This window comes from Sporosarcina sp. FSL K6-6792, from assembly GCF_038004885.1.
GTDB lineage: Bacteria > Bacillota > Bacilli > Bacillales_A > Planococcaceae > Sporosarcina > Sporosarcina psychrophila.
The window spans coordinates 3,473,528-3,704,213 of record NZ_JBBOSA010000001.1 but is presented as its reverse complement, the minus strand read 5'-3'; the positions used below and the strand labels follow the sequence as shown (position 1 = coordinate 3,704,213).

Here is a 230,686-nt window from a genome sequence, read left to right as displayed (position 1 = left end):
GAAGAAACGATTCTTAATCATAATACTTATTGCAATTTGTACAGCTGGTCTCATTATTGCTTCGACTCTATTTCTAATGAAACCTGCTTATCAATACTCTACTCAGGTTCTGGCAGGATCTTTAAGTATGAATAGTAAGGAAACCTCGATAAATAAAGTGCAAGAAAACAGACAGCTCGCACTTTCATATATGGATGCTATTAAAAGCCCTCAAATCATGATGGGTGTAAAAAAAGAGTTAAAGCTAACTCGTTCAAATTATGAGTTACTAAAGCAAGTTTCCGTTACCAATAGAGATAGTTCACAAATCATTACTATTTCCGTCAAAGATTCTAACCCAAAGTTAGCTAAAGCCATTGCACTGTCTGTCGCAAATCAGTCCATAACTAAGTTTAAAGACTTTGCAAACGTAAACCAAATTACTATTCTAATCGATCCTAATGTCATTGAAGAATCTGAGCTTCTTTTTCCAAAACCTAAATTCGTTATAGCCATTTCAATCGTGTTAGGTTTTTTTACCGGAATAGCATTGGCGCTTATCCGGGAACATTTTGATGATACAGCCTTTAGTGATCGTGAACTTGACCGACTTGGTCTTCCTTTGTTAGGCAGAGTGAACTTAAACACCCATAGAAATAAAAAAACACGCAAAACACGTTTCAACACCTTAAACTCAGCGAAACGCGGTGAATACTTTGACTATTAAATTTAAGAGGAAACATTCATTTAAGCCAAAGAATATCAAAATTAAAGAGCAGTTTTATACCATATGTAACAATATTGAATCTAACCTCACCAAGGTCAATCCAACATTATTAATGGTCACTTCACTTACACAAACAAAAACCATAGTGAATGCTACAGCCTATTTAGCCCTTGCATTTTCGGAACAAGGAAAACGCGTGTTAGTAGTAGATGGTAATCTTCGTGAACCTTCGCTGCATAATTTGTTTATGATTGATAACTCATCTGGTCTAACATCCTTACTTTTAGGTGAACAGCTCCAGCATAGTGATAATACGATATTGATAACTGACTATCTATTCTGTTTACCAACAGGTGAAGTCCATTATGAGCCATCGACCTTGTTATCCAAAGAGACCCTTCCTATCCTCGCTAAGGAGTGGAAACAGCATTTTGATATCATCCTATTTCACACATCCAATAGTCAAAACACGCCTGATGCACAAATCGCGGCAAAATATTGTGATGGTATTGTTTTAGTGATTAAAGAAGGTAAAGACAAGTTAGAAAAGATTGTAAGTGTAAAAAAACAATTTGAACGTGCAAAATATGGAATAACCGGTACGGTACTAATTAATTAAAAAGGAAGCGAACCATTGAGTTCAAAGTTTAAGGTTAATATACAAGAAGAATTACTAACAAGACCACAATCGATCTCAGCCTATTACGCTTTTAAACGTTCTATGGATGTTATCACATCATTATTTTTGTTACTTCTCCTATCCCCCATTTTGGCTATATTTTGTATTCTAATCCCTATTTTTTCAACAGGCAATCCCTTCTTTTTTCAACAGCGCCTGGGCCAAAACGGAAAAACATTTACAGTCATAAAATTACGATCTATGTGTTTAGATGCCGAAAAAAATGGCCCTCAGTGGGCAAACAAAGAAGATCCTAGAGTTACAAAAGTCGGCATTTTTATACGAAGAACCCGCATTGACGAAATACCTCAACTTCTTATGGTTTTAAAAGGGGATATGTCACTGATTGGTCCTAGACCGGAAAGAGAATATTTCTATACAAAAATTGATAAGTTCCTCCCTACCTTTAAAAACCGCTTACTTGAAAAACCTGGATTAACCGGGTGGGCACAAGTGAATGGCGGATACGATTTAACCCCTGAAGAGAAGTTGACTCTCGATTTATATTATAGTCAGCATAAATCGCTTGCTATGGATATCAAGATTTTGATACTAACATTGTTAATTGTCTTTACTGGAAATGGTGCTAGATAAAAGACGAAATGGGGATTTTGAAAATGCCGAGAGTACTAGTAACGGGTGGCCTTGGATTTATCGGATCACATATTGTAGATACATTAATTCTTAATAATTATGAAGTTGCCGTTTATGATAACCTATCCACTGGATCTATTAAGAATGTCCATTCAGAAGCCGGAGTTTTTATAGGGAATATTGAAGATAAGGGGTCGCTAGAAAAGGCATTAGTGACGTTCAAGCCCGACTATGTGATTCACCAAGCCGCGCAGGTTAGTATACAAAACTCCATTTCGGATATTTCGAATGATGCACTAATCAACATCATAGGTACAATAAATCTCATCCAACTTGCCCAGAAGTATGCCGTAAAAAAGATCGTATTTGCCTCTTCTGCGGCTGTATATGGACATTCTAATGTGCTGCCTATTCCAGTCTCACATCCTATTCAACCCTTATCTCCTTATGGTGTTTCAAAAAAAACAGCTGAAGATTATTTAATACTCGCAAAAGAATTATTCGATTTAGACTATGTAATACTTCGTTATAGTAATGTGTACGGGCCACGGCAAACAGCAGGTGGTGAAGGCGGGGTCATTTCAATTTTCACGAATCAAGTAATAAACAAGGAGCAGCCCATTATTTATGGCGACGGTTTACAAACTAGAGACTTTATCTATGTAGAGGATGTTGCGAGTGCCAATCTTCAAGCCATTAGATTCGAAGGAAGTGGCATCTTCAATATTTCAATAACAACTAGTTCAAATATCAATCAACTATACGCCATTATTCAATCGTTAAGTCAAAATGATATCTATCCTATTTACAAAACACCTAAAAGTGGAGATATCAAAGAAAGCTTGCTTTGTAATAAAGAGAGTATCCAAAAGTTAGATTGGAAACCTGTATATTCGCTAACAGAAGGTCTTGCGAATACATATGAATATTATCTTAAGCAAAATCAGCCTACTAGTGCCTCGTTTGAAGAACCTTCAACAACAATGCAATCTACGAATGTATTGCTTCAAATCGAGTGAAAAACAAGTGAATAAGAAAAATTCGATAATTAGAAATATAATTCATTTATTCTACAGTACGATTCTAGCCAATATCTTAAATGCTACCACGCTCATACTATTGGCCAACTTTTTCAACTCAAAGAACTATGGAATATTTAGTGTGGCTCTTGCGCTTGCTATGATCATGAACTTTTTTACAGACCTTGGAGTAAGTAACACGTTCCTTCGAGAAGGATCGAAGAAGGAAAGCCTAAGCAATACATTTTCTTCCTATATAAAGATCCGGGTTGTCTGTTTACTTTTAGCAATTATTGTTTTTTCGGTTGGTATTCATACCTTTTATCAAGAACTACAGATTCTTTATATGATGTATAGCTTACTGATTCCCATGGTTATTGGCCTAATGATGCAAGGTATAGGAATCACTTATTTTCAATTAACTGAAAGAATGCAGTTCATCGCATCCATTAAAATCTTTTCGGCGATTTTATTAATCGTTTCAATCACTTTGTGCATGGCCTTAAAAGTAGATGTCCGTTTGACAGCCTTTTTATACGGCTTCTCTTATTTTATAGCCGGCCTTTACAGCCTCTATTTACTTCAAAAAAATGTAAAAGTAAAATGGAAGTCTCCTTTTCAAAACCAGTTGGTAGCTAATCTTAGTCCGTTCTTAATAAGTGGTTTATTTATTATGTTGACTCCCCAATTAGGTCCATTAGTTTTAGAAAAGACACTCCCCTTAACGCTTGTAGGTCTCTTTGCGGTAGCTTACCGGATTCCTTCTGCTCTATACCAAGTACCAGGGGTTATTGCAGGTGCATTTTTCCCTTTGCTATTTAAGACTTATAATCAAGGAAAGCTAGAGGAACATACACGATTAACTATTTTACAAATGAAGATTATGTCCTATATTGGGATATGTATGACCATATCCTTATTCTATTTGGCTGGATTCTTAGTCACTATTTTGTTCGGGGATGAATGGGCTTCTGCTGTTCAACCTTTAAAAATATTGTCCTTCATTATCGTCTTACAAGGATTTAACATTGCCATTGCAGACGGCCTTACGACTCGAGGATTGCAGAACCGTCGTACTATTGTACAGTTTATCACCATTACTATTGGTGTTATGTCCCTCTATTATCTGAGCGTTTCCTATGCAGTAGTCGGTGCAGCCTTTGCAGTTTTAGCCATGGAAATTGTATCATTCGTTGGGTATATTCTGACACATCCAACAAGAAATTTGATTTTAACCAAGGTTATACTTCCATATGGCTCATACTTTTCTATAAGTTTTATCCTTTTACACTATTTATTATCCAAGTACCCTTTTATGGCTATATTAACTACTTTCATCTCTGTGTCTGCGATGATTTATCTATTTGATAAGTCGACTCGAGCTTTAATCAAGGGCTTTATAAAAAAGAAAAAGCAACAGGAAATATCCCATGTAACAAGCGGGAGACAACGAGAGGATGAAAATAATGCACATTAACAAAAACACCTCTACCTGGCCAGTCTCCCTTTTGTTACTTTTTATTACACTCGGTAAATATAATTTGTCTATCGGTTTTTCATTGAAAATATATATGGTTTTTCTGGTCTTTTTCCTGTGCATTTATTTCAGATCTTTTCACTTTAGTCCCCTCTATCATTATGAAGTTTTACTGTTGTTATTTTATTTTATCTATTGCCTAAGTGGTGCTTTTTCACAGTATCCAGAAGAAAGCATTCGGGTCATTCTAGGCGTAATTCTCATCCTTGGCTGTTATTTCATCATGAGATTTATCCTGGAACAAACCTCGATTCCTATAATTGAAACTTCTATTGCCACTGTTGGTATTGTTTTTAACGCCATTAGCCTGTTATTGTACTTAATTGGGTTGCAGGTGACAGGAGGATCACCAAAAGGTGTTGAGATTATCTCTTATGGATTATTAGTAGACCGAGATTATCCAAGACTAATTGGATTACTTGACGATCCAAATATTTTCATTTTTTTCAATACATTGTTCTTCTCTTATTATCTAACGCATTTAAAGGGATTCAAACACTCAATCGGGTTTACCTTATGTGTAATTACTTCCCTTCTTACTTTTTCAAGAGGTGGGATTGTCGCTCTCCTACTAATTGTCTTTTTGTATATAATTTTAGTGAATTTTTCTAAAAAGATAAAAATGATGACCGTTTCTTTGTTAGGCCTAGCGTTTCTCTATGCTGCAGGGTCTTTCATTCAAGTAGACTTTAATCAGATTTTCACCAGTCGCATCACTGATTTTTCTACTGACGGAGGAAGTGGCCGATTTGAATTATGGAGTCAAGCCTTAAACTATTTTATGGCACATCCTCTTTTTGGAATTGGTGCTTTCAACTTTTCTGATTACTACGCATTTGATCATGATGTGAAACTATATGTTCATAATACGTATCTAGAGATCTTGGTGGAATCAGGAATTATTGGATTTCTTTTTTACTGTTCTTTTCTGGTGATGCTAGTTATCGCCTTCTTTAGGACTAAGCTACATAAACAAAGCCCCTACATCGTACTTACACTCTTCGCTTTTTCACTACAGATGGTGTCCCTGTCCCTCATAATTAATGAAGCATTTTTTATTTTTCTAGCACTGGCTTTCAAATATATTTCTGTATTTGATAAAAAAGGAGCTGAATTTTATGATGAACGCCCAAGAGGATAATATTCCGTTGGTATCCATTATTACTCCCTCTTATAACAGCTTGACTTTTATAAGAGAGACCATTGAATCCGTTCAGGCCCAATCATATCCCCATTGGGAAATGATCATTGTTGACGATAAGTCGAAGGATGACTCAATCCATGTAATTAAACAATATGTAAAAAACGATCAACGGATTAAACTAATTTCCTTAACCCAAAATAGTGGTGCAGCTAGGGCTAGAAATGCAGCCATTAAAATGGCCACAGGAAATTATTTAGCGTTTCTTGATAGCGATGATCTATGGTTACCTACTAAATTAGAAGAACAAGTTGCTTTTATGCAAAAGGGGAATCTTACTTTTTCCTTTACTTCCTATTCGTTGATTAATGAAGATGGTAGTCATATGGATATAGAAGTAAAAGCACCAAAAGTAGTGGATTATAAGTATCTGATTGGAAATACAATTATTGGCTGCCTAACTGTAATGTTAGATAGACAACAAATTAAACAGATAGAAATGCCAGATATTCAGCCTGAGGATACTGCCTTATGGTTGTTGTTACTTCGGCAAGGGCATAAAGCATATGGCTTACAAAAGGTTTTATCAAGATATCGTATTGTTTGTAACTCCGCCTCAAGGAATAAATTCAAAGCTGCCTATCGATATTGGAAACTCTTACGAAGCCAAGAAAAGTTAAACCTTGTAAAATCCAACTTTTACTTTGGTAAATATGCCTATCATGCATACAATAAAAACAAAGTGTCTTTACCAAATGGGGGTAAATAAAGAATGTACACTGTTCTACTACTAACTGATAAACTCATAACAGGTGGTGCCGAGATGTATTTTTGTAAATTGGAAAACCACCTCAAGGATGAAAACATGACGTTTTACTCAGCAGCCGCAGCTGGAGAGATGTACAATCAAATTCATAATAAAAGTAACTTTATTCCTTTAAGCTTAAAAAATCACCTTGGTAATCTAAAGACACTGAGAAAACAAGTAATTCAAAAGGCCATTGATGTCATTCATGCAAATAGTTTAAGAATGTTGCTCTATTCCATCGCAATAAAGAAAATTACCAACAGAGAAATCAAGTTGGTCTATACCAAACATAATGTGACAATGCTTGAAAAAAAGATTCCCTTCCTTTTTAAAAAAGTGTTGAATCGGCATGTTGATCAAATTATCTCGGTTAGCAATTTTGAAAAGGAGAACTTACAACAACTTGGAGTAAGGAAAGAACTTATTCGGACCATTTATAATGGAGTCGATTTGGAGCAATTTTCTTTTCAACCACTGCAAGCTCAGAAAACATTCAATATCGGAATCTTAGCTCGTTTATCAAAAGAAAAAAACCATAAACTATTCTTAACTATTGCCAATGAATTAAGGAATATGGATCACTTTACGTTTCACATTGCGGGTGATGGACCTGAGAGGGAATTTGTCGAAAAAGAGATAAAAAAGTTAAAGTTAAGCCATAAAATAAATGTTTTAGGTCAGGCTTCCAATCCATATGAATTTATTTGCAATATGGACTTGTTACTCCTAACATCCTTCAGAGAAGTTTTTCCAATGGTTGTCCTTGAAGCAATGGCTACAGGAACGCCGATAGTGTCTATAGATGTTGGTGGCATTAAAGAAGCAATTATAGATTATGAAACTGGGATTCTCATTTCACATCATTCTGAAAAAGAATTTGCAGAAAAAATCATGATGCTCCACGATAATGAAGATTTAAGACAAGATTTGGGAAGCACAGCAAGACAAAAAGTAGAAGAATCTTTTTCTCTTTCAAATATGATTCATTCTACATTGAAAACCTATCAAATTTAAAAAACAAACGATACATTCGTTTGTTTTTTTATACCTATGCATCTTTTTTAAAAAAGCATATTCTATAACACCCCACTAGAAAAGGAGTGTTTTAAAATGATGGACTCTGAAGACTGCCAGAATAGAGATGTTGTTAATATTGATTGTTTTGGAGCTGATCCAAATTTAGCAGACAATTCCCCAGCCATTCAAGAAGCCATTAATAATTGTATAGCTAATAATCACTCAAAAGTTGTCATCACAGGGAAGAAACAATATATCCTTTCCTCGCCCATTGTCATTAAGTCAAATGTAAGTCTCGAAATTGATTCTACTGTTACATTACTAGTCAAAGGTGATTTTCAAGTGTTTGAGCTTCAAAAAGATGCTTCAATCTCGGGTGGAACGATTGAAATCTTGGATAATAGCTTTAATTCAACTGTTATCTTCCTTTCTGGTGCCCAACAAATAGAGATTCATAATCACACTTCTATTTCCGATATTAATATTATAAACCGTACAACAACATACCAGGGTATAGCCATTCAACTATACTGTAAAAATGCATGGGATTTCATCAGCTTCTTTAAAGCAAACTCCATACAAATCACAAACTTTCATACGGCCCTCTATTTTAAAACAGAAAAACTTCAAAATATAAATACCCCGTGTTGGATTAATGCGAACTCCTTCCACTCTATTTATATAGATGGTTGTCAGTATGGTATAGAGATTGACGGAAATAGTGATTTACCATATGAAATTTCTGGTAACACCTTTACCGATATCCAAGTTCAATGCCGGAAACAAACAAAAAAGGTAATCCGCTGCTCGGGTGCCTATAATGTATTTGAAGGATTGATTTGGGATACCAACCGTATGGATGATCCTCCACTTGTCATTGAATTTTCCTCCATTTCTCATCATAATTACCTATTCTCGAATCAAGTTTCCACATCCATTCTAGATCTTGGTCAATACAATCGTTACACGTCACCTCATGAAGAATCCCTTCCTGTATATCCCCCTCTTGCATTAGGGAAAGCACATCTGGTTGGGAACCAAGATGATATATTAGTAAATGCACACGTCCGATATACTGTACGTCAACTTTTGGGTAAAGCCCCCTATGGAGGAACTATAAATAATTGTTTTAACTTACTAGATGAGCAAAGCGTGAATTACTTGGAGGTGCCTAGTTCCCAGCCAGTTGTCATCGAATTAGACTTTTCAAAACAGCCTATTAAAATGCTGAATTGCTTTGGTATTTATTTTGGATGGAATGAAAGTCCGAGCCATGTGTTAATTGAATACCAACAAAGTTTAAATGGACCATGGATAGTGGCTAAAAATGTCCCATTTAATGTTGGAAACACTGTTATTTCGGAGGTAAGAGCAGCTACGTTGTATAAAGTTAAGTTAACACTAAGCGGTTACACGCAAGAGCACAAACGATTTCGTATTAATCGGATATTTGCTAAATCATCATTACAACATGGTGCCTCTTGGTTGCCAACTACAGGCGGTACATTATATGGAGATTTAGAACTACAAAAAGGGCAATCCGTGAAGTTAGTTTCTCCGAACGGAACTAAATGGAAAGTGAGTATTAATGACCAAGGACAAATTATCACTTCAAAGCTATGAAACAATATAATCTTGACAGAATAAATGCTGTGAAAGCCCCCTAAAAAGAGAATGTTAATTTACAGAAACTAAGTAGGTTAACTATTTTAGCCTTACTTACCGCCTTATTAAGCTTCACATAATTGAGTAGGACACTTGATTTACTATATTGGCTTGTCCACTGTCAGCGATTTTGCTCATTGCTTACAGTTAACTGCCTAATCATAGCGTAATCTTCACTTTGTTTTCATTGATAAATTTACCCATCAACTCAAGGACTCCGTCTTTCAATTCGGGTCGGTCCAAAGCAAAATCTAATGTAGTTTCAATGAATCCAAGTTTATCCCCTACATCGAATCTTTTGCCTTCAAACTTAAAGGCATAAACATCCTGCATAGTATTTAACTGCTCGATAGCATCAGTCAATTGGATTTCTCCACCCTTTCCAATCTTTTTTTCATCCAAAAATTGAAATATTTCCGGAGTCAGGATGTAACGTCCGATTATTGCCAAATTTGATGGGGCTTCATTCCTTGAAGGTTTTTCAATAAAACTTCTTACCTTTATCAGGTTGGATTCGATGGAAACAGGATCAATTACACCATATTTGTGTATGTCTTCTTCGTTAACTTCCTGTATACCTAATACACTCGAACCTGTTTTTTCAAATTGATTAATTAATTGTTTCAAAGCTGGGGTATCACTTTTGATAATGTCATCCCCTAAAAGAACACCAAATGGTTCATCACCAATAAATTTCCGGGCACACCAAATTGCATGACCTAGCCCCAATGGTTCCTTTTGTCGTATATAATGAATTTCTATAGAAGATGACGCTATTACTTTATAAAGCAAGTCAAACTTTTCTTTCTTCACTAAATTTGCCTCTAATTCAAACGCATGATCAAAGTGATCTTCTATCGCTCTTTTACCTTTACCAGTTACAATAATAATGTCCTCTATTCCAGAGGCGATTGCTTCCTCAACAATGTACTGAATAGTAGGCTTATCTATTATAGGAAGCATCTCTTTCGGCATTGCCTTCGTAGCAGGAAGAAACCTAGTTCCTAAACCTGCCGCAGGTATAATGACCTTTTTTACAGTTTTCATATTCCCCTCCCATTTTCCAGTAAAAATTAATGGTATGTCACATTGGACTTTATTTTTCTTATAACAATTTTTTGCTCAGCCTAACAACGATTATTTCTGCTTCATCCATAGCTGCTTTCAAGTATTCCTTATTTTACGGATGACTCCGCGCAACTGTTACCAACACTCTATGCGAAGCTGCACGGTATGAGAACAGATTAACTGCCGCAATTGAACCAAAGCCATTATATTGAACGAATTTTATTCCCTTCTCCGACATACGTTCACATTTTTCCAAATTGACATTGCTATAGATGTTGAAGAAATGAATACGGCCTATGCGCTTTACAAGAACTTTTGGGAGACCGCTGAAAAGTTCTAATACTTTGAATGATATAGAACTCCTAGCAATATCGCTTCGACGCTTTGTGGATGCCTCCCGCGATAGATGGTCTATGTGTGAAAGCGTATTTCATTATCTGTGATGAAATCTGCAAACTGGAGTACATCTTTCTTGAATATAAGTGGTATCAACTAGTAACCACCTTATAATCTTGGCATAGACATCTCAAAATCACATTTCTCTCGATAATGAACAACCTAGCGCAGGTGCGACAAAAGCATCACCGAAACGCCAAGCGTTCTACAATCCACATTCCGAATTAAAACTCTCTCTGAATGAGCGCAACAATAGATTCAATGGGATTCTTTAATTCCACATATATAGTATTTAAGTTTTAAAGAAAAAATAGACATTAAAAAGGTCCAATCCAGATACGAATTCTGGATTGGACCTTTTATTAGCATCATCGTTCACACACAATTACATCTTTATCACGGTCACTCTTTTTATTCTCGTCCAGGCACCTGAAATTCAGGCTATAACTGAAAAAACCTCAAAATAATTACACTCTATTTTCGACCCGAAATTAAAATTCGATCGCCATTTCATAGTTAAAGTGGGGTCATATCGTCATTACTTAACATCCCGACTTTATTCCATATGATTAAGTCAATTTAAGATAAGAGCTACCCGGGCAATTCAGAATGCAGTAGGTAATTGGGACCTTTCATGAGTACCTTGACCTCCCCCCACTTTAGCGGTGGGAGGTGTTCAACCATGCTTTCATATATTCAATAAATTTTTGAGCGGCTGGAGAAATAGTGTTGAAGGATGGGGCTGCGATACCGATGGAGCGATAATGTTCTCCTTCCAAGCTCAGGATGCGAACATTATGCGGAACACGGTACAAAACCATTTCAGGAAGAATACTAATTCCCATCCCATTTTGAACCATCGAAATGATTGCTTGATCATCTGCAAGTTCAAATTTAATATGAGGGGTTACATTGTTTTCATGAAAAATCCGCTTTAAATCATTATCGCTCCCTTTCTTCGACATAATCAGCATCTCTTCTTTAATGTCTGCAAAACTGACCTCCTGTTGGTTTGCGAGGCGATGCTCGTCAGGAAGAACGCACAACATACGGTCTTTTTTCAAGAAAATCACTTCAAATGACTTCGAAGTCGGTAATGAGACAAAGCCAAAATCAACCGCACCCGTTGCGATCCAGTGCTCAAGCGTATCGTAATCCCCCTCTAACAACTTGATTTCGATAGCAGGTAAATCTGCATTAAAACTTTTCAGGATTTCTGGTAGCCATTGAACGGAAACACTCGAAAAAGTCCCAATGCGGACGGTGCCAATTTCAAGACCCTTAATATTCGCTATTTCTTGCATCATTTGTTCATTCCACTTTAACATTTCATGGATATGCCTTAATACGCGTTCTCCATTACTAGTCAACTTGATCCCCGCACGTCCTCTAATTAAGATGGTAAATCCCCATTCGGATTCAAGGCTGGCAATTGCATGACTCACGGCGGATTGCGTTAACCCATGAATCTCTGCTGCTTGTTTGAGACTCCCTGATTCTACAACAGTGCTAAATATTTCAAACTTGACCAGTGACAACTTCCCCACTCCCTTCACATGAATTTTATTCATTTAACGGCTTAAAAACATTCATTTTTATTATCTAAACTTAACATGTATACTAAAAAACAATCAATGACTTTCGTTGAATTTTGGCACAATGAATGGAACTGGAGGGTGTAAGATGGATAATCCAATAAGTAGGGGCACACAAGTAAAAGCGGACTTGATGATGGTCATGGTGACAATGTTATGGGGTGCATCCTATTTGTTTATGAAGATGGGCCTCCATTCGATTCAAGAGTATAACCTAATTGCATTACGTTTTGGGATTGCTTTTCTTGTAGCTGCACTCGTATTTTATCGACGCATTCTGAAAATTGATGGTAAAACGATCACATATGGATTTTTACTCGGATCGCTGTTATTCTTGTGCACTTCCGCTGTAGTAATCGGTTTAAAAACGACTTCAGTTTCAAATGCCGGATTTTTATTTAGTCTCGCGGTTATCTTTGTTCCTTTGTTAATAGCACTCTTTTCTCGAAAGAAACCTAAAAAAAGAGTGATGATTAGCTTGTGTATCTCGATTACTGGAATCGGTCTTTTAACGTTAAACCAGGCATTCCACATCCATGCTGGCGATTTCTTGTGCATCTTAGGTGCCTTATTTTATGCCCTTCACATCATCGTTACAGGGAAAGCAACAAAAAATGTGGATGCCATCTCCATTGGGATCATACAGCTTGGGGTTGCAGGTGCATGGGGACTTCTCTTTTCACTATTATTTGAAAAACCACAACTTCCAAGCAACGTCGAGTCTTGGAGTGCGATTTTGGCATTAAGCATTCTGTGCAGTGCAGTTGGATTTATTGGCCAAGCTGTAGCCCAAAAACATACAACACCTACACGTACTGGTCTGATTTTTTCATTAGAGCCTGTATTTGCGGCATTCTTTGCTTTTATTTTCGTAGGTGAAATCCTTACAAATAAAGGATATGTAGGGGCTGTCCTTGTGTTACTCGGGGTACTTGCCGCGGAAATCAATTTTAAAAAACTATTTGGGAGAAGAAACTTCTTATATACAATGAGCCGGTCCAGGGAGAGCGGATTATAGGTGCCAGGTAAATAGACAAGTTAGAATTCAATGGATACCTCACTGTGGTTGGATGCTTTAATGCTTTCGTTGGACACTCGGCTTAGTTGGTTGGACAACTTTAATATTCGGTATCTGCAACAAACAACAACGAATAATTCACCCAATTGTATAAAAACACAAAGAAGATTAGATATTATAGTAAATACCTAATCCACGCCTTATAAATATGTAACTGTAGTGAACTGCCAGAATAGGTCCGTGCACAGGTACCTGAGATTCAAAGTCATTGGTTTCGTGCGGCCATTTTTCGTGAAACATAGCGGTTAACTTATATTACATTATACGCTAGCACTAATTATAATCGTCACATGCTAACGAGCATTCATGAGACATTCTCCAAATAATAGTCGGTTCAACAGCTATCATTTCTTATTCATTAAAAATCGCAATGCTTGGCTTATACTCGTTGGTACGATTGACAAATGATTTTCATGCGGTGATGTATGAAATTGTACCGATTGTAAGGGTAATGATTCCAAATGGCAAAATAAGGACCGTGCATTTTCATACATCCGATGTTTTACCTCTTGCTCCACTGCAATGAAAATCGCACATTCTACTTGTGAAATCTGCAAAGCTTCTTGTAATACTTGCTCTTGATTCCACCAAAGAGACGGACTACAGATATAATAATGTGAGAATAATTGAGGTTCTCGAACGAGCGTCTGAACAAGAAGTAATCCACCTAAAGAATGCCCAAATATAAGTTGCTGTTCATCATTCATATCAAGCATTTGTCGAACGATTTCTTTCACTTCTTTTAATAGTTCTAAAAAATGCTCTGCTCCTCCAGAAATAGGCCAAGGCGCTCCAGGAGGATATTCCGGTAAGTTGATAACTTCACTTTTTGGTGTGAAGTCATATACCCGTTGAGGAGGAAAGATATCTTCTTGCTCATATCCTATCGATACAATCACCGACAGAGACACACCTGTACTTTCAGTATGTAGCGACTGCAATGCCACAACATTTTCAAAGAGAACACCATAAGCGTTACCGTCCAAAACGTAGAGGACTGGGTATCCTTCTTCCGGTGCCCGTTCCTTTGGAATTGCGATTGTAATTCGATATGCATTTTCCCACAAAGGGTGACGTATTGTTTTCACTACATGTGTATAACTCATAACATATCTCCATTCTTTAACCTGAAATTTTTCGCCTATTCCTTATTAATAAATAAATGAAATATGGCCCCCCTATAATTGAGATGACAATCCCGACTGGTAGTTCCACAGGTGCGAATATCGCCTTCCTAATTCAACCTCCTGTTAAAACAAGAATTACACCGACAATTCCACTCACCGGAATAAATGGATTGAAGGTCCGCTTAGTTACATCAAGTTTTTTTCCTAATTCACTGGGCGAAATTTGAGTAAATAAGTAAGGAATCATACCTTTTTTCTTAATAAGTATAAGAAATACGGTGCTCCTATAATAGCAACGATAATTCCAGCTGGAATAGTTGCCTCACTGTAAATGATTCTACCAATTGTATCAGCAAAAACTAATATTGCCGCACCGATAAGGGGTGACAAAAATAAAAAGTTTTGATGTTTTGAACCGACCAATTGTTTTGCAATATGAGGTGCAATTAATCCGATAAAACTAATACTTCCTACAACGGAAACGGCTGAGGCTGCTAATGCTACGGCGATAATTAGTAATAGTATGCGATCTCGCTTAATCGAAACACCTAATCCTTTTGCCACAGTTTCATTCAAAGCTAGTAGATTCATCGATTTTTGTTTCGCATATAAAATAGGTACCGCTATTATAAGCCACGGAAGAAGTGCCAAAATGAATGGCCAATCTGCTCCCCAAACATTTCCAGATAGCCACTTTGCAACAAATTGTACGTCCTCTTGTTTTGCACCCGAGATTAAAATGATCATTAAACCTGATAAGGCTGATGCAAATCCTACACCCATCAAAACTAGTTTTATTGGTTGAATTCCATTTCGTTTATCCACTGCAAAAACAAATATAAACATAGCTACAATTAGTGCGCCTACAAAGCCAACTGCCGGTAATACATAGGAATAATATTCTAATTTAGCATCGACAAATAAATAAAACACTGTAATGGCAACACCTGCCCCAGCGTTTATTCCAATAATCCCTGGATCAGCTAAATCGTTTCTCGTCAATGTTTGTAAAATCGCACCAGATAAAGCAAGTGACATTCCGGCTAAAGCAAGAACAAATACACGAGGCATACGAACTGAAAATAAGATGAATTCCTCTTTAAATGTACCTTCTCCTATAATTGTCGGAATAAGTTTACTAAATCCGATCGAAGAGGGGCCTAAGCCAATACCTGCAATTATGCTTAGTAGTAATAAAACGATCATTAAACAATACATAAACAGCTTGTTATTTTTTTTATACAAAGAAAGTACGACCACCTTTCTTTACTATATATATGAAGAAAGGTAAACCAACTAATGCTACTAATGCAGCTACAGGTATTTCAAATGGAGCAATAATTTTCCGGCTAATAAAGTCTGTGAAAATCATAAATGTTCCTCCGACAATAATGGACATCGGTATGATGAATCGGTAATCTGCACCAACGATTTTACGAACGATATGGGGAATAAATAGGCCGATGAAAGATAAACTCCCTATTAATGCAACGGCTGCACCAGCTAATATAATAACAATTAACATTAAAAGCGATTTGATTACTTTTGTTTTTTGTCCAAGCCCTATTGCTAATTCTTCATTTAAACTAAGTAACGTTAATTGTTTACTATATATAATAGCGATAACTAGTCCAACAATAATGAAAGGAACGATAATCAAAGTAGGCCATGTTGTGCCGATTAAACCACCAGCAGTCCACATGCTAATGTTTTTAGAGACATTAAAAACGATGCCAATTCCGTCCGAAATTGCTTGTAGAAACAGAGAAACGGCCGCCCCTGCTAAAACAAGTTTTAGAGGAGATAGACCGTTTTTGGAAGAGACACCTATACCAAAGACAATTAGCATCCCTATTGCTGCACCGATAAAACAACTTAACATAAGCATTAAAAACGGGAGGCCAGGTATAAAAGCTAAAACCAATGCAAGAGCTAGATTAGCACCCGAAGTTAACCCGAGTAACCCTGGATCGGCAAGCGGATTTCTCGTCATTCCTTGCATGATTGCACCAGCAACTGCTAATGCTGCACCTACAAAAAATGCTGCGATGACGCGTGGTATACGAATTTCTCTGAGAATTTCATAATAGGAGCCGCCGCTTTTTGCGATTATTGCTTCATACAAATCTTGAAAACTTGTATTTGCTGCCCCAAAGCCTAATGCTACTAAAATTATTAGTATCAATACAATTAATGATAGGAGCATTTTACTTATAACGGAATAAGATGCTTTCATCACATACCCCTTTCTTAGTTACCTAAAAAAGATTTTTCAAAGAAGTCTAATTGAAAATCTAACGAATAGGCGTCATTATAGTAGAATGCGGGACCTTCAGCATAAAAGACATTGCCATTTTTTACGGCCGGGATATTGTTATACCATTTTGAGTCAAGAAATGAAGTATCTTGACCTTCTCTAACCACGTTTAGTATTAAGAAATCACCAATATAGTCACCAAATACTTCTTCTGAAATTGTAAAATAACCTGGGTCAAGTACCACATCTTCTACAGATTGGGGCATTTTCAAGCCCATCGCTTGGTAGATAATTTCCGTTCCACGTCCCCAGTTATCTCCGAATAAAGAGATTTGCTTATCATAGTTTCCTGCTACAGTAACCGTTACATCTTCACCATATTTTTCTTTTATTTCTTCACCTACTGCTTGAGAACGTACTTTAAAATCTTCTACCCAAGCAGTTGCTTCAGCTTCTTTATTAACAACTTTAGCAACTTCAATATGTTGTTCTAGATAGCCTACAGCACCGTATGTAAATAACACTGTTGGCGCAATTTCTTGTAACTTGGCAGCATCTTCCACATCTACTGAACCAATAATTAAATCTGGGTCAAGTTCGATAATTTTTTCATAATCATCACTTGCTATAACTTCAGCATTTGCTAACCCTTCAGCAAAGTTTGGATTATCTTTTAACCAAGAATCTACGCCGACAATATTAACACCTAATTGGATTAAATCTCCCGCGTATAATGATAAAACGACTACACGTTGAGGATTAGCGGGCACTTCAATTGGACCTGATTCTGATTGATAAGTGATTGTATCAGATGTTGTTTTAGACGTTTCTGTATCGTCATTTTTTGTTGTTTCTTCCTTAGTTGAATCCTCATTTCCACATGCTGCTAATACAAGCATTAAAGCTGCTACTATAAATATAAGCCGTTTTTTCATCGTTATTCTCCTTTTATAAGATCATATGTAATACACATTGGTTTGTTTGAACGAGGGTCTTTACAAATTACGGCATCAATATCGAAGACTTTATGTAAAACTTCTGGTGTCATCACTTCTTCTGGCGTTCCAGATTTTATTAAAGATCCATTTTCAAGAGCAATCATAAAATGTGAAAATCTTGCCGCATGATTTAAATCATGTAACACCATAACAATTGTTCGATTTTCTTGTACATTTAACTTTTGTAACAGTTTTAACACTTCGAGTTGGTGTGCCATGTCTAAATATGTTGTAGGCTCATCTAAAAAAATTATGTCTGTATTTTGTGCCAGAGCCATCGCAATCCAAACGCGTTGTTTTTGTCCTCCTGAAAGTTCATCTACTAAGTCATCTTTAAATTCATAAACGTTTGTAGATTTCATTGCCCACTCAATTATTTTCTTATCTTCTTTTTTCAAGTTTCCAAAACCTGATTGATATGGAAAACGTCCATAAGAGACCAATTCTTCAACTAAGAGTCCAACTGCACTATCTTGCGTTTGTGGTAGTATTGATAGTTCTTTTGCCATTTCTTTTGTATTCCGCTTCTGTATATCAGCTCCATCAAGCAAAACTTGTCCTTTTTGATAAGGAATAATTCTTGTCATTGCTTTTAATAATGTAGATTTTCCACATCCATTTGACCCTATAATTGTGGTAATCTTCCCATCAGGAATCTCAATTGTTAAGCCGTTAACAATTACTTTTTTGTCGTAACCAACTTCAACGTTACTAACCTTCATTCTCATTTACTATTATTACCTCCTAAACGAAAATGATAATCGTTATCAACTAGAGCCTGCGTTTAAATTATGACCTTTTTCAAATTATTTGTCAAGGACAACTTTGGAAGACAAAATTTTAGTACTTTTCCCGCTGATTTCTCAGCAATAAGTAGGCATAACCACCAAAATAACTATGTATATTTGTACAAAATCACTTGTTTTCCTTCATTAAATGATCCTCGAATCCATATAAACATCAAGCTATTTAAACAATGGTCGTGTGACGTAAAACCCGGTCTAAAATTGCGGTTGCTTCCTGAAAGAATACGTCCCATGTACATTTACCGTCAGGATCATACTCTTCTTTTCATATCGCATATCAATAAGTTGAAAAACAGCCTCGCATCTTCTGCCTCAATTGGAGGATAACCAATCTTATTGACAATCAAAAGCGGTTCTTACGCTCTTTTGAGAAAAAAATCGGTGCCAGTCCAACAAACAACAACGAATAATTCACTGAATTGTATGAAAACATAAAGAAGATTAGATATTATAGTAAATACCTAATCCACGCCTTATAAATATGTAACTGTAGTGAATTGCCCAAATAACCCCATGCATAGGTACCTGACATTCAAACTGATTAGTTTCGCGCGCAGCTACCTGACACTCAGTGTTTTATAGTCGGTATGGCTAAGTTCTTTTCATTTTTTAAAGAAATATGCAGTTCACGATTGTGATTGATAGAGGCAAAAAAAACATCCTTTAGATCATTAACTCCTTGATTGTCTAATTCTTGTTGTAGCCATGCTTCATCTAAATTAACATCCCTTAACACGTCTGTGTAAAGTGTTCCTTCTACGATAACTGGAAAGGAAATCGTAGACGTTGGTTTTATGATATTCATATCTTCTAGCGTCACCGAATTCTTTTGTGGTTTTTTTAATACACTTAATGCCCCGTTTGCTTCAATAATTGCTGTTTCTACTTCGTTAATATCAAATACATCTTTTTCTCTAAGCATTTGAAGGATATTATCAATAGAATAACGAATTTTCTTTAAGTTTTCATTCACAAATTTTCCATTTTGAAGAACAACGGTTGGTTCAAATGTTAGTAATCTGCCTATTTTACGATTAGATATTTTCCATCTCGTAACAATCCTTTGAAAAACGCCGATCGCAATGATAGCAAAAGCAGTCGGTAAATGTTTAATATCAGGTTCAGCAATATCAGCTCCAACAAGTGCCCCTAATATAATGACGATTAAAAAGTCAAATACCGGCAATTCACCAATGGCACGTTTCCCCATAAATAGGGTGGTAAACAATAACAACGGTATAATAGTAACTATTCTTCCTAATATAAGGAGCATATCCTTCATAAATTCCAACATCTTGACACCACTTTCTCTAGTTCAGATAATTAAAAATCACGATCACTATCACTCTTTCCAATTCAGCTATTGAATATAACCTCATTCCCCAATTTTTACCGAAAGTGAAAGCTAACCTCTATTAGATTTGAAAATAGGTACCTGAAATTTCATCAACTATTCTATTAAAAAAAGTAACTCTGATTTAACTCCAGAGTTACTTTTAGGTTTATTTCATAGTTCCATTCCCCAAGAATGATAATCAAAAGCTGTTAGCGTATGAATTTTAGCTACATCTTTTAATTCATTAATCTATATATATTTCCCATATTATATGAAGTAAGTCCACAATTCACTGAAGGAATGCCCCTTTCTCGATAGGTAACTGCGTCCATAGCTAAAATTGATTAATAATAGTGATTATTGCAACGGTAAATAACAAGCAATTTACACAATTGAATGAAAAAACAAAGAAGATTAGATATTATAGTAAATACCTAATCCACGCCTTATAAATATGTAATTGTAGTTAAAAATCAGAATAGCTTCATGCAGGAACCTTTAATTTGTGAGTGTAGTGATGAGATTGAACACCCAGGTACTAATATCTTACTTGAAGTCGCTAGGGATTCTATGGTTAATCATTGTAATTTAATTATTTCATACACCAGGCACCTGACACTATGCGTATTCTCCCAATAGCCTATTGGACGGGTACCCTAAAAAGTAAATCGAGGATTATCTATCTTTTCATCAAAAGAAATCAATGCTCTGCTCAACGCTTTAGCTCCGTCCGCGATATGACTAGATTCAGTCCATTCTTCTGGGCAATGACTACGTCCGCCTTTACTAGGCACAAAAATCATACCTACCGGAGCAATTTTCGCCAGTTGGTTGGCATCATGCCCCGCACCACTCGGTATGGAAACAGCATGTCCGACCGTCTCTTCGCACGCTTCCACAATTATATTTCGAACAACATCGGATACTACAATCGGATCCGATTTGGACAGTAATTCAGCGTTAATAGAGAGGCCGCGTTCGCTTGCAATATTTTCAGCAAAGGATATGAACCTTTGGCAAGTTTGCTCTACTAAATTTGCGTCAATGCTGCGAACCTCAAAAGTGAATGTTACTTGACCCGGCACTACATTTGCAGCGTTTGGATAGACAGAAACAGTGCCTACCGTTCCTACGATAGGTGAATCGTATTCCTCGTTGCAAATTGATTCCAACTCGGTAAAAAGCTGCCCGGCTCCGGTTAAAGCATCCTTTCGCATGCTCATAGGCGTTGTCCCTGCATGATCAGGTTGTCCGGTTAGTGTGATACGATACCGTTGAATTCCAACTATTCCTGTTACAGCTGCCAATATTTTTTCAGATTCGATTAGAACTGGGCCTTGTTCAATATGAATTTCTAAATATAGCGCTACATCTCCAGTTTTTCTAATTTCCCCTTCAATTTCTTCGGGCTTACCTCCAGCAAAACGAATCGCTTCTTCTAAAGTTCTACCTTCAGGATCCTTTAAACTGAGCATTTCCTTAGTTAAAGTCCCGACCATTCCCCTACTTCCAACAGTTGATATGCCAAAATCTGTTGGCTCTTCTGCTGTAAAGTCAACAATTTCCACTGTATGCCGTAAAGTTTGCCCTTGCTCTTGAAGACATTTCACGATTTCTATTCCAATTAGAACACCAATGATTCCATCAAATCTGCCTCCACTTGAAACGGTATCTGTATGGGATCCAATTAAGATCGGAGCCCAATTCGGCTCTGTACCTTCAATTCTACCAATTACGTTTGATGAAGCATCTTTATATACAGTCAATCCAGCATCAGTCATTAATTCAGTTACAAACGCTCTTCCTTCTTCATACGAACTTGTAAAAGGTCTACGAGTCCAAGGCTTATCTAGATTTGTGATTTGAGCCAGCGTCATGATATTTCCCCAAAGTCGTTGTTCATTCATTTCCCAATGATTTCCCATTATACCCTCCCTAACTATTCCTTAAATCCCTTACGCATCCGGGTCCGTTCTGATTTCCGGGTATAGGTCTGTTACTACTCTAGCTGCCAAGGTTAATGGAAGCCATACAGGTAGACCGAATCGTTGACTCAATTCCTTCTGCAACTCTGGTGAGTAACCAATACAATCAAGTACAATTTGTTCCAAGAAATGCGGCTCCAAGCTCTTTACTATCTCTTCAGCGTCCGCAGTTGTCGGATTTACATCCATCATGATTGGATTGAATCCTGCCCTTCTCCATCTGGCTTCGGCTGCTGGAACCTGATCGGCTACGGGCACGATTATGCCGATATCGCCTTTTTTAGCAATAGATTTTGCGCCACCTTCTACTAATCGAGCTGGAATCATTAATGGGATTTCAGTCGAAAAAGGTTCAAAATCACCTGAACAAAGTAATATGATTGCTTTTACTCCCATTCCGCCCATTTCTTTCGCCTTATTAGTTAGCAAGGGAAGCAAGGCTTCTCGTTGTATCGTAAATGAACCATAAACAGTACGTACAAATAAAGGATAATTTCCAGGTATATCACAAAGAGCTACTATTTCATCTTTTGATAAATTATCTAATGCTCCTTGTAGCAGTAAATGATCTTGTGAAATGATGGGTGAAATGACATTTTCTAAATCTTCTCTAGGACTAGTCCCTAATGTTAATAAACCGATCAACGTAATTCCCCTTCCATTAAACATATTCCGAAAAAATATGTTTCAAAAAGCCAACCATTATTTCAGCTGACTTTCACTCTAATTATTATTACGTATTCCGAACGGATGATAGAAATTCCTGAACCCGCTCATTCTTGTTATTGTGGAAAAACTCATCGGGGCTTCCTTCTGATAATATTTTTCCTTTATCCATGAAAATCACGCGTGTGCCCACTTTTTCGGCAAACCTCATTTCATGAGTAACCGCTAACATCGTCATACCTTGTTTAGCCAAACTGGTCATTACATCGAGAACCTCACCAACAAGTTGAGGATCTAAAGCTGAAGTAACCTCATCAAAAAGCATAATTTCAGGCTCCATCGCCAATGCTCTTGCAATTGCAACACGTTGCTGTTGTCCACCGGATAATTTGTTTGGGTATTGGTTTGCCTTTTCACCCATTTTAACCAAATCGAGCGTCTCTTTGGCTATTTTTGTTGCTTGTTCCTTAGACATTCCTTTTATTTTCATCGGGCCTTCGATAACATTTTGTAAGACCGTCATATGTGGCCATAGATTAAATTGTTGAAATACCATTCCAATTTTCGATCTTAATTTTATCAACTTTTTGTCATACATTCGTTTACGGGAATGACTTTCAAGTGTACAATACTTTTCGCCATCAAAATCAATTGTCCCACCGCTAGGTTCTTCCAAGAAATTAATACATCTTAATAATGTACTTTTTCCTGTCCCACTTGGTCCAATTATCGAAATAACTTCGCCTTTTTTCACATCCAGGCTTACACCTTTTAAAACATGAATATCTCCATAACTCTTTTCTAAATCTGAAACGGATAGAATTGAAGTACTACTCATATAAATTCCTCCTATCAATTAGTGTAGTAGGACACCTTTTTTTCCGCCCAAATTTGGAATATCATTAGTACACTTGTCATGGCCAAATAAAGCACCCCTGCCAACCCAAGTATTTCTACAGGTTTGTATGTCGCACTATAAATTTGTTGGCTTACAAGCATTAAATCAGCTACCGTAATAACAGCGACCAATGAGGAGTTTTTCAGCATTAGAATCGCATTATTAATGTAAGGTGGAATTACAATCCGGATTGCTTGCGGGATAATTATTCTTCTCATAATCAGACCATAATTCATACCAATAGCTATTGCGGATTCGATTTGCCCCTTTGGTATCGCCTGGATACCAGATCTGAAAATCTCACACTTATATGCAGTAGCAGTTATACTTAGTCCAATAATCGCCGCTGTGAATGCTGGTAGTTTTAATCCTAAACTTGGGAAAGCATAATAGACGAAAAACAGAATTAGTAACTGTGGTATTCCTCTGAAAACCCATACATAAGTTGCTGCCAAAGTCCTTACTAATTTATTATCCGAAATTCTAAGAAGGGCTAGAAATAAACCGGCAATAGTTGCAATGACTAACGTAATGACGGATATTTCTATTGTCACCAGCGCACCTTTTAGAAGGACCGGTAAGTATGTCCATACTGTTTCAATATCAAACGACAATTTCCTCACCCACTTTGCTTATTCTGAAAACGTTGTACCCAACCAGTTTTCCGCAATTTCTTCATACTTTCCTTCTTCTTTTGCTTTTAGGACGGCTTTATTTATTGCCTCCGTTAAATCTGTGTTTCCTTTTGAGATAACGGCTGCCATACCTGTTCCCGCTATGCCTTCTTCAGACATTTTATATCCTTTTCCTTCACTCTTTAACCAGTGAGCCGCTGCAACTTTCCCAGTCACAACAACATCTACTCTTTCGTTTTGCAAATCTGCTAACGCTTGTGCCACACCTGGATATTGTTTCAACTCTTTATAGCCACCAATTTCTTTTACAGGAGCTTCTCCATTAGAGCTTCCAGTGACAACGCCCACAATTTTATCCTTTATATCATGCGGGCTTTTAATATTTGTAACTTCTTCCGGAAAGATTACTACAGCTTCATCAATTGCATATGGTTCCGAAAAATCAATTGCTTTTTTTCTTTCCTCAGTCACTAAAATTCCCGACATACCAATATCAAAGTTGCCCGACGTAATACCTGGGATAATCCCCTTAAAGTCTACTCTTTTCCACTCAATTTCAACGCCTAAGTCCTTAGCAATAATCGCTGCCCAATCCGCATCTATTCCAACCAGTTCGTTATTTTCATTAGGAAAGATAGTTGGAGGATTATCGCCACTAGTGGCAATTACAATCTTCCCCTTTTCCTTTATACTCTCCAAACCGCTCAGTTCGCTTTTTCCACAAGCAGATAAAACTAGTAGAGATATTACAAAAAACAGGATAGCTAAACCTTTATGTTTTTTCATAATCTTCATCCTCTCACTTGGTTTTCTTCTTTATAAGCAAAGCCTGGTACAAACTTACCGAACCCCGGATCGACCAATACATTTTCACCATCGTATACTTTTTCTCCTCTAACGAATGAAGCAATATTCTTTCCATGCACTATTTTCCCGTTAAATGGTGAGATTTTTGAATAAGAGTTAAATCTTTTCTCGTCGATTTCCCAAGATTGAGTAGGATCAATAATTGCGAAATCTGCGTCATACCCCTCTTTAATCGAACCCTTATTTTGAATTTGAAACTTTTCAGCAGGAGCTGTCGCCATTAACCTAGCAAACTTCTCTGGAGTAATTTTCCCACTTGTCACTCCCTCGCTAAATAATAGCGGTGCGATGATTTCTAAACCTGGCATACCAGATGCTGCTAAGAAAATATTGTCATTTCCTTTTACTTTATGTTCTTCTTCCCAAGGAGCATGATCAGAAGAAATTAAATCGATATGATCATCCATAATGTGTTTCCATAGACCATCTACATCTTCCCTATGTCGCAAAGGTGGGTTGATTTTAGCCTTAGGACCGTGCTTATCCAAATCATCGACATCCAAAAGTAAATACGTATAACAAGTTTCGCATGTAACTTGAACACCAGTAGATTTAAAATACTCAATGAGTTCAACTGTACGAGGATGACTAACATGAACAATATGCAGCTTTACACCCGTCCATTTCGCAAATTCCATTAGCTTCAATACAGCAGTCGTTTCTGAAACTGGCGGTCTTGTTTCATTATGGGCTCTTGGATATACTTTATTCTCCTTTTTATATTCATCTATTAGACTTACGATAATTTCGTCATTTTCCGCATGAAAAGCGACGATTAAGCCCGTTTCCTGTATTAACTCCATCGCCTTTAAAATTTCATCATCTGGAATCCGTGGAAAACGGTACGAATCCGTTTCAAATGTAGACATCTTGAAGGCGACAGCTCCGGCCTCAGCTAGCGGAATAATTTGATCTAGGCCACCCGTTTTTGAAATCGTTCCCCACAGGCAAATATCAACAACGGCTTCCTCTTCTAAACGCTTCACTTTATCAATGAAAAAGTCAACATTGTTTACTGGATTAGGAAGATCATAAGGCATGTCCAAAAACGTTGTTACTCCTCCAACAGCTGCTGATCTTGACGTTGTTGTAAATCCTTCATTAGGATTACTAAAGCAATGGACATGAACATCAACGAATCCCGGAAATATGAAAGCGTTTTCAAATTCTTCAATACTATCCGATTTCAATATATTTTTTCCTTCTACCACTTTTTCAATCTTCCCGTTGCTAATTCCAATTTCTCCGTCAAACACTCTATCTTGAACAATTTTCCCTCTTAATACTTTTTCATAACTCATTCTCATTCACCTCATAAAAAGTTTTGTATTTTCTCTGCTGTTTCCTTTAACGACTGGACTATTTTTTTGCTATCTTTTTTCAGCATATTATCTTTCAGACCCGCAACACTCAGTGAAGCAACAACAGTATTATTACTATCAAAAATAGGCACCCCATATCCGACAACACTTTCATCAATTTCACTATCTGAAAAGGCATAGCCCTTATTTCTAATTTCCTGTAGATGCGCTTTCATTTCAGAAAGACTAGTAATTGTATTTTCTGTATATGCAAGAACTTCAGTTTTGGTATATAAACTTTCTAATACTCTTTCATCTAAATAGGCAAGTAATGACTTTGAAGATGCCCCTCCGTATAGAGGTAAAATTTCCCCTGGCTCCGAGGTAACCTTAATTTTATGTTGAGAGGACACAGTAGCTATACAAACAGCCTGCAAATTTGAAGGAACTAGTAAAATGGAAGTTTCATTTAATTCACTCGTTAACTTTTTCATCTCTTCTTCAGCAATGACAGCTAAATTCGAATCCAAGCGGAGGATTCGATAATACTTCAGCATTTTATACCCTAACGAATAGACCCCCTTTCTTTCTTCCCTTAATAAATCACGTTCCCTTAGCAATCTAACATAACGATATACGGAACTCTGTGGTTGTTTTATTTTCTCCGAAATTTGAGCAACCGTTAATGCCCTATCGTTGAGATCAAACAAATCTAATATGTCTAATGTTTTTTCAGTACTCACCATTTCTCCTCCAGTAAATTATCATCTAGTGATAATCAATAATCATTAACTGATAATTATATTATAAACGGAATAGTTTTACTATGTCAATAACTTTTTTGAATTGGGTAAAAATACCGAAAAATATAATAACGAAAATTATTACATACCCCATTACCAAGCAATTAATTATTCTGCATGTTATCAAAAAACACGCTTATCCTTTTTTAAAAGGATAAGCGTGTTTTTTGTAATCATTATTCTAAGGTGAGTATTATGTTTACCTCACAGGCATCTCCTGTATTAGAAGTAAGAGCTCTTTCCAATAGTATTTCCAGTTGATAGCCTGTCATTCTTGAATCCATACCATGAAATGTTCGTCATGTAGACAAGATTATGATATTCCTGAACACCAATCTCATCAATAGACTGATAGGATGAATTGCGCGCTATTCTCGCTACTGTTTTCATTTACGTCGGGAAGCACCTTTAAAATCAATAAACGGTATTCCCGTCTTTCCTGCGCCATTTTTTCCAGGATTGATGCCACAGAAGACGATGCGTTGCTTTTTATTTGTATACATACGTTGATAGTACAGACGGACGAGTTCAATCTGGTTTTGAAAGCCGTCTAAGATTTGAATGTTTTTCTGTTCGAGCGCTTTCCATACATTGGCTTCATCTTTTAGGCGGTTATAAAAATCCATATGCATTTGAATGATTCTCTCCAATGTACCCCTCCTGATATCAATTGTTATGAAGCGAGTTTTCGTGAACAATGTAAACTTATATGCAAGTCAAATAAATCCTAGCCACTTCAAAATGTACAACTAATTGCGTGGGGCCATGTGCAACAAATAACAACGAAAAATTCACCCATTCGTATAAAAAACCAATAAAGATTTGATTATCAGGTATCTGAAATTATATAATGCACCGTCACCATTCACCCTACACTACTTAAACTCCTTCTCCATTTCCGTCCATCCCTACGATGCATTGGTGGTATGTGGTGGTAATAGACGAATGGGAGATCCATGTCCTTGACGCTTTCTACATAAGTCCAATTCACATAGGTAAGATCACCTCTTCTAGATAGCCCATTTCCAAGTTCTTCATCAACGATGGTAATCGTCCCACTATCCCTCTTTCTCAGATTATCAATCAATTCCTGTGTGTCTTTATTGTTACCCAATATAATAAAAGCTCTCTTCATCCATATAACCCCACTTTCCATTTTAATAAACACCATATTCAAGTGCAGAAAGTTAGCCTTATGTTGAATAACTCGGACATAATTCAGAATTTATGCACGTGCTTCTTATAAGTCTATAGTATCATAAATTCAGAATAAATAAATAGTTGAGGTTTATATTTGCCTATTAAATGTGTGGATGCAACAAACAATAACGTACAATTCACATAATTGCACAAAGACTAGAGGGGTTAGGCTTTTTTATCTTTCAAAACCCTTAACACTGTAAATTTCCACTTTCTTATCGTTCCGCCACTGGTAAACTCATTGGCACCGAATGGTAAGTCTAACGGCAATCGCTGGTAAAAAATATGGCAGAAGTGGTTCGTTCTTATGGTCATAATCATTACCATCGTGAAGAAAAAATAAATGTCATCACGTTGTACCCTTTTTTCGAATGGTTTGTCTATATAGAGCATGAAAGCATCGTTCGTCTAGGCATAAGACGTCATGGATCTATATTTTTTTTGTAGCAAAGCTGTGTAATAAAAAACAATGCGCGAAATTGCATAAACACGCAAAAAAAAGATTAGATATTATAGTAAATACCTAATCCACGCCTTATAAATATGTAATTGTAACGAGTAGTCAGAATGTCGACACAGTACCTGAAATTACTATTCTACCTTACTTATACCTAGTTAATAATTCTTCTGGAATATGACAATAATCATTTGGACATCTAGCTAACCTATCTTGATGTTCTTCTGCACTTCTCACATAGTTTGTAAGAGGTAATACTTCAACAACTATGAGGTCATAATCATTTCTCTCACTAAGAAACGCCTTTGCCTCTTTTAAGTGTTCAGGCTTTTCACTATATACGCCTGTTCTGTATTTCTCGCCAACATCCTGTCCTTGTTTATTCAAACTGTATGGATCAATGATTTCAAATAAATACCCCATTAATTCCCTGATCGTTACAACTGTCGGATCAAATCCTGTTTTTACACATTCGGCGTACCCATCATAATCACCCTCAAGTGTATGACTTGTTCCATTAGCTCTTCCTGCTTCTGTAAACGTAACTCCAGGTAACGTTTTTATAAATGCTTGTACTCCCCATAAACATCCACCTGCAAAATACACTACTTCCATATTGACTCTCCTCTCCTTAAAATCAAAATGTACATTCCGAATTTCTTCAAGCTTAGCTTACCTGGAACTTTTTCATGTATCTAACATATCCCATTCATCACCAAGTGACCACCTAATTGCAGAAAGTTTACCGTTCAGCATTCCCCATTCAAAGTCATCATAAGGATCCAAATTTTCTTCACCATATTTCTCTTCTACCCTTTTAGCAGATTTTAACGCACTTTCCCAAATGTCAGGGTGAATTGTATCAAGTCCATTTACAATTCTATAGTTTAATCCTTGATGTCTGTCATACCAGATTTTATCAAATAGTTCCTCTACAATCTCTGTTACCATCTCTATAGTTTTGACTTCAAGTGACTTTGATTCCAAAAATAATCTTTTTCCGAAGTATTGGTATTAGAAATAACCTATTCTAGTCTTTCTAATTTACTTGTTATAAGGTCATACTTTTTATCACGCACGGCAAAATATGCTAATTGCTCCTCAACTGTTATTTGGCTATTAAGAAATTCTAATCTAACTCCATAATTATCCGGGCTATTTAACAAATAAACTATTCTTTCTTGAACGGTGAACAGGCATCGTTTTGCAAACGAAAAACCTCGGTAATATCTTGTCTTTGTACTAGTGCTTGAACAATATCTGTTGTAAACTGAGTCAAAAAGAAGATCTCATTTCTAGGTTTTGTTGTGGTAACTTAATTCTACCAAGAAAAGGTCTTCCTTTTTGTATTTATTCATTTACACAAGATATTTTACACTCTCTTTAATAAGCACTAATTCAATGTTAGAATAAGCTAATTTTTACAGAGGGGGAGAAATTGTGAGATTGTATTACAGTGAACGAACAAAAGAATTTGAAATAGCTTATTTTAGAGATGAGACGCTTCTTCGTGGCAAATTCGATGCTCTGGATATTAATGAAAAGTCTGCAGTATTCGCTGCTGACTTCATGTTCGGATTGTCCAAATGAGATACAGTGAAGCTAAGGTCAAGAAGTTCACCAACAGGAAGTTGTATGAACGGCTAACGCTGCTGAACAACGAAAAGTCACCAGACACCAGGTCAATCATGGTCATCCTGTCGGAGATTGCCCAGCGAGACCCTGCGGAGTACGAGGCGGGAAAGATCGAGGCAGAGGTGGAGAAGTCCAAACGCCACACCGTCATGGAATCGACGGACATTCTCTATCTCGAAATCAAGTACAACGAGGACTATCTCGCCAAGCCGGAATCCGAGACTGACCCATACGAGCGCAAGCTCCGGTTGGCCAAGCTTGAAATGGTTCAGAAGGAACTAGGGCGTCGGACAAAATAGGGCAATCGAGCAACGAAGGCTTCTTTCTAAAAGAGAAAGCCGCCTTCATTAATTTAGTAGCTGTTCATTTTCATATCACTTTCCTTAAACTTTAACCCTAAATATGCCCCCAATTAGCTGGTCAATTGAGGGCATATTTTTTTGATATATCAAGATTTTACTATTTTGATATTCGGTGCAACAAACAACAACGAACAATTCATGAAATTACATAAAAACTCAAATGAAATTAGAAATTGCAGTAAATACCTAGTCCATGCCTTGTAAATATGGAATTATAGTGAGTTACCAGGATAGCGTCATACACCAAATACCTGAAATTTAGTCGTCGTTTCCTTATCTACATTAGGAGTTTTTTTTGTTTCTCCAAGTTATTAATCTGTGTACCCATTTCCTTATTGAAGGTATTTTACATATTTCCACTTCTTTGCAACGCTAGTGGCTACTTAACACTAGCGCTGTTTTTATGTTTGATAAATGAGTTTCATTGCATCCCAAGAGAAATCTGAAATCGCCTTTTCTTTAGAGATGTAGCCTCTAAGAAGGCCTTTATATAAATGTTCGACAAACACCAAACATTTCACAAACAATGTCCCCTTTCCTTCCCTATCACTCTATATAGAGGGTGAAAGGAGGTGATTACATGGCTGCAACAATCGAATTTCAACACGCGGCGGGCCGCGTTCTCTTCGACGGTGGTTTGACAGAGGACGGAAAGATCATCCGTAAATCGAAGACGTACCGCTATATCAAAGAAAATGCACCAGCTGAGGACTTGTACAAAGCGCTGGAGCAACTTGGTCGGCTCTCAACTTTGTTGTTCATCGGAGCGGATCTCGTGGAAACATCGAGTTTGATTGACTAACCAATTAACAAATTAGGAAAAGCGCAGGGCGCCCGCTAGACGCGACGGGCATAAGTCAATCTAGCGACGTGGCGTACTTAGCCACACAGCTTGATTGCTTATGACCAAGCGGCTGGCGCCCGAAGTCTAGACAATGGGGAAAGGAGGGATAAAAAATGGCTAAAACACTACAATTGAACTTCAACACAGCAAGCGGGAAAAGGGTGAGTTTGACGGTGGATGAACCCCGCGCAGATTTGACGCCGCAAAGCATTGAAGCGGCGATGCAGGAAATCATCGCTGCAAATGTATTCGAAGTAAACGGCGCTCCACTCGCAACAGTTGTTAGCGCTCGGGTTATTGAGCGCAATGTAACAGAACTTGTAAACGGCTAACAAACAGAAACGACCGGTTCACCAGTTTTCGGACTGGGGACCGGTTTTTATGTATGTAGAGAGGAGGAAACGAGATGGAACAATGGATGAGTCTCATACAGGAAGTCGGTTTCCCGATATTCGTATCATTCTATCTTTTGCACCGGCTCGAAACAAAACTCGTTGCGATCCATGATGTGTTGGTTTCATTAAAAATGCAGTGATTTTAATCATCTCCCATCAATGGAAACTTCAGTAGGGCTACTCACTCGCGTTGCGTTGCTGGGTACTAGTTGAACTTAATTTGGAGAAAGGAGGGAATTAATGTTTATTAAACCATGCGAGGGTCGTGTCACATCTCCTTTTGGTTACCGCATCCATCCGATTACGCATTTGCGAACGATGCATTGGGGTGTGGATTACGGAAATACTTCATCAAACAATACGATCGTTGCAGCAGCTGCTGGGAAAGTTACTTTTTCTAAGTCTACAAATGGTTATGGCAACACGGTTATGATTGTCCACGCAATCGGTGGAAAGACGTTTGAAACCGTGTATGCACACCTACATTCTATCAGTGTGAAAGTCGGGCAGATTGTCAAACAGGGCGAACGTATCGGCGTGAAAGGTATGACTGGAAAAAGTACAGGGATCCATCTTCATTTCGAGGTCCACATTGGTCGTTGGAACAACAAGTTTACGAATGCGGTTGATCCGTTATATTATGTTGTCGATCATGAAGTAAAAGAAATACAAAGCTTGCTCGTCAAAGTAGGTTACAAGATTGCTGTGGATGGACTAAACGGGCCTGCTACAAAGTCCGCGGTTCAGTCGTTTCAAAAGGCTTTTGGACTTGTTGCAGACGGAATTCCAGGGAAGTTGACGACAGCTGCACTTGCTAAAGTGGCGAAAGATAATGTGGTCAAGGGTGCCGAGGTATAATAAGTATGAAAAAGCCCAATTGCTCATTTTCAGGAGCAATTGGGCTTTTACGAGTGAGTCTGGGACTAGTTTGTTGGACAGCTCCTGGTTTTCGTTGGACTCTTGGCCGAGTTTGTTGGACAACTCTGAATGTAGTATAGAAAGTGGACACAATCCAATGAGCGTGTTTGGATGGAGAGAACAAACTAACTGAATGGAGCGTGTCCATTATGAAGAAACGAATAGATAATCAGCTGAAAGAGCATTTGATCAAGCTGGTGGTGGAAGACGGAAGAAAACAGATTGAAATTTCACGGGAGATGGATGTGCCTGTTAGTACCTTGCGAAAGTGGGTAAGTCAACATCGAAAAGAACTGGAAGGAAAACGTAATGGGGAAGAATTTGTAACCTCTACCGAGCGGCTAAGGCAGCAACGAGCGCTTGAAAAAGAAATCCAGGAACTGAAGGAAGAGAATGAAATCTTAAAAAAAGCCATGCACATCTTTTCAAAAAACCTGCAGTGATCTATTCATTTATTGAAAAGCACCGGGAAGAATACCGCGTGAATAGGATGTGCGAAGTTCTAAAGGTTTCAAAGAGCGGCTACTATAAATGGCGAGAAAAAGTACAAAGTGCCTCGCAGAAGAAAAAAGAAGGGGCATTAAAGTTAATCAAACAAATTTTTTACGAGAATCGGGAGGTCTATGGAAGCCCCCGAATCCAACGGATTCTGAAGAAACAAGGGGTACCACTTTCAGAGAAGACTGTCTCAAACTATATGAGAGAGCTGAGCTTATGCGCTACAGTGCCTTTTCACTATACGGTGACAACTCAATCTAATCATGAACATCCGATTTATCCTAATTTGTTAAAACGAAACTTCCATGCGGATCATCCCAATCAAGTGTGGGTCGTGGATATCACCTATATCTGGACAAGTCAGGGGTGGCTATACCTGGCTACGGTGATGGATTTATTCTCTCGTAAGATCATTGGTTTTAACTTAGCGAACACCTTATCCACGCAGCTGCCTCAACTGGCGCTGGAGCGTGCTTTTCATTTCCGTTCCCCAGAAGAAGGGTTGATTCACCATTCAGATCAGGGCTCCCAGTATGCGTCTGTTGCTTATACTGGACTGCTTAAAGAGAAGCAGTGCCAAATCAGCATGAGTCGTAGAGGTGACTGTTACGACAATGCGTGTATTGAATCCTTCCATGCGACAATCAAGAAGGAACTGATTTACCGAATGAAGTTCAAGACACGAAAGGAAGCAGAGACGGCAGTGTTGGATTACATCATCTCGTTTTATAACGAGAAACGCATCCATTCCACGTTAGACTATGTCTCCCCTAATTTTTTCGAGTCACAGTATCAAGAATTGAAAGAGAAAAATGCCCAGAAACCACTCACAACTTTCGTGGAAGAGCAGTTGGCTTTTTAACTGCTCTTCCACGAAAGTACAGCAAGCGCAGCGCGGTAGGCTTTTTAAAATAACTGCTCATTAATTCATGTCCACTTTCTTGACAGAATACCAACTCTAGGCTTTCGTTGGACACTTCGAAGAGTTTGTTGGAAACCTCCCTGTTTGTTGGACTCTTTTCCGATTGGTTGGAGGCTTTGCGAAGTTGGTTGGACAGTTGCCGGGCTTTGTTGGAGACTTCCTTGTATGTTCTGAATACCTTCACGTACAACGTACCTAAAAAAACTTTTGAAGTATCTTTACTACCCTGTTTGGTCCTACTGCGTACTAAGAAAGAAGAAGTAATAATAATGCTGCCAGACCATGTTTATTGATATCTTCTTACTCCTACTACGTAGTATCCGCCAACGCGGTAGTATGCTCCATTCCCTCTCACTGGATTATTTTTATTTAATGCGCTTGCCATCTTCTAAAAAAATCACAAAAACTTTTTTCACAACATTGTCCCCTAAACCTCAATTCCCTTCTATATAAAGAATAAAGGGGATATTCTTTATGACAACTTACCTATCTGAATACGCACACTTCACAAACAAACACGATTTAGACGCAGCAACAAGGCAACACGTACTCACGAACTGGAACGATATGAACCAAACAGAGCGGGCTGTTCTCGATATGATTCGTCGTTACTCCGTTAAATACGGTGCTGCACATTTGAAACACGAAACAATCGAAAAGGCTATCAAGAAATCAAATGCAACTGTTCGACGCGCCATCCGCAAGTTAGAAAAGCTCGAAATCATCGAACGCATTCACTATATCCGCCCCGTTATGAGCGGTCTAGGCGCTAACATTTATGTCATTAAACCTACTAATGACCAGTCGAAATTGAACACCCCGGAGAGGGACGAAAAGCCTTCTGGCAGTAAGGTTGAACCTGTTAAACCGCAAAACGAAGCTTTTCTCTCTAAAGCGATAAGTACTAAAGATCTTAAAAGAACGTCTCCTACGGAAATTGTGCCTACTACACTTTTCGGTAAAATGAAATCGCTTCTTTCTTCAACAATCGGAGAAAGTAAATTAGCGCGTAATTTTTACGGCGTCTATCGGAAACAGTCCCTGCAAATGCTGAAATTCAGTATTCACGAAGACAAAGGAGAACTGTTCGAGCAATTAGCCATGCACGCCCTTCGTATTGCGGTTCAAACAACCAAACAGAAAAAAATCCGGAATCTGCCTGGCTATTATTCTGGCGTCTTGCGCGAACTAATCGGCAAGGCTTTATTCAGCGAGGCTTTCATGGATTATGACGTGCCAGTCGAGGGATTTTTCTGCCGATGAAATAAAGTACTAGATTCGCGTTTCCAACAGACCGATTAGCAGCATAAAATAGTCCCATAACCTTTGCCAAATACGAAGTTTTGCGAGGGTTAGTTGAGACGTTAACAGCACATTGGCAGACGAGCAACTGGCGACTAACTGTCTCCCAACATCTAACAAGAACTTAAAGAAAAATACTTGTCGCAAACGAGTTTTCTCTACGTTGCTGTCAATTTCACTAATAAAATCATAGCCCGTCAAAAATCTGAGGAGGTTGGTTAGAGCAGGATGCGGATAGTTGGCATCTACGGGCTTTGGTTGGACACTTGGCCGTGTTGGTTGGACAACTTCAGGCTTCTGTTGGACACTTCAGGAAGTTTGTTGGAAACCTCCCTGTTGGTTGGACACTTTGCGGGGGTGGTTGCACACTTGCTAGACTTTGTTGGACGCTTCGATGGGTTCGTTGGACACTTCCCTGTTGGTTGGACACTCTGCGGGGGGGGTTGCACACTTGCTAGACTCTGTTGAACACTTCGATGGATTCGTTGCACACTTGCCGGGCTTTGTTGAACACTTCGATAGGTTCGTTAGACGCCTGTACAACTAAAACTTACATGATGAGCAACAAATATATATACTGTCGCCCACCATGTATTTTCTGTTTTGAGTTGTACCTTTATAACGTTTTCCTTCTTTCGTTTCTCACACTTTCATTGGTGTTCCCATTGTCCTATATTCAAGCTTGCCCTTTAGTTTATAAGCTTTTTGCACTTTTAAATCGAATGAGGATCTACTCATATCGATGATGTGGGTACTGCCGTCACTAAAGATGATCTTTGTTCTCTTCCCACCAATATCGAAATAATCCTTAATATGATGTAATGCAAACCATTCACAGTCGTCTTTATAGGGTGATTTACTTGGAAACCAATAAAGACTGAGCTTTTCATTTACAATCACTGGGTTCATGTGACCATACCCTAAAATCATATTAGTCCCGTCTATTGCGCCTCTTAGACTGGAACCGTAATAGCGCAAGTTATAATCGATTAGTAAAGTCGGAGCTAGGTCTACATCGAAAGACCCGTTGGCATCCCTCACAATCGCTTGCAAACAGCCAGATTCGTCATATCTAGGTAAAAACAAAATGGTGTCATGATCGAGTACAAAGTTAGTTGAATGCGGCATACTCCCATCTCCCCTTTTTTCTTGTTTCTATCGATTTTGCATAAAAGGGAGTATACTAGCCATAGGTTGGTATACTCCAATCTGCCCCCCGAGTCAGTCTTGCAGGACTATTGTGACTCGGGGTTTTCCTTGTTATGCTTTAACTTCACACCTTACTCACCTCCTTTTTGGCGCAGCCAAGCGACTAGCGTTTCAATACTTTTCTTATCATTTGCTAAGTAATAATATTTTTCCCTTCCTCTTTCAGATCCTTCAAATTCTCTCCAAATTGGGCTTTCTCTTTGCCACGAAATCGCTTTCAACTTTCTCATCCGGTCAATAATACCTTGTTTCTTTTCGTTAAAAGAATTTTCTTCCATTCCTTCAACCGCATAAGTAGCAATCGCTGTCAGCATAGGAAAACTTGCTAAAATCGACACTTCATAATTTCCGATTGATTCGATCGGATACAGTTTGAATAGTTCCTCAAACCATGTATTAATCAATTCAATATTCTCTTCACTTTGCAGCTGCATACCCGTATCAAGTGCTAAATTGCTTGTAATTGCCTTCCCTGTAATAAATAACGCTACTAGCTGACGAAGTTGAGAAAGGGATATCAAATTTTTGTTTTTTGGACGCATGACGGCATGTTTTTCCTGTTCTACGCCTGCCTGCCTTAACAAGTGGTTACTTTGTAAAATACGATTCGTCGTTTGATTGATATCATTGCGTGAGTCGTAGGCAATCCGTTTCGATAAGGAGACTTTTTTACCCTTCGTATTCAAATCCACATACATCTGATCGGCCTCGCTCCGGGAAAGACCTTCAAAGATTTGAACTGCCACCTCAATCTTGTCGAACATATAAAGCAATTTCAACGCTTTTCTCTGTTCTTCTTCATCCTCACTGTTCATCGTTTGAAGCACAACTGATCGCAATTGTGACAAAGCCATTACCCTTTGCGTTCCATCGATAACGGAAATCTTATCTGGCTTTCCTTCATCTAGACTCCCTTCTTCAAGCCAAGCAACAATCGGCGGCAAGTAGATTTGTTTCGTATGCACATTATCGAATATATACCTTCGAATCTTTCTAACTTGAAGATTATTCGTTTTCCGTACTGTTAACCGATTGTCCTCCAGCATGTTAAGCAACTCTGGAAGTGTATAAACTACGATTGACTGGCGCTTGGTAAATACATCACTGATAATCATTCCATTAATCCCCTTTCCTCATTGATAACCAACAAAAATTCTAGCACGGTTTTATTGATAGCCGTTGTTGTTGAATGGCTTTTAATTCTTTTGGATGAAGGATCATACATATGTGCAAAGAGCGGATCATCATGCTGCCATGTACATTGCTTGTTTATGAGTTTCAACATGTCGATCGCTTCCAAATGAGTAATTGAATCTTCTTTCGTTAGTGCATAGACTGTACTTGCCAATGCGATTTGTATGCCAGTAAGTCCTGCAACATACTGTTTCCGGTTAGCCATTTTTCGCGGAAACAGGCTCGTCCATGACTGAAAGAACTGTGTTGCTATCCCAGTTACTTCGCTAGGTTTACAATTTCGGTCATATGGACTTCCCGATTTTACTGTTATGATTCCCTCAAATAGTGCGATAAGGCATTTGCGCATTGTCGTTAAAGATGTAATCGCTGAGTTTTGAGCAGTTAGTCTTGATTGTTCGAACTCAATATCCATACCATTTTTCAACCTATTTGCCACTTGTCGCGTGAGTTCTATATACGCATCACGCTGATCGTATTGCATGACAAGTCCTTTATGGGCGTCTATTCGCTCTGTATTGTAATCTGTGAATAGTTGTCTTTCTTCTTGCTGACTTAAGTCCAAGTAGACTTGCATCGCAATCGGATAATTGATAAGGCTTTCGATGTACCCTTGTACCACCTTTGCTTCCTCATAATTATTCGATTCCTCCGCTATTTCTTTTTTGGATTTCAGGTGACTAATCGCAGATGATAGGGCGGACATTCTGTGTTGTCCATCAAGGACATACATCTTACTCCCTGACTCCAGTTCAAATCCTCCATCGACTTGTTGAACCCCTTTTCTGCTCGAAAAGATGAATGCTGAGAAATAAAAGTGGTCGTTTTTTTCGATAGATTCAATGATAAAATCCCGAATGTCAGCCCTTTTTCTAGGATCAAGCTGACGTTGTACTTCGTGGTCTATTTCAAACATCGCCTCTAATGTCGCAAACCTCATTTGGGTAGATAGAACCTGTTTTCCGAACTGTTTATACATCTTTCCGCTTATTTTCGCTAGCACTCCTGTATTAGACATATCTCATCCCTCCTATTCCATTCTGCCTATTATATACGTCACCTCCTCAACTGTCTAACTATTACCGTAATCTTCAGTCACTTTAATGACAAGCTATAAATTAAGTTCTTTTTTTACTAGAACCTTTACAAATCTGCGTATTTACATTATTATATATATATTTTTTATAGATTCAGGAAAGGTACTAAATTTTCTAGACTAAGTCGCAAGTGTTATTGCGCGGAACCTAAAAACCCCGGTTCAGAGGCAGTGTCTGAACCGGGGTTTTAGCGCTATTCATCTGTAAATTAATACTTTTAGTCGTCAAACCGATTTTGTTTAACAGTTCCACCGCTAATTCATAGTACAAGATTTGTCGAGTTAAGATAACGCCAAACTTTTTCAATATGTTTCGCCGTGAATAACTCCTTCTTACGCACATTCCAGTTTTGGATTTGTTCCGTCACAAAAGTTAAATCCCTCGACTTTTCCGGATTTTTCTTCATTACCCAATGAACTGTTGCAAGTAATTCCATACCATAAGGAGTCTCAAAACCATGAATGATTTCTTTTACTCTACTCAGTCGATCCAATGATTGCTGATCTTTTTGCAGAAACTTTGCTGCTTTTTCAGAAGCATCATCCAAGGGATAAATATCTACTTCCCTTGTCCGATCGCCATAACCACGAATGAAGTGACCTTCCATTCTCTGTAATACATGGTTCAGATTATCTGCATAGGGACCGTACTTGTTCTTTTCAAAGCGTAATTTCATGGGTTCCCCGATTTCTTGAAGAAAATAGGCCAACTTCTGGATTTCTAAGTGAGAAAGGCGATAACCTGGAACTGAATAACTGTCCATCAATGATAAAAGCAACGCGCGCCCCTTCGTCATCTGTGGCGGTTTCGTACCAATTCTCATTTGCTCAGGCTGTGGAGCACCTGCCGGACCATATAAATGAACCTTTACCTGTTCATTTATAAAGGCTTGCTCGATTTTTGGAAGTACTTCACTCCAATCAAGGCCACCATTTCCGCAGCCTAAAGGAGGAATCGCAATGGACCGGATGCCTAACTCTTTTATCACCCTAACTAAATCCTTTAGACCAGACTCGATATAGTCCATTTTGGAAGGATCTCTCCAGTGCCTCTTCGTTGGAAAATTAATGACATACTTTGGATTTGTCAAACCTTCGACAGAAACAACATGCATACTTCCCACTTCTACAAGTCCTTGCTTGCAGTCTTTCGCATATTGTTTGAAGACATCGGGAAAAGCCTGTTTAAACTGTAATGCAATCCCTTTTCCCATCACACCCACTGTATTAACTGTATTGACATATGCTTCGGACTGATCCTCAAGTAAGTTTCCAGTGGTTAAAACAATCATTTCATTCACCTCCTTAATAATAGAAATTTGGTCGAATGTACACAGGTTTATCAATATGGTGCAATTGTAAAAGTGCTTCAAGTTCCTCTTGCATCGCTGCGTCTTTTACAGCAAAACCAAGAAATACATCCATTGGAACTTTTCGATGGACAAGAAATTCAGCTTGTCGCCTTCGTTTACGATCGGGATCTTCCTCAGTATCAGCCCAGTACTTTTCCTTCATAATTGTCCAATCAACTTTATCCAAATCATTCAACTGGGAGTAAAATTCAGTTAAGAACATAATCGCATGACCGTCAGTAAAGACATATGGCAATCCACTCTCATGTAATATGGTTGTTTTTGTTACAAAGTAGACGATTTCCCGTTGATTTATTCCATTGTTGTTTATCGAATACAGCATAGGTGAGCGTTCCGCAAAATAGAAAGGTACATATTCGTGCAAATCTCCATGCGGCGGGAGCGGGACAATGGTTCCTGATCTACGTGACTGAATATCCAAATTAGCTACATCTTGGTATGAAATTTTTTTCTCACCAATCTCTGAATTAGCTAATAACCCCTTATTTTCGAGGATAGATGGGATGTTCTTGATATGTGTCATATGAAAAAGAAGTTTATTAATGTCCATATTTCACATCCAGCCCCTATAATACTTTTTTTCAGTCGACTTACTGTATCTTTCATTTTATCATATTCAATGCGCACTAACCCAACAACTAGTACGAAGACAGTTGAGCAACAGTAGTTTACGCCATTGTGCAAACTCAAATTTGTGAAGTATAAACATACGATTGAAATAATCCATTGTAAAAATCGTTAGATATTCAAAATTTCACCTAGCAAATCATCATCTTTCATCTACGCTTTTATCATCTATTGCTAGCCCAAACATCCAAAACGCCCATTGGATTCCCTATTTCAAATGCACTACGATGTAGTCACCCGGGAATACAAAGCACCGTGCACGGTCTGGAAGGCCGCACAAATGATGACTTTTGAAGATGTTTTGGAGCAGTATGAACCGATGATTTCTGCATCTATCCGCAAATTGAATATTCACCGCAACCATGACAGTTTCAGGCAGGCAGGAAGAGTCGCTTTATGGCAAGCATGGAGCCGCTTTGACGAAGCGAAAGGGAGTTTCACGCCATTTGCTTATCGAAGCATACGGGGTGGCATGCTCGATGAATTAAAAAAGGAAAACGTATTTGAAAAGAATATCACGTTGATGGAAGACGAGTCCTTGGCGTATATAATGGTGCCGGAAATCGCTGACCAGCATGAAGCGCTAAATAGACTTGCGGATGCACTGGACGTGTTGTCCCCCGCCGAGAAGGAACTTGTGCAATGGCTATTCATCGAAGGGTATACGCTTACAGAATGTGCTGAACGAATTGGAATTACGGTTGAAGGGGTTAGGAAACGAAGATACCGATCGCTAGCGAAATTGAAACGTGCATTAACCTAGAAAAGCGCAAGGCACCGTTTAGTCCCCAAAAGTGCTGGAAAGCTTGACGAGAAAGGCGGACTTTGCCTTTTCAGCAAGACTGAAGCGACTCGAGGGGCTGCTGTTTCTTTTGGAAAACGGCTTCCCAATTTATCAGGGATTCAAATGTTAATGCTTCAAAACGGAGATGTAATTAGAACATTTAACTCGACTCCATACATTTTGCAGTCAAGATTCAATATCGTTACCTACTAATTTATTAAAAGGTCCGAAAACCGGATACTCTTTAAGTATCCGGTTTTCGGGCCTAGTGTATTTGGAAAATTGGGTTCTGAGGTTTCTTGATTGTTTGTGTGCCTGTGCAACAAGATACAACAAAAATTTTACCCAATTATATAAAAATACAATATAGATTATCAGCTATCTAATCTCCAGTTCATAAGTATATAACTGTAGTGAGTTGTCAGAATACAACCCTGTGCAATGGTCGACCCCCTTATCACTACAAGGCAAACTTTATAAACATCCTCGCTACTTCCTCACTCGATAACTTAAAATATTCTCGGCTAGCTTCACAATAGGCAAGTAATATTTCCGTGCCCTCTGAGTTTTCAAATTTCACCTTGTACTCCTGTTGCAGGATTTCCAAAATTTCAGAATCACGGTACGCTTTTCTTCCCCGATAATAGTCCTCCACTAGTCCATACAACTCTTCCATTATACCTTCGATTCGTGGATGTTTCGTAAACAATGTTGAGTAGTATTTATTCTCACGTGAAGGTTCGACATTATATTGGTCTTTGAATAGAACACGCACAATTTCAGCAATTGAGATTACTTCCGTCTCAATACAAGGTATAAGCCAACCTTCTTCGCCTGTTTCGATTTGATTGCTTACCGTATTACGCAATTTCTCGTTGTTAAATGAAAGACTTATCCATGATTCAGAAGTGACACCTGTAACGATATATTCCATTATATTATCCATATCAAGATACACCAGGTCTGTAATTTCACCATGTTCATTTCCAACAATATTATCGAGACTTACATGGGTTCCACCACTCAAATGATTTTTTATATGAATCCTTACTCGATCAAGGTCTTGGTCCATTTGATTAGATAAGACGAGTTTATATGAATCTTTGACGCCGTCTGACGTTTTACTGAATGAAAGTGAAACAGGATTTATATTCTGAGCCCCTCCATCCATTAAATTCTTGTACGGTTCCTCTAACGATAACAACCATCCGTAATTCAGCAACTTCCAGCCACGTTTTCTGACCTTATCAATAATCTGTTCCTCAAAATATGGTGAAACACCATTCCCGACAAGTACACCGTTGACGTGAAGAGCTCCTGTATCTTTCTTATATTCTTCTATATAGTTTTTCAGTTGGGATAAAGCATTTAAATCAATGGCATCTTTTTTAATTTCAACGATTGTCAACTCGCCAGTCTTTTCATTTTCTAGAAGAAGATCTAGGCGTTTATTGCTGTTTACAAATATATATTGACGCTCTTTCACTTTCATATATGGGCCAATCAATTCAGGCCAGTTGGCAACGAAATCCTCGATGTCCCGTTCCAACAGTTGTGGAATTTCGTTTGTCGATAGCTGTTTGCCCAACAATACCATCTTTTCTTGCGGCAAACTTAAAATGCTATCTACAAGGAAACGCACTTGGCGATTATCCAAAGAGCACCAGTTTCTTAGTTTGGAGGTCAAAGAACCAAAAATAGTTGGGTTAGTATAGGGATCAAAAAAGATACCTAACTGATCAAGCAGTCCTTCGTCTATTTCCAGTGGAGTGACGAGTTCAAACGATTGGATGGGATGTCCAAAAACGATTACTTCATGCTCTGCAACAACCTTGTTAACTAAATGAGGATTTTGGTATTTTTTCGAAATTAAAGGGTTCTTCCTTGCTTTCTCAATCGGCATAATGGTTTCCACTTCGTAAAAAGCTGTGATATAGCGTTTTCTGTTTATGCTCGTGTGAAAAAACAAATAATCCCCTTTGTTTACTGTTGTAAGCAACTTATATCCCCTCGAACCTTTGTCACCATAAGTGAACTCATTGAACATCGGATCTTCTTCTCCATCATTTCGTTTTGGATCTACGTAAGGTATTAAATAATTCACCATGCTCCCCCTTTATGTTTTCGACTTTTCAAAATAGTTATTTAATCTTAAGTCCATTGTAATGTATTTCATCCAGTTCTGGTATTAGGTATCAATTCGAGTAACCCTTTCAAGACTGGCTCAATTCATTTGCTATATCCAACAGGAGGTCCATAAACCAGATTTGAGCACTGAAATTATTTTTATCAGGAGAATGTAGTAGTGCTGCTAGGGCTTGAAGTGCAACACCGAACCCATTCAAAATTTATGCGATTACGGCAGACAAAAAGTTCGATTACATCGCCAACAAAAAAGAGGTGGTGGATAATTGGATTGAAAATAAAAAACCTCTAGCCGTGTTTCGGCAAGAGGACTCCTTTTATTCACTTCTGCAATTGTCTGACTAGTGTCTGATTTGTGCGGTGCACAGGCATCGCTTTAGAAACTTGCTTTATCCGAGACATTAGATAGAATATTAAGTATAATCTACCATTTGTAAAAATAGACGAAAGGCGGAAGAACATATGAGCTTCGATTATAATGAAAACTACTTTCTTAATTCAAACCCTTTTATCGAGGATAATAAAAATTTAAGAGAACCGCAAATCCAAAGTTATTTTCATGTATATGAGCATTTTATGGTAAAAAAAAGACAAGCACATGCACTCGTTGTCTTACCAACTGGTGTGGGTAAAACCGGTCTGATGGCTTTATTGCCTTTTCATATTAGTAAGGGTAGGGTTCTTATTATTGCACCACAAATCGTCATTAAGGACACCGTCATTGATGCTTTAAATCCAGATCAACCCACAAACTTTTGGTTACAAAGAGAAGTATTTAATCGACCACACGAACTTCCCTCCCTCATCGAATTTGATGGTAATAAAACAAAAAATGAGGTTTTAGAAGTTGCAAATATTGTCGTTGTCAATATACAAAAATTACAAAGTAGGCTAGTTTCATCTCCATTAAATCATCTTCCTAAAGACTTTTTCGACATGATAATTATTGATGAAGCACATCATTCCACCGCACGTACATGGGTTGAAACAACACAACACTTTTCAAAAGCGAAAGTAATCAAAGTTACCGGAACTCCCTTTAGAACAGACAAAGAAAAGATAGCGGGGGATTTAATCTATAAGTATAAGCTCAGTCAAGCAATGGCTAATGGTTACGTTAAATCTCTAGAAAATTTAACCTATATCCCTGAAGAACTCCTTTTAACTATTGATGGAGATGAAACAGTGGAGTACACAATAGAAGAGTTGAAAAAGTTAGGCCTGAAAGATGAAGAATGGATAAGCCGATCAGTATCTTATTCTGTTGAATGCTCTAGAAGCGTCGTAAAGAAAAGCATTGAGTTACTGAAAGCTAAACGACAAAATACATCTGTTCCTCATAAGGTAATTGCTGTTGCTCCAGATATTAATCAAGCAAAAGTTATACAAAAACTTTATAATGAATATGGCGTTTCAAATACAATTATTCATAGTAACTTATTCGATGATGAAAAGGAAAAAGCATTTAGTGATATAAAAAATAATCGCGTTGATGTTGTTATTAATGTTTCCATGTTAGGAGAAGGCTACGATCATCCATATCTTTCAATAGCCGCCATTTTTAGAGCATTTAGAAATCCGCTGCCCTACGCACAATTTATTGGTCGTATACTTAGGATAATCCCTTCAAATGAAGTTAAAAAAACGGATGATAATATCGGACAAATTATTTCGCACAAACATTTAGCAATTGAAGAACTCTGGGATTACTATAAAACAGAAATTCAGGAAAGCGAGATTATTAAGCATTTAAAAGATATTGATTTTTTAATTCCAGAAACTGATTCTGTAGATAAAGAAACATCAAATAAAAAGGACCTAAGCATAGGCGGTGCCACTGAAATTGGAACTGGTAAAGTCATTGGGGATGTTTATTTAACAACAGAGTTAATAAAACAAAAGAAATCGGAAGACAGAATAAGAGAACAAAAGATTTTGGACCTTCAAAAGTTACTACAAATCGAGCGAGAAGAAGCAGCCAGAATTCTCGATACATCTTCCACCACAAAATCAGAAATCAAAAGACCTGATCTTTATTTTACCAGGAAGAGAAAAGACATAGACAGCACAATTAAAGAAAATATAGTGCCAAGCCTATTAGTAAAGTTTTGTATTGATAAAAAAGATGATAGCCTTAAGAATTGTGGATTGTTTAGGGGTACTTACAGATGGATACCGTCAAGAATTCGGGATAATGGCGGGATGTTAGCTGTCTACTTTAGCACTTATTTGAAAGTTGAAATAGGAAGGGTTAGAAATGATTGGTCGATTGATGATTATGAAATAGCGTATGAAAAGTTGCCACAAATTGAAGAGTATGTTGTGAAAATCCTTGAGGACTATTTCAATGCGTAATCTTTTACTGTAAAATAACTAAGAGGCATATCCTTAAGAAAGGGGTTGTAAATCGTGAAAACCGATATAAAAAAGATTTATGATTTGCTGAATTCACCTATCTTAACGCCGTATAATTTACTTGAAAATGTAAAACTAGATAATTATAGCTATGTAAATTACTACAAAGGCGAACAAGGTGTCATCTGTGAAATGGAGTGTACTAGTCCAGAAAAAGAGGTAGCGAAATATTATTATTTCTTCGATATAAATGATCATTTATTCAAGGTTAATATGCAAGTGGCTGGCTTTAAAAAAATAGAAGTCTTCAATCGTGATAGTGAATTACAAAGTGAAATCAGCAAATATACTAGCCACCCTAGCAATGATGTTCACGTAGGGTAATAATTATTAAAAAGGACCCACAACCAATCGACAAGGAATTAATCGATTGTGGGTCTTTTTGTATTTTGCAATAACAAAGTGCAGAGTTGTGCAATGCTGAGTACATAATGTCACAACTTCACATGGAACCTCAAATATAAAATGTCATCACTCATGTAAAGTTGCAAATCTTTATTGGTTTGTAATGCTATGTGAGTATATTTGATAATATAGGATTTCATATTAAAATCCTAACAATGTTGATTTACACTTTAGGTAAATGCTTGCCGCGGGCATGGCTCCAATCTCTTGTAAGCGAGTGTACCAAACGAAAGCCACTATTGGGCTATGGGTGCAGCATCTGTTTTTTGCCAATCTTTTAGCCAAGCATACATATTTCGAACACAGATATTATTTGTAGCACACCAGGTGTAACGCTAGATTCACCACTCGCTTTAAATGCTTCAATCCGTGCGTACCAAAGTTCGTCTCTTGTCATGAAAAAACCTCCTAACCATTGACGTTAATGTGATTATCACATAACGTCAATGGTTAGGAGGTGAGGAGTATTTTAAGCTTACTACCAAACATGGTGGAAAATTGGATTGTGTGGTGCACAGCATCGCTTTTCAACTAGAACGTCTCATCCAATTTCTGAATCTCTGATTGGGAAATTAAATATACATCGCCCCAAATATCGATTTTGTCTCCTTTTACACGTAGAGCGCAATCCTTATTAGACGCATAAATATTCATTTCTTCCGATAAGGGAGATAGTTCGCTTTGAACCAGCGCCATGTTATTTTCAAGATCAAAATGAGACAGGACGGAAAAATTGTCAAGACCGATTCCGTCGTAAACAGAGCTCATTTCAACTTCATCTCCAAAGTTTTTCGAGCATAACCATTTAGCGGACATGTTGATTGCTCCAGCGCTTGCTCCCATCACAACGGCGTTGCTTTTTTTAATCGAATCCGATAATTCATAGTCTATCAAAAAACGATTTTGATTAAGAATATTGCCACCCAACAAGAAAATAACGGAAGCATTTTGAATTAACGTTTGGGCATCTTCCTTTTGTACGCGATAATTGATTAAATGATATTCATCAAACTTAATGCCAGCCTGGTCAAGCCACGAGCGTTCTGTAGCACCATCATCTTCATGAATAGATGGATTCGAGCTAATCATAGCAAGCGATTTTCTATCAGTTATATCCTCCTGTAACACCCTACCCAGATTCTCTGGGAAAAAATTGCTAAACCAACCTAAATAATAGTGAGTTTTCATAAGTACCCCCGTAGCAAAGTATAAAAAACATTAATTTACTGCGTTACTCATTCTAATTGCAAAGAATATAGTTCTAGTATTTTATCTATAGCTAAGTTATTCGAGTTACTCATATCAACAAAATAGGGTAACTGCCATTCTTGAGTTTTCATCGCTTGTTTACTTGTTGGACTATCCCAACTAGGAAAAATTCTTATTGCCATTTTTCCCGTTGTTGAACTGGACCTAAGAATGTTCTGCTTGAAAAGAATTTCTTTCGGAAAAATAAATTGCCCGAATTCATTTTCATTTTTAAAGGTAGTAATCACTAACAAATCCGGTGCTTCCGCATATGAATAGGCTTGATTTTTATTGTTTTCATCTTTTTCCCAAAATGCAACAAACTGCCCTACTTTGGCAGGCGTACTATTCGCAACTCTGAATCGAACTGTTCTAGAAGATAATTCAAATGTACCCGCACCATACTTAAAATTTTGCTTTTCTTCTTGTATTGACTTTACAGTTAAGTGATTGGGCTCATAAATGATTTTACTTACATAGGCTAATGCTGTATAAAAGTTGTTCATTTCTCCACTCCTAAAACCTTTACCTAAATGGTCCGTTTGTTGAATACAGTTCTTATTGAAAATCAGTTAAATTAGTACAACAAGTATATCAATAACGTATGTTTTTTTACATTAATCATCTAGAAAATATGAGACCGTAATCATTGAGCACTGAAACTATTTTTTCAGGAGTTTGTAGTAGTGGTGGAAATTTGGATTGAAAATAAAAAAACTCCAGCCATGTTTCGGCCAGAGGACTCCTTTGGTGCACAGGTATCGCTTTTCAATCTACTGAAACAACAAGAGTACCGATTATCTTCTCCAAGTTTTCTTTACCAAGTAATTCGACAGTCCTCGCATTCTCTCTAAAATCCGTAGCAAGAGCAGCAGACGCGATGTTAATCAAACCTGTGCATGTAGGCGTTTCGACATCTAACATCAGCCCCAATGATTCCAGCAATACGAGACCTTCGGGAACGTCTTCTGTTATAAATCTTGAATCCGCTACAAATGGACCTTCTGGTGAACTGTTTTTAGCATAGGTTAAAAATGCTTCTTTCGCATCAATTGTTGGATTTTCAAAGTTACGGAATTTGCAGGCTTCCACGTAAGACAATCGTTCCAATCCCACTTTCTCCAGCACATCCATTTTTTCTTTATCGAGGCTTTCTACCATATTCCAGACGTGGGGTGTGAACACTTCTTTGTACATCCAATAGTCGCCTTCAGTATATTCAATTCGAGGAATACTCATAATTCCTCCGATCGTATGGACAATTAAATTGGGGTTGTGGAGAGCAGCTTCGATGACTGATTCGAGGTAAACAAAATGATAGTGTAGCGTATTTAACTTTTCTTGAATAACTGCTTTATCTTTTTCCGTATAGATCGCAATCGGATTTCTAACATTTTTAAACAATATCTTCACTTTACCAGGTTCAATAATTCTACAGTCAATTGGTGAGCTTTGTGCTTCAACAATTGTAAAGCGCTTTTTCTTTTCATGTTTCAAGAAATAAGCTGTCGATAAATAGCCCGGCTCTAGCAACACGATTTGGTCTTCATTCATGAAAGGTAATATACGTTTAATAACTTGTTCATGGTAATTCGTTTGTACATAAATGATAATTATTTCAGCATTTTTGATTGCCGCCTCAACATCCGTCGTCACTACATCTAGATATACGGTATTTTCTTCCTTGCCATCCACAATGGTGATTTGACCTTTATTATTCGTTAGGTAATCAAAATTTTCGTTATGCAAACTCTTTGAAGTCTTTAACAAAGTGACTAGATGACCCTTACGTTTTAAATCAGCAGCGATTGTTGTTCCACCATGTCCTGCTCCTACAACTGTGATTCTCATAAAAACCCCTCCAGTAATTTGATCAATTCTATGCAACTCTTCAAATGTTTATTTTCCATAAGTTTCCTCCTTAACTATTACTATACCACTGTTTTTACTATTTTTCATTTATTCCAAAAATAAGAAGACGTGTGAAAGTTAAAAATCGGCACCTAAAATTAATTCATCATTGACAGAACAAACTGAATAGTGTTATGCTTAAATTCCAATAAAATGCACTCTGATGCTGTCAAAGGTTATCAGAAAAAGGCGATCATTCTTCATGAATGATCGCCTTTCGCAATTTCTATTTGAAATTTGGTACCCGTGCAACAAACAACAACGAACAATTCATACGAACACGTGAAGAACCGTTACGCTACATTGAATTTTTTGATTCCGAAGGCACGTCTTTCCATCTACTCACGAATCGTATCGATTTAACTGAAGCAGAAATCTTAGAGACATACAAGAACCGCTGGTACTTCAAGCTCATCTAATCGATTAAGCAGTATTTAAAGGTTAGCCATTTGCCCGCAGGCATTTGGAATCAGCTGTTTATCACGTTGATCACCTTTGCCCTTATTGAAATCATGCGACTCATTCATCAACCTGAAAAATCAGTATAGGAATTTTTAAGGGTATTTCGTCTCTATATGTTCAATCCAATCAGCCAACTTTTAACTACCTGTAAACGTCGGTTAAAGAAAAGCAAAGGAAGGCAAAGGTTGCCGGATTCCAAACCGATAGAAATCCGTTTTGGAGAAGATTTCGCGATTGTAAGCCCGATTACTAAAGAGCATTTTTCAAGAAAAAACTCTAATGTAAAAAAACAAAACAATTCGTCATTTACGGACGTGTTTCCTTTTTTGGTTTTATAGAATGAGTAAAAAGCGGTCCTCCACAGATTAGATCGTGGAAGGCCACTCTTTATTATATACACAGTCACCATTAATTGTCGCTTACACATGATTCACTTAACCGTATAGAAATAAACTGAAAGGTCTATTTACCATTACGAAACTTTACGCATTGATCTCATAATTAAGCTTACAATGAACACAAGTATAATTGCTCCAATGAAAGCAGGGATGATGTAGAAATCAGAAATTTTAGGCCCCCAACTTCCAAGAAGCATACCACCAATCCATGCACCGATAATACCTGCGATAATATTACCAATAATTCCACCTGGGATATCTTTCCCCAAAATCATACCTGCTAGCCAACCGATAATCCCGCCAATTATTAAAAACCAAATGAAACTCATACTGTCCATCTCCTATTTTGTAGTTTAATATTTCGCTATAGTCTTCTTTAACCTTTATTACATCCTTTCAAACATTAATGAGAAAAAAATCAACCTTGCTTCCTGCTAACAGTTCCTACTGCCAAGCCTGTAGTGGACCAGCGTTTCCCCATGCCTATCACACAGAGAAACCTTGAAAGGCACTTTGCCAATCAAGGTTTTTTAAATTACTTTAAAAAATCTAATATTGAATTCACACTTTTTTCAAAACAACTTGGGTTCCTTTCTTTAATACTAGTTAATTGAGAAACAACAATTTTCTGAGTATCATTGTTTAATGTGGGGATAATTTTTTTATAAATATTTCTCGATGTTTCATGATTTAATATTCTTTTGTGAAGTATCTTTAACCATTCCTTAGCATGAGGAAGCATTTTAGGAATAGAATTAGCTAACAATTTAAGCGATACTTCAGAACTAACAATCTTGTCATACGACTCTATAGCATGAATTAACCCAAACATTACTTCATCTTTTTCGGTTAAATCATCAAAGCCTTGACATAATATTTCTATATGATTAACATTCTTCATGTCTAAAATATTTTCTATCGATTTTTCAAATTTTCTCACTTCACTTTCATCTCTTAATAAACGATTATTCTTTAATTCGGTAAGTTCGACTATAATATCCAACTTTCCCACCTCCTATTACCTCTCAAAAATATTTGGGTATTTTGTTTTATTTAAATTTATTATTTCCAACAGTCCTGAACGTATCTCAGGAGTGTAAAGTCCTTCTTTTATATAAATATTCTTTGCATCAATAATATCACGAGCTAAAGCGTCACGTGGTTCAAGAATAAGGTAGTCTTCTAATTTCTTACCAGTTATTCCGTATGTTTCGGTTTGACGGTGCCTCCCCCCTTTTCCTGGATGAGGCTGTTCCATATTCATACTTACTCCATCATTTTTTTGTACCTCTGCTTTTGTTTTCAGATATTTTGCAGAAGGCATATGGTGAGGAGTTATATTGTCTCCGCGTGTTCCTTCATCTATTAATTCTTCATATGTTCCAACTTTTCCTTCTCCTGGTAGTAGAGGATTAACTATACCCTTCCCAGCATCCTTAGCCTTTTCACCAGTTTTCAAAGCATCATGTGCAGTATCATACATCTTAGCTGGCTTAATGAACGTGAATAGAGCGGCTTCAAATCGTTCGTTTTCCGTCGCATCAGCGCTTAACATAGTACCGATATCTTCCGTAAAGAAGTCAAACGCACCCACGGCATAAGGCGCAATGCCATCCGGAGTTCCCGGTCCATTTCCACCTACTACTTTCCTCATACCCTCAAATATAATTCCTTCATCATAAGGTGGCAGCGTCTGTGAAACGGTTCTAAAATAGCTTGAAACACTGAAGGAATGGCAAGTGGCAGTCCACGTAAAATGCACGAATTGCGTTTTCCCTTCGCCTTTCAACGAATCTTCCATCACAACGAGTCCTTGAACTCCTTCTTGGATGGTTTCCATTTCATTGCCTAAACGATCAAGCATCGTGATGTTCTGATGGACTATGTTATCTGTATATTTATGCTTTTCACAAACAAAAAAAGCGTCACAACAATATACTGTTGTGGCGCCCTTTTCCCTCGCTATTACGCATTTTCAATTTCAACGTCAGAAAGTAAATGACCTAGAGCCAGCCAATGCTCTTTGACTAGTTTCGGTGCCACTCACACAACTCAATCCCAATTTTTCAATTAACGGCGTCTTAAGTGGTAGTAACAACCATTAGACACGATTACTAAACTGGTAAATTAGTTAACACTTTGTTTAGTCCTTGACCACTGTTTCAGCTAAAAATGCCCATAGTTTACTTTTTCTCTTGTTCTTTTAAGTTCTTCTTTCTCTGCCCATAGAATCAAGTAAAATAGCTAACTAAATCTCACACTCTCTAATTTTAAAAATTCATCTAACCTATTTACCATATTTTCTTTCGTAGTTGGGACTTCTTGAGGCATATAATTAACAAAACTCACCATATCTTCTGGGTAGTGATGATTTCCATAAAACTCTGCAATTTTATTTAATAATTCATTATCTTCTTTACATCTTTTTCTCATTTCAGCCAAACAAACAAATCTGAGTTTTCTATTCTCCTCTACTAATATTGTGCTTTCTTCATTTAATTGAGGGAAATAATTAGATTTTATTTCTAACATCACTTTACCTAAATCTTCACTAGATACTCCCCATGCAAGTTCACTAACAAACCCACTTTCATCACCAATCTCCATCAACTCTACCGCATAGTCAGAAATAACGTCTTTACTAAAATAATTTTCTTGGACACCCACAAAAATAGTTTTCCAGTCATACTCTATATGTCTATTTTTTAAATCTTTTAAGTTCATATTATTCACCTCCTACTTTTTTGGAATTTGATTTGGCTTACCCATAAAATTTGCACCTGTGCAACAAACAACAACGAACGATTCACGAAATTGCATAAAAAATCCAATGAATTAGAAATAGTAGTAAATACCTAGTCCACGCCTTATAAGTATGTAATTGTAGCGAGTTGACGGAATAGCGTCACGCACTGGTACCTGACACTAATTTGGGAAAAGTTCTGTTCTAATGTCACTTCTAAACTTAAGGACATCCCATTGGCTCAGCACGAATGTTTTGATGGTACAACCTTCATGAGTTATGAATTTCAGTAAAGCATCATCCATGTCGTCCCATGTTTAAATTTCTCACAAAAATCAAATGTTTATATAAAGTAATTCATTACTAATTCTATTTTTAAACCAACAAGCCTATTTAATTTCGTAAGTTATTGTCTTGTTACCAGTAATAATAAAGTTGTCATCTCGCTAAGCTTATTGCTTTCATCCGCACAGTTGATTTTGTTCATAATACTTTCTAATAGTAACATTTTTATAAGCTCTTGATTAAAAATGTATATTCAATTCTTCTCGAATCGCTTTTTCTAAATATTCTTCAAAACTTCCTGCTATTATTTCTTTTCCACCAAAATCAAAGTCAAATGTAATGATTTCTGTATTAGAAGAATTAAAACCTACTGGATTTCCTGCACCGTCTAGTCCAATAACAATAAAATCCTCATGCCCTTCAGGAAGAATATTTCTAAACTGTAGAGATTTTTCTACAAATGAAGGTGTAGCAAAAAATTCCGCCTCTCTCAATCCTAAAACAATTGCTTCACCAACTGCTCCCGAACCATACCTCAAAAGAAAATTTTTATAATCCTCTGGTAATTTTACTTTGAGTTCATCTTCAGCTTGTATTACTTCCTCAATATTAACAGGCCCTCCAAAGGCTTCAGGGCACATTTCAAACTCTTCATCAATTGCATTTAACAATTCTATTTTCATTCAATTATCCCCCTTTTAATCATTTCATTGGCATATCTAGCTTTCCAATATTCTTTACGCCATTTATTGAATTCCTGCCTCGCTTCTCCACCGCCAACTCCACCCTTATTTCCAAATGGATACTGTCTTTTGTTTCCTAGATCATGGTATCTACTAGGCATCTCAATTATTGGTCCTTCAACTCTTTGTTCATGATGATGAAGTATAATTGTTTGTGTACCTGTGCAACAAAATACAACAAACAATTCAACCAATAGTATAAAAACCCAATAAAGATTAGATAGTTAGGTACCTATCTAATCTCCTTTTCATAAATATGTAATTGTAGTGAATTGTCAAAATAGTTTCTTGCACAGGCACCTGACACTAGCGTTGCATAGCAGTAAAATAATGGTTTTTATGTCACTAGCTAATGAAAAGAAGTTCAAATAATGCAAAAAAAGGGGCTCCTACTGTAAAATAAAACTGACGACTAATCAGTTACCTACTCTACAGAAAGGAGCTTCCTTATGAAAAGTGTAGAGGAAAACTTAGTCTTTCGTCAATATTTATCTCTATTGCCAGTTAACATTTTGGCTTGTCCATTGATGAATTATGATGCGAAAAAGCTAACTGACTTTTCCCTTGTGAAAATCTTGATTATGGCCAACTTATGTAAGTGGGAAAGTCTTCGCGAAATCGAAGAAGGCATTCGGTCAAAAAAATCGTTTCAAAGAGATTTGGGGCTTACGTCAATTGGTTACTCACAAATTAGTCGTCGACTCATCGATTTGAATACGGCTGATCTGGCCGACTTGCTCGGCCGCTTAGCTCGACACTATTGGCTATTACAAAGGCATGCAGAAGGGATAAATCCCAAAGTCGGGATTTTGCGTATTATTGATGGAACCTATATCAAGCTACCAGACAACGCATCAAATTGGACAGCCATTTCCAAAGTATCCAGTGGGATTAAACTGCATATTCGTGTAGTAGTTGCTTCTTCGAATAGTATATTTCCCGAAAAAATGATTCCATCCACGGGAAATATAGCGGACTCTGATGCCGTGAATCACATCATCGATGATGATGCTTTGTATGTAATGGATCGAGGGTATGCACATAAAACGAAGATGGGTGGCTGGTTGCAACGTAATATACAATTTCTCGTGCGTGTTCGGAAAACTTTCACGACAGAAACACTCAAATCATATACACCCACTCTACCAAATGTCGTGAAAAATGAATTGGTGTCAATTCGGACACGTGAAGAACCGTTACGCTACATTGAATTTGTTGATTCTGAGGGCACATCCTTCCATCTAATCACGAATCGTCTCGATTTAAGTGAAGCAGAAATTTTAGAGACATACAAGAACCGCTGGTACATCGAGCTCTTCTTCAAATGGATTAAGCAGCATTTAAAGGTCAGCCATTTGTTCAGCCATTCGCCCGCAGGTATTTGGAATCAGCTGTTTATCACGTTGATTACCTTTGCCCTTATTGAAATCATGCGACTCATTCATCAACCTAAAAAGTCAGTATGGGCGTTTTTAAGGGTATTTCGTCTCTATATTTTCAATCCAATCAGCCAACTTTTAACTACCTGTAAACGTCGGTTAAAGAAAAGCAAAGGAAGGCAAAGGTTGCCGGATTCCAAACCGATAGAAATCCGTTTTGGAGAAGATTTCGCGATTGTAAGCCCGATTACTAAAGAGCATTTTTTAAGAAAAAACTCTACTGTATAAAAAAAGAAAACAATTCTTCATTTACGGACGTGTTTCCTTTTTTTGTTTTATAGGTGGTATAATCTATCTTTTTTTACTATTTATGAATACTATGCAACGCTAGTGGGCACCTGAAAATCATTCAACTCTCCAACAAAACTAAATCATCCTTCGTAATTTCTTTTTCGAGCGCAAGCCTATTTTGTTTATTGGTCGCCACAGCCATTCGATAATCGACTTTACGCGTCATTTCTTTCGCTATTTTTTTAGCAAGACCGGCATTTCCGAAATGACTATCTCTACGCGCATAAATCTCTTCATAGTGACGAACTAATGCACGCTTTGCTTCATCTGTTATGCCGTACCCTTTACGATAGAGGTCGGTAATCTCCATTAATTCCTTTGGTGTATAATCTTCAAAATGGAGCGTTAGTCCGAAACGTCGACGGAGTCCGGGGTTGCTGTCTAAGAATCGATTCATTTCTTTTTCGTACCCAGCGGCAATTAAGAGGAACTCGCCTTGTCGATCGGACATTTTTTTCAGCAACACGTCCACTGCTTTTTTCCCGAAGTCATTCTCTCCACCACTCGCAAGTGTGTACGCTTCATCAATAAATAACGCACTACCCATCGCTCGTTCAATCAGCCCGGCTGTCAGCTTCTCCGTTTCACCAATATGGCTACCGACTAAATCGCTGCGATCTACTTCAATCAGATCGCCTCGTTCTAATAATCCAAGCGCTTGATAAATACCAGCGAGCACACGACCGACCTCGGTTTTACCTGTCCCAGGTTTACCAATCAACAGCGTATGGTTCATCAATTTCTCTGTAGAATGATTTTCTCGTTTGTAGTATCTCATTAATTCAATCATTTTATCTATTTCAGCCTTCACAGAACCAAGGCCAATAAACTGATGGAGTTCTGCACGTTTATGGGCGAGTAGTACTTCATCGATTGGAATTTCGTACGTCTTCACGCCACGCTCTTGTACCGCTTGTACAACGTCTTGTTCTTCAAACGTCGTCAATACCTTTTCCGTCCACTCTTCACGCGGAAGTTTTGCAATTCTCATCGACTGAGCAAGCCCGATTTGATCGTATAGTATACGTGCCATTCGAGCATTACTAAATGTTTCATCGCGCATACGATAACGTTCCACGAACTCCTCATAAACGGCTTGTTTGGCAGCAGGAGTAAGCACATAGCTTCCTTCACACTGGCTTAAGAAGATTTGAAGCAACTCATCTGGTGTATAGTCTTGAAAGTGAATCTTTTCAGTAAAACGATCTTTCAATCCCGGATTAGATGCTAGGAAACGGCTCATTTCTTCGGTATAGCCTGCCGCGATGACAATGAATTCACCGCGAGAATTTTCCATTGCAGGAAGCAACGTTTCTATTACTTTTTTGCCGAAATCCTTACTAGAATTGCCCCCTGCTGCAAGCGTATACGCTTCGTCTATAAAGAGGACGCCACCCATAGCTTCCTTAATAATTACTTTCGTTCGTTCTTCTGATTCACCAACATGCGTTCCAACGAGATCTTCCCGCTTCACTTCAGTTACGTGGCCTGTCTTTAATAAACCTAGTTCCTTAAAAATCTGTCCTATAAGCCGAGCGACTGTCGTTTTACCAGTACCCGGATTACCTTGAAAGACCATATGAGGCGCTACCACCGGATTAGCTTTCATGCCACGCTCTAATTTGAATTGATTAATATCGCTTACGTTTTTAAACTCCTGGATTTTGTCCTTCACATCTTCCAGTCCAATAAACCCGTTCAAACCATTCATGAAAACATCCACCTGATCAGTAGGTGAGGAATGTCCAGCACTGCCGCCTAATCTACTACTGATTGGTGGAACCTGCAAGTCCGTATCGGTGAGCACAGGAACACTGTCATCAAAGCGGACTAAATCTCCTGCTTGGTTGTTTTCAAAAGAACAGTCGTTAAGAATCGGAACCGAGCGCTCGAGTCTCAGCCCAGCCTTCTTTCCATTCATCACTTGCACCCCAGTAAATACAGCATCCGAACAATCTTGCAAGATGATTTGATCATCCCGATGACCATGTACGCGAGTTACCGTCACTTCAGTACGCTCCACCTGACTCAAGACGATTCCTGACGATGTACCGTCATAGATTTCACACTCCGTTATAAAGACTTCTGCAGATTCCGTTGCTCTTATTTGTGGCCTTTTATGATTGAACAAAATGGACCGTTCTACTGAAATAACTACTTCAGGACCTGCAAGTATGCCGTTCTTATCTCCACTCGATATTTTACAATCGGTAATTTCTGCGTTAGCCGCAGCACTGAGTAAGACGTTGGATCCCTTATGACCGAAGATGATGCAATTGGCTGCCGTCAACTTGGAATCTTTCACAACTATCCCTGCACTATCCCCACTCTTTACTTCGGTCGCTGACAGAATTACTTCCGATTGTTCAGAAGCAAAAATCTGTACACCACTATGATGGCTAATAAGAGAATCCGAAATAGTCACTTGACTACTTGTCACGTAAACTCCTTTATTGGTTCCACTCTCAATTTCACAACCCAGAATCGTGAACACGCTTTGAGTAAACGCAGAGAGTTGCGTCATCTGATTGTACTTCACTTCAGATTCGATAAGTGTACACGTGGAATTTTCGGAGACAATTCCTCTAGACGCACCCGAAAGGATCTGGGTTTTTGTAATCGCGAGTTTGCTTTGTTCGTTACAGGAAATTTGGTCACCTTTTTGGTTTTTAAACTGTGAGTCGGATAGCTCAACTGATGAACCACTGACGTGCATTCCTTCAGCCTCACCATTTTCAAACGTACTTGCCTCGACTTCGATATGGGATCCATTCGTAAATGCTACATGCTCCAAACTCTGGTTTTTAAAGACACAATTTTTCAGAACACCCTTAGATTGATCACAATAGATTCCTTGGACATGTCCAAAATAAAAATTCGTACTTTCTACGTCCATAGAACTGTCTTGTTCCAAACGAAGTTGAACCCCGCGATTTCCGATGAATGAACTTCTGGTGATTGTTGCTCGACTCGTTTCATACAAGCAAAGGCCTTCTTCTTGCCCACTTAAAATTCCGGAATTCGTTACCGCTACTTCTCCTCCTGCGCGCACACTAATTTGTGCAGACTTGATCGTGTCTTCTACTATGCATTCGAACAAAGCCAAACGCCCTAATACCTCAATCCCTTGTATGTTTTTTTGAAAAATCGAATGCGCTGAGGATACTTTAGCAGCTGCATCCACTCGCATTGCAACGCCTTGAATCTCAGAGAAAAGACAGTGGTGAAGCGTTACATCTCCTGATTCAATATGTATTCCATAGTCCACTGGACCAGTGCCTCCACCAATACTGATCGATTCGATACGCACTTCTTCCGTTGTCGCGATACGAACACTTCCTGTTAGACGAACTGAGCTCGCTTCACCTTCTGAACCTCGAAGAACGAGCAGCTTATCGATTGTCACATGTTCATCATAAACACCTTCATCAACTTCCACTGTATCTCCTGGCAGAGCTGCCTCTACTGCAACCTGAATGGTTTTGTAGTTGGATCCTTCACGCTGAGAAACTTGAATAATTGCCACGTATCTTCCCACTTTCTATTAGTTAATTCAATTGATTTCTATACTTTGTATTTTTCTACACACAATTATACGCGGGAGTTCCATCATCCGTTAAGTATACTAGTAAGCCTAGGAACAGAGTAAAGAACTGCTTGTGAACAAGAGTAGATAGCAAAATTTTAAGGTACCCTTTAAAATCGGTACCCACTAGCGTTACATAGCAGTAAAATAATGATTTTTATGTCACTAGCTAATAAAAATGAGTTTGAATAATGCGAAAAAAGGCTCCTACTGTAAAATAAAACTGACGACTAATCAGTTACCTACTCTACAGAAAGGAGCTTCCTTATGAAAATGGTAGACGCAAACTTAGTCTTTCTCCAATATTAATCTCTATTGTCAGCTAACATTTTGGCTTGTCCATTGATGAATTATGATGCGAAAAAGCTAACTGACTTTTCCCTTTTGCAAATCTTGATTATGGCCAACTTATGTAAGTGGGAAAGTCTTCGTGAAATCGAAGAAGGCATTCGGTCAAAAAAGTCGTTACAACGAGATTTGGGGCTTACGTCAATTGGTCACTCACAAATTAGTCGTCGACTCATTGATTTAAATACGGCCGATCTTGGCCGCTTAGCTCGACACTAGGTGTCAATGCGGACATGTGAAGAACTGTTACGCTAGAGTCACTTCAAATCATTAATGATATAGCAACCCCGGTTACTGCTGAATGGAAAGATTATCTTGTAAATGCTATGGGGCGGCTGACTTTTTCCGGACTGCAACTCGTCCAACGCCTATTCATCGAAGGGTTCACACTTTCTGAATTTACTGGGCAATACGGAATTACAGTTGCGGGAGTGAAGAAACGGCGGGAGCACATGCTTGCTAAACTGGGAAAGGAAATGACTGGGTGAGGGGTAAATGCTTCACTGATTTCATTGAATCTCCGGGATTCTTGCGAAACATGGATAGAATTGAGGTCCGTCCCCTCTTGAAGATGATCATCAAAAAGACAATTAGTGAGTGCGCTCAGATTTGCGCTTGCATGGAGCCGTACAAATGAAGTTTTTCGTATAATCTCTTCCATGATTAGTTCTTTTATTAGTAGAAGCGCTTGATACAAAATCATCAAGCGCTTCTTTTTATATTATTTCGATAGCTCTTCTACATCTGGGAAAGGATCTTGAAGTGGTTGCACTTCTAAAGTAGAGGTAGGTTCAGTTGGTACCTCATGTTTTGCCCAGTAGGAAGCGAGAATAGTTCCGGTTATTACTTGCCATGCGGAAGCGAATGCACTTGGTAATGCAGCTAGTGGCGTGAAATATGCAGCAGCTAAAGCTACACCAAGACCGGAGTTCTGCATTCCTACTTCAATCGATATTGCACGTTGGTCTTGACGAGATAGTCTTAAAGCTTTCGCTGCATAGTATCCTAATAAAAGTCCAAATCCATTATGCAGTAAGACTGCAACGAACACTAGTATTCCTGCAGTTGCAATATTTTCTTTATTGTTTGCAACAATTGCAGATACAATAATGGTAATCGCAACAATGGAGATTAGAGGTAAAACAGTTTCGCTTTTACTGGTAACAGTAGGTAGGAATTTATTAACTAATAAGCCCAATATAATCGGGATAATGATCACTTGAATAATGGACATAAACATAGACATTGGATCAATTGGCAACCATTGCCCTGCAAAAATTAATAATAGAAATGGCGTCATAATTGGAGCCAGTAATGTAGAAACACTTGTCATGGTGATGGATAGAGGAACATTTCCTTTTGCCAAATACACCATTACGTTTGAAGAAGTACCCCCAGGAACACTTCCAAGTAAAACCAAACCAGCGGCAAGTTCAGCCGGTAATTTTAATGAATAAGCAATGAGAAATGCAATAGTTGGCATGATAGAAAATTGTGCAACTACTCCTATTAGAACAGGGATTGGATTGGTAAAAACTAATTTAAAGTCGGATGCTTTCAACGTAAGTCCCATGCCGAACATTACGACCCCAAGTAAGATAGTGATATACGCACCAAATGAAGAGAACAAACTTGGAACCATAAAAGCTAAGACTGAAAACACGATTACTATAAGGGCAAAATGTTTACCAGCTAAACTACTAATTTTGCTAAGAGCTTTCATTTTAAACCTCCTTTTTTGAGTCTATTTTGACAGATAAGAAAGCATATATTTTTCTACCTGGACCAGTGGCTACACTCAAGGCGCTAGCCACTTTTCTTAATACTTTATAGTCGAACTTGGATGGCAATGTTTTTTATTTGAATATAGTTTTGAACGGCTAAATGACTTTTTTCTCGCCCAATGCCACTTTTCTTATATCCTCCAAACGGCATCTGAACACCGCCCGCAGCTCCATAACTATTGATGAAAACTTGACCACTTTCAATGCGTGACGCTACATAATGTGCTATATCAATATCTTTAGTCCAAACACCAGCAACTAATCCATATTCAGTGGCATTCGCTAATTCAATGGCTTCCTCCACATTACTAAAACGTACCACACTGAGCACTGGCCCAAAAACTTCTTCCTGTACAATAGAATTATTATGATTAGGTGCTTCGATTATTGTAGGACTTATATAAAAGCCATTTTCATAACCTTCAACCTGAACTGCTTCCCCACCTACTAAAATCTTCGCTTGTTTATCAATAGTCTCTAAAATCCCTAGAATTCGGTCGTATTGTTTTTCATTTATAATGGGTCCCACATCTGCATTGTTAACCGGTGGTCCCACTTTCAAGTTTTTAAATTTTTCTACTAGTTTTTCTAGTAATTCGTCCGCAATTGTTTCATCTACTAATAGACGAGATCCTGCAGAACAGGTTTGGCCTGCATTTTGTACAATTGAATTAACGATTGCAGGAACTGCACGTTCTAAATCTGCATCTTTAAATACTACGTTTGGTGACTTACCACCTAACTCAAGCGTTACAGGTACAACATTGTTGGCGGCTGATTTCATTACTGCAATTCCTGTTGGAACCGAACCTGTAAAAGTAATTTGATTGATACCAGGATGAGAAGTCAATGCAGATCCAATTTCTGCGCCGTATCCTGTAAGATGTTGAAATACCCCTTTAGGAAGTTTTTCATGGAACCATTTTGCTAAAAAGTTTGTAGTAAGTGGCGTATCTTCAGAACTTTTCACGATGACTACATTTCCTGTAGCAATTGCAGCAGCTACACTACGCGCAGTAATCTGGATAGGGTAATTCCAAGGTACAATATGAAGTGTAACTCCGATTGGCTCAATAACTGTTACATTTAATAAGTCTTCTTCAATCGGAATAGAATCACCGAACACTTTGTCTGCTAAGCCACCATAAAATTCAAAATAGCGAGCAGCAGCTTCAATATCTGCTTTTGCCTGTCCACTTGGCTTCCCTATATCCAATGATTCAAGATCCACTAATTCTTCCGCATTCTCTCTAATATATCTTGCCGTTTCTTGTAAAAATTGCCCTCTTTGAAATGGTTTAAAAGCTCTCCACTCTGTACTTTTCAATGCTTTCCTTGCAGCTTGGACAGCACGATCTGCATGTTTTTCATTTCCACGAACAATTTGTGTGATTAATTCACTTGAGGCAGGATTAATGACATCTATCCATTGTTCGTTTTCATCTCCACCCCATGTTCCATCAATTAGTATTTGTATTTTTTCCATTTAGAACTTCCTTTCTAGATACTTCTTCCGCCATCTACATGAATGACTGCACCTGTAATAATCTGTGCCCCATCTGTTAATAAATGTGTAACGGTTGCAGAAATATCAGTTGGTCTAATTAATCTACCTAATGGAACACTTTCCGCAAAAATGTCTTTATTTAATACTACCTCACCAGCCTGTTGAGAAGAAAACTGACCTAGCATTTGTGTATCAGCTGGACCAGGGTGTAATACATTAACACGAATATTGAATGGTGCTGTTTCGAGTGCTAAAGCTTTGGAAAATGCTTCTACCGCTCCTTTAGAGGCAACGTAGCTTTGTAATCCAGGACGTGGTCTTGTAACGGAAACGGAGCCTATATTAATAATAGATCCATTGTTTGTTTTCTTCATATACCTAACCGCTTCACGATTTGTTAAAAATACTGCAGTCGCATTAATATCCATTAACAAATGCCACTCCGATAATTCCACTTCTGTTATTGGTTTTCCTGCTTGCGCTATTCCAGCTGCGTTAACAAGACCGTCTAATTTATTAAACTCATTGTATATTTCTTTGAAAGTTTCTTTAATACTCGATTCTTCTAGTAGATTTATATTTTTGATACGTAAATTTTCATTTTCAATAGAAGATAGGGAATCTGTATTAATATCAAGACCAATTACAATGGCGCCCTCTGCTAACAGATTTTCTACTACCACTTTCCCCATTCCCCCACCAGCTCCGGTGACGGCAATAACTTTAGCTTCTAATTGTCCCATATAAAAATCCCCCCTTATGCATACTTTCTAATGTTTTCAATAATTTTATCTGCAAACTCTATTGTGGAAGCAGTTCCACCCAAATCCGGTGTTCTCACCTTACCATCTACTAATGTGGCTTCTATTCCATCGACAATTAGTTTAGCCATTTCTGGATAACCTAGATGTTCTAGCATTAAGGAAGTGCTCCAAATTTGTGCTATTGGATTTGCAATTCCTTTATTTGCAATATCTGGTGCAGAACCGTGAATTGCTTCAAACATAGATGGGAATTTTTTTTCTGGATTAATATTTCCTGAAGGTGTAATTCCAAGTCCACCTGAAATCGCTGCACCTAAATCTGTTAATATATCCCCAAATAAGTTACTACCCACCACTACATCAAAGATTTCTGGCTTCGATACAAAGAAGGCAACCAATGCATCTATATGGTGAAAAATAGGTTCTATTTCTTTATAATCAATGCCAACTTCTTTCGCAACTTCATCCCAAAACGGCATGGAGAAATTAATGGCATTAGATTTTGTTGCAACAGATAACTGCTTAGAACCTCTTTTTCGTGCCAATTCATAAGCATATTTTATGACGCGTTCACTTCCCATTCTTGTAAAAACACTATTCTGCACAACTACTTCATATGGAGTGCCAACATGCAAACGACCTCCACTATTTGAATATTCACCTTCCGTATTTTCACGCACTACGACAAAGTCAATATCTTCTATACCTTTATTGGCTAAAGGACTTTCAATTCCCTTTAATAATTTAATAGGTCTTAAATTTATATATTGTTGGAACTCTCTTCTTATCGGTAGGATTAACTCCCAAACGGAAATATGATCAGGGACTTCTGGTGAACCTACTGCACCGAATAGAATGGCGTCATATGGAGTCAATATTTCTATTCCATTTTCAGGCATCATACGCCCTGTTTCAAGATACCGTTTACAATTCCAATCATAAGAATCGATTTCAAAATGCAAATTTCCATGTATCTCCTCCACTACCTTCAAGACCTTGATAGCTTCCTTGATTACTTCTGGCCCGATTCCATCTCCTGGAATACTAGCGATTGTGTATTTCTCCAAACACGACACTTCCTTCCAAAATGACTACATACTACATATGATGTAGTAGATATAAATGATATCACCTTCTCCATTCCGTGTAAACAGAATATTTAATATAATCATGATATTGATAAAACTTAGGTGAAATTCTGTTTATCCGATATAATCTATAGAGAAGAAAGTAAACTCAACCGGAGGATTCACCCTATGCATTTTGAAAAACTAACAACTTCTGACAAAATATCAACTGAGATTGTCTCCGCCATAAAGGCAAAGCTACTAGACGGGACACTTAAAAATGGTGATAAACTACCCACAGAATCTGAAATGGTCGAACAACTTGGCGTTAGCAGGACACCAGTCCGGGAAGCTATAAAGATACTGGAATCGATCGGAGTTATTCAGATTAAGCGCGGTGAAGGTATGTACATCACCAATAATCCTTCCCATTTTTCCTTGAATCCCTTGATTTTCAGCTTAATCATGCACAGTAATAACACACAGAAGCTGATCGAATTCCGTCAGCATTTCGAGATTCTTATGATTAATATCATTCGTACCAATTGGTCTGAAGAAAAGATTAAAAAAATTGAGGAAGTCTATCATAGTCAAGCCCAGCGGCTAAAGCCGGAGTTAAGCCCTGAAGAACTGGCCGTTATCGATTTGGAATTCCACTATGCGGTTCTTGAAGCAACCGAAAATGCATTTGTTATCGAAATTGGCAAAACCATTTACGAATTGTATAAGCCAAAAATGATTGCCTCCAAACAATCTAGCAGCATCGAGCGGACACTCCATACGCATAAGGCCTATTTAGACCTACTCTTCCGAAAAGACGCAGTCGTCAGTGAGAAACAGATCAATGATATGATCTTAAACAATCAGGAATGGCTGGAAGAGGAGTGAGACAAGGGTAGCTAGCCCCATTTCAATCCGAATAGTTATAGCCAAAAGAACACCAGTAGGGATATCAGTAGGAACTTCTGAATAGGACTAACTTTCAAGTTTTAGGCTATTTAAAAATCAAGTTGTGTTAGTTACAAGGAGTAGTCAAAAGCATTGCATGGAAGTAAATTAAAGTGATTTAAATTATATATGTATATTGATCTGAATAATGATACAAAAAAATGCTCCTTCTGTGGAATAGATACTGATAACCAAATCAGTTCCCTATACTACAAATGAAGGAGCATTTTATATGAAAAATGTAGACCAAGATATTGTTTTTCCTCAACATTCATCTCTGTTTCCTTAGTGCGTATTGGAAACTGAGTAAAGGTAAATAGATAGCTGTGTTTCTATTTCATTCCACAATAAACTTCATTCGAACATCTTTCTTTAATGATTTATTGTCCTTGCTTTGTACTCCGGTAGTGATATTCAAATAATATTCCCCAAAGTCCCAATTTGTTTGCGGTGCAATAAGTAGGTTCGTGGGTGTTGTTGGATCAACTGTTGTGGTGAACAAAGTAACTCGTTCACTTCCGTCAGATTTCCGTGACACGATGACATCCTGCGTGTAGTCTTTACCAAGAACAAGCTCTTGGTTGAATGACACGATGAACTCCTTCGTAATTGGAACAGTCATTTCTAAGAAATCACCTACAAACTGTGCACCCACAAGCCGGTCAGTCAATTTCTCAATATCTAATACACCATGTCCATAAAAAGAATCATACCCCGGTGCCCCAAAATCTTGAGCCATCCTTTTCAATAAATCCTCAATCTCACTAGGCGATAACTGTGGTTTCAATGCTTTCATCATCGCCACAGTTCCTGAAACGATGGGTGCAGAAAAAGAAGTTCCTCCATCCTTATTATACGATTGCTTCGGGAACGTCGTAAGTATCCGTTCACCAGGTGCGACGAGATCTACATATTGATTGTAATTTGAAAAACTTGACCTACTGTTATTTTCATCCACTGCTCCAACTGAGATGACATTTTCATATGATGCGGGATAAAAAACTGAATTCCCCTTAAGTGCATCATTCCCAGCGGCAGCAACGATAACGATTCCTGCACGGACTGCACGCTGGATAACTTCATTCTCTATTGCTGAAGAATTAGCACCTCCAAGACTTAGATTGATGACGTCGACTTTCTTTGCAATTGCGTACTCTAACGCCTTGATTATTGACGAGGTACTGCCTGTGCCACTACTACCTAGCACTTTAATAGGGAAAATCGAAATTTCAAACGGACCTGCAACCCCAGAAATACCTCGCCCATTCCCCGCTTCAGCCGCAATAACGCCTGCAACTTTAGTTCCGTGTCCATGTAGGTCCGTCATCATTGTAGTATTCGAGAAAAAGTCATATCCACCTGGTTCAATCCGATTCTTCAAATCCTCATGATTCATGTCAATCCCAGAGTCAATTACGGCAACTACTATTTTTTTCTTTTGAGCCGCCACATGTTTCCACATACTTTCTGCCTTCACATGAGGAAGCCACCACTGGCTACTCGTATACGGATCATCTAGAACAGTAAGCAAATGACGTTCGTAGTTTGGCTCTACATATTCGATAGACGGATTATTTTCCAACTGTATTCTAATCGCTTCCATATCCGCATCATCCGAAAATGTCAAAAGCTCAACTTCTGGTGCAATTGATTCCATAGTCTCAACATCTTGCAGGATTTTCGTACTAGCCATCGAGCGATAATCACTCGAGTATTTGACAAGCAATTCATTTGTAGCATTTGTCGCTACATCGGCATGAATCGTCTTCATAGTTGGTAGCATCACGAAAGACACCACTAATAATATGGTAACCATTATTATACAAATAGTATTCCTCATATCCATCCCCCAAATCCTCATCATCTATTTTTTGTATCAACTCTCTAGCTTTAGAAGAAATAACTCGTGTATAGCCAATGAAATGCGCTTAAACTATACGCCCAATGAATACAGCAAGCGTTCAGTTCTTTACACCCTGTTCTATCTTCTCTATGCGCCTATTATACCACCCTAACCTATCAACTCACGCAATCATCAGTAATTACTTGATTGTAAGCAAAGAAAAAAGGACCAACCATCGGCCCTTGTCACTTTTATCATGCCCACCTCTCAAAGCATATTCAACGAATCGCGTAAATGGTCCACAGCAAGGTGCTGGTACCGCATTGTCGAACGTAAATCAGCATGCCCTAAAATGCTAGCAATGGTATGCTGCGGAACCGTGCGTATCGTTAAATGTGTTGCCGTACAGTGACGCAATGTATGTGGAGTAATTAAAGAATTTAGCCCTGCTTGACTGGCAGTCCAACGAAGCTTATTGCGAATATCCGATACGCTGAGCGGCTGATCCGGACAAAGCGTAGATGGAAATACGTAACCATGCTCCTCTAGATCATACTTTGCAAAATACTGTTCAAACAACCCCTTTAACTGATCATGAAGGGGCAAATACAAATCCTTGCCCCCCTTTTACCTTCGGAAAATAAATGACGCGATCTGCCAAGCGAACATGGCTTCTCTCCAACGTACGGACAGGACTTAAGCGTGAATCCAATTGTTGCCCCGAACAGAGCAATCGCATCACTTCATCTTCCGTTAAAATAGCTTTGAGTGGCGTATACACTTTCAGAATCCGGATTCTGGCGGCCACATCTACAGGATAATCCAGCTCATAGACAAGGAACTTGTAAAACGACTTCATCGCCGCTCAATCGTACTCGTCTTATTCCCCCGTGTACGTCCATTATCCATGAACTTCAGCAATTCTTCCTTCCCAATTACATCCAAAGGGAAATCAATCCCTTCCCCACTCCGTATCATAAATCTTCTGAAGCATTCAAGATCCTTCCCATATCCACTAGACGTTTCAGTTGAATAACACTGCCGTTCCAAGTGTTCCAAAAACAGTCGCATACCCTCGTCAAACTCGTATGTTCGCTCATCCATTTACCTCGTCCTTTCCTTTCTTTGATTATAAAGCGCAGCGAGAATTATGGAAGGTAGAATGACTTTGGATAAGTTGGATGAAAACACGTTATGATTGAGCTCAGCAGATTCCAATAAGCATATCTAAAATAAAATCAACACCATTTGTATCCTTGTCCCCACTTTTCTTCTATCTAGAGGATGAAGAGAGGTGATTCGAATTCCAACATGCCGTTGGTCGAGTGTATTTTGACGGTGGCCTAACAACGACTGGCAAGAGGTGATGCTGACAGTGGACAATCCACAGGCAAACTTATCAGCAGTAGCCGTGGAGGCAACGATGCAAGCGATTATTGCTTCTGGCGTGTTCGAAGTAAATGGAGCTCCACTTGAATCGTTAAAAGGCGTCCGTATCGTCGAGAGAAATGTGACTGAACTTGTAATCATATAACACGATGGACTAACCGGCTCACCAGTTTACGAACTGGTAAGCCGGTTTTTATGTCTTCGTAGAGAGGAGACAAAAAATGGAACAATGGATGAATTTTATACAAGAAATCGGTTTCCCGGTATTCGTATCATTCTATCTTTTAAACCGGCTTAAGAACAGGTTTGTGGCGATACATGGTGTATTGCTTACTTTGAAAAAAAGTAATTTTAAAGAAACACGGTGGAAATGTTTACTCGATTTCAGAACAAATCTCTGCTAATGGAAAAAGTCGTTGTTGTTGACTAGTTAAATTATCCCGGCAAAATACAGGAAAGATGCCCGCTATCTATGTTCTATATCATTTGAGTAAATGCAGCTTCTCACTTAAGCTCTTAAAACTTTGATCAAAATAGAATATTTATCATCCAGCCATCATTTATAGAAATTGTCTTCCTGAAACATATCCTTGCTTCAGTCATATTACGTATAAAACAGAAAAACCCCTCGATCGTTTGCTTGATCGAAGAGCTTTTTTGAAGAGTACTTATGCTTGATAGCAAATATTCGAGTCGTGTATGAATCATCTTTTTCACCAATACTCCAGGAAACGTAGCAATTCGTTATCCGAAGGATCTGCATGAAATATAAGTCGGTAATGTTCTATTGTAAAATATGTATACGTACGCGGACCCGGATCAGAAAAAATTTGTGGTTCACCGTACATAGCAACAAACTCTTCCAATTGTGTTTCGATTGGTAAAAGCATTCCAGCTAATGTTAAGTCTTCATTGTTATCTAGCAGAATGCCAATCTGATTTTAGTCCATCATATAATATTGACTTTTATCCATATTTCTAATGAATGTCATATTTTCACTTTCATTCAAACTGGAAACCATAGGATACCCACCTTATATGCCAAGCCTGGAAATTCTCCACGGTCAATCGATTCGATAAAATCTGATTGAAAAAGAGCCAGTCTATAGTCTGTGTAGATGTCTGACTGATTCAAAGGCGGATTAGCATAACGGAAGGAATAATCTTCGTTTAAGTACCGCCCTTCAGCATAACCATCCCAAAACTCAGCCTCACAATCCTCTTTCACCTCAGCTCTCTCGTGATCATTCGAAGTCGTATTAGATATTTCTTCTTTTTCGCTTAGAGTATCAGCCGTATTTCCTTCAGGTAACTCGGTTTCCAGTTCCGAGTCATACATTATGTCTGAATGAGCACTCTCTTCTTCGTAAGTGTCAATTAGCTCGTCTAAAGGACGGATTAATCCTTTCTTTTCATCCAGATTGATGACCTTTGTTACTTTTTGACGAGAGTTCCCTGTAATTGCGGAAGGCTTTGTCACTCGGTGGTAAATAACATGCCATGAGTGGTGTATTCTCATGGCGGTAATCAAACCAACTGATAAAAGAAAGGATTCAGTCCACATTCGAACGGGTTCATGCGACTCCTTAACCTATATAAAAAGGGTTAACAACTCTTCGAATTTTCCGATTTTGTAATCGAAACCTTCTACTTGTCCAAATCCGTATGCAGCATAAACAAATGGTACTTCGGCATATTCTGTGGCATCTTTATCACTTTGTGTGTCTCCTACATACACAGGAGATTTAAGCTGATTGCGTTCGATGACAAGTTGAATATTTTCACCTTTACTGAGACCTGTTCTACCGGGATTTTCAAAATCTAGGAAGTATTTCTTAAGTCCATGATACTCATAAAATGCTTCGATATAGCCTTCTTGACAATTACTAACAATAAATAATTTATATCGTTCCGAAAGCTTCTGTAGGACTTCCTCTAGATCAGGAAATAATTGTCCACCCTCGTCCAATAAATACAATCGTTCATTATGACAACAATCAAGAATTAATTCCATTTGTTTGGTTTCATCCAAATAACCAAAGACAATTTTAGCAATGTCTTTAATTTGTAGTCCCATTGTTGCTTTTAAATCTTCTTCGGTGATTTCTCCTATACCATCTGGAGAATTTTTCACAACCTCAGACCATGACTTGGCAACAGTTTTACGAGAATCCCATAATGTCCCATCCAAATCAAAAATGATACTATCCATAAATACTCATCCCTTCGTTTTTGAATTGACTTAGGGTCTACTTTCTCTTATCCAAAAAAGATGAATTTTTAATACCAACTAATCAATTATTTCTTGCTATATTAATTTGTTCAATAAAACTTTTAGCGGTGTCAGTAATCTGCTCGTAACCTTGAACATCTGGTTTTCCAATCAGACTACCCCCTGCTCCGACAGCAGCTGCTCCCGCACGAATCCACTCACCAACATTATCTACATTAACTCCGCCTGTAGGCATCAAATTAGCTTGAGGTATGGGGCCTTTTATTGCAGAAATGACTTTTGGTCCTAAGAGTTCTCCAGGGAAAACTTTTAATAACTCTGCGCCTGTTTCAAGTCCTTTCACTACGTCTTTAATAGTCATGACGCCTGGCATATATGGAATTTGGTACCGATTGCATAACCTGGCTGTTTCTTCATCTAAATAAGGGCTCACGATATACTGTGCTCCCGCAAGAATCGCAATGCGGGCAGTTTCTGGATCAAGGATTGTGCCCGCTCCGACAATGATATCCTTCCCAAACTCAGCTCTAATTTCTTTAATGACTTCGGTTGCACCAGGAACAGTGTAAGTAATCTCTATCGCAGCTACACCACCTTTAAAACATGCTTCTGTGATTCGCTTTGCTTTTTCAGCATTATCCGAACGCACAACTGCTACGAGTCCACTCTCTTCAATCTTTGTAAGTATGTCTCTTTTACGATACATAGTAGAGCCTCCTTATTGTTTCCATTTAGGATTATCAATAACTTCAGCGTTTCCATTTCGCTCAACGACTAATTTACGGAAACCTTTCATCTCGATTGTTCCGTAATCATGTCCTGCGTCTGCTCGGAATGAGAAGAAAGTAATTAGGGGTTCACTTCCGATATTAATACTTCTATGCGCATAACGTGCTGGAACGTATACAGCTTGTCCAGGAACAAATTTCTCAATTTGCCAATCTCCTTCTGGATTTTCCATAAGCATATATCCAGTCCCACTAAGACAAAAATAAACTTCACCTGTTTCAAGGATTTCATGAAAATGTCCTTTTGTCATGTAGTATTCGTCTCCCACTATCCCTGGGTAGACGATGCTAGTTCCAAAATGGATATCACCTTCAGTTTTGGGAAGTTCCAAACTATAATACTCATAGATTACATGGTTATTTTCTTCTTGGATCGATTTTTCCAAAGCCTCTACATTGTAAAACATTTTTTTCATATCTGATAAATAACGTTTTGTAGATGTTTCTGATTTTGAAAGCCCTGTTACTAAATCAAAGTTAACCGTGAATGCTTTTGCTGTTTTTGTCAATTTGTTTCCTCCTAGTTGTAATTCATCTCATTTGATTAGAATATTGTTCAATCTGGTCAAACTTATCTCCTACAATATCAATGTTAAACACTTCTGCTATAACTTGTGTCCAACCATGTATAAAGTAAATCCAACCGTCTTCTACAAGTAGATTACGGTATTCTGCTTGTGCAGTCGCTTGATGCATGAAATCTAATTCTCCGCGATAATTCAATTCCCAAATCAAGCTCTCTTTTGGGAATATCGCTTCATCTGGAAGCGGGGATCCAGGTCTGTCTTTTCCAAGCCCTGTCGCATTGATAATAAGAGAATGTGGTTTCAATTTTTTAAGTAATTTTTCATTTTGAGAAGCTTCTGGTGTTAAATAATATTCCACATTCACTTTAGGGTTCACCTTATGAATAATAGTTTTAATTTCATCCAGTCTTTTTTGATTGCGATCTGAAATTAATATTAATGAAGGTACATTCCCCTCCCTATCCGAGTTTAGTAAATAGGAAGAGATAGCAATGGCACTTCCACCCGCCCCTATGATGAATAACTCTCCATTATGATTATCCCAATAACTATCTGCTACGAAGCTTTCCAAAGCCAGACCACTTGAAATCGGGTCTTTAGCATGACCACAAAGTTTGCCATCTCTTTTAGATATAGAAGATAATTCACCAAACGTTTTTGCAAAAGGATCCAAGTAATCGAATAAATCTTCTGCAGCCTCATAGAGGTCAATTTTATGTGTAGTAACTAAGGCCCCCAAAGATAATTCATCATGTTTTATAAATTCTACAACTTCCCTATACTCTTTAGCATCGGCATGAATATTCATATCAATTCCTTTTAAGACAGCATCTTCAAGTTCCAATATTTTTGCCCATTCTGGAAATAGTTTCATAATAGATGACTTAGTTGTCGTTACCCCAATAAAATACATCGTAGGTACTGTTGCTTTTTCAGGCAAATTCAAATCTATCATTCCTTTCCTTTTCGTTTACTGAATGCATTTGTAGAATATATGCATCATATTATGATAATCTGTTTTCATCATTACTCTTCACTCATTATCATGTTTAACAAGTTTTGAGTTGAAACAATTGCCATTCGCTCTACGGACTCTTTTGTGAATGCTCCAATATGGGGTGTCAAAATAAAATTAGGTAAGGAAACTAATGAATCACCCACTATTGGTGGCTCTTGAGAATAGACATCTTGAGCTGCTACTCCTATTTGTCCATTGGATAATGCATTATATAGTGCATTTTCATCTACTAATTCGCCTCGCGCTGTATTAATCAATGCGGAACTAGGTTTCATATGATTAAATACATCAGCATTTATCATATGCTTTGTTTCTTTCGTTACTGGTAAATGAAGTGTAATGTAATCTGCAGAACTTATTAATTCATTGAAGTTTTCGGATCGTTGTACATTAAACTCATCAAGAAATGCTTGATCATTAAAAAATGGGTCATAAATAGTAACATCCATTTGTAGACCACTACATCGTTTAGCAACCTCTTTTCCGATTTGTCCCCCTCCAATTACTGCAACATTCTTTCCTGTTAGCTCACTTCCAATCACACGATTCCATCCAAACGTTTTTACAGTTTGAATAGATTGGGAAAGGTTACGAGCAGTTTCAAACATGAGTCCAACAGCCAACTCTGCTACCGAAATGTTATTTGTACCACCAGCGTTTTGTACTCTAATGCCTAACTCTTGAGCTTTCTCTAAATCAATATTATCCATTCCAACACCGTATTTTGAAATTACTTGTAATTGACTACATGATTCAAGGACATGTGCAGATAACGGATCTACACCCACAATGATTCCGACGACGCCTTCTTTTGCAATTTCGATTATCTCTTCTTCAGTAAGCGTACGCCCAGTTGTGTTTTCTATAACTTCAAATCCTTGTTGTTCAAGCATTTCAATAGGCTTTTCTTTATATTTTTGAAACGACTTCGGAGTAATCAGAATCTTTTGTTTCACCTTTTCACCTCATTCAAGTATTTTCGGGGGTTGATACATCACTATGTCACTACATATCATATTAAATTTGTAGTGTTTACTTATAACAATCACAGTTTTACCCTTTAATCAACTTAGATATAGCACTAAAATCGAAGTAGTTATTATTAAATTTATGATTCTCTAATCCGATGCTTCATCTACTTCTTATAACCTTAGATATGCAAATAATGATTTCTTATTCATTACTTATTTACACATTTATTATCACTTTCATTACCTGATCTTTATTCTTATCAATAATTGAATATGCTTCAGAATAGTTTTCAAAATCCAAGTGGTTTGTTATTAGTGATTTCAAGTTTATTTTTTTATCTTTAATCAATTCTACCGCTTGATTAAAATCGGCGGTTTGATACATAGCACTTCCTAAAACCGTTAATTCATGGTCTTGAACAAATCCCATATTAACTTTTGTTAAATCAGATACAACACCTACGATAACTACTGTACTACCTTTTCGCGCTACTTCAATCGTTTGAGCAACAGTATAACTAGAACCAACACATTCAAATATGACATCCGCTTTAGTATGACCAAAACAACGAACTATTCCATCTGATAGTTCTTCGCTATTGCTATTGATTGTTTTCAATCCACATTGTTCAGCAATTTTAATCCTTGTTTCACTTAATTCCGACACAACGACTTGTTTTGCACCTAGAGCTTTTGCAGTTTGTGCAACTAAATTTCCGATAGGTCCTCCACCAATTACTAGAACATTTTTATCTTCAATTGTTGATACACGTCGAACAGCATGAATTGCTACAGCAAGCGGTTCAATCATAGCTCCTTCATCCCATGAAATGGAATCGGGAAGAATGATTGCTTTTTCTTCATCAACTACAAAGTATTCGCTAGCCATCCCTGTTGTTTGAAAACCCATCACTTTCAACTCTTCACAGACATGATACATTCCATTTTGACACATGAAACACTCGCCACACACTACTTGTGGCTGGATCGTTACTTTATCTCCTATTTTGATTCTATCCACATTTTTACCTACTTCTTTCACTTCTGCTGAAATTTCATGGCCTTGAACAACTGGATATGATGTATATGGATGCTTACCGTGGTTAACATGAATATCGGATCCACAAACGCCAATTTTCTTAATTTTTATTTTGACTTCATGATTTCCAACTTCAGGGATATCGACACTTTGAAATACAATGTTGCCTGGCTCGGTCATAATTGCTTGTTTCATCTTCATGAAATCACCCTATCATTTATATTTTATAATCACTTTTTTGGTTTTCTTTCCATCTACAAAGTCTTGAAGTGTTTCTATTATATGTTCAAATTCAATAACTTCGGAAATGAAATCGCTCAATATTAACTTACCATCACAAATCCATTGAACGATTTGATCGTGGCATGCGCCTTCTTCTTCTTTATAGGGCATTTGTTGAAAATTCAGCTTCCAATTATATGGTGAATTCGCCCAATTTAAATTCATGTTATTCACTTTAGGTACGCCATAACAAAGAACTTCTCCACGATCTTTCAAAAGTGTAATCGCTTCGTTTATAATATTTTCTGAACCAACTGCATCTAGTACAAAATTCATACCTTCAGGATATAAAACCGAAATTTGTTCTTTTACATTGTGTACTGAACTGTTAATAACTGCTTTCAATCCAAAACTTTCAAGTAATTGCTTTTTATTTTCGTTTCGGACTACTGCGACAATGTCTTGAACATTTAAAAGCGATAGCAATTTGATAAAAGTCATGGCAACAGGACCACTTCCGTAAACAACAATAGAATCCCCGGGCTGAATATTGAAATACTTGATAGAACTAAAAACTTCTCTCAGCGTTACAAGGACAGGCGCTTCATATTTATCAATAAAATCTGGAAGTTTTTTTTGCGCATAGGCAACATCAGGAACTTCATTTGGTTCGTATGCTTCAAAATCATCAACAATACCATATTCACTAAAAGCTCCCCAAGCAGAGCCCAAAGGACTATTATCGTGCATATGATTGGGTACAAATGATAGGACAATCAAATCTCCTACACTAAAACCTTTAACTTCAGATCCAATTTCCACTACTTCGCCAACACCTTCGTGGCCAAGCATCAGAGGATATGACGTTTTTTCAAATCCTTTAAATGATTGGTTGATTATCGTAGCATCCGTACCACAAATCCCACAGCTAACCGTTTTGACCAAAGCTTGCTTACTTGTAATTCGGGGTTTGTCTATATCCCAAACTTGTAATTCTCCTTTGTTTGAAACAACTACAGTTTTCATTTTTCTCCCCAATTCCGTTTCCTTTTTTTAGATTGTACGGTCCTTTTTACTTGTTACAATTTGTAATAGTACAGCTGCAATAATTATTGCACCTTTTATAATATCTTGTGGATAAGAAGGAACAGCCATCAGATTCATAATATTGCCGATTAAACCGAGAATTAGAGCACCCGCCACTGTATTTAATACGAATCCTTTTCCTCCCGCTAAACTGGCTCCACCAATAACAACTGCCGCAATAGCATCCAGTTCTTGTCCCATACCAACTGTCGCACTTCCTGTCGATGATCTTGCGGCAAGAAAAACACCTGCCAATGCTGCTAATGCACCTGAAATTGCGTATGTAGACATGACGTATTGCTTTGTTCGTACACCTGCTAATTGCAGTGCAGTTTCATTACTACCAATTGCAATTACTTTACGTCCATAGCCTGTATATCGATGTATAATTGTGAATACAACAATTATGAATAATGTAATTATTAAAATGGGATACATCAGATCTTTACTTACCAACGTATTAATCGTGCCTGATTCAATCTTAATTGGCCGACCTTCTGATAGGACGAATGCAACACCTCTAGCAATTGTCATGGTAGCTAATGTGGCAACGAATCCCTGAATTCCGGTATACGCTACGAGCACACCAGAAAATAATCCAAATAATAATCCAATAATAACTGCAATACCAATTGAAGCAGTATAATGCATACTGAAGTCTGTTATTAATATTGCTGATACTGTTGAACCAATAGCCATAATAGAACCAACAGATAAGTCAATACCCCCGGCCAAAATAACATACAATAATCCAATGGCCACTAAAATCGGACCCGCTTGTTGTAGAGCAATATTTCGTAAGTTCATTGTTGTAAAAAATGTATCTGATAAAAAAGAACTTGCAACAATCAATAACAATAAGATTATAAATGTATTGTTATTGATGATAAATTCTTTCAAGTCAATTTTTTTTTTGAATATTGACATGATACTAAACCCCCATCGCTAATTTAATCAAGTTATTTTCTGTGAGATTTTCTTTCGACAACTCACCCACAATTTTACCTTCTCGCATAACTATTGCTCGGTCACAAGTTCCAATTATCTCCGCCATCTCTGAAGATATAATGATGATAGCTACACCTTCTTCTGCGAGCCTGTTTATTATTCTATAAATTTCAGTTTTAGCTCCAACATCAACTCCACGAGTCGGTTCATCGAAAATGATTAACTTTTTCTCAATCGCTAACCATTTAGACAACGCAATTTTTTGCTGATTGCCACCACTTAAGCTGTCTGCGTTATCTTCTGTTGAACCATATTTCGTTGCAATTTGAGCTAATAAATCTTTAACATGATTTTTTTCTTTTTGATGATTTATAAAGCCATCTCGTTGATGTGTAACTAATGTAGTGTTTATTCGAATTGATTGCTTAAGGAGAAGTCCTTGCGATTTTCTATCTTCAGGTAATAATCCAATTCCTAATTTAATAGCGGTTTTTGGATTTTTGATATTCACTTCTTTTCCAAAATAGATGATTTTCCCATTGGTTTTTCGGTCAGCACCGAAAATCGCACGCATTGTTTCTGTCCGCCCGGAACCGACCAATCCGCTAAATCCCAATACCTCACCTTTTCTTAAGGAGAAAGAAGCGTTTTCTACTAAATCCGCAGTACTTAAGTTTTCAACACGAAGAATTTCTTCTTCAATCTTTGCATGTCTTTCAGGAAACAGTTGCTCAATCTCTCTGCCTACCATCAATGTGACCAACTGCTCTTTTGTAATTTTAGAAGTTTCAACGGTATTGACATATTTACCATCTTTCAACACCGTAATTTTATCGCTGATGGCAAATAGCTCTTCTAGACGATGTGAAATGTATACTATCGTTACGCCATCCTTTTTTAATTTCCTTATTAAATTCAATAAGTTTTCAGTTTCTGTATGGGTTAGTACAGCGGTAGGTTCATCAAAAACGAGAACTTTTGAATTTTTCGCAAGGCATTTACAAATTTCTACAATTTGCTGGTAAGCAACGCTTAACTCACCAACTTTTTTATTTGGATCAATATGCCCAAAACCAATTTTCGACAATTGTTCTTGTGCTTTTCTTTTTAAGTCTCTCCAATTAATGAATAATCCCGAGTTACTTAATTTGTCAATGAATATATTTTCAGCAACAGTTAAATCTGGAGCTAACATAAATTCCTGATAGATTACGGATACCCCCATATCAATCATTGCACGAGGAGTTGAAACTTTTGCTTCTTGACCATCAATAATAATCGTACCTTCGTCTTTTGCATACGCGCCCGCCAATATTTTCATTAAAGTTGATTTACCTGCACCATTCTCACCAATCAGTGCATGAATTTCTCCACGATTTACATTTAACTGAACGTCTTCTAACGCTTTAACTCCATTAAAGTGTTTTGCAATATGGTTCATTTCCACGATATAATTGGAAGTCATAATAACACTTCTCCTTCCTATGGTAGGTTCTACCTATAAATAAATCCTCCCAAAACGCGAGAGGATTTTTTTATTTTATCAAGTTTAACTAAAATCAAAATCCAAATTCGTAATATTCATCAACATTATCTTTTGTAACCGCCGCGGGTTTTGTCAGAGTGATTTTGTCATAGTCTTTTGATTCTTTTCCATCAACTAGAATTTCTTTTCCTATTTGAATCCCCAATTGTGCTACTTTATAAGGACTATTTTCACCAGTCGCGAAATATAATCCTTCTTTTATTAAATCATATGCTTCTTTTGCGCCGTCAGCTGCAGCTACAATATCTACATTATCGTTACCCGCATTTTTAAGAGCAGTCATTGCACCAAAAAGCATTTGATCATTCTCTCCAAGAACAGTTGTTAAATTTGGATTAGCAGTAATTAAGTCTTCTGCTGCTTTCAGACCTTCTTGTTCTGTCCAAGCTCCCCAACCTTGACCAACAATAGAAAATTTCGCTTCTTTATTAGAAGCCTTACCTTCATTTGTTAATTGTTTCTCCAAATCTGCAGCTAGTTTCCATGCTTCGTCCTCAGATACGCCGAGTTTTCCTTCTAAAATTCCAGCAAATAATCCCGTACGACGCTCTTCACCGGCTACATTACCTTTTGCACCACTTAGAATAATAGAAACAACTTCTTCATCGCTCATCTTTTCCGCGTATGCGAGGCCTACTAAACGTCCGTTTTGTAAATTATCCGAATAGATTGTAGTGATGCTCTCTGCTTCATCGCTAACACCACTATCCAAGTTAATAACGCCAATACCAGCTTCAGCAGCTTTATTAATACTAGAAACGACAGAGTCTGGTTCAATAGCATCTACATAGATTAAATCCATACCTTGAGCAATAAATGTTTCTATATTCTCAGTTTCCTTAGCTGTATCTCCATTTGCATCTAATACTGTAAGTTTCCAACCTTCTTCTTTTGCATATTCTTTCATTGCATCAACAAGAGAAACGAAGTATGGAGAATCCTGTGTCTTAATAGCAAAACCAACTTTAAATGAATCTGTATCACCATTTTCAGCTTTTGAATCTGACGACTTTCCACAAGCTGCAAAAACTAACATAACGGATAGAAGCGCTGCAATAATAAACATGTTCTTCTTCATGAACAAACCCCCTATAATTTTTAAATCATTGTAATGTTACGACAATACAATGTATTACTACTATACAGTTTAATGATAGCGGTTTCAACAACTTTTTTAATAATTCAGTAGTTTCTTTTAATATTATCACTTTTCCATATTTCACATTAGATAATCGTAAAGCCACCATCAATCGTAAGTTGGCTACCTGTTACAAATGAAGCTGAATCTGATAGTAAATAGATGACAGCCCCAGCGAGTTCTTCAGGTTTCCCTAAACGTCTCATTGGTGTCGATTCAGCCCATTGTTCTCTCCAATCCTCTCTTACGAATGAAGTTAGCTCTGTAAAAATATAACCTGGACTTATACAATTGACTCTTATATCATGTGAAGCCCATTCATATGCAAGTGATTTAGTTAAATGCACAACGCCCGCTTTTGAAGTATTATATGATGCTTGAAGCTGTGGATAATTAACGATTTGTCCCGACATTGATGCTGTATTGACAATTGCCCCTTTAATTCCATTCTCTATCAAATATTTACCGAACAATTGTGCAACATAATAGACACCGTTTAAGTTAACATCAATTACTTTATTCCATTCTTCTGGAGTTGTTTCAATAACAGGCTTTTGTATGACGATACCTGCATTATTAAAGAGTAAATCAATTCTTCCCATCTGTTCAACAGCTTGTTGTAAACAAGACTTTACACCCTCATAATCAGTTACGTCTACTTCACAAGAATAAGTTTGGCAACCATACTTTTCTGCAATTTCATTCGCTGCTTCAGCAGCTTTATCGCCTTGTATGTCAAAAATAACAACATTCGCACCAACTGCAGCAACATGTTCTGCTACTACACGTCCAATTCCCCTAGAACCACCTGTTATCAAAATCGTTCTATTCTCTAATGAAAATAACTTTTTGAGCATATCCATACAATTCAATCATCCTTTTCTCAACGTATTTTACTCACTTGAATTTGTTTATAAATTTTTGTAATATCGCTTATTTGTACTTTCCCTGTCGATTCCGTTAATGTATTCGCAGCTGACACCGCAATTGCATTACGCAATAATTGTTCGGGAGATTCCTTTTGCACTAGCCCAATTGCGATAGCCCCTACCATTGAGTCGCCAGATCCTACTGTATTAACAATTTGTAATTCAGGTGGAGTACCCTTCCATACACCGTTTTTTGTAATTAGTAATGCTCCTTCATGACCTAATGACACCATTACAATTTCTATTCCCTTATTGATATACGACATACAATAGTCAATTACTTGGTCAGTGGATGCCTTTTCAATGCCCATGATTTGTTCTATTTCTTGACGGTTTGGTTTAATCACTGTTGGTATTTCTGTAATTCCATGCACTAAATATTCGCCATTTGTGTCTAGTATAATCTTTTTTTGTTGTTTTCTAGCAATAGCAACTAATTGTGCATAAATATTTTGTGGCATGCCTCTTAGTACACTTCCCGATAAAGTCACAACTTCCGCCGAGGCAATCTGTCTCGCAAAATGGCTTAGAAAAGAAGATACTGTCTCTTCTCGCACTTCATCACCCGACTCCAGTAGTTCAGTCGACACTCCATTTTCACTCATTATATTTATGCAATTACGAGATTCAATTGATGCTTCCGTAAATTCAAAGTCAATACCTTCTTGTGCGAGCAATTCACAAATCAACTTGCCTGTATATCCTCCTGTAATACCAATTGCTTTGACAGGATGGCCAAGAGTATCTATAATGCGTGCTACGTTTAAACCTTTTCCTCCCGCAGTTTGAATCATTTTTTCTACTCTGTATACATCACCAATAGAGAATGACGGAACTTTATAAAACTTATCGAGTGCAATATTTAACGTGACGGTTATTATCATATGAAATCACCCTTACTTCTCGCTATCAATTAAAATTTTACCTTTTACAGTACTTGGAACTTTAAACAGTTTGAATGCTTCATCAATTTCACTTAGCGGAATTATTTTGTACAGTAACGAATCATCAATCTGAATGTCACCGGCTTGTATATGTTTTGCAGTTGCAATCCATTCTTCACCAGGGAAATTTTCACTGTATGACATCCAAGATCCAGTGAGTGTTAATTCTTTTCTGTTAATATTTTCCCATTCATCAATACTGAAGGTTATTTCTTGCTTAGGTGTGCCTATTAAACAAATTGAACCCTTTTTTCTCACTAATTCAAATGTAGATTTAATCGTTTCAGTATTACCTGCAGTTTCATATACAAAATCAAATTGTTTTACATTACCACTGTTGTTCAATTTACTTAAGTAGTTTTCATCACTTGTATTGATACACTCATCTGCACCAAATCGTTTCGCTAGTTTGAGTCGTTCATCGCTAATATCAAAAACAGTAATTTGTCCTGCTCCTAATATTTTCAACCATTGCAAAGTAAAAAAACCAATATTACCTATACCTAATACTGCTACTGAAGATCCCGGTCGGAAATTTAGACGCTTAATTCCATGAAGAGCTACGGTTATTGGTTCAAAAAAAGCCCCTTTAACATAGGAAATCGATGGATCTAAATAAATAGCATTTTTTTCAGGAATGACAACGTACTCAGCGAAGCTACCATTTCTTCTTGAACCTACAAAACTATATTTTTCACAAAGTGCATAATCACCTTTTTCGCATTGTTCGCAATTCATACAAGGCAACAATGGAGCTCCAGCAATTCGATCACCTATTTTTAACTTCTTCACATTTGGTCCAATTTCAACTACTTCACCTGAAAATTCATGTCCTAAAATAATCGGATAATTATGAGCGGCATTTGCATTTACCCTTGGAATATCTGAACCGCAAATACCGGTAAATTTGACCTTCACCAGGACATCCTCTAGCCCTGGTGATGGCATTTCTACTTCTTCGTAAACAATATTTCCTCTTCCATGTAATACTCCCGCTTTCATTTAGACACTCTCCTTCTGTCTGAACTATTTGCCGCGATGAAACTAGAATTTTAAATTAATTCATTCGATACCTTTAGATAAACATTTCCTTGTTTAGCCATGTAGATAATTTTAAATACAAAGCTAAAGATTCTTCATATTTTTCTCGTCTATTTAAATCTGGTAAATGTTGTCGATTGATTTTGACTGTCTGTTCAACCGCATCATCAAAGTTGTTGTAAACACCCACTGCGACACCGGCCAGTAAAGCCGCTCCAAGCGTAGTTGCTGTATCGGAACTTGGTACTTTAATCCGACAACCTGTTACGTCTGAATAGATTTGAATCCATAGCATGCTATTTGCCGCTCCGCCCATTGCAGAAATGTCTAGTTTTTCGATGTCCACTCCAGCCTCTTTTGCTATCAGTAAGTTATGGTAGACGGAGAACACAACGCCTTCTAACACTGCACGAATCGCGTGAGACTTAGTTTCTTTAAAACTCAGTCCATAAAACATAGCTTTTACTTTCGGATTCCAAAGTGGACTTCTCTCTCCTGCTAAATATGGCAAGAATACAACCCCATCAGATCCTTCTGGGATTTGTTCCGCTCTTTTCGTTAACTCATCAAAACTGAGATGCTCTCCAAACTCCTCTTTAAACCAGCGAAGAGCACCTCCACCTCCTACGGTTCCACCTTGTAATAACCAGCGATTTGGAATAACATGTGGTGAAAAAATAAGTTTCGGATGTGTTTTTGGCTCATTAAGGCATATACTGACACCGCCAGCTTGTCCCCCTTGAAGTTGAGTTTCATAATTTTGAATAACCCCAGCTCCTAAAGCTCCACATGCAGCATCCAAACCTCCGGCAATTACTGGAATCCCTACTTTCAATCCTGTAATTGCAGCTGCTTCCTCAGTTATAGTACCTATGACTTCGTGACATTGATAAATTTCTGGTAATTTGTCGATTGGTATTCCAAAACGACTGGCCATTTCCAAATCGTATTGATAAGTTATTGGGTTATAAAGATGCAAACCATAGTTTTGACTACGATCAGACGACATTTTCCCTGTCAATTTCATTCCTATAAAACTATTACTTTGTAAAAATTTATAAGTTCGATTGAATAACTCTGGCATGTGTTTCTTAAACCACAAAATTTTAGGTGTTGTATATGTAGGAGAGAAAGAATTTCCAGACACGTTGTAAATATCTTCATCAGTAATTGAACTAGCAACATTTGAAATGATATCAGTTGCTCGTGTGTCTAACCAAATTGGCGTATTATGCAAACAATTACCTTCTTTATCTACCGGAATTGCTGACCAACCTTGACCCGCAATTCCAATACCTACAATCTCATTATCAATTAATAATTTACTTTCTAAACACTTTTGAATCGATTTACATACTTCCATCCACCATTCCTCTGGATTTTGCTCTACCCATCCTGGCTTAGGATAATATATTGGATAATGTGATGAACTTTGGCTCACCACCTCACCGTCCGACTTAAAAATAGCAACTTTGCAGGATGAAGTTCCAATGTCAATTCCTAACAATAATTTTTCCATAGTTCAACCTCGAATCAATGAAATGTAGATGCTTTTCCGTTGCTGCCGCAAGTATACATTTTTTCTTTTGCTAACTCTTTTACTTTTGTGCGTGCATATTCCATGAATTTTTTAGGATCCACAAAACTTGTCTCAGTATCAAAATACTCTTTTACAGATTCAGTGAACATGATACGCAACTCCGTTGCATAGTTTATTTTACTTATTCCATTCTCAATGCACTGTTTAACATCATTTTCAGAAAGTCCAGAAGCTCCGTGTAAAACAAGAGGCACATCAACAGTTTTACTTAATTCATCAAGTAATGTTAAATCTAGATTTGGCTCGCCTTTATATACTCCATGAGCAGTTCCTATCGCAACTGCTAATGAACTTACACAAGTTCTCTCTATAAATTCTTTTGCTTCAAGCGGTTTCGTATAGCCACTTGCTCCGAAATCCTCGTCACCCGGCTTACCACCTACATTACCTAGCTCCGCTTCAGTAGATACTCCAATTGGTTGGCAAAGATCTACTACTGCTTTTGTTTGCTTTATATTTTCTTCAAAAGATAGTTTAGATGCGTCTATCATGACAGATGTATAGCCTGCTCTAATTGCTTGAAGTGCCAATTCTGTACTATCCCCGTGATCAAGATGCAAAGCAACAGGAACTTTCGCATGCTTAAGTGCCGCCTCTACCATCGCATAATAGTAGTCCATATTTGCGTATTTCACAGTATTAGCCGAAGTTTGAATGATAACGGGTGAATCCGTTTCTTCAGCAGCCTCTACTACCGCTTGAACCATTTCCATATTTTCTACATTGAATGCGCAAACCGCATACCCATTTTGTTTTGCATGCTGTAATATTTCATTACCAGTCACTAGAGCCATTAGAATGTAACTCCCTCCATTTGATGTTTTTCATAAATACGTCTTAAAGCGAAATAAAAATCATCATAACGCTGTTTTGCTTTTTCATAGATTTCAATGTTAGTCGAATCATTTTGTTGTGATTGACTGATGGCAATGAATTTTTCAACTACTTCAAAGTTTTCATAAAGTCCAATCCCAACACCACCGATAATAGCTGCCCCCATCGAGCCTGCCTCATCTAACAACCTAGGAACTTTGACAGTTAGTCCAAAAACATCTGCAATAATTTGACGCCAGACCTCATTTTTCGCTCCACCACCGATGATAATCATGTCCTCAATTTTAATATGCTGCTGTAAAACATCCAAGATTATCGCTAAATTGAAAGTAACACCTTCAAGAACACTTCTTAACATTTCCGCTCGTGTCGTTTCTGATGTAATTCCTATAAATGTTCCTTTTGAAAACGAATCCCAACGCGGTGCGCGCTCACCAAGCAAATAAGGGAGAAATAGCAATCCATTGGAACCAGCAGGGGCTTGCTCAATTTGATCATTAATCATTTCATAAATTGTTTTCCCCATTTTTTTTCCTTCTTGTTCTTCCGAAGTGCAAATCGTCTCTTTCATCCAATTGAATGCACCGCCAGCGTATTGCATTGTTCCATTCGGTGCATAATATCCTGGAATAGCATGTGCCCATGTGACGATTCGCATTTCAGGGTCAAATATAGGTTTTTTCGAAGTAGTAGTTACCCATGCAGAAGTACCTAATGAACAATATGTTTTCCCTTCACTAATAGAGCCCGCCCCTATATTAGCAGTTACCCCATCACCTGCACCTATGACAACTTGTGTAAGCGTTGTCAATCCCATTGCTTTTGCAGCATCTTCCGTAACATTACCTGCAACAAACGTGGACGGTTTTAAATCTGGCAATTTAGTTGAATCGATTCTACTACTACTAATAATCTTATCGGACCACCTCAAGTTTTCCAGGTCAAAGCAACCCATACCATTACCATCCGAATAATCCGTGTAAAATGTATTCGTTAATTTAAATACGATGTAATCTTTTGCATTTAACACTTTGTACGTTTTTTCATATATTTCTGGTTCATTATCACGTATCCACATCAGTTTTTGAATACCATAAGAGGCTGTATTACGATGACCGACTATTCTATAAAACTCTTCTTGTGTCAAATGTCTTTCTAACTCTTCTACTTGTTTCTGTGCACGTTGGTCTGCCCAAATAATTGAATCTCTCAGCGGAACTCCTTTCTTATCAACACAGAGACAACCCATCATTTGACCACTAAAACTGACAACTTGAATATCCGCCGGCGAAATATCTAATCGTTCAATTAATTGTCTCGTAGAAGTACATACTGCCTTCCACCAATCCTCGGGATTTTGCTCTGCCCATTTTTCATTAAAGTAATGTGTACTATAAGAAGAAATACTACTACCTACCATTTCTCCAGAAACAGCAAACAAAGTTGCCTTGTTACCAGAAGTACCCAAATCATGAGCCAAAATATACTTTGTCATTTCTTTTTAATCTCCTTTGTATACCTGCTTACTTTGTCGCTGATATTACAATTTCAAAACGGTTTTTATCTCCACGGTAACGTGCAATTGTATATTCAATCGGTTCATCCTTTATATTGAATCCAATAGATATAAACTTTTGAACGGCTCTACCTTTTTCCAAATGGAGATTTTCCATATCGTATTCTATTGCTTCAACTGCTTCAATAAACCGCTTAATTTTATTTATTTTTGTCTCTTTATTCATACTTAGTACCGGATAAAGTGATTCTTCAACAAAATTATGCTTTAATACGTTTTTACATTTTTCATAGGGCAAATAAGTCTTCACCATAACGATAGGTTCGTTATCCGCAAAACGACGACGATGTATATAAATGACTTTCTCATTCGGTTGCAATTTCAAATGTTCAATCACTTCTTTTGAAGCTTCTACTACTTCTAAATTCAAAACTTCTGTTGTTGGGGTCATGCCTAAATCTCTAATCTGATCATTAAATGATCCTAATGCTTGAGCAAAACTTTGCGAAATCTTTGGTGCCCGAACAAATGTACCTTTGCTTTTTTCCCGATACAACAATCCTTCTTGCACTAATTCTGTAATAGCTTGCCTCACTGTTGTTCTACTAATTTCATATACTTCGCTTAACTCTTTTTCTGTTGGAATCGAATCGCCTACTTGATAAATCCCTATTTCAATTTTTTTTTGTACTAACTCTTTAAGTTGAAAGTAAAGCGGGATTGGCACTGATTTATCCAGTTTTTCCGTCAAATTAAACACCTCTATTTTCCAATAAACCTTTTTCCAAACTTTCTGACTTGACTAAAAGCTATTGTTTTAGTTATTATAACATGTAGTTGGAATATTGCAATATCATGACAATGATACATTACTTTTTATGGAGGGGACAACTTGAAATACGGTATTTACTTTGCATATTGGGAAGACTCTTGGGAGGTTGACTTTGAGAAATATATTGAAAAGGCGAAGAACCTTGGATTTGATATTTTAGAAGTCGCAGCACTGGGCCTGGTTCATTTATCAGACAGTAAATTAACACGTCTTAAAGAATTAGCCGATTTCCATAATATTATTCTGACAGCAGGCATTGGACTGCCAAAAGAGTATGACGTTTCTTCTTCAAATGACGAAACACGTGAAAACGGAATTACTTTCATGAAAAAATTGATTGACAATTTACACATGGCGGGAATAGACCGGATTGGTGGCACAATTTATTCTTATTGGCCCGTTGACTATTCTGTTCCTATCGAAAAACCAATAGCTCTTAAGCACAGTATTGATAGCATACGAATTCTCGCTCAATACGCTCAAAAATACAACATCACGTTACTAATAGAAACGCTGAATCGTTTTGAACAATTTTTATTGAATGATGCTAAAGAAGCTATCAATTTCGTAAAAGAGGTCAATGAACCAAATGTTAAAATCATGTTGGATACTTTCCATATGAATATTGAAGAAGACAATATAGCAGATGCCATTCGCTACGCAGATACATTTTTAGGGCATTTGCATATTGGAGAAGCCAACCGTAAGGTCCCAGGTCATGGGTCGTTGCCGTGGAGTGAAATTGGGGAAGCTTTAAAAGACATCCATTATAACCAATACATCGTCATGGAGCCATTTGTCAAAACGGGAGGACAAGTAGGTAGAGATATAAAAGTTTGGCGTGATCTCTCCGATAATGCAACTGAAGAAAAGCTCGACAATGACTTAGGAGAATCATTACGTTTCATAAAAGAAACTTTCGAATAAAATGAGTGATATATTGCTAATATTGAAGCTATAACTCTAAGATTTAAGCCTTTATTTTATGCTTACGAGTCTATCAGTACTAAAAAGAATTAAAAGATGGAACGCCGTCCGCAAAGAAAGTCGCACGGCGTAGAGCAAGGGAAAAGGTGGAGATAATATCAAAACCTTACCTATTGCTCTATTCAGCACGTTATTGGCCGCTACTTACATGGTTTGACGTTCAATCCTAGTCAAAAAAAGCCCCCTAAAGGAATGAATATCTCTAGAAGGCATCTTACTTATTCAGCTAAATTCTTTATATCCGTAATAACCGTCACATCTCCATGCCCCATAAGTGCAGTCACCGGATAATCCACAGTCACTGTTCCTTCCAACAGCCTTTCAAGAGCAAAGCGCTTTCGCTCGCCCAATGCAATTAGAATGATCTTTTTCGCTGCTAAGACCGATGAAATACCCATCGTCAATGCAGTAGCGGGTATCGGTTCATCATTGTCGAACATGGTACTATTTGCACCAAGTGTAGAGTCTGTTAACGTCTCCACATGCGTAACCGAATCAAATGATGTACCTGGCTCATTAAACGCAATATGCCCATTCTCTCCGATGCCAAGAAGTTGAACGTCTAGCGGGAATTCACTGAGAAGTTTCTCGTATAATCCACATTCCTCCTCAAGTTTTTCAGCAACACCATTTGGAATATAGGTATGTTTAAATTTCTTCTTGCTAAATAAATGAGCTTGCATGAAAAATGCATAACTGTTCTTATTTCTATCATCGAGCCCAACATATTCATCGAGATTGAATGCTGTAACCTTTTCGAATGATAGATCCGAATTGACCAATGCCTCATAGATAGGAATCATTGTGCTTCCCGTCGCAAGACCGAGTACATTTAACTTTCCTTTACCCAATTGTTCTTTTAAAATTTCCAAAACATGCTGTGCCGCTTGTTTTGGACCCTCAACCGTAATAATCGTCATACTCATTATTTCCCCATCCTTCCAAGTCTATAAATTTATACTCATGAACGATGCATGTGTAAAACCATTATAACTCTCTCCTGCCCTTCCACCATCATATTCGACCCCGAATTCAGAAAAAGCCCTTCTACAAACAACCGCTCACTCACTCCCCCGTCTTCTCCATGCGGATAGAACTTACACTCCTCAAACAAAGGGTGCAATGCACCGACTTCCACACTGGACGTACTTCGATGTTCTAAAGCATCCATACCCCGTAAAGCGTGAGCACCTAATCCGCGTCTAACGTTACTGCAGTCAACCATCGATTCTAATACGTTCCTTCAAGCGCAGGCAAAAAGTGAACACCTTCAATTCCACCTAACGCCTCAACATAGCGGTCAAATACTTCAAGCTGTAGCAGGATATTCGGGGATATATGCCTCCCCCTAAACCAAGTACCTCCACCAGTCTTAGGGCTTCGGCTACCCCTAGGGGCATTACCGCCCATTTTCCATTTAATGATTTTTAGTTAAAAACTAACTAGTATTCATGACTATATTCACAGTAAAATAGTAACGTATTTCCGAGAACAAGGAGGATAATTATGAGGTTAGTAAAAATGGTCGTTTGACTGTTAGTAGCCAATTTAGTTTTCACAATGGGGTGCACGAAAGTGGCAAATGCTGCTGTAAATGATTGGATTACACTGCCCGAGATGAAGGATATCGACTCATCTAAAATATTTTCGGTGACTTTTAATAAATTAGTGGCTATAGAGGACATTGATGGTATTGTTATTTTTCAGGGTGGTAATTTTGTCCCAGTTGAAATTACTGTCAACGGTAGACAGGCATTTGTCAAACCGTCACATCAGTTCATACCGAACACGACTTACGAAATGAGAATTTTCATTGGGGACAGGAGATACAAAATGAATTTTGAATCAATCGGTTCAACCGAATCAGGAGGACTGATTTACGAAGGTAAAAAGGATGTCAGAAGTTATTTTGCAAATGATCAACTTATCAAAGGCATCAATCATTATATAGTAAACCTAAAGGAAGGATATCCTATTAATATTTATGTGACTAATGATTATGAGCAAAGATATGGCAAAGGCTTTGCTTATGAAGAGATGCTATCCATGATTAAATCAATCGAAGCTAAACGGAAAGCGAAACCTTAAACTACTCAATTGGGCACTTTGAATATATTCTTCTATACCAATGAATCGAATACAGCATTACCTTCAGATGTCCTGGCACAAATTGGCTCTCCTTATGGGAATAATGGAAAAGTTTCTCCAACAGAAATGCTTATGAATAGCAGCAAGATGCCGTATGAATTCCGAACTTCTAATGTCCATGAATTCATTCATTACTTTGATTATCAAACAGCGATTAATGAATCCAAAAATATTAGAATCTATGAGAAATAATGGGCCCCCGACTACCGATTTTGGCTACTGGAAGGTGGAGCTGAATACGCTGGTTATTTCTTTTATGATTATCCAAAAAACAATAAAAATGGATTAACAACAGACTTTATACAGCCCACCAAGGAATCTATTTTAGCTTATGCAAAGGCACAAGGCGGGAATAAAAAGAACCTTCTCTATAATATAGAATTAGATTCTTTTGATGATATCTACAAAGCAAGTTCAAATAATTAAGGCATCTCTCTGTCATTATTCTGGTACCTCTCTGAACAAAATGGCTATGATAAGATCTATGAATATACACGTTTTATTACAGAGGTTTTCGAGGGTAAAATCACTATTTCACAACAAGAAAAAGAAAAATTCGCGAAACAGTTCTTCGGTAAATCTGAAAAACAAATTCTAATCGACTGGCTGATTTTCTTCAATTATTTTGATGGAGTACTTCAAGAATATAAAGAAACTACCACAGGTACTGCGAATCATATTTTTCAAAAAGGTAATTCGTTAGTTCCGTTGGGTTTTATGGGAGATTTCGGTATTCAAAATAATGGAGATTATGGTTTTGCTGTCAACATCGCTGAATGGATCCCTGAGATGGAAGATGGACAGGCTCGATCATTTTCAGACAAATCTACAACTACTTTCAAATTAATTGCCACTGGAAAGGAGTCTATCAACGTAAACCGGACAAGTAGTTTCTATACTGGCCACCTTACAAATGGACAGCAATTATATGCAGTTAACTATACAATTTCAGCATCAGAACAGGCACAGCTCATTAAGGGCACTACCTATAGTCTTCAACCAATTAATAATGATTCAACTTATAAATGGGTCATCCCTGAGAGCTTAAGTTCCACTTGGTGATAGCCCTAAGACATTAAACCCCATATTTTCTTTTGGTTATTACAGACCATCATGGCTACTCATGGCTACTCATGGCAATTACTCTATACAAGTGAACTCACTAAAGTAAACAGAAGAAAGTCCCATTTCTAAAAGGCCTTTCTTCTATATTATAACTTCGTGTATTACTTCCCCATGCACTCTTCAAAGCAAATTCAACGGATTCCGAAAATGATCCACGACCAGATGCTTTGCAAAATACACGAAGAACAGTTCTTTCGACTGCTCATGTATAGGCAAATATAAGTTCTTCCCCCCCTTTCACCTTCAGAAAGTAAATAACACTCTCTTCCAAGCCAACATGGTTTCTTTCCAATGTACGACAGGACTTAGAAGCGAACCCGTATAATAGAGAACACTAAAAAGAAGATGATAGCCAGGATGCAATTGTTGCTTTAGAGTAGCTAGTATTGAATCGGACATAGGGATAGTGAGTACAGATATCTTAAATACGCCTATAGACTTTTCTATTTCCAAAATGTAGTATTATAGTAAATTGAAAGGTGGATGAATAGAGAATGTTAAATAAACTTATTAAAGTTAGTTTACTAGTTGTTTTGCTGTTTGGAATCAGTTCTTACAACGTTACTACGGCAAATGGAGAAACAATAGTTATGTGGGATAAGACCGAATTTAAAGCTGGTCAAATAGGGAAAGTTACAATATTAGCTAATACGCCTTTAGTAAAGTTAGGAAGTGACGGTAAATTAACTACTGTACGAACTTTGAAGAAAGGTGAAGGATATAGAGTGTATCAATATAAAAAACAGAATGGGGGGTTATATGGTATAGGCGGAGGTAGTTTTATACATAAAAATTCTAAAGTAAAGTATGAAACACCTTCAAAAAATCAACTTGTTTCGATAAATAGAGTATCAGGTGGGCTTGCTCCGAAAGCTGGATTAAATCTTACATATTACCCGGATTTCATTGACGAAGCAAAAAGAAAGTTTTCCGTTTCCAAAGAATCTTATGGAGGTGAATACTCTGTTTTCCTAAACCATAAAGATCCTAACACGCAAGGATACGCCTATATAGAACGTAGCAAAGGTATTATGATGGGGGTCAATGAAACAGACTGGATATTATTTGATTTAGCATACCCAATGATTGAAGGGAAACAAACGAAATCATTTTACCTCAATGAAAACTGGGAGAGTAGTTTTGAATATGTAGATGTAAAAAGTACAACAAGCACTGTCACTGTAAAAGCTGGAACATTTAAAAACGTCGTAATTATCCAATACCCAAGTGGTAGTAAATATTACTTCGCCCCTGGCTACGGTGTCATTAAAGCTGCAGATTCAGACGGTAAAATCGTAACAGAATTGATTTCCATAAAATAACAGTTCGGGCTTACTGTTTAATAAGTAGTGGACGTACTATTTCTGAAATGTCATCAAAGATATATTAGGAACATATGGATTTCTTTTTAGTTGTGCGAAAGTATGGATATCCAGCATAATTAGGCTCCTAAAAAAAATTAAGCCCTGATTAATCTTAATCAGGGCTTCGAAGTTTTATTATTGTGGCATTAAGATTCAATTTCCTGCTTTTCTTGAAGCCTCTCCCTGGCGGAGAAGCAAGGAGTTACCGTCCGAACACCATTTCGATTGATTATAACTTATATACTCTACATTATCTTTTAACACTATGGTGTCAATTGAACATCCGGCGTTCTCACCTATTACCTTATACTCGAATAGAAATTAGTTAGTTTACTATTCCGAGTAGTTTCGCGCGCAGGTATTATAAATTTTTTCCGCAAGTAAAAACAGCAAGTTTATGTACCACTGCGCCAACACAATTCAGACAATTAATTCCCATTGATGCGGGATAGGTTGTTAAACGAGAGTCAGATCACCCATTAAGGGATCAAAGGAGCGTCTCCGATTAAATAACCTATATCATAATAGCGGTAAGTGTGGTCAGAATTGTGTTAGAAACCGGCATTCTACACTACCATCGCTGTGTTAATTTGTTCGAAATGTTATTATGTGATAAGAAGCTGTTTAAATGAAAAATGCAAAAAACCAACATTTCAATATGTAGTTTAACCAGTCTTTAGTCGATGGGTTGGATGCTTAATAAATATGTAATTGTATAGAATTGTCGAAGTAATGTCACGCACTGCTGCCTAAAATTAAAGGGAAAAAGTAGTCTTGAAGAAATATCGACAATTCTACTTTTTGTGGTAGCGAATTCGGAAATAGTCAAACTGTTAATAACTCCAAAAGAAATAATTAATCTGAAACTATTTGATAAAGAGTAGTTTTTCTTTTGACATATCGTTCTCAAATTCAATATTCCATCGTTTTTCTAGGAACGTTAATAATTTCATTCCACGTTCTTTTATACTTATTGGTGTCCATTCCCGATAAGTAGATACCTCTATTTCCGAATGTGATCCATCTGAGTATCCATTTCTAATTTTCTCTCCATTTATATTTAATTTCGGATTCTTTTTCTGTTCAAAACAGTCGTTTTGCAACGAACTATTAATTGATGTTGAAAGCAACAGTAGATTTCCTAATGATCCTTGATAATAAACCTGATCTTCAATAGGAATCATTTTGAAATTTTCGAGCCATTCATCATGTTTTGGGGTCTGTGGATAGATATGCTCAATTGAAATTCGATCTTTTGGTGATTTCAATAAATCATCCCATTGAACTTTTTGCTGACGGCTTCCAGCTAGCAATGATAACTCATATTCGTAAAGAAAATAGCGAAGACCATGCCACCCATAATATCCACGTCCATCAGTTTTATTAAATTTCTTTTCAATGAACTCATAAAACACTTTTTCATTGAATTTCCCACTTTCATTAAACAAATAAGTAGAAGCGTTAACCAATTTATCTTCAATGCTTTTAAGGTCTATTTCTCCTTTATCAAACTCACGTGCAGCGTTATAAAACTCACTGTCTTTATAATTTCTACGAGCTTGCCCTAATCGGAATACTAGAAAGATAAAACGCTCTATACTATTGAAAACTTTCACTCTTTCATCAACATCTGGCTCTTTTTTCATGATTGCCATGATGAGCGGTCTAAAATATCCCATTCCAATTCGGTTCAATCTATCAAGCGAGTTCTTTTCTTCTAAGGTAAGTTCGGTTGCAAGTTCAGGATAGTGCGAATTGAACCAATGTACAGCAGACTCTTTCAAGCTATGTACATAACTTTTTATTTCCAGGGGTTGAAGCTGGGCTCTTTGTTCAATTATCGGTTCTTGTTGTATCTCACTAGCCTCATCATCATTTTCAATGATTTCAAAATCAGTTCTATGCTCTTCAGGAGCTTCTAATTTCACTCCCTTTTCGATATTTTTATAAATTTTTTGCGGTGAAAATTGCTCATCAAGTAAATACTTTATATAATCATTTCCCTGCTTTCTAGAATATTTAAAATACATTATCCAATGTGCTTTCAGAAAGTCATCATCATTCAAAGGATGCTTGTCATTTCTTCCTAACTGATGATAAGTCTCTTTCCATGCATCATTAATGTCATTTCGAATATTAATTCGGTCCGCCGTGTCGAGATCCTGAATCTCATATAATGTTGTAAGGTAAATTAAACGATTTTTGAGAAGTTCCAGATCCGAGAGTTTTTTCCCCCGGTTATTCATTGTTTCAAATGCGACAAAGACATCAAATTCATCTTTGATAATAAATTCATTGAACAAAAAGTTCTTGGTTAATTTTCGATAAATTTTCTTAAGACCTTCCATTTTTTCTTCCTCATATAATTCTTCTAATTGCTGAATAAAATAACTCTTTGCATTTTTTAAATTCAACGTGTAAAATGTTTCTTTTATCGTTCCACCGTTGGGTTCGTTTAATATTCTATGACGCATAAATTCATCGCTAGGGTTATCCTTGGCATACCCGAACTTATAAGTTCTGTATTGCGTTTGAGTAGGCTTCAGCTTATAAAGGTAGCGATTTATAATTGCTGCAAGACTAAGGCTATTCGTTATGTAGATGTCTTTAGGGTCTTTTTCAGGATTCAATTTCATAACAACATTGATAAATGCTTGCAAAAAAATGACAACTGTTGTTAATCTCTGCTGTCCATCTACAACTTCATACATTTTATAAGAGTGATCCTCTATCAGCCAATATTCATTATCTTCCTCAGCAATTTCGTTCTCTTTCATTTCCCGCATAGTTAATAAACCCGTATAGTGTGATCGATCATCTGAAAGATTAATTAGATCCTCCCAGAAATCTTTTAGCTGATCTTTTCCCCACGCATACCCTCTTTGATAATCAGGAATACGAAATACTTTTTCTTTAAAAAGACTGTCTAATGCAATTGGTTCCCTCAAATTAATATCCTCCAATACTTATGAATTGCTGTAACACAAATGAAATCTGTACTAAAACATGTCTTAGCAATATAAACAGTTCTTATTTAATTCTACACATTTATTAATATCTTAATTCTATCACATCTACAAAAACGGTCGACTGATACACTAGAAAATTATTTACCTCCTTTGATTTTAAAAATGAATCAAAAAATGATTATGTGCAAATTTCAGGTGAAGCACAAACAAAAGAGTTTCATGATAAACAGGATATTGAAAAGTTTGTTGCCTTTGCAAAGCCTACTATGAAAGAGGAAAGAAGAATAATGCTATCTTTCTTTAACGAGGTATCCAAACAAATCCAAAAATGAAATACCAGATTGAATTCATCGCGTGTTATGTTAATTCGACATGTTAACAAAAGAAAAGATTCTGCGGGCGAATAATCACTTGTGGAATCTTTTTTCTTTGATAAAACATTTATAGTCAGCAAACGATTTTACGGCTAAGGAGAGTTTCCTTCGACTTGGTTTTAGTTTACCGTCTAAGAATGTTCCTTATCTGAATATAAAATTTGACCTACTCCATTATGAAAGTAGGTCTCTTTTGATTGTATATCTCACAAAATCAAATCTCCCTTCCTTCTGTAATGGAATGGGAAATACAGAGAGGAAGGAAGCGAGAGAGGGATAGGTGTAACCGCTATACTAAAAGAGACAGTTTTCGCTCGAATGCCTTGAACACTTTCGCCAACAATCATGCCATCTAGTAAGCTAGGATTATTAGTTTACTGGAGGTAAGGACTTGGAGGAAAAGTTAGTGTTATACATCGAAATTCAGCAACTATACAAACGGAAAATGAAGATTGCACAGATTGCAAAACATTTGAAAGTAACGCGTGGAACTGTTTATAAGTATTTGAATATGTCATTTGAGGAAGCACAAGAATATTTGGGGAATCCTTTGAAGAAACCTAAGAAATTGGATCCCTACAAGGATTGGGTTGTCGCATGGCTAGAAGAATACCCACATTTAAGTGCAGCACAAATTCAAGATTGGTTAATCGAGCGCTATCCTGATTTGGTAATCGGAGAAAGCACAGTTCGTACCTATGTAAAAGAGATCCGTGAGATTTATCAAATTGAGAAAAAAGCGATTGTTAGGCAATATGAGGCCGTTCCTGAACAGCCGATGGGCAAACAGATACAGGTGGATTGGGGAGAAACAAGACAGAAAACGACGACGAAAAAAGAAGTGAAATTATACTTCATTGCCTTTGTTTTAGCACATTCGCGGTATAAGTACATGGAGTGGCAAGACCGACCTTTCACTACGAAGGATGCCATTCGTTGTCATGAAAATGCCTTTCGCTTTTTGGGTGGTCGTACGGAAGAAATTGTGTATGACCAAGATCACTTACTATCAGTCAGCGAAAACGCTGGGGATATCGTGTTAACAGCAGAATTCCAAGCGTATGTAAAAGATCAAAAGTTCCGTGTTCATTTATGTCGAAAAGCCGATCCTGAATCAAAAGGAATGATTGAAAATGTAGTGAAATACATAAAGGGAAATTTCGCAGACAGCCGTGTTTTTAAAGATATTGAGGACTGGAATGAACGTGCGCTCCAGTGGTTGGAACGCACAGGAAATAAAAATGTGCATAACACAACAAAAAAGAGCCCAGTCGAAGTGTTTCTCGTCGAAAAGCAACACTTAGAACCAGTCTCTTCACTACTTTCAAATGAAAGTACACATGCATATATTATAACAAGAAATGTAGGCAAGGACAATACGATTCGCTTTGCGTCCAACCGTTACTCAGTTCCATTAGGAACTTATGGAGTATCACCAGAGAATCAGGTTGTTTTAGACATACAAGGTGAGCAACAAGATACGTTGGTTATTCGTAAGCAGTCAAACGGTGAAGTGCTGGCCGAACATCAAATTAGTAGCGAAAAAGGAAAGCTTATTCAAAATCGTAATCATACCCGAGACCGTTCTAAAGGAATTGAAGAGTTAAAGAAAACCGTCATTTCATATTTTGAAGAACAAGAAGACGCATTGATGTATGTGGACGAAATTTGTATGAAATACGTGCGTTATCGTAGAGATCAATTAATAATTCTACAAAAGGTGATTAAAGAAGAACCCGAATGGATTGATTCAGCACTTCAAAAGTGTATGCGTGAAAAATTATATAGTGCGAATGACTTTAGAGACGTAGTGCGTTACTTGAAGCAATCGAATCTAGAGGAATCAGCCCTACTCCATGAGCAACAGAATGTTTCAATGACTCCAACGAATATTCAAGTAGAAACACGCCCCTTAGAAACGTATACACGAATTCTAGGAGGGATTGTCTCATGAATAAAACGGTGAAAGACTTACAGAATCATTTTCGTCAGCTACGGCTGTCAGAAACGGCAGAGGAGCTCCCGCAGCTCCTTCGCGAAGCTGAAAAAGAATCATGGACTTACTTAGAATTTTTGGAAGCTATCACATCATTTGAGCTAGGCAAACGCGAGGAAAAAAGTATAGGACGTCGTATTAAATGGGCGCGCTTCCCCTACATTAAAACGTTACAAGAATTTCAAGTAGAGGAGCAAACAGCTCTTACATCTCGTCAACTGACACAGTTACAAGAGTTCAGCTGGTTAGAGCAGCAATACAACTTAATCTTATTAGGCCCACCTGGTGTTGGCAAAACATTTCTAGCGATAGGGTTAGGCTTAGAGGCTATTCATAAAGGGTTCCAAGTGTACTTTGTGACAATGGGAGAATTAATTCAGCTTCTGAAAACCCAAGAATTTGCGCATAAATCGCAGGTTCAAATGAAACGACTTCAAACATCTGATTTAGTGATTATTGATGATTTAATGTACATGGCAATGGATCAGCGTGAGGCAAATCTATTCTTCCAGCTCATCAATTATCTATACGAACGAAGTTCGATTATTCTAACGTCGAATAAGAGCCCAGAACAATGGACGGAGTTAATGGGGGATCAAGGGATTATGACAGCCATTCTAGATCGGCTGTTACATCGTGTCGAAGTGATTCACATGAATAGTGATAGCTATCGAATGAAAAATAGGCAGCATATATTTTAAGCGAAAGTGTTCATTTCAAACGAGCAGAAACTGTCGTTTTGACCTTGACGGTTACAATAGGGGGAAAACATCCCCTTTCTCGTGTGTTTGGAGGTTATATATGTACTTTATCACCGTTAGATCAATAAGCGAGATACAAAACTAAAGAAGAAGATGTCTAAATGAGCCAGTAACGGCAATGGTCAGAACGGTTAGATGATCTAATTGAGGAAAGCCAGATATAAAATAGAGGAAATAAAGAAATTTCCCCAAATAATAATTGTATCTCCTTACATGGATTATATTCAACCCTTTTCAATACCTTTAGTAAGCTAAAAATTGAAATGCGAGAGAGGCAATCACTGCCTGGAAATATACTATGAGCAGATTAGTTCAGCATTAATTGCCATGGGAATTTACACTGGGAGTCGGGGATGGAAACCTTGACGTGGCAGGCCAACACGTGTAGCTGCTTTCCCTGCTTGGGACTCAGCCCGTAAAGACTCAGTGTCAAGTTATTATCCAACGCATCCTGCTTTGTGGTCATTCCGCTAAAAACCAATCCCTTACCCGTTGACACGCTTCCCAATTTGCTAGTAAAAGATTTCGGAGTTAAACGTTTGAATAACAAAAAATACCCCAATACTAATTCTAATAAAAATTAGTTTGGAGTGTGATTGTTCGATGATATTTGGAAAGACGAATAACTTCTTTTCCGTTCATGCGATTAATGAAATTCTGAAGACCATTGACTTGGCAGATAAAACCGAAAGACAGCATTTTGTTCTACTATCGTTATTGTATGAAACCGGAGCTAGAGTAATCGAAATGACTACTGTTCAAGTCGAGGATATTGATTTAACAGATACGCCTCAAATTAAACTGAACTCTATGGGTACAACAAGGAAAGTGCCACTGTCTAGCCAACTTACCAAATTGATAGAGCAACACATTAAAGAGAATGACTTAGTGGGCAATCAAAAGCTTTTCTTTACCGAAATGAATATTTCAAGTGCTGACTTATGTAGACGTCTTCACATCTATATCAAAAGGGCGAGGATTAATAATCCTTATTTAATTCCGGATATTGATACCATTAATGGGTTTAGAATCAGCAGAGCTAATCATCTATATCAAGCTGGTTTGAGCATTGAAGATCTTTTTTCTATTCTTGGTCATACTTCTATCTCCCAAACAAAAAGATATATCGGAATTTTTTACCGAACATTTCCGGAAAATAAAATCTCGTAATATTACACCACACTTACATATACAGTATAATAAGTGTGTGATAATTTACAAGGGTTTATGAAAGACACTGGTATTGTACTCAGTTGTCAAAACAGTGTCTGAGTTGCGTGAGTGCCTGACACCGGATGTTTTGTCTATCTCACGAAATCTCCCTTCCTTCTGTATTGGTAAGGCAAATACAGAGATGCGAGATTAGCCAGATATAAAAAAAGGAAAGGAAGCAACTTTCAGAAAAACGAAGTAATTGTATCTTCAAGAGAGCATTATATTCTTTTTTCAATATCTCTAGAGAGCTTAAATATTGAAATGCGAGGTAGATACCATATTGCAACCATTACACATGCACTACACTATAAGCACAGTAGTCTTTTATCCACTTTTTCTTATCCTCTATTTCCTTTCGCAATAATCGTTTCTAAAAAAGCCTCCCATTCAGTATCTTCAAGATAGAATAAGTCGAGATAACTGACATCCACCTCTTTCCCCAAAAAGTTCTGTTCCTTCATTATTCTCTTTCCGTATCCTTCGTTTTGTGCTGAATACATATGTTGCAGATTCGATATCAATTGGTTAAACCGCACATCGGGTTGTTGCTGCCAGATGACATCGATCAATGACAAGACTCTTTGAATTCGGGCTTTTTCTCTCATATATTGTTCCTCGTTTCCTTTTTGTTTATTATAACAAAGAAGAGAAGGTGAGGACGCCTTCTTGATGTTCTGACAAATTAATCCCTCTATAGTTTATCTATTTTAACGTTTTTCTCAATCACTTTTCTCATGATAATCATTTCCTTTGATATACAGTTACATAAGTTAATTGAACCTAACCATCCGAAGTGAGAATTGTGTTTTAGCTTCCTCTTGTTGCTGTTCTTCATTTGTGATGGCTTTATCTAAATGAGCAATCATTCTATCAAGTGAAGCTAACCCATTCCATTTGTTATTTTCTAAGAGGGTTTCGACAATCCTACCTTTTCCTTCGGGTGGGCTCGTTTGGCATGACGAAATCGACCTCTTCAGCTGTTCTACTTCTTCTTTAGTCTGCACATCACTCAGGTCTTGTTGAACCTTGGCTAACCGTTCTAGCCAATTAATTCTCATGAGTACCTCTTCTTTTTCATCTACTCTAAAACGAAATTCTTTAGCGTCATCTATTACGTTTTGTAAAGCTTCAGAAGACACATAATTTGTAGGGACAAAAAAGGTTCTCATGAGAGAACCTTAACTGTCATTGTCCTATTGGTTAATTTTAGCCTTGTATGTGTCATACCCCTTCAAGAATGCCGCAATGTGTGATCTTTGAAGTTTGTCAGTTGGCCCATATGATTCATATGTTTTAGGAGCAACGCCGTTTACCGAATAACCGCTTGATAGGTTAGCTTCGTACATGAATTTGACTGCTTGTTGTTCGGTTACTACTTTTCCGTAGTGCTTCGATGCTAGGATTTGTGCCATTTTACCACGTGTGATTGGTTGGTTACCCGCACTGCGTTTTACTAGTGAGCCTTTTGTTGGTAGCTTGTCTTTTGCCGCTAGTTGGTAATAAACGTTCGCCCAATCGCTTGGGTTGGACGATTTTGTTGCTTTAGCTTTGGCAGGGTCAGTGTAGCGGTATAGAATTGCTATGAATTGGGCTTCTGTTAGCGGGTCTTTTGGTTTGAGCGAGTTTTCATTTTTGCCTGTTTTAGGGTTCTTGATGATGCTACCACCGATTAGACCTCTTTGGAGCATCCATTCCATTGGTTCAGACCAGTATTCTCCTGTTTTGAAGTCAACGTACTTGGTGCCTAGGGTGTTGGATGGTGCTGTTGTTGGTGTTGTCGGGTTAGGGGTAGGCTTTGGTGTTATAGGAGTTGGTGTTATTACCGTTCCGGCTCCTTTAGGTTCTTTCATTGTTGTGAATGACCATGTTTTGTTAGCACGTTTGTCCCAGTCGTCGTAATCCACTGATACTGTGTAGGTTTCGTCGTACTTTAGTTCTTGCTTAGGGAAGAAATAGATTGATTCTGATTTCTCGATGAAATAAGGTACGTTGTTGCCTTTGCTGTCATTGATTTTGGCTTTTAAAGTTGGTTGATTGGAACGTTCGGGTGTCATCATGATGATGAATCCGCTCTTCTCTACATTGAATTGTTTTAGTGGGTTTGGTGTCTCAACACCGTAAAACCCTATTCCTACATTCTTTTGTCCATTATAAGGGTAAACTACTTCTTTGTATCCGTCGCTGTTTTCCGTATGGCCCGTTATTGTTACTACTCGACCATCACGTCCTATACCTACATCTGTTGCTATGCTCGATAACAGTATTTCTCTGTGGTAAGCAGTAGTCATGAATGAATCTATTGCGGCTGTATAGTTTGTTCCTGTTCCAATTACTTCACTAGTGTACAATGTCATGTCTCCTGTCCCGCCAACCGCTTTTACACGCTCTGACGCATTATTACCTGTGAAGCCTTTTTTATTGGTTTCTTCTGCATGACTAACTACATTATGCGTTGTTTGGTACTTCGAATGGTTCTCGGCGGCTTTGCTTAGGTACGGGTTCAGTTTTACTGGGTTCAGCCCCGATGCTTGACGGATGCTGTTTAGGTAGTTTAGGGCTTCTTGTTGTTCGGCTGTGTACGTATAGTCGGTGCTCGCTTCGGTACTGATTGGTGCTGTCGTTACTATTACCACACTGCCTATCCCCAGGAGAAGGCTTAGTGCTAGACTTGATGCTATGATTCTTTTCATCTGTCGTTACCTCCTATTTTAGATACTTTGTACCATTAATATTAGACTATATACAAGATTATATCAATAACATCTTGGTTAGTTGATCCTATAATAGAAATTCCTGTTTTCAAAATTGGTGCGTATCAAAAAAAGTCAATGAATTCATACAATTGATTTTAAAAAAGATAGTTCGGTAGACAGCCATAAACCTGATTTTGATCGTATTATCATAAAATTGCATTGTATATTCCGAGTCTTTTCATGCAAAGGCACCTGAAATTTTGCCGGTTGCGGAGAGAACGATTTTTATCAGTATGGCCATAATAGCGACTTGAGCTGATTTATAACTTATCACCAAGACTCCACCAGCATGAGTCCCTAGCCAGGAAAGCAGCAACACGTGCTAGCGTGACCCGCCAAGGCTATTATTCCCGCCTCTCGGTGGTAAAGTTGTGAGTGTTAAGAATCTCCCCAATCATTGTATATCCTGTATACACATCTCACATGCAAGGAGCATTTCAACCTCTACGCATTCTCTCCATACTTTATGTTTTGTACTCACCCAAATCCCTTCGAATTCAATTGTTAGAATAGCGTCTTAGTAGAATTAGTGACTGACATCGTATGTTTATCCGCTCTTTCCTTAGATACTAGTAGACTATTAAGTAAAGGGAGAGATTCAATTGATACTAGAAGATGCTACATACGAAAACATTTTGCATTTTGTGCTAAAAGGAAAGGCTTACCGAGAAATTGCAGATATTTTGCATATATCAAAAAATACAGTTACAGATTTAGTAAAACGCCTTTCAAAAACAGGTAGCATCTTGCCCTTACAAAAAAGGGTATCCATCTATGATCCCGTTATCAATGAAATACAAGAACAAATTTTGGGTTACTTACAAATCAAAAAGATTTCAGTAGCAGGCCAAAAAACGGATAGTTTGAAATGTGATGAAATCCATTTACTACTTTTGGCACAAGGTTATAATATTACAAAAGGAAAAGCATTAGATTTAATCGCTCGTGGCAGAAAAGTTTTAAAAGAAAGTCATTTATCGATTGTTCATGTGCCTGGAAGAGCGGTGCAATTTGATTGGGGAACAATGAATATACAAATTGGTAAAGGAAAATCCCAAAGAATTTCACTGGCTGTATTTTCATTTCCATATAGTAACTATCGTAAGGCATATGTACTTCCTAACAGCGGCAGTGAATCATTTGTGCTTGCCTTCCAGCAATTCATCAAAGATATACAGGGGATTCCTCCACTTTTCGTCTTTGATAATATGAGAATCGCAAGAAAGTTCCATAAAAAAGAGGAAGGCATACAACTTACACAGCTGTTTGATGATCTAACAAAACACTATCATTTCGAAGCACACTTTTGTTCACCACACTGTCCAAACCAAAAAGGTAATGTCGAAAACAATGTCGGCATTGTTAAAAGTGCTATCAAAGACTCCTTTGTTACTAGCTTTGCTTCTACGGATGAATTCTCTGAATACGTCAACTTTCTTGTCGATGATTTAAATAAACGCAAGCATCCCCGAAAGTCTGACACATGCAAAAATCTGATACATCATGAAAAACTTGCATGGACAGAACTCCCTTCAAAAGATTATGTATATTATCGGAAAGATCATCGCAAAGTGAATAAACAAGGGATGATCAGCTTCAAAAACAACGCATATAGTGTTCCTGAATTATTCAAAGGTGCAAAAGTACCTGTTCACTTTTCTAGAAAGACGTTATATGTTTTTTCACCTGATGGAAGTGAAGTTATTGCAAAGTACGCCATTACCAACGTAAAGAAGAAACGTAAGCATCGCGTTTGGTATATGCTGCACAAACTCAAAGAAAAAGAAAATGGCTTCCTTGACAGTGAGGAATACAAATCACTCACCAAAGTAGAAAAGTACATCTTACATAAAATTTTCAAAACAGATGTTTCAACTTTCTTGGAGTTTCTAAAATTGATGAAAGGTCAATCTAAGAAAAAGTTACGCAAATTTATGGCTAGACAAAAGGAGGGTCATGATGTTGAAGAAATGACACCCGATATTCTGATCACAAAAATATTATGCTTATAAAGCATCTTGCTGATCTTTGAGAATTAAAAAAATGACGTGAATGATCAAAGGGATTTCTATGTCAAGATATAATAGTTGAATATTCAGTTACCAGTGACCAAAGAAAAAGGTCCTCAATTAAGAGGACCTTTTCTGTTTGTACCAAGTTAAGACAGGATTTTTCAATCTTTGGAATGAAATTTATCCACTCCTTTGTATTCAATCCAAATCAAGTTTACGATATCGGGATAGTATGCCTACACCTAGGTTAAAACATTAGTCAACTACGCTTTTAGGCAGTTGACTAATTCTAAATATTCTTATTGTACTTATTTTAGGGAAATAAGCTAAAAGAGAACCACAGACTGGGTTCCTTTGCTCCCACTTCTCGTATGTTACCACCGGTATTTTTATGAATAAACAAATCGTTAATGTAATTGTGAGAATCATCATATCTAACTTTGGAAATTAGATAATCCGCCCATTTTATGCTCATATACTTTCACCTCTCTCTCTATTTATTAATACGTATGAACCATGACAAAAGATTCATATCCCCAATTTTCATTTCATTAAATAGAGATTCAAAACCTTTTACTCTGAATTACATAAGTGACTGTGCACCTAGATAAAGAATCGACCTTTGAATACAACATTAACGGCCACCGGGATGCGTAGTATACGCACAGAAAAATAGAAACAGTCCCTCACCCAATTGCTCGGTCGAAGGGACTTGTTCTTTTTAGTATCGCACTCAATTATCAGAGTTCTGGTTGAATAGTATACGCTGACAGTGAACAGTCTATTGTTTGGCTCACAATTAAAAATGGAACAGATTGAGGATGTGATCGTCCGATTGCCGATGAACGAAAATGATGCTATTAGTTAAACACATGAAGAAAAAATACCCGCGGTCCAACTTCCCAAAGGAACTGCTTAAACAAGTTGTAGCCATCTTCTGGGCTTCGAATTGCACGATCCTTGTACAACAACTCGTTTCCTTCACCAACCGTAACGACACAATCTCCACTCGTTTAGCACGCATTCGTTTCTCCTCTTCCTTCACCATCAACAATTCCAATTGTTGTGCTTGTGATTTGTATATATTCATACTAATCTCCTCCTGAAATTAAAATAAGCCCTACCTCCGTTGATGGAAGTAAGGTATTTCTATTTGTATTCAGGAATATAATATATGAATGAAAGTGAAGTAGAAACGGAATGGAAGTAGCCTTGCCACTAATTTTAACTATTTCATTACAAATCAGATCATTTGAATGCAAAACCATTACATTCTTCACAGTTTCATGATTCCCGTTTAGTCGGTTTTAAAGAGGCAATAGTAGAAGTATTGAATGGTAGGCAAAAGAAAAAGCCCCTTGACCCATAAAGGATCAAAGGACTATATTCTTCGGTGTCATACGCAGCCCTCAGAATTGTGTCTGAGTTGTGTGAGTGACTGTCACCGGATGTTTCTAATACTCTTAATTATTTAGTTACAGTAACTGAACCAACAGTTGCTAATGCATTACCATTAGTATCTTCAATATCATTACCTTCAACGATATCTAGAGTAACTGCAGTAGAAAGAGTTGATAATGGTGCTGATAACTTGATTACATAAGTTTTAGCACTACCTGTTACAGTAATAGTGTCTGCAGTAGTAGAAGTACCAACAAATACTTCAAAGTCAGCATCATTTACATTTGCAACAGTTTCGCTGAATGTAACAGTAATTTCATCTTCAGCTGTTACTTCAGCAGAAGTAACAGTAGGACGAACAGTTTCTACAAATGTTAATACTTCATTTGTTTCCTCAATAACGTTACCAGCTAAATCTGCAACATTTTTAATTGTTAAGTAACGGTCTCCATCTAAAGATAGTGCACTATCTTTTAATGTAAGTACTACTGTTTTTTCGTCGCCATCAAAGATAGCAGACTTAAATACTTTTTCACCTTCTACAGTGTAGTTAGCGATATTAAGAGCAGTTGTAGCAGTAACATTCTCATTAAATACTAGAGTTACTTTATTACCATTAACTGCAGATGCTGCTACCCATGTAGAATCTAGTTCAGGAGCATCTTTATCAGTTAATTCTGCTTTACCAACTTGTTGAGTAACTACTTTAGCAGCAGAGATATTAGAGTCAGCATCAGCCACTAAACTTGCTGGTAAACTAAATTCATATTTCCCTACATTTAACCCTGTTAGGTCAATTTTAATAGCTTTTGCAGCAGTAGCAGTAGCATCTGTAGCATCATATGCACTTACAGCTGAACCTGAAGCAATTGAACCTGACTTAGTAACTTGTTTTTCATCTACATAAGAATAAGCTATAGCTGGATTAGTTGGAGTTACCTCTTCATCGTAATTTACAATTAGATATTGTACATTACTAATAGTTTTCACTTCATGGCTAACATATTTTGGAGCTGTAGTGTCAGCAACAAATTCAACTAATTTAGTATAAGCAGTACCTGGATTTCCAGCTAAGTCTGAAAACGCATCTATAGTAATAGATTTAATACCAGCTGTTAACCCAGCATCTGTAACAGTTACAACCGTACCAGTTTTATCAACTGTAGCATTGCCGCCAACAGATAAATCGATATCTGTAGCTGAACCAGCTGCATTAATATCAAATGTTCCAACTACTCCAGAAGTTGATTTGATTTTTTCAGAGAAAGTAATTTTCATTTCTCCAACTTTACTAGCTACAACTGAAGAAACTTTAGGAGCTACAGTATCGTTAACTGAATTTACAAGGGTAAATGTAACTGGGTTAGGAGAAATTAGGTTACCAACAGCATCTTGTACACCAATTAGAGTAACAGTGTATTCTTTATTAGCTGGAATTGAACCTGCATTAATTGTGAAGAATTTACCTGTAGCATCAATAGTTGCAGTTATAGCTCCTGTTACGGCACCAGTTTCATCTTTTAAAATAACTTCAGAAGAGGTGAATTTAGAAGTATCTACTGGTTCTGAAAATGTCACAGTTGCAGTTCCATCAGCTGCGTATTCAGTTCCTGTTACAGTTGGACGAGTAGTATCTTTAACCGTGATTAAAGAAGTAAAAGCTTTAATTGCATCTCCATCTAAATCTTCAATAGCAGTACCTACAGTAACAGCGTATTGACCTTTGAATGAGTTTGTTGCAGTTAAAGTTAATGTTTTACCATCTTCACTTAATTCTGGTGTTAATGTTCCTGGAGCAGTAGCTGTACCAACTGCAGAAATAGAAACTGTGTTCGCAATTAGGGCACCTGAAGCATCGATTACTGAATCTTCATCTACTGCTTTAGAAAAATTTACAGTAACTTCTTTAGCGTTAATCGCACTTACCGATTCAACTTTAAGTTCTCCTGTAACTGGTGTTACTTCATAACCATTCTTAGTTAATTCTCCATGTTGTGCTTCAAAATCTGCTTCTGTCATAACAATTTCTGCTAGTTGAGCATTAGTTGTTGCAAGAATTGCATCTTTTGCAAAGTATACTTTCCCACCAATAACCATTACTGTTTCAGGGTTTTTTAGTATAGCTGCTTTTTCAGGGTTTGTAGATGCTCTAAAGTCTGAGCCTGCTACAAAACTGTTATTCGTATAAAAACCGTCAGCTGCTACAGTTGATTCTGCAGCAAATGCAGCTACAGGAGTAAGTGCGGAAATTGCTAACGCAGCAGCCGCAGACACTTTAAAAGTTTTTTTCATTAATTAAAACCCTCCACTAAAATATATTTAGAATTAAGATTGTGAGTCTAATAGGCAACTATTAGACTCACAATCAAATTTTTACTGTTTTCTATTATTGAACAGTTACAGTGATTTTTTCGTTGTTCACTTTATTAAACACTCCGAAAGTTTCTCCTGGAAGAATAGTTTTCGAGAATTTATTGTCTACTACAGGAACTGTAATTGTCTTGTCTGCATCTCCATCAGTAAACGTCAATGTTACTTCTGAAATATTATCCTCAGCAACTGTACCTTCGATAGTGTAAGTATAGTTACCAATTAATGCTGATAGATCAGTTCCAACCGCTGTTGCAGTTGTAATAGTAACTGTTGCAGGTGCATCAACTACTATTTCTTTAAGACCAGCAGTAGCTACATCCAATGCTTTTCCAGCACTGTTAAGATCAGCTTGTGCAGGTGAAGAACTTGCAAGTACAGCACGTGCCTCATCGATAGCACTTTGTAAAGTAGCGATTGATGCTGCAGTGTATTTAGTAGTTTTAGCTACTTCAAGCTGAGCCGCTTCCTGTTTAACTAGTAGCTGTCCTCTTGTAACTGGAGCATCTACTTTAGGTGATAATTTTACAGAATACGATTTAGTCACTTTAGCATCACCTTTAGTGATTGTAGCTGTTAAAGTTACCGTTTCGTCTTTTGTAACTGGTTGAACTGTAGCAGTGTTACCAGCGATTGAAAGTAAACCGTTGTTTGATGTTGCCCATGCAACATTAACACCATTAGTTGAAGCTGTTAATGCGATCGTAGCACCAGGCTCTTGAGCCACAGTCGGAATCTCAATAGAATTAGCAACTGCATTTACGTCACGTAGGTTAATAACGCTGACAGGAGCCGTAACAGGCGCATCAGTTAGGATAGAAACAGTGATTTTGTCTCCATCTTTGCTAAGTGTTACTTTGTGTGTTTTCCCAGCAGCTAGAGCATTATTAATAGTTTCTTCAAATACAGCTTGGTCGATATTGTTTCCGTAGTAGTTTTTGAAAGAAGCACCTTTGTAGCTTACAAAGTCTTTTCCTTCAAATTGAATTTCTTTATCTTTTGTATCAATGCTTGTTATTAGACCAGTGTGAAGCACACCAACATCTTTAGTAGATTTGAATGTTGCTTTAGCTGTATGGCTATTAAGATTAATTGATTGTAGTCGGTTGTTGTTGTTGTTCCAGTTGTTATTATTAACAATAGGTTCAGCAGTTCCGCGTGCTTCTACACGTACAGAAGTTGTTTTATTGTCTACAGATACAACTTCAATTGTTGGAGTTGTAGAGTTTTTACGTGTAACTGTGATGCTACGGTTTGGAGAAACAACTTCACCCTCAACTTTCACATCGTTACTTCCAGTATTCCATACTGTGAATGTTGCTTCAATGCGATCATAACCAGATGGAAGTGACATTTCTTTTCCGCTTTGGTTAGCAGCAGTAAATTTGAAGAATGCCGATTGAATACCAGTGAATTCTTCGTCTTCTTCAACTTCATTACCAGCAGAATCGAATGCAGTTACATTACCGTCAGTAAGTTTTGCTTCAGCAAAATATGTGATGTCAGCAACTTTTGAAGGTTCACCTTCGTCAAGTGTTCCCGTTTTAGCGTTGCTAGAATTGATGTCAAGCCAAACAACTGGAGTAGCATACTCTTTTACGTTAGCTGTTGCTGTAGCGATTATAAATGATCCTTCGCCTTTTGAATCAAGCTTAACAGATAGTTGTTGTCCATTACCTGGAGCATCTTTATGTTGAACACCATCTTTATTAGTAAAGATCGCAGAAGTATTGGTATTCATATTTCTATCAACAACTTCATTGAATGCTACGTTAACAGTTTCGTTAGCTGCAACTTTACCGTCTTTTGTCTTAACCGTAACTTTGTATTTACGACCATTAGCTAAACCAGTTGCAGCTTCTTCTCCGCCGTCACGAGTTACTTCGATTGCGTATGAAGATTGAACAGCACCGATTACTAATTGTGCAGCTTTAGCTTGAAGTTCAGTGTTTTCTAGACGTTCGTTACCAGAAACTCTGTTGTTTACTGAATCGTCTAGGAATACAATCGGAGTTGCTTTCGTATTCAAACCTGAAACAGTTAGAGTAGCTTCACCGTTGCTGTTTGTTGTTACAGTTACAGCTTCTGTTTTACCATTAGTCAACTGTGATGGATTTTTCCCATTAACAGTAGCATGTGTGATTTTGTCAATCGTTGTATCAACGTTTTCAGCAAATGTTACATGCAATTTTTGGTTAGCAACTGCTTTACCAGTTTTCGCATCTTTGTAAGTTACTTTGTAAACTTTGTTTTCGCCGTTGTTGATTTCTTCACCTTTTTTATCGTCTGCAACGATTGTTAGGATTGAGTCAACACCCCAGTATACTTTAGCAAGGCTACGTACAGATGGTGCACCAGTAGGGTAAACAGCAACATCGTCATTACCTGCTGCATATTGAGTATAAGAGTAAGTAGCAATACCTTCAGCGTTAGTAATTGCTTCTACTACTTGATCTTTGTTCAATTTATCGTCAGCTTTAACGTTGAAAGTTACAGGAACGCCTGCTTGTTTCACGTTGATGTCAGCTTTCAATGTTACTTCTTTACCAACAATACCTTGAAGTGAAGTAGTGTCTGTTGTGATTTTAGTTGGAACTACTTCAGAAATACCAGTGAATTTACCTAGCGTAGATTCGCCTGCTTTAAGTGTGTATTCTTTTCCGCCTTCTTGAGCAGAAGTTGTAAGAATAACAGTTTTGTTATCTGTTTGTTTAACAGCTGCGTTAGAAACTGTTAGACCTTCGATCGTGTATTTAAGAGCGTTAACGTCTGAAACTGCTTCTTTGAAAGCTACTTCAACAGTAGTAGCGTTAACAGCTTTAACTGATACTACGCCTTCTGCTGCTTCGCCAGCTACTTTAGAGAAGTCTGCGTTAATTGTTTTGTGTAGGAATGTAGCAAAATGTCCGCGAGTTGTAGAACCTTTTGGATTGAAAGTCGCTACTGCTGGGTTCGTGATATCAAAGAAATCAAGAACGTCGATAGCAGCACGTGCTTCAGATTTTGCAGCTGTAAGATCTTTTACATCACGTTTGAAATCTTGTCCAGCTACATATGTTGCTAAGTCGATATCTTCAACAGCATCGAATGCGCGTACAAGGACCATTGCCATGTTTTCACGAGTGATATTGTCAACTGCTAATAGTTTACCGTTACTTCCGATAAATACTTCAGCGTCTTTTACTACTGCAGCATAGTCAAGAAGTTCTGCATTTGACTTAGTAGTCAAATCTGTGAAGCGTGGGTTAGTTCTTGCATCTGCAGGAATAGCGTGCCCTTCAGTTACAAGCCATTTACCCATCATTTTAACAACGTCAGAACGAGTCAACGTTTTGTTTGGTAGGAATGTACCGTCTGAATAGCCTTTGATAACGCCTGCATCAGAAAGAGCGTTGATCGCTTCTTCGTGCGTGTTACCTTTCGTATCTTTGAAATCTGCCGCGCTTGCGATTGGTGCTACTGCGGATGCTACTAGTGCTGCTGATGCAGCCCCTACTAAAAATTTGCTGTACTTAGATGGTTGGTTAGCCATTGAATAATTTCCTCCTCTTAGATAGAAAATAAATTTGTGTCAACTACTTCCACGGCAAAATGAAAGATAGAAGTCATTACAGATTAAAGTATAGATAATTACGACAAGGATGTCAATTACAAGTTAGTAATATAGTAAATCCCTTTGGAAACATTACTAGATTCCTGAGCCGCTTCTACCATTCTATCGCATATCTGATATATATCAAGTATTTTACGACTTTTGGTTTAAAGTTACAGAACGATTTCAATTGTTAGTGTCTAGTTACTGCTGATTATGTATTTGGAATTTCTTGCGCGGTCTCCAGTCTTTTCGCCTTACCTATGCGTATTTAAGTGGGACTTACATGGTTTTCTGGGTCCACATAAACTTCAAATCCTTTTAATTTCTTCTGTTTTGAATTTATGGCGGAAAATGGTTTTCTTTCCAAAAGTGGAGGATTGTCATTCATTATTCCTAAAATAAGTGCCCTACACATTTCGGGGTCTAGTTCTAGGAATCCGATGCTCGGGAACTTTGGGTAGCAGTACTGGCACCAGGGGCTTGAACGGCGCCTTTCGCTTGTCTATGGTGTCTAGTTCCAGCGTCTAGCCCCTCGAGTCGCTTCAGTTTGAATCAATGGCAAAAAGAACCATTGCTTTCAAACCCTCCAGCGCTTGTCGGGGCTGAACATGCGCTTCCACCTTTCAGGTATGTCTAGGCTTCAGGAGTCAGATGCTCGGAGGCTAACAGGATGAGAGTTACGTAGACATTGCCGTAGGACGCGACGTAGTTCTGTCTTATTCCTACCGCATCTGGACGACGCCTTTCGCTTTTCGGACACAAAAAAACTCGAACAGATGGGAACTGTTCGAGTTTTTTTGTGTGGTCAACCAACCAATTTCGATCTGCATGGCGTTTGTTATATATGTTATAGAGGAAATTATCCTTACACTTTAGTATTCTAGCACCTCTTTTAAAAGAATACAAGAGTGTCAACTTCTTTTTTGTTTGAAAACTTCAAATAAGAATTTTGGTAGATTCATTTGCCTTTTGAGGCGACTTGGCTCTTTCAATAGACGGTATAGCCACTCTGCACCCAGTCGTTGAAATGCTGCTGGCGCACGCTTGACGTTACCTGCAAGAACATCGAATGAACCACCAACGCCTTGATACAACGTTGGGTATAGATTGTCCCGATGTTGTTCAATCCATTGCTCTTGTTTTGGAGAACCCATCGCAACGAATAGGATATCGGGCTTGGCCTTATTGATAGTTTCTAAGACTTTACTAGTGTCTGATTCATAGCCATCCTGTGTTCCTGTCACGATAAGATTTGGATAGGTTTGTTTTAGTTGTTGCGCCGCCTTATTAGCAACACCTGGTTTCGCACCGTACAGGAAAACTGTACGCCCAGTACGTGCTGCTTCCCTAACAATGCGGTCCATCATGTCGATTCCGGTAATGCGTGATGAGATACTGCCCTTTTTTAGTTTGGACGCGATGATAACTCCAATGCCGTCCGGAATTTGGAACTCGGCTCTATTAAGGAGCGCTTTGAGTCCCGGGTCTTCTTTTGCTTTCATAAGCTTTTCCGGATTGATGGCTACGACGAGAGATTTCTTCTTGTCTTCGATGTTGCGGAAGACTTTCGGTATTAACTCGTCGTAGTTTTCGGTATTGACTTGAACGCCAAGAATGGTCTCTTTCATATAGAAGAAAGTCCTTTGTTCTTGCCATCGCCGAGCTTAAAGAAACGGAATCCGGCTTGTTCCCACTTGTCTCGGTTGAGTGCGTTTTTCGTATCGAGTACGAGTGGTTTTGTGTCGCCAGTGTTTACTGTTTCCGGATTAAGGTTTTTAAATTCCGTATGATCCGTCGTCAAGATAATTAGGTCGACGTCTTGAAGCGCTTCGCCTAGTGATGCGCGTTGGGTCGGATGTTGCAGTTCTTTGATATGTGGATCAAATGACGTTACTTGTAGATTCAAGTTTTGTAGTTCTTTAATAACTTCCGTCGAAGGGCTTTCTCGTAGATCGTCAACGTCGGCTTTGAATGCAAGACCGAGTACTGCTACGTTACCGCCCTGAATGCCATGCTGTTCCAGAAGTGCTTGTGCTTTTTGCGCTGTGAATTTCGGCATGCCATTGTTCGTTAGGCGTGACTTCTTGATAATGTCCGAGTTTTCCGGGCTTAATTCCACCAAGAACCATGGATCTACTGCGATACAATGTCCGCCTACACCAGGTCCTGGCGTATGGATGTTGACACGCGGGTGGAAGTTAGCAAAGCGGATAGCTTCCCATATGTCGACGTCGATTGTTTCAGCGATTTTTGCGAGTTCATTGGCAAACGCGATGTTAACGTCGCGGTACGTGTTTTCCATTACTTTGACGAGTTCCGCTGTTGTTGCGTCAGTTAGGTGGATTTCCCCTTGGACGAATGTTTGGTATAACTCTTTTGTCATCTCAGCGGATTCAGGTGTAATGCCGCCGACGATGCGGTCGTTGTTAATGAGTTCTTCGAAGATCTTGCCTGGAATGACGCGCTCTGGTGAGTGTGAGACGAATAGTTCTACGCCTAGTTCTAGGTTTGACTTGCGAAGCTCAGGCAACATAACGTTTTCTACTGTTTTTGGTGGCACTGTTGATTCGAGAATGACCAATGCCCCTTTTTTTAGATAAGGAACGATTGACGCTGTTGCTTTACGGATGTACTCCAAGTTTGCTGTGTTGTCCGGGTTGATTGGTGATGGGACGGCCACGATGTAGACGTCTGCTTCGACGGGTTGTGTTGAAACCGTGAAGTACCCTTTGTCGATGGCTTCTTCCAGACGCTCTTGAAGTCCATTCTCTTCTATATGAAGTTGTTTGTTAGCGATCATGTTAACTGCTTTTTCGTTGACGTCCATGCCGTGTACGCGGACGCCACTGTTGGCGAACATTACTGCTGTTGGTAGGCCTATGTAGCCTAGTCCGATGACGCATATATTTTTAGGTTGGTTTGTATTCATTATGATTATCCTCTCTTCCGGATATTGCTTGTTCTATTATAAATACTAATTGGTCAGATGCACCAATATACATTTGTTGATTATAGCACAATTGGTGTTCGTGTACATATCACCGGGGCTATACACCAGTTTTTCCAAGTACCCAATGGCTTCAGCTAGCGTTTTTGACGGTGATTGGGACGTATGTGCCTTGTTTAACCGTACGGCCATTAGTGTTTTTCAAGCCCGGATGGATGATGAGTTCATAGGAAGCGCCGGGTTGTAGGTTTTTGTTAGGTACAATTTCTATTGTGTTGTTGGCCTTTTGGTTGATGGTGATTGGGACGGCTACGCCGCCTACTTTAACTAGTTCTATATTATTGGACGTTTGTGCGTTGTTAAAGTTCATTGGCTGGGTAAATTGGATAGTCATTTTTTTAGTCGTTGGTACATTGTCGAGATTGTCGTTTTTTTTGTAGTGCTTGTTGCTGAATGACTCGTTGAGGAGCCGCTGATGGATGTTTAACAGTTCTTTGTTCGATTCGGTTTTGATGCTAGGTTGGATTCCCTTTTTGTGGACTAGTGTTCCTCCCGGTCCTTTGAAGTGCCCAATTGTCAGTTTGAGTGCACTGCCGTCATCGAATTCGAAGAAGGATTGGACACTGCCCTTCCCTTTCGTCGTCTCACCTACTATGGTAGCGGCTTGCTGATCGATGAGGGACGCTGCGACGATTTCAGATGCAGATGCGGAATAGCGATTGACGAGCACATATGATTGTTTAGGGAATTTCGTTTTGGTTGGTATCGGTTTAATCATTTTGTTGCCTTCGCGTGTAGATAGGTAGTAAGCGTTTGTCACGCCTTGGTAAAAGCCGAGAAGCTGTTCAGCACTGTCGACGTAGCCACCGCCGTTATAGCGCAGGTCGACGATGAGTCCGGTTGCTCCATTTTTTTTGAGCTTCGTCCAGTGTGCTTCCACTTGCTTGCCCAGGTCGGCGGAAAACGTGGCGATTTTTATGTAACCAATGTTGCCGTAGAGCATGGATGATGTGATTGGGTGCTCTGGTTTTGCTGGTGATTTAGTCGGTGTTGTTGCTGCTACGTTTTGGATTGACGATGGTTGGTGTTCATCCACAGCAACGGCTGATAGATAGGTACGGTATTCCCCAGCGGACATGTAGCGCGAGTATTCGTCGAGTGAGTTGACGATTTCGTCTACGTTTTTCATGGTGTTGAGGTTTTTAGGGACGTCACCATAGTAGTAGGTCTCGACGAAGAATTTGACGTCGTCGAGTGTACTTGCTTGGGCGATTGGTGTAAATAGGAACAGGGTTATGATAGCGATGAATGCTGTTTGGATTTTTTTCAATGTGGTGAGTCCCCTTTCACGGGTATGTTCTTTTATATTATAACCTATACCCAGTTTTGAAGTTTGTAAGATGGTTGGATTTGGTATTTTGTTGTTTAGTTTGGTGGAAATGTTGTTTGGTTATGTGTGTTTTTATTTTTGTGTATAGAGTTGGACCCAGTACGGTTTTCCTTTGTCGTCGGTTGCATAACCAGTACCGACGTGTGTGAAGTTGTTGTTTGCGATATTGGCGCGGTGAGTTGGCGAGATCATCCATTCTTTGACGACTGATTCGGGTGCGATGTAGCCTCTTGCGATATTTTCACCGTATGCGGTCCATTTGTAGTTGAACTTCTTCAGCATTTCATCGACAGTGCCATATGTTGGTGATTTATGGTCGAAGTAGTTATTTTTCGCCATGTCTTGTGCTTTGGCTTTAGCGATTGCTGAGAGGTCAGCGTCGAGAATGAGTTCTTTTACGCCTAGCTGTTTCCGCTGTTTATTGACAAGTTCAACGGTTTTGAGGGCGTTATCTTGATCGTCTATTACTGGCGGTATTGGATCAGGCTTGGATTTGTCCATATACATGCTGCGGGCTTTGTCATAGTAGATGACGCCTTTTTCGCGCTCAAGTTCGAATTTGGTGGTGCGGTCGATGAATGCCGCCATATGTGCGCGGGTGACGATGTCGTTTGGCTTGTACATACCGCCTGGCGGTGTTGTTGTGATGCCGAGTTCGGCGAGTGTTGTGATGTAGCCGTAGTTTTGGTTGAGCTTAATGACGTCTTGGAATTTGATAAGGTCATTGTCGTCGACGATTATTTTATAGCCCAGTGTTAGTATCTTCGCCATTTGCGCACGGGTGAGTGGCTCGTTCGGGCGGAATTTGTCCCCGTCGGTGAAGATACCACGTTCGGTGAGTGCGCGGATATGATCGTATGCGCCATGGGCTGGGCTGACGTCTTGGAAATTCGGTTTGAATGCGGCTGTCGGTTTGGCGTTGATGGCGAGCGCGACGACTTTTGCGGCTTGGGCTCGGGTGACGGGCTCATTGACGCGGTAGGTTCCGTCTGGATAGCCGTTGATGAGGCCGCGGGTGGAGATGTTGTTGATGGCTTTGTGTGCCCAGTGTGCGGTTGGCACGTCTGTAAATGTGGCAGCTTGTGCGGCTGGTTGGAATGCGATTAGTAGAGTTGCTGAGAGTAGTAGGGTTGGGATGTGTTTTTTCATGGTAGTGCCTCCTTTTTCTATGATTATACTATGTTTGGCGGGGGGATTGAGAGGTTTGTTGTTTGGTTGGAAAAGTTTAAAGCCCCTTGCTGATGGCGAGGGGCTTGTTTTTATTGATTTCTTAGTAATCGATTGATGGATTTTTGTTGTTGCGTGATAGAACAAACGTTCTTTTTGTGTTATGATAGAGTTGGTAATTGCATATGAAGTGTGGGCGGTTGGTCACTTCCATGAGAATGGAGGTGATGCCAATGTCGACTTACGAATCGATAAATTTGCTAATTCAGCTTTGCACTGTAATGTTAGCAGCCTTTACAATTGTAGTCACATTGATCATTTTCTTCGTAAAAAAGAAATAACCGTCCCCCGCTGATAAGGTATGACGGTTATTTCTGTCTAAAACCGGATCAACCGCTCTTCTTGCGGTTTGCAGTTGCTAGGCCGAGTGTTAGCGCACTCGGTCTTTTTTTATGTTATGCGTTTCTAAAGACATTATACCTTTATTCGGTGATTGTTTCAAGAATGGTACTTTTTATTGATTACAATAACGGTGGATTTGGAACTATGTGGCGTTCTTTGTTGCGCCAGTTGGTTATCCAGGTTTCGAGTCGGTCCATGGCGATTTCGAGTTGGTCGAATGCATAGGCGTAGGAAATTCGTATGTGGCCTTCGCCGAATGGTGTGAAGGCGGTGCCTGGTACGACGGCGATTCGGGCTTCATCGAGCAAAATATGGGCGAATTGTTCGGATGTTAGGTTGAACTCTTTAATAGAAGGAAAGATGTAGAATGCGCCACCCGGTTTGACTGTCGGAAGGCCCATGTTGGTGAGCCGGGTGTAGATATAGTCGCGACGTAGGATATAGTCCGGGTTCATTGCCGCAGGCGTGTGTTGGCATTCGGTTAGTGCGCAGATCGCTGCGTGTTGGGATGGGACGCCTGCGCAGATGGTGTTATAGGCGTGCACTTTGACGGCTTGTTGCATCCACTTTTCGGCGGCGAGCAGGAAACCGATGCGCCAGCCTGTCATGGAATGGGATTTGGACAGGCCGTGGATGAGGAATAGTTTGTCTTTGAGTTCGGGGTACTCAGCGAATGAGCGGTGTTCCCTTTGGTAGGTGTTTTCGCTGTAGATTTCGTCTGAGATGATGAAGATGTCTTGTTTGGCGAGTGTTGCGGCTAGTTCGTCCATCGTTTTGTGCGGGATGGTGACGCCGGTTGGGTTGGATGGATAGTTGAAGACGATTGCTTTTGTTTTGGGCGTGATGAGCTTTTCTAGTTGGGTTGGATCCGGGATGAAGTTGGTTGTTGTTGTGTCGAGATAGATGGGTGTTGCGCCGGCGAGTGTGATGAGCGGTTCGTAGCCGGTGTAGATGGGTGCGGGTACGATGACTTCGTCTCCTGGTTCGAGAATTGTGCGGAATACGGTGTCCATTGCTTGGCTTGCGCCGGTTGTGATGATGATTTCGGTTTGCGGGTTGTAGGTGAAGCTGTATTTATCGGTGAAGAAGGTGGATACGGCTTGCCGGAGTTCGAGGAGACCGGCGTTGTGTGAGTAGGTGGTTTTGTTGTTTTTAATTGCTTTGTGGGCGGCTTGTTTGATGCGTTCGGGTGTTGGAAAGTCGGGTTGGCCGATGGTTAGATTGATGGCATCGGGGTAATTTATGAGCTGGTTTGAGATTTTGCGGATGCCGGATGGTTCTATTTGTTGGACGCGCGGGTTGATGGTGAGTGACATGGTGGTTCCCCCTTTTTGATTGGTGGGTAGTAGTATATGCGGGGGGTGGGGGGATGATTTTTGGGTGTGGTTTGGTGTTGAGGGGGTGTTGTGTTGTTTAGTTGAATTGGAGTGTTGTGATGTTTAGGCGGGGTGTTTCTTAGTTTTTCGAGAGTGTTGTTTAGTTTTCGTTTGATGTTGTCTTGTTGGACGGGAATGTTGTTTAGTTTGGCGGGGGCGTTGTTTACATTCTTGGATACGTTGTGAAGTTTTGGGTTTGATTTGTTTATAAAGGTAGCCGCCCGGTGGAGAGGGCGGCTTTTTTTGTTGTTATTTATGCAAGGGGAATTTGTAGTCCCAGGTGTAGATGGTTCTTGGTGGTGTGCCTTTTCGGTTGAGTCGCAGCTGACGGAATATGATGCTGGCGGCGGATTTTGAGTTTAATTTGAGAAATTGGCGGAGCTGTTTGTTTGTGAGTGTTGGGCTGATGAGCAGGTACCAGTCGGCGACGGCTTGTTCGAGTGCACCTTTGTTGGGTTTTCCGCAAGGGTTGCAAATCCATGTGCGGCCTTGGGTTCTTGGCATGATGGTGTTACAGTCTGGACAAAGGACACCTTTTTTTAACTCGAATAGTGAGATGTTGTGTTTTTCGCTAGCGGGAATGCGTTTCCATTTGACTTGGTTTGTGTAAAGTTGGTTGGCAATTGTTGTGATTTGGAGCGGCGTGAGTTCGTCTGGAATGTCCGGGAGTCCTCGGATATATCTGGGTAGCTGTTTCCCGAATTTGAGCGGAGTGGATAAGGGCATTTTGGGGATTTCCGTCCGCTGATTTGCCATTACTAGGATTGGTTCTACGGGTAATTCGACTTGTTTTTGGTTGAGCCATTTTTCGACGGCGTACGTAGCGCGGTCTAGCTGATGAATGATGCAGTCGAATTTTTCGATTGCGCCGTCGCCAGAGATTTTGGTAGTTTTTCCGGATGCTTCGTCGAACAGGACGGTGCCAGCGTAATTTTTGATTTCCAATAGGATTGCGCGTTTTGGGGTTAGGATTAGAGTGTCTAGCTGGACGCGGAAATTGGGGTTGATGTCCACGGTTATGTTTTTCATGATGGCGGAACCTTTGGGGAAGTCGATTTCGTTGAGGATACGGTCGACTTTAAGTTCGCCGGAATAGCCGGATTTCGTCTGGTATAGTTTGTTGCTGATTGTTTTGTACTGCTGGTGGTTGTCAGGTAGCCGGGCGAGCAATCGTTTCAGGGGTATGAGATCGTCCGGCGGTTGGCGTTTTGTGTAGATAGGGATTCACTCCTTCCGATAGTCTGAATATTCTTTTCTCAGTGGTAGAATAGCAGGTTTTGAGTGAGGTGGCAAGGGGTTTGGCGGGAGTGTTTGTTTGGTTTAGTTGTTATGTTGCTTACTTTTTGGGATGTGTTGTTTAGTTTGATTGGTATGTTGTTTTGTTTGATCGATATGTTGCTTAGTTGGATCGGTATGTTGTTTAGTTGGTTTGATACGTTGCTTAGTTGGATCGGTATGTTGTTTAGTTGGATCGGTACGTTGTTTAGTTGGATCGATACGTTGTTTAGTTGGATCGGTACGTTGTTTAGTTGGATCGGTACGTTGTTTAGTTGGATCGATGTGTTGTTTAGTTTCGTTGATTGGTTGCTTAGTCTTTCGGATACGTTGTGAACTTCTTTATTTTATTCGGGACTGCCCTTTTCTAATTAGCTTTTGACTTCTATTTTTAGAGTTGAAGGGCATAAAGGAAGCCATCCGGTGGTCTGGATGGCTGATTGGGTGGTGATTGTTTATTCGAAAGAGACAACGTTCTATGAATTTATATGGAAAAGATTGCGTGATTAGTGAACTAAACGACATTCTCACTCCGCTTGCGACGTTTTTTCCATAGATCTTCTGCAGCGCCGGATCCTAGTATAACGCCGGCAATGATGAGGGCTAGGCCGATGAGATGGCGATAGGTGATGATTTCGCCAAGGAATAGTGCTGAGCCGATTAGAGAGAACATGGTGTTGAAGTTGATGAAGATGGCGGCTTTGGCTGGGCCGACTTTTCCGACTGCGTAGTTGTAGAGCATGTGTCCGACAGCTGTGCCGATGATGGCACTTGCTGCGAAACCGAGCCAAAACATAGGTGGTACGGTAGCAAATGCTTTGATTTCACCGGGTTCTTGAATCAGGCTAATGATGAGTAATACTGCGCTACCGACTACCATCATATAAGCGGTCATGATACGTGGATCGAGTGTTTTTGCTGCTTTTGCGATGACTAGGAATGACAGTACTTGAGCGGCGATTGAAATGAAAATGAAGCTATCACCGAGCGCGAGACCGCCAATTCCCCCGCCTGCTAAAACGACGGAGCTGACGCCGCCCAGGCCGACTATGAAACCAAGCCATTGCACTTTAGATGGGTAATTCCGCATGATAAGTGCGACGGAGATCGCCGTTAGAACGGGGCCTGTTCCGAGTATCAGTCCCGCGTTTGTGCCGGTCGTACGAACAAGTCCCATGTTAAGGAAGTAATGATGGAGGACGACATTGAGCATCGCGCCTCCAATGATGTATTTCCATTCATTTTTTGTTGGCAGACGAAGCATTTTGAACGCCGCCAGAATGATGAATACCGTGATGCCTGCAAGCAGGATACGGAATGTGGTCATGGTAACTGGTCCAACATATATGAGCAGATATTTGAGGAGTGGCAGGTTAAATCCCCAGATAAGCATTGCGGTAGTGAGGAGTGCGTAAATTCTCCACATGGGGCCGTCCCCTCCTTTAGTTGGTGATGATTGGTTGTTCGAAGTACTGTAGGGTAAGATGGCAACTTTTCACTAGAAGTAAACAACGTTTATTGGGTACTTCGCTTATGCGTCGGGTTTGATGATGCTTAAGTATACACCTTTTAAAGCGTGGTAGTAGCCGCCTAAGTAATTCTTATGCGGGTTCGATGAACTATTTTACCAGACGGCGATTGCTCCGTCGGTTCGGGATTCGGTGCCGCCTGATAGGACGCCGGTTTTAGGATTTCGCCAAATGATTTGGCCACGACCAAATGAGCCTGAGTCGAGGGTTGGCTGGATTTGGTGGCCAAGTCTTGTTAGTGCTTGGGCGAGATGGTTCGGGAAGCCCGGTTCGACGTGGACTAGGTTGTCTTTTATCCACTGCCAGCGCGGTGCGTCGAGGGCTGCTTGTGGATTTAATTTGTAATCGATTGTATTGATGGCTACTTGGAAATGGCCTTGCGGTTGCATGTATCCACCCATGACACCAAATGGTCCGATGGCTTGTCCGTTTTTTGTGAGGAAACCTGGGATGATGGTATGAAATGTTCGTTTGCCCGGTTTTAGTGCATTTGGGTGATTCGGGTCTAGCGAGAAGTCGGCGCCACGGTTTTGGAGTGCGATTCCTGTGCCGGGAATGACGATACCGGAGCCAAAGCCCATGTAATTTGACTGGATGAAGGATACCATGTTGCCTTCCCCATCTGCCGTTGCAAGGTAAACTGTACCACCTTTTGGTAGTTCATACGGTTCTGGACATGTTGCAGTTGCTGTAATTTTGGCGGCGCGTTGTTGTGCGTACGTTTTGGATAGAAGGTGTTCGGGTTTAATTGGCATATCGGTTGGTTCCGTGATGAATGCTTGTCCGTCTGTGAATGCAAGTTTCATAGATTCAATTTGTTCGTGAAGCGATTGCGTGTCGTGCGGCACTGGGCTGTTCATTTCCGATAGGATGTTGAGTGCCATGAGTGCGATCATGCCTTGGCCATTTGGCGGAATTTCATGAACGTCGTAGCCGCGGTAGTTTGTTGAGACGGGTTCGACCCATTCTGGTTGGTAGTTGGCCAGATCGGATTTTGTGAGAAAGCCGCCGTGTTGTTGCATGAAGGTGTCGATTTTGTCGGCTAGTTCCCCCGTGTAGAAGGATTCTCCATTTGACTCCCCAATGGATTGTAGTGTGGCGGCGTGATCTGGTGATTTCCAAAGTTCACCGATTTCTGGTGCTCTACCGTCGGGCGCGAATGTGGTGAACCATGCATCGAATTCTTCTGTTGTGAATGAAGTGCTGTATTTTTTATAGGCAGCGTTCCAGTATTTACCGAGAATTGGTGTGAGCGGGTAGCCTTCTTCGGCATAGCGGATGGCTGGTTCGAGTGATTCTTTCAATGGTAGATTGCCAAATTTGCGTGCGAGTTCCGCCCATGCTGCGGGTACGCCTGGAACGGTGATTGGCGTCAAGCCGTAGACTGGCATTTTGTCGTGGCCTTGCGCTTTTACAGCGTCGATTGTGAGTGCTTGCGGTGCCGGGCCGGAAGCGTTGAGACCGTGCAGTTTGTTGTTGACCCAAACGAGTGCGAATGCGTCGCCGCCAATACCGTTTGATGTTGGTTCGACGACGGTAAGTGCCGCCGCGGTCGCGATTGCCGCATCGATTGCGTTGCCTCCCCTGCGCATAATTTCAATGCCTGCTTGTGCTGCGAGTGGCTGAGATGTTGCAACCATGCCGTTTTTTGCGAAGGCGGTATGGCGTATGGATGGATTCGGGTTATATAGGTAGTCCATTGATGGTTCCCCCTTTGATGTTGGATAGTTCTGTGAGTTTATTATACTGGAGATGGAGGTGTTTAGGGAGGCGAAGTTTTTTTGGGGTGTGGATGTGGGGATATGATTGGTTGATTGGGATATATGTTTGCTTGGTCGGCGATATGCTCGGTTGTTTGGGAGATATGATTGCTTGGCCGGGGATATGATCGGTTGCTTGGGAGATATGATCGCTTGGATTGGGATATGCTCGGTTGCATGCGGGATATGATTGCTTGGATTGGGATATGCTCGGTTGTATGGGAGATATGATCGCTTGGATTGGGATATGCTCGGCTGTTTGGGAGATATGATCGCTTGGTTTGGGATATGCTCGGTTGAATGCGGGATATGATCGCTTGGTCGGGGATATGCTTGGTTTAGAGGGTTTTATGATTGGTTTGGTGTTAGTTATGATTGGTTACTAGTTTAAAGGATATTTTCATTGGACGGATTACTAGTTTTATTCGTAGAAAAGCGCTTCAAAGTTCATGAAGCGCTGACTCATGCTTATTTTTCTTTTCATTCATGACATAGAAGCTACCTTTCCCCTTTCCTTCGTGTGATAGTCCGGATCGGGCAAGGAATCTCGTTGTTACTTGTCTGTCATTTAGCAGCATGAAACTCCTGAATTCCCTGTTGGTTATTCGGTTGCCCATGAGACATCTCCAATCTGCAAGCGCCGCAATATGATATTCAGGTCCAGTATGATTACACGTCGGACATGCCCATTTTCTAGGCTTCCACTTCATTCCTCTAGTGTTGCATGCCGGACAAATGACTCCGGGTAAAATATCGATTGGGGATATATTCATTGATTTGGTTAACGGGAAAGGATCATATTCTTGATGGTTATTTCTTAATTCGAATGCCAATTTCCGTATAGTATCTTTGCTTATGATTTCTTTATCGACGGATAAGGAATACAAATAAGTCGGAGTTTCATTGGTGAATGTGATTTTAGTTTCGAGAACGTTTTCGAAGATTAACTCATTGGTGAATGCGAAAGTAACAAGTCCGCTAATCGGGATATCTATTTTCCTTTGCTTGAGCCATTCATTGAGGAATAATTGCTTGCGATTGAGCTCAGCGATGGGATTGCTCAACACTTTTCGTTCACCTGTCGGGGATTCTTGGATGAACTGTGTGGGGTTAGATTTCACAGTAATTTTTCCAGCAAGGTTTTTCACCTCGATAATCAGAATGAAAGCTGGCGTGATAAGTACCGAATCCATCTGAAAATAAACGCCGTTCTGTTTCAAGCAGACGTCGTGCAAGATAGCGTGTGGATAATGGGGTTTGAATTCTAATAGATGCTTGTCAAAGTGTTGCTCCCCACCATAGCCTGCTTTTCGTATTCGAAAGTCCTCACTGACTCTTAGCATTTCGGCATGTGACGCCTGTAATCGGGGCATTAATGCACTTAATCCAATTAGTATTTTCGGCATTGATCTTTGTTTATAAATCAATTTTTTATCACCTCTTAAAAATGATATCAGAATTTTCGGTGGTTTTATATACTTTTCGGCAAAGCCGAATTATGTATTTGTTAAACGGTGGCATGATTGATATTTGATATGGTTTTTGGCTATATATTTGAGATTTGAACACTTGCTCTTTTTGGTGGGCGATGTAGTGATTTACTTTTGGCTGGTCGGTTGCTGGATATGATTGGTTGGGCTAAGGATATGCTCGGTTCTGTGGGGTTTATGATTGGTTGCTCAGGGTTATGCTCGGTTCAATGGGAGATATGATCGGTAGCATAGGGATATGCTTGGTTGAACAGGTTATATGATTGGTTCGACATCATATATGATCGGTTTCCCGCTTTGGTGGAAGGTATGATTTTAGATCTATGCATTTGACTTAAATCTGCTTTTGGCCGAGGCCAAAAGCTTCCTTTCTAATTAGTTTTGGATTGCTCGCGCCGGGATATGCTCGGTTGCACGGGAGATATGATCGTTTGCCTGAGGATATGATCGCTCCCCATTTTCTCGCACACAAAAACCGCCTGCAAGAGGCGGTTTTTTGGTTATAATGTGGTGTCGCTTAGGAAGTTTTGGATGATGTGGTGCTCGGGTTCGTATGTTTTGATGGTATAGCCTTCTTTTTGTAGCCATTCGATGATTTCTGGAAGGGCTTTTGCTGTTTGACTGCGGTCGTGTAGCAGGACGATGATGTTACGGTCGCCGGATTTATTGGCTTTATCGACACCGTCACGGACGTTTTTAACGATTTTGTCAGCTTCTTTGTCGGTGTATTTCCAGTCATTGGAGTCGACGTCCCAGTCCCACATTTTGTAGTTGTATTGGTTGAGCTCTTTTTTCATGGCCGGTGTGACATGCGGTTTGCTGCCATATGGAACACGGAGTAGTTTAGCATCGATGCCGGTCATTTTGTTGATGAGTTTGGTTCCTTCGGTCATTTCATCGATGAATGATTTTGTGGATTTATATACTTTGTCTTTGTCGTGTGTCATGCTGTGCGTTCCGATGTAGTTACCATCACCAGCAACTGTTTTAACGATGTCCTCATTTTTTTTCATGTGTTTTCCTAGGAAGAAGAATGTACCGTGGACGTTATATTTTTTCAGTGTTGCGTTGTTGATTGTTGTGAATTTATTGGGGCCGTCATCAAAGGTCAAGTAGATTGTTGTTTCGGATTTCGCTCCGGGCTTTTCTGGCTTAACTCGTGGTTTGGCCGGCTGTTTTTTATCCAACAATTGTTTAACATGTTTTTCGTAATCTGCATGGCTCATATGCTCGTAGTCATCACGATAAATACGCAACGTTTTCATTTTTTGGATGTATTCTACTTTGAATCCCGTCACTTTTGCGATGTATTTTGCGCTAATGAAAAGCGTGCCGTTGACGTCGACGATTGGAGTCCAACTAAGTTCCACACCGTCTTTCGATGTCAATTTTGTTGAAGCATCATAGCTGATAACGGTGCCTCGTTTTCGAAGATAAGTGATACCTTCTTCTTTTTCTACTGGGATGTAGAGTACTTTTGTGATTTCGCTAAGTGGGATCTTCATATCATTACCGATGACCTGGACGTCTTTAAAGTCCAATAATCGATCATGAAGTCCTATGTAATGTGTCGGCTTTTTCACCTCTGCCTCGCCTACAATTGTGCCGTAAACTAAACTTATAACTAATGCTGTACAGATGGCCCACACATTTTTCCTCACTTTAATTTCCCCCTTTCCATTCATTTAATTTCCTGTTCTTACCTTAACAAAAATCCGCCGCCAGTCAGAGCCGACTTAGTAGATTATGCGAGTTTATTTTAAAAATGCTTTTTCACGCAATATTGATAAATGGCTGCTGTTGCCACACAATCTCCGATGGCATCATGGGCATCGTGTTCGAGCTGTAGAAATTCTGTCAATGTGGTTAGTTTATGGTTGGGGGCTTCGGTGATTTTTTTTCTAGCTAGTTTGACGGTATCGATGACGATATACTCGGGAATGCTTATGCCATCGATGTTGTCGAGTGCATAAAGGAAACCCATATCAAACGATGCATTGTGAGCAATGATTGGTAAATCTCCGATGAATTCGAGTAGTTCTTCAATTTTTTGATTGATACTAGGTGCCAATTCAACTGTTTCGTTTGAAATGCCTGTAAGTCGTGTAACTGTCTCTGGGATATGACGGAAGGGGTTGATGAACGTATTAAACATGTCTTTCACTTCATGATTTACATACCTAATGGCACCAATTTGAATGATTTTATCAGCGCCTGCACGCAAACCCGTCGTTTCAAAATCGAGTACGATGTAATCATCCACTAATTGGGAGGATGATTTATATTTCTTATCTTTTGCGGCTCTTCTTGCTCCCCAATTTTGTTGCTTCGGTTTCCTTTCAAGTAATTCGATCGCTTCTGTATTCCAGCTTGTCATGGGTGCACTTCCTTTTTTTCGGTTATTGTCCTTTGTTTAGTAGTAATTCTCCTTATACTATTTAATACCCTTTTTTATAGCGCTTAATCTTCAAATAAAATGGATAAAAAAAGCAGCCTACTTCGGACCATTAGGACAAGTGATTGTACATGAGGTAAATTAAAATCATGTCTTGTTTATAATGTTGTACATTTGACTACGATTTAAAAGTGTGTATAATACAAGGTAATTACATACTTTGAATGTTTTCTAGGGTTCCGCAACTGTCAATGTTGGTCTGGTCCGAGAGAAAACTCACAGCTATGCTGTGTCACGGAAGGATAAAAGCCTGGGAGGAACTGTTTTTTAACAGTTATCTCTTGGGCTTTTTTTGTTTTTGATGGGCACGAATATAAACGGAGGTGTTAATTAAATGAATACAGATTGGGTTAAAGTAATAATCGCTGCTTTTTTCGAAGTTTTTTGGGTTATTGGATTAAAACATGCAAATGACTTTTGGACTTGGACTGGAACAATTATTGCTATTATCGTTAGTTTTTATTTAATGATTATGGCTGGAAAAAAACTACCTGTTGGAACTGTCTATGCGGTTTTTGTTGGACTAGGTACAGCCGGAACAGTTTTTTCCGACATCCTATTTTTTGATGAACCATTTAAATTAGCAAAAGTACTTTTAATTCTGGTTTTATTAGGTGGAGTCGTTGGTTTGAAATTAGTGACTCAAGATAGCGATAAAGAAGGAGCTGAATCTTAATGGCGTGGGTTTCTTTGATTGTTGCAGGTTTATTTGAAATGTTTGGTGTTGTAATGATAAGTAAATTGCATAAAGACCGTAATTGGCAATCGGTGCTATTTCTAACTCTTGCGTTTGGAGCTAGTTTTGTGTTTCTTGCTTATTCAATGAAAACACTTCCTATGGGTACGGCTTATGCAATTTGGACAGGAATTGGTGCGTCTGGTGGAGCAATTTTAGGTATGCTTTTATATGGTGAATCAAAAGATTGGAGAAGACTTATTTTTATAGGCATGGTCTTAGGTGCTGCAATAGGTCTAAAACTCGTCTCATGATAGAGTTTTTAGATTGTAATAGGTAGAAGTTAATTTTTTTTTTATTAAGTGAAATAAAAGCTGAACTAAAAAAATCTTTAGTCCAGCTTTTATTTTTAATCTATCTAATCGGGGAGCATATCAAACTCAATGAGCTCCTTTTTTAAATTAATAGCTGATAGCGACAAAGTTACCTGCGCGGTTCGCTGTGGAAGTATTGATCACAACGAAGCTACCTGGACCAGTCGCTGTGAATTCAAGTACTCCATTGTTGTATTTCGCTTTTATTGTGTTAGTTGAATGTAGATCTCGTACCGCTATTTTGTTGTTCTTAATCACTTTAGACGCGTCTATCGGGAGAACGATTTCGATTTTCTCATTGAATTGATTCAACGCAAATCGATTATCGCCAGTACCGCCCTCAAGATTAACGATAAAGTTTTCTGAAATTGCATCTGCTATTGAAGATGCATTTGCTTCGCTTAACGTGATTGTAGCATCACCGCCAGCTTGTTGCATCAATTTCTCGACTGCTTTTTTTGAGAACAAGAATGACGTTTCGCCTCTAGTGACGACTAAGCCTTTCTTAGCATTAACGATTGTATTTAGGATTGTTGAGTTGAATTCGATTGCGATTTCCTCTCCATTTTCAGGTAGTGCAATGAAGATTTCTTTTGCCTGTTTATCGTTCACATAAGCTGCAATTTCTGCTTCTGAAACACTATATTTCTGAGCTCCTGGTGACTCAGGTACCTCAGGCGCTTCCGGTACTGAAACCATTTCGACTTTGACGAAAATGGTTGCAACGTCATTGCCGAAAGAAGCTGTGATTGTTGTTTCACCAGCGCCGACTGCAATGATTTGGCCTTGCTGAACATCGATGACAGTTGAATCGAACCCGCTATATGCAGCAATTTCTGTCACGTCTGTCGATGTCGCCTCACCATTTTTCGTTTCAATCGATTGAACTGAAATGCGAGAAGATTCCCCGACTACCAATTCAAGTGTTGCTGGGTTTGTGATCAATTCTGTTGTGATTATTACGTCTTGCTCGACAATCGCTGTGACTGTCGTTGTAAAGTTCGAGTGTGTGACAGAGATGGCCGTTTCGCCTGGTCCGACTGCTGTGACTAACCCTTTACTTAATGTGACGACTTTAGGATTGGCAGATTTAAATTTAGCATCTGCTGTCACGTTTTTCTCTGTGACAGAGCCGTCAGCTTTTGTTGTTTTTTCTATTACTGTTAATTGTTCAGTTGCGCCTGCTTTAAGTGCGACGCTGTTTTTATCGACTGAATAGGTGATTACGTCGCCTTTCACGTTCAGGTAGACAAGGATTGGATCCTGATCTGGGATTGTGACAAGTACTTGTGTTTGACCTCCTGTAATCGCTGTGACTAGACCTTTTTGAACTTTTGCAATTTTATTGTTGACGACTTTGAATGAAGTTGTTGCTGTGACGTCTTTTGTGCTCGTTTGTCCTTTCGGAGTCAGCTTTGTTTCTGTCACTTTCAACTGTAATTGGTCGCCGACATTCATTTTCACATTTGTTTTATTCACTTTGTACGTAATGATATCCTGAGGAAGTTTCACTACCTCAACGTAAACGTAGATGGCTTCCTCGTTTGGAATCATGACGCGCACTTGTGTTTGACCTTCTGCAAGTGCTGTTACGAGTCCTTTTTTGACTGTAGCAACTTTATTGTTGACTGCGTTGTAGCTGCCATTTCCTGTGACGTCTTTTTCAGTGACTGTGCCATCCGCTTTTGTCGTCGTTTGGGTAACGTAAAATTGTTCTGATTGGCCAACACCGATTGTTAGGTTCTTTTTACTAACTGAATAAGTAACCTGATCTTGCGGTGCTGCTGTCACTTCAAGGTAAACGTACATATCTTCTTGTCCTGGAACCATGACGCGTGCTTGCGTTTTACCTGCCGCAAGTGCTGTGATGAGACCTTTCTCGAATTTTGCAATATCGCTGTTGACGACATCATAATTCACTGTGCCTGTTACGTCTTTTTCAACGACTGAACCATCAGCCTTTGTCGTTTTTTGTGTGACGAAAAGTTGTTCTTGTTGTCCAACTCCTATTGTAAGATTCGTTTTGCTTACAGAATACGTAACTTGGTCTTGACCATCTTTCGCTGCCACTTCGACTGCGATTGTTGCAGTGAATTCTTTGTAGCTTACTGTGATTGCTGTTTTACCTGCGGCGACTGCTGTTACTGCACCATTTTTAACTGTTACAATTTTTTCATCAGCAGACACGAATGTTGCTTCTGCTGTGACATTTTTGTCTTCTTTTGTTCCGTCCGCTTTTGTTGTTGTTTCAGTTACTGTTAGGTTTTCTGTACCGCCTACTTGCAGTGCTAGTTCTTCTTTATCCACAGAATACTTGACGCCGGTTCCATCATCGACTAGTACTTTTTCTGCGGCATTGCCTGCAGCGTCAACATATTTCACTTTGACACTGTTATCTTTTGTTAACGTACCAACGTCGATTGTAAATGATCCGTCTTGTGCTAATTTAACAGGGCCGGACGATTTCACCGTGTCGTTTTCCATCACTTCGTAACTTGCTTTGAGTTTCGTATTTACGTCATAGCCTAAATCATAGTTTACAAGTTCAGCTTGGTAGTCAATATACTTGTCAATGATTTTACCTGTAGCAGTTGTGCCTTTAAGTGCTCCTTCAATTGTACCTGCTTCAGATTTCACGACGACCGGGCCAACGTAGCCACTAAGAATTGCCGGTTCGCCTGAAACTGTTTGTCCAGTGAAGTCAATTGTGTAGAGTCCATCAGGAATTGTTGTTTGAGCTGCACCTTCAGTCCAAGGTTTGTAATTTCCTGCCACGTTGAGCGTGTAAGAACCAGCTGCGAGCGAAGTACCTGCATGTAAGTAGCCGATATAGCCGTCTCCATATTCTCCGCCTTCAGGATCCATGATATCCCATAGTTCGATGTAATTTGTTGTGACATCGCCTGTCAGTTTAAATGACAGAACAGCTGAGTCTTTTATACCGTCATTGTTGAATGAAAGATCTGTTTCCGTGATTGCGAAGTTTTCAAATGCAGATGCCGGCGCTCCGCCAAACTCCGCTGCGAATGGTAATGAAACTTCAGTGCCTTCACCGTTAATGTGAATATAGCCCAGAATTTCGGAACCTGGTGGTGCGTTTGCTTTTTTCGAAGCCGTTAATGTAACTGTTAACAATTGCTCGCCATTCAATGTGAATGCTGATTTGTCGACAGTCACTTTTGCATCTTCGAATGATTTCGTAACATCGACGGTTACATTATAATTTCCTCCGTTACCTTTCATATCTTTTACAAGAATGTCTTTTGTAACGGAAATGTTTTTTTCTTTGATTGATTGAGGACCGAAAGTGACTGTCCCTTTAATATTGTCGACAATTTCACCGCTTGTATCCAACACTGCCTCATCCATTGCATATGCAAGGATAGTCGGATGTGCTGCTGCATAAGCTTGCACACGTCCTGCACCTTGAGACATGACATCGTATTTGGTCGTATCTAAAATTTTTGCACTGTTGGATAGCGCGACTTTCACGTCAAAAGCATTCCAACCTGGATTTGCTTGCTTAACAAGTGCTGCAATTCCTGCAATATGCGGTGTTGCCATTGATGTACCTGTTTTACGTGTGAAAGCTTCTTCATAACTTGCAGCTGGAAAATCTGCTTTGTACATTGGAATTGTTGACATGATATTCGTTCCAGGCGCACTAACGTCTGGTTTGATATCAAAGTTTGGAGTCGACGGCCCACGTGAACTGGAATCGTTGACATTATCTCCAATTGTCATTGTTTTATTGAAATTAGCGAACGTTACAGTTCCTTGACCACCTTTAAGAGCTGCACGAATTGCATCTCCGTCTGTTTGTGACAAATCATAAGCTGGAATGAATTCAAATGCATCTCCTAAGAATGTTCCAGAAGCGTTCGGTGCATTTGAACCGCCTGCAAAGTTATGGATAAGAATTGCAATTGCGCCTGCTTCTTTTGCGACGGCAATTTTGTCGACGAATGCAATATCTCCTCGGGAGACAAGTGCTACTTTCCCGTTAACGTCGAGTCCGTTATAGTCAGCTTTAGTACCCATTCCAGGTACTGCTAGGACTTCATATTCACCCGACAATTGCGTTGCTAAATCTGCTCCAAATGTAGTTCCCATTAAGTTGATGGTTTTTGATAATTGATAGTCTCCGACTGTTACATGTACATTGCTGTCAAAATTCGCTTCAGGATTCGTTGTGTTGCCAACTGCAATTCCAAGACGTGCTGTCGACGGTGTACCCATCGTTCCACGTTTCGGACCCGAGTTTCCTGTTGCGATTACGGAAATCGTTCCGGCCATCATCGCATTATTGATGGCAAATGAACCTCCGTCAGTTTCAGAATTTGCTCCCCCACCAAGTGAAAGATTGATAACATCCATCTTTTGTTTGACTGATTCTTCAATTGCAGCGATGATTCCCGAAGTAGATCCGCTACCGTAAGCTCCCAGAACGCGGTATGCGTAAAGATCTACTTTCGGTGCAATCCCTTTAACCCCGTACGGATTCGCCCCGATTGCAGCAATTGTTCCTGCCACGTGCGTACCATGTGATGTGTAGAAAGCGCTTCCAGTTGCGCTAAATTCAGGTGTTCCCGCTGGTCGTTCAACAGGTGACGTTTCCGATGCATCATTATCTGCACGGGTTCTTGTATAAGTAGCAGAATTTGGAATGAAGTTCTTTCCGCCTTTATAAATACCAGCAAAGTCAGGGTGATCTTTGTCAATTCCTGTATCAAGTACAGCGACTTTAATCCCTTGTCCTTCAATTCCTTCAGCCCAAAGCCTTTCAATTCCTAGAAATGAAATGCTGGTGTTCATATTCGCATCTACTGTTCCAGATGAAACTGGAGCTTCAAATGCATGCACTTCAGTATCCGGTTCAATTAATGTAACACCTTTAATAGCTAGTAATTTTTCAAGATCTCCTGCTTGTACAGTCGCAGAAAAACCATTTAGTACAGTATCGTACGCGAATTTCTCAGTAAAATTAATGTTCTTCACTTGCATCTCTTTTTTCATAGCTGTCTGTTGCGTTTTCACTTTCTTTTTCACTGCCGTTGCTTCTGCAGAAGTGAATGTTTTCCCCGCTAACTCTTTAATCCCCTGTTCAAGTGCAACTGGCTTTTCGGATAAATGAACAATAACTGCGACTTGTCCATTTCCAGTTAACCCTTGTAAGTCTTTGTGTAACTTGGAACCACCATCCAACAGATTTAATTGTTCGGCGATAGCTGCTTTCTGTTGCATAATGCTTTCGCTGTGATTATCCGGCTTGAATGGTTTTGCCATTTCTGCATTTGCCGATGCTGTGAATGGCGTTAGTAGTGAAAGCACCATTGCAAGAGCTAAAAATGCGCTGAAAAATTTAGTGAAATTACCCCTCTTCAAATCCCATCTCCCCTTTACCCGTTTATTCACACTTAATCAAATAGTGCGACATAAAGAATCTATCATAATAAAAATAGATTTAATATGATACAAAACGTGTATTTCGGGGAAAATCATGCGTTATTGAAAAAATCGTTCAAAGGGACTTCGTAAGAATCAAAGAATAGTAGTCCATACGATTTATGGATAATAGTGGAAACCATTCAATGGTCCTAGCACTCTAATTTCTGCTTTTCTGAAACGACGTGCGACAGATCAAAAAATTTTCAATGAAAATCAATAAATTTAACGCACTACAAAGTGGAAAAACGATCATATATCACGACCAACCGACTATATAACTTGTAAACCGATCATATCTTTTGCAAGAACAATCATATATCTACACGACCAATCATAATCGCTGCATAACCAATCATATCTCCTTGCCAACCAATCATATGTACAACTTCCCCCTGTCAGCGTCCGAACCACAAACAGACAGCCACCCAACTAAAATTGGGTGGCTGTCTGCATTTATATGACATTAGACGATTGGGGGAAATCGATCATTCGGTCTTGAATAGTCACCATCAAGAAGGACAAGGATTTTTCCTTCATTGAAGTAATCGTTGTAGCGGTTCGCTTCTTCTTCAGGGATACCCATGCCGATAAGTGCTCCGGCTAGTCCGCCAACTCCCGCTCCGGCAGCTGCGCCAGTAATGCCTGCTACAATTGGACCAGCTGCGATGATTGGACCAATTCCTGGTATTGCGAGTGCACCGATTCCCGCGAGCACGCCGCCAAGTCCTCCTAGAATTCCGCCAGTTGCTGCCCCTGTGGCTGCACCATCTGCTGCATATGTTCCTGTTTCTTCTGCAATAACATCCGCATTTGCTGTATGTTTACTCATAACAGATATGTCATCTGACACATATCCTTGTCTTTTTAAATCTTCAATTGCCGCAATTGCTTCAGTTTCTGTATCATAATAGCCAACTACATGTCGTGTTACCATCTCATAACGCCTCCTAGTATTTTTCAATAAGCTATTTGGCTAGCTAGTATTAAAAATACCCTTTCTAGTTCTTCTAAAACCTTTCAATTGCTACATTCCTATTACAGTTTCGTAACGAAAGAATAGTAGAGCATCAAAAAACCCCGAAGATTCGGGGTTCTGATGTCATCTTATAAGTATATATTTCACGTAATTTTTCCACCCGAATGCTCTCCATTGTTTTTTGGAAGGCAACTCTGTAGGCAATGACATGAATACCGTAGGTGAATATCCATACGTAGCAAGTTCAGGTTCATAAACAACTACATCTCCAAGATTGAGACCTTGCGACACGACCGCCCGAGTTTCCCATGTGAACGGTGTCGCAATGGCCACTTGTTTAGCACGACCTTCATTATCAATTATCCATGCATACGCCGTTTCTTTGTACAAGTCATGAAGCCACTTTTCTTTCACTGAAGTGACATCCAGCGCTTCATTGACAATAACGATTGCATTGACATTTGTTCCAAATGGCACCGATTGATCAGTAGCATCCGTCAAAATTCGTACTTCATAATAAGCAAGTGGATTCTTCACTTTGGTTTCGTCGAGTTCTTTGTAGGCTTGGAGCCATTCGTTGTCGATTGCAGGTGCCTCGGAAACAGAAAGAACCGTTCCTTCTACTGCATTTTCGATACTATCCCCTTGGATTAAGACCTGATCACCATTTCGAATTTTTTGCCACTCGTCATTTTTTGCATATGTGACAATCACTTTTTGTGAGCTAAAAATATCAACTGATAGCGTGGAACCGGTACGCGTTACTTTAGAAACTATACCGTCAACAGGGCTAATTAGAGCAGGTCTCCCTGGATTTTGTGATAATTGCGCCTCAACAACTGTTTGTTGGCGTTCAATTTCTGCAAGATCCTGTTCAGCCGCTGCGATTGCCTGTGCAAATGATCCGTCCTGCTTCACATCTACCTGGACATCAACATTCAGTCCTACTTCCACTTTTTTGTCGGTTGTATTTTCCGACACGTTATCTTTGCGATTCACATTTGAAGAACTATCCGATTGAGCTTCCTCCCGCTCAGACTCAAGACCTGATATCATGCTTCGAACAGATGATGTCTGTTGTTGAAGAGCCTCGCGTTCGGCTTCCCATACAGCGCGCTGTCCTTCTGCACGTTCTGTTTGTAGAATAGCAATTTCTTCCCCCACTGTAACAGGGTCGCCTTCTTTAACTAGCCACGAATCTACCGTATCGTCATTACCGACGTATACTGTATAGGTTTCTTCAGGTGCAACAAAGCCTTCTTTAGCGAGCTCCTCTCGGTGATCACTGCTTGTCATACGTTCATAGCGTTCGACATATACTGATTTGGTGATGACGCTTTTATCGGAAAATAGCAGATAAAAATTCACTGCTAGAAATGCACTGATTGCGACAGCGATAGCAATATTCGTCACTTTATTCACTACCAACACCCCCTTCTACAAAGGAATGGAACAAGCTTTCTAGTGGAATAAATCCAATAGCCGCAACTATAAGGGCCATTGCTACGTGGATTCCTATAAGTATCCAGATAAACCCTTTGCGTTCGGTATGACCCGTATACGCACCGATAAATCGTGATTGAAGTGCAATGATAAGTGCAGTTGTCACTGTCAATTGATTGAGGAATAGGATGATATACCAGGAATCGAGAAATGTTATCGCAAGTGGACCAAATGATAGGAATGAAACACTTGTTGTTGCTCCCTTCATCGTAAAGACAAGAAGCAAAACTGCTTTCTCGAGTAATAGAATACCTGTCACAAGTAGTTGTAAAGGTAATAACTTTTTAAACGGAATTGCCGTCAATCGACTTAATATGTATGCAAAACCAAAGAAATGAAACGCCATATACATAAGTGCCCACATGAGTGCACCAAGTACTGATACATATCGTGCAATTGTATAGTCTGTTGTGGTCATTGTGGAAAGGAGTGCTGTGATTGACTCTGTATTCATTCCCCATATATCACGAACGGCGAATAAAAGAACACCGAAAAAAGCTATGAATAACACACGTTTTTTGAAGCCGCGCATTGAAGAATTTTCAAGTTGGTTTGCCAACTGATGTGGATTCGTCAAGAAATGCCAAAACTTAAAGTCAAAAAACATTACGGTAATCCCTTTCTGCTCACTATTGCTGAATTTGATGAAGTCACCTTAACAAAGAAGAATAAACTACAATTCCTCCCCGTCGACCTAAGCCCACGGCAGATAGTACAAATTTTGAAACAAGTTCATCTCTCAAAAGCCTAGGGGTAACAAGTATAAGATGAAGATGCATCGTGACGGATTTTGCCACAGAGTAGCTTTTACTTATAACCCGAACTCCTAAGCACGGATACTAGACGTGCGCAAGCGCAATTCAAAATCCAAGCGAATTTACGCCGAGACGTAATTGATCTACTATGATTACTTTAGCAAAAATTGAGAGATTTGCAATGTTTGGATGCTAGTAAGCAATGATTTTTTACTATTATCCTTCTTTAATGGGTTCCAGAAACATATAAAACATGTTTAAGAAGCGCACTTTTTGTCCATTCTTCTAAGAAATACGTAAGGTGCTTGGTAGACGTGACGGGCATAAGTCGATCCAGAGACGTAGCGCTCTTTGCTACATAGCTGGATTGCTTATGACCCGAGCGGCTGGCGCCTGGAGTCTAGACACTATTCTAAGTCAAAAAATTATACTTTCTACTAAAACTGAATGATTTATTGGGGAATAAATACCGGCTTATTTCCCGGGAAATCGACAAAGGGGCGGATAGCTATGAATAAAGAGGGAATTTCTGCATTCACATGGCAAGACATTCTTTTTGGTTTGACAGGTTCCACCATTTTCATTGTGGCTCTTTACTTCATTACAGGTTGAACTATACAAGGTGCCATAGAGGTTCCTTTCAAATCCGCTACGGTGGGAGGCTACCCCTTGTCAGGCGCCTTCGCTCAGTTTATATTGGCATTCATTTGTTCAACATATTTACGTAAATAATATAGTAATGTTTGTAGCACCATGGTGGGAATTTGAGCTTTCATTTGGATTATCTAGAACAAAATCACCAGAGTCTGGAGGTGAAGTTTTCATGTGACAACTTGCCCACTTTACGGGATTCAATAGGTGCCAGGGCAATAAAAAAACACCTACCGTTAACCGCTAACGACAGGTGTTTGTTAAGTTTCACTTTTCAATTTTGCTGCAGTCCTTCCGTCAGTTCATTGAACATTTGTATGTTGTCTGTTTCGAGTGCATAATCAATCATGCGCAACCTGTTATCGGCTTCCAGTTGTTCAATGATACCCACCGCTTCTAATGTTACAACTTCTAGCGTCTCTACTTCCATTTCCAGCCCCATCGTTCCTTCAAGAATAGTGGTCAAATGGATATGAAGATCTGAAATAAGGAGCAATTGGTAGAGCGGTAATCGAATAAAACGGTTCCCCCGTTGGAAAACGAATACTTCTCCGAGATTTTCGACTTGCAAACTCTTGGTATTAATGACAATTTCTTTTCCCTCTGACGGGATGAATTGAAATACGTCCCCCCCTTTAAGAATGGAAAAGTATTGATAAGCAAACACTAGTCTGAGTTGAAAATCTTCTTGACTCGTGTAAAATGGTGTCATTCGTTGAACTGATAGCATCTTTCTCCCCTCCAATATAGAACATTCTGATTGTTATTAGTTTATCACAACTGTGGCTAGTTTGTGAACAGTTTATTATTATAGTATGCTATTCATCTATATATGTTGCCGCAACACATAATTATCGTTTGGCCTTTCCATTACAAATGACATCTTTCTTGGCTCGAATTGAAATTTCAATGATGACAACCATTCATATACGCCACAGTTTACATCTCCGGGAGAATCCCTCTTTCTCACGAACACAATATTGTTACGCCTAAAGTCGAGCAGCACAAACTGAAATTCCATCGTTCCGAATGCCACCGAACGAAAATATAATTTACGTTCCACAGATTCGTAGATGATATGATTAATGATGGGCGAAATCGTGCATGATAATGGAGTAATACTTTCTTGAAACTCTTTATTATGATGAAACAGAGACTCCAAATCAGGTACGTATAGAACAATCTTCTCCAATTCCTCACTCCTTCTTCGGCTTTTTAACGAATATGCTCTTTACTTTTATAGATAAACAAACAAAAGAACAAGATATGGAATAACTTCATTTCCGCTCACTGGAGAAAAGCGGTATAATAGAAGGAATGCTTTTCTTAGGGAGTGGTCCGATGAATATGACTGTCGAACGTGTATCCTACTTGCACGAAAATGAAATAAATGAATTTATGAATACAATTAAACATGCCCTACGGCCAGATATAGAACGCAATGCACTCGAAATCAGACGTGCTGTGGCTCTTGTCAGAAATGGTGCCACCAATTCCTATAGGTATGCGCCATCTGAAGGCGCAGTAATAGCGACTCTCCTTGGCGTAGACTCAGAAAACGTGCGCCTTTCTTTCAACAAAGTAGATGCGAATTGTACATGCGGATACGCTGGCTGGTGTTCGCACCGAATTGCAGTCGTATTTCATCTTTATTCACAACACAATTCTTTGAGCGAATGGCTACACGAATGGCGCAGAACTGAATCACAACAGATGGCACTGTCCATTTCAGAACGTACCCCAGATGCATGGATCGACGTCCTGACACGCTTAACTCAGCCGCTTCGGGCAATTGAAGTTGCGGAAAATCCGGGTGTATTCATCCACGAATCTTCTATAATTGATCAAAAAGCTACTCCGCTTATTCCGTTTGAATATGAATGGAAACCTCTTTTTGAACTTTATTATCGATTACATGTACTGGATGCCGGATGGACGTATGTAAAAGGCCATCTCGGCGGTGAACCAACTTCCTTTTTCTACGGGAAGTGGTATGTGCAAAACTGGTTGACGGAACAGCTCGGAAAGCTGAATGATAGCGTCAATGCAATCGGTGCAAAACCGAAACTGTTTGAAGCAGATGCTTTTCATGAACGGGTGAAAAGTCTCGTTCGAACATTCGCCCTAGGAAATTCCGGGCTCTTCCATGAGCGATTCCAAGTCTATCGTCTTTTTTGGCAGCAGCTATTTCCTTTTCGAGCTGCCCGAGACACTGAACTAACGATTCTCACGAATGAAGAATCTGAGGAAGCTCGAATTTTCATCGCCTTTTTCCACTTGATTCAAGGAGAACATGATGAGTTAGCGAAACTCGTTACACATGTAACAGCTACTAATGTTGCTACATGGCTACCGCTTGCAAAACTAGCGGAAAATAATGATGAAACCAAGGCCCTATCTATAATTATGCACGCTTTATTGCCCTTCATCGGCGATTACGTAAGTGATTCTGTTTCACTTTCATCTCGTCCTGCTTTCGTGCGGGACATCGATGGTTTATTCGAAGCGGCAGATTTCTCGGAAGAATTACGTGAAAGCATGTTTGCTCAATATGGTGAACCCGGCATCGATGTTTACGCTGACTTTTTGGTTGAACGTGAACGATTCGGCGAATGGGCGGCTCTCATGCATAGATACGGCGTTTCATATGACGGTGCAGAAGCGGGTGGCTTAAAAGTCGCACTGGCTTCAGATCCATCAGCCGTCTTGCCCCTACTCCATACGTTTGCTATGGGTTTCATCAAAGAAAAGAACCGTCACAGTTATCGACGCGCCGTCAAATTGTTTAAACAAATGAAAACTGGTTCGAAGAAAAGCGGAAAAGCTGACTTTTGGAATCAATATATCGATACAGTGCGTGAAAAAAACCGTAGACTACGCGCATTGATGGAAGAAATGGAGAAAGGGAATTTGAACTTATGACAGGAACATTCACATTGAACCGCCTTTTTCGTCTGAGCATCCGTTTGATGGAAGACGAACTATATTCCATTGCCGCTGAAGATGGCAGAGGGTTGCCAGTCGCCCCAGATGATCTTGTTTCCTTCCTATTCTTCAACAATGAGCGTGCACTTTACGGGCTTCTTGCAAATATGGATGACGAAGTTGCATATTTACAGGCAGACCAACTGCTTCAAGTTTTTTCTGTTATGCACCCCTATGTTACATTCGTTGGACTGACGGATGAAGACGATACTCAGCTTTCTTCAATTCGTGAGGCAACTAGCGCCTGGACCGACCCTAATCTATGGAATTATGCAGAAGTAGACGGTAACACTATTCGTTTTGACGGTAGCAAAGCGGGTATATCAGAAGGGGCTGCAGCCGTTATCAGCCAAGCAGTCAGCAGCAAACTTGCTGCATCTGCTATCAATCCCGATCTACTAGCTTCCCTGCTACCCCATTTACGGATGTACGGCTGGCCGGGCGAATCTGTTTCCACAATTCCAATCAGTGTTGCCTTCCGCTTAACTGAACCAGAAGCCGAGACAGATACGGAATGGCTTCTTGAAACGGTTATTATCGGCGAACGCGGTGCGCACTGGACACCTGCCGCCCGGAAAGTGAATGCACCTGCGGCTGATGCGCTTCCTGCTAAATGGAAACCATTCGCAGATGAAGTTGTGAAAAAGCAATCCGAAATGACATCATTCCTTGGCTCTGTAGAGCTTGCTTCAAGCGAAAGCTTTTTGTCCACACCGATGTCTGATCCGGAAGTACGGACATTCATTAAAGAAGACCTTCCGCTACTTCAATCGTTCGGCTATCCTGTCATCCTGCCTGCATGGTTGAAATCGGTGACAGAATCAAAATTGCGTATTCGAACGAACGCGGGCATACAATCGTATAAATCGGCTACAGGCTTGGACGAAGTGCTATCTTTCGATTGGAATTTCTCTCTTGCTGGTAATCCAATTGATCAGGATTCATTCCGTAAGCTTGTCGATGAAAACCGTGAATACATCCGCTCTGGTGATGAATGGTTCCATATCGATCCCCTTTGGCTCAGAAAAATTCGTGATTTAATGGATCGTGCGGATGCTGGGGAGTGGACTGTTAAAGACCTGCTGTTCCAAGACGTACCGGAAGAGATTGTTCCTCTTGAAGAGGACGAAGATATCGATGACCCACTTTTTGCTTTCACTATGCACCAATCGCTTCGAGGCTATATGGAAATGCTAGCCGATAAAAAGGGGCTTCCAGCAGCCGGTATTTCAAAGGATTTACTTGCTGAACTTCGACCATACCAAGAAGACGGCTATAACTGGCTTACCTTTATGCGTGATAATAGTTTTGGTGCGTGTCTTGCCGACGATATGGGACTGGGTAAGACAGTTCAGCTTATCACCTATTTACTGAATATCCATGCAAGACCTGATACAGATTCACCGTCACTCATCGTTTGTCCGACGAGTGTTCTCGGCAACTGGCAGAAAGAGATTGAACGGTTTGCACCAACGCTTTCTGTCCATACACACTATGGCCCATTACGTGCAAAAGACGAAAGCTTTAAAGAACTAATGGCTCAACTGAAGCCCGACGTCGTTCTTACAACATACGGTACTGCTTCACAGGATGGCGAGATGCTAGCAGAAACGGAATTTGCCAGCATTACACTGGATGAAGCACAAAACATAAAGAACATGCAGACAAAACAGTCCCGTGTCATCCGAAAACTTCGCGGCAAGCATCATATCGCACTAACCGGTACACCGATCGAGAACCGTTTATCAGAGCTATGGGCGATTTTCGACTTTATTCACAAAGGATACTTCGGCAGTTTCCGCAAGTTCACGGATAACTTCATCATCCCGATTGAACGTGATGATTCTGAAGCGGATAAGCGGAAGCTACGAGCAAAAATCCGTCCGTTCCTTCTACGCAGAACAAAGAGTGATCCCGATTTACAACTGAATCTTCCACAAAAACTTGAGCAAAATGAATATTGTCCTTTAACGACTGAACAGGCTGCCTTATATGAAAGTTTCCTTGAAGAAACGAAATTCAAGTTGCAGACACTTACCGGTTTTGAAAAGAAAGGCCTTATTTTAAAAATGCTTAGCCGATTAAAACAGCTCTGTAACCATCCGGCCTTATTCTTGAAAGAACCGCACGCTCCAGCAACACAATTACTTTCTAGATCCAATAAGCTAGACTTAATTGTCTCAATGGCAGCTGAAATCGCTGCTAATAAGGAACAATGCCTTATCTTCACGCAATACATTGGCATGGGGCAACTTATTCGTCAATGCTTGTCTGAACTTCATGGAATCGATGTACCATTCTTGACAGGCAGTATGCCGAAAGGTCAGCGTGACCGGCTTGTCGAGGCTTTCCAAGAAGGCGAATTCCCTATTTTCATCTTATCGTTAAAAGCAGGTGGAACTGGACTGAACTTGACTGGTGCAAACCACGTATTGCATGCTGATAGATGGTGGAATCCAGCCGTCGAAAATCAAGCTACCGACCGTGCATATCGCATAGGCCAGACAAAATTTGTCCATGTCCATAAGTTCGTGACGATTGGAACTATTGAAGAAAAAATCGACAAGATGCTTGTCGAGAAAGCCGCATTGTCCGCGGATCTCATCCAATCAAGTCAATGGCTGTCTGATTTGTCCGAAACGGAACTGGACGATCTATTATCGTTTGACAACTAAAATTATGCTATGTAAGAAGACTCCTGAGCCACCAGTGGCACTGGGGTCTTTTTACTTACCGTTGTCGAATCCTCTTACACACGTTCCGCAAGTGGAATAATATGTACAGTTCCGAATTTTTTCTTCCTTTCTAGGTCTTCAATTCGATTCAGGCGATTGTTCTGATTGGCTACAATGCTGATTAATTGTTCAATTTGCATTTCCATCCGTTTCATGTCCTTTTTAATTGTAGTCATGTTCCACACTCCTTTCTTTTCATAATCCGCTTGCGTGGATCCCATTTACGGAAACAGCCTCCGTCCTTGGGATCCCCATTAGCGTTTTTCGACGTAAGATATCCGACCCCATCGGATATTAGCGTTACATTCCCCTTATTTACCGCGAACAGACGCCACTGAGCATCTGTTCGCGATACTTTACTCTCACTCTGACCGAACATGGGCAGAACCCCTTCTGTTGACATGTACGGTTATTTCTTTTCCTCACATATAGCCTATTAGCGCCCACAGAATATAGGTTATACAGCCGTTGTCGCAATACGCGGCGACTTTAGACTGCCTTCCTCTTGTGGTATTCTTAGGCTGCGTTCCGCTAAAATTAGCTTTGCTTACTACCTATCCATTTTCAGTTGTCGGTACCGCCCCGGTTTGTCGTCCGGCTAGTCTATCCCCTCCTTTTCACGACCATTCCCCGGCTTTTTATGTATCATTGTGCCTGGTCAAAAAATCGGTAATCCTTCTGTTTCACGGCTGGGGAGATTGAAATGCTCAGCATCACTTTTCTCCTCCGCTGGAAGTGTCATTCTACCTACCTGTTCACTATACAAGTTGTCATTGGTGCGTTTTTTTGTTAAAATGAACCGTATATCCTCAGCAATCACCTCTGTTACATAGACTCTACTCTTGTCTTCACGTTCGTAGGACCTAGACTGAATGCGCCCGCCTACGCCGATTAGAGATCCTTTACCGCAATGTTTAGCAGTATTCTCCGCCGCCTTTCCCCACAGTGTACAAAGTACAAAGTCTGTCTCCACTTCTCCTTTTTGGTTTTTAAAATTGCGGTTCACAGCGAGTACAAAACTTGTTTGTACCCTTCCTTCTGATACTCTTCTCAGAATTGGATCTTTTGTGATACGTCCAACCAGTGCAACTTGATTCAATCGATTTCCTCCTCTCTCGTTTATTAATTTCATCTTACTTGGTTTAGTCTAATTTGTGCAATACACGATATCCCAATTTTCTGTCTATTATTCGCTATAAAAACCCTATTTGCTTAACTACGAAGTTACATTTATCTACATAAACGGCATAACCGTATGCCGGACTTGAATTTATCCGATTCGTCAATAATTTAAGTTTGCCATGTTTTAAGTTTGTCGGTGAAATTTGTGCCTATGGTATAATAAAAGGAAAAAGATTGAGGTGGATACCGATGAAAACATTCAAAATGTTGTCTGTCGGAATATTACACGAAGAGCGAATGCTGGATTTCCCTCTCATAGACGGAATTATAATCAATCAGGAGAACAGTCACCGTATGTGGATATTGGAAATGTTCATTGATAAGGAACATCAACCCATTTTTGAAAAATGGATGGCTGATGAAGAATTACTTGAAGTGAAAGTCGTTATTTCTTATCCTGAAAATGAACCAGCTGCTTTTCGCGTTGCTGTCAAAGGGGTTAAGTTGATTGGGGATAATGTCTCTGTGTTAATGAAAGGCCGCTTGAAACGAGCACGTGCACAGTATGCAGAACAGTTGCTGGAAGAATTGATTGGTGAGGGAATGGGCGGCGCCGAATTGCTACAGCGGTTCGAATCCGATATGCGCTCTCGACCACGTTTAAAAAAGGATCAAGAAAAAGAGAATGAATGACTTCGTGCTGCCTGGAATACGGGCAGTTTTTTTGTTAAGAAAAACTGTAAGACACACTGCACTTTTGTATACGGTTAGACTCCGGGCGCCTAGCCCCTTGAACCACACGAAGTGGGTCATGCAGTCGTTGCGACACGACGTCGCGAACTTAGACTGCCTTCCTTTTACCAGCCTTATGCCTGTCGCGTCTGGACGGCGCCCTGCGCTTTTGCATACGGCTAGACTCCAGCGCCTAGCCCCTGGAACCACACGAAGTGGGTCATGCAGTCGTTGCGACAGGACGTCGCGATTTTAGACTGCCTTCCTTTATATTCGGACTTGAAGATAAAGGCAAAGAACGCCTTTTTCTTCAAGTCTTTCAGTGCCTGTCGGGGCTGAACAGGCGCTTCCGCTTTTGTATAAAAAAAACCGCCTCTAGTGTTACGAGGCGGTTCCCGCACGGCTTGCGGTTAACGATTGTTTCCGTTCGTTTTGTTCTCGTTCGAGTTTTTTTCGATGATGACTTCGTTCGGAGTAGTCGTGTTTTCTTCATTAATAACTCCGTTACGTACTCCGTTGTTGTCATTAATGACTCCTTCATCTACACCATTTACATCCCGATCGTTCTCGAGACCATCCATATTCGGTCCTGTTTGCTCATCGTTCACTTCGGGTGTTATGTCCCTCGTTCGATCCTCCACTTTTTCCATTGGAGTTTCGTTGTTATTCGGAACTGCATCGTTGTTTGCACAAGCTGTAAGGACTAGTCCCGACATAAGAACAAGTGGTATCGCTTTTTTGAACATGAAAAGATTCCCTCCTCTCCACAAGCCGTCTATCACACAAACCTGTATGATACTTCGTAGCTTTGCCCGAAATGAGGGAACTATCCATGTTTCTTTTTTAAGCTTCTAAATATTTTTTTAGCAATGTGTCAATGTATACCGCTTCGGCTTTACAGTGATACTCGTAATGAGTATCAAGCTCTTCCTGCATGCTTTGGATCTCCACAATCTGTTCTTCAGATGGCGGCTCACTGAGGATGCGGGCGATGATTTCATTGATACGCTGCGCGAGGTCTTCATGGAATTCCGGATCAATTTTCATGTCTTCTGGAATTTTTGAATACCAGAGTGCTTTTACGGTAATATATTCACGCCAGCTGGCGATATAATCATCGATACTGAATTTTTCACCGGACCACTCGATATCGCTCATGTATTGTTCGAATGTCTGTGTGATGGACCTAGTAATGCTACTTTTTAGATTTGGAGAAAGATCTTTAAACATACTGATTTGTTACCTCCCACTTTAGAAGTGCATTGTAACCGCACCGTAATGACCATTGTAACCAAATTTCAAGGTGTTCGCAAATTTAGTTCCCATTTTTTGAAACAATAGGTCCTAATGCAAACGTAATTTCTGTTTCGCATGCGATTTCTCCGTTAACCGTTGCGATTGCTTTACCTTTACCAATCGTACCGCGAAGTCGCGTGATTTCCACTTCGAGTTTTAACGTATCACCTGGCGTTACTTGCCGTTTGAAGCGACAATTGTCAATCCCGGCAAAAAAGGCAAGACGTCCTTTATTTTCTTCTTTTTGCAATAAAGCGACGGCACCAACTTGTGCGAGCGCTTCCACAATAAGAACGCCTGGCATAACCGGATAACCTGGGAAATGTCCATTGAAGAAATCTTCATTGATTGTCACATTTTTTATGCCTACTGCTCGTTTTCCTTCTTCGACCTCAAGAATCCGGTCTACCATAAGAAACGGGTAACGATGCGGCAAAATCGCTTGTATCTGTTCTGCTGTTAGCATAGTCATCCTCCTGACATTTCAGTACTTTTCTATTCAAAACGAAAGAGTCTTTTACGACTCTTTCCCATTAATGATATCCATAATGTGAATCCAAGTTTCTTTCTTAAAGACATCACTCGAATCCCCATCACCGATACTGCTGTATCCTACCAAGGCACCAAGATAGGCTGCACCGGCTAGAAGCAAGAGAACAAGTATCACACGAAGCCAAATCGGAAGGATGCGAATTTGGACCCAAAATTGCTTTTTCGGTGGAGTTTCCTCAACCGGCTTATTTTGTCTTCCGCGTTCTTTACGAGTAGACCGAATTAAAGGCGGTGCACTCTCCTTTTTCCTTGAATCATTCGAATTCAAGTTGTTTCTTTTTTCATCTGTCATATTCAGTACTCCCTAATTGTCCGGTCATCAGATAGCTACCGGATGCAGGTAGACTACCCTTTTCGTCTGTCTCATACACTTCAGAGCCGAACGATACTATTTTTATCAAGAACTTATCGGATGCCGTTAATCAGACCGAGCATTTGATCTGCAAGCGTCACTGCCCGCGCATTAAATTGATAATTACGTTGCACACTAATGAGATCCGTCATCTCTTTCTGTGAGTTAACATTCGATGCTTCGAGTGCCTGACCTTCCAATCCAATTACGTTTCGCGCAGCACCTTGTAGTTCAGTTAGAACTTGCTGTTGCGTGACACCAAGATCCGCCAAGTTTTCAGGCAATGCAAAATTTGTTCCCGATAAACGCTGCATCAAATTTGGGCGTTCCATCACTGTCACAGCCAGTTCAATTGTTTGCGTCGTTCCGTCTGCATTTGTCAGTTGCAAATTTCCACCTGGGTTAACTGTATAATTTGTAACATTATCGGAAAACGTAATTGGCAATCCCGCACTGTTTGCAACCGGATATCCGTCACCATTTACAAGCATCACTTGCCCATTAGCAACTGGAGAAACGTAGAAATTCCCTTGACGTGTATAGACAGTTTTTTCCCCGCCTCCATCAGGCATTAGGACGTTGAAATATTGTTTTGGTGTCGTCAGTGCAAAGTCGAGTTCGCGACCCGTCATTTGCAATGAACCCGCTTTCCAGTTCATCTGTGATTGACCAAGTACAGCACCTGATCCGTAGCGGATGCCGGTAGGTGATTGGCGCGGCGCAGTATCTGCTTTGTCATTGTTGAATTGTTGGTATAACATCTCTTGGAATTTAGCATCGCTTGCTTTATAACCATTTGTTGAAATGTTCGCAAGGTTATTTCCGATTATATCCATTTGACTTTGCAATTGACTCAACGTATTTGTTGCTGTCGTCATTGTGCGTATCATGCATCCCGCTCCCTTTCAAATCGCATGTCATTAGTTGACACGTCCCACTTCCGTTACTGCCTTTTCCATGCTGCGGTCATAGGCTTGAAGAATTTTTTGATTGGCCTCGAATGCACGGTATGCAGTAAGCATGTCCGTCATCGTTCGTGCTGCATCAACATTGGAACCTTCGAGATAACCTTGCTGCATCGAATAGGAGACGCCTGCCGTGCCGTTTGCGGCTGCAAGGTTTTCGCCGCCTTCTGTTACGAACATGCCATCTCCTTGTTTCAGAAGCATGTCAGGGCGCTGTGCAAATGAAATACCAAGTGTTGCGACAGCCGTGTCGCCGTCCATAATTATGCCTTCATCCGTCACACGAAAATCATCGTTTTGCAAGGCAATCCGTTGCCCGTTATTATCAAGAACATAGGCGCCACCTGCACTTGTCAAAAAACCGCTTGGATCAAGTGTGAAACTGCCGTTCTTTGTATATTGCTCACTTCCACCTTCATTTTCAAGTCTGAAGAAGATGGCACCCTGAGTTCCAGTTTCTGCATCAATTGGTAAGCGACCGTCAATCAGAGCGATATCGGTCGTCAGCTCAGTTTCGCGCAATTGTCCCTGCGTGAATAATGGCAACGTCTCCTGCATGTAAACACCCGTTGAAACTGAACCTACCGGAGATAAGCCCTTCATTTGAAAGCCATTTTCTGTTGGGATTTTTGCCGTGTTAATACTCGACATATACATTTCAGGAAACGAGCGAATCACCGATTGCTCCGCCTTGAAGCCTGGCGTGTTGGCATTCGCCATATTATTCGCCAGCATTTCTGTTCTGCGTTGCTGTGCAATCATTCCTGATCCAACTGTGTAAAATCCACGGAACATATGTCCACCTCCTCTTACTTCAAAATTAGAGTTGTTAACAATTTCTAACGGTTAGAGATTTTATCCATATTCTCCAATAAAATGCCTGTCCCAATTGCAACGCAATCGAGCGGATTATCTGAAATGAATACAGGTACTTTCAATTCATCAGCGAGTAATTGGTCGATGCCGTGCAATAACGCACCGCCCCCAGTAAGAAATACGCCACGATCGATAATGTCAGCAGACAATTCAGGTGGTGTTTTTTCCAAGACATTTTTCGCTGCATGGACAATCATATAGATTGATTCTTTTAGTGCTACAGCGATTTCATCTGAATGGATTGTCACAGTGCGGGGAAGTCCCGAAACCATGTCACGTCCTCTTATGTCTATCTGTTCTTTTCGACTGCCTGGGAAAACCGTACCAACATTGAATTTGATATTTTCTGCAGTCCGTTCTCCGATAAGCAACTTATAATGGTGTTTAATATATTGTGTAATATCGTTGTCAAAAGTATCTCCAGCTACAGTGATAGAGCGCGATGTAACGATGTCTCCCATCGATAAAACAGCGACATCTGTTGTACCTCCACCGATATCGATAACCATGTTGCCGCTCGGTTGAAAAATATCCATTCCAGCTCCAATTGCTGCAACTTTTGGTTCTTCTTCAAGATAAATTTTCTTACCGCCCGATTTTTCAGCGGCTTGTCGAATGGCTTTCTGTTCAACACTCGTAATGTTTGTAGGACAACAGATAAGAATTCTAGGTTTTGATAAAAATCCTTTAACGTCCAATTTATTAATGAAGTGGCTAAGCATAGCTTCTGTTACATCAAAATCAGCGATAACCCCGTCTTTCATAGGTCTAATCGCAATAATATTGGCAGGCGTCCTACCAACCATTTGTCTTGCTTCTTCTCCGACTGCCAGTACTTTATTCGTGTTTTTATCAATTGCCACGACTGAGGGTTCGTTTAGAACAATCCCTTTTCCTTTAACGTGTATTAAGACGTTGGCCGTACCGAGGTCAATTCCAATATCTTTTGCAAACATTGTTTCTGTTTCCCCTTCCACCTGCATCATCGGATATTCCCGTGTATGTATACGCTACTAACTAACAATTTTACCATAGTTAACTGGCAATGAATATACTTTAGAACTATTTGATTGAAAGATTAAAGGAAAAGCGGAAGGCACCGTTCAGACGCGAAAGACATATCGCGAGAGAGTTTAGCGCCTGGAGTCTAGACAATATGAAAGGCGGATCGCAATGAGTCTGCGATCCGCCTTTCATCCTAACTGCTTCCTACTTTTTTCGTTTCGTTCATCCATTTAACTCTCGTCGCCTCGCCGCCCCGTAAATGTCTGACAGACTTATGATAGGCAAGTATTTTTGCGACTTCTTCAGACAGTGCCACATCGACGTTAGGCAAACGTTCCGTCAAATCTTTGTGGACCGTGCTTTTCGAATAGCCTGTCGCTTTTGCTAACGCCCGTACGGTAAGTCCAGTTTCCAGCAACATTTTTCCGAGGCGCACGCATCGCCTCCGTATTTGCTCGTGCACGCCCTCTTCCTTTCGTGTCAGGTCCGATTCTTCCTTTATCTTATGCAATTAATGGGCTTGATATGCGGGCGGTCGTTGAGGGACAGTAGATTAGTTGGCGTGCGAATATGATTGATTCGGCGGAGGTTATTATCGGGGGGCTCGGGATATGATCGATTCGACAGAAGTTATGATCGGGCAGCGTGAGATATGATCGATTCGGCGGTGGTTATGATCGGGCAGCGTGGGATATGATCGATTCCACGGCAGTTATGATCGGGTAGCGTGGGATATGATCGATTCCACGGCAGTTATGATCGGGTCGCGTGGGATATGATCGATTCGGCAGAAGTTATGATCGGATGGCGTGGGATATGATCGATTCGGCGGTGGTTATGATCGGGTGGCGCGGGATATGATCGGATCGACGGTGGTTATGATCGGGTGGCGCGGGATATGATCGGATCGACGGCGGTTATGATCGGGTGGCGCGGGATATGATCGATTCAGCGGCGGTTATGATCGGGCAGCCTGGGATATGATCGATTCGGCGGCGGTTAGGATCGGACAGTGTGAGATATGATCGATTCGGCGGTGGTTATGATCGGGTGGCGCGGGATATGATCGATTCCACGGCAGTTATGATCGGCAAGCGTGAGATATGATCGATTCGGCGGTGGTTATGATCGGCAAGCGCGGGATATGACCGGTTCAGCGTTGGTTATGTCTGATTTCACACAAAAAAAAAGCCACTCCGGATTGATTCGGGAATGGCTGGGAACGTGCTGTTTTAAAATGCAAGATATGAGCGCGGATTGACGACTACTCCATCTTTTTGGACTTCGAAATTAATGTGGATACCGACTGTACTATTCCAATCGTTTTCTGCAGCGGTGCCGAGCGCTTGGCCCTGATCCACCTCTTCACCTTTTTTAACGAGAATACCTGAGACGGATCGATAGATTGTTTTCAACCCATCTGCATGAGAAAGTATGATTTCATCACCTTTAAATGGGTCTAGCACGACATCATCCACGGTGCCGCTTAGTGAAGCGACGACTTCGAATGGCTTGCCTTGTACTGAAATGGTTACGCCAGTGTTCATCACATATTGCTGATCGAATACGAGCATAGCACTTTCACGCATGGCTTCCTCTGCATCTACATCATAATAATCTTGCAGAATGGCCACATCATCAATGAGCGCTTCAGGAAATGGATATTTAGGCATTTCCTTTACAGCGTTCGTCTCGACCGTCAATCCGTCTTTAGGGTCATTCCCTGCAACGTCCGCAAATCCTGGGGCATCATCTTTCATGAATGCATTATAACCCCAGATCATGCCGACGAAGACGATTGCGATACCCGAATAGACTACAGGCCAAAACCAGCTTTTTGTCTTTGCACTTTTGTTCTTCTGAGAAGGGGCTTTCGGTTTTTCTTCTCGCATTGTCATCACCTCACTCGCTATTATTTGCAAGTGAAGGAGTTTTTAAACATTGGGAATCAAGTAATGTGAATTTTTTTATTTGCGTGCCTGTGTAATAGTGTAAAAGAATTTTCTCGGCTGCCCATCCTTTCTGAGCATATGCTTCTGCTCCATATTGACTCATCCCAACGCCGTGGCCATATCCTGTCGTTGTTACATGTACTATTTTATTTGTCACATCAAATGCGATATCAAAGTCCGTGGATGCTAGTCCCAATAATTCACGCACTTCCCTACCACTCGCTTGGAATTCAGAAGTTACGACTTTTTGGACACGGCCCGTTGGATTGCGTACAAGTTGTAACGACCTGAAACTATCGGCATTCCACTTGCCCCCGATTGTTTTATTCCATTTAGCAAGCGGAATTTCGGCTGTTCGTTCTACCTTTGCCTCAACGTCCCCCTCCCCGGGACTTTCCACACTTTGTAGATAGGGAATATCATTGCCGCTAAAGTTTTGTGCTGTCTCAGTCTTCCCATTAGATGTGGAAAAAAACATTGCCGATATCATTTTGTCTTGATAAACAATGGTATCTCCCGCAGTCGCTTCCACCGCTGCACGCACTTTCTTTTCATTGCGCTTAAATTCTTTTCCCCATCGCTCTTTCCGTTTCTCCTCTGACGAATAGACTTGTGCGGAAACGTCAGGAGCAATTGCCTTTTTACCGTTATCTGTTGTCTGGAGTGCATATGTACGGGCCGCAATCGCTTGAGCTTTTAGCGCCTCTTCCTGGAACGTTGCAGGCATTTCAGCTGCGACGACCCCCACTACATATTCCTCAAGCGAGATTGGCTTGTCCGCACCGGCAATCATGATGTCTACGGGGCAAAGTTCTACTTTCTGTTCTCCGGGCTCAGTGACTTTTTCGGGCGTCTGCCTCAATAATAGAGGGATGAAAAATAGAAGTATAATGAATAACGCTGTTAGTAGTTTGTCCATGATTAATTATATGAATCATATTGGGTTTTATTCCTGCTTTTTTGGGCATACTAGCGAAAGTGCAGGACTCGGTCTAGATGCGACAAGCATAAGATGAGTAAAGGAAGGTAGTCTAAGTTCGCGACGTCGTGTCGCAATGCCTGCATCCTGCAGACCCAAGCGACGTTCTTTGTCCGGGAAGGATGCAGTTCAATCCTTTCTAGCTGGGTTGACTTATACCTCGAGCGTAGTCTAGAGGTGAGCGAAAGTGCAGAGTACCTTTACAAACGTAGGCAGTCTACGTGCGTAACATCCTGCCCGTATAATTACATAAAATGAAATGCGAAAAAGGCCGCAGTTAATGCTCTACAGCCTTTTCCAAATACGTATTGAATTTGATTAAACGAGTTGTGCTGATTTTTCCGTTTGCATTTCCGGTGAAACACGGACGATATCCGCTCCAAGTGCAGCAAGTTTACCATGGAAATTCACATATCCGCGGTCAAGATGCTCCAGTTCAGTAACGCGAGTAACGCCTTCTGCTACAAGTCCTCCAAGAATAAGGGCTGCAGCTGCACGAAGATCCGTAGCCGCCACTTCAGCGCCTTGAAGTTCAGATGGTCCTGTAATAATAACCGATCTGCCTTCGATTTTAATAGAAGCATTCATGCGGCGGAATTCTTCAACGTGCATGAAACGATTTTCAAAAACTGTTTCAGTTATGATACCAGTACCCGTCGACGTTAGCATAAGCGCCATCATTTGGGACTGCATATCTGTTGGGAAACCTGGATGTGGCATTGTTTTCAAATCTACGGATTTCAAAGGCAGTTGTGCAGTAACGCGAACTCCTTCATCTAATTCCGTAATTACGACGCCCATTTCGCCCATTTTCGAAATAAGTGCAGCATTATGCTCAGGTACGGCATTTTCAATGATGACATCGCCACCTGTAATTGCAGCTGCTACCATGAATGTACCTGTTTCGATACGATCAGGTATAATATGATGAATTGTGCCATGTAATTGATTGACGCCTTCGATTCGGATATTATCCGTACCAGCTCCAACAACTTTACCGCCCATTTCATTAATAAAGTTGGCAAGGTCAACAATTTCAGGTTCCTTCGCCGCGTTTTCAATGATTGTCGTTCCTTTAGCCAATGCCGCTGCAGTCATGATATTTTCAGTTGCACCGACACTTGGGAAATCGAGATAAATTTTAGCGCCTTTCAAACCGTTTTCCGCTTTCGCTTCAACGTGCCCGTGGCCAAATGTAATTTCTGCCCCCATCGCTTCAAAGCCTTTTAAATGTTGGTCAATTGGTCGTGATCCAATTGCACAACCACCAGGCATGGCAACGCGTGCAAAGCCATTACGCGCAAGTAGTGGGCCCATGACAAGAATAGATGCACGCATTTTCCGTACATATTCGAACTGTGCTTCACTTGAAAGCGTACCCGAAGAATCGATAATGACTTCATTTAATTCAGGTGTATAATCCACATTCGCATTTAAACTTTTCAGTACTTGATTTATTGTCCCAACGTCTGATAGATTTGGAACGTCACGTATTACGTTTACACCCTCTGATGCAAGAAGTGCAGCCGCAAGTATCGGTAATACTGCGTTTTTAGCGCCCTCGACTCGAACGTTTCCTTTAAGTACACGTCCACCGTTGATAATTATTTTATCCAAAACAAGTCCCTCCGACTCCTAAGTTGTAGCCAAACATGTTGTAGTTATATATTATTTTTGCAAAAAATTCATCATCAAAACATATACTATTCTACAGTGCCCTTGCTTATTAAACAAGTAACGTCTGGTCTATTTTTCGGTCTAAGCGCCAAGTAGTTTATACTATGTGCACTTTTGCCGTTTTGTGTCATAATAGCTCTCCGCTTGTCACTTAAGTTCCCCGTATTAAGTAATAACAAACCTTACATTAACACAAAGTGATGAATTTCATGTCATCGCCCCGAATACGAATTTCTTTATCAAGTCATAGTAGTATTCTTACGGAGACATCTACGGCTTTTTCATATACGCGGCGACTACATGTATCTTATCAACTCATCGTATAAAAAGTACATATATTGAATCGAAATTGAAACTTTAGCCAAACATAAATGGAAGTCTTCCTGACCAATAGGATAGCTCTAAAAAGAAATTCGATACTGCCCAACCCATTAAAATACTGAGTAAAATGAACAATAATTGTGCTTGGAAGACACGGTTCTTTTTAATAATTTTTTCTGGCATGATTGCCTGTAGTGCATAAAACGAGATGGCTATAAAAAAAGTATGCGATACGATGGCCAAAAGTGGTTGAAATGCAATTATGTCGCCCATTTGAAGCCCTCCCTTGTTCATTAAGCTAGAATTGAAGATTTGGTATGACTACATTGAAAAGGCGAACAGAAGAATTTTTTCCCCTGTCCGCCCACATCAACAACTCATTTTTTTCTTGTTTCGTAGACATTGATACGATTGAGGGCACGTTCTAAATCCAGTGCCGCTAATTCGTGTTCTCTGCCTTCTTTTTTTGCCTGAAGTGTCTCTTCTGCTAGTTTCGCCGCTTTTTTAGCACGGTCGATATCAATAGAAGAAGCCAGTTCTGCACTTTGTGCTAAAACAGTGACAACATCCGGACGGACTTCGATGAAACCGCCATGAACGGCAATTTGTTCCGTCGAATCATCCTTCTGCAGGCGAAGCCCACCGATTTGAAGCGGTGCGACCATCGCGATGTGGCCGGGAAGGATCCCGATTTCACCTGTTTCGGTAACTGCGATGATCATGTTCGCTTCAGTTTCAACAACAGGGCCGTCGGGAGTGACGATATTGACTTTAATTGTCTTCATTTTTTTCCCTCCTGGTCCCTTCTAATCAAGTACGCCTCGGTGTATTTACACCCAGTTTTTTATCGAGTAAGCCCAATAAAAATCTGTGACATCCGCCTGAGGCTATAATTCAATTCAGAAGGGGTTAGAATCCTGCTGAATTGAATTAAACTTCAACACCCATACCTTTAGCTTTTGCAATTACGTCTTCAATCGTTCCAACAAGTCGGAATGCGTCTTCTGGAAGGTGATCGTACTTACCTGCAAGAATTTCGCTGAAGCCTTTAATTGTTTCGGAAACCTGTACGTAAGATCCTTTTTGTCCTGTGAACTGCTCAGCAACGTGGAAGTTTTGTGACAGGAAGTTTTGAACACGACGTGCGCGTCCAACTAACTGCTTATCTTCTTCTCCAAGTTCATCCATACCTAGGATTGCGATGATATCTTGAAGTTCACGGTAACGCTGAAGCGTTTGTTGAACTTGACGTGCAACGTTGTAATGCTCTTCGCCAACGATTTCCGGGCTTAATGCACGTGAAGTCGAAGCAAGTGGGTCAACCGCAGGGTAAATACCCATTTCAGAAAGTTTACGCTCAAGGTTCGTCGTTGCGTCAAGGTGAGCAAACGTCGTAGCAGGAGCCGGGTCAGTATAGTCATCCGCTGGTACATAAATTGCTTGGATAGACGTAACAGAACCTAAGTTTGTCGATGTAATACGTTCTTGAAGCATACCCATTTCCGTTGCCAGTGTCGGTTGGTAACCAACTGCTGATGGCATACGGCCAAGTAGTGCTGAAACTTCAGAACCCGCTTGTGTGAAGCGGAAAATATTATCGATGAACAGAAGCACGTTCGCGCCTTGTACGTCACGGAAATGTTCTGCCATTGTAAGACCAGTTAATGCAACACGCATACGTGCACCAGGTGGCTCATTCATTTGACCGAATACCATTGCCGTTTTCTTAATAACGCCGGAATCTGTCATTTCGTAGAACAAGTCATTACCTTCACGAGTACGTTCTCCAACGCCTGCGAATACGGAAATACCACCGTGTTCTTGAGCGATGTTATTGATCAATTCTTGTATTAGAACTGTTTTACCTACACCAGCACCACCGAAGAGGCCGATTTTACCGCCTTTAATGTATGGAGCAAGCATGTCAACAACTTTAATACCTGTTTCAAGAATTTCAACTTCAGTTGAAAGTTCTTCGAATACTGGAGCTAAACGGTGAATCGGGTCGCGGCGTTCTGAAGCCGGGATTTCCTCACCAAGGTCAATAATCTCTCCAAGTACGTTAAATACGCGTCCTAGTGTAATGTCACCAACTGGGACAGTAATCGAAGAACCCATATCATCAACTACAGTACCACGTTGTAGACCATCTGTTGAAGACATCGCAATAGTACGTACAGAATCATCCCCGAGGTGTAGCGCGACTTCAAGTGTCAACGTTTCAGGCTCAGCGTTTGGACGTTCAATTTGGACCTTCAATGCGTTATAAATAGATGGAAGTTGTCCGTCTTCAAACTTAACGTCAACAACCGGACCCATTACTTGAAGAACATGTCCTTTATTCATACTTTTTCCCTCCTGTCTTACTCTTTGCCGTACAGTGCCCACTCTTATTCAAGAGCTGCGACGCCGCCAACGATCTCCGTAATTTGTTGCGTGATCGCAGCTTGTCGTGCACGGTTGAATGAAAGTGTTAAAGAATCTATCAAATCAGCTGCATTATCAGTAGCAGTTTTCATCGCTGTCATACTGGAAGCATGTTCACTCGCTTTTCCGTCAATTACAGCTCCATAAATAAGGCTTTCCGCGTATTGCGGCAGAAGCACTTCAAGAATTGCTTCGCCTGAAGGCTCAAACTCATATGAAGTAGTAGCGGCAGTCGATGTGATATCAGTGAGCGGAAGCAATTTCTTTTCCGTCACTTCACTTGCGATGGCGGAAACGAAGTGGTTGTAATACAAGTACACTTCGTCATACTCGCCTTCTGTGAACATGCCAACAGCACGCTTCGCGATATCTTTTATTTCGTCGAAAGAAGGATGGTCAGATAGACCGACCTTACTTTCAGCTATGTTGAAACCTAGTCTTTCGAAATAGTCGTGGCCTTTTTGTCCGATTGAAATGATGCTCACTTCTTCTTTCGAAGTGTGGCGTGTTTCAATCGCACGTTTTGCGATACGTAGGATGTTAGCATTGTAACCCCCTACAAGTCCACGGTCAGATGTAATCACGATATAACCTGTCTTTTTAACAGGTCTAGATATCATCATCGGGTGACTCAAGTCACTTGTTCCAGCTGCGATTGAACCTACAACTTCTTGAATTTTTTCCATGTACGGGATGAACGCTTTCGCATTCAGCTCGGCACGGCTTAATTTAGAAGCAGAGACCATTTGCATTGCTTTCGTAATCTGACTTGTCTTTTTCGTCGATTTAATACGGTTTTCTATGTCGCGTAAAGATGCCATTGGCAATTCTCACCACCTTTTGTTTTTTTTGGTCACTTTGACGAAGAACGTCAAATTTGATTCCAACTAGAATTATTCAGAACGTGCGAAAATCTTCTTGAATGCGTTGAGTGCTGTTGCCATCAATTCATCAGCTGGAAGGTCTTTCGTCGTACGAATATGATCTAAAACGTCAGTGTGGTTAGTTTCAAGCCAGCTTAAAAGTTCGCTTTCGAAACGAAGAATATCTTTGACAGCGATATCGTCTAGGAATCCACGTGTCAATGCGTAAAGAACCATAACTTGTTGCTCAACTTTAAATGGTTTATTCAAGTCTTGCTTCAAGATTTCAACTGTACGCGCTCCGCGGTCCAGTTTCGCTTGAGTTGCAGAATCAAGGTTTGAGCCGAATTGTGAGAACGCTTCAAGCTCACGGTATGCCGCAAGGTCAAGACGAAGTGTACCCGCAACTTTTTTCATTGCTTTGATTTGCGCTGATCCACCAACACGGGAAACTGAAAGACCGGCGTTAATCGCTGGACGTACACCCGAGAAGAATAGGTCAGATTGAAGGAAAATTTGTCCATCAGTGATAGAAATTACGTTCGTTGGAATATAAGCAGAGATATCTCCAGCTTGTGTTTCAACGAATGGTAATGCCGTGATAGAACCTGCACCAAGTGAGTCATTCAACTTCGCTGCGCGTTCAAGTAAACGAGAGTGAAGATAGAAAACATCACCAGGATAAGCTTCACGGCCTGGAGGACGACGAAGTAGTAAAGAAAGTTCACGGTATGCCGCTGCTTGTTTAGATAGATCATCATAAACGATTAGAACGTGCTTACCATCGAACATGAATTCTTCAGCCATTGTTATTCCTGTGTATGGTGCAAGGTATAGTAATGGTGATGGTTGTGAAGCAGACGCCGTAACAACGATTGTGTAATCAAGTGCGCCGTTTTTACGAAGTGTTTCAACAACACCACGAACTGTTGATTCCTTTTGTCCGATTGCTACATAAATACAAATCATATCTTGGTCAGCTTGGTTCAAAATTGTATCGATTGCAACTGTCGTTTTACCTGTTTGACGGTCACCAATGATCAATTCACGCTGTCCGCGGCCGATTGGTACAAGTGCATCAATCGCTTTAATACCCGTTTGTAGTGGTTCATGAACGGATTTACGCGCCATAACCCCTTGTGCTGGGCTTTCGATTGGACGTGTTTTTGTCGTATTGATCGGACCTAATCCATCAACTGGTTGCCCAAGTGGATTTACAACGCGTCCGATTAATTCTTTTCCAACTGGAACTTCCATAATACGGCCTGTTCGACGTACTTCATCGCCTTCTTTGATGTCTGTGTAAGGCCCTAGGATAACGATACCAACGTTGTTCGCTTCCAAGTTTTGAGCCAGACCCATGACGCCAGTTGAGAACTCTAAAAGTTCCCCAGCCATGACGTTGTCGAGGCCATGAGCACGTGCGATACCGTCACCAATTGCGATAACTGTACCGACTTCGCTCACTTTCATCTCAGATTGATAATTTTCAATCTGCTGTTTTATGAGAACACTGATTTCCTCAGCTTTGATGCTCATGCATGTCACCCCTCAAATTTCAGATTTATGAACCGATAAGATCCCGTTCCAGTCGCTCAAGCTTCGCGCTTACGCTGCTGTCGTAGATAATGTTACCAATTTGAAGACGGATGCCTCCAAGTAAGCTCGGATCGATGATGTTTTCAATTCGCAATGCTGTTTTACCAATCTTTTTGGCGAATGCAGTAGAGATAGCTTGGCTTTCATCAACTGTAAGCAGACGTGTAGAATACACTTTCGCGTCAGCGATGCCTGCTGCATCATTCGCATAAGAGATAAACTCGTTAACAAGGTTTACAACCTCGTCTATGCGTTTTTTATCGAGCATTAGGAACAAAGTATTCAAAATGAGCTGATTCGCGCCTTTGAATGAATCTGCCATAAGCTCTTTCTTTTTTGCTGATTTTAATCTCGGTGATTGAAGTAATTGACCGAGCTCTGGATTTGTTTGGAAAACTTTTTTCAATTCAAGAAGATCTTCTTGAATTGCGCCAGTTTGTCCGTTTGTTTGTGCTAGTTCAAACAATGCTTGTGCATAGCGTTTTGCTACAACCGATTGGCTCATCGCCCTTCGCCTGCCTTCGCAATCGTTTCTTCAATCAATGCACGATTATCTTCCTCGGAAATTTCTTTACCGAGCACTTTAGATGCTGCAAGGATAGAAAGAGATACGAATTCTCCGCGAACAGCCGCGATCGCTTTGTCTTTTTCAGATGCAATTTCAAGAGTTGCTTCTTCTTTCATACGACCCACTTCTGAACGAGCAGCTGTGATGATTTCTGTACGTTGAGTTTCGCCTTGCTTACGGGCATTTTCAACAATCGCCTGAGCGTTATTACGCGCTTCATTCAAAAGGTTACGCTGTTCTTCAAGAATCTTTTGTGATTCTGCACGGCTCTTTTCAGCCGATTCGATTTCATTTGCAATCAACTCAGCACGTTGATCCATGACACCCATAAGTGGGCCCCAAGCAAACTTCTTCAGAAGAAGCATGAGAATCGTGAAAAACGAAAGTGTGACAATTATATCACCAAGGTTTATTCTGTCGTTCAGTTTTGCTAAGAATCCTGGATCGGCTACATCTGCTGCCAATAGGACGAAGGTATCCAAAAACACGATTGTTTCACTCCCTTCAAGAGCTTATAATTCATCGAATATAGTTAGTTGTTCATTATTTCGTAAGTTGTGTTACACATTTTTCTCCATAAAGGAATGGCGAAGGACTTTGTAGTGCGCTCTTCGCCATTTTGTTACTGTTGGTAATTATTATTTGTTCATAACGATGAACGCTACTACTACTGCGATAATAGGAATCGCCTCAACTAGTGCAACACCGATGAACATTGTTGATTGAAGAACGCCACGTGCTTCTGGTTGACGAGCGATCCCTTCAACTGTTTTTGAAACGATAAGACCGTTACCGATACCTGCACCAAGTGCACCAAGACCGATTGCGATTGCAGCTGCTAATAAACCCATAGTATAATTTCCTCCTAATATTTTCGAGTTTTTTTGTTTGTTCACCCGTTAAACGGGCAGTATATGTTTAATGGTCTGTTTTGACTTTATGCGCCATATAGACCATCGATAACATAACAAAGATGAATGCCTGGATTGCTCCGATAAAGATCGAGAACCCTTGCCAAGCGAGTGCTGGAACCAGGGCGCCGACAAAGCCGTAGACACTTCCTGCTCCAAGTGTTGCAAGAAGACCAAGTAGGACCTCACCTGCATAGATGTTACCGTAAAGACGCAGACCAAGTGTCAGCGTGTTTGCAAACTCCTCAATTACTTTCAATGGGGCCATAAATGGCATTGGTTTTAAATAACCCTTCCCATATTCTTTGAGGCCCAATAATTTGATACCGTAGTAATGCGATAAAACAACGACCATTGCAGCAAGTGTCAATGTGACTGTTGGATCTGCCGTTGGTGATTTCCACCACAGCACGTGATTCACTTGAATAGAGAATGGAAGTCCGATTACGTTGGCTACGAAAACAAACATTAATAGCGTTATTCCAAGTACATGGAAGCGCCCGCCTGTTTTCCAGTCCATATTGTTCTTAATAATACCTTTTACGAAATCCATGATCCATTCCATAAAGTTCTGCATACCCGTAGGTTTCAGTTGCATTTTGCGTGTTGCAATGAATGCGATAAGGAATACAATCAGGCACGTGATGAAAAGCATAAGGACGTTTGACAAGTTAAATGTCAATCCGAGCCACACTATCGTCGGATTTTCGTGGGTCACGTTTCGTTCACCTCCCTTTCACAATCGGTTTAAGCATTTTCTGAGAAACAGAAAAGTTCGATGTTAGCTCATTTCTTCGAAAAAGCAAAAATCGATGTAAGCTCTTTTCTTCGAAAAAGCTTTAATGGTTTTTTGTACGGAATATAATCCCATCAGCCAATAGCAGGATGTAAGGAATCATAAGCCCGATAACCGAACTAACCAGGTTAAAATGTTCCGGCAGCGAAATCGCGACTGCCGCCGCAGCCACACCGGATGCGAAACGCATCAGCGTTCCAAGTGATGCTCTTTTCTTACCCTCCGTAAAAATCTTGTCGAATCTCTCCATTCTACGGACAAGAATCCAAAAATTATACAATCCGAACAGAGATCCGAGAATTAATCCTGCGAAAATCGGCTTCAAATCAGTTAATGCCCACCCTAGAACGAACAATGCGAGCAAAAAAAAGAGAGCCTTCTTTTGCTTTCTATGAATTTCTTGCAATGTTTGCATGTAGGTGATTCTCCTGATTCGTATTTCCAAATTGTATGGAGCCTTGCAACTTCGATTGAGATAAGGCTTAGTAGCAAGCAAATCACAAGAAAAAGCGGGGTGGTCCCGTTTCGCTGTCCAGCCAGTTATTTGTCCAGTCTAAGCAGGCCGCTTACACTATTCTTGGCAAGACTCTGAAAAGGATGGAACCTGTAAGTTGTGCGAGTATTGTCGAATGGAAGGCAATTCGGCAGATGCTGCGTTTAATCAAATGCATGATGCTATTTAAGCCTCTGCACATCCGTCAAAAAACGATAGGATGCTAACACAGCCTTAACATTCACATTATGTCGCCGTTTCATATATGAAAACCCTATCATTCTTACCCTTTGTAAGCATACAATAGGCATATTTTGATGTCAATTGATTACAGTGAAATTTTTCACAAAGACTTCACATTGTCAAACATTCGACAAAATTGGAAGGTTGTTCGATGAATATTAATGGTTTTGGGTTTTCCATTAGGACTTTCCCTATTTTTTTGAGATTCCATGACCCTATTCCAAAAAAATACGACCGGATTTATCCGGTCGTCGTGCTACTTGTTATTCTATAGAAGATAAGTACTCTTTCAACGCTTCAACGATTCGTTCAGAAGCGTGTCCGTCACCATATGGATTGGACGCTTTTGCCATTCTGCTGTATTCTGCTTCATTGGTTAAAAGTTCATCCGTCAATGTGAAGATTGTTTCTTCATCTGTACCGGCCAGTTTTAATGTCCCCGCTTTGATACCTTCCGGGCGTTCGGTTGTATCGCGCAAGACGATAACCGGTTTGCCAAGTGAAGGCGCTTCTTCTTGGATACCACCTGAGTCCGTCAAGATAATGTGTGATCGTGCTGCAAAATTGTGGAAGTCAACAACTTCAAGCGGTTCGATCAGATGAATGCGGTTGTTGCCTCCAAGAAGTTCATCAGCTACTTCGCGCACTGCCGGATTCATGTGAACAGGATAGATAACTTGGATATCATCATGTTTCACAAGTAACCGGTTTATAGCACGGAACATGTTGCGCATTGGTTCGCCAAGGTTTTCACGACGATGTGCAGTTAGTAATATAAGCCTGTCCGTTCCGATTTTATCGAGAACAGGGTGTGAGTACTCTTCACGCACTGTCGTTTGAAGCGCATCAATCGCAGTATTTCCGGTGATATAGATGCGATCTTTCGATTTTCCTTCGGCTATCAAATTGTTAGCCGATTGTTCTGTCGGTGAAAAATGAAGATCAGCAATGACACCTGTTAGCTGCCTATTCATTTCTTCCGGGTACGGTGAATATTTATCCCACGTACGAAGCCCTGCTTCAACATGTCCAACCGAAACTCGGTTGTAAAACGCTGCAAGTCCACCGATGAAAGTTGTCGACGTATCTCCGTGGACCAGTACGATATCGGGTTGCGCTTCTTTCATGATACGGTCAAGCCCTTCGAGTCCGCGTGTTGCAACATCAACAAGTGTTTGCCGATCTTTCATGATATTAAGATCAAAATCTGGTGTGATACCGAATGTGTGAAGCACTTGGTCCAGCATTTCACGATGTTGCGCTGTAACCGTCACAATCGATTCGATGTCGTCCGAATGCTTTTGCAATTCCAACACAAGCGGAGCCATTTTAATAGCTTCCGGCCTTGTACCGAAAATCGTCATCACTTTCCATTTCTTTGTCAATATCTTCACGCCTTCCAAATCATTTTGTTCCGAATAGACGGTCGCCAGCATCACCAAGTCCTGGTACGATGTAGCCTTTTTCATCCAATTTCTCATCCATCGCAGCGATATAAATATCCACATCAGGATGTGCATCTGTCAATGCTTTCACACCTTCTGGAGCAGCAATTAGACACATGAACTTAATGTTTTTCGCACCGCGGCTCTTCAATGATTCGACCGCCGCAATTGCAGATCCGCCCGTTGCAAGCATCGGGTCGACGAGAATGAAGTCACGTACCGATACATCGGATGGTAGTTTTACGTAATATTCGATGGGTTGCAATGTTTCAGGATCACGGTATAGACCGATATGACCTACTTTTGCCGCTGGAATTAATTTTAGAATTCCATCTACCATACCAATACCTGCCCGTAAGATTGGAACGATTCCAAGCTTCTTGCCTGCAAGTACGTTCGATTTAGCTTTACAGACCGGCGTTTGAACTTCCACTTCTTTAAGTGGAAGTTCGCGCGTGATTTCGTAAGCCATAAGTGTCGCTACTTCATCGACAAGCTCACGGAATTCTTTCGTTCCTGTCTCGATATCACGTATGTACGTAAGTTTATGTTGGATAAGTGGATGGTCAAAAACATGTATTTTCGGCATTAATATTCGCCCCTTTATTAGAATGTCCTGTTCATTATAACAGATATATTCCAGTTCAGGTACGCTAGACATCTGACTACTTAATGTCTAACTATTCGGCAAGCAATTGTTCAATTTCTTGCAAAGGCATTGGCTTATAATAGTAGAAACCCTGCCCCACTTTACAGCCTAGATTACGTAAAATCTCAATATGTCTTTCCTCTTCGATTCCTTCTGCAACTGTTGTCAAATTAAGGTTTTCAGCCAGTTGAATGATTGTTCTGACGACTGCAAGCGTGCCCAGTTCATCTAGCTCACTAATGAAGCTTCGATCAATCTTCAATTCGCAAAGAGGTAATTGAGGCAAATAGCTGAGCGAAGAATAGCCGACACCAAAATCATCGACGGATATTTCGAAGCCTGCCGCATTTAGTGCATGAAAAATCGATTTCGCCTTTTGTATGTCAACGAGTCCGATACTCTCCGTCATTTCCAACATAATATGCTCGGGTGAAAGGTCATGGTTATCAGCTAGCCTTATTAACTTCTCGACGAAAGTCCGGTCAAAGAAATGGTGGACAGAAATATTGACGGCCACCTGATACATCTTTTCACCTGTCTTTTGACGTTTCCGCAGCCATTCCATTACTTTAGATAATATAATTATTTCCAGTTCAATGATTTTACCCATATTTTCAGCGGCTGGGATGAAAAGATTCGGCGGAACTGGGCCTAGCACTGGTGAAAACCAGCGAGCAAGCGCTTCGAAGCCAATGATTGCTCCATCTTTCAAATCGACTTTTGGCTGAAGGTAGACATCGATTTCCTGTCCAATAAGTGCTTTCGATAATTCATTGAAAATCTTCATTTCTTTGATTGTTTCTTCGTTTTGAAGATCCCTGTAAAATGACATCGCATTGCCAGGCTTCTTTTTCGCGTCTGACATAGCTATATCCGCCCGGCGCAGCAGTTCCTCTTCACTTTTTTTATCACCTTCAGCAAATGAAACTCCGATTTTTAGTGTGATGAACAGTTCCTGCCCCGCCACAATAAACGGTTCCGAAACAATCGTACCTAATTCGAAAAGGTAGTTCTCATCACCACTTTCGCCCGTTATAACAAGTGATGCACTTGAAAATCGTCCGATATAGTTCGAGTTCCTTTTCCCTGCTTTTTCGATTCGTTTGCCCAGCTGGATAAACAATTCATCGGCTGCATTTCTTCCATATAGATCAACTATTTTTGCGTATTCACCTGGTTCTATGACCGCAACAAAATGTCCTTGACCATCTAAGAGATTATGTTTAAGTTGGTTCAAAAACGCATGACGGTTCGGCAATCCTGTTTGTGGGTCAGTAAAAGCAAGCCTGCGATACTCTGCCTGCTGTGTATAATGCTTTCTTGTCATTTGGACAATCGGGACCATCTTTTTGAGAAACTGAATTTGAGTTTCTGTTGGATTTCCGTTTTTCTTCACGAACACCGTTACGAGTCCGTCCATTTCATCTTCACTGTCAAATGTCGGAACCGACCAGTTCGAATGGAAATCAATTACCGGTTTTTCTCCTTGTAGAACTTTCTCTCGATTATTTTCCATGACAATCACATCTTCTGATATATAACTGGTTTCAAGTGCCTCATTATTCAATATTTCTCCAAGCAATTGATCAGGTACTGAATCCGCGGCTCCGATGTACCACCCATCATTTTGCTCTTTGAAAAGAATCGAACATACAGACCCTTTTGGAAAGAAAGATTCGACAACGGTTCCTATCTTTTGTAATAAATCAGAGAGTTCTGCACCCGCATTTATACCTGAAAAAATCGCCTCTTGTAATCGAAGTAGGGATTCGTCTTTTTTACGTTCAGTCACATCTAAAATGAAGGATGCAATAAATAGAGCTTCCCCTTTCCCGTCAATAAGCGGCTGAATGATAAGTTCATTCCAAAACGGAGTCCCGTCTTTTTTATAGTTCAGCACCTCGGCATTCGCAGGCATGCCCTGACGAAGTTTCTTGTTAATCTCCTCAATAAGTTCCATATCAGTTTCTTCGCCTTGCATGAATCGCAAGTTCTGGCCTATCACTTCTGCAGATGGGTAACCCGTAATATTTGTAAATGCTTCATTAATCAAAACAACCGGATCGTCTGGGGCAGATGGATCCGTCAAAATGAAACCAGTCTGAAAACGGCTTCCAAAACGCTGAAGCCAATTAAATAATATTGCTTTTTCAGCTTTATCTGTATACGTCATTTTAGGATTACTCATAATATATTCCCCTCCCAATAAAAGAAAAATAAGCCGCCATCCATATTGATAGCGGCTTATTTCTTTAGATATTATGCATATAGCGGAAATTTGTCCGTCAATGCGGTAACACGTTGCTGAGCCTCTTTCTTCACAGCTTCGTCTTCATGATTTTTCAGAACCTGCGCCATGATTGAGGCGATTTCTCGCATTTCTTCTTCCTTGAAACCACGTGTTGTAACAGCTGGCGTTCCAAGTCGTACTCCCGAAGTAACAAACGGGCTTTCAGTGTCATATGGAATCGTGTTTTTGTTCGTAGTGATGCCGACTTCATCTAGTGCGTGCTCTGCAATTTTACCCGTGATTTCAAGTGAACGCAGGTTAAGCAAAACCAAATGGTTATCTGTTCCGCCGGATACGATGTCTACACCTTCAGCTATTAGCGCTTCAGCTAATGCTTTCGCATTGCTCTTCACTTGTTGGATATACGTTTTGAATTCCGGTTTCTGTGCTTCGCCAAATGCCACCGCTTTTGCAGCAATAACGTGCATCAATGGTCCTCCTTGAACTCCTGGGAAGATTGACTTGTCAAGTTTACGACCAAATTCCTCTGTAGAAAGAATAAGTCCACCACGAGGTCCGCGTAATGTTTTATGCGTTGTCGAAGTGACGAAGTGTGCATGTGGAACTGGGTTTTGATGTTCGCCGACTGCTACAAGCCCTGCAATATGCGCCATGTCGACGAATAGGTACGCGCCCACTTCATCCGCAATTTCACGGAACTTAGCAAAATCAATTTCACGTGGATAGGCACTCGCACCCGCTACGATCATTTTCGGCTTATGCTCAAGCGCTTTTTGACGGACATCTTCGTAGTCAATTAGCTCATCTTCCTTGCTCACTCCGTAATCAACAAAGTTATACAATTTACCTGAGAAGTTAACTGGGCTTCCGTGTGTCAAGTGACCGCCGTGCGAAAGATTCATACCAAGAACTGTATCTCCAGGCTCAAGTACTGCAAAATAAACAGCCATATTTGCTTGTGCACCAGAGTGCGGCTGAACGTTTGCATATTCCGCGCCGAAGATTTCTTTCACTCGGTCACGTGCAATATTTTCAACGACGTCGACATGTTCGCAACCACCGTAATAGCGTTTGCCAGGGTAGCCCTCAGCGTATTTGTTCGTTAAATAAGAACCTTGTGCTTCCATAACTGCTTCTGTTACGAAGTTTTCAGATGCAATTAGTTCAATATTTGACTGTTGACGCTTTTTCTCCGCCATAATCGCTTCGTATACTGCCTCATCTTCACGTTGTACGTTGCCCAATTTGTTCAATTCCATATTCTCATTCCCCTTCATCATCTATTTTTTGTCCAGTCTACAGCGGCCAGACGCTCGGGGTCGCAAGTCATTTTGCTGTGGGGCTGAAGAACGCCTCCTCGCAAACCGTCTTGCACCTGTCGCGTCTATGCGGGCCGCTTCCGCTATTCTAAATATGTTGCTCTAATTCCACCTATTAACTTCGGTCTGGTTGTTGCGACCGTGACAACTGCATTGCCGATTTGCCCAATTGATGTGCGTAAAGGGACAGCAACCCGTTTCAAATGCATGCCGATTAATGTTTGTCCAATATCGATGCCTGCACTTGCGCGAATTTCCTCTACAACTACAGGGTCATTCATATGCTGATAGGCGTAGGCCGACATTGAACCACCCGCATCTATCATTGGAATGACTGAAACTGGCTCTAGCATGAACTTTTCAGCCGCGTGACGTTCAATTGTCAGCGCCCTGTTAATATGTTCACATCCTTGGAATGCAAGAAATAGTTTATGTTTTTTGGCAAAGTCTTTTAAGGGGTCGTATAGCGCTTTTCCAATTTCAAGCGCCCCTCCAGTACCGATTCGTTTACCGGCAATTTCAGAGGTCGAGCAGCCGATAACGAAAATTGTGCCCGGTATAAGGTCTGTCTGTTCAGCCACTTCCGCTAAAAGCTGCTCGAGTTGAAGCTTCCATAAATTCAAAGCGTCCAATTTATACCACCTGCCTTCTTATGGTGTCTAGCTCCAGCGGCCAAATGCTCGGGTCATAAGTCGTTCCCGCTGTGCGGCAAAGTACGCCGCTTGGGCCTGCAGGATGCAGGTCATGCAGTCGTTGCGACACGACGTCGCGAACTTAGACTGCCTTCCTTTTCACGTCTTATGCCTGTCGCGGGCCTACAGGATGTAGGTCACGCAGCTATTGCCACAGGAAGTGGCGTACTTAAGCTGCGTTCCTTTGATACGGCGCCTTCCGCTTTTCGTTAGTTTTCCAGTTCCATGAGCTTGCCGATGCGGCGTTCATGGCGTCCGCCTTCGAATTGCGTGTTTAACCAAGCTGCAACTACTTCCCTTGCATGACCGGGTCCGATGACACGTTCTCCCATCGCGAGGATGTTTGAGTCGTTATGCTGCCTTGTGGCTTTCGCACTGAAGACGTCATGAACAAGCGCACAGCGGATACCTTTTACTTTATTTGCTGCAATAGACATGCCAATCCCTGTTCCGCAAATAAGAATGCCTCGGTCGAAATCTCCCGATGCTACTCCATTTGCGACGGGTGTCGCATAGTCCGGAAAGTCAACTGCCTCATTCGAATCCGGACCAAGATCTACAAATTCCAATCCTAACTCTGCTAATAACTTGATAATTTCCTGACGAAGATTGTTTCCGCCATGGTCTGAAGAAATCGCGATTTTCACAGGATCCCTCTTTTCATAATATACTCACAACTCATTCTATCATTTTTCGGCAAAAAAAACACAGCCCTAATGAAAATTGGGCTGTAAATCGAATTTTCTTATTGTCTAGCTACAACACCTAACTCCTCGAGTCGCTTCAGAACTGCCGAAAAAGGCAAAGTACGCCTTTATCTTCAAGCCTTCCAGCGCTTTTCGGGGCTGAACAGGCACTTACACTTTTCTAAGTGTCCAGCTACATCACCTAACCCTTGGACCTGCAGGATTCAGTGGGGAAGGATCGAACTTCATCCCCCATATTACGACAGGACGTCACGTCTTCACGCTGCTTCCACTTTTCGTTATGTCTAGCTACAGTAGCCAGACGCTCGGGTCATAAGGCGGCTCAGCTCTATGTGGCAAAGAACGCCACTCGGGCCTGCAGGATGCAGGTCATGCAGTCATTGCGACAGGACGTCGCGACCTTAGACTGCCATCCTTTCCGCCTTATGCCTGTCGCATCTTAACGGCTGCTTCCGCTTTTCGTTATGTCCAGCTACAGTAGCCAGACGCTCGGGTCATAAGGCGGCTCAGCTATGTGGCAAAGAACGCCACTACGCAGATCCGCCTTATGCCTGTCGCATCTTAACGGCTGCTTCCGCTTTTCGTTATGTCGAACTGGCTAATGACATTATAAAGATCTTCGGATTGGCTCTTCAGTTCACTCGCCATCGCATCTGCCTGTTCAATGGATTGAACTTGTTCCTCTGTTGCTGCTCCGACTTCAAGCGCACCAGCGGATGTTTGTTCCGCAATTGCTGCAACTTCCTGTGATTGGCGTGCGGTTGTCTCTATATTTGTCAGCTGAAGTTCGACAAATTTCGTGATTTCAACGACAGAATCTGCCATACCGTTCACTTTAGACGCCATTGCTTCGACATTTTCACTCGTTTCATTGGCACGGTCTGCTTCGGTCGCCGCCGTCTTCACTTGTTCTTCCATTTCCTTCACGACTTTTGTAACATCGGTTTGAATAGTTACTACAAGATTAGAAATTCCCTGTACTGCTTTGGCGCTTTCATCGGCGAGTACACGCACTTCTTCTGCAACTACCGCAAATCCTTTACCATGTTCACCTGCACGCGCCGCCTCGATGGATGCGTTCAGCGCCAATAAATTTGTCTGTGCCGCAATGTTACCGACAAGCTGGACGATTTCACCGATTTTTTGTGCATTATGATCCAGTTGCCTAATTGTGCCAAGTGATAGTTCACTTTGTGAAGACATATTTCGGATGCCATCGACAAGCATACGGAATACCTCTGTCGTTCGTACAAGTTCCTCAAGCATCTCTTTTGAGCGTTCAGATGAATCTTCAGCCCTGCTGCTCACTTCAACAGCCAATAACCGAACATCTTCAATCGCTTCCGCTGTTTCTTGGATAGCGATCGCCGATTCCTCTGCGCCAGAGGCTATTTCCTTGATCGTAGATGCTACTGCATCCGCCTGTCTCGCAGCGGCTCCGGTTTCAGCAGATAAGCTATCAACTGTAGTGGCCGTCTTTTCATAATTCGTCTCAATTTGCCCAACTATCGTACGCAAATTAAGGACCATATGCTGAAACGCTTCCGCCACTGAGCGGATTTCATCAGACGAGTTCGGCAGTACAATATCCGTTCCGATTTCACCATCTGCGACTTTGTTAGCCGCTTTCTCAAGATTTTGTAATGGTTTCGTTAAAATCGTACTGAAGAGTGCCGCTAACACGCCCGACCAAAATATTCCCATTCCATATGTCATCACTGCAAACCAGAACGGTTCAAATTTCGGAAAAAATTGTGGTTGTACGACATTAATGAATAAGGCACTCGTTGTGTAAGTGACAATCGCAAGTATTGTTATAAATAGAATAAGCTTTCTCTTTAATCCAAACTTTTTTCCCCTTTTTTCTCTCATCACGATTCCTCCATCAATTTCTGTTCAAGCACATCGATAATTCCCGACAACTCATTGAACACATGCCGATATGTATCGATATCGCCTCCGTACGGGTCATACACATCGCCAGTTGAATCCGGTTTCACAAATCCTTTTAGTGTAAATGTTTTGTATTTTACTTCTGGGTGGGAGTAAATGAGATTTGCTTTGTGCCCTTCTGTCATTGTTAAAACAACATCAGCCCACTTCAAATCCTCACTTGAAACAGCTCTTGAAACGGGCGTGTAAAGCATGTCCGCTTCTTCGATAAGCGTTTTCGCGTTCAGAGAAATCGGCCAGCCATCTTGTGCGTGAACACCCGCTGAACGAACTGACACATTCTCAATCCCTCTGGAACGAAGAATTGCCTCTGCCATCGGGCTTCTACACGTGTTTCCGGTGCAAATCAAATATATATTCATTTTTTCACCCTCTCTCTCTAGAATAGCCGAGTTTTGCGAATAAAGAAACATCAAATTTCAACGAAAACATGACAATACTCCTATTATTATTAACGCGAATCCTGCAATTAGTCTTAGTGCTTTCCCATTTTTAAGGCCAAGACGTCCTTTTAATAAGAGCGCTGCACAGGAAAAAATAAAAGTAAACGCTCCCGATGCCACGATAAATAGAACTTTATCCATTTGGAGCATACCAAATGAAACACTCACTGAAAAAGCGTCGATACTTACGGCGAATGCAATGATAAAAGGAGAAACTTGTTTCGATGAAGAGCTCGGTGTATCACTTTGTAACAACATATGTATACCTATCAACCCAAGCATTACGCCTGATAATATACTGCTCCACACTGTAAATATATGTGCGGATAACTCCCCAGTAACGAATCCAAGAAACGGGAAAGCCATATTAAGAAATGACGTCCAAAGCGCTAACGTAAGTTTCCCTTTATTTACTTGCAGGAATGAATAAATGACTAAAACATCTAAGGTCGTAATGCCAGCCGCAAATAATTCCGCCAAAATAAAACCTCCCCGAATACCGCATCGGTTCATCTTATGCGGCATTTGAGGAGGTCATTCGTATTAGCTTCAGTTCATAAAGTGTTTTCCTTCGGCCGCTTTCATTAATCTGTTCATGACAGCGGCGCCAACTCCAGCCAAGTCCGTTTCAACAGCTAGAATAAGATCCGCTTCCGTCAAATCACACTTACGGAGCGCTCCGTATAAATTTGTCGCCATTGCTTCATTGTTACCTGCCACACCAATTGCAAAGTACCAATCAGCGCCTGAAACGCCCAATTCATCTGGCCCAATCAGCGCGACCTTCTTGCCTTCAGCATGAAGCTTATCAATAGCTGCATAAATTTTATCCACGTCGTAATTAATGACATAAAGAGGAGCTTCCGGTGCATAGTGCAAATACTTCATACCTGGGGAACGTGGTGCTTGTTCACCAGGCGACTTTGTTTCAGAATTTACAGGACCAACGATGCTCTCAATCATTTCTTGCGTTGTCCCCCCTGGCCGTAAAATAGTGGGCGGAATGGTCGTCATATCCAATACGGTTGACTCCACGCCAACACCAGTTTGTCCACCGTCAAGAATGAGTGGAATGAGCCCATCAAGATCTTTATGTACATGAGCCGCTTCAGTTGGGCTCGGTTTACCGCTTCGATTTGCACTCGGTGCTGCAAGCGGTTCACCGAGTGCGCGTAGAAGTCCTAATGCAACCGGATGATCCGGCATTCGTACGCCCACGGTCTCAACGCCGGGTGTTACGTTCGGGGCGATGACGCCTGGTATTTTGTGAAAGACAAGCGTCAATGGACCAGGCCAAAACGTATCCATCAGCTTTTCTGCATCTGCGGAAATATCCGTCGCATAGTTGAAGACTTGTTCTTTATTACCTATATGTACGATGAGTGGGTTATCGGAAGGTCTTCCTTTTGCTTCGAATATTTTTTGTACCGCTAACTCATCAGTTGCAAGTGCGCCTAAACCGTATACTGTCTCCGTAGGAAACGCGACGACACCGCCACTTTTTAAAATATCCACAGCCTGTTTATAGTTTCTTTCGTTATCCATAAAGTTATCCACTGAAAAAACTTTTGTTTCCATGAGCTAACCCCCCACTTATACACATTTTAACCACTTTATCCACAAACTTTGTTAGTAACTTTATGCGAATAGCCCTTTTATCCACTCCCAGACGAAAAAAGTGACTTTTTCCTCTTCTTCCTCTTTCTTATCCGGGAAACAGATTTTCGGGAACATTGCACACCACCAGTTATCCCCACGTCCACTACCAATTGTCAAAATATAGGCATCATATGTTGCTTGTGGGCTAATAAATAGACCCGACCGCTTCGGTGGAAATAATGCTTCTTTTCGTTCAAGTGAAATAGTAGCACCGTTTGACATGGCGTTAGCAATTTGAAGGATTTCACTTTCTAGTGCGACCAAGTTATCCCCAAGTTCTTGTTTCGAATGTGACTTATTCACCGCGTTTTCGATTAGCGGCTGTATTTCACGTTGAATCCCTATTTTAATCTGCTGATCTGCAGGCGTATCTGAATGGGCAAGCAACCTGAAACGGATAGCATCATCCTCTTCCGTCGCCGTTAGGAATACCGCTATGAAGGCCTGAATAATGATAAGCAGGATAATAAATTCAATATAAGGCACCAATTTTTGAACTATAGTTTTCTTTCTTATAATCTCGTAGTCTGTTAACATCTTTATCCCCTCCTACTCTGCATTGTTGCCAGAGTAAGGGGGATTTATTCACGAGTCTCGCAAAATATCATTCGATCTTTGCCGTTAATATCTTTTACTGTTTCAACTAAAGCCTCCGGAAATGCCTCTGTGAATAACTTATGCACATCTGGCCCCTGAAGGTAACCGATTTCGACTGCGACGAGGGAGGGCTTGTTCATAAGTGGCGGCAATGTTTCAGCAAGTTTTCGATAAAAGTAAAGTCCATCTTCATCCGCAAATAATGCATTATGCGGTTCGTGATCGAGGACTGTACCTGACATTAAAGTCGCTTCATCATGTGCGATATAGGGCGGGTTGGATAACACGACATCCCATTTGTCCTTCGCGATCGGTGCAGTAAGATCGCCTTGCAGGAAAGTCACGTCGGCGTCATTTGCTTTTGCGTTATGCTTCGCGATTGCAAGCGCACCTTCACTGATGTCCGTTGCAGTAACGAGAGCTTCGGACCATTCTTTTTTGAATGAAACTGCGATTGCACCGCTACCTGTTCCGATATCTGCAACGGTAATTTTTTTAGTGGCGAAGAGTTTCTGGCTTCGTTCAAGCGCACCGTAAACGAGCTCTTCTGTTTCTGGACGCGGGATAAGAACATTTTCATCCACTTTGAAGGTGTAGCCGTAGAAACCTTCTTCACCAATTACATATTGTACGGGTCTTCCTTCGAGCAGTTCGTCGGTTTTATCCCAAAAGTCCTTGTGTTGTTCGCCTGTAAGTTGTTCCTGTACATCCGCAAATAAAGAAGCCCTAGACTTTTGTGTTACGAATTCCATAAGGAGCTGTGCAGCATGTGGTTCAATGCCTTGTTGTTCCAATAAAGAAGAAGCCCGCTGAAGAGCTTCATAGATTTTTTCAGTCATTACGATCCAAACTTTCTAGCCGATATGCCTGTTCTTCCATAATAAGTGCGTCGATAACTTCATCGAGTTTACCTTCAATAATCTGATCAAGTTTCTGGATCGTCAGGCCGATACGGTGATCAGTTACCCGATTTTGTGGGAAGTTGTATGTGCGAATCCGCTCAGAACGGTCGCCTGTACCGACTGCTGATTTCCTTTTTTCATCGTACTCATCTTGGATTTCACGTGTGAATTTATCAGAAACGCGTGCCCGTAATACTTTCATCGCTTTTTCTTTATTTTTGATTTGCGATTTCTCATCTTGAATCGACACCGTGATGCCAGTTGGAAGATGCGTCAATCGAACGGCGGACATTGTTGTGTTGACCGACTGACCTCCAGGACCGGATGATGCAAATGTATCCGTCCGAATATCTTTTTCATGAATAACAATTTCAACTTCTTCTGCTTCAGGAAGGCAAGCGACGGTTGCTGTCGATGTATGTGTACGCCCACCGGATTCAGTTTCCGGGACCCGCTGTACACGGTGCGCTCCGTTTTCATATTTCAATTTTGAATAAGCACCCGTTCCATTAATCAGGAAAATAATTTCTTTAAAGCCACCGAGTTCTGTCGGAGACGAATCCAACACTTCAACTTTCCAGTGGTTCATTTCCGCGAAACGGCTGTACATGCGGAATAAGCTACCAGCAAATAATGCTGCTTCATCGCCACCTGCTGCGCCCCGGATTTCCATAATAACGTTCTTGTTATCATTCGGATCTTTTGGCACGAGCAATAACTTTAACTTTCCTTCGAATGATTCGATTTGGTCTTCCAGTTCGGAAACTTCCATTTTGACAAGTTCTTTCATTTCATCGTCGAGAGATTCGTTCAACATTTCTTTGGCGCTTTTAAGTTCAGCTTTTGCATGTTTATAGTCACGATAGACTTCAACTTTTTCCTGTAAGCCGGATTGTTCTATCGAGTACTCACGGAGTTTCGTCATGTCACTTACTACCGCGGGATCACTGAGCATTTCATTCAAATGATCATATCGGTCTTCTACTGCTTGTAACCTTTCAAACATTGTTGACACCTCATTTTCAGGACTGTTTTGTACGTTTATTGTACGGGAAATCTCTTAGTAAATACAATTATTTCACTGATGCTGACGTTGTGCGTGTAGTTCGCAACGTTTTGGTGAATGTAGACAACGTCGTAGCGGAAGTAAGAAACGTTTCGCACCAAGTTGGCAACGTTCTTACGGAACTTAACAACGTTTCGATAGGTTCACAACGTTTCGGCGAATGTAGACAACGCTTCGCACGAAGTTCGCAACGTTCTTGCGGAAGTTAACAACGTTTCGCGAGGTTCGCAACGTTTTGGTGAATGTAGACAACGTCGACGCTGAAGTAAGCAACGTTTCGTTCGAAGTTCGTAACGTTACAGAAAAACTAGACAACACTCCAAAGAAACACCAACACCCGCACCCTTTCACACTAAAAAACCCGCCCTCTTCTGCCGGACGGGCTTGATTGCTGTTATCCTTTTACAGTTGCTGCAGCTGTTACGCCTTTTGGTACTTCGTGGTGCTTGCGACATCTTGGTTCGTACGCTTCTGAAGCGCCGACTAGAATAATGGGATCATCATAGCCCGCAGGCGTGCCGTTAATGAGACGCTGCGTTCGGCTAGAGGGCGAGCCACACACTGTGCAGACAGCCTGTAATTTGGTAACGTGTTCAGCCACAGCCATTAGACGTGGCATCGGCCCGAATGGTTCGCCGCGGAAATCTTGGTCAAGTCCAGCAACGATTACTCGGAATCCACGATTGGCCAATTCCATCACGACGTCAACGATACCTTCGTCGAAGAATTGAGCTTCATCGATTGCGATTACGTCATAATCTTCGGTGACAAACTGCTCAATATGGTTTGAGCTGGCAATCGGATTCGCGATAACAGTTGTCCCATTATGGCTGACGACGGCTTCTTCACTAAAACGATCATCGATTTCCGGTTTGAATACCGCAATTTTTTGTTTAGCGAACTGCGACCGTCTTATTCGGCGAATCAATTCCTCGGATTTCCCTGAAAACATACTACCGCAAATGACCTCAATCCAACCGCCTTGCATTGTTACGTACATGGTGAATCTCCTTCCAGTTGCCTCTATATAATTATTTATTTTCATATCATTAGATTATCTATCATACCCTAAAACCAGTCGCATTTAACGTCTTTTATTTCAGACCTAAATGTGTTAGTCACATTTTTCTCCAAAAAGAAATACCCGCCCGGCGCATGTGCACCTGACGGGTATTGTGAAAATCTTACTCTTGGCCTTCTTCTTCGCGGCCTTCTTCTTTGAGACCATATTTTTTGTTGAAGCGGTCGACACGTCCGTCCGCTTGAGCAAATTTCTGGCGTCCAGTGTAGAATGGGTGGCATTCCGAACAAACTTCAATTCGGATGTCCTCTCTTACAGAACCTGTTTCAAATGTGTTACCACATGAACAAGTAACAGTTGCTACTTTATAAGCTGGGTGAATTGCTGCTTTCATCAATCTCTCTCCTTTCGCCCTGAACCATCTGGAACAGAGTTGTATTATAAGACTGATGCCTTACACGGTCCGTATTCGTCAACCGTATATGCACGCAGATATTATTTAAGTTACCTAAAATATTATAACAAGTTTTTTTTGTAGATGCAACTATTTTATTTACTACGACATATGTTGCAATAAAGAATTCCATTGAATTCGCTTGTTCTAATACTTAGATTGAATTAGAAATCCTGCTATTACCGCTGCGGCGCTTTGTGGATGCCTCTCGCGATAAGCCAGAAAGAAAACCGCTTTCAGTCTTCTGGCTTCGGCTACCCCGAAGTCGTACCTTCGCTAAATAGTTTATATTAGAAATCACATTTCGTTATCAGGGATGAGATCTTTTACAACCTGTGGTTCCATGAACTGAGAGAATGCATTTAAATACAGTCCCAAATATGGGGTAAGTTAGATTTCTTACTATTATCTCTTCAGTTGGCAATGAAAGACGCCTGCATTGGATATTTCTAAGAAATGGGCAAGCTATAGAATTGGGGGTAGCGCCCGAAATTTTATCTTCGGGTGCTTTGAAAATAAATAGAGAAGAATCTATTCTGTTATTATAAAAAGCAAGCGCACTATTACTTTGGCCATTATAGGGGAGCGAAGGGCAAATAACGGTAACAGGATTACCGAAAAGAGCGCCAACCTCAGTGACGAATTCACTAAGGTTGGCGCTTGTTCTGACGGTAATCGTGTAGCGTTCACTTTGTCCAAAGCGAACCGAAAATAGGCCAACGGGAGACCACACAGCCTTTATCTTCAAGCATTCCATCTATCAAAGAAATTGAATTCGATTATAGCAACCCTTTACCATTACGGTGGGCTTTCATTTCGTCATTTAATTTATCGAAGAACTCTTCGTTTGTTTTTGTCAGACGCAATTTCTTCATGAAACGTTCTGTAAAGTCATGTGAATCGGAAAATGTTTTACGAATTGCCCATAGCTTTTCAAGCTGGTCAGCTGGAATAAGCAATTCTTCTTTCCGTGTTCCTGAGCGGCGTATGTCGAGCGCTGGGAAGATGCGTCGTTCTGCAAGATTGCGGTCAAGATGCAGTTCCATATTGCCTGTTCCTTTGAATTCTTCATAGATGACTTCATCCATGCGTGAACCTGTGTCGATCAAAGCCGTCGCAAGAATGGTCAAGCTACCGCCTTCTTCAAGATTACGTGCTGCCCCAAAAAATCGTTTTGGACGATGGAATGCAGCTGGATCGATACCACCTGACAGTGTACGTCCACTTGATGGAATAACAAGGTTATACGCGCGCGCAAGTCGTGTGATGGAATCCATAAGAATGATTACATCACGCTTATGCTCTACGAGTCGCATCGCCCGTTCTAATACAAGTTCCGCCACTTTGACGTGGTTTTCTGGTAACTCATCGAATGTTGAGCTGACGACATCAGCCTTAACGGAGCGTTCGATATCAGTCACTTCTTCTGGTCTTTCATCAATCAGAAGGACAATCAGTTCCGCGTCAGGATGATTCATTGTAATTGAATTCGCAATTTCCTTCAACAACAGTGTTTTTCCTGCTTTTGGCGGAGCGGCAATGAGTCCACGCTGACCGAAACCAACCGGCGAGATAAGATCCATAATACGTGTCGATAGCTTTAATGGATCCGTTTCAAGTTTGATATGACGGTCTGGATAAAGAGGTGTTAGTGCTGGGAAATGCACGCGTTCACGTGCTACTTCTGGATCTTCTCCATTGACAGCTTCCACTTGTAGAAGACCGTAATAGCGTTCCGATTCTTTTGGTGGCCGAACTTTCCCACTTACTTTATCACCGTTTCGAAGATCGAAACGTCGGATTTGTGAAGCGGATATATAAATATCTTCCGAACTTGGTGAGTAGTTGATTGGACGAAGGAAGCCGTAGCCCTCGGATTGAATAATTTCAAGAACACCTTCCATGAAGAAGAAGCCTTCTTGTTCCGCCCTCGATTTCAATATAGCAAAAATAAGTTCCCTTTTCGTCAACTTGCTGTAATAAGCAATTTTATATTCTTTTGCATGGGCATATAACTCTTTTAAAATCATATTCTCCAACGCTGATATTGTTAGCACTGTCATCTTTTGGCACCACTCTTTAGGTTAATGGGTTGAATTTTTGAGGTTAATCTAGGAAGGTATATCATAATGAATATATCCTGAAGGTCCACTTCAGACGAGGACCTCCTGGATATATACAGGTACTTCCTATACAAGCGAAGATGCCCGGTTTATGACCGGGCGATGAGCTATATCAGTCTTGCATGACAAGCAGAGGTTTTTTCTCCATGCTGTGACGGCCTTCAACAAAACGAATTGTGCCGGACTTCGAACGCATGACTAATGAATGTGTTTCACAGTAACCGCCTTTAAATTGCACGCCACGAAGAAGTTCTCCATCTGTTACGCCAGTTGCAGCGAATATGGCGTCGTCCCCTTTGACAAGGTCGTCCATGTAAAGCACTTTGTCGACGTCGATTCCCATCTTGATACAACGTTCACGTTCTGCATCATTTGAAGGAACCAGTCTACCCTGTATTTCGCCGCCAAGGCATTTCAATCCAACTGCAGCAATAACACCTTCTGGTGCGCCGCCAAGTCCGAATAAAATGTCTACTCCGGTTTCATCAAACGCAGTATTGATGGCTGCTGCAACGTCACCATCATTGATAAGCTTAATGCGTGCGCCTGAAGCCCGAATTTCTTCGATGATAGCAGCGTGACGTTCCCTGTTAAGAACAGTTGCAACAATGTCACCAATATTTTTATTTTTAGCCTTAGCAACAGCCATAAGGTTTTCAGTTACGGATGCATCGATATCGATTTTACCAACCGCTTCAGGGCCAACAGCGATTTTGTTCATATACATATCTGGTGCATTAAGAAGATTGCCTTTATCCGCAATAGCAAGAACTGCAAGTGCGTTCCAGCCGCCTGCTGCGACAATATTTGTTCCTTCAAGCGGGTCAACAGCGACGTCCACTTCAGGACCAATTCCAGTCCCTAGCTTTTCACCAATATAAAGCATCGGTGCTTCGTCCATTTCCCCTTCACCAATTACGACAATCCCTTGCATCGGAATAGTATCGAATACTGTACGCATTGCTGTTGTTGCAGCGTCATCCGCCTCATTTTTCAAGCCGCGTCCCATCCAGCGTGAAGCTGATACTGCTGCTGCTTCTGTAACACGAACTAATTCCATCGATAAACTGCGTTCCATTTGTGTTCCTCCTGGTATACGGTTAAATCCCGTAAGTTTTGCCACTCTGACTAATTATAGCATATTTTTTTCTAGTGCTGGGTCGTTCATTCGCCCACGATTGCTTCTTTCGAAATCGACACTTTGCGGATATCCGCTCCAATTCCCTGAAGTTTTTCGATAAGGGAACTATACCCGCGCTCGATGTGCTGAATTTCTTGTACTTCCGTCACTCCGTCGGCAATGAGTCCCGCAATAACGAGCGCGGCCCCTGCGCGAAGGTCGGATGCGCGTACTGTTGCCGCCTGAAGTGGCGTCGGTCCAGCTAGAATCGCCGACCGCCCTTCAACGCGTGCATCAGCATTCATTCTAGTGAGCTCGTCAATATGTTTAAATCTAGCCGAGTAAACCGTATCCGTAATGACGGAAGGTCCGGCTGCTTGCGATAGTAACACCGAAAATGGCTGTTGGAGATCCGTTGGAAAACCTGGATATACAAGTGTTTTCACATCGACGGCTTGCAGATTTCTCGACTTTGGAATGAAGATTTGTTCTTCTCCTTCAACAATATCCACACCCATTTCACGAAGTTTCGCCGTGAGCGCCTCAACATGGAACGGTATGACATTGTCAATTGTAACGCCATCGCCCGCTGCTGCGGCCATAATCATAAAAGTACCTGCTTCAATTCGATCAGGTATAATTGTATGTTTTGTACCGTGAAGTTTTTCCACGCCATCTATACGAATGACATTCGTTCCTGCGCCCTTGATTTTCGCACCCATATTGGACAACAGTGTAGCGACGTCAATGATCTCAGGTTCCTTCGCTGCATTCTCAATTGTCGTACGACCCTTTGCGAGAACTGCTGCGAGCATGATATTAATTGTTGCACCAACACTGATAACGTCCAAATAGATTTTTGCACCGCGTAATTCTTCCGCACGCAAATAAATAGCACCGTGTTCGTTGGTTACTTTCGCGCCTAGCGCTTCGAAACCTTTGATATGCTGATCTATAGGTCGTGGCCCCAGATGACAACCACCTGGCAAGCCGATGACTGCGTGCTTGAATCTTCCAAGCATCGCGCCCATCATATAGTAGGATGCACGAAGCTTCTTCACGTTACCGTTTGGAAGTGGCATCGACATCATTTCTGTTGGATCAATCGTCATCGTTCCTTTATTAAATTCAACTTTCCCACCGATATCTTCCAGTAGCGCCTGAAGGGTAACGACATCCGAAATTTCTGGCAGTCCTTCGATTGTAACTAGGGAATCAGCCAGAATAGAAGCAGGGATAAGTGCAACTGCACTGTTTTTAGCGCCACTCACTTTAATTGAACCTCGTAATGGTTTGCCGCCTGTTATTTTATAAACGTCCATATGACTCTCCTTTGATGCCTTACTTGTTCTTTCTAGTTTCCCAGTCCGCAAGAAATGCTTCGATTCCTTTATCCGTAAGTGGGTGCTTGAATAGCTGCGTCAACACGTTGAAAGGTGTCGTTGCAATATCTGCACCACTTAGCGCTGCGTCTGTAATATGCTGTGGGCTGCGAATGGATGCAGCAATAATTTCTGTTTTGATATTGTGGATTGAGAAGATATCTGCAATTGTAGAGACCAATGCCATGCCATCTTGTCCAATGTCATCGAGTCTGCCGAGGAATGGGGAAACATATGTCGCTCCTGCACGTGCTGCAAGAAGTGCCTGATTTGCACTGAAGATAAGTGTTACGTTTGTTTTGATGCCTTCCTGTGAAAAGACCGCACAAGCTTTCAATCCTTCAGGTGTCATTGGCAATTTCACCGTAATATTTGGAGCAATTTCCGCCAATACTCGTCCTTCTTTGATCATGCCTTCAGCATCAAGTGCGATGACTTCTGCACTGACTGAACCAGGGACAAGTGCTGCAATTTCTCGCAACCTATCATGAAAAGGTACATCTTCTTTCGCAACAAGTGAAGGATTTGTTGTAACTCCTGATAGTATGCCCCAAGTATGCGCTTCTTTGATTTCTTCAAAATTAGCTGTATCGATGAAAAACTTCATGAATAAAATCCCCCTTATAATGAATGAATACTCTATAGTAAATACTTTATGAAGAGCTCCGAAAAACTCTTAAAAGAAGGAGAATACATCACCATTGATGTTTCTCCTCTTTCTGTTAACTACGTATAATTAAGCTTTTTGTGAACTACCGAATTCGCGCATTTTACCGATAACCGTTACTTTGATGGCATCGCGCATTGGCGTCAAGAATTTACGAGGATCATAGGCTTCAGCGTCTGCCGCAAGTGTTTCACGTACAGCTTTTGTTCCTTGTATTTGGTTTTCTGTATTGACGTTAATTTTAGCCGTTCCGAATGAAATAGATTTTTGGATATCTTTTATCGGAATACCTGTTCCGCCATGAAGGACAAGCGGTAGGTCAGATTGACTTGAGATTTCTTCCATTTCCTTGAAACCAAGGTTTGGCTCGCCTTTATATGGTCCGTGGACTGATCCTAATGCAGGTGCAAGACAGTCGATTCCTGTTTTGTCCACAAGCTCTTTACATTCTGCAGGGTTCGCATAAATGACGCCTTCAGCAATAATATCGTCTTCCTGGCCTCCAACGACCCCAAGTTCTGCTTCTACAGAAACTCCCCGTTCATGCGCATAATCAACTACACTTTTCGTAATTTCAATATTTTCTGCAAGTGGTTTTGATGAAGCGTCAATCATAACGGAAGTGAAACCTGCTTCAATTGCTTCTTTACATTTTTCGAAGCTTGAACCGTGATCCAAATGAATTGCAACAGGAACTGTAATTTTATAATCGTGCATAAGACCTTTCACCATGTGGACAACCGTTGTGAAACCGCCCATATAACGTGCTGCACCTTCGGATACCCCAAGGATAACAGGAGATTGTTCTTCTTGTGCCGCTAGTAAAATCGCTTGCGTATATTCAAGGTTGTTTATATTAAACTGACCTATTGCGTACCCTTCTTTTTTCCCTTTGATCATCATTTCTTTCATGGAGACAAGTGCCATGCGAATTCCTCCTTAGGATCTTGAAAAGAATAGTGTGATTATTGTATACCACCAATATCATAACAAAAACAGCCAGTGTTTACCACTGCCTGCTTTGTCAGTTTTCAAACATTGCGTTCACCGCATCACGGACTTCATAAATATCAAACGGCTTAGTAAAATATTTCATAGCCCCAGTTTTCAATGCATCTTCTGTTAATTCAATTTCACCGTACGCAGTCATCATGATGACTGGTATCTCTGGCCAGCCAATTTTTAATCTTTTTAAAACCTCTAATCCATCCATGCCCGGCATTTTCATATCAAGCAGGACACAGCCTGGCACTTCTTGTTCCACCGCTTGGAGCGCTTCTAATCCGTTCGCCGCGAGGGTTGTTTTAAACCCTTCCCGGCGGAACACTTCATCCAGCAAAAGTCGAATCCCCTTTTGATCATCCACAATTAAAAGACTTTTCAATCTCCATTCCCTCTTTCTGCAATCCCATGTTGTTATACCTACTTATTTGACAAATGTCACAGATACCCTTCTTTTTTTGACAAAACTTTGTCCTTTGCTTTCCATGCTCCCTCTTCCTATAATGAGGTGGAGGTGGTAGTTTTGAAAATGTTGACGACACAAATCAGCGGACTTCTTCAGCGTATCGCCGGAAATGGTGAAGAATCTATTGAAGAAACAGCCCGTCTTCTCGCACAAGCAACAATTGGCGAAGGTCGTGTTATTATTGCGGGATTCGGTGAAATGGAGGCAGTTACCGCAACCGCCTTTCACAGTACCGATCCACTTAGTGGTGCCGTTCGTTATGAGTTTGGGATGGACATAACAGCAGCCGACCGGATTTGGCTATTAACTCGGTCTGCGATGGATAGGCCTGCATTGGAACTTGCACAGCAACTTGCTGGACGCTTCATTCCTTTTGCCGCGCTCGCCGCTGAAAAACCGGGCAGCAGCAATGAACTTGCAGAATTATCATATACATATATATCGACTGAGCTTACACGTGGTTTATTACCAGGTGACGACGGTGAACGGATTGTTCAGCCGCATGCACTCAGTGCGTTGTTTATTTATGAAGCTGTGAAGATTGCCTATGATGAAATGATTTTAGACAAGGATTAAAAACAAGTAAAAGCTGCACATAAGCGGGAATTCTCCGTTTATGTGCAGCTTTTTTTAGTTGGTGATTGGTTGAGTGACCGATATGCTCGGGTAGACGATGGATATGCTCGGTTCCTGATATATATGATCGGGTAGACGGCAGATATGCTCGGTTCCTGATATATATGATTGGTTAGCTGGTGGATATGCTTGGTTCCTGACATATATGATCGGGTAGATGCCGGATATGCTCGGGTACCTGACATATATGATCGGGTAGAAGACGGTTATGCTCGGTTACCAACACATATGATCGAGTAGACGATGGATATGCTCGGTTCATGATATATACGATCAGTTAGATGCCCGATATGCTTGGTTGAGCAACATATATGATCGGTCGTGCGCTATATATGGCTAGTCCAACAAGTTGCAACCGAAACGTTATTCTTTTCCAGCGATTATCGCTCCTAGGAACTCGCGGAATAGCGGTTGTGGGCGTGTTGGGCGTGATGCAAATTCTGGGTGGAACGAGACACCGACAAAGAATGGGTGATCTTCTAATTCTATGATTTCCACGAGTTGTTCATTCGGGCTTATACCAGAAATCCTCATACCTGCAGCTTCGAATTGCTCGCGGTATTCATTATTAAATTCATAGCGATTACGGTGACGTTCGTAAATCAACTCTTCGCCGTAAGCAGCACGCGCTTTCGTTCCTTCTTTTAATTTACATGGGTAAGCGCCAAGTCTGAAGTAACTTTCTGGATTACCATTACTTTCAGGAGGACTCTCAATAATTTGATTTTCCGTGTCTTTATCAAATTCAACTGAATGAGCTTTTTCGATCCCCATAACATTGCGTGCGTATTCGACTGCAGCTAATTGCATGCCTAAGCCGATTCCGAAAAACGGGATGCCATTTATACGGGCATAAGTAATTGCTTCAATTTTACCATCGATACCGCGTTTTCCAAAACCAGCTGGAACGAGGATTCCGTCGACATCCGATAATAATTCAGCTGCACTCTGTGCTGTTACATCTTCCGAATTGATCCATTTTATTTCAATTTCTGTGTCGAAACCGTAACCTGCGTGGCGAAGTGCTTCAACCGCAGAAATATAGGCATCCTGCATTTCAACATACTTCCCGACAAGTCCGATGCGAACTTTTTTCGAAAGGGATTTCACAAGTGTTACCAGTTCTTTTATTTCTGTCATATCCGGTTGTTTCGTCTCAAGTTCAAGGAAATCTACGACGATTTGATCCATATTCTGTTCATGCAATCTAAGCGGTACTTCGTATAGCGTTTCCGCGTCAAGTGCTTCGATGACTTCTTCTGGTTTGATATTACAGAACAACGCAATCTTATCTTTCATTTCTTGCGGTACTGGATATTCGCTTCGTACAACAATCATATTTGGCTGAATTCCGAGACTTCGAAGTTCCTTAACACTATGCTGTGTAGGTTTTGTCTTCATTTCACCAGCTGCATGTAAGTAAGGAATAAGGGTGTTATGAATATACATAACGTCACTTTTTCCAAGATCCGTTTTCATCTGACGAAGTGCTTCTAGGTACGGGAGGGATTCGATATCGCCGACACTGCCACCAATTTCTGTAATGACGACGTCTGCGTTCGTTTCTTTTCCAGCACGTTTGATCAGGCTTTTGATTTCATTTGTAATATGAGGGATGACTTGGACAGTTGCTCCATTGTATTCTCCGCGACGTTCTTTTTGTAGGACAGATGAATATACTTTCCCCATCGTAACGTTCGAATACTTGTTCAATTTGATGTCAATAAAACGTTCATAATGACCTAGGTCTAGATCCGTTTCTGCCCCATCTTCTGTAACGAAGACCTCACCATGCTGTAAAGGACTCATCATTCTTGGGTCAAGATTAATGTATGGATCGAATTTTTGGATTGTCACCTGAAGTCCTCGAGATTTTAATAGTCGTCCAAGTGATGCTGCGTTGATACCTTTACCTAGTGATGAGACAACGCCACCGGTTACGAAAATATACTTTGTCATGTTTTACTCCTCCATTCGTCTGGTTCGTTCTAGTTAAATCAAATTCGCCTTGACGTAATTGCGTACAGATCAAGTAAGGAAGTTAGCGTAAATGCGTCGTTTCCTTGCGACAACAGCTAACCAACCTGCATCATGCAGGCCGTGAGTCTACTTAATTCATTCCCATCAAAATCTGTGACATCCGCCGGAGGCTTTAACATTATTCAGCAGGGGTTTGGAGTTCTGCGGAATAATGTTAAAACAATAAAAAGCGCCCCGTCTGTAGACAGTATCTACAGGAGGAGCGCATATACACTGGTTCATGTCCATTTAAGGAGCCCAGTCAAAATGTTATAGTGTCGGACGTGTGAAGTCAAGTAATTATTCCTTGATTTCATCCTCGTCTTCATCTTCCTCTTCTTCGTCTTCTTCATCAAGCTCAAGCTCTGCATCATCAGGGATGATTTCAAGCTCGTCGTCTGGATCAATAAGATCTACTTCGATCTCGACAACGTCTTCTTCTTCCTCGTCGTCGTCATCGTCGTCGTCTTCATCGTCATCGATTAGTTCATCGAATTCTTCATCGAACAACTCATCCTCGTCATCCTCGTCTTCAATGATGTCGTCGTCTTCAAGCAACGCTTTTTTCTTTTTCTTCTTGCGTACTTTTACGACTGGAGCTGTTTCTACTTCGATTTGATCGACCGGATACCATTCGCGCAATCCCCAACGGTTGTCGTTGATAGCAAGGAATCTCCCGTCAATGTTCATGTCTGTATAGAATTGTTGTAATTTTGTTCTCATAACTCGTTCAGTTATGCCATTCAGTTTACGGATTGCGTCCATCAGCTGAAGCAATGTTAGCGGTTCTTTTCTTTCCGCCAAAACCGCATATGCGATATCAATCATCGATTCTTCTATCAGTTGTTCTTTCGTCATTTCACGGATGTTCAATTAACGCACGTCCTTTCTATAAACACAAACATACTTATCATTATAAACAATACAGTCCAAAATATGCTACATTCTTTTATTCTTTTTGGAGTGTCGAAGTTCTGTCACACAAATAAACCCCAAATAAGCCCCAGAAAGTAAAAAAGGGATAGCACCTAATCCTTTATCATATAGCAGAAAAAAGAGGGTGGCAAGGGTGGCTATGATCAATATATGTATATATAGTTTCACGCCCGCACCCCTTCCAGTCATTCTCTCTATTATACGTGAAAATTACAAGCAATATCCATATAAAAGAAAAGTACATACCAAACACTTTCCAGGGGAATAATGGACATAGTGATTTCATTCAATACCGCTACGGCGCTTGGGGATGGCTTCGGCTACCCCTTTAAGGCGCCTTCGCTTGATTTACATGGATAAAGAAATCCTAGTAGCATGGAGAAAATAGCATGGTGGCAGCAACTGGCACTACACACTAAATAAAAAATACATACCACACAACCCCTAAAGGCATAAAGGTCATAGAGATTTCATTCAACTCCGCTACGGCGCTTGGGGATGCCTCTCGCCATAAGCCAAGCAGCTTCGCCGCCAGTCTTATGGCTTCGGCTACCCCTGTAAGGCGCCTCCGCTTGATTTACATGGATAAAGAAATCCCAGTAGCGTGCAGAAAAACGCATTGTGCCAGTTACTGACACCATTTGCGCCCTTCAAATTGTGGCAGCACCTGGCACCACACACTGGGTAGTACGGGCAACAATAGAGCATTCACCCGAAGCGTACGACTCACACTTACACCGGCACTACACACTCACGCAAAAAGGAAAATCCGTGCTAAACCGAAGTTTGCACGGATTCGTGGCCTATAGGATGTAAATCATGCAGTTGCGCTTTTAGGCTGCCATCCCTAATTGTCCAGCTCCAGCGCCCAGACGCTCGGGTCATAAGCCAGACCGGCTACGCGGTAAAGGGCACCGCTTCGACGATCCGTCTTATGCCTGTCGCGTCTAAACGGCCGCTTCCGCTTTTCGTGTTACATATTCCGTCTATACTGCCCGCCTACTTCATATAGCGCGTTGGTAATTTGCCCTAAACTTGCCACTCTCACCGTTTCCATTAGTTCTTGGAAGATGTTACCGCCTGAAACAGCTACTTCTTTCAGCTTCTTCAAGGCTTCTTCGGTTTGATCGGCATGCAAGTTTTTGAATGCACGTAAGTTGAGGATTTGTGTTTCTTTCTCGTCTTGTGTGGCACGCGCGATTTCCATGTTATCGACGTCATCAGACGACGGTGGATTCGGGTTCAAGTATGTGTTAACACCAATAATTGGCAACTCACCTGAATGCTTTTTCATTTCATAATGCATCGATTCTTCTTGAATTTTACCGCGTTGGTATTGTGTTTCCATCGAACCGAGCACGCCGCCGCGGTCATTTAAGCTTTCAAATTCGCGCAAGACCATTTCTTCAACGAGATCCGTTAATTCATCGACAATAAATGCGCCTTGAAGCGGATTTTCATTTTTCGACAGGCCGTGCTCATTTGTAATGATCATTTGGATAGCCATCGCACGACGAACTGATTCTTCCGTTGGCGTTGTAATGGCTTCGTCATACGCGTTCGTATGGAGCGAGTTACAGTTATCCTGCAATGCCATAAGCGCCTGCAGCGTTGTGCGGATATCATTAAAATCAATTTCCTGCGCGTGCAAGCTGCGGCCTGATGTTTGGACATGGTACTTCAATTTTTGACTACGTTCGTTGGCGCCGTATTTCTGACGCATCGCGACTGCCCAAATACGACGAGCAACGCGCCCGATAACCGTATATTCCGGATCAAGACCATTCGAGAAGAAGAACGATAAATTCGGAGCGAAATCATCGATATTCATGCCGCGGCTCAAATAATATTCTACATATGTGAAGCCATTTGACAGTGTGAATGCCAATTGGGAAATCGGGTTTGCGCCTGCTTCTGCAATATGGTAGCCAGAAATCGACACTGAGTAGTAATTACGTACTTTTTCATCGATGAAGTACTGCTGGATATCCCCCATCATGCGAAGCGCGAATTCCGTCGAGAAGATACATGTATTCTGCCCTTGGTCTTCTTTCAGAATATCTGCTTGCACTGTTCCACGAACTGCTTGAAGCGTTCCTTCTTTGACTTCAATGAATTCTTCAACCGTTAGTGCCCGCCCAAGTTTTTCCTCGTTGATGCGCACTTGTTGATCGATTGCTGTATTCATAAACATGGCAAGAATAATCGGTGCTGGACCGTTAATCGTCATGGAAACAGACGTTGCCGGTGCACACAGATCGAAACCTTCGTACAGTTTTTTCATATCCTCTAACGTACAAATACTGACGCCAGACTCCCCGACTTTCCCGTAAATATCTGGACGTTCATCCGGGTCTTCTCCGTACAATGTCACAGAGTCGAACGCCGTTGACAGTCGTTTCGCATCGTCATCTTTCGATAAATAGTGGAAACGACGATTCGTCCGTTCCGGTGTTCCTTCTCCGGCAAATTGACGTTTTGGATCTTCGCCTTCACGTTTGAATGGGAATACGCCAGCTGTATATGGATAGGACCCCGGGACGTTTTCTTTATAAACCCAGCGAAGAATTTCACCGTAATCTTTGAATTTCGGCAACGCGACTTTCGGGATTTTTAATCCTGAAAGACTTGTAGTTGTCAAAGCAGTGCGCAGTTCTTTACCACGAACTTTTGTGATGAATTCATCGCCCGCGTAGGCTTCTTTCAATTTATCCCAGTTTGCGAGGATACGTTTTGACTCTGACGTCAATTCTTCTTTAATGCCTTCCGCAAGTGATTGCAGTGAAGTCACGAGCGCATCGTCTGGCGCTTGTTCGTTGACCGTTTGAATGGCTCCTTCGAGCTGGAATAATTTGCGTGCAAGCGTTTCCTGCACTTCAGATTTTTTATGGTACCCACGGACCGTATCTGAGATTTCACGTAAATATTGCTGACGGTCGTTCGGGATGATGACGTTTTGTTTTTGTGTTTTGACGAATTGTCCGTAAGACGTTTCCCAGTCTAAACCGCATTTGTCGTTCAATACGGAAACGAGTGCTGCAAAGAGTGAATTCGTCCCTTTGTCGTTGAATTGGCTTGCGATTGTGCCATACACTGGCATTGTATCGAGATCTTTATCCCATAGAAGATGACTGCGCTGATACTGTTTTTGCACTTGGCGCAATGCATCTTCAGAGCCTTTACGTTCGAATTTATTGATGACAATCAGGTCTGCGAAATCAATCATGTCAATCTTCTCAAGTTGTGTCGGCGCACCGAATTCGCTTGTCATGACATACATCGAAGCATCGGAAACTTCCGTAATTTCAGCATCCCCTTGCCCGATTCCACTTGTTTCAACAACGATTAGGTCGAAACCGACTGTTTTCACAATGTCTAACACATCCCGAATCGCTCCAGAAAGCTCTGTACGGGAACCACGTGTCGCGAGACTTCGCATGAATACGCGCTTATTGAAGATGGCATTCATACGAATACGGTCACCAAGTAAAGCCCCACCTGTTTTCTGTTTCGTTGGGTCAATCGATAGGATTGCGACTCTTTTTTCCGGTAGTTCGTGGAGGAATCTACGAATTAATTCGTCAGTAAGCGAACTTTTCCCCGCTCCACCTGTTCCAGTAATCCCAAGAACCGGCGTGTTTTTAGATAGTGTACGTGCTTTTTCAACAACTGCAGCCGCTTGCGCGTCGTCCTGACCGTACATTTCTTCCACGTACGTAATGACATTCGCTAGGATTTCGGGTTGGTCGACAGTTATTTTTTCAAGGTTTTCCATTTCATTGTCAGTCGCTGTGAGGTAATCACATTGCTCCAACATCCGATTAATCATCCCTTGAAGACCCATTTTGCGCCCATCTTCAGGAGAGAAAATCCATGTAATACCGTAGTCATGCAGTTCTTTGATTTCCTTCGGGATGATAACTCCGCCGCCACCTGCGTAAATGCGAATATGCGGTGCCCCTTTTTCCTGAAGAAGGTCATACATGTATTTGAAATATTCAACATGCCCGCCCTGGTACGAAGACATCGCAATTGCTTGAACGTCTTCCTGAATGGCCGCGTTGACAACTTCCTCGACTGAACGATTATGCCCCAAGTGAATTACTTCTGCGCCGCTCGCTTGCATAATACGACGCATGATATTGATGGATGCGTCATGCCCGTCGAAAAGACTCGACGCTGTAACGAACCGGATATGGTGTTTCGGTTTATAAATCTCAACTGTTGCCATATGTGGAACACCCCTTTTGCATTAATGAACATTTTACCCAATTAACCCTTTAAAAAGTTGGTCAGTTTGAACACGTATATAGGTTTCTATCGTATAACTTCTATGCAATGCCCATCTGCGAAATGCCCACATCTGCCCTTGTACGACGATATGATGTGCCGCGATGCCGACTTCTTCTTCTGAAATGCGCAGTTCCCCCGACTTTGCACACATTTCTAGAAGATTCTCGAACAAAGCGACCATTTCCATTTCTTTTTTCAGAACATATTGCAGTGCATCTTTCGGTAGTGATTTTGATTCTTGGTACATGACCAGAAATTCGTCCGACATATCGTCAATCAAATGATAATACTGATTAATGGCCACTCGCAGTCCATCCACTGTCCCTTCCTGGGTAGGCAGGGCAGAAAGGCGGTCATGCACTTCGTTATAAATACTGTCACAAACGAGGTAGAGTACATCTTCCTTGGTGCGAATATATTCATAAAGCGTTCCGATGCTAAATCCCGCTTCTTTCGCGATTTCGCGGGTTGTTGCGCGATGGAATCCCTTTTCTTTAAAAAGTTTCACCGCACCACGAATCATCTGTTCACGCCGTTTTTCAATCAGACTTTCATCTTTGACAGACGATTTCACTTCTCGTTTATTCACTTTCCTACACCTCCCCGCTTATTTCGTCAGCATTCGGGAGATAACGAGACGCTGAATTTCTTGCGTTCCTTCGTAGATCTGCGTAATTTTCGCATCACGCATATAACGCTCAACAGGATAATCTTTTGTATACCCGTAACCGCCGAAAACCTGAACAGCGTCTGTTGTAACTTTCATAGCTGTATCTCCAGCCATTAATTTTGCCATTGCAGATGCTTGACCATATGGTAAATTATTCGACTCGAGCCAAGCTGCTTGGTATGTTAACAATCTTGAAGCTTCCGTTGCTGTCGCCATATCTGCCAATTTAAAGCCGATGCCTTGGTTTGCAGCGATTGGTTTACCGAATTGAACGCGCTCTTTCGCATAGTCAACAGCTGCGTCAAGCGCCCCTTGTGCAATCCCGACTGCTTGTGCAGCAATTCCGTTACGGCCGCCGTCAAGTGTTTTCATAGCGATGATGAAGCCTTGCCCTTCTTCACCAAGAAGATTTTCTTTCGGTACACGACAGTTGTCAAACATGATTTCAGTTGTAGGCGATGAACGAATGCCGAGTTTGCGCTCTTTTTTCCCGACTGAGAAGCCTGGGAAATCTTTTTCTACGATAAATGCACTTGTTCCTTTATGTTTTGAATCTGGATCAGTAACTGCGAAGACGATGTAGATGTCCGCAATGCCGCCGTTTGTAATGAAAATCTTAGAACCATTTATTACGTAGTCGTCGCCGTCACGTTTCGCTGTTGTGCGCATGCCGCCTGCATCAGAACCAGAACTTGGCTCAGTTAGACCGTATGCCCCCATTTTCGTACCTTCTGCCATTGGACGAAGGTATTGTTGTTTTTGTTCTTCCGTTCCGTAATTAAATACCGGCCATCCCGCTAGAGATGTGTGCGCAGAAAGTGTGACGCCTGTTGACGCACAAACGCGTGACAGTTCTTCTACAGCGATACAATATGCGAGAAAGTCACTGCCGATGCCGCCATACTCTTCAGGCCAAGGAATACCTGTTAGGCCAAGGTCCGCCATTTTCTTGAAGATATCCATGTCGAAACGTTCTTCTTCATCACGTTCTGCTGCTGTTGGTGCAACTTCATTTTCCGCAAAGTCGCGGACCATTTTACGGATCATTTCGTGTTCTTCGGATAATTTAAAGTTCATTGGGTTTCCCACCTTATTTGGTATTTGGTTTTTAATTAGAGGATTGGAATTCATTGTATAATTCCTGCAAAGGGTACAGGAATTATACAATAAACGCGTACATCACTTCATCAGATGTTTCGAAATAACAATACGTTGAATCTCACTTGTGCCTTCGTAGATTTCAGTTACTTTTGCGTCACGGAAATAGCGCTCGACTGGGTAATCTTCTGTATAGCCATAACCGCCGAATACTTGAACTGCTTCAATTGATCCTTCGACTGCCGCTTTTGAAGCAAATAACTTAGCCATCGAGGCTTCTTTTCCACACGGGAGTCCTTCTGCACGCAGTTGTGCAGCGCGGTAGACGAGTAGTTTTGCTGCTTCGACTGCAGTTGCCATGTCCGCAAGTTTAAATCCTACGCCTTGCTGAGCAGCAATCGGCTTACCGAACTGAACACGATCTTTCGCATAACCAGTTGCCGCTTCAAGTGCTGCTTCTGCGATACCGAGTGCTTGCGCCGCTATGCCGATACGACCGACGTCGAGATTTGCCATCGCAATTTTGAAGCCGCCGCCTTCTTCACCAAGTAAGTTTTCTAGTGGAACTTTCATTTGATCAAACGACAGCTCTACTGTTCTCGAACCATGAAGTCCCATTTTCCGTTCATCTTTTCCAATGACGAGGCCAGGTGTATCTTTATCGACGATGAATGCTGAGATACCGTAAGTCCCTTTAGATGGATCTGTCGATGCAAAGACGATGTAGACATCTGCTTCTCCGCCGTTGGTAATAAACATTTTAGAACCGTTAAGCACATAATGATCGTCTTTTTTGACCGCACGTGTTTTAAGAGATCCTGCGTCAGAACCAGATGATGCTTCTGTCAGGCAGAAAGCACCAAGGTATTCGCCGCTTGCCAATTTTGGGAGGTAACGGTTTTTCTGTTCGTCGTTACCGAAATACATAATCGGGTTTGTTCCAACCGATGTATGAACGGAAAGAATGACACCGACAACGGCGCTTACTTTCGACAGTTCATGGATGGCGCTAATATATGAGATGAAATCCATGCCTGCCCCACCATATTCTTCTGGGACAGTAATGCCCATCAAGCCGAGTCCGCCCATTTTCTTTAAAATGTCACGTGGGAATTCCCCAGCTTCCATACGTGGAATGAACGGTTCGATTTCAGTCTTCGCAAAACTTTGTACCATGTCGCGCATCATCTGCTGTTCTTCGGTGAATGTTAAATCCATTATGATTTCCCCTTTAAATGTAAGCATTAGTTATTCGTAAACGTAAAATCCTCGGCCTGACTTCTTCCCTAACCATCCTGCTTTTACATATTTTCTTAGGAGGGGACATGGGCGATATTTCGAATCGCCAAAACCTTCGTGTAGCGTTTCCATAATATATAGACATGTATCGAGTCCAATAAAGTCTGCGAGCTGAAGCGGACCCATTGGGTGATTCATGCCGAGTTTCATGACTTCGTCAATCGCTTGTTCGGTTGCAACGCCTTCATAGAGCGTGTAAATTGCTTCGTTAATCATCGGCATAAGAATTCGGTTTGCGACGAATCCTGGAAAGTCATTTACTTCTACCGGTGTTTTAGACAATTTCACTGTCATGTCTTCCACCGCTTTGTACACGTCGTCTGCAGTTGCAAGACCGCGGATGATTTCGACTAGTTTCATCACTGGAACTGGGTTCATGAAATGCATACCAATCACTTGTTCAGGACGCTTTGTTGCCGCCGCGATTTCCGTGATTGGAAGTGAAGATGTATTGGATGCAAGAATTGCATGTTGCGGAGCGATTTCATCCAACTTCGCGAAAATGGACTTTTTGATATCCATATTTTCAACTGCTGCTTCGATGACAATGTCAACGTCCGATGCATCTTGCAGATCGAGTGATTTCGTTATGCGACCAAGGACTGCGGATTTTTCATCTTCTGTCATGCGACCTTTTTCGACATTGCGAGACAGATTCTTTGTAATAACTGCAAGCCCTTTAGCATATGATTCTTCTTTTATATCATTCAGTTTTACGTCGAAGCCGGCTTGTGCACAGACTTGAGCAATTCCTCCGCCCATTTGTCCTGCACCGATCACCATTATTTTTTTAATTTCCATTGATTAACGCCTCCACATTATTCCGATTTTGCTACTTCGATCATAATTGCGTCGCCTTGGCCTCCGCCTGAACAAATTGCTGCAATACCGATACCGCCACCTTGGCGTTTCAGTTCATGCGCAAGTGTCAAGATAATACGCGCTCCGCTTGCGCCAATCGGGTGACCGAGTGCAACTGCACCGCCATTGACGTTCACTTTTTCAGGATCCAGTTCTGCAATTTGTGAACTTGCGAGAGCAACAGCTGCAAATGCTTCGTTTATTTCAAAGAGTTTTATATCTTCTAGTTTCTTACCCGTCTTTTTAAGTAATGCATTAATGACAAGCCCAGGCGTTTGTGGGAAGTTTGCGGGTTCAATAGCCACTTCTGCATGACCAATAATGACTGCTAATGGTGTTTTTCCTTCTTTTAGCGCACGCTCTTCATTCATCAACACAAGTGCACATGCTCCGTCATTTACGCCTGGTGCGTTTCCTGCCGTAATTGTGCCGTCTTTGCCGAATGCCGGTCGCAATTTCGCCAGTGATTCGAGCGATGTGTTGCGGCGTGGTGCTTCATCCGTATCGACTAAAATCGGATCACCTTTACGCTGCGGGATTTCTACTGGAACGATTTCTTCCGCGAACAATCCTGCGTCAATCGCTTGCAATGCACGTTCATGACTACGGAGTGACCATGCGTCCTGTGCAACGCGCGTCAGTGCAAATTCTTCAGCTGTCGAGTTACCGTATGTGCCCATATGGACGCGGTCGGGTGAGAATGAACAAGAAAGTCCATCGTAGATCATACCGTCGATCAGTTCTGCATCACCCATTTTCAACCCAAATCGTGCTTTTGGTACGTAGTAAGGGGCATTGGACATAGACTCCATACCGCCCGCAACAATGACTTCTTCATCGCCAAGACGGATCAACTGGTCGCCAAGAGTTACGCTGCGCATGCCTGATGCACATACTTTGTTGATGGTCTCCGTTTTCACCGACCAAGGAAGTCCACCTTTCGTCGCTGCTTGCCTAGAAGGAATTTGACCTTGGCCTGCTTGCAATACCGTTCCGATGATGACTTCACCGACTTCATCTGCTTTCACGCCCGCACGATTTAATGCATCTTTGATAGCAATCCCCCCAAGATCGCTTGCCGTCAGTGACTTTAACGCTCCGCCTAATTTTGCGAATGGTGTTCTTGCCCCATTTACTATGACCGTTCTTCCCATATCTATCGCCCCTTTGATGATTGTTGGTAACGCTTTCATTTGCGATTCCAGCTGCTGCCACAATTCGAAGATCATGAATTGTGTCAGTAACTGGCACCAGCGACTGAACGCTCGCTCGATAAGTAGTTTAAGAAAAAAGGAGTGTTTCCACTCCTTTTTATTTCACAAATCATAGTTCACTATTCTATTAATTGTACGACAATACTGATTGTTCCGCAATGGCTTATTGCAAAATAGACTCTACTTCAGCCTCTTCAGCTGGCTGCCAATCCTCACCGAAAATCGAACGTTCTAGTAGTTCGGCGATATCATATGTGCCGACAGACTCTTCTACTTCTTTCGCTTTCGTGCCGTCTGACAACATCGTCAAGCAGTATGGACAGCCGGATGATATGATCCCCGGGCTGACTTCAAGTGCTTGTTCTGTACGAGCGACGTTGATACGATGGCCAGTGTCTTCTTCCATCCACATAAGTCCTCCGCCCGCTCCACAGCACATGCCGTCTTCACGATTACGTTTCATTTCGACTAGATTAACGCCAGGGATTGCTTTAAGAATTTCACGTGGCGGATCATAGACGTCGTTGTATCTACCTAGATAACATGAATCATGGAACGTAATTGTTTCGTCGATTGCATGCTCCGGTTTCAACTTCCCTTGGACAACAAGTTCGTAAAGCATTTCCGTATGATGAACTACTTCTGCTTTAAATCCGAAGTCAGGGTATTCATTTTTGAAAATATTGTAGGCATGCGGGTCAATGGTGACAAGTTTTGTGACGCCCGCTTTTTCGAATTCTTCAATATTGGCTGTAGCCAATTCTTGGAATAAAAACTCATTCCCCAAACGACGCGGCGTATCTCCAGAGTTCTTCTCTTTATTACCAAGAATGGCGAACTTGATGCCCGCTTCATTCATCAGATGGACAAATGATAAGGCGATTTTTTGTGAACGGTTGTCGAATGACCCCATTGAACCCACCCAGAACAGATAGTCAAATTCTTCGCCCGCTTTTTTCAATTCTTTGACCGTTGGAATATGAAGATCTGGACGTGCATCTCTCCAGTTTTCTTTCTCTTTACGGTTAAGCCCCCATGGATTCCCTTGACGTTCGATGTTTGTCATCGCGCGCTGTGCATCCGGATCCATTTTTCCTTCTGTCATTACAAGATAACGGCGAAGGTCGATGATTTTGTCAACGTGTTCATTCATAACCGGACATTGGTCTTCACAGTTACGACATGTTGTACAAGCCCAGATTTCCTCTTCCGTGATGATATCGCCGATGAGGGACGGGTTGTAAATGTCGTCCATTGTAGCGCCTTCAAGTCCAGCTGCAAATGCAATCTGGTTGCCTTTTGTTTTATTGAACGCGAGTGTTGGTACCCACGGTTTCTGCTTTGTCACAAGTGCACCTGTATTTGTCAGGTTATCACGTAGTTTCGTAATGAGATCCATCGGAGACAGCATTTTTCCTGTTCCAGATGCTGGACACATATTCGTACAACGTCCACATTCAACACAAGCGTATAAATCGATCATTTGGAGCTGCGTGAAGTCAGTTATTTTACCTACTCCAAGCGGCGGCATCTCTTCTCCTTCTTCTACATCTTCCAACGCTTCGAAGTCGATTGGCTTTAAACGGCCTGCATGATCAAGACGGTGGAAATAAACGTTAGCAGGTCCTGCGATCAAGTGCGCATGTTTCGATTGTGGCACATAGACGAGGAACGTCAGTAAGATTAGCAGATGGATCCACCAAGCAATGAAGAATATGACGGCCGCCCCAGTTTCCGGCATGAAACTGAATACTGTAGCAATCGTCGATGCGATTGGTTCCATCCATGTCGTTTCATGTCCTTGCCAAATCATGTTCATACCGTTTGCAAGTAATGTTGAAAGCATAAGTCCCCCGATGAAAATAAGGACAAGTCCGGATTTCCACCCACGTTTTAAACGCACGAGCTTCTCAACATAACGGCGGTGGAATGCCCACACAACCGCGACAAGTATTGTTACAGCAACGATTTCCTGGAAGATTGTAAAGACAGGATACACCGAACCAAATGGTAAGTGTGATCCCGGTTTTAACCCTTTCCAGACAAGATCGATAGCTCCAAACTGTACGAGTAAAAACCCGTAGAAAAACATAACGTGGATAGCTCCACTCTTTTTATCTTTTAATAATTTCTTTTGTCCGAAGACGTAAATCCATATTTTGCGGAGACGTTCCGAAATGTTATTATCAAACTCTTCTTTTCTCCCCAGTTTGATAAATTGAATGCGTGTTTTGATTAGATATGTGAACAACGCAAGCGCGTAGGCCACGACCGCGAGAAACAAAATCCAGTTGGCAATGATCAATGGATGCATTTATTATCTCCCCTTCCCTTGTTGTTTGAATAGTACAGATAGTGTAGTCGAAAATAAGTATCGTGTCGATGTCTATTTTCTAGTTTAATTATGAATGAGCGTTCAGTCAACTAAAAGTTTTGATAGTTTTGAGATATTGGTGAAATTAGTGGGAGGGTTGGTGGTGGATATGATTGATAGGACGGTTATATGATCGGTGGCTGGCGGATTTGATCGGCAAGACAATTATATGATCGGGTAGCCAGCGGATATGATCGGCAGGACGGTTATATGATCGGGTAGCCAGCAGATTTGATCGGCAAGACGGTTATATGATCGGGTGCCAGCAGATTTGATCGGCAAGACGGTTATATGATCGGTGGCTGGCGGATATGATCGACAAGACAATTATATGATCGGTTAGCCAGCAGATTTGATCGGCGCGATGGTTATATGATCGGTCAGCCAGCAGTTATGATCGGCGAGACGGTTATATGATCGGGTAGCCAGCAGATTTGATCGGCGCGACGGTTATATGATCGGGTAGCCTGCAGTTATGATCGGCAAGACGATTATATGATCGGCCAGCCTGCAGATATGATCAGCGCGACGGTTATATGATCGGCAAGCCTGCAGATTTGATCGGCAGGAGGTTTATATAATCGGTCTCACTTTTTAAAGTTAGAAAAACCTGCAAAGACAATGCAGGTTTTAAGTAATCATCATTAGTTTATTCAAATGGACACCGAAAAGTGCATTTGCTTCCTCGATTTCCATTTCAGGAATGGCTAGGAGAACCACTGTCGACGGTCCCGCTGATTTCATTGAATCCAGCGCGGTTTCGACGCGTGCTTCCTTAATGCCAGTCAGCAAACGGACCTCTTGTAAAATTCCGCTTGAGCCAACTGGCCAGATTTGATGGACGATTCCACTTTTCATTGCCTCGTGAATAAGCCGGACGGACGCAATTTCATCTACGCGAGTTCGCACTTCATCTCCAACGAGGGGTGTGCCGTAAGTAAACCATACACTATTTTTCGGAGCTGGTGCTTCCATCTTTTTTCCGATGATCGTTACTGCCATCGCTGACTGAACAAGCTCCATATTGGTTTCTGAACTGCCATTGATAGGAGGAACTTCAAGCCCCGCCTCGTGGAATAAATCCGTCACGCCTATCACATAATTTTCCCAACTCGTGCTGCCGCTAAAATTATGGACGAGGATTGAAACAGGTTCTGCATGCGTTGCCCATTGTTCAAACAATGCGACGCGGGCTGCAAAATACGCTGTGACGCGATCCGGAACATTAACTATATCCTGCAACTTTTCGCCGATGCCACCTGAATTATCCGTTGTCACGATGAAACCGTTGCCGATATCAATGGCATTTCTCATCGAAGTGCCCCCATGCGACCATCCACCACATGCTGAAGTGACGGCAGAACGACCGCTGCAACAACCGCGTTAACGATTGTCGCGAGTAAGAGAAATGGAACTGCTCCGAGGAAAAATGCCGGTGAAATTAGGAAATAAAACGGCAGCGGTGCGATTAAACCATTTGCCACTATGAAAAAAATCCACTTTGTTAGATTGCGTCCCGCTTTGTGTAGGCGTGCAAAGACGATAACGATGACGAACATTTCAAGTGCAACGAGCACATGCAATGGACCTAACATAAACCCCGAATTCATAGCGGAGGCCATGTGCCCAAGCATCCCGACTATCCCCGAAAATACCGGCGGGAGAAAAGCCGCGGAAATGAGTGCCGGTACAGTATCAAGTGCCAAAGAACCGATGCCGGATGGGATTTTGATTAATCCACCGATGACACAAAGGGCTACAAAAAAAGCCGCCAATGTGAGCCGTTTCAATTGCATTGATTAATCCTCCTTCTTCTTATCCGTTCTGAACACTTTCGCACTTCTCACATATTCATTATCAGGTACGTTAACCCGAGAATTGGCAATGCGCGCTGCAACAAAAAGATAATCGGAAAGCCTGTTCAAATAACGTTGTACTACTGCCGGTACATCTTCTTCTGCTTTTAAAAGGGTAACCGTCTGGCGTTCTGCGCGTCTCGCAACAGTTCGTGCAATATGAAGTGTTGCAGCAGCAGGCGATCCACCTGGTAAGATGAATTTCTCTAATGGCGGCGCTTCTTCCATTAGCACATCAATGCGTTGCTCAAGCACTTCAACCGGTTCTTCAGACAATTTATAATGACGTTCTTTCATAACATTTGCAAGGTCGCCACCGCCATCAAACAATTCGTTTTGAATGGCTTCCAAATCTGTCAGCATATCCGCAAAAATTGCAGGATCGAGTTCCGTCATTGCTTTACCGACAAATGAATTCAATTCATCCATCGTGCCATATGCTTCAACACGCAGGCTGTCTTTGTCGACGCGCCCCCCTATTAAACTTGTTTTCCCTTTATCCCCTGTGCGTGTGTAAATTTTCATTGTTGTTCTCCCCTTTTCTTTAAATTTTTTGCCAAGCCATACCAAATTCTTGTCACTTCATCCGCTTCCGCCATTAATTGCTGATAAAGCCGGCCGCAAGCATCGCGTAATTTTCGCTGGTCTGCATCGATAGGAACGATTCCCCGTCCAATATCGGTTAATATAAAAACTGTCTGACGGTCCTTAGCGATGCAACTCATCACATAGTCAATGGCCGCTTGTTCCGATAAATTCGTTTCCGCAAGCCACTTCTCGACTCCAGCTATGACAGTCGTCTGAACGGTTTCCCTATCCACTATGAAACTATCTCCCAGACAATTTCCTTCTACCCAGTGTACGTTTTCTTGCCCCTGCTCGGTCAGCCATTTTCTTACGTAGTCTCGTTTGCCGTTATGGGCACCGCCGATATAGACGTGCATGACTCCCCCTCCTCGAATGCTTTGTCGCTTTCCCATTCAAATCGGTAACCCGTTCCGTGCGGGATGTCCCACGACCAAAAACCTTTATCTTCAGATGAAAACTTCGTCAAGACTACGCGAATAGGTCCCCCATGTGTCACGACAACCGCCTTGTTCGGCAATTGTTTCACTGCAGCCACTACACGCCTTTCTAGATCCGTTAAACTTTCACCATTTAATGGTGCGAATTCATATGGATCATCAATCCATTTGCGATAGTCCTTATTCTTTTCAAGTTCCGCGTATGTTTTCCCTTCAAACTCGCCAAAATTACATTCGCGCCAACTAGAGGCTGTTTCAATAGACGCATCTGGAAAATAGCGAGCTGCACTTTGTTTTGCACGACGAAGATCACTGCTGTAAACGTGTATCGGGGCTTCGGGTAGACGCCAATTCAAATTAGCCGAATCTAAAATCGGTTCATCCGTCCAGCCAATATATTTCCGTTCTTTATTGCCCAAAGTAGGAAGATGCCGGATTAGATAAAGCACAAAACGGTTAGCCATAACACTACCTCCATTCCTTCAATGAATGCACCACATAAGTCGCCTGTGACGCCTCCGAAATGTTTCAACGACCAGTTACGGAACATGAAAAATGCGATTCCAATTACAACCGCTATCACAATTGGAATTAGTACACTTGTCAACATAAACCCTAGCGCGAATAAAGTCATTGCACTACTTACTAGCGTCCAGCTAATTAGTATATTTATTGAAATCTTTTCTTTGAAAAAGTGTGCGATTCCTTTATCTTTTGCAAGACGCACAGTAGAGAAATATAGGTTCATAGTGGCTCTTGCTAGGAAAGGAATCGCTATAAACACCGCACTATTCCCTGAACCACGCATCAGTATTTCATTGAACACAGCGATTTTCACGATAATCAATAAAACAAGCGCCATCGTTCCAAATGCACCCAGTCGCGGGTCCTCTAGAATTTCAAGTCGTTTTTCGCGATCTTTGTATGAAAAGAATGCATCGCCCGTATCCGCCCAGCCATCCAGGTGCAAACCGCCGGTAAGTATGATAGCCGTCAATACGATAAAAACCGATGCAAGGAATGTTCCAACATGTAAATAATTCACTAGCAGTTCCGACACTCCGTACATTGCGAGCCCAATTGCCGCTCCAACGAAAGGTAGAGCCACATACATTGCTGTCACTTCTCTTCGGCCGAGTGGCAATTCTTTTCGAACGGGGATTGCCGTGAAAAATTGCATGGCTAGCAGTAATCCGTTCATTCCATCTCTCCAGGTTGTGACAAAATTTCTTTGATAAGCGGCCAGTTGAGATGCGCTTTAACATGTTTTGCCCATGCATCATAGACGTCGATTCCCGCCGGTGCTTTCATTACCGGTCGATCCATATCTTCCTCTTCGATGCCATGATCGATTTTATAAGGAATAACACCTGCCACTGGAACTCCAGTGTAGGATTCTATAAATTCAATCCCTTCTTGGAATAAAGAAACGTCACCGTGGAATTTATTGATAATAATAGCTTTGACACGTTTTCGATGCTCAGTTGGTAATAGTTGTAGCGTCCCGACGATTGATGCGATAGCACCTCCGCGATCAATATCTGCCACCAAAATAGCAGGTACATCCGCAATTTCTGCCACGCGCATATTCACAATTTCCCTGTCGTTGAGATTCACCTCCGCGGGGCTGCCCGCACCTTCAATAATGACCGTTTCGTACGTTTCTGCCAGCTTGGTAAGCGACGTGTTAATGGCCTCAATTCCACGCGTGAAGAACTGTTCGCGATACGCCATTCCAACAATTGGACCAAATTTCTCTCCGAAAAAAAATACTTCCGATTTCATGTCCGCAACTGGTTTCAGCAAAATTGGATTCATATAAATCGACGGCTTCGTTCTAGCAGCTTTTGCTTGAATGAATTGTGCACGGCTCATTTCTTCGCCATTTTCCGTTATCGCTGAAAAACGAGACATGTTTTGCGATTTGAAGGGTGTTACCCGCACGCCTTCGTCCGATAAAATGCGGCACAACGCTGTACAAATCATCGTTTTTCCAGAGTCTGATGCTGTTCCTAAAACAATCAGCCCATTCATTGCGTCACCTCCTGCCGATCATTTTTCCATATGATTGGGATTCCGTAATCCATTTCAATTGCTGTATCTGCTTTTGAGACAAGCGCTTGGTGAATGCGGCCAATCCATTTACTGTAGATTTCCGTTTCAGCGTATTCTGATGGCAGTTCGTCTAGAACTTCATTTGAAACAATAACGAGATGAGCTGCTTGCGACAACAGTGCATCAATCGTTGTGTACAACTGTGTTTCCTTGCGCTGCATACAACCCGATTGTCCAATACAAGGTTTTCCTGACTCCCAACCTGTGTATAACTCATTTGCTAGCCATGTCGTCAGGCAATCCCATAACACGTAATCCCCCGGTTGAATGGAGGGCAATACCTTTTCCAGCTCGACTGGTTGTTCAAGGGTTGTCCAACTATGAGTGGATCGATCAGATTTGTGTTGTACAATACGCGCCTGCATTTCTGGGTCCGTTGCGACGCCGGAGGCAATGTAAACTAGCCGGGCCGCATTTTTCTGTGCTTCATGAACAAGCAGCTTTTCTGCATAGGAGCTTTTCCCGCTTCTAACGCCGCCACTTATGAATGTCAGTTTTCCGCGAACCATTGCAACAGCTCCTCCTTCAAGATGTTCATTGACGCATCTTTTTTCATGCCAATCCGCAACCATCTGCCATCCATGCCGCGGAAATTTTGTGAATGGCGGAGGACGATTCCACGTGTGAGCATATCTTTATACAACTTATTCGAATCACGGCCAGAACTAAGTGTGAATGAAATAAAATTCGTCACTGAATTCGTAACGTTGCACGCATTGTCTATTAAAAACCGTGTCATTTTTTCCCGTTCACGATTACTATACTGAATTGCCTGTTCGCGATATTGCTCTTCCTGTAAGCACACCGCCCCGATTCGAGCGGCTAAACCATTCACATTCCAATGCGGCGCGAGTGCTTTGATCCCCCTAATTACCGACGGATTTGCCGCGATATACCCGAGTCGTATTCCAGGAATGGCGTACATTTTCGTCATAGAGCGAATTATGATGACGTCCGGATTATTCTTTAATTCTGCGATGAAAGACAGGGATTCATCAACGAAATCGATAAAAGCCTCGTCTAATACGACCTCACAACCTACTTCAGCTCCGCGCCTAATAATTACGTTCAAATCCGTGCGTTCAGGCATGATTCCAGTTGGGTTGTTTGGTGTGCAAAGGTACAGAACTGATGCTGAGGTCATCGCCTCAAGGATAGCTTCCAGCGGCAATTTAAAGCCGTCACTTTCCGATGCAATAACGCGAACGATCTCCACATCCTTCGCCAAGAGAGTCGCTTCGTATTCGGAAAATGTCGGGTGCACGACAATCGCTCGCTTTGCACGATAGCGCTCTGCTAAAAGTGCCAGCAGTTCTGCCGCCCCGTTCCCTGCGAATATATAATCGGTCGAAATGCCATGGTAATCAGCCGCCGCTGACAGAAACGGCTCCCCTTCTGGATTTGGATAAGCCGTAAGCAAATCTCGTAAACTTGGCCACATCTTGGTAATTGAATCAGGAGGCCCAGCCGGATTGACATTTTCACTGAAATCCAATAAACGTATAGGCTGTTCAATGCCCAGTGTTGCGTAAAGGTTGTGCGGATTTGCGCCATGTTCAGGCAACTGCATATAAAGCCACTCCAATCACCGTCATTACTAGCCAGAAAATAAACACTATGATATGCATCTGTGTAATTGTTTGTTTAATATGTATTGCGGTTAGCGGGGTGTTGCCTGGACCAAGCTCAGGTCGCTTCGATACGATTCCGCGGTATGTACTTGTTCCGCCAAGTGTAACGCCAAGTTGCCAAGCCGTCGCTGCCTCCAAAAATCCGCTGTTCGGACTTGGATGTTTCCTTGCGTCTTTACTCCAGCCAGCAAAGCGTTTCCAAAAGGACAACTGACTTTTATTCGGCGCATATAAAATGATTAGAAAACCCGTCACACGTGCTGGTATGAAATTCAAGATATCGTCCGCGCGTGCAGAAAATTTACCGAACTTCTCATATCGTTCGTCTTTATAACCAATCATCGAATCCAGTGTATTCACTGCTTTGTACATCCAAAGACCGGGTGCACCCAGAAGGAATGCCCAAAATAATGGCGATGTAATGCCGTCCGCAATATTTTCTGACACAGTTTCAACTGTTCCACGTACGATGCCACTTTCTCTTAGTTTATCGGTATCGCGACCGACAATCCATGACAACTTCGTTCGTGCTGCAGGTAAATCTTGTGCAGCAAGCGGACGGTAAACGTCAAGTGCAGCGTCGCGTAAACTTTTTTGTGCTAGCCCGACGGCGATCAGAATTGATTCCACACCAATACCTACATAGATATTGAATTGATAGGCAAAACCTACTAAAGCAAAAACGATGCCTAACACAATCCCGACTGTGATGAAGAGTGTAGACGCCCCTTTTAATGTGCGGAACCGACCTTTATTCATAACACTAGTCAATTTGGCAATGAACGTCCCAATTAAGCGGACTGGATGCGGCCATTTCGGTGGATCCCCAATCATTCTGTCGAGCAGAAAACCAATTGCAATGGCGATAAAATGTGCAGGAATCAAGTTGTCCACCCTTTCGCCTTTTTGTAGGCACGGATTGCCCGTACTGTGCAGTCATAAACTCCGTGGCCAATTAGTTTTCCAAGCGGCGTAATCGGACCTGCATACGGGAGGAATTCTCCTTGTTGTGTTGCCGCGACTAGTAGGCTGTCCGTCGATGTACCTGTCGCAATTGTGCCTGTGAGCGGATCTGTTACGGATTCCGTTTGGAGCGCTTTCGTTTTCGCTTCTGTTGCCGTTATCATTGCTTGGATAAATGCTTCATCAGGTAGCTGGCCATTGACGATAACCCACGTATTGATTGTACCGACGCGAGGTTTCTGATCACGAGTGAGTGCTTGCGACACATCGACAGCATTACCGACGCCAGCTGTTACTGCGATAAGAATCGTTCCGAAACTCCCAGTGTATTCCTCGACTTCAGCATGCTCCGTCATGACCGCGGTCATCATACCGACCGTATCCGTCAGATGAAAACCTTGCTGTTCAAGGTAGGCAGTATTTTCAGCTTTGACGTCGTCTACATTGTAATCAGCATCAACATGACGATTGACAAACGACCGATACCAGCCTGTTCCAGCATTATGAACGGCGGAGGAAATGGTTTTCAACGGATATTTTGTTCGTAATGCAACAAAGTCCGATGCTATCGAAAAGTCCTCTTTTACAACGGCGAAAGGCTTAATTTCCTCTTTGGTATCCGGCAGCAGTGTAATTTGAGGTTTTGGCAATTCAGGATGGGGCTGTGATTTTATTCGCGCACCGTAAACAGATTCGATTGCCTCTTCCATCACTACGTCTTGTGGCACGCCTATTCTGGCAATCCGCCCTTTATCCATCAAGAGAAGTCGGTCGCAGTATAAAGAAGCCAAATTGATATCGTGAAACACTGAAATAACCGTGAGTCCTTTGTCGATTGCCTGTTGACGAATCGTATCGAGTAATTGTTGTTGGTGAGCGATGTCCAAGTGATTCGTTGGCTCATCGAGTAATAAAATCGGTGCTTCTTGAGCGAGTGCTTGTGCGACGAAAACGCGTTGCTGTTCGCCGCCGGATAGGAGTTCGATCGAATTTTCCGCATAGCGTGTGATGGACATACTGTTTATGGCACCGGTGACAGCGCGCTCGTCTTCATCTGACCATGATGAAAATAGTCCTGATTGGTGCGGATAGCGACCGAGTTCTACCGTTTCTCGAACAGTGTGGGAAAATGCATGTGCATGGAGTTGTGGCAAGACGGCTACTTTTTTGGCGAATTCTTTTTGTGAATAAGTAGAAGCATCTTGCCCGTCAATTGTGACGGAACCCGTTTCCTTCGGGAGAATTCCTGAAATAATTTTCAAAAGTGTGGATTTACCACTGCCATTGGGTCCAAGTATGCCGAGTACTTCGCCTTTATTGACATTGAATGTCACTGCTTTCACGACGGATTCTTTGCCATAACCCCCGGAAATATTTTCGACTTTTAACATTTCACATGCCTCCTTTCCTCCGTTGTTTATAGAAGATAAATGCAAATACGGGTGCACCGATAAACGCTGTGATGACACCGACCGGAAGTTCTGTCGGCGAAATGATTGTCCGGGCAATTAAGTCGCAAATGATGAGCAACGTTGCACCGTTCATGAACGATAATGTCAGGAGATGGCGATGATCAGATCCCCAAAGAAGCCGCGTCATATGCGGAACGACTAGACCAACAAAGCCAATCGTGCCGGACACCGCGACTGCCGAACCTGTCAGGATGGATCCACCAATCAAAATGGCAAACTTACGGCGTTTGACGTTGACACCTAAATGATGCGCTCGTTCTTCTCCAAATAACATCGCATTTAATTCGCGGCGATTCAGCCACAGCATGAATGAACCTACGACGACGAATGGCAAAATCATCGTAATATAATTCCATCCCCGCATTGATACACTGCCGAGTAGCCAACCAATAATTTGACGCAACTCTTCCCCTGTGAGCGCTATCATAAGTGATAGTACAGAACCGAGGAAAGAACCGAAAATGATTCCAGTCAAAATAATTGTTTCCATTTTCATCGCTCGGTCAACGAGGCGTGCAAATCCAAGAACGAGGAACATTGTTAATGCAGCACCAACCATACTGAATATAGGAAGCGTATAAGTGCCTAAAAACGGGATAGAAATACCAAAAAAGAGCGTCATAACAGCACCGACCGAGGCGCCGGATGACACTCCGAGGGTGTATGGATCAGCGAGCGGATTTTTCAGCAACCCTTGGAAAGCAGCTCCCGAAATCGCGAGCGATGCGCCGACAAGTCCGGCAAGCACGACACGCGGCATACGAATCTTCCACAAAATATTGGTAGCTGTTGCATCCGCCTCCGCATTCCATAATGTACTAATCGGTATTTTCACAGACCCGATTGACACACCGAGCCACACCGCCACAACGAGTGCGGCGGCGGAAACGATGTAGGCAACGCTGGATTTACTCACCGAAAGCCTCAGGGTAGATGGCTTTTGCTATTTCTTCAAGCCCTTCAGCAAGACGTGGGCCTGTACGGCTCGTGATATTCTCTTTAACTTGAACAACAGCTTTTTCTTTAATTGCCGTAATCGTATCGAAACCTGGGCGTGCATAAACGTCTGCAACTGCCGTTTCGATATAATCATACAACACGATAATTACATCCGGATTACGGTTAATAATTTCTTCCGGAGCTATCATAAACCAGTCTTCCTGATCAGCAGCAATATTTTCAGCACCGATCATTTCTAGCATTTGATCCATAAATGTATTTTTTCCTGGTGTGTAAATGTCTGGTGCTGGCGATGTTTCAACGAAAACTGTTTTTTTATTGTCGACTGTTACTAATTTCGCCAATACTTCTTCTACTTTTGCTTTCATATCCGTAATGATTTTTTCTGCTTCTACTGTTTTACCAGTCGCTTGACCGATTGTTTCAATCGTTGTGTACGTTTCTTCGAAATTTGCTGCATTTTTTACAACAAAGACTGGGATTCCTGCATCGCGGATTTGTTGCAGTCCTTCTTTGCCTTTTCCAAGTCCTGATTCATGTGCAAAAACAATTTCAGGGTTCATGGAAACGATTTTTTCGACGTTGAAATCCTGGCCGCCGATTTTCTCTTTTTCAAGTGCTTCTGCTGGATAATCATCGTAGTCATTGACGCCGACAATCGCATCCCCAAGACCTAGTTCAAACAATATTTCCGTGTTGCTTGGCACCATAGAAACGATTGTTGCCGGTGCAGTTTCCAGGGTAATATCATTGCCAACCGAGTCCGTTAGCGTAAGTGGGAATTCAGCTTTAACCACTTCGGCTTCCGGTGTCCCATCTACTTTCGGCTTATCTGGTGTTGCAGCTGTTCCACATGCTGCGAGCAAGAATACTGCCAAAAATGCCGTTAATCCTAATTGCCAAATCTTTTTCATGTTGTTTTCCTCCTGTTTGTTCCAAATAAAAATCCCCCGTAATTGCTACGGAGGAATAAGCTGAGTAAAAATCTGGACGCACAGTGACGTCGATTTTCACTAATCCTATCCTCGTAGGGTACGTGTGATCCATAAAGGCAGGTCTCCTGGCTCGTGTTCAAGGCTTGCCGCGTCTTCCCGGAACTTTTTCCAGTGACACATTGCGACTAACTCACACTTACAGTGGCGGGACCGCGCCGGCATTGAACCGACTTCCCTTTTAACCCCGTTTTTAATGCGGGGCACCTTTATGTTTGGTATGTATTTTGTACAACTTTCAGTATACTACAAATTTTTATTGTGTCGATAGTGAGGGAGATTTGTAGATTTAGATATGTTGAATTAAAGAATCCCGTTGAATCTGTTGTGTCGCTCGATGATGAGAGAGTTTTAATTCGGCGTGTGAATTACAGATCGCTTGGCGCTTTGGGGATGCCTCTCGCCATGAGCCTGGATTGACGCTTCGCATCCAGTCTCATGGCTTCGGCTACCCCTTTGACGCGCTTGCGCTGGAGTGTACATTATTGAAAGTGATTTTGAGATGTTTGGACTGAGATTATAATGTGAGTACTATTTTATACTAATTTCATTGAAGAGAGACATACTACGAGCTACAGGTCTTTTCCCCGACAATGCAATGTGCATTCTATTATATAGACTATCCAGCGAAGGCACGCCTTCGTGGTAGCCGGAGCGATAAGACTGAAAGCGGTCTTCTTTCTGGCTTATCGCGGGAGGCATCCACAAAGCGTCGAAGCGATATAAGCAGGATTTCTAATTCATTCCAGGTAGTTGGACTTATTCAGCGGCCTTCCAAAAGCCCTTGTAAAAGAGCATGCATCGTATTCATTTGTTCAACATATAGAGAGAGAATATCTGCATGTGAAAAACGCCGTACTTGAGAGATAACAATCTCTCAAGTACGGCGTTCAATTTTATTACATCTTTTCTGGAGCAGAAACACCAATAAGTTTCAATGCATTTGCAATTGTTGTGCGTGTGATTGTAATTAGTGCCAGACGTGCTTCCGATAATTCGCGGTTGTCTGGATCTAATACTTTTTCTGCGTTATAGAAGCTATGGAATGTAGCCGCTAGTTCTTGGATATATGTTGCAACGCGGTGTGGTGAACGAATTCTCGCTGCATCACTGATTACTTGCGGGAAGTCACCGATTTTCTTCAGTAATTCCAACTCTTTTTCAGCTTGCAATAAAGAAACATTATCCACAGATACAGCCATGCCATTTTCATCAGCTTGGCGCAAGATTGATGAAATCCGTGCATGCGCATATTGTGCGTAGTACACAGGGTTTTCATTCGACTGAGAAATCGCTAGATCTAGGTCGAAGTCCATCTGCGAGTCACCTGAACGCATGGCGAAGAAGTAACGGACTGCGTCCAGACCAACTTCCTCAACTAGCTCACGCAAGGTTACGGCTTTCCCCGTACGTTTACTCATCTTGAACTTTTCACCGTCTTTATATAACTGAACCATTTGTACGACGCTGACTTCGAGCGTGTCATTGCCGTAACCAAGCGCTTCGATTGCCGCTTTCATCCGTGGAATATAACCATGGTGATCTGCGCCCCAAATATTGATAAGTTTATCGAATCCGCGGAACAATTTATCCTCATGGTACGCGATATCCGGCGTCAAATACGTGTAAGTACCGTCGTTTTTGATTAACACACGATCTTTGTCATCACCGAAAGTTGTTGAACGGAACCATGTTGCGCCATCTTCTTCAAAGACATGGCCGTTGGCACGTAATTTATCAAGAGCAACATCGATTTTGCCGTTTTCATACAATGAAGTTTCAGAGAACCAGACATCAAATGACACACGGAAATTCGCAAGGTCTGTTTTTAGCTTCTCTAATTCATGCTCCAGGCCATATTGGCGGAAGAATGCATAACGCTCTTCATCTGGCGTGTTGACGTATTTGTCGCCATATTCAGCTGCCAGCATTTTACCGATATTAATAATATCCGGTCCTTGGTAGCCGTCTTCAGGCATTTCTTTATCCAACCCGAGTGCTTGGAAATAACGTGCTTCAACAGAATTGGCAAGGTTGTGCACTTGATTTCCCGCATCGTTAATGTAGTATTCACGTGCCACATCGTAGCCAGCGAAATCGAGAACGTTGGATAGAGAATCACCAAGAGAAGCTCCACGTGCATGTCCAAGGTGAAGGTCACCTGTCGGATTAGCAGAAACAAATTCAACTTGGACTTTTTGTTTATTGCCAAAGTTTGAACGGCCGTAGTTCTCGCCTTGTTCAAGAACGGTCTTGACGATGCCGCCTAAGTAATCCGTTTTTAATTTTATATTGATGAAACCAGGACCTGCAATTTCAATCGATTCGATCGAAGTACCATCCGTATTTAGTTTTTCAAGAATCGCTTCCGCAATTGCACGCGGCGGCTTTTTCGCTAACTTTGTCAGTTGCATAGCAATGTTCGTCGCATAATCGCCATTGTCTTTGTTATTAGGCGTTTCAAGCATAATGTCCGGTATTGCCGTTTCTTCTGCCAAACCCGCATCAATTACAGCTTGACGAAGTGCCACTTTTACCTCTTGTTGAATCTGTTCTACCGCGTTCATATTGTTCCCTCCGTGTATGTAATAGTCAGTTCGTATGTTCCAAGAAGCGATCCTTCTGCATGCAAATCGTAATGCACATTGAAGCGTCCTCCGGAATTGTCTTCTTGCTCCTTGAAATCGAGCTTGTCCGTTTTGACAACTAAGTCAAACGTCGCCGGTCCACTGCCGTACGTTCCTGGACGTTCCCCAGCTGCAACAAATGGCAATCGCATCGTAACTGCACCACGACGCATAATAAGTGCGTCTGTAGAATCCAATTTAACAATTGTTTGAATCGACTTTCCACTTTGTTGTTCTTCATATTTCAAATAAGATTTGCCTGCTTTTTCAATCAGCAAACCTTTTGCATTCAATTCATGCTTCTCCTCGTCTTGGCCTGGATGGCGAATTGACGAATGGAGCTTAATCGTTACATATCGCCCTTTTTCCCGCGATTCCATATACTCACTGTCCTTTTCATGAAAACATCTTCTTATTATATCCTTTTTACGGTCTACATTTCAATCTATCCGAGCAATGCATGTTTTTACGCATATTCCGTTTAATCTGTTTCCATGCGTCCCATACTAGATGCAAAGATATGGACGGGACGGGATCGTATGCAACGGACAGTATATGTGAAACAGAAAAAAAGACGCTCGGCATTACGAAGGCTGTTGCTGCTATCCGTCACGATGATAATGGCGGTGCTGACCATCTTCCTATCGCTCAGGCTCTATGCTCAAATTACAGGTGCACCTTCTTTAAGCGTGCCAAAAGCTTCTGTCTTTCTTGATAAAGATGGCAAGCAAATTGGCGACCGGTTTTCCGCGGAACGACGGTACTGGGTAGACCTCGATGACATGTCACCGTTTCTAATCGATGCAGTCGTTGCGACAGAAGACAAGAATTTTTATAGCCACAACGGTTTTGATTATAGACGGATTGCAGGCGCCCTTTTGAAAGATGCGAAATCCGGGCGCAAAGTCGAAGGAGCCAGCACAATTACCATGCAATATGCGAAAAACTTGTATTTGACGTTTGAAAAGACATGGAAACGGAAAATCACTGAAGCACTTTATGCCTATCGAATGGAAATATTTTACGAAAAAGATGTCATCTTAGAAGGTTATTTGAATACTGTTTACTTCGGACATGGCATGTATGGTGTCGAGGCGGCAAGTAAGTTTTATTTCGGAAAGTCAGCAAAAGATCTGACGTTAGAGGAATCCGCCGTTATTACTGCCATCGCGAAAGGTCCTTCGGTTTATTCGCCTATTGAAAATCCCGAGAAATCGAGGGAACGAACATTGCTGGTATTGTCACTTATGGAGGCGCAAGGGTACATTACTGCGCGCCAAGAAGAACGGGCGACGAACGAACAAATTACGTTAAAAAACCGCGAATGGGCTGACTCTAAGCGCGTTGCCCCTTATTTTCTGGATGAAGTGTGGCGCGAGGCTGAAAAAGTACTTGTGGCAAAAGGACGCTATCCGGCTGAAGGTGGTTGGACAATCCGGACAACGCTGGATCCACTTCACCAACAAGCCGCCGAAGAAACGATCGCTAAATGGATGCCGGATAGCGGTTTACAAGTTGGGTTCATGTCGATAGAAACAGGAACGGGTGCAATCACATCGCTCATAGGTGGGATAAATTATACCGAAAGCCCATTCAACCGGGCGACCCAAGCAAAGCGTCAGCCCGGCTCGGCGATGAAACCTATTTTGTATGCAGCTGCACTCGAAGATGGGTTCAGTCCACTGACATTTTTATCGACGGAAAAAACCATTTTCACTTATGATGAAGGCCGTTCGACGTATGAACCAAACAATGTGAACGGTAAATTTGCTGGCCACCCTATCTCGCTTGCGCAGGCACTGGCTATTTCCGATAATATTTACGCGGTGAAAACGCTTGAAGATATCGGTTATAAGAAATTCAGCAAAATGGCTGAACGTCTTGGCGTTGACGGTGAATTCGAAGAATCTCCTGCAACCGCACTTGGCACTTCGCTTGTCACACTTTCTGACATGACGAATGCCTATAACCGAGTTGCGTCAGGCGGTATCGAAACAGTCCCAACGACGATTCTATCCATATCAGATGCAGACGGAAAAACGGTCTATGAACATCCGAAGAAGAGCAAGAAACATGTCATCAGTGAACAGGATGCATTCGTTCTCACTCATCTGATGACTGGTATGTTCGATCCAGTGTTCAACGATTATTCTACTGCCACTGGTTTATCTATGCGCTCAAAACAGACGCGGCCCTATGCAGCAAAATCTGGAACGACGATTTCGGATCAATACTTAATTGGCTACACCCCTTCACTAACGGCGGGGATTTGGACCGGATATGATGTCGGAAAGCAACTGACCGACACGACGGATAAAGCGGCATCGAAAAAAATATGGATCGACTTCATGGAGACCGTAAATCGCGGTCTTCCACCCGAACCGTTCATCCCTCCGAATGGAGTCAATGGCGTCATTATTGACGTTGACACAGGTGGTATCGCTGTAAATGAATGCGAGAAACAAAGGCTTGTTTATGTAAAAGAAAAGGATATGCCGCAAAAGCTATGTACGGATAAAGTGTTACGAGAACAGCGCACAGTAGGCGAAACTGACGGGAAGAAGTTTGAACTATTTCCGTTTTCATTTTTTGAGTGATTTTGGTGTTGAGGATATGATCGGTTCGCGCGGAATATGATCGGGCGGCGCTGGTTATGATCGGGTCGAGCGGGATATGATCGGGCGACACTCGTTATGATCGGTTTGCGCGGGATATGATCGGGTCGCGTGGGATATGATCGGGCGGCGCTGGTTATGATCGGGTCGCGCGGAATATGATCGGGCGGCACTGGTTATGATCGGTTCGCGTGGGATATGATCGGGCGGCACTGGGTTATGATCGGTTTGCGCGGGTTATGATCGGGCGGCGCTGGTTATGATCGGTTATCGCGGGATATGATCGGGCGGCACTGGTTATGATCGGTTTGCGTGGGATATGATCGGGCGGCGCTCCCGAATTCATCAAAATCAAAAAAGCTTTCCTCTCCCGAATTAAATCGGGGAAGGAAAGCTTTTTTACCGTTCAAGGCGTCCTGCTAAATGGTGTATCGCGCTTGGGTTTGTTTGATACGGTATTCATCAGGGAGTGCACGATTCCGGTTGTCCTAGCTTACAATTGCAAGCTGTGATTTCAGTGTACTGCCTTTCAAGCTGACATTCAACCTCGGATTGAGAAGTATGCGGAATTTGTCACTTTTTGTTCACAACTCCGGCGAATCCACACTCAAATCAACATGCAGTTTTGGTTCGCTTCTGTCCCACATTTCCTTGTTATGAGCAGCAAGGAATTCAGCTAAAATCTGCTTTGATTTATCATCCATATGATCAACAATGATATTCCGCTTCATCGATTTATCCATCCGATTAACGTGATCGGCAAGCACTTTATACCCTCGGCGTTTTTCACGATTAACGACCATTTCACACGCTGTAACGCCCGCATAATAAGGCCCTTGTTCGCGGAAATCGATTGTGACCCAGACAAGCCAATATGGTTTGCCACCTTCTGAATCTTCGCGGTTCAGCGTAAATTTGACACCGCGTTCTGTGTCGCTTCTAGCATGCATCGCACCTATTTCAATACGCGCAACGCCTTCATTGACATCGATAATAACAGGTGACACGTTTTCAAGTGACAACGAACCAATCCCATACCCGCCATGACCGTCAGTTGGATCGTCCTTTATAATTGTGAAACCCAATTTCTGTTTCGGTTTATTTTCATTTGTCATTTATTCGTCCCCTCCAAATCTGATACTATGTATACTATACCCAATATATACAGGGAGGGGGAAATGTAATGCCAATCGTAACTGTGAAAATGTTGGAAGGTCGTACAGATGAACAAAAACGTGCGCTATGCGAAAGAGTGACAGAAGCTGTTGCTGAAACAACTGGTGCACCTGCTCAAAATGTTTCTGTCATCATTGAAGAAATGTCGAAAAACCATTATTCCATCGCTGGAAAACGTCCAAGCGATCAGTAATTAATTTCAAAAAAGGCTGCCCCATGACGGAAAGTTTCCGACATGGGGCAGCCTTTTATTATTGTCCAGACTCCAAGCGTCAGCCCCTCGAGTCGCTTCTGTCCTAAAGATAAAGACAAAGAGCGTCTTTATTTTAGGCCATTCAGTAGGGAGGGATCGAACTGCATCCCTCCTACTTGTCGGGGCTTAACGACGCTTTCCGCTTGGGCCTGCAGGATGCAGGTCATGTAGCAGGGAGGGATTGAACTACATCCCTCCTTATTGCCGCAGGACGCGGCGAACTTAGGCTGCGTTCATTTACTGAACCGCGTACGTTTGAATTTCACTTATGAAGTCAAATGCAGCCGTCATCTCCTCCGCAGAGAAGTTCAGTTTATTTTTCACGATAAGGACTTTAGCGATTTGCTCGTCCTTGTCAAGATGATCAAAGTACAGCAATGTCGAAACGAGTTCGAGGAAACGGGAGCTCTTGACGTTCATGCTGTCGATGCAGGTTCCAAGCATTGCATGGGCATCACCTGCCATTTCGAGGAAACCCGCCCCCTCACCTGTCACTTGATAGCTATATTGGACGTACGATCCTTTGTCCGTACACTGCTCCGCCAGAAATCCCATCTCGCACAATTCCTCAATACGCAACGTTAATTCTTCCGAGTAGGGTCCGTACATGTGAAGCTCATATTTTTCAGCGAATGGGAAATTCATCTTTTTCGCAATATAAATCATTTTTTGTAACTTTTTTCGTCCAGTGACTTCATTTGCCATTGAGATGAATTGCACAATTTTAGCGTGTTCTGATAACACCTTCCCTCACACCTACCCTTTCAGCATATCTAAAATTCGGCCATACAGCGGATTTTGTTCTTTTCCTGCTTCCAAAACATCTTCCGGGAAATAGATTTTATGGTCTGTTCGTCTTTTACCCGAAATCGCATCTACGACATCCGATGAACGCGATAATTCGCTTAAGTCCCCATTTCGCATTTGTAAGTATATCGGTAAGCGTTCGTTTTCTTCACCTGGACCGTAAAAGTCGTAAGGTAAATCTGACGACGAATCTGTAACCAGGTAATAGGCCGGATCAATTCCTGCTTCCTTAAATAACTGCTCGAGTTCACCGATTTTCCGGTATTCTGTTGCCGGATCAAATTCTGCGTACTGGAACAATCTTCTATTGATAAACCGATAGCAAAGGTCCGACAAGATTGCGTCGTCTTCCTTCATCCACATTTGGAAATAGGTTAATAAAATACTTTCATCAAGCGCAATGTAATCTTCAAGCAGAAATGTCTTGTCGAAGAAAGAGCGGAAGTGGACAGGTTCTTGTTTAAAGATATACCCGCTTTCATGTAATTGCTTTGCACGATGTAAAATTTTGATCAAAATAACTTCAGCGCTACGTGACACTGGATGGAAATAGACTTGCCAGTACATCTGGTAACGGCTCATTATATAATCTTCCACTGCGTGCATACCGCTATATTTAATAACCGCCTGTTCTTCTGTAGGTCGCATGACACGCAGAATACGTTCCATATCGAAATGACCGTACGACACCCCTGTAAAATAAGCGTCACGCTGTAGATAATCCATCCGATCCGCATCAATTTGACTTGAAATCAGACTGACGACAAGCTTATCCGGATAGGTTTTCCCAATTATATCAGCCACTTTTTGTGGGAAATCGGGTGCCACACGACGAAGCACTGCATTTACTTCTGTGTCCCCTAACAAAATCGCTTGCGTAAATTGTTCATGATCGAGATCGAACACTTTTTCAAAGGCGTGCGAAAACGGACCGTGTCCTAGATCATGCAACAGCGCCGCACACATCGTTACTAGACGTTCCTCATTGTTCCATTCAGGCCTACCGCTGAAACCGTCGTCAATGATGCGTCTGACGATTTCATAGACACCGAGCGAATGGTGAAACCTACTATGCTCCGCCCCGTGAAATACGAGATACGTTGTGCCTAGTTGTTTGATCCGGCGAAGGCGCTGAAATTCACTTGTGCCAATAACGTCCCAAATCACTTTATCGCGCACGTGAATATAGCGATGCACAGGATCTTTGAAAACTTTTTCTTCGACCAGTTTTTCATCTTTGTATTCCATAGTGCACCTCCGTCAACTCATTCCCTTTAGTATAATCGTAAAAATGGTTCGTAGGAAGATGGAAAAAGGTTCATTTGAGTGAAAAAAAGATAGAATGCTTTTTTCATTATGAATAAAGTAACGAAATCCTGTCCACACTGACCGTAGAAAGAGACTATGAACATATGACTGGAGGCACGGAGATGGTGAAAGTTAGACAGGATGCTTGGATTGAAGAAAACGATACTTTATTAGCCGACACAGTACTACGACATGTTCGCGAAGGTAGTACACAGCTTAGCGCTTTCGAAGAAGTTGGGGACGCGCTCAACAGAACGGCAGCAGCTTGCGGGTTCAGATGGAACGCAGTTGTAAGACGTGATTATGAAAAAGAGCTTTCGGACGCGAAGAAAGAACGCAAACAAGCAATACGTGTACTTGGAAAAGACTTTAAACGACGGGGACAACAATTATATAGTCCTTCGCAAGGACTAGAGGAAGAACAAAAGATTTCCGTTCCATTATCAGCACTCTCACTCGATACGGTTATCGCATTTCTTGTCCGCATGCATCACACAGGCGTGGGAGATAACGAGTCACTTCGCTGGAGGCAAACTGCTAAAATCGCGAATGAAAAGTCGGAGCAACTCCAAAAAGAAATCGAAAAACTGCAACAGGAAAATAAAACCCTGCGCGCCGATTACGAACAATTTGTTCAAATTATGAACCGCGCACGCCGTCTCGTCACGCTAGATGATGATGCTGATCGCACAGCACCGGTTTTCAAAATGGAGCAAAATGGAAACCTAGTTTCAAAAGAACCGCCTATCAATCATCATTGATAGGCGGTTTTTCTTTGGTTTTGCTGGGGTGTTGTTTAGTTTTAGGAAGATGCTGTTTACTTTCGACGGAACGTTGTTTAGTTTTAGGATGATGTTGTTTACTTTCGACGGAACGTTGTTTAGTTTTAGGATGATGTTGTTTACTTTCGACGGAACGTTGTTTAGTTTGGCGAAAACGTTGTCTCCCCGCCAAATTAACGCTTTCTCCCACTACTAAACCGATTGTTCATCCGCGCGCCAGCATTTTTTGATTGCGTTCGAAGACTCGGTTCAAATAAAAGGTGTATAGTTCCATTTCTTCTGGTTTCAAGCCACCTATCTCCACATGATCCGCAAGCTCGCGCAACATAAGCTGGATACGAATAACGACATCGTTCACCGTGAGCGGCATGTCCAGAAGTTCTGACAGGGATGCCATCACTTCCGGTTTAATGACCGGGTAAGTAAACTTCGTTTCTTCCCCTTGCAAGCCCGTTTCGTAAAAATCACGGATTAGCTCAGCACGTTCCGCCCCGCTTCCTTCAACGCAAAGGTAGACTTGGACTGCGATACCTTGACGCAATCTACGCTGTGAAATACCGGCGAATTTGCGGCCATCAATGCTCAAATCATACGAGCCCGGACAGTATGACCCTACAATTTCATAGGCTTCAATGCGGTCTCCTGCTTCCGGAAAAAGCATACGAACAAATGCGAGCATTACTTCATAACCTGCTGGAATATCGATTGAAGAGTCGAGTTCAGATAGAACAATTGATATGTTTAATACACCTTCGTCAAGCACTACTGCAAGTCCACCTGAATTGCGGACAATCGCGTTATAACCAGCATTTTCAAGTGTCGAAACTGCTTCTGTAACATGCGGTAGCCGATGATCCTGGATACCGAGCACGACCGTTTGATTGTGCACCCATGTACGAACTGTCGGGACGCTTATCTGCTGGCCGACGAGATGACAAAGCGTATCGTCGGCGGCGAATGATTCTAGTGCGGAACGCGTACGGGTTGTCATGGATTCATCCACAAAACGCCATGTGGGAATAGTTAAAAAAGACTCATATGATATCATTCCAATTTCTCCTGCTCATAGACTTTGTGCCGCGGTTAACAAGGCAAGCTTGTAGACATCAGCAGCGGAACAACCGCGTGACAAATCATTTACGGGAGCGTTCAATCCTTGAAGAATGGGGCCAATTGCTTCGTAGCCGCCAAGACGCTCCGCTATTTTATAACCAATATTACCCGCTTCAAGTGATGGGAAAACGAAGACGTTCGCGTTACCTTTAATGACTGATTCAGGTGCCTTTTTCGCAGCAATTTCCGGAACATAGGCCGCATCAAATTGGAACTCACCGTCGAGTAGCAAATCAGGTGCAAGCGATTGAGCGATTTTCACCGCGTTCGCAACTTTTTCTGTTTCTTCCGTTACGGCAGATCCTTTTGTAGAGAAACTCAGCATCGCAACACGTGGATCGACTCCGAATGCCTGCGCAGTTTTGGCGCTTTCAATCGCAATTTCAGCCAATTCTTGCGCTGTTGGTGCAACCGTAATCGCACAATCTGCAAAGACGAGCCGTTCATCACCTTTCATCATAATAAAGGCCCCGCTAGTCCTTGAGATACCTGGCTTTGTTTTAATAATTTGAAGCGCCGGTCGTACGGTGTCTGCAGTTGAATGCGCTGCCCCACTCACCAATCCGTCCGCACGCCCTGTATAAACGAGCATCGTTCCAAAATAATTTACATCTGTCAATTGTTTACGTGCTTGCTCCAATGTCGCTTTGCCACCCCGACGTGCCACGAACTTTTCAACTAGTTCTTCAAAGTAAGAAACACTCAAGGGATCAATGACATCTATTTCCGAAATATCAATTCCTGCTTCAGTCGCGACTTCTTGCACTTCGGTTTCATTGCCAAGAAGAACTGGCTTCACAAGCCCTTCCCCTTGCAAGCGTGAAGCCGCTTCTAGTACGCGGATATCCGTTCCTTCCGGTAGGATGATCGTCTTTCTTTTACCACTTAAACTTTCTTTAATTCCTTTAAATAAATCAGCCATTAGAAATCCACCTTTCGCATACTCTCATGCTCTAAGCATACACCAATGATGCAGACGGTAAAAGCGTTTCACTTCATGTCAAATTCGTGACAACAGCGCTAGCAAAGGACGTTTTACAGCCTTCTATGCTACACTCATTTAAGAAGTTAATTCATAATGAAGGAGTTTGATTTCATATGATCGAAGCAGCAAAAACACTTGATGGTTGGTACGTTTTACATGATTTACGCTCGATGGACTGGGCATCTTGGAAATTAGTTTCAAAAGAAGAACGCCAAGCAGCAGTAGAGGAATTTCTTGTTTACCTTGAAAAACTTCAAAAAACAGATGACGATAAAACAGGAGCACATGCTTTCTATACAGTAATTGGCCAAAAAGCTGATTTCATGCTTATGACTTTGCGTCCGACAATGGACGAACTGCAGGAGCTTGAAACGGAATTCAATAAACTCGCAATCGCTGATTTCACGATTCCAGCGTATTCATACCTGTCAGTCGTTGAACTATCGAACTACCTTGCAGGCGAGTCCACTGATGATCCTTATCAAAACCCATATGTACGCGGACGTCTGTACCCAGAACTTCAACGTAGCCAATACATCTGCTTCTACCCGATGGACAAGAAGCGCGATGGCGATGTCAACTGGTACATGCTCGATATGGATAAACGCAAAGAATTGATGCGCGCACACGGTTTGATTGGCCGCAGCTACGCTGGAAAAGTGAAACAAATCATTTCCGGTTCTGTCGGTTTCGACGACTACGAATGGGGCGTTACACTGTTCGCGGACGACGTTCTTCAGTTCAAAAAGTTGATTTATGAAATGCGTTTTGACGAAGTAAGCGCACGCTACGCTGAATTCGGCTCATTCTTTGTGGGTACGATTTTAGAAGGCGACAAAAAAGCAGCATTTTTCAACATCTAAATCGTAAATTATATCGCCTGACTGTGACTTTGCAGTTAGGCTTTTTTGTATTTGGTAGGCATGTTTCATTCCAGCTGCGCATATGATTCCCCAAGGGGGTTGTGCCGTGGCAGTAATAAAGTACACGGATGCTGAACTGGATCTACTTGCACGGTTAATGCGCGCTGAAGCAGAAGGCGATGGCCAATTAGGCATGCTTTTAGTCGGTAATGTCGGAGTGAATCGCGTACGTTCCGGATGTCTCGATTTCAATGATATACGAAGTTTGCAAGATATGGTTTTCCAAAGTCCAGGAGGCTTCGAGGCTACGACGAAACCGTATTTTTATCAGCGTGCTCGCGAACTGGATCGAAATCTAGCAAGGCGCGTTGTCAACGGCGAACGTTTCACTCCGGGAGAACGATCATTATGGTTTTTCATGCCAACAGGAGATTGCCCGGCACAGTGGTATAACCAATGGAACACAGGTAGATTCAAGTCACACTGTTTCTTTTCCCCAACGGTTCAAGACTGCCCTAACCTGTAACTCAAAAGAAGAAAGGATGAAGAAATGGTCCAATACTATTGGAATCCGCCCTATCAAAATCAGCATGTCACACCGCCGCAAGTAACGCTTCCAGCTGGAGGTAGGCCACCCGGACCACCCGGACGTGAACAGTCATACATCGAAAATATTTTACGATTAAACAGAGGCGAACCTGGAACTTTCCATTTTTCATTCGAACATGCACTGGACTCTGGTAAAAATACGAAAACCGTACGTGGTACCGTAGAGGCTGCTGGACGTGACCATGTTATCTTAAGTGATTCGACAACAGGACATCGTTTTCTATTTCCTATGATTTATTTTGATTATGCTGAATTTGATAATGAAGTGAAGTATTTTCCACAACAGCCCTGAATTTAAAAAATCTTCCGCGAGCCTCGTATAGGGCCTCGCGGAAGATTTTTTTAGTTTGAAAATTTAATAGCTGCAACAATCAGCATGATCCAGCCTGCGATGAATGCAACGCCACCGATTGGTGTGATAGCACCGAGTATGCCGATTCCCGTGAGGCTCAGTACATACAGACTACCAGAGAAAATGATGATACCCGCGAGGATCAAATAACCTGCCCAGCTTAGCTGTGTGACTGGTCCAAAAAGCGATGGACTCATAAGAATTCCGATTGCAAGCAAAGCGAGTGCGTGAAACATTTGATACTGTACAGCGGTTTCCCAAATTGCTAAATAATGTTCGGATAGTTTCTCTTTTAAAGCGTGAGCGCCGAATGCACCAAAGGCGACGGCGATGGCTGCGTTAACAGCCCCTGCAATAATGAAAAATGGCATATAAGCTCCTACTTTCTTATTATGATTTCAATATATCAGCATTTCGAATCGTCTATCAAAAATCAAATAGCGAGCCGCCGTTTGCATCCTCTTCTTCAAGCAGTTTACCTTCCAACGATGTGATTGACTGCACAGCGCTAGTGGTTGTAAGCATTTTAGGAACAATTTTCTCTTCACGCTTACTTTGCCCACCGAGTGCAACTTCGCAAAGTGATCTGACGGCGGAAAACGCTTCCCGCATCGTACTTTCATCATTGGCGCGCCTCGCAACACTTAGTTGCCGCTCCATTTCAGAGATAATCCGGTCGTATGGTATCACTGTTTAGTGTCCCCTTTCTTCTGTTCAAATTGCAAACAGTCCATGCCAGACGATCTCCTCACGACGACCGATGGCATTTCTCGCGTTTTAAAACCATATGCTTTGCAGCCACGTGGATTTCGCTGATCCCATGTTATGAAGAAATGTTGGCATTGAAAACAATTCACTGCCACAATGCTCCACCTCTTTTCTCTCTCAACTTTAGCACTATCACCGTTCTACTTACAGCACGCCGCCTATTCGGCACCAGTCAATCGGCGTCTCATTCCACGATTCAAGCAACTGATTGGTCTTCGAATACGGACGGCTACCGATGAAACCGCGACTCGCGCTTAACGGGCTTGGATGAACCGATTCGATGATTGCGTGTCGCGATACATCAATGAGTTTCTTCTTTTCTTGCGCAGGACGGCCCCATAAGACGAAGACGATTGGATTTTCTCGCTCCGACAAACGCCGGATTACTTCATCCGTAAACGTCTCCCACCCTTGTTTGCGATGTGAATGCGCTTGTCCATCCCTTACAGTAAGTACCGTATTTAACATGAGTACGCCTTGTTGCGCCCACCCCGTCAATGTCCCGCCCTCTGGCAACGGACAATCGATATCAGTTGCGAGTTCCTTGAACATATTGCGAAGACTAGGCGGTATTTTGACGCCGGGCTTCACGGAAAAGCTTAATCCATGTGCTTGCCCAGGTCCATGATACGGATCTTGTCCTAATATAACGACCTTTACCTCATTAAAAGGAGTCAATTTAAATGCAGTCCACAAATCATCCATCTGTGGATGAATCATTTCTTCCTCGTATTCCTTCTTCAGGAATTCACGCAACTTACTATAGTAGGGTTTCTCGAATTCATCATTCAAGACTTCATCCCAATCGTTACCGAAAAGTTCCTTATGCACAACCCATCACTGCTCCTTGAATTCAATCGTCACATCGTAGCCTGCAAATGAAAACATTTCTTTTAGTGTTTTCTCGGCATTCTGCTGCGCCGTTAGCAAGACACCTTGTCCTGTGGCTTCTTCCAATATAAGCACTTTTGCTTCAGCCGCTAGTTCATAGGCCTCTTCAATATTCGCTTTTTCTCGGAAGACTCCTTCGTAGGAATACACTTCAACTTTATCAAAATAAATTTCTGCTCCTCCTAAAAAGCTAGCAGGCGGCAAAGTAAGTTTTGCTGTTTTTTTCTTTTCATCGACAACGACATCTTTTTCCGTAAGGCCGGACATGTCGACACCAGCTTTCACTGATCCTGGAATAACAACCAACAACTGCCGTTTCGTTCCTGGTAAATTGAGTCCGATGCTTTGTCCAAACAATGTATTATCTTGTCGTTCAATGATAACCTTGGTATAAGCTTCAGCAGTTGCGAGTTCGTTCAAGTCTTGGATTTGTTCAAGGAATGCGCCTTTTTGTTCTGTAAATGTGCTCCCTTGTTTTAAAATGAAGAATGTTGCAAACGGCAAAGCGACAATCAACAGTAAAATTAGAAGGGCAATTGCGATGAACGACTTTTTCCATACCGAAAAAAACACTTTCCCGACACGCCAAAATCCGTGCGGACGGTCTTCTACTTCTTCTATCGTCACTGCTGTTTGTTCTTTGGAAGCTTTTAATTCTTTCATTAGCTGTTCGATTTTCTTGTCATCCGCCACTTCATCCCTCTTTTCCTCTTTTTCCGACACTATCTTATACGTTAACATTATAGGAAAGTTCCCTTTCAAACAACTAGAAAGACATGGTACGATTGTATGGGAGGGATGCGACATGGCTGATATGCAATTACGCGACAAAATGAAAAAAGTTTCTGAAGCCGCGAAACATGGTAACTGCGTGCCGGAACGTTCTAAAAACGCTGGACTTATCGTTTTCCTTATCTTTATAGGGTGTGGAATTATCGTCATTTTAGCTCTTGCAATCGGGCTTATGATAAGCAAAAACTTTATCGGTGCTGCTGTGATTTGTAGTATTGCGGCACTGCTCACATACTCCGTTTTCAAAATGATGAAAGCTGATAACATCGGACAATTGTAATTTCCGATTTTTTTGATAAGATTAAGTTAGAATTTATCCAAAAAAGGAGACAGACCAATTATGACGCTTAAAAAGACTTTAACAATCGCAGGATCCGATACATCAGGCGGCGCAGGGATTGCTGCGGACTTAAAAACATTCCAAGAGCACGGTACATATGGAATGACAGCAATTACGGTCATCGTGACAATGGATCCAGACAATAATTGGTCACACGGCGTTTACTCATTGCCAGTCGATGTTTTGAAATCGCAAATCAAAACTGCACTTTCAACAGGAATCGATGCCATTAAAACTGGCATGCTTAGCACAGAAGAAATTATCAAAATTGCAGGAAACGCGATTTCAGAATCAGGCCTCAGTCATGTAGTCATCGACCCAGTTATGGTTTGTAAGGGTGAAGACGAAGTGTTGAATCCTGGAACAGTAGACGCAATGGTTGAGTTCCTTCTTCCAAAAGCAGAAATTGTAACACCGAACTTGTTCGAAGCAGGACAACTTGCTGGCACAAAAACCCCGACAACGATTGAAGATATGAAAGCAGTTGCAGAAAAAATCCATTCACTAGGCGCTCGCAATGTTGTCATCAAAGGCGGCAAACAGCTTGACCACGATAAAGCCGTGGATCTGTTCTTTGACGGCCAAACGTTCACTCTTCTTGAAGCGGAAAAAACAGCGACAACTTACAATCACGGCGCAGGCTGTACGT

Annotated in this window: 215 protein-coding genes, 2 pseudogenes and 2 riboswitches (2 of these 219 cut by a window edge); of the genes and pseudogenes, 49 read left to right on the top strand and 168 right to left on the bottom strand. The window is 41.0% G+C overall.

Translation table 11 applies throughout. The features are described from left to right. From MKZ26_RS18060 to MKZ26_RS18020, 9 genes are all read left to right on the top strand, one after another. Positions 1-706, top strand: partial view of a YveK family protein gene (locus tag MKZ26_RS18060; protein WP_340767033.1) — the 3' portion only. The gene continues 41 nt to the left of window position 1, outside the view; 706 of the gene's 747 nt are visible here — the last part of the coding sequence; its start codon lies beyond the left edge, outside the window; it ends in the stop codon at positions 704-706. Continuing rightward, positions 696-1,325 (top strand): CpsD/CapB family tyrosine-protein kinase, encoded by a 630-nt coding sequence (locus MKZ26_RS18055; RefSeq protein WP_340767032.1) that lies wholly within the window; start codon positions 696-698, stop codon positions 1,323-1,325. Before MKZ26_RS18060 ends, MKZ26_RS18055 begins: the two co-directional genes overlap by 11 nt. Positions 1,326-1,427: 102 nt before the next feature. After that, the gene (locus MKZ26_RS18050; protein ID WP_340767684.1) at positions 1,428-1,979 is read left to right on the top strand and encodes a sugar transferase; all 552 of its coding nucleotides are present in this window, start codon (positions 1,428-1,430) and stop codon (positions 1,977-1,979) included. A 23-nt stretch (positions 1,980-2,002) separates the two neighbouring features. Continuing rightward, positions 2,003-2,998 carry an NAD-dependent epimerase/dehydratase family protein gene (locus MKZ26_RS18045; RefSeq protein WP_340767031.1) on the top strand — a complete coding sequence of 332 codons (996 nt, stop codon included), beginning with the start codon at positions 2,003-2,005 and terminating at the stop codon, positions 2,996-2,998. Between the two features lie 7 nt (positions 2,999-3,005). Continuing rightward, on the top strand, positions 3,006-4,475 hold the full coding sequence (locus tag MKZ26_RS18040; RefSeq protein WP_340767030.1) for an oligosaccharide flippase family protein: 1,470 nt from the start codon (positions 3,006-3,008) through the stop codon (positions 4,473-4,475). Continuing rightward, the gene (locus tag MKZ26_RS18035) at positions 4,465-5,676 is read left to right on the top strand and encodes an O-antigen ligase family protein (protein WP_445683436.1); all 1,212 of its coding nucleotides are present in this window, start codon (positions 4,465-4,467) and stop codon (positions 5,674-5,676) included. Before MKZ26_RS18040 ends, MKZ26_RS18035 begins: the two co-directional genes overlap by 11 nt. Next, on the top strand, positions 5,654-6,445 hold the full coding sequence (locus tag MKZ26_RS18030; RefSeq protein ID WP_340767028.1) for a glycosyltransferase family 2 protein: 792 nt from the start codon (positions 5,654-5,656) through the stop codon (positions 6,443-6,445). The genes MKZ26_RS18035 and MKZ26_RS18030 overlap by 23 nt, the downstream gene beginning before the upstream one ends. A gap of 3 nt (positions 6,446-6,448) precedes the next feature. Continuing rightward, positions 6,449-7,498: a glycosyltransferase family 4 protein gene (locus tag MKZ26_RS18025; RefSeq protein ID WP_340767027.1), complete on the top strand. Its 1,050-nt coding sequence runs from the start codon at positions 6,449-6,451 to the stop codon at positions 7,496-7,498. 96 nt (positions 7,499-7,594) lie between these two features. Then, positions 7,595-9,124 carry a hypothetical protein gene (locus MKZ26_RS18020; protein ID WP_340767026.1) on the top strand — a complete coding sequence of 510 codons (1,530 nt, stop codon included), beginning with the start codon at positions 7,595-7,597 and terminating at the stop codon, positions 9,122-9,124. 201 nt (positions 9,125-9,325) lie between these two features. On the opposite strand, the gene galU is transcribed toward MKZ26_RS18020, so the two are convergent. Then, a complete protein-coding gene (gene galU, locus MKZ26_RS18015; RefSeq protein ID WP_187045773.1) occupies positions 9,326-10,213 on the bottom strand; it encodes a UTP--glucose-1-phosphate uridylyltransferase GalU in 888 nt (295 codons plus the stop codon). A 1,076-nt stretch (positions 10,214-11,289) separates the two neighbouring features. Beyond that, on the bottom strand, positions 11,290-12,168 hold the full coding sequence (locus tag MKZ26_RS18010; protein WP_340767025.1) for a LysR family transcriptional regulator: 879 nt from the start codon (positions 12,166-12,168) through the stop codon (positions 11,290-11,292). Between the two features lie 145 nt (positions 12,169-12,313). Between MKZ26_RS18010 and MKZ26_RS18005 the strand changes: the two genes are divergently transcribed. Continuing rightward, positions 12,314-13,243 carry a DMT family transporter gene (locus MKZ26_RS18005; RefSeq protein WP_340767024.1) on the top strand — a complete coding sequence of 310 codons (930 nt, stop codon included), beginning with the start codon at positions 12,314-12,316 and terminating at the stop codon, positions 13,241-13,243. Between the two features lie 404 nt (positions 13,244-13,647). Here MKZ26_RS18005 and MKZ26_RS18000 read toward each other — a convergent pair whose 3' ends face one another. From MKZ26_RS18000 to MKZ26_RS17915, 19 genes and pseudogenes are all read right to left on the bottom strand, one after another. After that, positions 13,648-14,409, bottom strand: a complete 762-nt coding sequence (locus tag MKZ26_RS18000) for an alpha/beta hydrolase (RefSeq protein ID WP_340767023.1) — start codon at positions 14,407-14,409, stop codon at positions 13,648-13,650. Positions 14,410-14,425: 16 nt separating this feature from the next. Then, positions 14,426-14,518 carry an iron chelate uptake ABC transporter family permease subunit gene (locus MKZ26_RS17995; RefSeq protein ID WP_445683435.1) on the bottom strand — a complete coding sequence of 31 codons (93 nt, stop codon included), beginning with the start codon at positions 14,516-14,518 and terminating at the stop codon, positions 14,426-14,428. Between the two features lie 155 nt (positions 14,519-14,673). Then, positions 14,674-15,690, bottom strand: a complete 1,017-nt coding sequence (locus MKZ26_RS17990; RefSeq protein ID WP_445683434.1) for a FecCD family ABC transporter permease — start codon at positions 15,688-15,690, stop codon at positions 14,674-14,676. Next, positions 15,668-16,666: a FecCD family ABC transporter permease gene (locus MKZ26_RS17985; protein ID WP_067212786.1), complete on the bottom strand. Its 999-nt coding sequence runs from the start codon at positions 16,664-16,666 to the stop codon at positions 15,668-15,670. Before MKZ26_RS17985 ends, MKZ26_RS17990 begins: the two co-directional genes overlap by 23 nt. 14 nt (positions 16,667-16,680) lie before the next feature. After that, complete coding sequence (locus MKZ26_RS17980; RefSeq protein WP_340767022.1) at positions 16,681-17,622, bottom strand: ABC transporter substrate-binding protein; 942 nt, start codon at positions 17,620-17,622, stop codon at positions 16,681-16,683. Positions 17,623-17,624: 2 nt separating this feature from the next. After that, positions 17,625-18,413, bottom strand: a complete 789-nt coding sequence (locus tag MKZ26_RS17975) for an ABC transporter ATP-binding protein (RefSeq protein WP_067212792.1) — start codon at positions 18,411-18,413, stop codon at positions 17,625-17,627. 241 nt (positions 18,414-18,654) lie between these two features. Then, positions 18,655-18,841, bottom strand: a pseudogene (locus MKZ26_RS22390) (ATP-binding protein); the annotation flags it as partial. A 218-nt stretch (positions 18,842-19,059) separates the two neighbouring features. Continuing rightward, entirely contained in the window at positions 19,060-19,785 is a 726-nt protein-coding gene (locus MKZ26_RS17970) for a DUF421 domain-containing protein (protein ID WP_340767021.1), read from the bottom strand. A gap of 698 nt (positions 19,786-20,483) precedes the next feature. After that, positions 20,484-21,752, bottom strand: a complete 1,269-nt coding sequence (locus MKZ26_RS17965; protein WP_340767020.1) for a Zn-dependent hydrolase — start codon at positions 21,750-21,752, stop codon at positions 20,484-20,486. A 30-nt stretch (positions 21,753-21,782) separates the two neighbouring features. Next, the gene (locus MKZ26_RS17960; RefSeq protein WP_340767019.1) at positions 21,783-22,457 is read right to left on the bottom strand and encodes an AroM family protein; all 675 of its coding nucleotides are present in this window, start codon (positions 22,455-22,457) and stop codon (positions 21,783-21,785) included. Positions 22,458-22,545: 88 nt separating this feature from the next. Then, entirely contained in the window at positions 22,546-23,316 is a 771-nt protein-coding gene (locus MKZ26_RS17955; protein ID WP_340767018.1) for an amino acid ABC transporter ATP-binding protein, read from the bottom strand. 14 nt (positions 23,317-23,330) lie between these two features. Next, positions 23,331-23,990 carry an amino acid ABC transporter permease gene (locus MKZ26_RS17950; RefSeq protein ID WP_340767017.1) on the bottom strand — a complete coding sequence of 220 codons (660 nt, stop codon included), beginning with the start codon at positions 23,988-23,990 and terminating at the stop codon, positions 23,331-23,333. A gap of 18 nt (positions 23,991-24,008) precedes the next feature. Beyond that, the gene (locus MKZ26_RS17945) at positions 24,009-24,797 is read right to left on the bottom strand and encodes a substrate-binding periplasmic protein (protein WP_340767016.1); all 789 of its coding nucleotides are present in this window, start codon (positions 24,795-24,797) and stop codon (positions 24,009-24,011) included. Positions 24,798-24,802: 5 nt separating this feature from the next. Beyond that, positions 24,803-26,179, bottom strand: coding sequence for a dihydroorotase (locus tag MKZ26_RS17940; RefSeq protein WP_340767015.1), 1,377 nt, complete (start codon positions 26,177-26,179; stop codon positions 24,803-24,805). Between the two features lie 11 nt (positions 26,180-26,190). Further along, positions 26,191-26,922 (bottom strand): IclR family transcriptional regulator, encoded by a 732-nt coding sequence (locus MKZ26_RS17935; RefSeq protein ID WP_340767014.1) that lies wholly within the window; start codon positions 26,920-26,922, stop codon positions 26,191-26,193. A 446-nt stretch (positions 26,923-27,368) separates the two neighbouring features. After that, positions 27,369-27,632 (bottom strand): hypothetical protein, encoded by a 264-nt coding sequence (locus tag MKZ26_RS17930; RefSeq protein ID WP_340767013.1) that lies wholly within the window; start codon positions 27,630-27,632, stop codon positions 27,369-27,371. Positions 27,633-27,847: 215 nt separating this feature from the next. Next, positions 27,848-28,117, bottom strand: a complete 270-nt coding sequence (locus MKZ26_RS17925; protein WP_340767012.1) for a hypothetical protein — start codon at positions 28,115-28,117, stop codon at positions 27,848-27,850. A gap of 666 nt (positions 28,118-28,783) precedes the next feature. Beyond that, positions 28,784-29,254, bottom strand: coding sequence for a peptide-methionine (S)-S-oxide reductase (locus tag MKZ26_RS17920; protein WP_340767011.1), 471 nt, complete (start codon positions 29,252-29,254; stop codon positions 28,784-28,786). 72 nt (positions 29,255-29,326) lie between these two features. Beyond that, entirely contained in the window at positions 29,327-29,626 is a 300-nt protein-coding gene (locus MKZ26_RS17915; protein WP_340767010.1) for a hypothetical protein, read from the bottom strand. A gap of 453 nt (positions 29,627-30,079) precedes the next feature. On the opposite strand from MKZ26_RS17915, the gene MKZ26_RS17910 reads away from it, so the two are divergent. The 8 genes and pseudogenes from MKZ26_RS17910 to MKZ26_RS17870 all read left to right on the top strand — a co-directional run bounded on the left by MKZ26_RS17910 (position 30,080) and on the right by MKZ26_RS17870 (position 35,476). Next, on the top strand, positions 30,080-30,229 hold the full coding sequence (locus MKZ26_RS17910; protein WP_340767009.1) for a hypothetical protein: 150 nt from the start codon (positions 30,080-30,082) through the stop codon (positions 30,227-30,229). Further along, positions 30,226-30,573, top strand: a complete 348-nt coding sequence (locus MKZ26_RS17905; protein WP_340767008.1) for a hypothetical protein — start codon at positions 30,226-30,228, stop codon at positions 30,571-30,573. Before MKZ26_RS17910 ends, MKZ26_RS17905 begins: the two co-directional genes overlap by 4 nt. A gap of 643 nt (positions 30,574-31,216) precedes the next feature. Continuing rightward, positions 31,217-31,438, top strand: coding sequence for a DUF1659 domain-containing protein (locus MKZ26_RS17900; protein ID WP_067212838.1), 222 nt, complete (start codon positions 31,217-31,219; stop codon positions 31,436-31,438). A gap of 155 nt (positions 31,439-31,593) precedes the next feature. Next, positions 31,594-31,812, top strand: a complete 219-nt coding sequence (locus tag MKZ26_RS17895; RefSeq protein WP_187045791.1) for a DUF2922 domain-containing protein — start codon at positions 31,594-31,596, stop codon at positions 31,810-31,812. A 74-nt stretch (positions 31,813-31,886) separates the two neighbouring features. Beyond that, entirely contained in the window at positions 31,887-32,015 is a 129-nt protein-coding gene (locus MKZ26_RS17890) for a YvrJ family protein (protein WP_082786727.1), read from the top strand. Positions 32,016-32,115: 100 nt separating this feature from the next. Continuing rightward, positions 32,116-32,733: a peptidoglycan DD-metalloendopeptidase family protein gene (locus MKZ26_RS17885; protein ID WP_340767007.1), complete on the top strand. Its 618-nt coding sequence runs from the start codon at positions 32,116-32,118 to the stop codon at positions 32,731-32,733. Between the two features lie 209 nt (positions 32,734-32,942). Next, a pseudogene (locus MKZ26_RS17875) lies at positions 32,943-34,153 on the top strand (IS3 family transposase). Positions 34,154-34,687: 534 nt separating this feature from the next. Then, entirely contained in the window at positions 34,688-35,476 is a 789-nt protein-coding gene (locus MKZ26_RS17870; protein WP_340740779.1) for a helix-turn-helix domain-containing protein, read from the top strand. Between the two features lie 681 nt (positions 35,477-36,157). Here MKZ26_RS17870 and MKZ26_RS17865 read toward each other — a convergent pair. From MKZ26_RS17865 to darT, 5 genes are all read right to left on the bottom strand, one after another. Continuing rightward, a complete protein-coding gene (locus MKZ26_RS17865) occupies positions 36,158-36,643 on the bottom strand; it encodes a competence protein ComK (RefSeq protein ID WP_338655237.1) in 486 nt (161 codons plus the stop codon). 152 nt (positions 36,644-36,795) lie between these two features. Next, on the bottom strand, positions 36,796-37,839 hold the full coding sequence (locus MKZ26_RS17860) for a DNA sulfur modification protein DndB (protein ID WP_340767005.1): 1,044 nt from the start codon (positions 37,837-37,839) through the stop codon (positions 36,796-36,798). Further along, entirely contained in the window at positions 37,836-38,936 is a 1,101-nt protein-coding gene (locus tag MKZ26_RS17855) for a DNA sulfur modification protein DndB (RefSeq protein WP_340767004.1), read from the bottom strand. Before MKZ26_RS17855 ends, MKZ26_RS17860 begins: the two co-directional genes overlap by 4 nt. Positions 38,937-39,274: 338 nt before the next feature. Continuing rightward, complete coding sequence (gene darG / locus MKZ26_RS17850) at positions 39,275-40,306, bottom strand: type II toxin-antitoxin system antitoxin DNA ADP-ribosyl glycohydrolase DarG (RefSeq protein WP_340767003.1); 1,032 nt, start codon at positions 40,304-40,306, stop codon at positions 39,275-39,277. Positions 40,307-40,319: 13 nt separating this feature from the next. After that, entirely contained in the window at positions 40,320-40,937 is a 618-nt protein-coding gene (gene darT, locus MKZ26_RS17845) for a type II toxin-antitoxin system toxin DNA ADP-ribosyl transferase DarT (protein WP_338655232.1), read from the bottom strand. A 357-nt stretch (positions 40,938-41,294) separates the two neighbouring features. Between darT and MKZ26_RS17840 the strand changes: the two genes are divergently transcribed. After that, positions 41,295-41,777: a sigma-70 family RNA polymerase sigma factor gene (locus MKZ26_RS17840; protein ID WP_340767002.1), complete on the top strand. Its 483-nt coding sequence runs from the start codon at positions 41,295-41,297 to the stop codon at positions 41,775-41,777. A 481-nt stretch (positions 41,778-42,258) separates the two neighbouring features. On the opposite strand, the gene MKZ26_RS17835 is transcribed toward MKZ26_RS17840, so the two are convergent. Continuing rightward, entirely contained in the window at positions 42,259-43,902 is a 1,644-nt protein-coding gene (locus MKZ26_RS17835) for an endonuclease NucS domain-containing protein (RefSeq protein ID WP_340767001.1), read from the bottom strand. 503 nt (positions 43,903-44,405) lie between these two features. On the opposite strand from MKZ26_RS17835, the gene MKZ26_RS17830 reads away from it, so the two are divergent. Both MKZ26_RS17830 and MKZ26_RS17825 read left to right on the top strand, forming a co-directional pair. Next, complete coding sequence (locus MKZ26_RS17830) at positions 44,406-46,298, top strand: DEAD/DEAH box helicase (protein ID WP_340767000.1); 1,893 nt, start codon at positions 44,406-44,408, stop codon at positions 46,296-46,298. A gap of 54 nt (positions 46,299-46,352) precedes the next feature. Beyond that, the gene (locus tag MKZ26_RS17825; RefSeq protein WP_340766999.1) at positions 46,353-46,682 is read left to right on the top strand and encodes a hypothetical protein; all 330 of its coding nucleotides are present in this window, start codon (positions 46,353-46,355) and stop codon (positions 46,680-46,682) included. Positions 46,683-47,294: 612 nt separating this feature from the next. Here MKZ26_RS17825 and MKZ26_RS17820 read toward each other — a convergent pair. The 9 genes from MKZ26_RS17820 to MKZ26_RS17780 all read right to left on the bottom strand — a co-directional run bounded on the left by MKZ26_RS17820 (position 47,295) and on the right by MKZ26_RS17780 (position 54,747). Then, on the bottom strand, positions 47,295-47,951 hold the full coding sequence (locus MKZ26_RS17820) for a Type 1 glutamine amidotransferase-like domain-containing protein (RefSeq protein ID WP_340766998.1): 657 nt from the start codon (positions 47,949-47,951) through the stop codon (positions 47,295-47,297). A 47-nt stretch (positions 47,952-47,998) separates the two neighbouring features. After that, complete coding sequence (locus MKZ26_RS17815) at positions 47,999-48,517, bottom strand: MepB family protein (protein WP_340766997.1); 519 nt, start codon at positions 48,515-48,517, stop codon at positions 47,999-48,001. A 262-nt stretch (positions 48,518-48,779) separates the two neighbouring features. Further along, a complete protein-coding gene (locus MKZ26_RS17810) occupies positions 48,780-49,862 on the bottom strand; it encodes an NAD/NADP-dependent octopine/nopaline dehydrogenase family protein (RefSeq protein ID WP_340766996.1) in 1,083 nt (360 codons plus the stop codon). 994 nt (positions 49,863-50,856) lie between these two features. Beyond that, complete coding sequence (locus tag MKZ26_RS17805) at positions 50,857-51,111, bottom strand: GlsB/YeaQ/YmgE family stress response membrane protein (RefSeq protein WP_340740791.1); 255 nt, start codon at positions 51,109-51,111, stop codon at positions 50,857-50,859. A gap of 206 nt (positions 51,112-51,317) precedes the next feature. Then, positions 51,318-51,794 carry an Imm30 family immunity protein gene (locus MKZ26_RS17800; RefSeq protein ID WP_340766995.1) on the bottom strand — a complete coding sequence of 159 codons (477 nt, stop codon included), beginning with the start codon at positions 51,792-51,794 and terminating at the stop codon, positions 51,318-51,320. Between the two features lie 6 nt (positions 51,795-51,800). Beyond that, on the bottom strand, positions 51,801-52,646 hold the full coding sequence (locus tag MKZ26_RS17795; protein WP_340766994.1) for a hypothetical protein: 846 nt from the start codon (positions 52,644-52,646) through the stop codon (positions 51,801-51,803). Between the two features lie 380 nt (positions 52,647-53,026). Further along, complete coding sequence (locus MKZ26_RS17790) at positions 53,027-53,506, bottom strand: DUF2247 family protein (RefSeq protein WP_340740792.1); 480 nt, start codon at positions 53,504-53,506, stop codon at positions 53,027-53,029. Between the two features lie 543 nt (positions 53,507-54,049). After that, a complete protein-coding gene (locus MKZ26_RS17785) occupies positions 54,050-54,493 on the bottom strand; it encodes an SMI1/KNR4 family protein (RefSeq protein WP_340766993.1) in 444 nt (147 codons plus the stop codon). Beyond that, a complete protein-coding gene (locus MKZ26_RS17780; RefSeq protein ID WP_340766992.1) occupies positions 54,490-54,747 on the bottom strand; it encodes an HNH/ENDO VII family nuclease in 258 nt (85 codons plus the stop codon). The genes MKZ26_RS17785 and MKZ26_RS17780 overlap by 4 nt, the downstream gene beginning before the upstream one ends. A gap of 255 nt (positions 54,748-55,002) precedes the next feature. Here MKZ26_RS17780 and MKZ26_RS17775 point away from each other — a divergent pair, with 255 nt between their 5' ends. After that, positions 55,003-56,220, top strand: coding sequence for an IS4 family transposase (locus MKZ26_RS17775; protein WP_340763666.1), 1,218 nt, complete (start codon positions 55,003-55,005; stop codon positions 56,218-56,220). 121 nt (positions 56,221-56,341) lie between these two features. On the opposite strand, the gene MKZ26_RS17770 is transcribed toward MKZ26_RS17775, so the two are convergent. Further along, a complete protein-coding gene (locus MKZ26_RS17770) occupies positions 56,342-59,809 on the bottom strand; it encodes a right-handed parallel beta-helix repeat-containing protein (RefSeq protein ID WP_340766991.1) in 3,468 nt (1,155 codons plus the stop codon). Between the two features lie 405 nt (positions 59,810-60,214). Here MKZ26_RS17770 and MKZ26_RS22385 point away from each other — a divergent pair, with 405 nt between their 5' ends. Continuing rightward, positions 60,215-60,436 carry a DUF4372 domain-containing protein gene (locus MKZ26_RS22385; RefSeq protein ID WP_445683433.1) on the top strand — a complete coding sequence of 74 codons (222 nt, stop codon included), beginning with the start codon at positions 60,215-60,217 and terminating at the stop codon, positions 60,434-60,436. Between the two features lie 502 nt (positions 60,437-60,938). Here MKZ26_RS22385 and MKZ26_RS17765 read toward each other — a convergent pair. The 4 genes from MKZ26_RS17765 to MKZ26_RS17750 form a co-directional block, all read right to left on the bottom strand. Next, entirely contained in the window at positions 60,939-61,940 is a 1,002-nt protein-coding gene (locus MKZ26_RS17765) for a bile acid:sodium symporter family protein (RefSeq protein ID WP_340766990.1), read from the bottom strand. A 104-nt stretch (positions 61,941-62,044) separates the two neighbouring features. Beyond that, positions 62,045-63,487 (bottom strand): aldehyde dehydrogenase family protein, encoded by a 1,443-nt coding sequence (locus tag MKZ26_RS17760; RefSeq protein ID WP_340766989.1) that lies wholly within the window; start codon positions 63,485-63,487, stop codon positions 62,045-62,047. A 14-nt stretch (positions 63,488-63,501) separates the two neighbouring features. Beyond that, on the bottom strand, positions 63,502-64,251 hold the full coding sequence (locus MKZ26_RS17755; RefSeq protein ID WP_340766988.1) for an SDR family NAD(P)-dependent oxidoreductase: 750 nt from the start codon (positions 64,249-64,251) through the stop codon (positions 63,502-63,504). Between the two features lie 14 nt (positions 64,252-64,265). After that, on the bottom strand, positions 64,266-65,339 hold the full coding sequence (locus tag MKZ26_RS17750) for a tartrate dehydrogenase (RefSeq protein WP_340766987.1): 1,074 nt from the start codon (positions 65,337-65,339) through the stop codon (positions 64,266-64,268). A 189-nt stretch (positions 65,340-65,528) separates the two neighbouring features. Between MKZ26_RS17750 and MKZ26_RS17745 the strand changes: the two genes are divergently transcribed. Then, the gene (locus tag MKZ26_RS17745) at positions 65,529-66,227 is read left to right on the top strand and encodes a FadR/GntR family transcriptional regulator (RefSeq protein ID WP_340740801.1); all 699 of its coding nucleotides are present in this window, start codon (positions 65,529-65,531) and stop codon (positions 66,225-66,227) included. 397 nt (positions 66,228-66,624) lie between these two features. Here MKZ26_RS17745 and MKZ26_RS17740 read toward each other — a convergent pair whose 3' ends face one another. The 4 genes from MKZ26_RS17740 to MKZ26_RS17725 all read right to left on the bottom strand — a co-directional run bounded on the left by MKZ26_RS17740 (position 66,625) and on the right by MKZ26_RS17725 (position 69,234). After that, on the bottom strand, positions 66,625-68,127 hold the full coding sequence (locus MKZ26_RS17740; protein WP_340766986.1) for a S8 family peptidase: 1,503 nt from the start codon (positions 68,125-68,127) through the stop codon (positions 66,625-66,627). Between the two features lie 270 nt (positions 68,128-68,397). Continuing rightward, the gene (locus MKZ26_RS17735) at positions 68,398-68,742 is read right to left on the bottom strand and encodes a tyrosine-type recombinase/integrase (RefSeq protein WP_340766985.1); all 345 of its coding nucleotides are present in this window, start codon (positions 68,740-68,742) and stop codon (positions 68,398-68,400) included. Next, on the bottom strand, positions 68,723-68,989 hold the full coding sequence (locus MKZ26_RS17730) for a hypothetical protein (RefSeq protein ID WP_340766984.1): 267 nt from the start codon (positions 68,987-68,989) through the stop codon (positions 68,723-68,725). Before MKZ26_RS17730 ends, MKZ26_RS17735 begins: the two co-directional genes overlap by 20 nt. Beyond that, the gene (locus tag MKZ26_RS17725; protein ID WP_340766983.1) at positions 68,986-69,234 is read right to left on the bottom strand and encodes a hypothetical protein; all 249 of its coding nucleotides are present in this window, start codon (positions 69,232-69,234) and stop codon (positions 68,986-68,988) included. Before MKZ26_RS17725 ends, MKZ26_RS17730 begins: the two co-directional genes overlap by 4 nt. A 262-nt stretch (positions 69,235-69,496) precedes the next feature. On the opposite strand from MKZ26_RS17725, the gene MKZ26_RS17720 reads away from it, so the two are divergent. Continuing rightward, positions 69,497-69,664, top strand: coding sequence for a DUF2922 domain-containing protein (locus MKZ26_RS17720; protein WP_340766982.1), 168 nt, complete (start codon positions 69,497-69,499; stop codon positions 69,662-69,664). Between the two features lie 861 nt (positions 69,665-70,525). Here the strand turns inward: MKZ26_RS17720 and MKZ26_RS17715 are convergent. From MKZ26_RS17715 to MKZ26_RS17630, 18 genes are all read right to left on the bottom strand, one after another. Continuing rightward, positions 70,526-71,038 (bottom strand): hypothetical protein, encoded by a 513-nt coding sequence (locus MKZ26_RS17715; RefSeq protein WP_340766981.1) that lies wholly within the window; start codon positions 71,036-71,038, stop codon positions 70,526-70,528. A 72-nt stretch (positions 71,039-71,110) separates the two neighbouring features. Further along, positions 71,111-71,731: an HAD family hydrolase gene (locus MKZ26_RS17710; protein ID WP_340766980.1), complete on the bottom strand. Its 621-nt coding sequence runs from the start codon at positions 71,729-71,731 to the stop codon at positions 71,111-71,113. Between the two features lie 82 nt (positions 71,732-71,813). Next, the gene (locus tag MKZ26_RS17705) at positions 71,814-72,458 is read right to left on the bottom strand and encodes a bifunctional 2-keto-4-hydroxyglutarate aldolase/2-keto-3-deoxy-6-phosphogluconate aldolase (RefSeq protein WP_340766979.1); all 645 of its coding nucleotides are present in this window, start codon (positions 72,456-72,458) and stop codon (positions 71,814-71,816) included. 12 nt (positions 72,459-72,470) lie between these two features. After that, positions 72,471-73,049 (bottom strand): glucose-6-phosphate isomerase family protein, encoded by a 579-nt coding sequence (locus MKZ26_RS17700; protein ID WP_340766978.1) that lies wholly within the window; start codon positions 73,047-73,049, stop codon positions 72,471-72,473. Positions 73,050-73,071: 22 nt separating this feature from the next. After that, positions 73,072-74,022 (bottom strand): shikimate dehydrogenase family protein, encoded by a 951-nt coding sequence (locus MKZ26_RS17695; protein WP_340766977.1) that lies wholly within the window; start codon positions 74,020-74,022, stop codon positions 73,072-73,074. Between the two features lie 71 nt (positions 74,023-74,093). Further along, a complete protein-coding gene (locus MKZ26_RS17690; protein WP_340766976.1) occupies positions 74,094-75,041 on the bottom strand; it encodes a phosphoglycerate dehydrogenase in 948 nt (315 codons plus the stop codon). 232 nt (positions 75,042-75,273) lie between these two features. Next, positions 75,274-76,290, bottom strand: coding sequence for a zinc-dependent alcohol dehydrogenase (locus MKZ26_RS17685; RefSeq protein WP_340766975.1), 1,017 nt, complete (start codon positions 76,288-76,290; stop codon positions 75,274-75,276). A gap of 18 nt (positions 76,291-76,308) precedes the next feature. Beyond that, a complete protein-coding gene (locus MKZ26_RS17680) occupies positions 76,309-77,343 on the bottom strand; it encodes a zinc-dependent alcohol dehydrogenase (protein WP_340766974.1) in 1,035 nt (344 codons plus the stop codon). A 27-nt stretch (positions 77,344-77,370) separates the two neighbouring features. Continuing rightward, entirely contained in the window at positions 77,371-78,330 is a 960-nt protein-coding gene (locus tag MKZ26_RS17675) for an ABC transporter permease (RefSeq protein ID WP_340766973.1), read from the bottom strand. A gap of 4 nt (positions 78,331-78,334) precedes the next feature. Continuing rightward, complete coding sequence (locus MKZ26_RS17670; protein ID WP_340766972.1) at positions 78,335-79,816, bottom strand: sugar ABC transporter ATP-binding protein; 1,482 nt, start codon at positions 79,814-79,816, stop codon at positions 78,335-78,337. A gap of 94 nt (positions 79,817-79,910) precedes the next feature. Further along, positions 79,911-80,975, bottom strand: coding sequence for a substrate-binding domain-containing protein (locus MKZ26_RS17665; RefSeq protein ID WP_340766971.1), 1,065 nt, complete (start codon positions 80,973-80,975; stop codon positions 79,911-79,913). Positions 80,976-81,121: 146 nt separating this feature from the next. Next, positions 81,122-81,898, bottom strand: coding sequence for a glucose 1-dehydrogenase (locus tag MKZ26_RS17660; RefSeq protein WP_340766970.1), 777 nt, complete (start codon positions 81,896-81,898; stop codon positions 81,122-81,124). Between the two features lie 20 nt (positions 81,899-81,918). Continuing rightward, on the bottom strand, positions 81,919-82,848 hold the full coding sequence (gene pfkB / locus MKZ26_RS17655) for a 1-phosphofructokinase (protein WP_340766969.1): 930 nt from the start codon (positions 82,846-82,848) through the stop codon (positions 81,919-81,921). Between the two features lie 12 nt (positions 82,849-82,860). Beyond that, entirely contained in the window at positions 82,861-83,910 is a 1,050-nt protein-coding gene (locus MKZ26_RS17650; RefSeq protein WP_340766968.1) for a galactitol-1-phosphate 5-dehydrogenase, read from the bottom strand. A gap of 73 nt (positions 83,911-83,983) precedes the next feature. Continuing rightward, positions 83,984-85,468, bottom strand: a complete 1,485-nt coding sequence (locus tag MKZ26_RS17645) for a xylulokinase (protein ID WP_340766967.1) — start codon at positions 85,466-85,468, stop codon at positions 83,984-83,986. Between the two features lie 14 nt (positions 85,469-85,482). Then, entirely contained in the window at positions 85,483-86,343 is an 861-nt protein-coding gene (locus MKZ26_RS17640; protein WP_340766966.1) for a class II fructose-bisphosphate aldolase, read from the bottom strand. After that, positions 86,343-87,878 carry a xylulokinase gene (gene xylB / locus MKZ26_RS17635; RefSeq protein WP_340766965.1) on the bottom strand — a complete coding sequence of 512 codons (1,536 nt, stop codon included), beginning with the start codon at positions 87,876-87,878 and terminating at the stop codon, positions 86,343-86,345. Before xylB ends, MKZ26_RS17640 begins: the two co-directional genes overlap by 1 nt. Before the next feature lie 28 nt (positions 87,879-87,906). After that, entirely contained in the window at positions 87,907-88,650 is a 744-nt protein-coding gene (locus tag MKZ26_RS17630) for a GntR family transcriptional regulator (protein ID WP_418064633.1), read from the bottom strand. Positions 88,651-88,791: 141 nt separating this feature from the next. Between MKZ26_RS17630 and MKZ26_RS17625 the strand changes: the two genes are divergently transcribed. Beyond that, a complete protein-coding gene (locus tag MKZ26_RS17625) occupies positions 88,792-89,658 on the top strand; it encodes a D-psicose 3-epimerase (protein ID WP_340766963.1) in 867 nt (288 codons plus the stop codon). Positions 89,659-89,936: 278 nt separating this feature from the next. On the opposite strand, the gene MKZ26_RS17620 is transcribed toward MKZ26_RS17625, so the two are convergent. After that, positions 89,937-90,638 (bottom strand): glucosamine-6-phosphate deaminase, encoded by a 702-nt coding sequence (locus MKZ26_RS17620; RefSeq protein WP_340767681.1) that lies wholly within the window; start codon positions 90,636-90,638, stop codon positions 89,937-89,939. Positions 90,639-91,293: 655 nt separating this feature from the next. Here MKZ26_RS17620 and MKZ26_RS17615 point away from each other — a divergent pair. The 3 genes from MKZ26_RS17615 to MKZ26_RS17605 all read left to right on the top strand — a co-directional run bounded on the left by MKZ26_RS17615 (position 91,294) and on the right by MKZ26_RS17605 (position 94,313). Then, entirely contained in the window at positions 91,294-91,806 is a 513-nt protein-coding gene (locus tag MKZ26_RS17615) for an Ig-like domain-containing protein (protein ID WP_340766962.1), read from the top strand. Between the two features lie 777 nt (positions 91,807-92,583). Continuing rightward, positions 92,584-92,928, top strand: coding sequence for a hypothetical protein (locus tag MKZ26_RS17610; RefSeq protein ID WP_340766961.1), 345 nt, complete (start codon positions 92,584-92,586; stop codon positions 92,926-92,928). 557 nt (positions 92,929-93,485) lie between these two features. Beyond that, the gene (locus MKZ26_RS17605) at positions 93,486-94,313 is read left to right on the top strand and encodes a hypothetical protein (RefSeq protein ID WP_340766960.1); all 828 of its coding nucleotides are present in this window, start codon (positions 93,486-93,488) and stop codon (positions 94,311-94,313) included. 908 nt (positions 94,314-95,221) lie between these two features. Here MKZ26_RS17605 and MKZ26_RS17600 read toward each other — a convergent pair. Continuing rightward, positions 95,222-97,303 carry a DUF262 domain-containing protein gene (locus tag MKZ26_RS17600; protein WP_340766959.1) on the bottom strand — a complete coding sequence of 694 codons (2,082 nt, stop codon included), beginning with the start codon at positions 97,301-97,303 and terminating at the stop codon, positions 95,222-95,224. A gap of 801 nt (positions 97,304-98,104) precedes the next feature. On the opposite strand from MKZ26_RS17600, the gene istA reads away from it, so the two are divergent. From istA to MKZ26_RS17585, 3 genes are all read left to right on the top strand, one after another. Next, positions 98,105-99,652 carry an IS21 family transposase gene (gene istA / locus MKZ26_RS17595; protein WP_340767593.1) on the top strand — a complete coding sequence of 516 codons (1,548 nt, stop codon included), beginning with the start codon at positions 98,105-98,107 and terminating at the stop codon, positions 99,650-99,652. Continuing rightward, on the top strand, positions 99,649-100,395 hold the full coding sequence (gene istB, locus MKZ26_RS17590; RefSeq protein WP_338655207.1) for an IS21-like element helper ATPase IstB: 747 nt from the start codon (positions 99,649-99,651) through the stop codon (positions 100,393-100,395). Before istA ends, istB begins: the two co-directional genes overlap by 4 nt. A 663-nt stretch (positions 100,396-101,058) precedes the next feature. Continuing rightward, on the top strand, positions 101,059-101,625 hold the full coding sequence (locus tag MKZ26_RS17585; protein ID WP_340766958.1) for a tyrosine-type recombinase/integrase: 567 nt from the start codon (positions 101,059-101,061) through the stop codon (positions 101,623-101,625). Between the two features lie 383 nt (positions 101,626-102,008). Here MKZ26_RS17585 and MKZ26_RS17580 read toward each other — a convergent pair whose 3' ends face one another. The 3 genes from MKZ26_RS17580 to MKZ26_RS17570 form a co-directional block, all read right to left on the bottom strand. Then, positions 102,009-102,275 (bottom strand): hypothetical protein, encoded by a 267-nt coding sequence (locus MKZ26_RS17580; protein WP_340766957.1) that lies wholly within the window; start codon positions 102,273-102,275, stop codon positions 102,009-102,011. A 165-nt stretch (positions 102,276-102,440) separates the two neighbouring features. After that, a complete protein-coding gene (locus tag MKZ26_RS17575) occupies positions 102,441-102,728 on the bottom strand; it encodes a hypothetical protein (RefSeq protein WP_340766956.1) in 288 nt (95 codons plus the stop codon). Between the two features lie 135 nt (positions 102,729-102,863). Beyond that, the gene (locus tag MKZ26_RS17570; RefSeq protein WP_340766955.1) at positions 102,864-104,360 is read right to left on the bottom strand and encodes a CAP domain-containing protein; all 1,497 of its coding nucleotides are present in this window, start codon (positions 104,358-104,360) and stop codon (positions 102,864-102,866) included. Between the two features lie 665 nt (positions 104,361-105,025). Between MKZ26_RS17570 and MKZ26_RS17565 the strand changes: the two genes are divergently transcribed. Then, entirely contained in the window at positions 105,026-106,435 is a 1,410-nt protein-coding gene (locus MKZ26_RS17565) for a Mu transposase domain-containing protein (RefSeq protein WP_340766954.1), read from the top strand. 799 nt (positions 106,436-107,234) lie between these two features. Here MKZ26_RS17565 and MKZ26_RS17560 read toward each other — a convergent pair. The 7 genes from MKZ26_RS17560 to MKZ26_RS17530 form a co-directional block, all read right to left on the bottom strand. After that, positions 107,235-107,525 carry a hypothetical protein gene (locus tag MKZ26_RS17560; protein ID WP_340766953.1) on the bottom strand — a complete coding sequence of 97 codons (291 nt, stop codon included), beginning with the start codon at positions 107,523-107,525 and terminating at the stop codon, positions 107,235-107,237. A 377-nt stretch (positions 107,526-107,902) separates the two neighbouring features. Continuing rightward, positions 107,903-110,128: an Ig-like domain-containing protein gene (locus MKZ26_RS17555; protein ID WP_340766952.1), complete on the bottom strand. Its 2,226-nt coding sequence runs from the start codon at positions 110,126-110,128 to the stop codon at positions 107,903-107,905. A gap of 94 nt (positions 110,129-110,222) precedes the next feature. Further along, positions 110,223-113,738, bottom strand: coding sequence for an S-layer homology domain-containing protein (locus tag MKZ26_RS17550; protein WP_340766951.1), 3,516 nt, complete (start codon positions 113,736-113,738; stop codon positions 110,223-110,225). 974 nt (positions 113,739-114,712) lie between these two features. Further along, positions 114,713-115,429 (bottom strand): WecB/TagA/CpsF family glycosyltransferase, encoded by a 717-nt coding sequence (locus MKZ26_RS17545; RefSeq protein WP_340766950.1) that lies wholly within the window; start codon positions 115,427-115,429, stop codon positions 114,713-114,715. Next, complete coding sequence (locus MKZ26_RS17540; protein WP_340766949.1) at positions 115,426-116,730, bottom strand: nucleotide sugar dehydrogenase; 1,305 nt, start codon at positions 116,728-116,730, stop codon at positions 115,426-115,428. Before MKZ26_RS17540 ends, MKZ26_RS17545 begins: the two co-directional genes overlap by 4 nt. A gap of 151 nt (positions 116,731-116,881) precedes the next feature. After that, complete coding sequence (locus MKZ26_RS17535) at positions 116,882-118,078, bottom strand: S41 family peptidase (protein ID WP_340766948.1); 1,197 nt, start codon at positions 118,076-118,078, stop codon at positions 116,882-116,884. A gap of 132 nt (positions 118,079-118,210) precedes the next feature. Next, positions 118,211-119,287, bottom strand: coding sequence for a CAP and S-layer homology domain-containing protein (locus MKZ26_RS17530; protein ID WP_340766947.1), 1,077 nt, complete (start codon positions 119,285-119,287; stop codon positions 118,211-118,213). 251 nt (positions 119,288-119,538) lie between these two features. Here MKZ26_RS17530 and MKZ26_RS17525 point away from each other — a divergent pair, with 251 nt between their 5' ends. Further along, on the top strand, positions 119,539-119,646 hold the full coding sequence (locus tag MKZ26_RS17525) for a putative holin-like toxin (protein WP_222617994.1): 108 nt from the start codon (positions 119,539-119,541) through the stop codon (positions 119,644-119,646). 180 nt (positions 119,647-119,826) lie between these two features. Here the strand turns inward: MKZ26_RS17525 and MKZ26_RS17520 are convergent, their stop codons facing one another. Together MKZ26_RS17520 and MKZ26_RS17515 are read right to left on the bottom strand one after the other, a co-directional pair. Beyond that, a complete protein-coding gene (locus MKZ26_RS17520) occupies positions 119,827-121,023 on the bottom strand; it encodes an aminotransferase class I/II-fold pyridoxal phosphate-dependent enzyme (RefSeq protein ID WP_340766946.1) in 1,197 nt (398 codons plus the stop codon). A gap of 309 nt (positions 121,024-121,332) precedes the next feature. Continuing rightward, a complete protein-coding gene (locus MKZ26_RS17515) occupies positions 121,333-122,253 on the bottom strand; it encodes a nuclease-related domain-containing protein (protein WP_340766945.1) in 921 nt (306 codons plus the stop codon). Between the two features lie 141 nt (positions 122,254-122,394). On the opposite strand from MKZ26_RS17515, the gene MKZ26_RS17510 reads away from it, so the two are divergent. Further along, positions 122,395-122,694, top strand: coding sequence for a hypothetical protein (locus tag MKZ26_RS17510; RefSeq protein WP_340766944.1), 300 nt, complete (start codon positions 122,395-122,397; stop codon positions 122,692-122,694). A gap of 178 nt (positions 122,695-122,872) precedes the next feature. Here MKZ26_RS17510 and MKZ26_RS17505 read toward each other — a convergent pair whose 3' ends face one another. The 5 genes from MKZ26_RS17505 to MKZ26_RS17485 form a co-directional block, all read right to left on the bottom strand. Continuing rightward, a complete protein-coding gene (locus MKZ26_RS17505) occupies positions 122,873-123,784 on the bottom strand; it encodes a DMT family transporter (protein WP_340766943.1) in 912 nt (303 codons plus the stop codon). Positions 123,785-123,982: 198 nt separating this feature from the next. Further along, positions 123,983-125,587 carry a gamma-glutamyltransferase family protein gene (locus tag MKZ26_RS17500; protein ID WP_340766942.1) on the bottom strand — a complete coding sequence of 535 codons (1,605 nt, stop codon included), beginning with the start codon at positions 125,585-125,587 and terminating at the stop codon, positions 123,983-123,985. A 500-nt stretch (positions 125,588-126,087) separates the two neighbouring features. Further along, positions 126,088-127,074 (bottom strand): nuclease-related domain-containing protein, encoded by a 987-nt coding sequence (locus tag MKZ26_RS17495; protein ID WP_340766941.1) that lies wholly within the window; start codon positions 127,072-127,074, stop codon positions 126,088-126,090. A 563-nt stretch (positions 127,075-127,637) separates the two neighbouring features. Then, positions 127,638-128,798, bottom strand: coding sequence for a polysaccharide deacetylase family protein (locus MKZ26_RS17490; RefSeq protein WP_340766940.1), 1,161 nt, complete (start codon positions 128,796-128,798; stop codon positions 127,638-127,640). A 98-nt stretch (positions 128,799-128,896) separates the two neighbouring features. After that, on the bottom strand, positions 128,897-129,514 hold the full coding sequence (locus tag MKZ26_RS17485; RefSeq protein ID WP_187045908.1) for a 3'-5' exonuclease: 618 nt from the start codon (positions 129,512-129,514) through the stop codon (positions 128,897-128,899). 238 nt (positions 129,515-129,752) lie between these two features. After that, positions 129,753-129,851, top strand: a riboswitch (guanidine-I (ykkC/yxkD leader). Positions 129,852-129,926: 75 nt separating this feature from the next. Between MKZ26_RS17485 and MKZ26_RS17480 the strand changes: the two genes are divergently transcribed. After that, positions 129,927-130,268, top strand: coding sequence for a DMT family transporter (locus tag MKZ26_RS17480; protein WP_340766939.1), 342 nt, complete (start codon positions 129,927-129,929; stop codon positions 130,266-130,268). Continuing rightward, positions 130,268-130,582 (top strand): DMT family transporter, encoded by a 315-nt coding sequence (locus tag MKZ26_RS17475; protein WP_067213040.1) that lies wholly within the window; start codon positions 130,268-130,270, stop codon positions 130,580-130,582. Before MKZ26_RS17480 ends, MKZ26_RS17475 begins: the two co-directional genes overlap by 1 nt. A gap of 147 nt (positions 130,583-130,729) precedes the next feature. Here the strand turns inward: MKZ26_RS17475 and MKZ26_RS17470 are convergent, their stop codons facing one another. From MKZ26_RS17470 to MKZ26_RS17445, 6 genes are all read right to left on the bottom strand, one after another. Beyond that, complete coding sequence (locus MKZ26_RS17470) at positions 130,730-136,027, bottom strand: S8 family serine peptidase (RefSeq protein ID WP_340766938.1); 5,298 nt, start codon at positions 136,025-136,027, stop codon at positions 130,730-130,732. 526 nt (positions 136,028-136,553) lie between these two features. After that, the gene (locus tag MKZ26_RS17465; protein WP_067213042.1) at positions 136,554-137,024 is read right to left on the bottom strand and encodes a general stress protein; all 471 of its coding nucleotides are present in this window, start codon (positions 137,022-137,024) and stop codon (positions 136,554-136,556) included. A 165-nt stretch (positions 137,025-137,189) separates the two neighbouring features. Then, entirely contained in the window at positions 137,190-138,488 is a 1,299-nt protein-coding gene (locus tag MKZ26_RS17460; RefSeq protein ID WP_340766937.1) for an efflux RND transporter periplasmic adaptor subunit, read from the bottom strand. After that, positions 138,481-139,176, bottom strand: coding sequence for a hypothetical protein (locus MKZ26_RS17455; protein ID WP_340766936.1), 696 nt, complete (start codon positions 139,174-139,176; stop codon positions 138,481-138,483). Before MKZ26_RS17455 ends, MKZ26_RS17460 begins: the two co-directional genes overlap by 8 nt. Before the next feature lie 1,073 nt (positions 139,177-140,249). After that, the gene (locus tag MKZ26_RS17450; RefSeq protein ID WP_067213053.1) at positions 140,250-140,705 is read right to left on the bottom strand and encodes a transcriptional regulator; all 456 of its coding nucleotides are present in this window, start codon (positions 140,703-140,705) and stop codon (positions 140,250-140,252) included. Between the two features lie 96 nt (positions 140,706-140,801). After that, entirely contained in the window at positions 140,802-141,167 is a 366-nt protein-coding gene (locus tag MKZ26_RS17445) for a hypothetical protein (protein ID WP_340766935.1), read from the bottom strand. 149 nt (positions 141,168-141,316) lie between these two features. On the opposite strand from MKZ26_RS17445, the gene MKZ26_RS17440 reads away from it, so the two are divergent. Both MKZ26_RS17440 and MKZ26_RS17435 read left to right on the top strand, forming a co-directional pair. Then, the gene (locus MKZ26_RS17440) at positions 141,317-142,897 is read left to right on the top strand and encodes an SWIM zinc finger family protein (RefSeq protein ID WP_187045911.1); all 1,581 of its coding nucleotides are present in this window, start codon (positions 141,317-141,319) and stop codon (positions 142,895-142,897) included. Continuing rightward, a complete protein-coding gene (locus MKZ26_RS17435; protein WP_340766934.1) occupies positions 142,894-145,635 on the top strand; it encodes a DEAD/DEAH box helicase in 2,742 nt (913 codons plus the stop codon). The genes MKZ26_RS17440 and MKZ26_RS17435 overlap by 4 nt, the downstream gene beginning before the upstream one ends. Before the next feature lie 74 nt (positions 145,636-145,709). On the opposite strand, the gene MKZ26_RS17430 is transcribed toward MKZ26_RS17435, so the two are convergent. Further along, positions 145,710-145,871, bottom strand: coding sequence for a hypothetical protein (locus MKZ26_RS17430; RefSeq protein WP_156476111.1), 162 nt, complete (start codon positions 145,869-145,871; stop codon positions 145,710-145,712). Between the two features lie 482 nt (positions 145,872-146,353). Continuing rightward, positions 146,354-146,794: a single-stranded DNA-binding protein gene (locus tag MKZ26_RS17425; RefSeq protein ID WP_340766933.1), complete on the bottom strand. Its 441-nt coding sequence runs from the start codon at positions 146,792-146,794 to the stop codon at positions 146,354-146,356. A gap of 272 nt (positions 146,795-147,066) precedes the next feature. Between MKZ26_RS17425 and MKZ26_RS17420 the strand changes: the two genes are divergently transcribed. Next, the gene (locus tag MKZ26_RS17420; protein ID WP_067213070.1) at positions 147,067-147,510 is read left to right on the top strand and encodes a YwpF family protein; all 444 of its coding nucleotides are present in this window, start codon (positions 147,067-147,069) and stop codon (positions 147,508-147,510) included. 449 nt (positions 147,511-147,959) lie between these two features. Here MKZ26_RS17420 and MKZ26_RS17415 read toward each other — a convergent pair whose 3' ends face one another. The 42 genes from MKZ26_RS17415 to MKZ26_RS17210 form a co-directional block, all read right to left on the bottom strand. After that, positions 147,960-148,295 carry a hypothetical protein gene (locus MKZ26_RS17415; protein WP_340766932.1) on the bottom strand — a complete coding sequence of 112 codons (336 nt, stop codon included), beginning with the start codon at positions 148,293-148,295 and terminating at the stop codon, positions 147,960-147,962. Between the two features lie 97 nt (positions 148,296-148,392). Further along, the gene (locus MKZ26_RS17410) at positions 148,393-148,779 is read right to left on the bottom strand and encodes a hypothetical protein (protein ID WP_340766931.1); all 387 of its coding nucleotides are present in this window, start codon (positions 148,777-148,779) and stop codon (positions 148,393-148,395) included. Positions 148,780-148,864: 85 nt separating this feature from the next. Beyond that, entirely contained in the window at positions 148,865-149,311 is a 447-nt protein-coding gene (fabZ, locus tag MKZ26_RS17405) for a 3-hydroxyacyl-ACP dehydratase FabZ (RefSeq protein WP_067213080.1), read from the bottom strand. Between the two features lie 51 nt (positions 149,312-149,362). After that, the gene (locus MKZ26_RS17400; protein WP_082786736.1) at positions 149,363-149,689 is read right to left on the bottom strand and encodes a DNA-directed RNA polymerase subunit beta; all 327 of its coding nucleotides are present in this window, start codon (positions 149,687-149,689) and stop codon (positions 149,363-149,365) included. Between the two features lie 113 nt (positions 149,690-149,802). Next, positions 149,803-150,639 carry a flagellar hook-basal body protein gene (locus MKZ26_RS17395; protein WP_340766930.1) on the bottom strand — a complete coding sequence of 279 codons (837 nt, stop codon included), beginning with the start codon at positions 150,637-150,639 and terminating at the stop codon, positions 149,803-149,805. Positions 150,640-150,669: 30 nt separating this feature from the next. After that, a complete protein-coding gene (locus MKZ26_RS17390) occupies positions 150,670-151,509 on the bottom strand; it encodes a flagellar hook-basal body protein (RefSeq protein ID WP_340766929.1) in 840 nt (279 codons plus the stop codon). Positions 151,510-151,553: 44 nt separating this feature from the next. Continuing rightward, complete coding sequence (locus tag MKZ26_RS17385) at positions 151,554-152,546, bottom strand: rod shape-determining protein (RefSeq protein WP_340767680.1); 993 nt, start codon at positions 152,544-152,546, stop codon at positions 151,554-151,556. 242 nt (positions 152,547-152,788) lie between these two features. Then, positions 152,789-153,058, bottom strand: coding sequence for a sporulation transcriptional regulator SpoIIID (locus MKZ26_RS17380; protein ID WP_067213089.1), 270 nt, complete (start codon positions 153,056-153,058; stop codon positions 152,789-152,791). Positions 153,059-153,827: 769 nt separating this feature from the next. Continuing rightward, complete coding sequence (locus tag MKZ26_RS17375; protein ID WP_340766928.1) at positions 153,828-154,487, bottom strand: M23 family metallopeptidase; 660 nt, start codon at positions 154,485-154,487, stop codon at positions 153,828-153,830. A gap of 10 nt (positions 154,488-154,497) precedes the next feature. Beyond that, the gene (gene spoIID, locus MKZ26_RS17370) at positions 154,498-155,466 is read right to left on the bottom strand and encodes a stage II sporulation protein D (RefSeq protein ID WP_067213100.1); all 969 of its coding nucleotides are present in this window, start codon (positions 155,464-155,466) and stop codon (positions 154,498-154,500) included. 378 nt (positions 155,467-155,844) lie between these two features. After that, positions 155,845-157,143 carry a UDP-N-acetylglucosamine 1-carboxyvinyltransferase gene (gene murA, locus MKZ26_RS17365; protein ID WP_340766927.1) on the bottom strand — a complete coding sequence of 433 codons (1,299 nt, stop codon included), beginning with the start codon at positions 157,141-157,143 and terminating at the stop codon, positions 155,845-155,847. A gap of 417 nt (positions 157,144-157,560) precedes the next feature. Next, positions 157,561-157,797, bottom strand: a complete 237-nt coding sequence (locus tag MKZ26_RS17360; protein WP_067213105.1) for a DUF1146 family protein — start codon at positions 157,795-157,797, stop codon at positions 157,561-157,563. Positions 157,798-157,901: 104 nt separating this feature from the next. After that, positions 157,902-158,309, bottom strand: a complete 408-nt coding sequence (locus tag MKZ26_RS17355) for a F0F1 ATP synthase subunit epsilon (RefSeq protein ID WP_067213107.1) — start codon at positions 158,307-158,309, stop codon at positions 157,902-157,904. Between the two features lie 145 nt (positions 158,310-158,454). Then, entirely contained in the window at positions 158,455-159,870 is a 1,416-nt protein-coding gene (gene atpD, locus MKZ26_RS17350; protein ID WP_340766926.1) for a F0F1 ATP synthase subunit beta, read from the bottom strand. A gap of 44 nt (positions 159,871-159,914) precedes the next feature. Further along, a complete protein-coding gene (gene atpG, locus MKZ26_RS17345) occupies positions 159,915-160,772 on the bottom strand; it encodes an ATP synthase F1 subunit gamma (protein ID WP_340766925.1) in 858 nt (285 codons plus the stop codon). Positions 160,773-160,844: 72 nt separating this feature from the next. Then, a complete protein-coding gene (gene atpA, locus MKZ26_RS17340) occupies positions 160,845-162,353 on the bottom strand; it encodes a F0F1 ATP synthase subunit alpha (protein ID WP_340766924.1) in 1,509 nt (502 codons plus the stop codon). Positions 162,354-162,378: 25 nt separating this feature from the next. After that, positions 162,379-162,918: a F0F1 ATP synthase subunit delta gene (locus MKZ26_RS17335; protein WP_067213118.1), complete on the bottom strand. Its 540-nt coding sequence runs from the start codon at positions 162,916-162,918 to the stop codon at positions 162,379-162,381. Next, complete coding sequence (gene atpF / locus MKZ26_RS17330) at positions 162,915-163,469, bottom strand: F0F1 ATP synthase subunit B (protein WP_082786737.1); 555 nt, start codon at positions 163,467-163,469, stop codon at positions 162,915-162,917. The genes MKZ26_RS17335 and atpF overlap by 4 nt, the downstream gene beginning before the upstream one ends. Before the next feature lie 150 nt (positions 163,470-163,619). Beyond that, positions 163,620-163,832 (bottom strand): F0F1 ATP synthase subunit C, encoded by a 213-nt coding sequence (gene atpE / locus MKZ26_RS17325; RefSeq protein ID WP_067213121.1) that lies wholly within the window; start codon positions 163,830-163,832, stop codon positions 163,620-163,622. 67 nt (positions 163,833-163,899) lie between these two features. Continuing rightward, positions 163,900-164,610, bottom strand: coding sequence for a F0F1 ATP synthase subunit A (gene atpB / locus MKZ26_RS17320; RefSeq protein ID WP_340766923.1), 711 nt, complete (start codon positions 164,608-164,610; stop codon positions 163,900-163,902). A 121-nt stretch (positions 164,611-164,731) separates the two neighbouring features. Beyond that, on the bottom strand, positions 164,732-165,103 hold the full coding sequence (locus MKZ26_RS17315) for an ATP synthase subunit I (RefSeq protein ID WP_067213126.1): 372 nt from the start codon (positions 165,101-165,103) through the stop codon (positions 164,732-164,734). A 584-nt stretch (positions 165,104-165,687) separates the two neighbouring features. Next, positions 165,688-166,809 (bottom strand): non-hydrolyzing UDP-N-acetylglucosamine 2-epimerase, encoded by a 1,122-nt coding sequence (wecB, locus tag MKZ26_RS17310; RefSeq protein WP_067214075.1) that lies wholly within the window; start codon positions 166,807-166,809, stop codon positions 165,688-165,690. 19 nt (positions 166,810-166,828) lie between these two features. Beyond that, a complete protein-coding gene (gene upp / locus MKZ26_RS17305) occupies positions 166,829-167,458 on the bottom strand; it encodes a uracil phosphoribosyltransferase (protein WP_340766922.1) in 630 nt (209 codons plus the stop codon). Between the two features lie 91 nt (positions 167,459-167,549). Then, positions 167,550-169,706: a putative bifunctional diguanylate cyclase/phosphodiesterase gene (locus MKZ26_RS17300; RefSeq protein ID WP_340766921.1), complete on the bottom strand. Its 2,157-nt coding sequence runs from the start codon at positions 169,704-169,706 to the stop codon at positions 167,550-167,552. Positions 169,707-169,777: 71 nt separating this feature from the next. Continuing rightward, on the bottom strand, positions 169,778-171,028 hold the full coding sequence (gene glyA, locus MKZ26_RS17295) for a serine hydroxymethyltransferase (protein ID WP_340766920.1): 1,251 nt from the start codon (positions 171,026-171,028) through the stop codon (positions 169,778-169,780). 143 nt (positions 171,029-171,171) lie between these two features. Next, positions 171,172-171,720 carry a TIGR01440 family protein gene (locus MKZ26_RS17290; protein WP_340766919.1) on the bottom strand — a complete coding sequence of 183 codons (549 nt, stop codon included), beginning with the start codon at positions 171,718-171,720 and terminating at the stop codon, positions 171,172-171,174. A gap of 269 nt (positions 171,721-171,989) precedes the next feature. After that, entirely contained in the window at positions 171,990-172,427 is a 438-nt protein-coding gene (rpiB, locus tag MKZ26_RS17285) for a ribose 5-phosphate isomerase B (protein WP_067213140.1), read from the bottom strand. Positions 172,428-173,048: 621 nt separating this feature from the next. Then, positions 173,049-174,359: a methyl-accepting chemotaxis protein gene (locus tag MKZ26_RS17280; protein ID WP_067213143.1), complete on the bottom strand. Its 1,311-nt coding sequence runs from the start codon at positions 174,357-174,359 to the stop codon at positions 173,049-173,051. Further along, positions 174,359-174,802: a low molecular weight protein arginine phosphatase gene (locus tag MKZ26_RS17275; protein WP_187045919.1), complete on the bottom strand. Its 444-nt coding sequence runs from the start codon at positions 174,800-174,802 to the stop codon at positions 174,359-174,361. The genes MKZ26_RS17280 and MKZ26_RS17275 overlap by 1 nt, the downstream gene beginning before the upstream one ends. Positions 174,803-174,859: 57 nt before the next feature. Beyond that, a complete protein-coding gene (locus tag MKZ26_RS17270; RefSeq protein WP_338654949.1) occupies positions 174,860-175,363 on the bottom strand; it encodes a manganese efflux pump MntP in 504 nt (167 codons plus the stop codon). Positions 175,364-175,432: 69 nt separating this feature from the next. Next, positions 175,433-176,461, bottom strand: coding sequence for an L-threonylcarbamoyladenylate synthase (locus MKZ26_RS17265; protein ID WP_340766918.1), 1,029 nt, complete (start codon positions 176,459-176,461; stop codon positions 175,433-175,435). Positions 176,462-176,521: 60 nt separating this feature from the next. Continuing rightward, the gene (locus MKZ26_RS17260) at positions 176,522-177,079 is read right to left on the bottom strand and encodes a stage II sporulation protein R (RefSeq protein WP_067213153.1); all 558 of its coding nucleotides are present in this window, start codon (positions 177,077-177,079) and stop codon (positions 176,522-176,524) included. Positions 177,080-177,123: 44 nt separating this feature from the next. Further along, positions 177,124-177,978, bottom strand: coding sequence for a peptide chain release factor N(5)-glutamine methyltransferase (gene prmC, locus MKZ26_RS17255; RefSeq protein WP_340766917.1), 855 nt, complete (start codon positions 177,976-177,978; stop codon positions 177,124-177,126). Continuing rightward, on the bottom strand, positions 177,971-179,047 hold the full coding sequence (gene prfA / locus MKZ26_RS17250; protein WP_067213157.1) for a peptide chain release factor 1: 1,077 nt from the start codon (positions 179,045-179,047) through the stop codon (positions 177,971-177,973). The genes prmC and prfA overlap by 8 nt, the downstream gene beginning before the upstream one ends. A gap of 454 nt (positions 179,048-179,501) precedes the next feature. Further along, complete coding sequence (locus tag MKZ26_RS17245; protein WP_067213160.1) at positions 179,502-180,107, bottom strand: thymidine kinase; 606 nt, start codon at positions 180,105-180,107, stop codon at positions 179,502-179,504. 184 nt (positions 180,108-180,291) lie between these two features. Beyond that, the gene (gene rpmE / locus MKZ26_RS17240) at positions 180,292-180,522 is read right to left on the bottom strand and encodes a 50S ribosomal protein L31 (RefSeq protein ID WP_187045926.1); all 231 of its coding nucleotides are present in this window, start codon (positions 180,520-180,522) and stop codon (positions 180,292-180,294) included. Between the two features lie 839 nt (positions 180,523-181,361). Beyond that, the gene (gene rho / locus MKZ26_RS17235) at positions 181,362-182,645 is read right to left on the bottom strand and encodes a transcription termination factor Rho (RefSeq protein ID WP_067213165.1); all 1,284 of its coding nucleotides are present in this window, start codon (positions 182,643-182,645) and stop codon (positions 181,362-181,364) included. Positions 182,646-182,817: 172 nt separating this feature from the next. Then, positions 182,818-183,783 carry a class II fructose-bisphosphatase gene (gene glpX, locus MKZ26_RS17230; protein WP_067213167.1) on the bottom strand — a complete coding sequence of 322 codons (966 nt, stop codon included), beginning with the start codon at positions 183,781-183,783 and terminating at the stop codon, positions 182,818-182,820. Between the two features lie 86 nt (positions 183,784-183,869). Beyond that, positions 183,870-185,147 carry a UDP-N-acetylglucosamine 1-carboxyvinyltransferase gene (locus MKZ26_RS17225; RefSeq protein ID WP_067213170.1) on the bottom strand — a complete coding sequence of 426 codons (1,278 nt, stop codon included), beginning with the start codon at positions 185,145-185,147 and terminating at the stop codon, positions 183,870-183,872. Positions 185,148-185,166: 19 nt separating this feature from the next. After that, entirely contained in the window at positions 185,167-185,814 is a 648-nt protein-coding gene (gene fsa, locus MKZ26_RS17220) for a fructose-6-phosphate aldolase (RefSeq protein WP_067213173.1), read from the bottom strand. Positions 185,815-185,943: 129 nt separating this feature from the next. Beyond that, entirely contained in the window at positions 185,944-186,801 is an 858-nt protein-coding gene (locus MKZ26_RS17215; RefSeq protein WP_067213174.1) for a class II fructose-bisphosphate aldolase, read from the bottom strand. Between the two features lie 97 nt (positions 186,802-186,898). After that, on the bottom strand, positions 186,899-187,258 hold the full coding sequence (locus MKZ26_RS17210) for a response regulator (RefSeq protein ID WP_340766916.1): 360 nt from the start codon (positions 187,256-187,258) through the stop codon (positions 186,899-186,901). Positions 187,259-187,405: 147 nt separating this feature from the next. Between MKZ26_RS17210 and MKZ26_RS17205 the strand changes: the two genes are divergently transcribed. Continuing rightward, positions 187,406-187,918 (top strand): DUF2529 family protein, encoded by a 513-nt coding sequence (locus tag MKZ26_RS17205; protein WP_340767679.1) that lies wholly within the window; start codon positions 187,406-187,408, stop codon positions 187,916-187,918. Positions 187,919-188,341: 423 nt separating this feature from the next. Here MKZ26_RS17205 and MKZ26_RS17200 read toward each other — a convergent pair whose 3' ends face one another. The 25 genes from MKZ26_RS17200 to MKZ26_RS17080 form a co-directional block, all read right to left on the bottom strand. After that, on the bottom strand, positions 188,342-189,937 hold the full coding sequence (locus tag MKZ26_RS17200) for a CTP synthase (RefSeq protein WP_340766915.1): 1,596 nt from the start codon (positions 189,935-189,937) through the stop codon (positions 188,342-188,344). A 360-nt stretch (positions 189,938-190,297) separates the two neighbouring features. Continuing rightward, positions 190,298-190,870, bottom strand: coding sequence for a DNA-directed RNA polymerase subunit delta (rpoE, locus tag MKZ26_RS17195; RefSeq protein WP_082786741.1), 573 nt, complete (start codon positions 190,868-190,870; stop codon positions 190,298-190,300). A 533-nt stretch (positions 190,871-191,403) separates the two neighbouring features. Beyond that, entirely contained in the window at positions 191,404-191,574 is a 171-nt protein-coding gene (locus MKZ26_RS17190; protein ID WP_340766914.1) for a hypothetical protein, read from the bottom strand. 332 nt (positions 191,575-191,906) lie between these two features. Then, positions 191,907-195,164, bottom strand: a complete 3,258-nt coding sequence (icmF, locus tag MKZ26_RS17185; protein WP_340766913.1) for a fused isobutyryl-CoA mutase/GTPase IcmF — start codon at positions 195,162-195,164, stop codon at positions 191,907-191,909. A 33-nt stretch (positions 195,165-195,197) separates the two neighbouring features. Further along, positions 195,198-195,749 (bottom strand): TetR/AcrR family transcriptional regulator, encoded by a 552-nt coding sequence (locus MKZ26_RS17180; RefSeq protein ID WP_082786850.1) that lies wholly within the window; start codon positions 195,747-195,749, stop codon positions 195,198-195,200. 84 nt (positions 195,750-195,833) lie between these two features. Beyond that, a complete protein-coding gene (locus MKZ26_RS17175; protein WP_067213186.1) occupies positions 195,834-196,973 on the bottom strand; it encodes an acyl-CoA dehydrogenase in 1,140 nt (379 codons plus the stop codon). 102 nt (positions 196,974-197,075) lie between these two features. Beyond that, positions 197,076-198,212 carry an acyl-CoA dehydrogenase gene (locus MKZ26_RS17170; protein ID WP_067213189.1) on the bottom strand — a complete coding sequence of 379 codons (1,137 nt, stop codon included), beginning with the start codon at positions 198,210-198,212 and terminating at the stop codon, positions 197,076-197,078. Positions 198,213-198,242: 30 nt separating this feature from the next. Then, the gene (locus tag MKZ26_RS17165) at positions 198,243-199,094 is read right to left on the bottom strand and encodes a 3-hydroxybutyryl-CoA dehydrogenase (RefSeq protein WP_340766912.1); all 852 of its coding nucleotides are present in this window, start codon (positions 199,092-199,094) and stop codon (positions 198,243-198,245) included. A gap of 17 nt (positions 199,095-199,111) precedes the next feature. Then, the gene (locus tag MKZ26_RS17160; protein ID WP_340767678.1) at positions 199,112-200,308 is read right to left on the bottom strand and encodes an acetyl-CoA C-acetyltransferase; all 1,197 of its coding nucleotides are present in this window, start codon (positions 200,306-200,308) and stop codon (positions 199,112-199,114) included. Between the two features lie 223 nt (positions 200,309-200,531). Further along, complete coding sequence (locus MKZ26_RS17155; RefSeq protein ID WP_338654938.1) at positions 200,532-202,682, bottom strand: (Fe-S)-binding protein; 2,151 nt, start codon at positions 202,680-202,682, stop codon at positions 200,532-200,534. A gap of 690 nt (positions 202,683-203,372) precedes the next feature. Then, complete coding sequence (locus MKZ26_RS17150; protein ID WP_340766911.1) at positions 203,373-204,056, bottom strand: hypothetical protein; 684 nt, start codon at positions 204,054-204,056, stop codon at positions 203,373-203,375. Beyond that, the gene (locus MKZ26_RS17145) at positions 204,053-204,538 is read right to left on the bottom strand and encodes an ECF transporter S component (protein WP_340766910.1); all 486 of its coding nucleotides are present in this window, start codon (positions 204,536-204,538) and stop codon (positions 204,053-204,055) included. The genes MKZ26_RS17150 and MKZ26_RS17145 overlap by 4 nt, the downstream gene beginning before the upstream one ends. A gap of 3 nt (positions 204,539-204,541) precedes the next feature. Beyond that, positions 204,542-205,123 (bottom strand): cob(I)yrinic acid a,c-diamide adenosyltransferase, encoded by a 582-nt coding sequence (locus MKZ26_RS17140; protein WP_187045937.1) that lies wholly within the window; start codon positions 205,121-205,123, stop codon positions 204,542-204,544. Continuing rightward, positions 205,120-205,542, bottom strand: a complete 423-nt coding sequence (locus tag MKZ26_RS17135) for a bifunctional adenosylcobinamide kinase/adenosylcobinamide-phosphate guanylyltransferase (protein WP_340766909.1) — start codon at positions 205,540-205,542, stop codon at positions 205,120-205,122. Before MKZ26_RS17135 ends, MKZ26_RS17140 begins: the two co-directional genes overlap by 4 nt. Further along, positions 205,494-206,087: a histidine phosphatase family protein gene (locus MKZ26_RS17130; RefSeq protein ID WP_340766908.1), complete on the bottom strand. Its 594-nt coding sequence runs from the start codon at positions 206,085-206,087 to the stop codon at positions 205,494-205,496. The genes MKZ26_RS17135 and MKZ26_RS17130 overlap by 49 nt, the downstream gene beginning before the upstream one ends. Continuing rightward, positions 206,060-206,824, bottom strand: coding sequence for an adenosylcobinamide-GDP ribazoletransferase (gene cobS / locus MKZ26_RS17125; protein WP_340766907.1), 765 nt, complete (start codon positions 206,822-206,824; stop codon positions 206,060-206,062). Before cobS ends, MKZ26_RS17130 begins: the two co-directional genes overlap by 28 nt. Then, entirely contained in the window at positions 206,821-207,657 is an 837-nt protein-coding gene (locus MKZ26_RS17120; protein WP_340766906.1) for a cobyric acid synthase, read from the bottom strand. The genes cobS and MKZ26_RS17120 overlap by 4 nt, the downstream gene beginning before the upstream one ends. Next, a complete protein-coding gene (locus MKZ26_RS17115) occupies positions 207,654-208,247 on the bottom strand; it encodes a bifunctional adenosylcobinamide kinase/adenosylcobinamide-phosphate guanylyltransferase (protein ID WP_340766905.1) in 594 nt (197 codons plus the stop codon). Before MKZ26_RS17115 ends, MKZ26_RS17120 begins: the two co-directional genes overlap by 4 nt. Then, entirely contained in the window at positions 208,229-209,308 is a 1,080-nt protein-coding gene (locus MKZ26_RS17110; RefSeq protein WP_340766904.1) for a pyridoxal phosphate-dependent aminotransferase, read from the bottom strand. Before MKZ26_RS17110 ends, MKZ26_RS17115 begins: the two co-directional genes overlap by 19 nt. Continuing rightward, positions 209,295-210,251, bottom strand: a complete 957-nt coding sequence (cbiB, locus tag MKZ26_RS17105) for an adenosylcobinamide-phosphate synthase CbiB (protein WP_340767677.1) — start codon at positions 210,249-210,251, stop codon at positions 209,295-209,297. Before cbiB ends, MKZ26_RS17110 begins: the two co-directional genes overlap by 14 nt. Then, positions 210,251-211,723 carry an adenosylcobinamide amidohydrolase gene (locus tag MKZ26_RS17100; protein WP_340766903.1) on the bottom strand — a complete coding sequence of 491 codons (1,473 nt, stop codon included), beginning with the start codon at positions 211,721-211,723 and terminating at the stop codon, positions 210,251-210,253. Before MKZ26_RS17100 ends, cbiB begins: the two co-directional genes overlap by 1 nt. Position 211,724: 1 nt before the next feature. Next, the gene (locus tag MKZ26_RS17095; protein WP_338654927.1) at positions 211,725-212,720 is read right to left on the bottom strand and encodes a FecCD family ABC transporter permease; all 996 of its coding nucleotides are present in this window, start codon (positions 212,718-212,720) and stop codon (positions 211,725-211,727) included. Next, complete coding sequence (locus tag MKZ26_RS17090; protein ID WP_340766902.1) at positions 212,713-213,678, bottom strand: ABC transporter substrate-binding protein; 966 nt, start codon at positions 213,676-213,678, stop codon at positions 212,713-212,715. The genes MKZ26_RS17095 and MKZ26_RS17090 overlap by 8 nt, the downstream gene beginning before the upstream one ends. 119 nt (positions 213,679-213,797) lie before the next feature. Further along, a riboswitch (cobalamin riboswitch) is annotated at positions 213,798-213,982 on the bottom strand. 673 nt (positions 213,983-214,655) lie between these two features. Then, positions 214,656-216,323, bottom strand: a complete 1,668-nt coding sequence (argS, locus tag MKZ26_RS17085) for an arginine--tRNA ligase (protein WP_067213227.1) — start codon at positions 216,321-216,323, stop codon at positions 214,656-214,658. Next, positions 216,320-216,763 carry a DUF1934 domain-containing protein gene (locus tag MKZ26_RS17080; RefSeq protein ID WP_067213229.1) on the bottom strand — a complete coding sequence of 148 codons (444 nt, stop codon included), beginning with the start codon at positions 216,761-216,763 and terminating at the stop codon, positions 216,320-216,322. Before MKZ26_RS17080 ends, argS begins: the two co-directional genes overlap by 4 nt. A 159-nt stretch (positions 216,764-216,922) precedes the next feature. Between MKZ26_RS17080 and MKZ26_RS17075 the strand changes: the two genes are divergently transcribed. After that, a complete protein-coding gene (locus MKZ26_RS17075; protein WP_187045948.1) occupies positions 216,923-218,980 on the top strand; it encodes a transglycosylase domain-containing protein in 2,058 nt (685 codons plus the stop codon). A gap of 602 nt (positions 218,981-219,582) precedes the next feature. Here MKZ26_RS17075 and MKZ26_RS17070 read toward each other — a convergent pair. Next, entirely contained in the window at positions 219,583-220,113 is a 531-nt protein-coding gene (locus MKZ26_RS17070; protein WP_067213234.1) for a YwhD family protein, read from the bottom strand. A gap of 68 nt (positions 220,114-220,181) precedes the next feature. Here MKZ26_RS17070 and MKZ26_RS17065 point away from each other — a divergent pair, with 68 nt between their 5' ends. Beyond that, positions 220,182-220,367 (top strand): 2-hydroxymuconate tautomerase, encoded by a 186-nt coding sequence (locus MKZ26_RS17065; protein ID WP_067213235.1) that lies wholly within the window; start codon positions 220,182-220,184, stop codon positions 220,365-220,367. Positions 220,368-220,664: 297 nt separating this feature from the next. Here the strand turns inward: MKZ26_RS17065 and MKZ26_RS17060 are convergent, their stop codons facing one another. Both MKZ26_RS17060 and MKZ26_RS17055 read right to left on the bottom strand, forming a co-directional pair. After that, positions 220,665-221,171 carry a YwgA family protein gene (locus MKZ26_RS17060; RefSeq protein ID WP_340766900.1) on the bottom strand — a complete coding sequence of 169 codons (507 nt, stop codon included), beginning with the start codon at positions 221,169-221,171 and terminating at the stop codon, positions 220,665-220,667. A gap of 12 nt (positions 221,172-221,183) precedes the next feature. Further along, positions 221,184-222,482, bottom strand: coding sequence for an HD domain-containing protein (locus MKZ26_RS17055; protein WP_067213241.1), 1,299 nt, complete (start codon positions 222,480-222,482; stop codon positions 221,184-221,186). A gap of 182 nt (positions 222,483-222,664) precedes the next feature. On the opposite strand from MKZ26_RS17055, the gene MKZ26_RS17050 reads away from it, so the two are divergent. After that, positions 222,665-223,303 carry an RsfA family transcriptional regulator gene (locus MKZ26_RS17050; protein ID WP_067213244.1) on the top strand — a complete coding sequence of 213 codons (639 nt, stop codon included), beginning with the start codon at positions 222,665-222,667 and terminating at the stop codon, positions 223,301-223,303. On the opposite strand, the gene MKZ26_RS17045 is transcribed toward MKZ26_RS17050, so the two are convergent. Genes MKZ26_RS17045 through pta form a run of 3 tightly spaced genes read right to left on the bottom strand, consistent with a single transcriptional unit; the run spans position 223,290 to position 225,359 of the window. Continuing rightward, positions 223,290-223,496, bottom strand: coding sequence for a hypothetical protein (locus MKZ26_RS17045; protein WP_340766899.1), 207 nt, complete (start codon positions 223,494-223,496; stop codon positions 223,290-223,292). The genes MKZ26_RS17050 and MKZ26_RS17045 overlap by 14 nt on opposite strands. 33 nt (positions 223,497-223,529) lie before the next feature. Then, positions 223,530-224,372: a lipoate--protein ligase family protein gene (locus MKZ26_RS17040; protein WP_187045952.1), complete on the bottom strand. Its 843-nt coding sequence runs from the start codon at positions 224,370-224,372 to the stop codon at positions 223,530-223,532. 15 nt (positions 224,373-224,387) lie between these two features. Then, positions 224,388-225,359, bottom strand: coding sequence for a phosphate acetyltransferase (gene pta / locus MKZ26_RS17035; RefSeq protein WP_340766898.1), 972 nt, complete (start codon positions 225,357-225,359; stop codon positions 224,388-224,390). 176 nt (positions 225,360-225,535) lie between these two features. Here pta and hemQ point away from each other — a divergent pair, with 176 nt between their 5' ends. The 3 genes from hemQ to gerQ all read left to right on the top strand — a co-directional run bounded on the left by hemQ (position 225,536) and on the right by gerQ (position 227,186). Continuing rightward, positions 225,536-226,285: a hydrogen peroxide-dependent heme synthase gene (hemQ, locus tag MKZ26_RS17030; protein ID WP_067213253.1), complete on the top strand. Its 750-nt coding sequence runs from the start codon at positions 225,536-225,538 to the stop codon at positions 226,283-226,285. Between the two features lie 106 nt (positions 226,286-226,391). Beyond that, positions 226,392-226,811: a cell wall hydrolase gene (locus MKZ26_RS17025; protein ID WP_067213257.1), complete on the top strand. Its 420-nt coding sequence runs from the start codon at positions 226,392-226,394 to the stop codon at positions 226,809-226,811. 24 nt (positions 226,812-226,835) lie between these two features. After that, entirely contained in the window at positions 226,836-227,186 is a 351-nt protein-coding gene (gene gerQ, locus MKZ26_RS17020) for a spore coat protein GerQ (RefSeq protein WP_067213261.1), read from the top strand. A 50-nt stretch (positions 227,187-227,236) separates the two neighbouring features. Here the strand turns inward: gerQ and MKZ26_RS17015 are convergent, their stop codons facing one another. The 5 genes from MKZ26_RS17015 to MKZ26_RS16995 are packed head-to-tail and all read right to left on the bottom strand — an operon-like array spanning position 227,237 to position 229,646. Beyond that, entirely contained in the window at positions 227,237-227,617 is a 381-nt protein-coding gene (locus MKZ26_RS17015) for a DUF423 domain-containing protein (RefSeq protein WP_067213264.1), read from the bottom strand. A gap of 55 nt (positions 227,618-227,672) precedes the next feature. Further along, positions 227,673-227,936, bottom strand: coding sequence for a YwdI family protein (locus MKZ26_RS17010; protein WP_187045953.1), 264 nt, complete (start codon positions 227,934-227,936; stop codon positions 227,673-227,675). Next, positions 227,933-228,109 carry a uracil-DNA glycosylase gene (locus MKZ26_RS17005; RefSeq protein ID WP_067213269.1) on the bottom strand — a complete coding sequence of 59 codons (177 nt, stop codon included), beginning with the start codon at positions 228,107-228,109 and terminating at the stop codon, positions 227,933-227,935. The genes MKZ26_RS17010 and MKZ26_RS17005 overlap by 4 nt, the downstream gene beginning before the upstream one ends. 49 nt (positions 228,110-228,158) lie before the next feature. Beyond that, complete coding sequence (locus MKZ26_RS17000; RefSeq protein ID WP_340766897.1) at positions 228,159-228,845, bottom strand: uracil-DNA glycosylase; 687 nt, start codon at positions 228,843-228,845, stop codon at positions 228,159-228,161. A gap of 6 nt (positions 228,846-228,851) precedes the next feature. Further along, positions 228,852-229,646, bottom strand: a complete 795-nt coding sequence (locus MKZ26_RS16995) for a DUF4230 domain-containing protein (RefSeq protein ID WP_340766896.1) — start codon at positions 229,644-229,646, stop codon at positions 228,852-228,854. A gap of 64 nt (positions 229,647-229,710) precedes the next feature. On the opposite strand from MKZ26_RS16995, the gene MKZ26_RS16990 reads away from it, so the two are divergent. Together MKZ26_RS16990 and thiD are read left to right on the top strand one after the other, a co-directional pair. Continuing rightward, positions 229,711-229,977 carry a hypothetical protein gene (locus tag MKZ26_RS16990; RefSeq protein WP_340766895.1) on the top strand — a complete coding sequence of 89 codons (267 nt, stop codon included), beginning with the start codon at positions 229,711-229,713 and terminating at the stop codon, positions 229,975-229,977. A 60-nt stretch (positions 229,978-230,037) separates the two neighbouring features. Next, positions 230,038-230,686: the 5' portion of a bifunctional hydroxymethylpyrimidine kinase/phosphomethylpyrimidine kinase gene (gene thiD, locus MKZ26_RS16985; protein ID WP_340766894.1), read on the top strand. Its footprint extends 185 nt past the window's final position; only the first 649 of its 834 coding nucleotides appear in the window; its start codon is at positions 230,038-230,040; the stop codon falls past the right edge of the window.

Bases quoted from the DNA above. Each gene is read 5' to 3' on its own strand.
- MKZ26_RS18050 (WP_340767684.1), top strand. From the start codon at position 1,428: ATGGATGTTATCACATCATTATTTTTGTTACTTCTCCTATCCCCCATT.
- MKZ26_RS18045 (WP_340767031.1), top strand. From the start codon at position 2,003: ATGCCGAGAGTACTAGTAACGGGTGGCCTTGGATTTATCGGATCACAT.
- MKZ26_RS18035 (WP_445683436.1), top strand. From the start codon at position 4,465: ATGCACATTAACAAAAACACCTCTACCTGGCCAGTCTCCCTTTTGTTA.
- MKZ26_RS18030 (WP_340767028.1), top strand. From the start codon at position 5,654: ATGATGAACGCCCAAGAGGATAATATTCCGTTGGTATCCATTATTACT.
- MKZ26_RS18025 (WP_340767027.1), top strand. From the start codon at position 6,449: ATGTACACTGTTCTACTACTAACTGATAAACTCATAACAGGTGGTGCC.
- MKZ26_RS18020 (WP_340767026.1), top strand. From the start codon at position 7,595: ATGATGGACTCTGAAGACTGCCAGAATAGAGATGTTGTTAATATTGAT.
- galU (WP_187045773.1), bottom strand. From the start codon at position 10,213: ATGAAAACTGTAAAAAAGGTCATTATACCTGCGGCAGGTTTAGGAACT.
- MKZ26_RS18005 (WP_340767024.1), top strand. From the start codon at position 12,314: ATGGATAATCCAATAAGTAGGGGCACACAAGTAAAAGCGGACTTGATG.
- MKZ26_RS18000 (WP_340767023.1), bottom strand. From the start codon at position 14,409: ATGAGTTATACACATGTAGTGAAAACAATACGTCACCCTTTGTGGGAA.
- MKZ26_RS17985 (WP_067212786.1), bottom strand. From the start codon at position 16,666: ATGAAAGCATCTTATTCCGTTATAAGTAAAATGCTCCTATCATTAATT.
- MKZ26_RS17980 (WP_340767022.1), bottom strand. From the start codon at position 17,622: ATGAAAAAACGGCTTATATTTATAGTAGCAGCTTTAATGCTTGTATTA.
- MKZ26_RS17975 (WP_067212792.1), bottom strand. From the start codon at position 18,413: ATGAGAATGAAGGTTAGTAACGTTGAAGTTGGTTACGACAAAAAAGTA.
- MKZ26_RS17970 (WP_340767021.1), bottom strand. From the start codon at position 19,785: ATGTTGGAATTTATGAAGGATATGCTCCTTATATTAGGAAGAATAGTT.
- MKZ26_RS17965 (WP_340767020.1), bottom strand. From the start codon at position 21,752: ATGGGAAATCATTGGGAAATGAATGAACAACGACTTTGGGGAAATATC.
- MKZ26_RS17955 (WP_340767018.1), bottom strand. From the start codon at position 23,316: ATGAGTAGTACTTCAATTCTATCCGTTTCAGATTTAGAAAAGAGTTAT.
- MKZ26_RS17945 (WP_340767016.1), bottom strand. From the start codon at position 24,797: ATGAAAAAACATAAAGGTTTAGCTATCCTGTTTTTTGTAATATCTCTA.
- MKZ26_RS17940 (WP_340767015.1), bottom strand. From the start codon at position 26,179: ATGAGTTATGAAAAAGTATTAAGAGGGAAAATTGTTCAAGATAGAGTG.
- MKZ26_RS17925 (WP_340767012.1), bottom strand. From the start codon at position 28,117: ATGAAGAGAGCTTTTATTATATTGGGTAACAATAAAGACACACAGGAA.
- MKZ26_RS17920 (WP_340767011.1), bottom strand. From the start codon at position 29,254: ATGGAAGTAGTGTATTTTGCAGGTGGATGTTTATGGGGAGTACAAGCA.
- MKZ26_RS17905 (WP_340767008.1), top strand. From the start codon at position 30,226: ATGAGATACAGTGAAGCTAAGGTCAAGAAGTTCACCAACAGGAAGTTG.
- MKZ26_RS17900 (WP_067212838.1), top strand. From the start codon at position 31,217: ATGGCTGCAACAATCGAATTTCAACACGCGGCGGGCCGCGTTCTCTTC.
- MKZ26_RS17895 (WP_187045791.1), top strand. From the start codon at position 31,594: ATGGCTAAAACACTACAATTGAACTTCAACACAGCAAGCGGGAAAAGG.
- MKZ26_RS17890 (WP_082786727.1), top strand. From the start codon at position 31,887: ATGGAACAATGGATGAGTCTCATACAGGAAGTCGGTTTCCCGATATTC.
- MKZ26_RS17885 (WP_340767007.1), top strand. From the start codon at position 32,116: ATGTTTATTAAACCATGCGAGGGTCGTGTCACATCTCCTTTTGGTTAC.
- MKZ26_RS17870 (WP_340740779.1), top strand. From the start codon at position 34,688: ATGACAACTTACCTATCTGAATACGCACACTTCACAAACAAACACGAT.
- MKZ26_RS17865 (WP_338655237.1), bottom strand. From the start codon at position 36,643: ATGCCGCATTCAACTAACTTTGTACTCGATCATGACACCATTTTGTTT.
- MKZ26_RS17860 (WP_340767005.1), bottom strand. From the start codon at position 37,839: ATGATTATCAGTGATGTATTTACCAAGCGCCAGTCAATCGTAGTTTAT.
- MKZ26_RS17855 (WP_340767004.1), bottom strand. From the start codon at position 38,936: ATGTCTAATACAGGAGTGCTAGCGAAAATAAGCGGAAAGATGTATAAA.
- darG (WP_340767003.1), bottom strand. From the start codon at position 40,306: ATGATTGTTTTAACCACTGGAAACTTACTTGAGGATCAGTCCGAAGCA.
- darT (WP_338655232.1), bottom strand. From the start codon at position 40,937: ATGGACATTAATAAACTTCTTTTTCATATGACACATATCAAGAACATC.
- MKZ26_RS17840 (WP_340767002.1), top strand. From the start codon at position 41,295: ATGATGACTTTTGAAGATGTTTTGGAGCAGTATGAACCGATGATTTCT.
- MKZ26_RS17830 (WP_340767000.1), top strand. From the start codon at position 44,406: ATGAGCTTCGATTATAATGAAAACTACTTTCTTAATTCAAACCCTTTT.
- MKZ26_RS17820 (WP_340766998.1), bottom strand. From the start codon at position 47,951: ATGAAAACTCACTATTATTTAGGTTGGTTTAGCAATTTTTTCCCAGAG.
- MKZ26_RS17815 (WP_340766997.1), bottom strand. From the start codon at position 48,517: ATGAACAACTTTTATACAGCATTAGCCTATGTAAGTAAAATCATTTAT.
- MKZ26_RS17810 (WP_340766996.1), bottom strand. From the start codon at position 49,862: ATGAGAATCACAGTTGTAGGAGCAGGACATGGTGGAACAACAATCGCT.
- MKZ26_RS17805 (WP_340740791.1), bottom strand. From the start codon at position 51,111: ATGAGTTTCATTTGGTTTTTAATAATTGGCGGGATTATCGGTTGGCTA.
- MKZ26_RS17795 (WP_340766994.1), bottom strand. From the start codon at position 52,646: ATGCTTGATCGTTTAGGCAATGAAATGGAAACCATCCAAGAAGGAGTT.
- MKZ26_RS17790 (WP_340740792.1), bottom strand. From the start codon at position 53,506: ATGAACTTAAAAGATTTAAAAAATAGACATATAGAGTATGACTGGAAA.
- MKZ26_RS17785 (WP_340766993.1), bottom strand. From the start codon at position 54,493: ATGAAAATAGAATTGTTAAATGCAATTGATGAAGAGTTTGAAATGTGC.
- MKZ26_RS17775 (WP_340763666.1), top strand. From the start codon at position 55,003: ATGAAAAGTGTAGAGGAAAACTTAGTCTTTCGTCAATATTTATCTCTA.
- MKZ26_RS22385 (WP_445683433.1), top strand. From the start codon at position 60,215: ATGAATTATGATGCGAAAAAGCTAACTGACTTTTCCCTTTTGCAAATC.
- MKZ26_RS17765 (WP_340766990.1), bottom strand. From the start codon at position 61,940: ATGAAAGCTCTTAGCAAAATTAGTAGTTTAGCTGGTAAACATTTTGCC.
- MKZ26_RS17760 (WP_340766989.1), bottom strand. From the start codon at position 63,487: ATGGAAAAAATACAAATACTAATTGATGGAACATGGGGTGGAGATGAA.
- MKZ26_RS17755 (WP_340766988.1), bottom strand. From the start codon at position 64,251: ATGGGACAATTAGAAGCTAAAGTTATTGCCGTCACCGGAGCTGGTGGG.
- MKZ26_RS17745 (WP_340740801.1), top strand. From the start codon at position 65,529: ATGCATTTTGAAAAACTAACAACTTCTGACAAAATATCAACTGAGATT.
- MKZ26_RS17740 (WP_340766986.1), bottom strand. From the start codon at position 68,127: ATGAGGAATACTATTTGTATAATAATGGTTACCATATTATTAGTGGTG.
- MKZ26_RS17730 (WP_340766984.1), bottom strand. From the start codon at position 68,989: ATGAAGTCGTTTTACAAGTTCCTTGTCTATGAGCTGGATTATCCTGTA.
- MKZ26_RS17725 (WP_340766983.1), bottom strand. From the start codon at position 69,234: ATGGATGAGCGAACATACGAGTTTGACGAGGGTATGCGACTGTTTTTG.
- MKZ26_RS17720 (WP_340766982.1), top strand. From the start codon at position 69,497: ATGCTGACAGTGGACAATCCACAGGCAAACTTATCAGCAGTAGCCGTG.
- MKZ26_RS17715 (WP_340766981.1), bottom strand. From the start codon at position 71,038: ATGAGAATACACCACTCATGGCATGTTATTTACCACCGAGTGACAAAG.
- MKZ26_RS17710 (WP_340766980.1), bottom strand. From the start codon at position 71,731: ATGGATAGTATCATTTTTGATTTGGATGGGACATTATGGGATTCTCGT.
- MKZ26_RS17705 (WP_340766979.1), bottom strand. From the start codon at position 72,458: ATGTATCGTAAAAGAGACATACTTACAAAGATTGAAGAGAGTGGACTC.
- MKZ26_RS17695 (WP_340766977.1), bottom strand. From the start codon at position 74,022: ATGATAGATTTGAATTTGCCTGAAAAAGCAACAGTACCTACGATGTAT.
- MKZ26_RS17685 (WP_340766975.1), bottom strand. From the start codon at position 76,290: ATGAAACAAGCAATTATGACCGAGCCAGGCAACATTGTATTTCAAAGT.
- MKZ26_RS17680 (WP_340766974.1), bottom strand. From the start codon at position 77,343: ATGAAAACTGTAGTTGTTTCAAACAAAGGAGAATTACAAGTTTGGGAT.
- MKZ26_RS17675 (WP_340766973.1), bottom strand. From the start codon at position 78,330: ATGTCAATATTCAAAAAAAAAATTGACTTGAAAGAATTTATCATCAAT.
- MKZ26_RS17670 (WP_340766972.1), bottom strand. From the start codon at position 79,816: ATGACTTCCAATTATATCGTGGAAATGAACCATATTGCAAAACACTTT.
- MKZ26_RS17665 (WP_340766971.1), bottom strand. From the start codon at position 80,975: ATGAAGAAGAACATGTTTATTATTGCAGCGCTTCTATCCGTTATGTTA.
- MKZ26_RS17660 (WP_340766970.1), bottom strand. From the start codon at position 81,898: ATGGATATGCTCAAAAAGTTATTTTCATTAGAGAATAGAACGATTTTG.
- pfkB (WP_340766969.1), bottom strand. From the start codon at position 82,848: ATGATAATAACCGTCACGTTAAATATTGCACTCGATAAGTTTTATAAA.
- MKZ26_RS17650 (WP_340766968.1), bottom strand. From the start codon at position 83,910: ATGAAAGCGGGAGTATTACATGGAAGAGGAAATATTGTTTACGAAGAA.
- MKZ26_RS17645 (WP_340766967.1), bottom strand. From the start codon at position 85,468: ATGGAAAAATTATTGTTAGGAATTGACATTGGAACTTCATCCTGCAAA.
- MKZ26_RS17640 (WP_340766966.1), bottom strand. From the start codon at position 86,343: ATGGCTCTAGTGACTGGTAATGAAATATTACAGCATGCAAAACAAAAT.
- xylB (WP_340766965.1), bottom strand. From the start codon at position 87,878: ATGACAAAGTATATTTTGGCTCATGATTTGGGTACTTCTGGTAACAAG.
- MKZ26_RS17620 (WP_340767681.1), bottom strand. From the start codon at position 90,638: ATGACGATTATTACGGTTGAGGGTCCAAAACAAGCGGCACAGCATGTT.
- MKZ26_RS17610 (WP_340766961.1), top strand. From the start codon at position 92,584: ATGGGAGATTTCGGTATTCAAAATAATGGAGATTATGGTTTTGCTGTC.
- MKZ26_RS17605 (WP_340766960.1), top strand. From the start codon at position 93,486: ATGTTAAATAAACTTATTAAAGTTAGTTTACTAGTTGTTTTGCTGTTT.
- istB (WP_338655207.1), top strand. From the start codon at position 99,649: ATGAATAAAACGGTGAAAGACTTACAGAATCATTTTCGTCAGCTACGG.
- MKZ26_RS17585 (WP_340766958.1), top strand. From the start codon at position 101,059: ATGATATTTGGAAAGACGAATAACTTCTTTTCCGTTCATGCGATTAAT.
- MKZ26_RS17580 (WP_340766957.1), bottom strand. From the start codon at position 102,275: ATGAGAGAAAAAGCCCGAATTCAAAGAGTCTTGTCATTGATCGATGTC.
- MKZ26_RS17575 (WP_340766956.1), bottom strand. From the start codon at position 102,728: ATGAGAATTAATTGGCTAGAACGGTTAGCCAAGGTTCAACAAGACCTG.
- MKZ26_RS17570 (WP_340766955.1), bottom strand. From the start codon at position 104,360: ATGAAAAGAATCATAGCATCAAGTCTAGCACTAAGCCTTCTCCTGGGG.
- MKZ26_RS17560 (WP_340766953.1), bottom strand. From the start codon at position 107,525: ATGAATATATACAAATCACAAGCACAACAATTGGAATTGTTGATGGTG.
- MKZ26_RS17555 (WP_340766952.1), bottom strand. From the start codon at position 110,128: ATGAAAAAAACTTTTAAAGTGTCTGCGGCTGCTGCGTTAGCAATTTCC.
- MKZ26_RS17550 (WP_340766951.1), bottom strand. From the start codon at position 113,738: ATGGCTAACCAACCATCTAAGTACAGCAAATTTTTAGTAGGGGCTGCA.
- MKZ26_RS17545 (WP_340766950.1), bottom strand. From the start codon at position 115,429: ATGAAAGAGACCATTCTTGGCGTTCAAGTCAATACCGAAAACTACGAC.
- MKZ26_RS17540 (WP_340766949.1), bottom strand. From the start codon at position 116,730: ATGAATACAAACCAACCTAAAAATATATGCGTCATCGGACTAGGCTAC.
- MKZ26_RS17530 (WP_340766947.1), bottom strand. From the start codon at position 119,287: ATGAAAAAACACATCCCAACCCTACTACTCTCAGCAACTCTACTAATC.
- MKZ26_RS17525 (WP_222617994.1), top strand. From the start codon at position 119,539: ATGTCGACTTACGAATCGATAAATTTGCTAATTCAGCTTTGCACTGTA.
- MKZ26_RS17520 (WP_340766946.1), bottom strand. From the start codon at position 121,023: ATGTCACTCACCATCAACCCGCGCGTCCAACAAATAGAACCATCCGGC.
- MKZ26_RS17505 (WP_340766943.1), bottom strand. From the start codon at position 123,784: ATGTGGAGAATTTACGCACTCCTCACTACCGCAATGCTTATCTGGGGA.
- MKZ26_RS17500 (WP_340766942.1), bottom strand. From the start codon at position 125,587: ATGGACTACCTATATAACCCGAATCCATCCATACGCCATACCGCCTTC.
- MKZ26_RS17485 (WP_187045908.1), bottom strand. From the start codon at position 129,514: ATGACAAGCTGGAATACAGAAGCGATCGAATTACTTGAAAGGAAACCG.
- MKZ26_RS17480 (WP_340766939.1), top strand. From the start codon at position 129,927: ATGAATACAGATTGGGTTAAAGTAATAATCGCTGCTTTTTTCGAAGTT.
- MKZ26_RS17475 (WP_067213040.1), top strand. From the start codon at position 130,268: ATGGCGTGGGTTTCTTTGATTGTTGCAGGTTTATTTGAAATGTTTGGT.
- MKZ26_RS17465 (WP_067213042.1), bottom strand. From the start codon at position 137,024: ATGGTAACACGACATGTAGTTGGCTATTATGATACAGAAACTGAAGCA.
- MKZ26_RS17455 (WP_340766936.1), bottom strand. From the start codon at position 139,176: ATGTTTTTTGACTTTAAGTTTTGGCATTTCTTGACGAATCCACATCAG.
- MKZ26_RS17450 (WP_067213053.1), bottom strand. From the start codon at position 140,705: ATGCTATCAGTTCAACGAATGACACCATTTTACACGAGTCAAGAAGAT.
- MKZ26_RS17440 (WP_187045911.1), top strand. From the start codon at position 141,317: ATGAATATGACTGTCGAACGTGTATCCTACTTGCACGAAAATGAAATA.
- MKZ26_RS17435 (WP_340766934.1), top strand. From the start codon at position 142,894: ATGACAGGAACATTCACATTGAACCGCCTTTTTCGTCTGAGCATCCGT.
- MKZ26_RS17430 (WP_156476111.1), bottom strand. From the start codon at position 145,871: ATGACTACAATTAAAAAGGACATGAAACGGATGGAAATGCAAATTGAA.
- MKZ26_RS17420 (WP_067213070.1), top strand. From the start codon at position 147,067: ATGAAAACATTCAAAATGTTGTCTGTCGGAATATTACACGAAGAGCGA.
- MKZ26_RS17415 (WP_340766932.1), bottom strand. From the start codon at position 148,295: ATGTTCAAAAAAGCGATACCACTTGTTCTTATGTCGGGACTAGTCCTT.
- MKZ26_RS17410 (WP_340766931.1), bottom strand. From the start codon at position 148,779: ATGTTTAAAGATCTTTCTCCAAATCTAAAAAGTAGCATTACTAGGTCC.
- fabZ (WP_067213080.1), bottom strand. From the start codon at position 149,311: ATGCTAACAGCAGAACAGATACAAGCGATTTTGCCGCATCGTTACCCG.
- MKZ26_RS17400 (WP_082786736.1), bottom strand. From the start codon at position 149,689: ATGACAGATGAAAAAAGAAACAACTTGAATTCGAATGATTCAAGGAAA.
- MKZ26_RS17395 (WP_340766930.1), bottom strand. From the start codon at position 150,639: ATGATACGCACAATGACGACAGCAACAAATACGTTGAGTCAATTGCAA.
- MKZ26_RS17390 (WP_340766929.1), bottom strand. From the start codon at position 151,509: ATGTTCCGTGGATTTTACACAGTTGGATCAGGAATGATTGCACAGCAA.
- MKZ26_RS17385 (WP_340767680.1), bottom strand. From the start codon at position 152,546: ATGTTTGCAAAAGATATTGGAATTGACCTCGGTACGGCCAACGTCTTA.
- MKZ26_RS17375 (WP_340766928.1), bottom strand. From the start codon at position 154,487: ATGCGAGAAGAAAAACCGAAAGCCCCTTCTCAGAAGAACAAAAGTGCA.
- spoIID (WP_067213100.1), bottom strand. From the start codon at position 155,466: ATGGACAAACTACTAACAGCGTTATTCATTATACTTCTATTTTTCATC.
- MKZ26_RS17360 (WP_067213105.1), bottom strand. From the start codon at position 157,797: ATGGGCGACATAATTGCATTTCAACCACTTTTGGCCATCGTATCGCAT.
- MKZ26_RS17355 (WP_067213107.1), bottom strand. From the start codon at position 158,309: ATGAAGACAATTAAAGTCAATATCGTCACTCCCGACGGCCCTGTTGTT.
- atpD (WP_340766926.1), bottom strand. From the start codon at position 159,870: ATGAATAAAGGACATGTTCTTCAAGTAATGGGTCCGGTTGTTGACGTT.
- atpG (WP_340766925.1), bottom strand. From the start codon at position 160,772: ATGGCATCTTTACGCGACATAGAAAACCGTATTAAATCGACGAAAAAG.
- atpA (WP_340766924.1), bottom strand. From the start codon at position 162,353: ATGAGCATCAAAGCTGAGGAAATCAGTGTTCTCATAAAACAGCAGATT.
- MKZ26_RS17335 (WP_067213118.1), bottom strand. From the start codon at position 162,918: ATGAGCCAATCGGTTGTAGCAAAACGCTATGCACAAGCATTGTTTGAA.
- atpE (WP_067213121.1), bottom strand. From the start codon at position 163,832: ATGGGTTTATTAGCAGCTGCAATCGCAATCGGTCTTGGTGCACTTGGT.
- MKZ26_RS17315 (WP_067213126.1), bottom strand. From the start codon at position 165,103: ATGCAAACATTGCAAGAAATTCATAGAAAGCAAAAGAAGGCTCTCTTT.
- upp (WP_340766922.1), bottom strand. From the start codon at position 167,458: ATGCCGAAAATACATGTTTTTGACCATCCACTTATCCAACATAAACTT.
- MKZ26_RS17300 (WP_340766921.1), bottom strand. From the start codon at position 169,706: ATGAGTAATCCTAAAATGACGTATACAGATAAAGCTGAAAAAGCAATA.
- glyA (WP_340766920.1), bottom strand. From the start codon at position 171,028: ATGGAATTGAACAAATTGGGCAACGTACAACGTGAAGATGAGGCAGTA.
- MKZ26_RS17280 (WP_067213143.1), bottom strand. From the start codon at position 174,359: ATGAGAGAAAAAAGGGGAAAAAAGTTTGGATTAAAGAGAAAGCTTATT.
- MKZ26_RS17275 (WP_187045919.1), bottom strand. From the start codon at position 174,802: ATGAATATATATTTGATTTGCACCGGAAACACGTGTAGAAGCCCGATG.
- MKZ26_RS17265 (WP_340766918.1), bottom strand. From the start codon at position 176,461: ATGGAAACAAAAGTTTTTTCAGTGGATAACTTTATGGATAACGAAAGA.
- MKZ26_RS17260 (WP_067213153.1), bottom strand. From the start codon at position 177,079: ATGTTAACAGACTACGAGATTATAAGAAAGAAAACTATAGTTCAAAAA.
- prmC (WP_340766917.1), bottom strand. From the start codon at position 177,978: ATGACTGAAAAAATCTATGAAGCTCTTCAGCGGGCTTCTTCTTTATTG.
- prfA (WP_067213157.1), bottom strand. From the start codon at position 179,047: ATGTTTGAAAGGTTACAAGCAGTAGAAGACCGATATGATCATTTGAAT.
- MKZ26_RS17245 (WP_067213160.1), bottom strand. From the start codon at position 180,107: ATGTACGTAACAATGCAAGGCGGTTGGATTGAGGTCATTTGCGGTAGT.
- rpmE (WP_187045926.1), bottom strand. From the start codon at position 180,522: ATGAAAGCAGCAATTCACCCAGCTTATAAAGTAGCAACTGTTACTTGT.
- rho (WP_067213165.1), bottom strand. From the start codon at position 182,645: ATGACAGTGCTAACAATATCAGCGTTGGAGAATATGATTTTAAAAGAG.
- glpX (WP_067213167.1), bottom strand. From the start codon at position 183,783: ATGGAACGCAGTTTATCGATGGAATTAGTTCGTGTTACAGAAGCAGCA.
- MKZ26_RS17225 (WP_067213170.1), bottom strand. From the start codon at position 185,147: ATGGACGTTTATAAAATAACAGGCGGCAAACCATTACGAGGTTCAATT.
- fsa (WP_067213173.1), bottom strand. From the start codon at position 185,814: ATGAAGTTTTTCATCGATACAGCTAATTTTGAAGAAATCAAAGAAGCG.
- MKZ26_RS17215 (WP_067213174.1), bottom strand. From the start codon at position 186,801: ATGGCACTTGTCTCCATGAAAGAAATGATGATCAAAGGGAAAAAAGAA.
- MKZ26_RS17205 (WP_340767679.1), top strand. From the start codon at position 187,406: ATGTTGACGACACAAATCAGCGGACTTCTTCAGCGTATCGCCGGAAAT.
- MKZ26_RS17200 (WP_340766915.1), bottom strand. From the start codon at position 189,937: ATGACAAAGTATATTTTCGTAACCGGTGGCGTTGTCTCATCACTAGGT.
- MKZ26_RS17190 (WP_340766914.1), bottom strand. From the start codon at position 191,574: ATGGTGTCAGTAACTGGCACAATGCGTTTTTCTGCACGCTACTGGGAT.
- icmF (WP_340766913.1), bottom strand. From the start codon at position 195,164: ATGGCAACAGTTGAGATTTATAAACCGAAACACCATATCCGGTTCGTT.
- MKZ26_RS17180 (WP_082786850.1), bottom strand. From the start codon at position 195,749: ATGATTCGTGGTGCGGTGAAACTTTTTAAAGAAAAGGGATTCCATCGC.
- MKZ26_RS17175 (WP_067213186.1), bottom strand. From the start codon at position 196,973: ATGAACTTTAAATTATCCGAAGAACACGAAATGATCCGTAAAATGGTC.
- MKZ26_RS17170 (WP_067213189.1), bottom strand. From the start codon at position 198,212: ATGGATTTAACATTCACCGAAGAACAGCAGATGATGCGCGACATGGTA.
- MKZ26_RS17165 (WP_340766912.1), bottom strand. From the start codon at position 199,094: ATGGAAATTAAAAAAATAATGGTGATCGGTGCAGGACAAATGGGCGGA.
- MKZ26_RS17160 (WP_340767678.1), bottom strand. From the start codon at position 200,308: ATGGGAAGAACGGTCATAGTAAATGGGGCAAGAACACCATTCGCAAAA.
- MKZ26_RS17155 (WP_338654938.1), bottom strand. From the start codon at position 202,682: ATGCATCCATTGATCATTGCCAACTGGATTTTGTTTCTCGCGGTCGTG.
- MKZ26_RS17150 (WP_340766911.1), bottom strand. From the start codon at position 204,056: ATGAGAAATGCCATTGATATCGGCAACGGTTTCATCGTGACAACGGAT.
- MKZ26_RS17145 (WP_340766910.1), bottom strand. From the start codon at position 204,538: ATGCAATTGAAACGGCTCACATTGGCGGCTTTTTTTGTAGCCCTTTGT.
- MKZ26_RS17140 (WP_187045937.1), bottom strand. From the start codon at position 205,123: ATGAAAATTTACACACGCACAGGGGATAAAGGGAAAACAAGTTTAATA.
- MKZ26_RS17135 (WP_340766909.1), bottom strand. From the start codon at position 205,542: ATGCACGTCTATATCGGCGGTGCCCATAACGGCAAACGAGACTACGTA.
- MKZ26_RS17130 (WP_340766908.1), bottom strand. From the start codon at position 206,087: ATGGCTAACCGTTTTGTGCTTTATCTAATCCGGCATCTTCCTACTTTG.
- cobS (WP_340766907.1), bottom strand. From the start codon at position 206,824: ATGAACGGATTACTGCTAGCCATGCAATTTTTCACGGCAATCCCCGTT.
- MKZ26_RS17120 (WP_340766906.1), bottom strand. From the start codon at position 207,657: ATGAATGGGCTGATTGTTTTAGGAACAGCATCAGACTCTGGAAAAACG.
- MKZ26_RS17115 (WP_340766905.1), bottom strand. From the start codon at position 208,247: ATGGTTCGCGGAAAACTGACATTCATAAGTGGCGGCGTTAGAAGCGGG.
- MKZ26_RS17110 (WP_340766904.1), bottom strand. From the start codon at position 209,308: ATGCAGTTGCCTGAACATGGCGCAAATCCGCACAACCTTTACGCAACA.
- MKZ26_RS17100 (WP_340766903.1), bottom strand. From the start codon at position 211,723: ATGTTAAAAGTCGAAAATATTTCCGGGGGTTATGGCAAAGAATCCGTC.
- MKZ26_RS17090 (WP_340766902.1), bottom strand. From the start codon at position 213,678: ATGAAAAAGATTTGGCAATTAGGATTAACGGCATTTTTGGCAGTATTC.
- argS (WP_067213227.1), bottom strand. From the start codon at position 216,323: ATGAACGCGGTAGAACAGATTCAACAAGAGGTAAAAGTGGCACTTCGT.
- MKZ26_RS17080 (WP_067213229.1), bottom strand. From the start codon at position 216,763: ATGGAATCGCGGGAAAAAGGGCGATATGTAACGATTAAGCTCCATTCG.
- MKZ26_RS17075 (WP_187045948.1), top strand. From the start codon at position 216,923: ATGCAACGGACAGTATATGTGAAACAGAAAAAAAGACGCTCGGCATTA.
- MKZ26_RS17070 (WP_067213234.1), bottom strand. From the start codon at position 220,113: ATGACAAATGAAAATAAACCGAAACAGAAATTGGGTTTCACAATTATA.
- MKZ26_RS17065 (WP_067213235.1), top strand. From the start codon at position 220,182: ATGCCAATCGTAACTGTGAAAATGTTGGAAGGTCGTACAGATGAACAA.
- MKZ26_RS17055 (WP_067213241.1), bottom strand. From the start codon at position 222,482: ATGGAATACAAAGATGAAAAACTGGTCGAAGAAAAAGTTTTCAAAGAT.
- MKZ26_RS17050 (WP_067213244.1), top strand. From the start codon at position 222,665: ATGGTGAAAGTTAGACAGGATGCTTGGATTGAAGAAAACGATACTTTA.
- MKZ26_RS17040 (WP_187045952.1), bottom strand. From the start codon at position 224,372: ATGATATCATATGAGTCTTTTTTAACTATTCCCACATGGCGTTTTGTG.
- pta (WP_340766898.1), bottom strand. From the start codon at position 225,359: ATGGCTGATTTATTTAAAGGAATTAAAGAAAGTTTAAGTGGTAAAAGA.
- hemQ (WP_067213253.1), top strand. From the start codon at position 225,536: ATGATCGAAGCAGCAAAAACACTTGATGGTTGGTACGTTTTACATGAT.
- gerQ (WP_067213261.1), top strand. From the start codon at position 226,836: ATGGTCCAATACTATTGGAATCCGCCCTATCAAAATCAGCATGTCACA.
- MKZ26_RS17015 (WP_067213264.1), bottom strand. From the start codon at position 227,617: ATGCCATTTTTCATTATTGCAGGGGCTGTTAACGCAGCCATCGCCGTC.
- MKZ26_RS16995 (WP_340766896.1), bottom strand. From the start codon at position 229,646: ATGTTAACGTATAAGATAGTGTCGGAAAAAGAGGAAAAGAGGGATGAA.
- MKZ26_RS16990 (WP_340766895.1), top strand. From the start codon at position 229,711: ATGGCTGATATGCAATTACGCGACAAAATGAAAAAAGTTTCTGAAGCC.